166 protein-coding genes, 1 tRNA gene, 4 pseudogenes and 4 riboswitches are annotated in these 171,605 nt (G+C 70.8%); of the genes and pseudogenes, 83 read left to right on the forward strand and 88 right to left on the reverse strand.

Annotated features, from left to right (window positions below):
* Positions 1 to 126: 126 nt before the first annotated feature.
* The 7 genes from AC068Z_RS34625 to AC068Z_RS34655 all read right to left on the reverse strand — a co-directional run bounded on the left by AC068Z_RS34625 (position 127) and on the right by AC068Z_RS34655 (position 4,608).
* Positions 127 to 429, reverse strand: a complete 303-nt coding sequence (locus tag AC068Z_RS34625; RefSeq protein ID WP_478564903.1) for a hypothetical protein — start codon at positions 427 to 429, stop codon at positions 127 to 129.
* Positions 422 to 1,264, reverse strand: a complete 843-nt coding sequence (locus tag AC068Z_RS34630; protein WP_478564906.1) for an energy-coupling factor ABC transporter ATP-binding protein — start codon at positions 1,262 to 1,264, stop codon at positions 422 to 424. The genes AC068Z_RS34625 and AC068Z_RS34630 overlap by 8 nt, the downstream gene beginning before the upstream one ends.
* Positions 1,261 to 2,010 carry a cobalt ECF transporter T component CbiQ gene (gene cbiQ, locus AC068Z_RS34635; protein ID WP_478564909.1) on the reverse strand — a complete coding sequence of 250 codons (750 nt, stop codon included), beginning with the start codon at positions 2,008 to 2,010 and terminating at the stop codon, positions 1,261 to 1,263. Before cbiQ ends, AC068Z_RS34630 begins: the two co-directional genes overlap by 4 nt.
* A 6-nt stretch (positions 2,011 to 2,016) precedes the next feature.
* Positions 2,017 to 2,379, reverse strand: a complete 363-nt coding sequence (locus AC068Z_RS34640; protein WP_478564912.1) for an energy-coupling factor ABC transporter substrate-binding protein — start codon at positions 2,377 to 2,379, stop codon at positions 2,017 to 2,019.
* Positions 2,376 to 3,083, reverse strand: coding sequence for an energy-coupling factor ABC transporter permease (locus AC068Z_RS34645; RefSeq protein WP_478564915.1), 708 nt, complete (start codon positions 3,081 to 3,083; stop codon positions 2,376 to 2,378). The genes AC068Z_RS34640 and AC068Z_RS34645 overlap by 4 nt, the downstream gene beginning before the upstream one ends.
* A 30-nt stretch (positions 3,084 to 3,113) precedes the next feature.
* A riboswitch (cobalamin riboswitch) is annotated at positions 3,114 to 3,299 on the reverse strand.
* Between the two features lie 78 nt (positions 3,300 to 3,377).
* Positions 3,378 to 3,584 (reverse strand): hypothetical protein, encoded by a 207-nt coding sequence (locus AC068Z_RS34650; RefSeq protein ID WP_478564918.1) that lies wholly within the window; start codon positions 3,582 to 3,584, stop codon positions 3,378 to 3,380.
* Positions 3,585 to 3,702: 118 nt separating this feature from the next.
* Entirely contained in the window at positions 3,703 to 4,608 is a 906-nt protein-coding gene (locus tag AC068Z_RS34655) for a LysR family transcriptional regulator (RefSeq protein WP_478564921.1), read from the reverse strand.
* Between the two features lie 72 nt (positions 4,609 to 4,680).
* On the opposite strand from AC068Z_RS34655, the gene AC068Z_RS34660 reads away from it, so the two are divergent.
* From AC068Z_RS34660 to ykgO, 5 genes are all read left to right on the forward strand, one after another.
* Positions 4,681 to 5,073, forward strand: coding sequence for a RidA family protein (locus AC068Z_RS34660; protein WP_478564924.1), 393 nt, complete (start codon positions 4,681 to 4,683; stop codon positions 5,071 to 5,073).
* A gap of 34 nt (positions 5,074 to 5,107) precedes the next feature.
* Positions 5,108 to 6,457 (forward strand): MATE family efflux transporter, encoded by a 1,350-nt coding sequence (locus AC068Z_RS34665; RefSeq protein WP_478564927.1) that lies wholly within the window; start codon positions 5,108 to 5,110, stop codon positions 6,455 to 6,457.
* A 282-nt stretch (positions 6,458 to 6,739) separates the two neighbouring features.
* Positions 6,740 to 6,904: a 50S ribosomal protein L33 gene (rpmG, locus tag AC068Z_RS34670; protein WP_451721994.1), complete on the forward strand. Its 165-nt coding sequence runs from the start codon at positions 6,740 to 6,742 to the stop codon at positions 6,902 to 6,904.
* 50 nt (positions 6,905 to 6,954) lie between these two features.
* Positions 6,955 to 7,212: a type B 50S ribosomal protein L31 gene (locus tag AC068Z_RS34675; RefSeq protein ID WP_478564931.1), complete on the forward strand. Its 258-nt coding sequence runs from the start codon at positions 6,955 to 6,957 to the stop codon at positions 7,210 to 7,212.
* 73 nt (positions 7,213 to 7,285) lie between these two features.
* The gene (ykgO, locus tag AC068Z_RS34680; protein WP_055619862.1) at positions 7,286 to 7,408 is read left to right on the forward strand and encodes a type B 50S ribosomal protein L36; all 123 of its coding nucleotides are present in this window, start codon (positions 7,286 to 7,288) and stop codon (positions 7,406 to 7,408) included.
* Positions 7,409 to 7,465: 57 nt separating this feature from the next.
* On the opposite strand, the gene AC068Z_RS34685 is transcribed toward ykgO, so the two are convergent.
* A complete protein-coding gene (locus AC068Z_RS34685) occupies positions 7,466 to 8,590 on the reverse strand; it encodes a hypothetical protein (RefSeq protein WP_478564937.1) in 1,125 nt (374 codons plus the stop codon).
* 351 nt (positions 8,591 to 8,941) lie between these two features.
* Here AC068Z_RS34685 and AC068Z_RS34690 point away from each other — a divergent pair, with 351 nt between their 5' ends.
* Positions 8,942 to 9,277: a hypothetical protein gene (locus AC068Z_RS34690; protein WP_478564940.1), complete on the forward strand. Its 336-nt coding sequence runs from the start codon at positions 8,942 to 8,944 to the stop codon at positions 9,275 to 9,277.
* Positions 9,274 to 9,720, forward strand: a complete 447-nt coding sequence (locus tag AC068Z_RS34695; RefSeq protein ID WP_478564943.1) for a MerR family transcriptional regulator — start codon at positions 9,274 to 9,276, stop codon at positions 9,718 to 9,720. Before AC068Z_RS34690 ends, AC068Z_RS34695 begins: the two co-directional genes overlap by 4 nt.
* Positions 9,721 to 9,792: 72 nt before the next feature.
* Here the strand turns inward: AC068Z_RS34695 and AC068Z_RS34700 are convergent, their stop codons facing one another.
* Positions 9,793 to 10,512, reverse strand: a complete 720-nt coding sequence (locus AC068Z_RS34700; protein WP_478564945.1) for a TioE family transcriptional regulator — start codon at positions 10,510 to 10,512, stop codon at positions 9,793 to 9,795.
* 58 nt (positions 10,513 to 10,570) lie between these two features.
* Here AC068Z_RS34700 and AC068Z_RS34705 point away from each other — a divergent pair, with 58 nt between their 5' ends.
* The 3 genes from AC068Z_RS34705 to AC068Z_RS34715 are packed head-to-tail and all read left to right on the forward strand — an operon-like array spanning position 10,571 to position 12,716.
* Positions 10,571 to 11,803, forward strand: coding sequence for an erythromycin esterase family protein (locus AC068Z_RS34705; protein ID WP_478564948.1), 1,233 nt, complete (start codon positions 10,571 to 10,573; stop codon positions 11,801 to 11,803).
* Positions 11,804 to 11,826: 23 nt separating this feature from the next.
* The gene (locus AC068Z_RS34710) at positions 11,827 to 12,252 is read left to right on the forward strand and encodes a contact-dependent growth inhibition system immunity protein (RefSeq protein WP_478564951.1); all 426 of its coding nucleotides are present in this window, start codon (positions 11,827 to 11,829) and stop codon (positions 12,250 to 12,252) included.
* A 20-nt stretch (positions 12,253 to 12,272) separates the two neighbouring features.
* Positions 12,273 to 12,716, forward strand: coding sequence for a GNAT family N-acetyltransferase (locus AC068Z_RS34715; protein ID WP_478565449.1), 444 nt, complete (start codon positions 12,273 to 12,275; stop codon positions 12,714 to 12,716).
* Between the two features lie 3 nt (positions 12,717 to 12,719).
* Here AC068Z_RS34715 and AC068Z_RS34720 read toward each other — a convergent pair whose 3' ends face one another.
* Complete coding sequence (locus AC068Z_RS34720) at positions 12,720 to 13,235, reverse strand: MarR family winged helix-turn-helix transcriptional regulator (protein WP_478564954.1); 516 nt, start codon at positions 13,233 to 13,235, stop codon at positions 12,720 to 12,722.
* A 40-nt stretch (positions 13,236 to 13,275) separates the two neighbouring features.
* Between AC068Z_RS34720 and AC068Z_RS34725 the strand changes: the two genes are divergently transcribed.
* Positions 13,276 to 14,175 (forward strand): EamA family transporter, encoded by a 900-nt coding sequence (locus AC068Z_RS34725; RefSeq protein WP_478564957.1) that lies wholly within the window; start codon positions 13,276 to 13,278, stop codon positions 14,173 to 14,175.
* A gap of 67 nt (positions 14,176 to 14,242) precedes the next feature.
* Positions 14,243 to 14,791, forward strand: a complete 549-nt coding sequence (locus tag AC068Z_RS34730) for a DUF6817 domain-containing protein (RefSeq protein ID WP_478564960.1) — start codon at positions 14,243 to 14,245, stop codon at positions 14,789 to 14,791.
* 217 nt (positions 14,792 to 15,008) lie between these two features.
* Here AC068Z_RS34730 and AC068Z_RS34735 read toward each other — a convergent pair whose 3' ends face one another.
* A complete protein-coding gene (locus AC068Z_RS34735; RefSeq protein WP_478564962.1) occupies positions 15,009 to 15,245 on the reverse strand; it encodes a hypothetical protein in 237 nt (78 codons plus the stop codon).
* Positions 15,246 to 15,378: 133 nt separating this feature from the next.
* Here AC068Z_RS34735 and AC068Z_RS34740 point away from each other — a divergent pair, with 133 nt between their 5' ends.
* From AC068Z_RS34740 to AC068Z_RS34750, 3 genes are all read left to right on the forward strand, one after another.
* The gene (locus AC068Z_RS34740) at positions 15,379 to 16,443 is read left to right on the forward strand and encodes a peptidoglycan recognition protein family protein (RefSeq protein ID WP_478564964.1); all 1,065 of its coding nucleotides are present in this window, start codon (positions 15,379 to 15,381) and stop codon (positions 16,441 to 16,443) included.
* A gap of 144 nt (positions 16,444 to 16,587) precedes the next feature.
* Positions 16,588 to 17,922: a phosphatase PAP2 family protein gene (locus AC068Z_RS34745; protein ID WP_478564967.1), complete on the forward strand. Its 1,335-nt coding sequence runs from the start codon at positions 16,588 to 16,590 to the stop codon at positions 17,920 to 17,922.
* Positions 17,923 to 18,122: 200 nt separating this feature from the next.
* Positions 18,123 to 19,235 carry an ABC transporter substrate-binding protein gene (locus AC068Z_RS34750; protein ID WP_478564970.1) on the forward strand — a complete coding sequence of 371 codons (1,113 nt, stop codon included), beginning with the start codon at positions 18,123 to 18,125 and terminating at the stop codon, positions 19,233 to 19,235.
* Between the two features lie 2 nt (positions 19,236 to 19,237).
* On the opposite strand, the gene AC068Z_RS34755 is transcribed toward AC068Z_RS34750, so the two are convergent.
* Positions 19,238 to 20,437, reverse strand: coding sequence for a glycoside hydrolase family 64 protein (locus AC068Z_RS34755; protein ID WP_478564973.1), 1,200 nt, complete (start codon positions 20,435 to 20,437; stop codon positions 19,238 to 19,240).
* A gap of 193 nt (positions 20,438 to 20,630) precedes the next feature.
* On the opposite strand from AC068Z_RS34755, the gene AC068Z_RS34760 reads away from it, so the two are divergent.
* A complete protein-coding gene (locus tag AC068Z_RS34760) occupies positions 20,631 to 21,665 on the forward strand; it encodes a hypothetical protein (RefSeq protein WP_478564976.1) in 1,035 nt (344 codons plus the stop codon).
* Positions 21,666 to 21,712: 47 nt separating this feature from the next.
* The gene (locus AC068Z_RS34765; protein ID WP_478564979.1) at positions 21,713 to 23,341 is read left to right on the forward strand and encodes a phospholipase D family protein; all 1,629 of its coding nucleotides are present in this window, start codon (positions 21,713 to 21,715) and stop codon (positions 23,339 to 23,341) included.
* 64 nt (positions 23,342 to 23,405) lie between these two features.
* On the opposite strand, the gene AC068Z_RS34770 is transcribed toward AC068Z_RS34765, so the two are convergent.
* Positions 23,406 to 23,648 carry a DUF5133 domain-containing protein gene (locus AC068Z_RS34770; protein WP_478564982.1) on the reverse strand — a complete coding sequence of 81 codons (243 nt, stop codon included), beginning with the start codon at positions 23,646 to 23,648 and terminating at the stop codon, positions 23,406 to 23,408.
* Positions 23,649 to 24,005: 357 nt separating this feature from the next.
* Between AC068Z_RS34770 and AC068Z_RS34775 the strand changes: the two genes are divergently transcribed.
* The 5 genes from AC068Z_RS34775 to AC068Z_RS34795 all read left to right on the forward strand — a co-directional run bounded on the left by AC068Z_RS34775 (position 24,006) and on the right by AC068Z_RS34795 (position 26,856).
* On the forward strand, positions 24,006 to 24,311 hold the full coding sequence (locus tag AC068Z_RS34775) for a hypothetical protein (protein WP_478564985.1): 306 nt from the start codon (positions 24,006 to 24,008) through the stop codon (positions 24,309 to 24,311).
* Positions 24,312 to 24,370: 59 nt separating this feature from the next.
* Positions 24,371 to 25,444: a YihY/virulence factor BrkB family protein gene (locus tag AC068Z_RS34780; protein ID WP_478564988.1), complete on the forward strand. Its 1,074-nt coding sequence runs from the start codon at positions 24,371 to 24,373 to the stop codon at positions 25,442 to 25,444.
* A gap of 120 nt (positions 25,445 to 25,564) precedes the next feature.
* Positions 25,565 to 26,029 (forward strand): SRPBCC family protein, encoded by a 465-nt coding sequence (locus tag AC068Z_RS34785; RefSeq protein WP_478564991.1) that lies wholly within the window; start codon positions 25,565 to 25,567, stop codon positions 26,027 to 26,029.
* The gene (locus AC068Z_RS34790) at positions 26,026 to 26,364 is read left to right on the forward strand and encodes an ArsR/SmtB family transcription factor (protein WP_478564994.1); all 339 of its coding nucleotides are present in this window, start codon (positions 26,026 to 26,028) and stop codon (positions 26,362 to 26,364) included. Before AC068Z_RS34785 ends, AC068Z_RS34790 begins: the two co-directional genes overlap by 4 nt.
* Positions 26,365 to 26,415: 51 nt before the next feature.
* On the forward strand, positions 26,416 to 26,856 hold the full coding sequence (locus AC068Z_RS34795) for an SRPBCC family protein (RefSeq protein WP_478564997.1): 441 nt from the start codon (positions 26,416 to 26,418) through the stop codon (positions 26,854 to 26,856).
* Here the strand turns inward: AC068Z_RS34795 and AC068Z_RS34800 are convergent.
* The 10 genes from AC068Z_RS34800 to AC068Z_RS34845 all read right to left on the reverse strand — a co-directional run bounded on the left by AC068Z_RS34800 (position 26,840) and on the right by AC068Z_RS34845 (position 37,198).
* On the reverse strand, positions 26,840 to 27,094 hold the full coding sequence (locus AC068Z_RS34800; protein WP_478565000.1) for a hypothetical protein: 255 nt from the start codon (positions 27,092 to 27,094) through the stop codon (positions 26,840 to 26,842). The genes AC068Z_RS34795 and AC068Z_RS34800 overlap by 17 nt on opposite strands.
* A 358-nt stretch (positions 27,095 to 27,452) precedes the next feature.
* Positions 27,453 to 28,115, reverse strand: a complete 663-nt coding sequence (locus tag AC068Z_RS34805; RefSeq protein WP_478565003.1) for an ABC transporter ATP-binding protein — start codon at positions 28,113 to 28,115, stop codon at positions 27,453 to 27,455.
* Positions 28,108 to 29,316, reverse strand: coding sequence for an oligopeptide/dipeptide ABC transporter ATP-binding protein (locus AC068Z_RS34810; protein ID WP_478565452.1), 1,209 nt, complete (start codon positions 29,314 to 29,316; stop codon positions 28,108 to 28,110). The genes AC068Z_RS34805 and AC068Z_RS34810 overlap by 8 nt, the downstream gene beginning before the upstream one ends.
* Before the next feature lie 56 nt (positions 29,317 to 29,372).
* On the reverse strand, positions 29,373 to 30,260 hold the full coding sequence (locus tag AC068Z_RS34815) for an ABC transporter permease (RefSeq protein ID WP_478565006.1): 888 nt from the start codon (positions 30,258 to 30,260) through the stop codon (positions 29,373 to 29,375).
* Complete coding sequence (locus AC068Z_RS34820) at positions 30,250 to 31,218, reverse strand: ABC transporter permease (protein WP_478565455.1); 969 nt, start codon at positions 31,216 to 31,218, stop codon at positions 30,250 to 30,252. Before AC068Z_RS34820 ends, AC068Z_RS34815 begins: the two co-directional genes overlap by 11 nt.
* Positions 31,219 to 31,244: 26 nt before the next feature.
* Positions 31,245 to 32,831, reverse strand: a complete 1,587-nt coding sequence (locus AC068Z_RS34825) for an ABC transporter substrate-binding protein (protein WP_478565009.1) — start codon at positions 32,829 to 32,831, stop codon at positions 31,245 to 31,247.
* Between the two features lie 72 nt (positions 32,832 to 32,903).
* Positions 32,904 to 34,166, reverse strand: coding sequence for a cation:proton antiporter (locus AC068Z_RS34830; protein ID WP_478565012.1), 1,263 nt, complete (start codon positions 34,164 to 34,166; stop codon positions 32,904 to 32,906).
* Between the two features lie 82 nt (positions 34,167 to 34,248).
* On the reverse strand, positions 34,249 to 35,052 hold the full coding sequence (locus tag AC068Z_RS34835; protein WP_478565015.1) for an ABC transporter ATP-binding protein: 804 nt from the start codon (positions 35,050 to 35,052) through the stop codon (positions 34,249 to 34,251).
* On the reverse strand, positions 35,049 to 36,155 hold the full coding sequence (locus AC068Z_RS34840) for a FecCD family ABC transporter permease (RefSeq protein WP_478565018.1): 1,107 nt from the start codon (positions 36,153 to 36,155) through the stop codon (positions 35,049 to 35,051). Before AC068Z_RS34840 ends, AC068Z_RS34835 begins: the two co-directional genes overlap by 4 nt.
* A complete protein-coding gene (locus AC068Z_RS34845) occupies positions 36,152 to 37,198 on the reverse strand; it encodes an ABC transporter substrate-binding protein (RefSeq protein WP_478565021.1) in 1,047 nt (348 codons plus the stop codon). Before AC068Z_RS34845 ends, AC068Z_RS34840 begins: the two co-directional genes overlap by 4 nt.
* A gap of 29 nt (positions 37,199 to 37,227) precedes the next feature.
* Positions 37,228 to 37,408: riboswitch (cobalamin riboswitch) on the reverse strand.
* 94 nt (positions 37,409 to 37,502) lie between these two features.
* Positions 37,503 to 37,681: riboswitch (cobalamin riboswitch) on the forward strand.
* Between the two features lie 44 nt (positions 37,682 to 37,725).
* Here AC068Z_RS34845 and AC068Z_RS34850 point away from each other — a divergent pair.
* Positions 37,726 to 37,944: pseudogene (locus tag AC068Z_RS34850) on the forward strand ((2Fe-2S) ferredoxin domain-containing protein); the annotation flags it as partial.
* A 52-nt stretch (positions 37,945 to 37,996) separates the two neighbouring features.
* A complete protein-coding gene (locus tag AC068Z_RS34855; RefSeq protein ID WP_478565024.1) occupies positions 37,997 to 38,686 on the forward strand; it encodes a (2Fe-2S)-binding protein in 690 nt (229 codons plus the stop codon).
* 59 nt (positions 38,687 to 38,745) lie between these two features.
* On the opposite strand, the gene metE is transcribed toward AC068Z_RS34855, so the two are convergent.
* The 4 genes from metE to aceA all read right to left on the reverse strand — a co-directional run bounded on the left by metE (position 38,746) and on the right by aceA (position 45,330).
* Positions 38,746 to 41,064 (reverse strand): 5-methyltetrahydropteroyltriglutamate--homocysteine S-methyltransferase, encoded by a 2,319-nt coding sequence (gene metE / locus AC068Z_RS34860; RefSeq protein ID WP_478565027.1) that lies wholly within the window; start codon positions 41,062 to 41,064, stop codon positions 38,746 to 38,748.
* Between the two features lie 144 nt (positions 41,065 to 41,208).
* A riboswitch (cobalamin riboswitch) is annotated at positions 41,209 to 41,431 on the reverse strand.
* An 81-nt stretch (positions 41,432 to 41,512) separates the two neighbouring features.
* A complete protein-coding gene (locus AC068Z_RS34865; protein WP_478565030.1) occupies positions 41,513 to 42,382 on the reverse strand; it encodes a 3-hydroxybutyryl-CoA dehydrogenase in 870 nt (289 codons plus the stop codon).
* Positions 42,379 to 43,971 (reverse strand): malate synthase A, encoded by a 1,593-nt coding sequence (gene aceB / locus AC068Z_RS34870; RefSeq protein WP_478565033.1) that lies wholly within the window; start codon positions 43,969 to 43,971, stop codon positions 42,379 to 42,381. Before aceB ends, AC068Z_RS34865 begins: the two co-directional genes overlap by 4 nt.
* Before the next feature lie 78 nt (positions 43,972 to 44,049).
* Positions 44,050 to 45,330 carry an isocitrate lyase gene (gene aceA / locus AC068Z_RS34875; protein WP_478565036.1) on the reverse strand — a complete coding sequence of 427 codons (1,281 nt, stop codon included), beginning with the start codon at positions 45,328 to 45,330 and terminating at the stop codon, positions 44,050 to 44,052.
* A gap of 377 nt (positions 45,331 to 45,707) precedes the next feature.
* Here aceA and AC068Z_RS34880 point away from each other — a divergent pair, with 377 nt between their 5' ends.
* Positions 45,708 to 47,099, forward strand: coding sequence for a short-chain fatty acyl-CoA regulator family protein (locus AC068Z_RS34880; protein ID WP_478565039.1), 1,392 nt, complete (start codon positions 45,708 to 45,710; stop codon positions 47,097 to 47,099).
* Position 47,100: 1 nt separating this feature from the next.
* Here AC068Z_RS34880 and AC068Z_RS34885 read toward each other — a convergent pair whose 3' ends face one another.
* From AC068Z_RS34885 to AC068Z_RS34895, 3 genes are all read right to left on the reverse strand, one after another.
* Positions 47,101 to 48,639, reverse strand: a complete 1,539-nt coding sequence (locus tag AC068Z_RS34885) for a PepSY-associated TM helix domain-containing protein (RefSeq protein ID WP_478565042.1) — start codon at positions 48,637 to 48,639, stop codon at positions 47,101 to 47,103.
* 158 nt (positions 48,640 to 48,797) lie between these two features.
* Positions 48,798 to 49,481, reverse strand: a complete 684-nt coding sequence (locus tag AC068Z_RS34890; protein WP_478565045.1) for a hypothetical protein — start codon at positions 49,479 to 49,481, stop codon at positions 48,798 to 48,800.
* Positions 49,482 to 49,890: 409 nt separating this feature from the next.
* Positions 49,891 to 50,076, reverse strand: coding sequence for an asparagine synthase-related protein (locus tag AC068Z_RS34895; protein ID WP_478565048.1), 186 nt, complete (start codon positions 50,074 to 50,076; stop codon positions 49,891 to 49,893).
* Positions 50,077 to 50,145: 69 nt separating this feature from the next.
* Between AC068Z_RS34895 and AC068Z_RS34900 the strand changes: the two are divergent.
* A pseudogene (locus tag AC068Z_RS34900) lies at positions 50,146 to 50,544 on the forward strand (L-tyrosine/L-tryptophan isonitrile synthase family protein); the annotation flags it as partial.
* An 8-nt stretch (positions 50,545 to 50,552) separates the two neighbouring features.
* Here the strand turns inward: AC068Z_RS34900 and AC068Z_RS34905 are convergent.
* The 11 genes from AC068Z_RS34905 to AC068Z_RS34955 all read right to left on the reverse strand — a co-directional run bounded on the left by AC068Z_RS34905 (position 50,553) and on the right by AC068Z_RS34955 (position 64,400).
* On the reverse strand, positions 50,553 to 51,827 hold the full coding sequence (locus AC068Z_RS34905) for an MDR family MFS transporter (RefSeq protein WP_478565051.1): 1,275 nt from the start codon (positions 51,825 to 51,827) through the stop codon (positions 50,553 to 50,555).
* Positions 51,824 to 53,326, reverse strand: a complete 1,503-nt coding sequence (locus AC068Z_RS34910; RefSeq protein WP_478565458.1) for an ABC transporter permease subunit — start codon at positions 53,324 to 53,326, stop codon at positions 51,824 to 51,826. The genes AC068Z_RS34905 and AC068Z_RS34910 overlap by 4 nt, the downstream gene beginning before the upstream one ends.
* A 353-nt stretch (positions 53,327 to 53,679) precedes the next feature.
* Complete coding sequence (locus AC068Z_RS34915) at positions 53,680 to 55,188, reverse strand: ABC transporter substrate-binding protein (RefSeq protein ID WP_478565054.1); 1,509 nt, start codon at positions 55,186 to 55,188, stop codon at positions 53,680 to 53,682.
* Between the two features lie 168 nt (positions 55,189 to 55,356).
* Complete coding sequence (locus AC068Z_RS34920; protein ID WP_478565057.1) at positions 55,357 to 56,610, reverse strand: MFS transporter; 1,254 nt, start codon at positions 56,608 to 56,610, stop codon at positions 55,357 to 55,359.
* Positions 56,607 to 57,428: a Rossmann-like domain-containing protein gene (locus AC068Z_RS34925; RefSeq protein WP_478565060.1), complete on the reverse strand. Its 822-nt coding sequence runs from the start codon at positions 57,426 to 57,428 to the stop codon at positions 56,607 to 56,609. The genes AC068Z_RS34920 and AC068Z_RS34925 overlap by 4 nt, the downstream gene beginning before the upstream one ends.
* A gap of 87 nt (positions 57,429 to 57,515) precedes the next feature.
* The gene (locus tag AC068Z_RS34930) at positions 57,516 to 58,553 is read right to left on the reverse strand and encodes a pyridoxal-phosphate dependent enzyme (protein WP_478565063.1); all 1,038 of its coding nucleotides are present in this window, start codon (positions 58,551 to 58,553) and stop codon (positions 57,516 to 57,518) included.
* Between the two features lie 95 nt (positions 58,554 to 58,648).
* Positions 58,649 to 59,419 (reverse strand): class I SAM-dependent methyltransferase, encoded by a 771-nt coding sequence (locus AC068Z_RS34935; protein WP_478565066.1) that lies wholly within the window; start codon positions 59,417 to 59,419, stop codon positions 58,649 to 58,651.
* 18 nt (positions 59,420 to 59,437) lie between these two features.
* On the reverse strand, positions 59,438 to 60,991 hold the full coding sequence (locus AC068Z_RS34940; protein WP_478565069.1) for an ABC transporter ATP-binding protein: 1,554 nt from the start codon (positions 60,989 to 60,991) through the stop codon (positions 59,438 to 59,440).
* An 87-nt stretch (positions 60,992 to 61,078) separates the two neighbouring features.
* The gene (locus AC068Z_RS34945; protein WP_478565072.1) at positions 61,079 to 61,903 is read right to left on the reverse strand and encodes an ABC transporter permease; all 825 of its coding nucleotides are present in this window, start codon (positions 61,901 to 61,903) and stop codon (positions 61,079 to 61,081) included.
* The gene (locus AC068Z_RS34950; protein ID WP_478565461.1) at positions 61,900 to 62,847 is read right to left on the reverse strand and encodes an ABC transporter permease; all 948 of its coding nucleotides are present in this window, start codon (positions 62,845 to 62,847) and stop codon (positions 61,900 to 61,902) included. The genes AC068Z_RS34945 and AC068Z_RS34950 overlap by 4 nt, the downstream gene beginning before the upstream one ends.
* Before the next feature lie 2 nt (positions 62,848 to 62,849).
* A complete protein-coding gene (locus tag AC068Z_RS34955) occupies positions 62,850 to 64,400 on the reverse strand; it encodes an ABC transporter substrate-binding protein (RefSeq protein ID WP_478565075.1) in 1,551 nt (516 codons plus the stop codon).
* Positions 64,401 to 64,558: 158 nt separating this feature from the next.
* Here AC068Z_RS34955 and AC068Z_RS34960 point away from each other — a divergent pair, with 158 nt between their 5' ends.
* Positions 64,559 to 65,473 (forward strand): universal stress protein, encoded by a 915-nt coding sequence (locus tag AC068Z_RS34960; protein WP_478565078.1) that lies wholly within the window; start codon positions 64,559 to 64,561, stop codon positions 65,471 to 65,473.
* Positions 65,474 to 65,528: 55 nt separating this feature from the next.
* Here the strand turns inward: AC068Z_RS34960 and AC068Z_RS34965 are convergent, their stop codons facing one another.
* Entirely contained in the window at positions 65,529 to 66,725 is a 1,197-nt protein-coding gene (locus tag AC068Z_RS34965) for a M20 metallopeptidase family protein (RefSeq protein ID WP_478565081.1), read from the reverse strand.
* Positions 66,726 to 66,956: 231 nt separating this feature from the next.
* On the opposite strand from AC068Z_RS34965, the gene AC068Z_RS34970 reads away from it, so the two are divergent.
* From AC068Z_RS34970 to AC068Z_RS34985, 4 genes are all read left to right on the forward strand, one after another.
* Positions 66,957 to 67,235, forward strand: coding sequence for a polyprenyl synthetase (locus tag AC068Z_RS34970; protein ID WP_478565084.1), 279 nt, complete (start codon positions 66,957 to 66,959; stop codon positions 67,233 to 67,235).
* Positions 67,225 to 68,280, forward strand: a complete 1,056-nt coding sequence (locus AC068Z_RS34975) for a polyprenyl synthetase family protein (RefSeq protein WP_478565087.1) — start codon at positions 67,225 to 67,227, stop codon at positions 68,278 to 68,280. Before AC068Z_RS34970 ends, AC068Z_RS34975 begins: the two co-directional genes overlap by 11 nt.
* A gap of 50 nt (positions 68,281 to 68,330) precedes the next feature.
* Entirely contained in the window at positions 68,331 to 69,491 is a 1,161-nt protein-coding gene (locus tag AC068Z_RS34980) for an oxygenase MpaB family protein (protein WP_478565090.1), read from the forward strand.
* 427 nt (positions 69,492 to 69,918) lie between these two features.
* A complete protein-coding gene (locus AC068Z_RS34985) occupies positions 69,919 to 71,514 on the forward strand; it encodes a hypothetical protein (protein ID WP_478565093.1) in 1,596 nt (531 codons plus the stop codon).
* A gap of 40 nt (positions 71,515 to 71,554) precedes the next feature.
* On the opposite strand, the gene AC068Z_RS34990 is transcribed toward AC068Z_RS34985, so the two are convergent.
* The gene (locus tag AC068Z_RS34990) at positions 71,555 to 72,433 is read right to left on the reverse strand and encodes a S1 family peptidase (RefSeq protein WP_478565096.1); all 879 of its coding nucleotides are present in this window, start codon (positions 72,431 to 72,433) and stop codon (positions 71,555 to 71,557) included.
* A 273-nt stretch (positions 72,434 to 72,706) separates the two neighbouring features.
* Here AC068Z_RS34990 and AC068Z_RS34995 point away from each other — a divergent pair, with 273 nt between their 5' ends.
* Positions 72,707 to 73,084, forward strand: coding sequence for a hypothetical protein (locus tag AC068Z_RS34995; protein ID WP_478565464.1), 378 nt, complete (start codon positions 72,707 to 72,709; stop codon positions 73,082 to 73,084).
* Between the two features lie 9 nt (positions 73,085 to 73,093).
* Here the strand turns inward: AC068Z_RS34995 and AC068Z_RS35000 are convergent, their stop codons facing one another.
* The 3 genes from AC068Z_RS35000 to AC068Z_RS35010 all read right to left on the reverse strand — a co-directional run bounded on the left by AC068Z_RS35000 (position 73,094) and on the right by AC068Z_RS35010 (position 75,638).
* A complete protein-coding gene (locus tag AC068Z_RS35000; RefSeq protein WP_478565099.1) occupies positions 73,094 to 73,426 on the reverse strand; it encodes an antibiotic biosynthesis monooxygenase family protein in 333 nt (110 codons plus the stop codon).
* Between the two features lie 116 nt (positions 73,427 to 73,542).
* On the reverse strand, positions 73,543 to 74,220 hold the full coding sequence (locus AC068Z_RS35005; protein ID WP_478565102.1) for a hypothetical protein: 678 nt from the start codon (positions 74,218 to 74,220) through the stop codon (positions 73,543 to 73,545).
* Positions 74,221 to 74,393: 173 nt separating this feature from the next.
* Positions 74,394 to 75,638 (reverse strand): MFS transporter, encoded by a 1,245-nt coding sequence (locus AC068Z_RS35010; protein ID WP_478565105.1) that lies wholly within the window; start codon positions 75,636 to 75,638, stop codon positions 74,394 to 74,396.
* 139 nt (positions 75,639 to 75,777) lie between these two features.
* On the opposite strand from AC068Z_RS35010, the gene AC068Z_RS35015 reads away from it, so the two are divergent.
* Positions 75,778 to 76,713: a LysR family transcriptional regulator gene (locus AC068Z_RS35015; RefSeq protein WP_478565108.1), complete on the forward strand. Its 936-nt coding sequence runs from the start codon at positions 75,778 to 75,780 to the stop codon at positions 76,711 to 76,713.
* 24 nt (positions 76,714 to 76,737) lie between these two features.
* On the opposite strand, the gene AC068Z_RS35020 is transcribed toward AC068Z_RS35015, so the two are convergent.
* From AC068Z_RS35020 to AC068Z_RS35030, 3 genes are all read right to left on the reverse strand, one after another.
* Positions 76,738 to 77,532 carry an SDR family oxidoreductase gene (locus tag AC068Z_RS35020; protein WP_478565111.1) on the reverse strand — a complete coding sequence of 265 codons (795 nt, stop codon included), beginning with the start codon at positions 77,530 to 77,532 and terminating at the stop codon, positions 76,738 to 76,740.
* Between the two features lie 222 nt (positions 77,533 to 77,754).
* On the reverse strand, positions 77,755 to 81,798 hold the full coding sequence (locus tag AC068Z_RS35025) for a trypsin-like peptidase domain-containing protein (RefSeq protein WP_478565114.1): 4,044 nt from the start codon (positions 81,796 to 81,798) through the stop codon (positions 77,755 to 77,757).
* Positions 81,799 to 81,803: 5 nt separating this feature from the next.
* The gene (locus AC068Z_RS35030) at positions 81,804 to 82,115 is read right to left on the reverse strand and encodes a trypco2 family protein (RefSeq protein ID WP_478565117.1); all 312 of its coding nucleotides are present in this window, start codon (positions 82,113 to 82,115) and stop codon (positions 81,804 to 81,806) included.
* A 158-nt stretch (positions 82,116 to 82,273) separates the two neighbouring features.
* Between AC068Z_RS35030 and AC068Z_RS35035 the strand changes: the two genes are divergently transcribed.
* Positions 82,274 to 83,191: an aminoglycoside phosphotransferase family protein gene (locus AC068Z_RS35035; RefSeq protein WP_478565120.1), complete on the forward strand. Its 918-nt coding sequence runs from the start codon at positions 82,274 to 82,276 to the stop codon at positions 83,189 to 83,191.
* A gap of 10 nt (positions 83,192 to 83,201) precedes the next feature.
* Here AC068Z_RS35035 and AC068Z_RS35040 read toward each other — a convergent pair whose 3' ends face one another.
* The gene (locus tag AC068Z_RS35040) at positions 83,202 to 83,978 is read right to left on the reverse strand and encodes a maleylpyruvate isomerase family mycothiol-dependent enzyme (protein ID WP_478565123.1); all 777 of its coding nucleotides are present in this window, start codon (positions 83,976 to 83,978) and stop codon (positions 83,202 to 83,204) included.
* Between the two features lie 225 nt (positions 83,979 to 84,203).
* Here AC068Z_RS35040 and AC068Z_RS35045 point away from each other — a divergent pair, with 225 nt between their 5' ends.
* From AC068Z_RS35045 to AC068Z_RS35060, 4 genes are all read left to right on the forward strand, one after another.
* On the forward strand, positions 84,204 to 85,085 hold the full coding sequence (locus tag AC068Z_RS35045; protein WP_478565126.1) for a hypothetical protein: 882 nt from the start codon (positions 84,204 to 84,206) through the stop codon (positions 85,083 to 85,085).
* Complete coding sequence (locus AC068Z_RS35050; RefSeq protein WP_478565129.1) at positions 85,082 to 87,289, forward strand: bifunctional serine/threonine-protein kinase/ABC transporter substrate-binding protein; 2,208 nt, start codon at positions 85,082 to 85,084, stop codon at positions 87,287 to 87,289. The genes AC068Z_RS35045 and AC068Z_RS35050 overlap by 4 nt, the downstream gene beginning before the upstream one ends.
* Positions 87,290 to 87,453: 164 nt before the next feature.
* A complete protein-coding gene (locus AC068Z_RS35055) occupies positions 87,454 to 89,607 on the forward strand; it encodes a bifunctional serine/threonine-protein kinase/ABC transporter substrate-binding protein (RefSeq protein ID WP_478565132.1) in 2,154 nt (717 codons plus the stop codon).
* Positions 89,608 to 89,657: 50 nt separating this feature from the next.
* Positions 89,658 to 90,587 (forward strand): hypothetical protein, encoded by a 930-nt coding sequence (locus tag AC068Z_RS35060; protein ID WP_478565135.1) that lies wholly within the window; start codon positions 89,658 to 89,660, stop codon positions 90,585 to 90,587.
* Positions 90,588 to 90,733: 146 nt separating this feature from the next.
* Here the strand turns inward: AC068Z_RS35060 and AC068Z_RS35065 are convergent.
* Positions 90,734 to 91,266: pseudogene (locus AC068Z_RS35065) on the reverse strand (sigma factor).
* A gap of 200 nt (positions 91,267 to 91,466) precedes the next feature.
* On the opposite strand from AC068Z_RS35065, the gene AC068Z_RS35070 reads away from it, so the two are divergent.
* The 4 genes from AC068Z_RS35070 to AC068Z_RS35085 all read left to right on the forward strand — a co-directional run bounded on the left by AC068Z_RS35070 (position 91,467) and on the right by AC068Z_RS35085 (position 95,016).
* Positions 91,467 to 91,922, forward strand: a complete 456-nt coding sequence (locus AC068Z_RS35070) for a nuclear transport factor 2 family protein (protein ID WP_478565138.1) — start codon at positions 91,467 to 91,469, stop codon at positions 91,920 to 91,922.
* A 38-nt stretch (positions 91,923 to 91,960) separates the two neighbouring features.
* The gene (locus AC068Z_RS35075) at positions 91,961 to 92,536 is read left to right on the forward strand and encodes an NADPH-dependent FMN reductase (RefSeq protein WP_478565141.1); all 576 of its coding nucleotides are present in this window, start codon (positions 91,961 to 91,963) and stop codon (positions 92,534 to 92,536) included.
* A gap of 613 nt (positions 92,537 to 93,149) precedes the next feature.
* Positions 93,150 to 93,911 (forward strand): DUF3592 domain-containing protein, encoded by a 762-nt coding sequence (locus AC068Z_RS35080; protein ID WP_478565144.1) that lies wholly within the window; start codon positions 93,150 to 93,152, stop codon positions 93,909 to 93,911.
* A gap of 28 nt (positions 93,912 to 93,939) precedes the next feature.
* Positions 93,940 to 95,016, forward strand: a complete 1,077-nt coding sequence (locus AC068Z_RS35085; RefSeq protein ID WP_478565147.1) for an alpha/beta hydrolase — start codon at positions 93,940 to 93,942, stop codon at positions 95,014 to 95,016.
* A gap of 232 nt (positions 95,017 to 95,248) precedes the next feature.
* On the opposite strand, the gene AC068Z_RS35090 is transcribed toward AC068Z_RS35085, so the two are convergent.
* Positions 95,249 to 95,683 (reverse strand): MarR family winged helix-turn-helix transcriptional regulator, encoded by a 435-nt coding sequence (locus AC068Z_RS35090; RefSeq protein ID WP_478565150.1) that lies wholly within the window; start codon positions 95,681 to 95,683, stop codon positions 95,249 to 95,251.
* Between the two features lie 198 nt (positions 95,684 to 95,881).
* Between AC068Z_RS35090 and AC068Z_RS35095 the strand changes: the two genes are divergently transcribed.
* The 6 genes from AC068Z_RS35095 to AC068Z_RS35120 all read left to right on the forward strand — a co-directional run bounded on the left by AC068Z_RS35095 (position 95,882) and on the right by AC068Z_RS35120 (position 101,804).
* Positions 95,882 to 97,054, forward strand: coding sequence for a PP2C family protein-serine/threonine phosphatase (locus AC068Z_RS35095; protein ID WP_478565153.1), 1,173 nt, complete (start codon positions 95,882 to 95,884; stop codon positions 97,052 to 97,054).
* Positions 97,055 to 97,189: 135 nt separating this feature from the next.
* On the forward strand, positions 97,190 to 98,080 hold the full coding sequence (locus AC068Z_RS35100; protein ID WP_478565156.1) for an STAS domain-containing protein: 891 nt from the start codon (positions 97,190 to 97,192) through the stop codon (positions 98,078 to 98,080).
* Positions 98,077 to 98,496 carry an STAS domain-containing protein gene (locus AC068Z_RS35105; protein WP_478565159.1) on the forward strand — a complete coding sequence of 140 codons (420 nt, stop codon included), beginning with the start codon at positions 98,077 to 98,079 and terminating at the stop codon, positions 98,494 to 98,496. Before AC068Z_RS35100 ends, AC068Z_RS35105 begins: the two co-directional genes overlap by 4 nt.
* Complete coding sequence (locus AC068Z_RS35110; protein WP_478565162.1) at positions 98,496 to 98,939, forward strand: ATP-binding protein; 444 nt, start codon at positions 98,496 to 98,498, stop codon at positions 98,937 to 98,939. The genes AC068Z_RS35105 and AC068Z_RS35110 overlap by 1 nt, the downstream gene beginning before the upstream one ends.
* The gene (locus tag AC068Z_RS35115) at positions 98,936 to 100,012 is read left to right on the forward strand and encodes an ATP-binding protein (RefSeq protein ID WP_478565165.1); all 1,077 of its coding nucleotides are present in this window, start codon (positions 98,936 to 98,938) and stop codon (positions 100,010 to 100,012) included. The genes AC068Z_RS35110 and AC068Z_RS35115 overlap by 4 nt, the downstream gene beginning before the upstream one ends.
* Positions 99,996 to 101,804 carry a PP2C family protein-serine/threonine phosphatase gene (locus AC068Z_RS35120; RefSeq protein WP_478565168.1) on the forward strand — a complete coding sequence of 603 codons (1,809 nt, stop codon included), beginning with the start codon at positions 99,996 to 99,998 and terminating at the stop codon, positions 101,802 to 101,804. The genes AC068Z_RS35115 and AC068Z_RS35120 overlap by 17 nt, the downstream gene beginning before the upstream one ends.
* A gap of 84 nt (positions 101,805 to 101,888) precedes the next feature.
* On the opposite strand, the gene AC068Z_RS35125 is transcribed toward AC068Z_RS35120, so the two are convergent.
* Positions 101,889 to 102,413, reverse strand: a complete 525-nt coding sequence (locus tag AC068Z_RS35125; protein ID WP_478565171.1) for a MarR family winged helix-turn-helix transcriptional regulator — start codon at positions 102,411 to 102,413, stop codon at positions 101,889 to 101,891.
* A 255-nt stretch (positions 102,414 to 102,668) separates the two neighbouring features.
* On the opposite strand from AC068Z_RS35125, the gene AC068Z_RS35130 reads away from it, so the two are divergent.
* From AC068Z_RS35130 to AC068Z_RS35140, 3 genes are all read left to right on the forward strand, one after another.
* On the forward strand, positions 102,669 to 103,082 hold the full coding sequence (locus AC068Z_RS35130; RefSeq protein WP_478565174.1) for an amphi-Trp domain-containing protein: 414 nt from the start codon (positions 102,669 to 102,671) through the stop codon (positions 103,080 to 103,082).
* A gap of 80 nt (positions 103,083 to 103,162) precedes the next feature.
* Positions 103,163 to 103,525: a hypothetical protein gene (locus AC068Z_RS35135; RefSeq protein ID WP_478565177.1), complete on the forward strand. Its 363-nt coding sequence runs from the start codon at positions 103,163 to 103,165 to the stop codon at positions 103,523 to 103,525.
* 250 nt (positions 103,526 to 103,775) lie between these two features.
* A complete protein-coding gene (locus AC068Z_RS35140) occupies positions 103,776 to 104,519 on the forward strand; it encodes a calcium-binding protein (protein ID WP_478565180.1) in 744 nt (247 codons plus the stop codon).
* Here the strand turns inward: AC068Z_RS35140 and AC068Z_RS35145 are convergent, their stop codons facing one another.
* The gene (locus tag AC068Z_RS35145; RefSeq protein ID WP_478565183.1) at positions 104,520 to 105,449 is read right to left on the reverse strand and encodes a squalene/phytoene synthase family protein; all 930 of its coding nucleotides are present in this window, start codon (positions 105,447 to 105,449) and stop codon (positions 104,520 to 104,522) included.
* A gap of 212 nt (positions 105,450 to 105,661) precedes the next feature.
* Between AC068Z_RS35145 and AC068Z_RS35150 the strand changes: the two genes are divergently transcribed.
* A complete protein-coding gene (locus AC068Z_RS35150) occupies positions 105,662 to 106,219 on the forward strand; it encodes a hypothetical protein (RefSeq protein WP_478565186.1) in 558 nt (185 codons plus the stop codon).
* Positions 106,220 to 106,268: 49 nt separating this feature from the next.
* On the opposite strand, the gene AC068Z_RS35155 is transcribed toward AC068Z_RS35150, so the two are convergent.
* A complete protein-coding gene (locus tag AC068Z_RS35155) occupies positions 106,269 to 106,850 on the reverse strand; it encodes an SMI1/KNR4 family protein (protein WP_478565189.1) in 582 nt (193 codons plus the stop codon).
* Positions 106,851 to 106,982: 132 nt separating this feature from the next.
* On the opposite strand from AC068Z_RS35155, the gene AC068Z_RS35160 reads away from it, so the two are divergent.
* From AC068Z_RS35160 to AC068Z_RS35170, 3 genes are all read left to right on the forward strand, one after another.
* Positions 106,983 to 107,474, forward strand: coding sequence for a DUF2975 domain-containing protein (locus tag AC068Z_RS35160; RefSeq protein ID WP_478565192.1), 492 nt, complete (start codon positions 106,983 to 106,985; stop codon positions 107,472 to 107,474).
* Positions 107,474 to 107,707 carry a helix-turn-helix domain-containing protein gene (locus AC068Z_RS35165; protein WP_478565195.1) on the forward strand — a complete coding sequence of 78 codons (234 nt, stop codon included), beginning with the start codon at positions 107,474 to 107,476 and terminating at the stop codon, positions 107,705 to 107,707. Before AC068Z_RS35160 ends, AC068Z_RS35165 begins: the two co-directional genes overlap by 1 nt.
* 253 nt (positions 107,708 to 107,960) lie before the next feature.
* Positions 107,961 to 109,262 carry an MFS transporter gene (locus tag AC068Z_RS35170; RefSeq protein WP_478565198.1) on the forward strand — a complete coding sequence of 434 codons (1,302 nt, stop codon included), beginning with the start codon at positions 107,961 to 107,963 and terminating at the stop codon, positions 109,260 to 109,262.
* On the opposite strand, the gene AC068Z_RS35175 is transcribed toward AC068Z_RS35170, so the two are convergent.
* The 4 genes from AC068Z_RS35175 to AC068Z_RS35190 all read right to left on the reverse strand — a co-directional run bounded on the left by AC068Z_RS35175 (position 109,259) and on the right by AC068Z_RS35190 (position 113,466).
* On the reverse strand, positions 109,259 to 110,464 hold the full coding sequence (locus AC068Z_RS35175) for a low temperature requirement protein A (protein WP_478565201.1): 1,206 nt from the start codon (positions 110,462 to 110,464) through the stop codon (positions 109,259 to 109,261). The two genes, AC068Z_RS35170 and AC068Z_RS35175, sit on opposite strands and share 4 nt — an antisense overlap.
* A 136-nt stretch (positions 110,465 to 110,600) precedes the next feature.
* Positions 110,601 to 111,083 (reverse strand): SRPBCC family protein, encoded by a 483-nt coding sequence (locus tag AC068Z_RS35180; RefSeq protein WP_478565203.1) that lies wholly within the window; start codon positions 111,081 to 111,083, stop codon positions 110,601 to 110,603.
* Positions 111,084 to 111,166: 83 nt separating this feature from the next.
* Positions 111,167 to 111,823 carry a hypothetical protein gene (locus AC068Z_RS35185; RefSeq protein ID WP_478565206.1) on the reverse strand — a complete coding sequence of 219 codons (657 nt, stop codon included), beginning with the start codon at positions 111,821 to 111,823 and terminating at the stop codon, positions 111,167 to 111,169.
* Positions 111,820 to 113,466: a serine/threonine-protein kinase gene (locus AC068Z_RS35190; protein WP_478565209.1), complete on the reverse strand. Its 1,647-nt coding sequence runs from the start codon at positions 113,464 to 113,466 to the stop codon at positions 111,820 to 111,822. Before AC068Z_RS35190 ends, AC068Z_RS35185 begins: the two co-directional genes overlap by 4 nt.
* A 241-nt stretch (positions 113,467 to 113,707) precedes the next feature.
* Here AC068Z_RS35190 and AC068Z_RS35195 point away from each other — a divergent pair, with 241 nt between their 5' ends.
* Entirely contained in the window at positions 113,708 to 114,973 is a 1,266-nt protein-coding gene (locus tag AC068Z_RS35195) for a glycosyltransferase family 4 protein (RefSeq protein ID WP_478565212.1), read from the forward strand.
* The gene (locus tag AC068Z_RS35200) at positions 114,970 to 115,803 is read left to right on the forward strand and encodes a transferase (protein ID WP_478565215.1); all 834 of its coding nucleotides are present in this window, start codon (positions 114,970 to 114,972) and stop codon (positions 115,801 to 115,803) included. Before AC068Z_RS35195 ends, AC068Z_RS35200 begins: the two co-directional genes overlap by 4 nt.
* Before the next feature lie 18 nt (positions 115,804 to 115,821).
* Here AC068Z_RS35200 and AC068Z_RS35205 read toward each other — a convergent pair whose 3' ends face one another.
* The 4 genes from AC068Z_RS35205 to AC068Z_RS35220 form a co-directional block, all read right to left on the reverse strand.
* On the reverse strand, positions 115,822 to 116,442 hold the full coding sequence (locus AC068Z_RS35205) for a TetR/AcrR family transcriptional regulator (RefSeq protein ID WP_478565218.1): 621 nt from the start codon (positions 116,440 to 116,442) through the stop codon (positions 115,822 to 115,824).
* 56 nt (positions 116,443 to 116,498) lie between these two features.
* Complete coding sequence (locus AC068Z_RS35210; RefSeq protein WP_478565221.1) at positions 116,499 to 116,831, reverse strand: nuclear transport factor 2 family protein; 333 nt, start codon at positions 116,829 to 116,831, stop codon at positions 116,499 to 116,501.
* 62 nt (positions 116,832 to 116,893) lie between these two features.
* Positions 116,894 to 117,793, reverse strand: coding sequence for an SDR family oxidoreductase (locus AC068Z_RS35215; RefSeq protein WP_478565224.1), 900 nt, complete (start codon positions 117,791 to 117,793; stop codon positions 116,894 to 116,896).
* Between the two features lie 83 nt (positions 117,794 to 117,876).
* Entirely contained in the window at positions 117,877 to 118,617 is a 741-nt protein-coding gene (locus AC068Z_RS35220) for an SDR family oxidoreductase (RefSeq protein ID WP_478565227.1), read from the reverse strand.
* Between the two features lie 308 nt (positions 118,618 to 118,925).
* Here AC068Z_RS35220 and AC068Z_RS35225 point away from each other — a divergent pair, with 308 nt between their 5' ends.
* Together AC068Z_RS35225 and AC068Z_RS35230 are read left to right on the forward strand one after the other, a co-directional pair.
* Positions 118,926 to 119,648: a dienelactone hydrolase family protein gene (locus AC068Z_RS35225; RefSeq protein ID WP_478565230.1), complete on the forward strand. Its 723-nt coding sequence runs from the start codon at positions 118,926 to 118,928 to the stop codon at positions 119,646 to 119,648.
* Between the two features lie 258 nt (positions 119,649 to 119,906).
* On the forward strand, positions 119,907 to 120,875 hold the full coding sequence (locus AC068Z_RS35230; protein WP_478565233.1) for a hypothetical protein: 969 nt from the start codon (positions 119,907 to 119,909) through the stop codon (positions 120,873 to 120,875).
* A gap of 40 nt (positions 120,876 to 120,915) precedes the next feature.
* Here AC068Z_RS35230 and AC068Z_RS35235 read toward each other — a convergent pair whose 3' ends face one another.
* Entirely contained in the window at positions 120,916 to 122,085 is a 1,170-nt protein-coding gene (locus AC068Z_RS35235) for an NAD(P)/FAD-dependent oxidoreductase (protein WP_478565236.1), read from the reverse strand.
* A 384-nt stretch (positions 122,086 to 122,469) separates the two neighbouring features.
* On the opposite strand from AC068Z_RS35235, the gene AC068Z_RS35240 reads away from it, so the two are divergent.
* A complete protein-coding gene (locus AC068Z_RS35240; protein WP_478565239.1) occupies positions 122,470 to 123,120 on the forward strand; it encodes an SRPBCC family protein in 651 nt (216 codons plus the stop codon).
* A gap of 190 nt (positions 123,121 to 123,310) precedes the next feature.
* Positions 123,311 to 123,835, forward strand: a complete 525-nt coding sequence (locus AC068Z_RS35245) for a hypothetical protein (RefSeq protein ID WP_478565242.1) — start codon at positions 123,311 to 123,313, stop codon at positions 123,833 to 123,835.
* A gap of 269 nt (positions 123,836 to 124,104) precedes the next feature.
* On the opposite strand, the gene AC068Z_RS35250 is transcribed toward AC068Z_RS35245, so the two are convergent.
* Positions 124,105 to 124,404 carry a hypothetical protein gene (locus AC068Z_RS35250; RefSeq protein ID WP_478565245.1) on the reverse strand — a complete coding sequence of 100 codons (300 nt, stop codon included), beginning with the start codon at positions 124,402 to 124,404 and terminating at the stop codon, positions 124,105 to 124,107.
* A gap of 132 nt (positions 124,405 to 124,536) precedes the next feature.
* On the opposite strand from AC068Z_RS35250, the gene AC068Z_RS35255 reads away from it, so the two are divergent.
* The 3 genes from AC068Z_RS35255 to AC068Z_RS35265 all read left to right on the forward strand — a co-directional run bounded on the left by AC068Z_RS35255 (position 124,537) and on the right by AC068Z_RS35265 (position 128,255).
* Complete coding sequence (locus AC068Z_RS35255; protein WP_478565248.1) at positions 124,537 to 125,958, forward strand: DHA2 family efflux MFS transporter permease subunit; 1,422 nt, start codon at positions 124,537 to 124,539, stop codon at positions 125,956 to 125,958.
* Positions 125,955 to 126,902 (forward strand): RNA polymerase subunit sigma-70, encoded by a 948-nt coding sequence (locus AC068Z_RS35260; RefSeq protein ID WP_478565251.1) that lies wholly within the window; start codon positions 125,955 to 125,957, stop codon positions 126,900 to 126,902. Before AC068Z_RS35255 ends, AC068Z_RS35260 begins: the two co-directional genes overlap by 4 nt.
* 147 nt (positions 126,903 to 127,049) lie before the next feature.
* Positions 127,050 to 128,255, forward strand: coding sequence for a glycosyltransferase (locus AC068Z_RS35265; RefSeq protein WP_478565466.1), 1,206 nt, complete (start codon positions 127,050 to 127,052; stop codon positions 128,253 to 128,255).
* A 31-nt stretch (positions 128,256 to 128,286) separates the two neighbouring features.
* On the opposite strand, the gene AC068Z_RS35270 is transcribed toward AC068Z_RS35265, so the two are convergent.
* Positions 128,287 to 128,790 carry a hypothetical protein gene (locus AC068Z_RS35270; protein WP_478565254.1) on the reverse strand — a complete coding sequence of 168 codons (504 nt, stop codon included), beginning with the start codon at positions 128,788 to 128,790 and terminating at the stop codon, positions 128,287 to 128,289.
* A 55-nt stretch (positions 128,791 to 128,845) separates the two neighbouring features.
* The gene (locus AC068Z_RS35275) at positions 128,846 to 130,096 is read right to left on the reverse strand and encodes a hypothetical protein (protein WP_478565469.1); all 1,251 of its coding nucleotides are present in this window, start codon (positions 130,094 to 130,096) and stop codon (positions 128,846 to 128,848) included.
* A gap of 687 nt (positions 130,097 to 130,783) precedes the next feature.
* Here AC068Z_RS35275 and AC068Z_RS35280 point away from each other — a divergent pair.
* Positions 130,784 to 132,013 carry a GNAT family N-acetyltransferase gene (locus AC068Z_RS35280; protein ID WP_478565257.1) on the forward strand — a complete coding sequence of 410 codons (1,230 nt, stop codon included), beginning with the start codon at positions 130,784 to 130,786 and terminating at the stop codon, positions 132,011 to 132,013.
* 146 nt (positions 132,014 to 132,159) lie between these two features.
* On the opposite strand, the gene AC068Z_RS35285 is transcribed toward AC068Z_RS35280, so the two are convergent.
* Positions 132,160 to 133,647, reverse strand: a complete 1,488-nt coding sequence (locus tag AC068Z_RS35285) for a long-chain-fatty-acid--CoA ligase (protein ID WP_478565260.1) — start codon at positions 133,645 to 133,647, stop codon at positions 132,160 to 132,162.
* A gap of 149 nt (positions 133,648 to 133,796) precedes the next feature.
* Here AC068Z_RS35285 and AC068Z_RS35290 point away from each other — a divergent pair, with 149 nt between their 5' ends.
* Positions 133,797 to 134,981, forward strand: a complete 1,185-nt coding sequence (locus AC068Z_RS35290; protein ID WP_478565263.1) for a PucR family transcriptional regulator — start codon at positions 133,797 to 133,799, stop codon at positions 134,979 to 134,981.
* Between the two features lie 235 nt (positions 134,982 to 135,216).
* Here the strand turns inward: AC068Z_RS35290 and gap are convergent, their stop codons facing one another.
* Both gap and AC068Z_RS35300 read right to left on the reverse strand, forming a co-directional pair.
* Entirely contained in the window at positions 135,217 to 136,215 is a 999-nt protein-coding gene (gap, locus tag AC068Z_RS35295; protein WP_478565266.1) for a type I glyceraldehyde-3-phosphate dehydrogenase, read from the reverse strand.
* A 120-nt stretch (positions 136,216 to 136,335) separates the two neighbouring features.
* Entirely contained in the window at positions 136,336 to 137,292 is a 957-nt protein-coding gene (locus tag AC068Z_RS35300; RefSeq protein ID WP_478565269.1) for a GlxA family transcriptional regulator, read from the reverse strand.
* Positions 137,293 to 137,427: 135 nt separating this feature from the next.
* Here AC068Z_RS35300 and AC068Z_RS35305 point away from each other — a divergent pair, with 135 nt between their 5' ends.
* Both AC068Z_RS35305 and AC068Z_RS35310 read left to right on the forward strand, forming a co-directional pair.
* Complete coding sequence (locus AC068Z_RS35305) at positions 137,428 to 138,051, forward strand: histidine phosphatase family protein (RefSeq protein WP_478565272.1); 624 nt, start codon at positions 137,428 to 137,430, stop codon at positions 138,049 to 138,051.
* 136 nt (positions 138,052 to 138,187) lie between these two features.
* A pseudogene (locus AC068Z_RS35310) lies at positions 138,188 to 138,481 on the forward strand (zinc-binding dehydrogenase); the annotation flags it as partial.
* An 18-nt stretch (positions 138,482 to 138,499) separates the two neighbouring features.
* Here the strand turns inward: AC068Z_RS35310 and AC068Z_RS35315 are convergent.
* The 4 genes from AC068Z_RS35315 to AC068Z_RS35330 form a co-directional block, all read right to left on the reverse strand.
* Positions 138,500 to 139,498, reverse strand: a complete 999-nt coding sequence (locus AC068Z_RS35315) for an RNA polymerase subunit sigma-70 (protein ID WP_478565275.1) — start codon at positions 139,496 to 139,498, stop codon at positions 138,500 to 138,502.
* 117 nt (positions 139,499 to 139,615) lie between these two features.
* Positions 139,616 to 140,026: a DUF6069 family protein gene (locus tag AC068Z_RS35320; RefSeq protein WP_478565278.1), complete on the reverse strand. Its 411-nt coding sequence runs from the start codon at positions 140,024 to 140,026 to the stop codon at positions 139,616 to 139,618.
* The gene (locus AC068Z_RS35325; protein ID WP_478565281.1) at positions 140,023 to 140,634 is read right to left on the reverse strand and encodes a TetR/AcrR family transcriptional regulator; all 612 of its coding nucleotides are present in this window, start codon (positions 140,632 to 140,634) and stop codon (positions 140,023 to 140,025) included. The genes AC068Z_RS35320 and AC068Z_RS35325 overlap by 4 nt, the downstream gene beginning before the upstream one ends.
* A 95-nt stretch (positions 140,635 to 140,729) precedes the next feature.
* Positions 140,730 to 141,239: a hypothetical protein gene (locus AC068Z_RS35330; RefSeq protein WP_478565284.1), complete on the reverse strand. Its 510-nt coding sequence runs from the start codon at positions 141,237 to 141,239 to the stop codon at positions 140,730 to 140,732.
* Between the two features lie 77 nt (positions 141,240 to 141,316).
* On the opposite strand from AC068Z_RS35330, the gene AC068Z_RS35335 reads away from it, so the two are divergent.
* From AC068Z_RS35335 to AC068Z_RS35355, 5 genes are all read left to right on the forward strand, one after another.
* On the forward strand, positions 141,317 to 142,501 hold the full coding sequence (locus tag AC068Z_RS35335) for a serine hydrolase domain-containing protein (protein ID WP_478565287.1): 1,185 nt from the start codon (positions 141,317 to 141,319) through the stop codon (positions 142,499 to 142,501).
* 275 nt (positions 142,502 to 142,776) lie between these two features.
* Complete coding sequence (locus AC068Z_RS35340) at positions 142,777 to 144,081, forward strand: M28 family peptidase (protein ID WP_478565290.1); 1,305 nt, start codon at positions 142,777 to 142,779, stop codon at positions 144,079 to 144,081.
* Positions 144,082 to 144,274: 193 nt separating this feature from the next.
* Positions 144,275 to 145,783: a DUF4246 domain-containing protein gene (locus tag AC068Z_RS35345; RefSeq protein WP_478565293.1), complete on the forward strand. Its 1,509-nt coding sequence runs from the start codon at positions 144,275 to 144,277 to the stop codon at positions 145,781 to 145,783.
* 147 nt (positions 145,784 to 145,930) lie between these two features.
* Positions 145,931 to 147,031 carry a hypothetical protein gene (locus AC068Z_RS35350; RefSeq protein ID WP_478565296.1) on the forward strand — a complete coding sequence of 367 codons (1,101 nt, stop codon included), beginning with the start codon at positions 145,931 to 145,933 and terminating at the stop codon, positions 147,029 to 147,031.
* A gap of 122 nt (positions 147,032 to 147,153) precedes the next feature.
* The gene (locus AC068Z_RS35355; protein ID WP_478565299.1) at positions 147,154 to 147,501 is read left to right on the forward strand and encodes a ribosomal protein L7/L12; all 348 of its coding nucleotides are present in this window, start codon (positions 147,154 to 147,156) and stop codon (positions 147,499 to 147,501) included.
* Between the two features lie 24 nt (positions 147,502 to 147,525).
* Here the strand turns inward: AC068Z_RS35355 and AC068Z_RS35360 are convergent, their stop codons facing one another.
* The 7 genes from AC068Z_RS35360 to AC068Z_RS35390 all read right to left on the reverse strand — a co-directional run bounded on the left by AC068Z_RS35360 (position 147,526) and on the right by AC068Z_RS35390 (position 157,598).
* Complete coding sequence (locus AC068Z_RS35360; RefSeq protein WP_478565302.1) at positions 147,526 to 148,452, reverse strand: DUF1353 domain-containing protein; 927 nt, start codon at positions 148,450 to 148,452, stop codon at positions 147,526 to 147,528.
* Positions 148,453 to 148,707: 255 nt separating this feature from the next.
* Complete coding sequence (locus tag AC068Z_RS35365) at positions 148,708 to 149,202, reverse strand: hypothetical protein (protein ID WP_478565305.1); 495 nt, start codon at positions 149,200 to 149,202, stop codon at positions 148,708 to 148,710.
* A gap of 716 nt (positions 149,203 to 149,918) precedes the next feature.
* On the reverse strand, positions 149,919 to 151,571 hold the full coding sequence (locus AC068Z_RS35370; protein WP_478565308.1) for a hypothetical protein: 1,653 nt from the start codon (positions 151,569 to 151,571) through the stop codon (positions 149,919 to 149,921).
* A 12-nt stretch (positions 151,572 to 151,583) separates the two neighbouring features.
* Complete coding sequence (locus tag AC068Z_RS35375; protein ID WP_478565311.1) at positions 151,584 to 153,662, reverse strand: hypothetical protein; 2,079 nt, start codon at positions 153,660 to 153,662, stop codon at positions 151,584 to 151,586.
* Positions 153,663 to 153,740: 78 nt separating this feature from the next.
* Positions 153,741 to 154,067 carry a hypothetical protein gene (locus AC068Z_RS35380; protein ID WP_478565314.1) on the reverse strand — a complete coding sequence of 109 codons (327 nt, stop codon included), beginning with the start codon at positions 154,065 to 154,067 and terminating at the stop codon, positions 153,741 to 153,743.
* 588 nt (positions 154,068 to 154,655) lie between these two features.
* The gene (locus AC068Z_RS35385) at positions 154,656 to 156,137 is read right to left on the reverse strand and encodes a S8 family serine peptidase (protein ID WP_478565316.1); all 1,482 of its coding nucleotides are present in this window, start codon (positions 156,135 to 156,137) and stop codon (positions 154,656 to 154,658) included.
* 30 nt (positions 156,138 to 156,167) lie between these two features.
* Positions 156,168 to 157,598: a S8 family serine peptidase gene (locus AC068Z_RS35390; RefSeq protein WP_478565319.1), complete on the reverse strand. Its 1,431-nt coding sequence runs from the start codon at positions 157,596 to 157,598 to the stop codon at positions 156,168 to 156,170.
* Between the two features lie 336 nt (positions 157,599 to 157,934).
* On the opposite strand from AC068Z_RS35390, the gene AC068Z_RS35395 reads away from it, so the two are divergent.
* The gene (locus AC068Z_RS35395) at positions 157,935 to 158,483 is read left to right on the forward strand and encodes a hypothetical protein (protein WP_478565322.1); all 549 of its coding nucleotides are present in this window, start codon (positions 157,935 to 157,937) and stop codon (positions 158,481 to 158,483) included.
* A gap of 74 nt (positions 158,484 to 158,557) precedes the next feature.
* On the opposite strand, the gene AC068Z_RS35400 is transcribed toward AC068Z_RS35395, so the two are convergent.
* The gene (locus AC068Z_RS35400) at positions 158,558 to 159,022 is read right to left on the reverse strand and encodes a hypothetical protein (protein WP_478565325.1); all 465 of its coding nucleotides are present in this window, start codon (positions 159,020 to 159,022) and stop codon (positions 158,558 to 158,560) included.
* Positions 159,023 to 159,506: 484 nt separating this feature from the next.
* On the opposite strand from AC068Z_RS35400, the gene AC068Z_RS35405 reads away from it, so the two are divergent.
* The gene (locus tag AC068Z_RS35405) at positions 159,507 to 161,165 is read left to right on the forward strand and encodes a serine hydrolase (RefSeq protein ID WP_478565328.1); all 1,659 of its coding nucleotides are present in this window, start codon (positions 159,507 to 159,509) and stop codon (positions 161,163 to 161,165) included.
* Positions 161,166 to 161,223: 58 nt separating this feature from the next.
* Here the strand turns inward: AC068Z_RS35405 and AC068Z_RS35410 are convergent, their stop codons facing one another.
* The 4 genes from AC068Z_RS35410 to AC068Z_RS35425 all read right to left on the reverse strand — a co-directional run bounded on the left by AC068Z_RS35410 (position 161,224) and on the right by AC068Z_RS35425 (position 164,806).
* Positions 161,224 to 161,724 (reverse strand): DUF6415 family natural product biosynthesis protein, encoded by a 501-nt coding sequence (locus AC068Z_RS35410; RefSeq protein ID WP_478565331.1) that lies wholly within the window; start codon positions 161,722 to 161,724, stop codon positions 161,224 to 161,226.
* A gap of 1 nt (position 161,725) precedes the next feature.
* On the reverse strand, positions 161,726 to 162,259 hold the full coding sequence (locus AC068Z_RS35415; protein ID WP_478565334.1) for a hypothetical protein: 534 nt from the start codon (positions 162,257 to 162,259) through the stop codon (positions 161,726 to 161,728).
* A 123-nt stretch (positions 162,260 to 162,382) separates the two neighbouring features.
* Complete coding sequence (locus AC068Z_RS35420; protein ID WP_478565337.1) at positions 162,383 to 163,633, reverse strand: helix-turn-helix domain-containing protein; 1,251 nt, start codon at positions 163,631 to 163,633, stop codon at positions 162,383 to 162,385.
* Positions 163,634 to 164,110: 477 nt separating this feature from the next.
* On the reverse strand, positions 164,111 to 164,806 hold the full coding sequence (locus AC068Z_RS35425) for a class I SAM-dependent methyltransferase (RefSeq protein WP_478565340.1): 696 nt from the start codon (positions 164,804 to 164,806) through the stop codon (positions 164,111 to 164,113).
* A 113-nt stretch (positions 164,807 to 164,919) separates the two neighbouring features.
* Between AC068Z_RS35425 and AC068Z_RS35430 the strand changes: the two genes are divergently transcribed.
* The 7 genes from AC068Z_RS35430 (at position 164,920) to AC068Z_RS35460 (ending at position 168,748) form a co-directional block, all read left to right on the forward strand.
* Entirely contained in the window at positions 164,920 to 164,985 is a 66-nt protein-coding gene (locus AC068Z_RS35430; protein WP_478565472.1) for a DUF4259 domain-containing protein, read from the forward strand.
* A gap of 59 nt (positions 164,986 to 165,044) precedes the next feature.
* Positions 165,045 to 165,239 (forward strand): hypothetical protein, encoded by a 195-nt coding sequence (locus AC068Z_RS35435; protein WP_478565475.1) that lies wholly within the window; start codon positions 165,045 to 165,047, stop codon positions 165,237 to 165,239.
* A 118-nt stretch (positions 165,240 to 165,357) separates the two neighbouring features.
* Positions 165,358 to 166,425 carry a hypothetical protein gene (locus AC068Z_RS35440; protein WP_478565343.1) on the forward strand — a complete coding sequence of 356 codons (1,068 nt, stop codon included), beginning with the start codon at positions 165,358 to 165,360 and terminating at the stop codon, positions 166,423 to 166,425.
* Positions 166,426 to 166,785: 360 nt separating this feature from the next.
* The gene (locus tag AC068Z_RS35445) at positions 166,786 to 166,989 is read left to right on the forward strand and encodes a cold-shock protein (RefSeq protein ID WP_143638655.1); all 204 of its coding nucleotides are present in this window, start codon (positions 166,786 to 166,788) and stop codon (positions 166,987 to 166,989) included.
* Positions 166,990 to 167,047: 58 nt separating this feature from the next.
* Positions 167,048 to 167,124: transfer RNA gene (locus AC068Z_RS35450), tRNA-Met, on the forward strand.
* A gap of 120 nt (positions 167,125 to 167,244) precedes the next feature.
* Positions 167,245 to 167,811, forward strand: a complete 567-nt coding sequence (locus AC068Z_RS35455) for a hypothetical protein (RefSeq protein ID WP_478565348.1) — start codon at positions 167,245 to 167,247, stop codon at positions 167,809 to 167,811.
* A gap of 154 nt (positions 167,812 to 167,965) precedes the next feature.
* Complete coding sequence (locus tag AC068Z_RS35460; protein ID WP_478565351.1) at positions 167,966 to 168,748, forward strand: DUF4253 domain-containing protein; 783 nt, start codon at positions 167,966 to 167,968, stop codon at positions 168,746 to 168,748.
* A gap of 25 nt (positions 168,749 to 168,773) precedes the next feature.
* On the opposite strand, the gene AC068Z_RS35465 is transcribed toward AC068Z_RS35460, so the two are convergent.
* Both AC068Z_RS35465 and AC068Z_RS35470 read right to left on the reverse strand, forming a co-directional pair.
* On the reverse strand, positions 168,774 to 169,706 hold the full coding sequence (locus tag AC068Z_RS35465; protein WP_478565354.1) for a pyridoxamine 5'-phosphate oxidase family protein: 933 nt from the start codon (positions 169,704 to 169,706) through the stop codon (positions 168,774 to 168,776).
* Between the two features lie 4 nt (positions 169,707 to 169,710).
* On the reverse strand, positions 169,711 to 170,343 hold the full coding sequence (locus AC068Z_RS35470; protein ID WP_478565478.1) for a hemerythrin domain-containing protein: 633 nt from the start codon (positions 170,341 to 170,343) through the stop codon (positions 169,711 to 169,713).
* A 242-nt stretch (positions 170,344 to 170,585) separates the two neighbouring features.
* Here AC068Z_RS35470 and AC068Z_RS35475 point away from each other — a divergent pair.
* Positions 170,586 to 171,605 (forward strand): AfsR/SARP family transcriptional regulator (locus AC068Z_RS35475; protein WP_478565357.1); only part of this gene is annotated, 1,020 nt, incomplete at its 3' end.

The raw sequence follows: 171,605 nt of genomic DNA on the forward strand, positions 1-171,605 counted from the left end.
CCCTGCGGCGCGCCACTTCCGCTCACCCCTGCGGCGCGCCACTCCCGCTCACCCCTGCGGCGCGCCACTCCCGCTCACCCCTGCGGCGCGCCACTCCCGCTCACCCCTGCGGCGCGCCACTTCCGCTCACCCCTGCGGCGCGCCCTTCACCCGCACGGCGCGGTCGCGGGCTGTTCTCACCCGGGCCACGACCGCGCACAGCGCACAGTCGCCACCCCCGCAGCCATGGTCGCCCCCGGTGAGCGCGGAGTCGACGTCGTCCAGCGCCTGGAGCAGTTCCTCCACCACCCCCAGCAGCACCCGTACCCGGGCACTCTGCCCGCCGACCTGCCGCCGGGTTGCCAGCAACCGCGCGAAGTCCTCGCCGGAGACGGCCACCCACTCCTGCCCGTCGACCAGGACGGGCCGCCCGCGCGGAGCGTCAGCCATCGGCCGGGATCGGCGCGACCAGGGCGGCCAGCTCCTCGGGAGTACGCGGCCCGGCGACCCCGTCGCCCAACAGCCCCTGCCCCCGCAGCAGTTCCGCCGCGGCCACCCCCCACGGCAACCGAAGCCCCGCCTCCCGCAGCAGATCCGTGCGGGCCAGCATCTCGGGCGCGGGCCCCGTGCGCGCACCTCCCGGCGTGAGGAGCGCCGCGTCATCGGCCCAGCGCAGGGCGAGGTCGACGTCATGGGTGGCCATGACCACCGTCGTGCCGCTCGCCCGGAGCCCGTCGAGGGTGCCGAGCAGCCGTTCCTGCCCGTCCGGATCGAGCCCGGCGGTCGGCTCGTCGAGGATCAGCACCCGGGGCCGCATCGCCACGGCGCCCGCGATCGCGGTGCGCTTGCGCTGGCCGTAGGAGAGCAGATGGGTCGGCCGGTCGGCCAGCGCGCTGATGTCCAGCGCGGCGAGCGCTTCCTCGACCCGGGCGCGCACCTCGGCGTCGGAGAGCCCGAGGTTGAGCGGTCCGAAGGAGACGTCCTGTCCCACCGAAGCGGCGAAGAGCTGGTCGTCCGGGTCCTGCACCACCAGCTGAACGGTCGTCCTGAGCCGGGTCAGCCCCTTGCGGTCGTACGACACCTCGCGTCCCTCGACGCTCAGCCGGCCCTCGCGCGGCCGGAGCCCGCCGCTGAGCAGCCGCATCAGGGTCGTCTTGCCGCTGCCGTTGCGCCCGAGCAGCGCCAGCGCCCGCCCTTCGCGCACCTCGAAGTCCAGGCCCGCCAGCACGGTCGGCCCTTCCTCGTAGGCATAGGACGCGCCGTGGAGAGCGACCAACTCGCTCATGAGAGAGGACCTTTCAGTACGAGCGTGAGGGCGGCCAGCGCCACGAGGAGCCCGCAGCTGGCGGCCGTGAACCGGACCGAGACCCGTGCCTCGGGCACCAGCACGCGCAGGGTGCCGTCGTAGCCGCGTCCGGCGAGCCCGGCTTGCAGACGGGTGGCCCGGTCGAAGGCCCGTACGAACGCGGTGGCCCCGAGCCCGCCCAGGGAGCGCCAGGTCGCGGCGCGGGTGGTGTGCCCGAGCCGCGCGGCCTGGGCGTCCCGGATCCGCCGTACGGAATCCAGCAGCAGGAAGCTCATCCGGTACGTCACCAGCGCCACGTCGCCCACGGCGGCGGGCACGCCGGCCTTCACCAGCCGCGGCAGCAGGTCGGACATGGGGGTGGTGAACGCGAGGAGCAGCACCCCGAGGGAGGCCGCGGAGGTGCGCAGCAGCAGCTCCCCGGCCCGTACGGCCCCGTCGTCGGCGAGGGAGACGAAACCGTCGGGGCCGCCCACCTGCACGAGGAGCGTGGCGGCGCCGGTGACACAGAATCCGAGCGGCACCCGGTAGGCCCGCCACAGCTTCCGCCCCGGTACGCCCGCCGGGCCCAGCAGCACCACGAGGGCCGTCACCAGGACCAGCGCGGCCCCCGGCCAGGGCGGCAGCGAGATGGCGAGCACGGTCAGACCTAGTCCGAGCACGGCCTTGTCCACGGGATGGCGGCGGCGCCAGCGACTGCTGTGCGCCGCCGCGTCGATCGGCAGCACGGGGGATCAGACCCCTTCGCCGTCGGACTCCCCGGCACGGCCGACCCCGACCGCATCCCGTTCCAGGGCCCGCTGTTCGCCCTGCTTACGGCCGCGGCGCAGCCCGAAGTAGTAGGCGAGGACACCCGCCCCCAGGGCCGCCTGGAGCGAGAACAGGGCCGACTCGATCTCCCCGGACGGCGGTTCGTACAGCGGCGAGAACCAGGGCTCGTAGTCCGGCTCGATCTCGGTGATCGCCGTCTCGGCCTCGGCATCGGCGCCGGCGAAGGGCTCCTCCTTGTGGTCGCCGAGCCCGAGCATGAGCGGCATGACGGCGAGCGCGGCCACCGCGAGCAGCAGCAACAGGTTGATCTTCGTGTTACGGCTCATCGGGCCACCGCCTCGTTCGACTCGGTCCGCACCCGCTTGCCGCCGGACAGCAGCACACCGAGCCGGGTCAGTTCTCCCTTGCTGGACTGCACCAGCAGCCGCATCACCAGCACCGTCAGGAGCCCCTCGCTCACCGCGAGCGGGATCTGGGTGACGGCGAAGATGGACCCGAACTTGCCGAGCGCGCCCAGGAATCCGCTGCTGGGGTCGGGGAACGCCAGCGCCAGCTGAACGCTGGTGACGCAGTAGGTCGACAGGTCGGCGACGAACGCGCCGCAGAAGACAGCGGCCATCAGCGGCACGTCGTACCGCCTCAACAGCTTGTAGACGGCGTATCCGGCCCAGGGCCCGGCGATCGCCATGGAGAAGACGTTGGCGCCGAGCGTGGTCAGACCCCCGTGCGCGAGCAGCAGGGCCTGGAAGAGCAGGGTGATGGTCCCGAGGACCGCCATGATCGGCGGCCGGAACAGGATGGCGCCCAGGCCGGTACCGGTGGGATGGGAACAGCTCCCGGTCACCGAGGGCAGTTTGAGTGCGGACAGAACGAAGGTGAAGGCCCCGGAGGCGCCGAGGAGCAGGGTGCTCTCCGGGTGCTCGCGGACTTCACGGGTGAGTGACCGGACTCCGTGGACGACGAAGGGCGCGGACGCGACGCCCCAGGCGACCGCGTGCGCCGGAGGCAGAAATCCCTCGGCTATGTGCATGGCTCAGCAGACCCTCTCCAGCACCTCGTGGATGGTTGACGCGCCTTGGCCGGTCTCCTGGCTGACGGGTGACACCGCCCGTGACTCCGCCTTCCCGGGTCCCGAAGGACCCAGTGGCTGCCCGTGGGGGCTGGAGCCGGACTTCCCGATCACAGTGGCGAGGGCCGCACCGGCATTGCACCGGATTTCCCGTTCACCAAGGCGTGGTGACAGTAGTGCGCCCACCGGGCACATGACAAGCGGAGCCGGGGGGCGCACAGGGGGAGTGAACCGGCTCACGCACCTGCGGTGACGTCAGTCCCAGCGGTAACCGTCACCGAAGTTGAGGGTGTGCTCCAGGACGTCCTCGAGGGGGTCGTTGACGTTCACGGTGTTGATCACGGACACCACGGGCGCGTTGTTGGAGACGTGCAGCGGGGGGTTGTCGTGGGCGGTGGCGTCACCGGCGGCGAGGACCGTCACCGTGAGGGCGGCGGGGAGGAGGGAGATCCGTGCGCGCATGACTGCTCTCCTTAGAGGCCAGGGTGGCAGCGGGAACGATGGGGGATTACCGCGTGCCGGCCTCGCGAATCCCCGCTAGGGGCCGGTTCACCTGGACGAGGCGGGCGTTCGGCGGGTCCTATCGACTGGACGGCCGTCGGCTGACGACCGTGAGCAGCCGCGCGACCAGCGGGTTCTGATCGTCCGTACGCCAGGCGACGGCGACCCGGGTGCGGGCGGTGCCCGGCTCGATCCGGCGGAACGCGACGCCCTTGAGGCGGATACGGCGGATGCCGGCCGGGGCCAGGGAGACGCCGAGGCCGGTCTCGACGAGCGCGCACACGGTCGCCCATTCCACCGCGTGCTGGGCGATGCGCGGCGTGAACCCCTGCGCCGTGCACAGCCCGATGATCTGGTCGTACAGCCCGGGTCCGGCTTCACGGGGCAGCAGCACGAAGGGCGAGTCCGCCAACTGTGCGAGCCGCACGGCCCGCTGGGCGGCCAGGGGGTGGGCGCTCGGCAGCACGGCGACGAAGGGCTCGGTGACCACCGTCCGGAAGGCCAGCTCCGGCTCGGCGTCGGAGGGCTCGCGCAGCAGGCCGACGTCGATGGTCCGCTCGCGCAGGGCCGCGAGCTGGGGAGCGGTGGTCATCTCGCGGATGTCCAGCCGCACATCGGGGAACAGCTGCCGGAAGTCGCGCAGCAGGCTGGGCAGGACGGTCAGGGCAAGGGAGGCGGCGAAGCCGAGACGCAGCCGGCCGGCGGTGCCGCCGCCGACGGCCCGGGCGGCGGCGAGCCCGTCGGCGAGGTCGGACAGAGCCCGCCGGGCCGCGGGCAGCAGTTCGTGGCCCGCGGGGGTGAGGGCGACGCGCCCCGGTCCGCGGCTGAAGAGCGGGTGGCCGACCTTGTCCTCCAGCCGCCGGATCTGCTGGCTCAGCGGCGGCTGGGCGATGCCCAGGCGGGCGGCGGCGTGACCGAAGTGGAGTTCCTCGGCCAGGACGACGAAGGCGTGCAGCTGGGGGAGGGGGAGTTCGGGCCGTTCCATATCCCCAGGGATATCAGCCCATGCGAATCGGCGTATTAGACGTATCATTGCTGGTCACCTAGCGTTCGGCGCATGACAGAGCGACGCGCGATCCTCAGCGGCTCGACCTTCGAGGAGCAGATCGGTTACGCCCGTGCCGTGGTCGACGGCGAGTGGGTGCACGTGTCCGGGACGACCGGGTTCGACTACACCACCATGACGATCTCCGACGACGTCGTGGAACAGGCCGAGCAGTGCCTGCGCAACATCGGGGCCGCCCTGACGGAGGCGGGGTGCACCTTCGCCGACGTTGTCCGGGTGCGCTATCTGCTGCCCGAGCGCGAGGACTTCGAGCCGTGCTGGCCGGCACTGCGACGCCGCTTCGGAGAGGTGCGGCCGGCGGCGACGATGCTCGTGTGCGGTCTGGCCGACCCCAGGATGAAGATCGAGATCGAGGTGTACGCGCGGAGGCCGACTCCCGGGTAACAACGGGTGAACTGGGCTGGCAGGATGGGCACATGTGAGCGAACGACGTGCATTCCTGACCATCGCCAAGGCGGCCGCGCCGCTGTACGCGACCATGCTCGCCGCGTCGGCCGGCGCCCTCGTCGACACCGCGCTCCTGGGTCGGTACGCCACCGTGTCCCTGGCCGCGTTCGCCGTGACGATGGCGGTCTTCGGCCCGGCCACGGTCACCGTCGTGGGCGCGCTGCGCGGCGTGATGCCTTTCGTGGCGCCGCACCGCGAGGACCCCGAAGCGCTGCTGCCGTTGGTGCGCGGCGGCATGTGGCTGGCGTTCACCGTGGGCGGGCTGGGCGCGGCGGCGGTGACGGCGGTGCCCCTGTTCGGTGCGATGTTCGGAGTGCCGAGCGCTGTCGTCTCGCAACTGGGCTTCCTGCCCTGGCTGTTGGCGGCCAGTGTGCTGCTGATCGCGGTCGGCGCGTCGGCGACGTCCGTGCTGGTCGGACTCGGGAAGTCCGCCCTGGTCATGCGGTCGGGGCTGTGGGGGACGGCGGTGTCGGTGACGCTGTCGGTGGTACTGGTAGGCGGCCCGGGTCCTCTGCCGAGCCACGGTCTGACCGGCGCGGGCCTGGCGATGCTCGCCTCCAGCCTCGTCAGCGCGTGCCTCAACCAGTACGCCCTGCGTCGCCGCACGGTCCTGGCGGGCCGTTCCCTCCGCCCCGGCCGCCCGGATCCGCGCCAGGTGCTGAAGCTGGCCCGCGTCGGCATCCCGCTCGCGGGGACCGTGCTGGTGAAGTTCGCGGTGCTCGGTGTCCTGACCTTCGCCGCGGCCCGGACCGGCACCGACGGCGTAGCCGTGCACGGTGTTGCCGAGTCCCTGGTGAACGTCGTGTTCACGGTGGCTGTGGCGGTCGGGCAGGCGACGGTTCCGCTGATCGCCGGATACGCGCAGGAGCGTGACATCGGGCGGATCCGGCGCAGTGTGTGGGCGGGGATCCGGGTGGCGCTGTGCGCGGTGGCGGTGCTCTGCGCCGGGCTGTGGCTCCTGCGCGGCCCGGTCGTGGACCTGTTCACGAAGGACCCCGCGCTCGGTCAGGAGGTCAGGCATCTGCTGCCGCTCGTTCTGGCGGTGGTGATCAGTGACGCCCTGCAGGCGGTGGCGGGCTTCGGCCTGGTCGGGCTCAAGCGGACCGGGCCCGGCCTGGTGTCCACGGTCGTCTGGTTCGGGATCCTCGCGGCCCTGGCGGTCCCGGTGGCCGACGCGGCCGGACTGACAGGCCTATGGACGGCCCTGGCCTGCGCGAATCTCCTCCAGGCCGGCACGAAGCTGATGTCGTTCCACCGGCACACGGCCCGGATCGGGGCGGGGGCCCGGCGCCCGACGGCGGAGGCCGCCGACCGCGCCTGAGTTGCCTCGCCCCTGCGGTGCTGTATAGTCGATCTTGAGCTGGTCGCCGGAAATCCGGTGCCCGGTTTCGCGTTGGTGGTCCAAGGAAAGACGCCCCGCTTCCTGCGGGGAGATGCAGGTGCAAGGCCTGCCCGGCGCTCCAGTGAACGGCCCGTCCCGAACAGGGGCGGGCCGTTCGTGTTTCCTCCGGCGGGGGGAATGCGACGGCGGGTGCCTGTGTTGAGACACCTGTCTGGCATGTTCGAGTCAATCGACTCGCATGGCGGCGGAAGGGAGTCTCCTATGGCACGCAGCAACGCCCGCCCCGTGGTGAAGCTGAAGTCGACGGCCGGCACCGGCGTCACCTACGTGACCCGCAAGAGCCGTACCAACAACCCCGACCGGCTGGTCCTGCGCAAGTACGACCCGGTCGCCGGCGCTCACGTCCTCTTCCGCGAGGAACGCTGACGCCCGCCTCCCGCCGCCCGGCGGTGGAGGCCGACACGAAAGGACACCCCATGCAGCGCGGCATCCATCCCGTCTCCCGCCCGGTCGTCTTCCGCGACCGCGCGTCCGGATTCACCCTGCTGACCACGTCCACCCTCGACCCGCGGCGCACGGTCGAGTGGGAGGACGGCAACACCTACCCGGTGGTCGACGTCGAGATCTCCTCGGCGAGCCACCCCTTCTACACCGGCACCTCGCGCGTGGTGGACACCGCGGGACGCGTGGAGCGCTTCGAGCGGCGCTACGGCCGTACGACCGCCCGCGGCTGACCGCCCGCGGCTGACCGCCCACCCGTTGCCGCGTGGAAGCGGCGCCGCGTCGCCGCTTCGAGAGGAGACCGCGATGAAGGTACGCAAGTCGTTGCGCTCGCTGAAGGCCAGGCCCGGTGCCCAGGTCGTGCGCCGGAGAGGCGTGACGTTCGTGATCAACAAGAAGGAGCCGCGCTTCAAGGCCCGGCAGGGCTGAGCAGCCGGCAGGCCGCCCGGCACCCGTGGTCATCGCGGGTGCCGGGCCCGGCGTGTGTCAGGCGTCCAGACGCTCGACGTAGGCGCCCGTCGGGGGAGCCGGAACAGAGCTGGTCATGCCCACCGACCAGTACCCACCCGTGCCCGGCACGTGCGTCACGTCGTTGAGGCAAGGCCCCGGCGCTGGGCCGCTTGGGCCACGGACGACCCTCCAGGCGTCGCCCTCTCGGCGCAGGTATGTGCTGCGGCTCTGATCCTGGAAGTTCCAGCCGGAGATCCACGCGGCGCCGCCCCGCGCATCCCCCGCGATCCCGGACAGCGACCCCGCCACGAACCCGGCTTCCACCCGAGTCCAGGCCGTGCCGTCCCAGTGGTGGAGGGCGGGGTTGCCGGGGCGGCCCGGCGGCCCGCCGACTCCTGCCTCGGTGCCCACCGCCCAGACGTCGTCCGGACCGGCGGCGTGGACGTCGGCGATGGCCAGACGCAGCCCCACGATCGCGGGCAGCATGGTCCAGGTGCCGTCCCAACGCGCCACCAACCCGGACCAGCCACCCCCGCTCGACTGATCCCCGCACACCCACACCTCGCCGGACGAGCGCACGACGACCCGGTAGAGGCCGGCGCTCGCCACGGGCAGCGGATCCAGCCACCGCCACTCCTGCCCGTCACCCCGCAGCAGCCGTACGGCGCCGCCCTGCCTGCCGCAGATCCACACCCGGCCGTCCGGACCGACCGCCACCGCGTCCAGCCGGACGCCCGGTTCACCCCTGCCCGGGAAATCGGCCTCCTGCCAGGTGATCCCGTTCCAGCGCAGCAGAGGACCGCGGCCCTCGGAGGCCCGGCCCACACTCCACGCGGCGGCGTCAGAGGCGACGGCCACGTCGGTCAGCCGGGTGTGGCCGAGGTGGGCCAGGTCGCACTTGGCCCAGGAGCTTCCGTCCCACACCATCGCGAGGGCGCGCCCCCCGGAGCCGCCGAGCCGCTCCTCACCGACGGCCCAGGCCAGTTGAGGTCCGGCCGCCGCGACACGGCGCAACTGCGCGGGAGGAACACTGCCCGGCGCGGGCACCGCCTGCCAGCCCTGCGCACGGGTCGTCGGCGCGTCGGCCCGGGACGGATCCGGGCCGAGCGCGACTCCCGCGAGCACGCCGATCGCCCCTGCCGTAAAGCGCCTACGTCTCACCGGTGGATCCTTCCGGTCGCAACGGACGGATGGGAGGGGACCACGGTGGACCGGGTGGCCGGGAAGGTCTAGATGCGTATGTGACAAAGCCGTTGCGGCCACGGGTGGTCGGCGCTTCGCCGCGTTCGTGCCGGTGAGGGCGCGGGTCATGAGGGGAGGGGCGCCGGTGGTGCCGTAGGCGCTCGTCATGGTCCCCGGTCCGGTGCTTCAGGAATGATCTCGTGCTCCCGGCCGGCATCGCCGATCCACCGTGTGCTCAGCGACGCCAGGGCTTGCAAACGGTACCCAGGTACAGGTCTACCGTCGAAGGTGTCGCCGGGTCGCCGGGGCGTGAGGACGGGAGTGAGGGCGATGACGGATGCGGCGTGGGTACCGCAGTCCTGCGCGCTGCCGACCGAGGAGCGGCCGTTGCGGGTCGCGGAGTGGGACGCGCTGTTCGCCGAGCGGCTGATCTCGACCTCCCGGCCCGGGGCGCTGCGGCTGCGCTTCGAGCTGGCCGGTGGGCCGTCGGTGCAGGACGAGGTCCGTGACCTGGTGGAGCGCGAGGTCGGCTGCTGCTCGTTCTTCGCCTTCGGGGTCGAGGTCGGTGACGACCGGATCTGGCTGGACGTCTCTGTGGACCCCGTGCACGAGACGGTCCTCGAGGCCATCGCCGTACGGGCGGGCGCGTGGGATGAGTCGCTGTGAGCGAGGGTCTGCGCAGCGGGCAGGTCGCCGAGGCCGCCGGGGTGAATGTCCAGACGCTGCGTTACTACGAGCGGCGCGGCTTGCTGGCCGAGCCGGAGCGTAGTAATGGCGGTCACCGGCTGTACGGCGAGGAAGCGGTGACCGTACTGCGGGTCATCAAGGCCGCCCAGCGGCTCGGGTTCACGCTGGACGAGGTCGCCGAGCTGCTGGAGGCCGGCCGCCACCGCCGTGGTCGTGCCGTGGCGGGGTTGCGGGACCGGACCACGGCCAAGCTCGCCGAGGTCGACGCGAAGATCGCCGACCTGACCACCGTCCGCACGGCACTGGTCGCGGCGGTCGACGCGGGCTGCGACGACCTGACCGTCTGCGCCTCGACGGACGGTTGCCCCATCCCGTTCACAGGTCTCGAGGGAGGGGATTGCCACGCCGAGCCATGCTGCTGAGAGGGGCGCCAGGCCGAAGGCTCTCGCGGAACCGCGACGGCCGTTTCTGGCCTCGCCTTACGAACCCGCGTCTCATGCGCGCTCGCGAAGATATGCATCCAGCTCGGCGGCGCCGGTCAGCATTGCCCGCCCCCGGGTGTGCAGCCGGTCGTGCCAGTCGCGTAGGGCGGCCTGGAGGGGGTCGAGGCCGCCGGCCGCTCGTACCTGGGCGATGAGCGGGGCGATCTGCTCCAGCAGGTAGCCGCCTCGCCGGAGCTGGTGGGCCAGTTGGGCGTCCCGTACGGCGGCCTCGTCGTAGACGCGGTAGCCGGTCCGCGGGTCGCGGCGGGGGCGTACGAGTCCGGCGGCCTCCCACTTGCGCAAGGTCGCGGGGCGGATGCCGAGCCTGGCGGACAGCGGGCCGATGAAGGTGCCGCCGGGTCCGGACCCCACGTCCGCGACCGGCTCCAGGTCGCGGAGGGCGTGCTCCACCGCGCGGAGGGTCCGTCGGTCGTCGAGGAGCTGGGCGTGGCTCTCGTCGATGAGGCGGAACGCCTCCTCGGTGGCGCCCTCATTCACCGCCCGCATGATCGCTGTCGCCGTCTGATGGCCGTGGCCGGGCAGCAGAGCGAGGAACGCGCGCAGCGCCGCCGCGTGCAGCGGGGTGTAGGTGCGGTAGCCGTGGGCCGTGCGGGCGGCGGCCGGAAGGATGCCTGCTTCCTCGTAATTCCTGATCGCCTGGGTGGACAGGCCGTGCTCGCGCGCCAGATCAACCGGCCTCAGCCGATCCTCGGTTTGAAGGTTGCGCCCCATCCGGCCGACGATATCGCGGAAAAGTTTCAACCGAAGGTTCAACGATAGCGTTGAAGGCATGGCGACTGACATCAAGGACAACGCCCATCTCGACGCTCATCCCGACGCCCATCCCGTCGGCGCTGCCTCCGTTCGGGGGCTGCTCGCCGCCCGCCCTCGCCTGCTCGCGCTGGGCGAGCCCACTCACGGCCAGGAGACCCTGCTCGAGCTGCGCAACGACCTCTTCCGGCAACTCGTCGAGCAGGAGGGCTACCGGACGATCACGATCGAGAGCGACTGCCTGCGAGGCCGGTTCGTGGACGACTACGTCACCTCGGGCACCGGCACGCTCGACGAGGCCATGACGCAGGGCTTCAGCCACGAGTGGGGCGCCTTCCCGGGCAACCGCGAACTCGTGCGCTGGATGCGCGCCTACAACGTCCGCGCCGACAGCGAGGACCGGCCCGCCGCCGACCGGTTGCGCTTCGCCGGTTTCGACGGGCCCCTGGAGATCACCGCAGCCGAGAGCCCCCGCCAGGCGCTCACCGCACTCCACGCCTACCTCGCGGCCCACATCGAGGCGGACCTCCTACCCTGCCCCGCGGACACACTCGACCGCCTGCTCGGCCCCGACGACCGCTGGGCCAACCCGGCCGCGATGATGGACCCGGCCCAGTCGGTGGGACAGTCGGCCGAGGCACAGCAACTGCGGCTGATCGCCGACGAATTGACGGCACTGCTCGACCAGCACACACCGCACCTGCTCGCGGAGACCCCACGCGAGGCCTGGGACCGGGCGCGTCTGTACGGTCGTACCGCCGTCGGCCTGTTGCGCTACCACCACGGCATGGCCGACACCTCACCGGCCCGCATGACCCGGCTGCTGAGCGTGCGCGACCAGATGATGGCGCACAACCTCCTCGCCCTCGCCGAGCGCGGCCCGACTCTCGTCCACGCCCACAACTCCCATCTCCAGCGCGCGCGGAGCAGCATGCGGATGTGGGAGGGGGGTGTGGAGTGGTGGAGCGCCGGTGCGCTGGTGAGCGCCCGACTCGGCGAGGAGTACGCCTTCGTGGCGACAGCGCTCGGCACGATCCGCCACCAGGGAGTCGGCACCCCGCCGCCGGACACCCTCGAAGGGCTCCTGTACGGGCTCCCTGAGGACCAAAGTCTGCTCAGCGGAACGCAGTTGGCCGCCACGCTCACCAACAGCCCTCCCGAGACACGGGTTTCCTCCTGGTTCGGCTACGCCCCGCTGGCTCCCGCCTACTTGGCGGACATCGAAGGTGTGGTGTTCGTGAGGGACGTCTGACGGCTTCGACAAAGATGAGGCGCATGAACCATCTGCTGCACCACAGCCGCACGCTCGACGAACTGGATCCGCCTCGCTGGGACCCTCCCGCCGCCGACGCGACCCGCCTGGTTCGCAAGGTGCATGCATTGCGGCGGGTGCCGCTTCGTGACCTCGGGCCGGCGGATCTGCGCACGCTCATTCCCCAGCAGGTGGCCCTGCCGTACGTGCTGCCCCTGGCTGTGAGTCTGCTGCTGGAGAATCCCCTGTTGGACGCCTGCTTCTATGAGGGAGACCTGCTGCTCGCTGCCGTTACGGCCCCAGCCTCCGCCTGGGCCTTGATCCCGGACCTGGAGGCCCAGCTGCGAAACGTGATCGCCACGCTGTCCGATGCGGACGTGGCCGAGTTGCCGCGCGGCGGCGCCGAGCAGCTGGCCGCATTCGTCTCCCGGTCCGACGGATCACGGTGAACTGGGGGAGCGAGGCGATCATGGCCGACTGGGGCATGCGGCAGGCGTCGGAGGCGGACGTCGAGGCGGTGGCGGAGCTCCGAGCGGTGGTGCTGCGGGCCGATCTCGAACGCCTCGGGCGCTACGACCGTCAGCGGGTGCGGCAGCGGCTGCGTGAGGGGTTCGACCCGGTCCATACCTGGGTGATCGAGGTCGGCGGAGCGTTCGCCGGCAGTGTGGCGCTGCGGCCGGCGGACGACGCGGCCTGGCTGGAGCACTTCTATCTGGACCCGCGTCTGCAGGGGAGCGGGATCGGTACGGGAGTACTGCGCGAGCTGCTGGAGCGCTGTGACCTCGGTGGGGACCTCGTCCGGCTGAACGTGCTCCAGGGCAGCCCGGCGCGGCGGCTGTACGAGCGGCACGGCTTCACCGTCGAGTCCGAGGACGCGGTCGACGTGTTCATGGTGCGCATGCCGGTCAGGTGAGCGTCAGGGCCGCACCGGGTCCTCCATGCGGTGGAGCCACGTCGTGAGCAGTGCTTCGAGCGTCTCGGCCTCGGCGGGCGTCAGCACATCGAGCAGGCGGCGCTCGTTGCGCATGTGGTCGGTGAAGGCCTGGTCGATCAGTTCGCGTCCGGCGCGGGTGAGGGCGACGATACGGCCGCGCTGGTCGTCGTCGGAGCGGCGGCGGGTGACGAGTCCGGCGCGCTCCAGGCGGTCGATCCGCTTGGTCATCGCGCCCGTGGTGACCATGGTGTGCGCGGCGAGTTCGCCCGGTGCCCGCTCGAAGGGCTCACCGGCGCGGCGCAGCGCGCACAGCACGTCGAACTCGCCCTCGCTCAGGCCGTAGCGGCTGTACACGCGGCGGAGTTCCTCGCCGAGCTGATCGGCGAGACGGTGCAGTCGGCCGATCACCCCCTGCGGGGAGACGTCGAGGTCGGGCCGTTCCCGGCGCCACTCGTCCTGAATGCGGGCCACGCGGTCCAGCGGATGGCGGTTGTCCATGGCCACCAGCATAGCTTCCAAGGAAGGTATATTGGCTTCCATGGAAGCCAATGTGCGCTGGGTGGCGGTGACCGCGGTCGCGCCGGTCGCGTGGGGGGCCAACTACTTCGTCACGCACGAGTACCTCCCCGCCGACAGCCCCTTGTACGGGGCGGCGCTGCGCGCGCTGCCCGCGGGCCTGGTCCTGCTGGCCCTGTGCCGGCAGCGCCCACGGGGCGCCTGGTGGTGGCGGTCCGGGGTGCTCGGGCTGCTCAACGTGAGCGTGTTCTTCGTCCTCGTCTACGCCGCTTCCCAGCTGCTGCCGACGAGCGTCGCCTCGACCGTCATGGCGGTCTCCCCGCTGACGATGATGCTCATAGCCTGGCCCCTGGTCTCCGAGCGCCCCCAGGTCCGGCACCTGGCCGGAGCCGCGATCGGACTCGCCGGGGTGTGCCTGATGCTGTTCACGGGGGCGGGAGGGGCGAGTGTGCCGGGAGTGCTCGCGTCGGTTGCCGCCGTCCTCGTGTCGTCTTTCGGACACATCCTGTCCAAGCGGTGGAGCGCCGGTGCCGACGTCCTCGCCTCGACTGCCTGGCAGCTCACCGCCGGGGGCCTGTTCCTGCTGCCGTTCGCCGCGGCCGTGGAGGGGTCCCCGCCCGAGCTCTCCGCGTCGGCGCTGCTCGCGTTCGGCTATGTCTCCCTGGTCGCCACCGCGCTGGCCTTCGTCGCCTGGTTCACGGGGCTGCGGCATCTGCCCGCCGGGACCGTGGGCCTGATCGGGCTGCTGAACCCGGTGACGGGGGTGCTGCTCGGTACCGTGGTCGCCGGGGAGGTGCTGAGTGGCCGGCAACTGGGCGGGCTCGCCCTGGTCCTGGCCGGCGTCGTCCTCGGCCGGCCCGCGCGTTCGGGACGACGCCGTACGGTCAACGTCCGTGCTCCTTCGGCGCGTTCCCGGTGTTGACCGGGACCGATCCCCCTGGTGATGATCGCGGAGAGGGCGCCGACCCGAGCGACGGAAGGACCCGCCCGTGACTGCTTCCGACAGCGCTTCCGGTCCGGCCCTCACGCTCCTGCGCGATCTAGGGGCCGCCGGGATCACGCACCCGGGCGGGACTCTCCTCGCGCACCTGCGGCGCGTCCAACGGCAACTCGCCGCGTGGGACGCACGCCCCGCCCTCCAACTCGCGGGCCTGTGCCACGCGTTCTACGGCACCGACGGCTTTCCCACCGCGCTGCTGCCCCTGGAGCGCCGCGCCGAACTCACGGCGGCGATCGGCGCCGAGGCCGAAGCCATCGTGTATCTCTACGCCTCCTGCGACCGCGAGGCCACCTGTCCCACGCTCGCCGAGGTCGGCGGGGCCTTCCATGACCGGTTCACCGGCCGCGGCTGGACGCCCGAACCGCGGCAGCGCCGGGACTTCGCCGAGCTGTCCGCCGCCAACGAACTCGACCTCGTCCGCATCGCCCCCGAGATCCGCGAGAAGTGGGGAGCCGAACTCCTCGCCCTGTTCACCCGCTTCCGTCCGCTGCTGAGTGAACCGGCGTGGTCGGCGTGGGCCTCGGAGTGCGCTTCCTGACCCGCCCCGAGCGCTGGGTCTGTCTGACCATTCCCGCCTGCCCGGCGACGCCCGGCACGCGCGCTCGCCGCGCCGCCCACGTGACTCCGCCACGCGGGCGCTCCGGCGCCTTGCGATCACACGCTCCCCCACGCTCGGCTTCGCTCGCGCGGGGGCACCCCCATCGCCGCCGCCGGGCCCGCCCTTCGGGCGGACGACGGGAATGGTCAGACAGACCCTAGGACGGCGGCTCGGAAGCGGTCTCCTCCTCGCTCATCAGCTCGTCCAGCCGCGCCCGCAGCCCACGTACGGCCGCCAGCCCCAAGTCGTTTCCCCACGGGCCCTTGAGCTCCGCCCTTTCCGCGCCCTCCGCGGCGCCCGTGAGGACGGACAGCAGCAGTCCCGCCCACTGCTTCTCCGTGAGGTAGTCGGGCTTGGCGAACGGTTCGGGCGGGGACGGGTTTTCCTGCTGCATGCTCGCTCCTCGTCTGCGCCGGGCCGGTGGCCCGGACCGGCCCACCCGATCCTGCCAGGGCGGTCGGTGTGGCGTACGGCGGGCCCGGTGGGGGCAAGAGCTCTTTCGCGAAGAACAGATCGGAGGACCGACCGTGGCCCAACCGCTCACCGCCGACCGGCTGGTCGCCGCACTGCGTGGCGAGGGATGCGCCGTCCGCGAGGTCAGCGGCTGGCGCACCAACAACCGCAACCACAAGGGCCCTTGGGGTCCGGTGAACGGCGTGATGGTCCACCACACCGTCACCGGCCCCGAGACCGATGTGGTCAGCCTGATCTACCACGGCCACAGCGCCCTGCCCGGCCCGCTGGCCACCGGTTGCATCACCAAGGACGGCACGATCCACCTCACGGGCAACGGCCGCGCCAACCACGCCGGCGGCGGAGACCCCGACGTGCTGGCCGCCGTGGTGAACGAGTCGTACGGCGACCGCCCGCCGCCCACCCACGAGCACGACGGCAGCCCCGGCTCGGTGGACGGCAACGCCCGCTTCTACGGCTGGGAGTGCGAGAACGAGGGCGACGGGCGGGATCCGTGGCCGCGCGTCCAGTACGTCGCCATGGTGAAGGCCACCGCCGCGATCTGCCGTGCGCACGGCTGGAGCGCGAAGAGCGCCATCGGCCACCTGGAGTGGTCGGACTGGAAGCCCGACCCCCGGGGCTTCGACATGAAGGACTTCCGCCACGACCTCGCCGTATGCCTGGACCTCCCGGCCGGCGTGTGGGAAGGAGACGACGACCCCATGCCCCAGTACGTCAACCTCGGCATCGCGGAACCGTACGAGCTGGTGCCCGGCATCTGGGACTCGATCGAGCTCACCGCCGAGTGGACCGACGAGACCGGCGACCACGCCACCGGCGGCAGCGTCTTCGCCCGGGGCCCGGCGCGCTTCACCGGATCGCTGAGCCTGCGGCTGGACGGCCTCCCCGTCGGCTGTGTCGTCCAGGTCCGGATGTCCGAGTACGAGGGCACGGAGCCGCGCATCGACCACCCCGTCCACGAGATCGCCGCGACCGGGGGCGACACCTTCGCGGTCGTGCCGCTCACGAAGCGGCTGGGAAGCGGCCGGAGCATGCGGCTGCGGCTGCTCAATCAGGCCGATGTGCCGGTCACCGTGACCAGCGCGGTCCTGACGGTGCTGGTCTGGAAGGAAAACTGAGAGCCGTCACTTCACACCCACGTGCACCGCAAGGCAACCCTGACGGTAATCTAATCGTCTTTTCATGTCGGGCGAGTTAACCCTGCCCTGAATTGCGGTCAACGTCTAGTGAAGTGGCGCAAATTGAGACAAATAACGCGGCGGATGGCGATAGGGGCCATAGCGGCCGTCGTGACGCTGGGATTCCTGTTCGCACTGGAATTCGCCGCGCGTCACTACGGCACACCGGGACCTGTCACCAATCAGGTGCGAGAGGTGATATTCCCGCCCAAGTCGGGCGGTCTGCTGTACGCCGGCATGGCACTGATGATGGTGGTGCTCACCTGGCGGCAACGACTCATCGCCCTGGGTGCCGCCCTCGGAATCGACGCGGCCTTCTGGCTGGTCCGGTGGGCGGCCGACGTCAAGGTGACCGAGGGCCATCCCTTCGGCAACGGCGCCCTGTGGGTGACCCTCGGCGTCGCGGTCATCGCCCTCACCCGCCGCACCGGCCGCGAACGCGTCCTGCTGCTGAAGGGCGTCGGTCTCGCCCTGCTGCTGATAGCGGGCCGCAAGACCGGCGACACCTGGCTGCTGATCACCTCCAAGACCCTGCCCGACGTGCTCGACCCCTACGTGGCGGCCGCCGACCACGCGCTCGGCAACCCGTCCTGGGTCGTCGGGAAGATCGTCGACGCCAGCGGACCGATCGGCTTCAACGCCCTCGATTTCGTCTACGGCCAGCTCCCGGTCGCCGCGGTCGTCGTCGCCCTCTACCAACTGCGCCACGTGGCCCTCGAGCGCCGCTTCCCGACCCACCACCTGGTGCGCACCTTCCTGGTCATAGGCCTCCTCGGGCCCGCCATCTACATGATCTTCCCGGTGGTGGGGCCGATCTTCGCGTACGGCACCGGAGCCGAACACTGGGCGGACGTCAGCCTGTGGGCGCCGGACATGCCGCCCAGCGCGCCCTGGGCGGTGGCCGAGCTCTGGCCCCAGACCCCGCCGCCGCTCACCGTCCCGCACCCCATCCCCTTCGACGGGATCACCCCGCGCAACTGCATGCCCAGCCTGCACACGGCCTGGGCCACCGCGATCTTCATCCACTCCCGCAAGGGCCCGCGCCTGCTGCGCTACGCCGGAACCATCTGGCTGATCGCCACGCTCGCCGCGACGCTGGGATTCGGCTACCACTACGGCGTCGACCTCGTCGCCGGCGTCGTCTTCACCGTCACCATCGAGGCGGCCCTGCGCGCCTACGACCGCGGCTGGGACCGCTCCGGGGTCCGGCTGACCGCGTACGGCACCACGGTCTTCGCCGCGATGCTGCTCTCGTACCGCTTCCTGCCGCTGGAGATGGCCCGCCACGCGTGGGTGGCCGGCCCGCTGCTCCTGCTGGCGATGGCCTCGGTGGTCTACGGCTACGTCCGCACGACCGCCCAGTGGGAGCCCAAGCCCGCACTCCCGCGGCAAGCCGAACCGCAGCCCGAACTGGTCTGACCCCTCCCGCCGGCGCCGACGAGCAATCGATCGGCGCCGGCGGGGGACGCCCGGCGTGGAGCTGGGTGAGTGAGCCCGCCGCCCGCATAATCGCTTGCTCGTCGGCGCGGGTGGCGGATGCAATGTCCGGCATGATCACCCAGGTGCGCCCGCCGCGGTGCGCCGGGGAGACCGCGACCGCTTCGGCCCAAGGGAGACGCATGGAAACGCCACTGTCGCGACCGGCAGCGGAGCCGGCCGACGGCACAGCAGTCCGGATCGGAGCCCTGGCACCCCTGTCCCGGCCCGGCTGGGTCGAGGCGGGCCGGCACCTGGTCGCCGGGCTCGAGCTGGCGGCCCGCGAGGTCAACGCGGCCGGCGGGATCGCGGGACGGCCACTTGAGCTCGTGGTCCGGGACACGGCGGCCGATCCGCGGCGGGCCGAGGCGGCGGTGGCGGAACTGGCGGGGCTCGGCGTGGCCGCCGTGGTGGGGGAGTACCACAGCGTCGTCGCTCGGGCCGCCGCCGCCAGGGCCGACGCCCTCGGCGTGCCCTTCCTGTGCTCTTCGGCGGTGCTCGACGCGCTGACCGAACAGCCGACGGAATGGGTCGCGCGCCTGTCCCCGCCGCAGTCCCGCGGCTGGCGGGTCTACGCGGACTTCCTCCTCGGCGCGGGCCATCGCCGTATCGCCGTGGCGGCCCAGCCGAGCGTCTACTGGGCGGCGGGAACCGGCATCCTGCGGGACCACCTCGCCGAACGCGGCGGAACCCTCGTCGAACTCGACGTGAACGCGCTCACCCCGGCGGCCGTGTGCGACGAACTCGCCGCCCAGCGCGCGACGGCCCTGCTCCTGCTGGTCGGCCACCCGGAACCCGCCGTACCCCTCGTCAAGGCCGTCCGCCGCGACCAGCGCCTCGCCGAGACCCTGATCGGCGCTCCGGCCGGGCAGCCGGAGTTCGCCGAATGGGCGGAGCTGTTGGGCGACGACGGTGCCGCGGTCCCGTTCCTGCGCTACCTGCCCGAGCGCCTGACCCCACTCGGGGAGCGTGTCGAGAAGCAGCTGCGTGAGCAGCTGGCGCACGCGCCCTCCTTCGTCGCCTTCGAGGGCTACGACGCGATCGGCGTACTGGCCGACGTGCTGCGCTCCGGCGGCCTGGACCGACAGCGAACCGCACGGTCCTGGCCGCGCGTTGAGCTGGAGGGGACCCGGGGCCGGATCCGGTTCGGTCGTACCCCGGGCATCAGCGTCTGGCAGTGGCCGGCACCGCCCATCCAGGTCGCGGACCGCGATCCCGCGGAACCGGGCCGTTTCCGGGTCCTGCACACCGGCTGAGGTCAGCTGAGCGGGTCGAGGGTCAGGTAGGCCTGCCGCGGGTTGCCGTCGTGGACGAGGGACTCGTGGTGGCCCACGTCGTCGAACGCGAAGGCGTACGCCTTGCCGTCGGCCATCTGTGCGTGGATGACCCGCGCGTAGTGATTGGTCACCGCGTCCTTGTAGAAGTTCGCCGACGAGGTGTCCGGCTGGTCGGGGTTCGTCAGCAGGGTGGACCGGTTGAAGCCCGCGCACAGGGTGCGGGAAATGGGGCCGCGCACGGCGTCGTTGGGCGCGTCCAGGAGCTTGTGGCAGCGCAGGATGCTGTCCGCGTCGGGCTTCTGGAAGGTGGTGACGATCGCGCCGGAGGCGTTGGTGAAGTTCATGACGTTGCCGGAGACGCGGCCGTAGTACTTGGTGCCGGGCTGGTCGGCGAACGGGGTGACCGTGAGCGGCGTGGTGGCGTACTTCTGCCAAACGCGGTTGACGTAGTCGTTCATGACCGTGGCCGGGAGCGCGCCGGTCTCCAGACCGTGGCCGGGGGAGAGGGCCCTCAGTACGGTGCCGTCGGGCCGGGTCTGGATCAGGTTGCCCCAGCCTCCGGACTGCGCGCGCAGACCGGCGTAGACGGCGTTGTAGCCACCGGCCTTGAGGCGGCCGGTGGTCACCGTGCTGCCGTCACCGCGCTGGACGCCGACCGCGTACGGCACGGAGAACATGTCGACCTGGGTGCTGTTGAGCCACAGGCCGCCGTCGTTGAGGGTGTACTCGGACCAGTTGAACAGGATGTTGCGGTTGGGGTCGCTGGGGTTCTGCACGGCGGGCTGGACCAGGCCGCCGGTGGTCAGGCGGAAGTCGAGTTTCCGGCCGTAGGAGAAGTAGATCCGGCCGGAGAACTTGGGGATGCGGATCGTGATCGTCTGCCCCGGGCCGGGTCCGGCGATGGACGCGTCCGGCGCGGGCGTGGGCGGGTTGCCGCCGGAGGGCCAGGCGTGGAAGGTGCCGCCCGCGTCGGCCCAGCCCTGCCGGCCGTTGGTGAGAGAGGTGCCGAGGTTGTAGACGTACACCGGCTCGCCGCGGCCGGTGCTGTTCTTGATCTGCAGCGGGATGGTGTCGGGCACGGCGGCCTGCGCGGGGGAGGGCGTCGCCCACGTGAGAAGCGCGCCGAGCAGGGCGACGGCCGCGGCGAGGGCGGTGAGGGGATGCCTGAGTCTGTGGAGCATGTTCGGACCTCCGTGGGGGTGGGGGAGTGGGGGTTGGTCCGTACCTGCTTTTGAGAGCGCTCTCAGGGTTGCGCTGGGATGACGGCTTGTCAACGAGTGGCGACGTCTTGGTGGTTGAGGCTGCGCGTAGCGCCTTGTTCGAGCCGTCGAAGGACTGCCCCGGATCGCGCTCGCTCTGGCAGGATTCTTCGCCATGACCACGGATTCGCCGGGCTCGGTGAACGACTGGCTTTTCACGCCCGGCCCCTCGCGGTCTCGCCCCTTCAGCGCCGCGGTCGACCAGCTCGTACGGGACTGTGCCGCGCTGGGAGTGGGCCGCCCGGTACCCCTGCGGGTCAGGGTGGCTTTGCGTCGCCGCCTTCGTCTTCAGCGCTGGAAGCGTGATGCGCGGCGGGGGTTCGCGGGCAACTCGGCTTTTCTGGGTTACTTGGTCGTCATGGGCTGGTTTGTTTGGCATAACCTGCTTCGGGACATCGTCAGCTCCGGTGGATGGACCTTCCCGTCGACATCCGCAGGGAAGGCCCTGTTCTTTCTCTGTCTGGCGACGGCGGCCGCCATAGTCCTTTACTGGTGGCTGGACACGGCCCAGGTCGATTTGCGCTCCATGGACCCCAAAGGAAAGACCAGCCAGGCGGCGCGACTCTTCATGGCGCGTCGATATGTCCTCGTGACGTTGTGCGCCGAGGCGGTTCACGCGTGCGCCCAAGCCCGGCGTGGCGGTGAGCTGAAGCCAACCAGACTCAAGGAGCTGTCGAGGCGGCTGCGGGCAGTACGGCGCGAAGTGCAGGGTGCGCACCGCAGCCGGGGAACTGTCCTACGGCGATCCCACCGCACGAAAGCTCTGAAAAGGCACGAGCGACATGTTTCCGCCGCGCTTCGCTCCCTCGAAGGAAAGCTTGACCACAATCCGAACGAAGCCCTCCGTGAGATAGCGGAGGCCCTACTGACCATCGCCGACGGCTACTGCGAGACACGACTCGGGGAGCTCCTGGATGAGGGCCAGCTCGACGACGTTGCCCTGGGGCGCAACTGGGATGCCTTGCGGTATCTCGCCGCCTTGCTGGTGGGAGCGGGTGGGATCACCGGACTCGGAATCACCGGTGTCATTCCCCAGAGCGCCGAACCGTACGTCTACCCCCTTGTGCTCGGGGCAGCGCTGCTGATCGCCTTCGGGCGGAATGTGCAGCGCACGATCGATGTCCTGGGCGCCGTTTTCGGCGGACCGTAAAGCCCGAGATCTGGGTACCCGGGAGGTCCCGGGAGGAGATCTGGGCTGTGGAACTCGACGCATGGATGCTGACCGCCGAGGAGCGGGGCAACGGTGCCACCCGTCTGGACCGGCGGCGGGCGGAGCGGGTGGCGTGGTCGTGCGGGAACGCCGTACGCCCCCTGGTGCACGGCGCCACGTACTTCGCGGAGCTGCTGCGCGCGATCCGTGCGCAGCGTGCCGGTGACCTGCTCCTGTTCACCGACTGGCGGGGCGACCCCGACGAACGCCTCGACGGCGGTCCGGGGAGCGAGATCGGCACGGTGCTGCGCGAGGCTGCCGAGCGCGGGGTGATCGTCAAAGGGCTGGTCTGGCGCTCTCACCTGGACCGATTCCAGTTCAGCGAGGCCGAGAACCGCCACCTGGGCGACGCGATCGAAGCGGGTGGCGGCGAGTTCCTGCTCGACATGCGGGTCCGCCCGGGCGGCTCCCACCACCAGAAGTTCGTCGTCCTGCGCCATCCCGGCCGGCCCGAGCTGGACGTCGCGTTCCTCGGCGGCATCGACCTGTGCCACAACCGCAACGACGACGCGACCCACCGCGGCGACCCCCAACCCCTGCGGATCGCCGCCGCGTACGGACCGCGCCCGCCCTGGCACGACCTCCAGCTCGCGATCCGCGGACCCGCGGTCGGCGACATCGAGGCCTGCTTCCGCGAACGCTGGGAGGACCCGGCGCCGCTGACCCGCAGCCCGCTCGTCCGGCTGCGCGAACTCGTCCACGGCGAGGACACCGAGGCCGACCCGCTGCCACCCCAGACCCCGGACCCCGCCCCCGGCGGCACCGCCGCCGTCCAGGTCCTGCGCACCTACCCGAACCGGCTGCTGCGCGGCTACGACTTCGCCCCCGACGGAGAGCGCAGCATCGCCCGCGGCTACCGCAAGGCCCTGCGCCGGGCCCGTGCCCTCATCTACCTGGAGGACCAGTACCTGTGGTCCCCGCGGGTGGTGGAATGCTTCGCCGAAGCCCTGAGCGCCCACCCCGGCCTGCGCCTGATCGCGGTCGTCCCGGCATTCCCCGAACAGGACGGCCGGCTCACCCTGCCGATGAACCTGGTCGGCCGCGTGACCGCCCTGGACCGGCTGCGGGAGGCCGGGGGTGACCGCGTCGGGGTGTACGCGCCGGAGAACCACGCCGGCACGCCGGTGTACGTCCACGCCAAGGTCTGCGTGATCGACGACGTATGGGCCTCGGTCGGATCGGACAACGTCAACCTGCGCTCTTGGACCCACGACTCCGAGATCGCCTGCGCCGTCCTGGACGAGTCCGAGGATCCGCGCGAGCCCCGCGACCCCGGCGGCCTCGGGGACGGCGCCCGCCGCTTCGCCAGGAACCTGCGCCTGGAGCTGTCCCGCGAGCACCTGGACATCGAGGACGCGGACGGGCGGGAGTCCCTGACCCGCCCCGACGAACTCTGCGACCCCGCACGTGCCTTCGACACCTTCGCGGAGAGCGCCGCCGCCCTGGACGCCTGGCACGCCGACGGCCGCCGCGGCCCCAGACCGCCGGGCCGCCTGCGCGCCTACCGCTCACCGAGCCTTTCCCGTACGGCGATGACGCTCAGCAAGCCCCTGCACCGGCTCCTCGTCGACCCGGACGGCAGGACCTTCATGCTGCGGCGCCGCAATGACTACTGACCGACCGCCGTTCACGCAGCGAAAGGGCCCCCTGTGCGGGGGCCCTCGCGACGTCGCTTCCGGGTCAGAGGCTCGCGGCAGGTGCCGTGAGGACGGAGTCGTCCTCGGGGCGGGCGCCGGGGAGCTGGTGGCGTGCGGCTATGAGCGCCGCGTCGATGTCCTGGGTGCCAGTTGTCACGCAGAGCGTGTAGGCGAGATCGTTCATTCGCTGACGTGCCTGCGGGCTGCCGTCCTCGGCGTGGAGGATGCGCAGCGTCTCGTACTGCTCGAGCAGGTTCTTCAGCACGGCGGGGTGGGCCATCAGCACGGCAAGCCTCCAGGTCGTCGCTGTTCACCACATGTGCAAGAACGTGTCTGCCCCGTGATCCGGCCCGCATGCCTCCCTTTTTCCGGCACCGGCACCGGCACCGGCCACGGCTCGGTGCGACACGGGATTCCGGCGGCCCGGATCCGCCCTCGCGACCCGTCGTGCGGCCCCGATGTCAGTGGCGTGGTCCAGAATGCGGCTCGCAAGATCAACACCGGCCCGAACGGGGTACGCGGTGTCCATTCCTCCGTCTGGAAGGCCATGCCGATGCCGCTCACCCAGCACCAGCCCTCGTCGCCCGCGCCAGCGGCAGCCGCCGGGACGCACCCCGCTCGCGCGTACCGCCCGAGACGGCCCGTGAGCCGGCTGACGGCACCCGCGGCCGAGGTGCTGCGCATCGTCTCCGACCCCCGGACCCCGGTCTTCGTCACCGCTCTCACGGGCGGTCGGCCGCGGTACGGCTACTGGCGGCCGGCGGACCCCACCGGTCGTGGGGGCGGCTGCTTCGTGGCCCTGCCGACCGAGGTGTGCGAGGACCTGCGCTCGACCGGCCGCATCACCCTGGGCACACCCGTGTCGGACCCGGGGAAGACCACTTATCGGGTCAGCGAGTCCCTGAAGAAGGCGGAGGAGAAGGGGCGCGCGCGGAGTTGGGCAGCCTGAGTCGACTGTCCTTGTCCCGCTGTGCTTTGACCTGGCCACATGTGGTTACCCGACGCGGTATGGCGAAGCTGCATCTCCCGGGTCGTAAGCAACACACCGACGCTGACCAGGAATCTGGTGAGCGGATCCCGTCACCTGACGAGGCGGGCCCTGAGCCGCAGGTCGAGGAGGCGGCGCCGGAGTCGCCCTCGAAGCTGCCGAAACGGGCCTGGTTCGCGGTGCTCAAGGGCAGCCTGAAGGAGTTCCAGGACGACGAACTCACCGACCGGGCGGCGGCGTTGACCTACTACGGCGTGCTGGCCCTGTTCCCCGCCCTGCTGGTCCTGGTGTCCCTGCTCGGCGTGGCCGGCGAGTCGGCGACGGACAAGGTGCTCGAGAACCTTCGGGAGCTGACGCCCGGCTCCGCGCGGGACATCATCACCCGGGCGGTGGAGCAGCTGCAGAACAACGCCGGTACCGGCTCGGTGATGGCCCTCGTCGGCATCGCGCTGGCGGTCTGGTCGGCCTCCGGGTACGTGGCGGCCTTCATCCGCAGCGCGAACGCGGTCTACGACATGCCGGAAGGCCGCCCGGTGTGGAAGATCCTCCCGGTGCGCGTGGCGGTCACGGTGGTGCTCATGGTGCTGGCGGTGGCGAGCGCCCTGATCGTGGTCTTCACCGGCGCTCTCGCCCGGCAGGCCGGGCAGGCTCTCGGCATCGGGGACACGGCGCTGACGGTGTGGTCGATCGCGAAGTGGCCCGTGCTGGTGGTGCTGGTCACACTGATGATCGCGATCCTGTACTGGGCGACCCCGAACGCCAAGGTCAAGGGATTCCGGTGGATCACCCCGGGGAGCGTCCTGGCCCTGGTGATCTGGCTGGTCGCCTCGGCCGGCTTCGCGTTCTACGTCGCGAACTTCGCGTCGTACAACAAGACCTACGGCACCATGGCCGGCGTCATCGTGTTCCTCGTGTGGCTGTGGATCAGCAACCTCGCCATTCTGCTCGGCCTGGAATTCGACGCCGAGACCGTGCGCCAGCGCGCCATCGCCGGAGGGCACCCGCCGGAGGCCGAGCCGTACACGCAGCCGCGGGACACGCGGAAGTGGGACGAGGAAGACGTCCGCCGTCTCGACGAAACCCCACCTCAGTGACCAGTTCCAGCCGCTGAGCGGTCACCCCGGCCCGCGCTTGAGCAACCATTGGTTGCGTATCGGCGCGGGCCGCTCTACCGTTATGTGCAACCGATGGTTGCGAGTGGCTGGGAGAACGGCATGGAGTACGGCAGCATCGAGCGGGAGATCCACATCGCCGCCACCCCCGAGGTGGTCTACGAGGTCGTCAGCAAGCCCGAGCACCTGCGGGAATGGTGGCCGGACGAGGCGGACCTCGCCCCCGCGCCGGGAGCCACCGGGACGATCACCTTCGGCGACAAGGGCACCGCGGAGGCGAAGGTCGTACCGCTCACGGTGATCGAGGCCGACCCGCCGCGCCGGTTCTCCTTCCGGTGGGTGTACGACGAGGACCAGGCCGCCGCGCCGGGCAACTCGCTGCTCGTCACCTTCGACCTGGTTCCGGCCGGCGCGGGCACCTTGCTGCGCTTCACCGAGACCGGGTTCCGGGAGAGGGGCTGGGAGGCGGCCGTACTCGAAGAGGCGTACCGCGAGCACGTCACCGGCTGGGACCACTTCCTGCCGCGGCTCGTCGGGTACGTGGCCCGGCTGGTGTCGACGCCGTGAACGTCACCGTCGACGACGAGCTCTGGTCGGCGGTGGGGGACCCCACCCGGCGGCGGATGCTCGACCTGCTGCTGAGCGAAGGCGGCGGCACGGCGACCACCCTGAGCGGACGGCTTCCGGTGTCGCGGCAGGCGGTCGCCAAACACCTCGGCGTGCTCCAGCGCGTCGGCCTGGTGCACCCCACACCGTCCGGACGTGAGCGCCGCTACGAGGTGGACGAGTCCCAACTCGCCCGCGCGGTCGCCCAGTTGTCAGCGGTCGGGGCGACCTGGGACGCCCGGCTGCAGCGCATCAAGCGGATCGCCGAGACGATCCAGCGGGGCCAGGAGGACTGACCTCGCACCGAGCGCGCCGCCGCGAGCGGCGCTGGACAAGGAGACAGCGAGATGGTGGACATCCTGCACAGGATCGGAGTCGTATCGCCTCCCGGCGATGTCTACGCCGCCTTGACGACCGTCGAAGGGCTGGCGGGCTGGTGGACGCAGGACACCGAGGGCGACAGCGGGATCGGCGGAGTGATCCAATTCCGTTTCGAGCCCGGCGGGTTCGACATGAAGGTGCTCGAGGCCGAGCCGGGCGAGCGCGTGCTCTGGGAGGTCGTCGACGGCCCCGAGGAGTGGATCGGCACCCGGATCCGGTTCGAGCTGAAACAGGAGGACGAGTTCACGATCGTCCTGTTCAGCCACGAGGGCTGGAAGGAGCCGGTGGAGTTCATGCACCACTGCTCCACGAAGTGGGCGACCTTCCTCATGAGCCTGAAGAAGCTCGTCGAAACCGGCAAGGGCGAGCCCGCGCCGCACGATGTGAAGATCAGCAACTGGCACTGAGACAGGTGGGTGCCGGCACGCCGTCGGCCGGCTGGGCGGTGCTCGGCGGGACCGCCGCCCAGCCGATCGACACGAGGAGCGCCGCGACGGCCGCGCCGCTGACGATCGCCGCACTCAGGTCTCCCACTGCGGGGACGGCGGCACTGCTCTTCTTCGTGTGGTGATACACCACACCGCCCACGGCCACCGACACCATGAGGATCAACAGCAGGCCGGGCGTGACCGGGAGCATGGTCATCCGCGACTCGGCATCCCCGGCGCGGGCTCTGGTCGTCGACGTCGTACAGCATCCGCGGTGTCCGGCATGGGCTCTTCCTGCTGTTGCCAAGGGAGTTGGAGGACCCGAGAGTCCTGCGCGGGCGACGCTACCCGGAGAGCCCGACGCTGTCTACCTGCCCATCTCGCGCGTCCACGGCCAGGAGCCGGTGGTCAGGCCGGTGGGCTGGTGCGGCGCATCGTCCTGGTGGAGATCCACGACAAGTGCATCGACGGCCACACCGTCCGCACCCCCTCAAGGCCGCCGTCTTCCGCCAGTCGTAGCGACGGCGTCCCGGCCTGATACGGCCACCGCGCGCGCCCGCCGGGCCAGGGTCCGCTCAGTGTTCGACGCGCAGCCCGTCCCAATGGATCGTGCGGTCGCACCAGCGGTTCAGGAGGGTCTGGTCGTGGCCTACGGCCAGGAGGCCCGCGCCCGTGTCGCGGCGGTAGTCCTCGACGACCGCGACCAGGGCGGCGGTGGTGGAGGCGTCGAGCATGGCTGTCATCTCGTCGCAGATCAGCCAGCGCGGGCGCAGGACCAGGGCACGGGCGAGACAGGCGCGTTGGAGCTGGCCGTCACTGACCTCGTGCGGTCGTCTGCCCAGCAGATCCGGCGTGAGGCCGACGGTGGACGCGAGTTCGGCGACCCGGCTGGGAACCTCGGCACGGCGGCCCGTGGCGCGCAGGGGTTCGGCGATGAGGTCGGTGAGCCTCAGACGCGGGTCCGCGGAGAGCCTCGGCTGCTGGAACACGACGCCGACGGCGGTGCGTTGACCGCGTGGTGCGCGGTGGCGCCAGTGACGTATCGGCGTCCCGTCGAGGATCACGGTTCCGGCGTCCGGGCGGTGCAGCAGTGCGGCGACGCGGGCGAGTGTGGACTTGCCGCAGCCGCTGGGGCCGAGCAGGCCTACGGCTTCGCCCGGCTCGATCGTGAGGGAGGCGTTCTGGACGACGGGAGCGTGTCGGTCGTAGCCGGCGGTGATGGCGCGCAGGTCAAGCACGGGCGTTCTCCGGGACGTGCGGGTGGTGGCAGGCGACCGCGTCCGTCATCCGGGGCAGGGTGGCGCAGGCGTCGGTGGCCCGGTCGCAACGCGCCGCGAAGGCGCAGCCCACGGGGAGGTCGCCGAGCTCCGGCGGCAAGCCGGGAATGGGGGTGAAGGCACGGTCGGGGAGGGCTTGGAGGAGGCGGCGGCTGTAGGGGTGGCGGGGGCCGGGGGTGCCGAAGAAGTCCGCCGCGTCGGTGATTTCGACGATGCGTCCGGCGTACATGACGGCGACGCGGTCGGCGATGCGCTCGGCCGCGGCGAGGTCATGGGTGATCAGCAGCAGGCCGCGGTCGGCGGCGTCGATGTGGCGCCGCAGTTCGTCGACGGTGCGCTCCACCAGGTCGCGGTCGAGTCCGGTGGTGGGTTCGTCGGCGAGCAGCAGGGGTGCGCCGCCGACTAGGGCGAGGGCGGTGGCGGCGCGCTGGGCGAGGCCGCCGGACAGCTCGTGCGGGTGGCGGTCGAGGTGGTCCGCCGGAAAAGCGGTACGGGCGGCGGCTGCCTCTGCGGCTGCGCGCACGGCCGCACGACCCCGGGCACCGGTGAGCGCGGCGACCGTCTCCTCCAGGTGGGACCGGACGGTGCGGACGGGGGTCAGGTGGGCGGCCGGGCTCTGCGGTACGAGGCCGATACGGCGACCCCGTACCGTGCGCGCGAGGGTGCGCTCGTCCGCGGCGAGCAGGTCGAGGCCGACGAGCTGGTCCCGGTCCGGGTTGTCGAGGTCGGCGAGCTGGTCCCGGCCTGTGGCGTTGAGGTCGGCGAGGCGGGGCCGGTCCGTGTGCTTGAGGTCCCCGAGCTGGGCCCGGGAAGTGGCGTCGTGGTCCCCGAGCTGGGCCCCGGAAGTGGCGTCGAAGTCCCCGAGGTGGGCATGGCCCGGGTCGTCGAAGTTGCCGAGGTGGGTCTCGGCCCCGCCGTCGGAATCGCCGAGTTGGGCTTGGCGCATGTCGTCGCCGGCATCACGGCGTCGCCGGGCCGCCTCATCGACGTAGCCGAGTCTGGCCTGGCCCGCGGTCTGGGCGTTGGCGGGGAGCAAGCCGAGGAGGGCGGAGGCGAGGACGGACTTGCCGCAGCCGCTCTCGCCGATCAGGGCCAGGCACTCGCCGGCCGCGACGTCGAAGTGCGCGTCGGTGACGGCGGCGACGCTACGCCCGCCGGGCATGAGGAAACGCACCGACAGGCCGCGTACCGACAGCACGGGCTCTCGCTCTGCGCGAGTCACAGCATCAGCTCCGATCGGCGGCGGGGGTTGATCCGCTCCCGCCAGGCACCGGCCAGACCGGCGATGGCGAGCGTGGGGACGATGATGAGGAGGCCGGGGAAGAGGGTCGGCCACCACTGCCCGGCGAGCAGCGAACCCCGGGCGCTCTGGATGAGGTTGCCGAGGCTCGCCATGTGAGTGGGCAGGCCGAGCCCGAGGAACGACAGGGCGGACTCGTGCCACATGGCGTGCGGCACCATCAGCACGGACGCCAGAGCCGCCTGTGGCAGCACGGCGGGCAGCAGATGCCGTACCGCGACCCGCCACCGGGAAGCGCCTCCCGAGACGGCGGCGTCGATGTACGGCCGCGCCCGCAGGGACAGCACCTCGGCGCGCACGATCCGCGCCGTGGACAGCCAGTGGGTGAGCGCGACCGAGACGATCACCGGCCACACTCCGGGCCGGAACATGGCGACGATGAAGATGCCCAGCAGCAGGTGGGGCACGGACGAGAACGTGTCGACCAACCGCATGAGCGCGCGGTCGGCCCACCCGCCCAGCGCCCCGGCGGCGGCGCCGACCGCGGTGCCGATCACGGTCGCGGTGAGGGCCGCGGCCACGCCGACGAGCAGGGAGACCCGAAGGCCGTAGACGCAGCGCAGCAGCAGGTCCCGGCCGACGTCGTCGGTGCCGAACGGGTGTGCCCAGGACGGCGGTCGCAGCTTGGCCGCGAGGTCGACGGCCTGCTGGTCGAGCTGGACCAGTGGCGGCACGACGAGGACGACGAGCGCGGTCACGGCGACCAGCGCGGCGGAGGTGCGCACCCGGATGCTCCGGGTGGACCGGCGCCGCGTCCCGTAGGACCGCCAGACGGTCGGCTCGTCGGCCGGAGAGTCACATGTCACTGAACTTCACCCTCGGGTCGAACAGTCCGTACAGCAGGTCCGCGAGGAGGTTGCCGACGAGGACGGCGGCGGTGGCCAGTGTGGTCAGCGCGGCGAGCAGCGGGAAGTCGACGGCGGTGGCCGCCTCGACGGTTGCCGCCGCGATACCCGGCCAGCTGAAGACGCTCTCCACCAGCAGGGCGCCGGTGATGAGTTCGGGCACGCGCGAGCCGATCAGTGTGAGGACCGGGAGCAGTCCGGAACGCAGGGCATGGCCGAGCAGGACGGTGCGCTCGCTCAGTCCGCGGGCGCGGGCGCCTCGTACCGGGTCCTCCGCCAGGGCGTCGGCGACCCCTTGGCGGACGTACAGGGCGAACCAGGGGAGCTGGGAGAGGGCGAGCACGCCGGCGGGCAGGACCAGGTGGCTCGTCACCTGTCCCGGTGTGACCTGTTCGCTGGCGGTGTCCGTGAGACCGCCCGCCGGGAGGACGTCCAGTTGGAGGGCGAACAGCCAGATGGCCAGGAGCGCGATCCAGAAGACCGGTGCCGCCTCCAGGGTGTAGGCGAGCGAGCTGACGAGCCGGTCGACCATGGATCCCGGACGGCGGGCGGCCAGCACCCCGAGCAGGGTGCCGGCCAGCACGGCGACTGCGAACGCGACCGCGCACAACAGGGTGGACCACACGAGGCGTTCGCCGATCACCTGCGCCACCGGCTGTCGCATCACGCTGGACTGGCCGAAATCACCGGTGAGGGCGGACGTCAGCCAGTCCCACCAGCGCGCGGTGAAGGACTGGTCCACGCCGAGGTTCTCCCGCAGCCGGTCCAGGGTGTCCTGGTCGGCGCCGAGCGCGGCCGTGCCCGCGTAGGCCTTGACCGGGTCGAAGGGCGAGGCAGCGGCGACGGCGAACACGCCGAAGGTGACGACGAGGAGGATGGGCAGGGCGAACACGGCCCGCCGTCCCGCCAGGCGGGCCATCGCTCCCCAGGGCAGGGAGGAGAGGGTCACTTCTTCGGCTGCCAGTCCTCGATGTTCCACCAGGGACCGCTGGCGAAGCCGTGCTCGTGCGGTTCGAGCTGGGTCGTCAGCCCGTCCCAGCGGTCGGCGAGCACGTACTGGTGGTTGATGTGGGTGAGGAAGGTGTAGCCCGGGTTCTCCACCAGGGCGCGCTGCAGTGCCTCGTAGGCGGCCTCGCGCTTGGCGGGGTCCCCGCTGCGGCGGCCGGTGTCGAGGGCCTTGTCCACGGCCGGGTTGTCGTAGCGGGCCATGTTGTTGAAGCCGTCGCCGGCCAGCGAGGAGTGCAGCAGGGTGTAGAGCCCGAAGTCGGGGTCGCCGGTGCTGCCGAAGCCCGCGAGGACCGCGTCGTCCTTCATCCGCGGCTCGATGACCTCCCAGGTGGCGCTCTCCACCTTCACCTCGATGCCGGCCTGCTTGGCGTCGGAGGCGTAGGCGAGGGCATGGTCCTGGCGGACCTTGTCCCCGGACGGGTAGAGCAGGGTGAAGGAGGCCCGCCGGCCGTCCTTGGCGCGAATGCCGCCGTCGCCGGTCTTCCAGCCCGCCGCGTCGAGGATCTTCTCGGCCTTGCCCAGGTCCTGGCGGCGCTCGATGCCCTTGGCGAACCACGGGTCGTCGACGGGCAGCGGCCCGTACGCGGGGCGTCCGGCGCCGTCGAGGATCTTGTCGACCATGGCCTCGCGGTCCACGGCCAGATCCAGCGCCTGCCGGACGGCCCGGTCGCCGGTGACCTCGCCCGCGGTGGGCAGTGTCACGGCGCGGAAGTCGTAGGACTTCGCGTCGTACGACGTCATGCCGTCGTCGTTCTTGAACGTGGCGGCGAGGTTGGGCGGGAGGACCGCGCCGTCGAGGTCGCCGGAGCGCAGCCGGGTGGCGCGCACGTTGTCGTCGGCTATGACCGCCATGGTGAAGGTCTTCACCTCGGGCTCGCCGCCCCAGTAGTTGGGGTTGGCCTTGAAGGTGAGCTTCTCGCCCTTGCTCCAGGCGGACAGGACGTACGGTCCGGTGCCGACCGGTTTGGTGTTGAACGAGCCGGTGTTGGGGTCCTGCTTCCCGGCGATGTGCTCGGGGACGATGGGCAGCACCGTGCGCCCGGCGAAGGGCGCGTAGGGGTACTTCAGCGTGAAGACGACCTTGTCGTCGCCGCTCGCGCGGACGTCCTTGACGGCGTCCAGTTCGCTGCGTGCGGTGTTGTTGGTCTTCTCGTCCAGGACGGTCTCGTACGTGAACACCACGTCGTCGGCCGTCAGCGGCTCGCCGTCGCTGAACTCGACCCCGTCGCGCAGGGTGTAGGTGTAGGTGAGGCCGTCGTCGGTGACCTCGGGGAGGGCCTTGGCGAGGGCGGGCGTGAGCCGCAGGTCGGCGTCGCGGGCGAGCAGCCCGTCGAAGATCTTGGAGTTGCCGTCCTTGCCGTAGCCGAGGAGCGGGCTGAGGGTGTCGGGCTCGGAGGCCACTCCGATCACGACGGAGTCGGTGGCGCCGTCGCCGGAGCTGCCGCCGGGTGCGGAGCAGGCGGCCACCGCGGCCACCACCATCGCCGCCGTGACGGCGGTACCTCGTATTCGACGGGTCGTCATGGACTCCACACCTCGGCCGTTCTGCATGTCGCTCGTTGTTGCAAGCATTATGCAGTAAGCCTGACGTGGGCTTTACCCCCGCAGCGAGCGCGCCCGCGATCTCCGGTCCAGACGCTTGATGGCGGGGGTCGCCAGGGAGCCGTGGAGCATCACCGAGAGCACCACGGTGAAGGCCACCGTCGCCCACAGTTCGCGGTCCAGGCCGCCGAAGTCGTCCTGCCCCAGCGCGTAGGACAGGTAGAAGAGCGAGCCGATCCCCCGGATGCCGAACAGCGACACGACCGCGCGCTCCGGCCGGGGCGTCCTGCTGCGCATCAGGGCCAGCCACCCGGTGAGCGGCCGGACGACGAGCAGCAACAGGGCACCGACCACCGCGCCCATGACGGTCAGCCCGGAGAAGGAGCCGGCGGCCACATACCCGCCGAGCAGGAACAGCAGCAGCGCGGTCAGCAACCGCTCGATCTGCTCGGTGAACTCGTGGAGCACCTTGTGGTACCCGTGGCTGCGCTCGGCGGCGCGGATGACGCACGCGGTGACGAACACCGACACGAAGCCGTAGCCGTGGAGCACCTCGGCGACGCCATACGACAGGAACGTGGCGCCCAGTGCCACGAAGCCCTCCATGTGCTCCGACAACCGAAGCACCGGCGTCCTGGCGCGGAAGAACATCCAGCCGAGCAACCATCCGACACCCGCGCCCACGGCCAGCCCGAGGGCGCATCTGCCCAGCGCGTCGGTCAGCACCCAGGGGCCGATCCACCGCGCCGACCACCCGGCGCCCGCCGCGGCGGCCAGGGCGACGGCCGCGTAGACGAAGGGAAAGGCGAGCCCGTCGTTCAGTCCCGCCTCGCTGGTGAGGGCGAAGCGCGCCTCGTCCTCGTCGCGCTCGGTGCCGAGCGGCTCGCCCACCCGGACCTCCCCCGCCAGGACCGGATCGGTGGGCGCGAGCACGGCCCCCAGCAGCAGGGCGGCGGCGGGCGGCCAGTCCAGCAGCCACCACGCCAGTACGGCGGTGACGGCCACCGTGAGCGGCATGGTGACGCCGAGCAACCGCCAGGTGCTGGACCACCTGCGCCGGCTGAAGGGCCGGTCGATGGCGAGTCCCGCGCCCATCAGGGAGACGATCACGCACACCTCGGTGGCGTGTTCCACCCAGAGGCGGTGGCGTACGGGATCCACGGTCGGCACGGTCACCGGCAGCAGCTGGACGAGCGCGCCCGCGGCCAGGAAGACCATCGGCAGGGAGAACGGCCGCCTGTACACCACCCGGGGCAGGACGGCCGCGCTCAGGGCGCCGATGCCCAGGCAGACATAGACCACGTCCGAAAGCGTCACTCCCACCTCCTGCCCGGTGAACGGCATCCAGTCCCACCGGACCGCCCGTGTACCCTCCGACGCACCCGCCCCGCCGGGGGCACTATCCCTTGCCAGGCGTGAGCCCCCGCGGCTCCTCCGGCAGAAAGGTCACCTGGGGTGCCCCCGTGCGCGGATGGACGGCGACCTCGCTCGCCACGCCGTACACCTCCGCCAGCAGCCGGGGCGTGAGGACCTCGGCGGGTGGCCCGGAGGCCGTGATCTCGCCGGCGCGCAGGACGTAGAGGCGGTCGCAGTAGTACGCGGCCAGGTTGAGGTCGTGCAGGGCGACCAGGACGGTGGCGGGCAGCCGGCGCAGGATGCCGAGGACGTCCAACTGGTGGCGGATGTCCAGGTGGTTGGTCGGCTCGTCGAGGACGAGGAGGGCGGGTTGCTGGGCGAGGGCGCGGGCGATGAGCACGCGCTGGCGTTCGCCGCCGGAGAGCCGGTCGAAGGGCCGGTCGGCCAGATGCGTGGCGTCCACCGCGGTGAGCGCGGAGCCGATGAGCTCGGCGTCCTCGGGGGTGTCCCCGGAGAGGAGCCGCTTGTGCGGGGTGCGGCCCATGGCGACGACCTCGCGGACGGCGAGGTCGAGGTCGCCGCCCGAGTCCTGCACGACCGCCGCCACCGTGCGGGCCAGCCGCCGCACCGGGAGCGACCAGGCGTCGGCGCCGTCGACGCGGACCTCCCCGGCGGTGGGACGCAGGACCCGGTAGACGGCGCGCAGCAGGCTGGACTTGCCGCTGCCGTTGGGGCCCACCAGGCCGATCGTCTCGCCGGGGCGGGCGGTCAGCGAGATGTCCCGGACCAGATGGCGTGCTCCGGCGGTGAGCGTGACGCCGTCGACGGACAGGTCGGTCGCGGTCATGCCACCCCTCCTCGGTCGGCGGTCCGTCGGGCGTCCCGGCGCATCAGCCACAGGAAGAACGGCCCGCCGCACAGCGCGGTGAGCACCCCGACGGGTATCTCCGTCGGCGCGGCGACGGTACGCGCGGCGATGTCGGCCCAGATGAGGAAGACCGCTCCGCCGAGCGCGGCCGTGGGCAGCACCCGGCGGTGGTCGCCGCCGACGAACAGGCGCACGATGTGCGGAAGCATCAGGCCGACGAAGCCGATCGGCCCGGCCGCCGCGACCAGTACGCCGGTGACGAGGGAGAGCAGGACGAACATGCGGGCGCGGAAGCGGGCCACGTCGAGCCCCATGGTGGTGGCGGCCTCCTCGCCGGCCAGCAGCAGGTTCAGATTGCGGGCCTGGACGAGCAGTCCGCCGATGCCCAGCACCATGGCCAGGCTCGGCAGCCACAGCGTGCCCCAGTTGACGCCACCGAGGCCGCCGAGGGTCCAGGCCAGCACGGCGCGGGCCTCGTTGCCCCGGTCGGTGGTGAGCAGCAGCAGATCCAGCACCGCGGTGAGCACCGACGCGATCGCCACGCCGGAGAGCACCAGGCGGGCGGAGGTGATCCGGCCGCCGGTGCGGGCGGTGGCGTAGACGAGCAGCAGCGCGCCCAGGGCGCCCGCGAAGGCCGCGGCGGACAGCGACACCGGTCCCAGCACGCTCACCCCGAACACGATCACCGACACCGCGCCGAGCGACGCGCCGGAGGAGACACCCAGCAAGTAGGGCTCGGCGAGCGGGTTGCGCACCAGCGCCTGCAGCGCGGTGCCCACGACCGCGAGCCCGGCGCCGGTCACCGCGCCGAGCAGCACGCGGGGCGCCCGGACGTCCAGCACGATGGTCTCGCGCGCCCGTGACCAGTCGGATGTCCCCCAGTCGGCGCCGAGCGCCTGGGTGACGATGCCCCACACCTGGACGGGCGGCACCCGCACCGAGCCGATCGCGAGGCCCGCGGTGCCGGAGAGCATGAGCAGCACGGTCAGGACGGTCAGTGTCAGGGCCAAGGCCCCGGGACGGGTGCTCTGTTCGTCGGTGGGGCGCGGCCCGGCGGGCGCCTTCGTGACCGGTCCGGTCACCGGAAGCTCTTCGGGTGCAGTCCACGGGCGAGGTCCTCGACCGCGTACGCCGAGCGGATGCCGACCAGGGTGGCGGTGAGCGGCAGGACGACGAACCGCTTGTTCTTCACGGCGGGTACGTCGGCGAGGGCGGGCTGGGCGAGCAGGAACTTCTTCTTCTGCTCGACGCTTCCGGAGCCGGCGTAGTCGTAGATGGCGATGACCTCGGGCTTGCGTTCGACGACCTGTTCCCAGGAGACGTCGCCGAACACGTCGTCCAGGTCGGCGAACACGTTCCTGCCGCCGGCCAGCCGGATCAGCTCGGTGCCCAGGCTCTTGCCGCCGGCGGTGAAGGCGCTCTTGTCGCCGCTGTCGTAGACGAAGACGGACGCCGCGGGCTCGTCCTCGACGGCGGTGGCGGCCTTGTCGATACGGCCCTGGAGGTCGTCGACGAGCCTGCCGGCCCGGTCGGAGACGCCGAAGATCCGGCCCAGGGTGCGGATCTCGTCGTAGGTGTCCTCCATCGTCACCTGCTTCTTGCCGCAGTACTCGCGGTTGAGGTAGGTGTCGATGCCCGCGTCGGCGAAGGCCGTGCGGGAGCGGCCCTCCTTCTCGTCGAAGGCGCTGCCGTAGCCGCCGTAGACGAGATCGGGTTCGGCTTCCAGGACGGTCTCGAACGACGGCTCCCGCTCCGAGAGTTCGGGGATCGCCTCGTAGTCCTTCTTCAACTCGGGCAGGACGGCCGAGTCGGGGAAGGCGGTCCCCACCATGCGGTCCTTCAGGCCGAGAGCGAGCAGCAGTTCGGCCGGGTGCTGGTGGATGGTGACCACCCGCGACGGCGGCTCGTCGTAGGTCGTCTTCACACCGCAGTTGTCGATGGTGACGGGGAAGCCCTCGATCGAGGAGGCCGAAGCCTTCGCGTCCTCGGGGCCGTCGCCGGACGAGCCGCAGCCGGCGGTGAGCAGGGTCACGGTGAGGGCGACGGCGGCCGCAGCGGCGCGTACCGGCCGACGCCGGTGGGTCGCCGCGGAGGACGACTGGGCAGGGGAAAGCGACTGGAACACGTAAAGCCTCCTGGAGTCCGCGCTCCTCGGAAACGGGCCCGCGACAGGGCAGTGTCCTGACTCCCGGATCGACGTTCCCCCTGCCTTCCCACGCGGTGCGCAGTGGCATGTCGAGGGGTGCACTCCCCGGTCACAGTGGCGGGACCGTGCCGGACTCACACCGGCTTCCTGGTTCCCGTCGCGGCGATGACCTGGTGATATTACGTTCCTGTGAGACGGGAGCGAAAGGGCGTGCGGGTGTGATGCGTGCGCCCCTTCCGGCCGGGGCGGTGGCCGGGGTCCGCCGTGGTGGTGCCGTACGAGCGGATGTCATGATGGCGGACGACAAGGCGACGGCGGAACGAGGAAGCCGGTGTGAATCCGGCGCGGTCCCGCCACTGTGATCGGCGAGCGGATCCCGAACAGACCACTGCCCGGAGGCGGGTGGGAAGGCCGGGACGAGCACTGACCCGAGAGCCAGGAGACTCACGCGGTCGCTTCCTCAAGGTGAATGGGGCGGATTTCCCCAGGGAGGAGGGCTCGTCGGGATGCCCATGGAGGCTTCGCACGACGGCCGTGTGCCGTGCCGGGTCGTGGTGTGCCGTGACTGCTGCTGCGGCAGCCCGAAAGTGACGGGTGTCGACCACGGCGAGCAGAGCGCGCGCCTCGCCCAGGACGCGCCGGTCCGGATCACCGACTGCCTCGACGTGTGCGAGCAGGCGAACGTGATCGTCGCACAGCCCTCCGCCGAGGGCCGTGCCGCCGGCCGATCCCGCGGTCTGAACGCGTCCACCTGACACCGCTGTTCCGGGAGTTGACGTGAATCCACTGCGGCAGGCGCCCGCCCCCGCCGTCGCCGAAGCCCTCGCGGATGTCGCGCGGTTCGGCACCTTCTTCGCGGTCGAACTCGGCGGCCCGGACCAGGGATGGCACCCGGTCGAGGACACGTACGCCCGCGGCGCCGCCGACCTGGTGGCGGCCACGGCTCACCGTTACGACACCCGCGAAGTGCGCGTCGGCGCTTCCATCGTGCAGCTCGGACACGCCGCGCGCCTGTGGTCACCGGTGCTGGCCTGCACCGTCGCGCACGGCATCGTTCCGGACCTGACCGGGCTGCAACGCGCCCACAGCGGACCGGAGTTGCGGATCGCCGTCCCCACCGGCCGGTACGCGGACGGTAGCCCGCGTCTTGCCGAGGCGCTGTACGAGGTGGTCGTCCGCAGGCACCTGGATCGACTGGCCGCAGGACTCCGCGTCAAGGTGGCGCCCCGGCTCCTGGCCGGGAACGCGGCCTCGGCGCTCGTGGAGGCGGCTCGTGCTGTTCTGACGGCCAGGCCGGATCTGCGTGAGCCCCTCACCGACCTCGTGGGCGCCTTGCTGAACACCGGCCGACTCGCGGCCACCGGACACCTCACCGGGCCCAACCTCGGCTTCCGGCGGCGCAGTTGCTGCCTGTATTACCGGGTGCCGTCGGGAGCCAAGTGCGGGGACTGCGCGCTGGCCGGATGACGGAGGAGTGCTCGGCCGGGAAACGAAGAACCCCGCTTCCCGGCCGGGCGATGTCGATGTCAGGTCGTCGGCAGCTCCCCGCGGACCGCTCGGGCCGCCGTCACCAGGTTCTCCAGGGAGGTGCGGGTCTCGGGCCAGCCGCGGGTCTTCAGGCCGCAGTCGGGGTTGACCCACAGCCGTTCGGCCGGGATGGCCTCAAGGCCGATGCGCAGCAGCTCCGCCGCCTCCGCCGCGCTCGGTACGCGCGGCGAGTGGATGTCGTAGACGCCCGGTCCGGCCTCGCGCGGGTAGCCGTGCGCGGCGAGTTCGCGGGCCACCTGCATGTGGGAGCGGGCGGCCTCCAGGCTGATGACGTCCGCGTCGAGATCGTCGATGGCCTGCACGATGTCGCCGAACTCGGCGTAGCACATATGGGTGTGGATCTGCGTGTTCGGCCGCACGCCGGCGGTGGTGAGCCGGAAGGCCTCCGTGGCCCAGGCCAGGTACGCGGCACGGTCGGCGGCGCGCAGCGGCAGTGTCTCGCGCAGGGCGGGCTCGTCGACCTGGATCACCGAAGTACCAGCCGCCTCCAAGTCGTTGACCTCGTCACGCAGGGCCAGGGCGACCTGGCGGGCGGTCTCACCGAGCGGCTGGTCGTCGCGGACGAAGGACCAGGCGAGCATGGTGACCGGACCGGTGAGCATGCCCTTGACCGGGCGGTCCGTGAGCGATTGGGCGTACGTCGTCCAGCGCACCGTCATCGCCTCGGGACGGGAGATGTCGCCGGCGAGGATCGGCGGGCGGACGTAGCGGGTGCCGTAGGACTGGACCCAGCCGTGCTGCGTGACGAGGTAGCCGGTGAGCCGCTCGGCGAAGTACTGGACCATGTCGTTGCGTTCGGCCTCGCCGTGCACGAGGACGTCCAGGCCGGCCTTCTCCTGGAAGGCGACGACCTCCTGGATCTCGGCCCTGACCCGCTCCTCGTAGCCGGCCGTGTCGATCCGGCCCGCCCTCAAGTCGGCGCGCGCCGAACGCAGTTCACCGGTCTGCGGGAACGAGCCGATGGTCGTGGTCGGCAGCAGCGGCAGGCCCAGGTGGGCACGCTGGGCGGCGGCGCGTTCGGCGTACGGCTGGGCGCGGCGCGCGTCGGCCTCGGTGACCGCCCCCGCGCGGGCGCGCACGGCCGGGTCGCGGGTGATCGGCGAACCCGCGCGGGAGGCCAGGTCGGCCCGGTTGGCGGCGAGTTCCGCGGTGATCGTGTCCGTGCCGCGGGTCAGTGCCCTGGTGAGGGTGACGATCTCGGCCGTCTTCTGCCGGGCGAAGGCGAGCCAGCGCCGGATCTGAGGCTCGATGTCCCGTTCCGCGGCCGCGTCCAGGGGCATATGAAGGAGGGAGCAGGAGGCGGCGACGTCGACCCGGTCGGCGAGACCGAGCAGGGTGCCGAGCGTGGACAGGGACTTCGCAAGGTCGTTGATCCAGATGTTGCGGCCGTCGACGACCCCGGCGACCAGCCGCTTGCCGGGCAGTCCGCCGACAGCGGCGAGCGCCTCCAGGTTGGCGGCGGCGGACGCGGTGAAGTCGAGGGCCAGCCCTTCGACCGGGGCCTTCGCCAGGACCGGCAGCGCCTGGCCGAGCCGGTCGAAGTACGAGGCGACCAGCAGCTTCGGCCGGTCGGTGCGGGCGCCCAGGTCACGGTAGGCGCGCTCCAGGGCGTTCAGCTCCGCCGGGGTACGGTCCTGTACGAAAGCGGGCTCGTCGAGCTGGACCCACTCGGCGCCGGCGGCCCGCAGATCGGCCAGGACCTCGGCGTACACCGGCAGCAGCCGGTCGAGCAGGGTGAGGGGTTCGAAGTCCGCGCTCACCCCCGGCGCGGGCTTGGCGAGCAGCAGGTAGGTGACCGGTCCGACCAGGACGGGTCGGGCGGTCAGGCCGAGCGCGAGGGCCTCCTTGAGGTGAGCGACCTGCTGGGCGGAGTGCGCGCTGAAAGTGGTGTCCGGTCCCAGCTCGGGGACCAGGTAGTGGTAGTTGGTGTCGAACCACTTGGTCATTTCCAGCGGCGCGACGTCCTGGGTGCCGCGCGCCATCGCGAAGTAGCCGTCGAGGGCGTCGGACTCGACGGCGGCGCGATGCCGCTCGGGGACGGCGCCGACCATGACGGTGGTGTCGAGTACGTGGTCGTAGTACGAGAAGTCGCCGGTGGGGACTTCGTCGATGCCGGCGTCGGCGAGCCGGCGCCAGGTGGCGGCACGCAGGTCGGCGGCGGTGGCGTGGAGGGCGTCGGCGGTGCCGCGGCCCTTCCAGTAGCCCTCGATCGCCCTCTTCAGTTCCCGGTTGGGGCCCTGGCGGGGGTAGCCGTACACGGTGGCCCGTGCTGCCGCGGCTGCGGACTTCGCTGTCACGGAGATCTCCTTCGCGAGATGAATCCCTGAGATCCCGGGGACGGGACGAGAGCGCGAAGGGGTGACGAACCCGGCGGACAGCGGTCCGCCCGGTGGTACGCCGACCCGCCCTCGAGGTCACCGGGATGTCCGCGCACGGAACGGTCCGCGCGCGGGCAGTTGGCAGGTCTTCGGACTCGCGGGCACGCCCTCCGTCCGGAGGACATCTACTGGCCGTCGCTTCCCAGACCCGGTAGGTCGGGTCCAGTGCGTATGACGGCGGTCGTTCCCACTCACCGCTGCGGGGCAGTCCCGGATTCCCACCGGGTTCCCTCTTACGACGCATCCCGCCTGGCGGACGGGGCGAACCAGCTGCACGGCCAGCGTACGGGGCGATCCGGGGGAGCGGTGGAGCAAGTCCGGTATTCGGACGGGGAGTCGAGTGAGTGGTCCCGTGGTGCCGGGGTGCTCACTCCCGGCCGTACACGTGGAACCCGCGGCCCGTCTTGCGGCCCAGCAGCCCCGCCTCGACCATCCGCTGGAGCAGCGGGGGAGGGGCGTAGAGAGGTTCCTTGAACTCGTCGTAGAGCGATTCGGCGATGGACGCGACGGTGTCGAGCCCGATCAGGTCGGCGAGCTTCAGCGGGCCCATGGGGTGGGCGCAGCCCAGCTCCATGCCGGCGTCGATGTCGGAGGCGGTGGCGAAGCCGGACTCCGTCATGCGGATCGCCGAGAGGAGGTAGGGGATCAGCAGTGCGTTGACGACGAAGCCGGAGCGGTCGCGGGAGTGGACGACCCTCTTGCCGAGGATCTCGGCCGCGAAGCGCTCGACGGCGGTCACGGTCGCGGGCGAGGTGTGCAGCGACGCCACCACCTCGACCAGGGGCAGCACCGGCACGGGGTTGAAGAAGTGCAGCCCCACCACGCGGTCGGCGCGGCTCGTGGTCATGCCGAGGCGCATCACCGGCAAGGAGGAGGTGTTGGTGGCGAGGATCGCCTCCGGGTCCACGACGATCTTGTCGAGGGCGGTGAAGATCTCGGTCTTGGCGTCGGCGTTCTCGATGACGGCCTCGACGACGAGCTGACGGTCCGCCAGGTCCTCCAGGCTGCCGGTGAAGACCAGCCGGGCGAGCGCGTCCCGCGCCGCCGCCGGATCCAGCTTGCCGCGGGCGACTGCACGGTCCAGCGAGGCCGCCACCCGGTCGCGTGCCGCCCGCGCAGCGGTGGCGTCGGCCTCGCAGACCACCGTGTCGAGCCCGGCCCGTGCGCACACCTCGGCGATGCCGGCCCCCATCTGCCCGCCGCCCACGACGCCGACGCGCCGGACAGTCGCGCTCATGACCGCGGCTCCGCGCGCTCGACGAGGTGGCCGGAGTAGGCCTCCGGGGTGAAGAACAGCGGCAGTTCACCGGTGAGGGCGGTGCGCTCGAACAGCTCCCGCGCCTCCTCGACCCGTGCCCACGGCAGCTCGGCGCCGAGGGCGGCGGCCTCCTCGTCGAGCATCCGCAGTACCGCCTCCCGCTCGATCACCCGGTGCCGCAGCCACTGCCAGATCTGCACCCGGGCGATCTCGGCCGTGGCGGCGTCCTCCATCAGCCCGTACAGCGCGACCGCGCCCTGGCCGCGCAGCCAGGCGTCGAAGTAGCGCAACGCCACGGCGACGTTGGTGCGCACTCCCTGCGCCGTGGGCGGACCGCTGATCCGGCGGACGGACAGCAGGTCGGCCGCCGTGACCGCCACGTCGTCACGGGTGCGGTCCATCTGGTGCGGGCGGTCGGTGAGGACCGCGTCGAAGACCTCGCGGCACACCGGCACGAGACCCGGATGGGCCACCCAGGACCCGTCGAAGCCGTCCTCCGCCTCGCGCTCCTTGTCCAGGCGCACCGAGGCGAGCGCCGCCTCGTGGGCGGCCGGGTCCCGGCTCGGCACCTGGGCGGCCATGCCGCCGATGGCGTGGGCGCCGCGCCGGTGGCAGGTGCGGACCAGGAGTTCGGTGTACGCCCGCATGAAGGGCGCGGTCATCGTCACGTTGGCCCGGTCGGGCAGCAGGAAGTCGGTGCGGTGGCCGAAGGTCTTGATCAGGCTGAACAGGTAGTCCCAGCGGCCCGCGTTGAGGCCGGAGCTGTGCTCACGCAGCTCGTGGAGGATCTCCTCCATCTCGAATGCGGCGGTGATCGTCTCGACGAGGACGGTGGCGCGGACGGTGCCGCGGGGGATGCCGAGCAGCTCCTGGGCGGCGACGAAGATGTCGTTCCACAGACGGGCCTCGTAGCGGTTCTCCAGCTTGGGCAGGTAGAAGTACGGACCCTGGCCGGCGTCGATCTGACGCTGCGCGCAGTGGAAGAAGTACAGCCCGAAGTCCACCAGCGCGGCGGGCACCGGTCGGCCGTCGAACTCCAGGTGCTCCTCGTCGAGGTGCCAGCCGCGCGGCCGCACGACGATGGTGGCGAGCCGTTCGCCGAGCCGGTACTCCTTGCCCTCCGGACTGGTGAAGTCGAGTCTGCGCTCGATGGCGTCCAGCAGGGTCAGCTGACCGTCGATGACGTTGTCCCAGGTGGGGGCGGTGGCGTCCTCGAAGTCCGCCATCCACACCTGAGCGCCGGAGTTGAGGGCGTTGACGGCCATGCGGCGCTCGGGCGGTCCGGTGATCTCCACGCGCCGGTCGGTCAGTCCGGGGGCGGGCGGTGCGACGCGCCAGCTCGGGTCGTCGCGGACGGCGGTGGTGACCACGGGGAAGTCGAGCGGAGAACCGCTGGCCAGGCGCAGCACCTGGCGGCGCCGCTCCTTCATCAAATCCTGTCGGCGCGGGCCGAACTCCGCGGCCAGCCGTCCGACGAAGTCCAGGGCGGCGGGGGTGAGGATCTCGTCGTGGCGGTCGCCCGGGGCGGCGAGGACGCGGACGTGGTGGGTGAGTGCGCTGGTGGACATCGGGTTCTCCTGCGGGAGGGGTGGGGAGCGGGGGCGTACGGGGACGGTCGTACGCCCCCGCTGGTCAGGTGTGTCGGCCTAGTGGAACTGCTCCTCCTCGGTGGAACCGGCCAGCGCGGTCGTGGAAGAGGCGGGGTTGACGGCCGTGGACACGAGGTCGAAGTAGCCGGTGCCGACCTCCCGCTGGTGCTTGACGGCGGTGAAGCCCTGCGCCTGCGCGGCGAACTCCCGTTCCTGGAGGTCGACGTAGGCGGTCATGCCGTGCTCGGCGTAGCCGCGGGCCAGGTCGAACATGCCGTGGTTCAGGGAGTGGAAGCCGGCCAGGGTGATGAACTGGAAGCGGTAGCCCATCGCGCCCAGCTCCCGCTGGAACTTGGCGATCTGGTCGTCGTCCAGCGCGGCCTTCCAGTTGAAGGACGGCGAGCAGTTGTAGGCGAGCATCTGGTCGGGGTACTGGGCGTGGATGGCCTCGGCGAACTCGCGTGCCTGGGCGAGGTCCGGGGTGCCGGTCTCGACCCAGATGAGGTCGGCGTAGGGCGCGTAGGCCAGGCCGCGGGCGATGACGGGGGCCATGCCGTTGCGGACCCGGTAGAAGCCCTCCGCGGTGCGCTCGCCGGTGACGAACTCGGCGTCACGCTCGTCGACGTCGGAGGTCAGCAGGTTGGCCGCCAGCGCGTCGGTGCGGGCGATGATGACGGTGGGCACATCGGCGATGTCGGCGGCGAGGCGGGCCGCGTTGAGGGTGCGGATGTGCTGGGAGGTGGGCACGAGCACCTTGCCGCCGAGGTGGCCGCACTTCTTCTCGGAGGCGAGCTGGTCCTCGTAGTGGATGCCCGCCGCGCCGGCCGCGATCATCCCCTTGGTCAGCTCGAAGGCGTTGAGCGGGCCACCGAAGCCGGCCTCCGCGTCGGCGACGATCGGCGCGAGCCAGTCCACGGAGCCGTCGCCCTCGCTGGTGGCGATCTGGTCGGCGCGCAGCAGCGCGTTGTTGATCCGGCGGACCACCTGGGGCACGGAGTTGGCCGGGTACAGGCTCTGGTCGGGGTAGGTGTGGCCGGCCTGGTTGGCGTCGGCGGCGACCTGCCAGCCCGACAGGTAGATCGCCTGGAGACCTGCCTTCACCTGCTGGACGGCCTGGCCGCCGGTGAGCGCGCCGAGCGCGTGGATGTAGTCCCGCTCGTGCAGCTGCCGCCACAGCCGCTCGGCGCCGCGGCGGGCCAGGGTGTGCTCCTCCCGGACACTGCCGGAGAGCCGGACGACGTCCTCGGCGCTGTAGGTGCGCTCGATGCCGTTCCACCGCGTGTCGGTGGCCCAGCGTCGTGCCAGTTCCTCGGCTGCCTGCGTCCTCGCCTCTGCCATGACTGTCACCGTCTCCTCGGTCTGTTGCGTCTGCCAATGCCCCGCCGCCTTCGCGAACGTGGCACTGCGTGTCTTGCGACTGGAGTGCGGCCCGCCGTCACCCCGGAGGGTGAAGCGGAGCAATGCTGCCGACGCGGACTCCGCCCGTGCCGGAATCTCCGATGTCAGGGCATGAATCGCGTCCCCGATGCCGGGCGGTGCCTGCCGGGCCCGGCGGGCCGCAGTGAAACTCTGACATTGGCACTGGGTGCCATCAACCGTGGATGATTGCCAAGTTCTGCGAATCTTCGGGCCGCCGTTTGCCAACCTTGCGAAGGGTGGTCACGGGTCCGGGTTCGCGTACGCTGACCGGGTCCCGGCCCGTGAGAGGAGCACAGGTGAGCAAGACCTACGCCGGTGCGCGGCTGCGCCGGCTGCGCGAGGAACGCCGGATGAGCCAGGCCGAACTGGCCCGGGTCCTCGGCATCTCGCCGAGCTATCTCAACCAGATGGAGCACGACTCCCGGCCGCTCACCGTCCCCGTTCTGCTGCGCCTGACCGAGACCTTCGGCGTCGACCCCGGCTTCTTCTCCGAGCGCGACACCACCCGGCTCGTCGCGGACCTGCGTGAGGCCCTGACGGGCGAGATCGCCGAGGCCCGGGTGTCCCCGTCCGACCTCGCGGAACTCGCTTCGCGGATGCCCGCCGTGGCCCAGGTGCTGCTGGACCTGGGCCGCCGCAACCAGCAGCTGTCCGAGCGGCTTTCGGGAGCTGACGACGAGACGACCCGCTCACCCCACGAGCAGATCCGCGACTTCTTCTACCGCCGCGAGAACTACCTCCATGACACCGACCTCGCCGCCGAGCGGCTGGCCCAGGAGATCGGCATCCGACCGAGTGAAGTGCTGAGGGCCCTGTCCGCCCGGCTCGTCGACGCCCATGGCATCCGCCTGTCCACCGGCTCGGGCGACCATCTGCACCACTACGACGAGCCGACCCGCACCCTCCACCTGTCCACCCGGCTCCGCCCCGGCCAGCGCGCGTTCCGGATGGCCACCCAGCTCGCGCTCCTCGAACACGGCCCGGAACTCGGTCGCCTGGCCGCCGAGGACTTCCCCGCGGACACACCCGCCCACGCCCTGGCCCGGATCGGCATCGCCAACTACTTCGCCGCCGCGCTGATCCTGCCGTACACCGCCTTCCGCGAGGCGGCCGAGGAACTGCGCTACGACATCGAACGCCTCACCGACCACTACGGCCTCGGCTACGAGACCGTCTGCCACCGGCTCAGCACCCTCCAGCGCCCTCGGCTGCGCGGGGTCCCCTTCTCGTTCGTCCGCGTCGACCGCGCCGGGAACATGTCCAAGCGGCAGTCCGCCACCGGCTTCCACTTCTCCCGGGCCGGCGGCACCTGCCCACTGTGGAACGTCTACGAGGCCTTCGCCGCGCCCGGCCGCATCCATGTCCAGGTCGCCGAAATGCCCGACGGGCAGCGCTACTTGTGGACGGCCCGCGCGGTCACCCGGCACCGCGGCGGCTGGGGCGAGCCCGGAAAGACGTACGCCATCGGCCTGGGCTGCGAGATCCGCCACGCCCACCGGCTCGTCTACTCCGAGGGCCTGGACCTCGACAACGCCTCCGCCGCCACACCGATCGGCATGGGCTGCCGCGTCTGCGAACGCCTCGACTGCCCGCAGCGGGCGGCCCCACCGCTGGGCCGCCCGCTGCTCATCGACCACCACAGCAGCACCTTCGTGCCCTATCCGGTCAGCAGCGACGGATCTCGGTGATTCAGGCTCCCGCGGCCGAACGGCCGGCGCGCCGGCGGTGGATCAGGCCGAGCACACCGTCCAGGACCAGGAAGGCCAGCAGTGACCAGCCCAGCAGGGGCACGGCCCAGCCGACGGCGACGGCCAGCGGCACGGCGACGGCCAGGGCCGCCCAGGGCAGCTTCCGCCAGGTGCCCCGCGCGGGCGGGCGGCCCACTCGGGCGCGGCGGTCGGCCCGGGTGGGCCTGCGCTGCCACCACATGCGGTAGCCGAGCACGATGCCCACGGTCAGGCCGAGGGCGATGACGGCGAGGACGATCTGGTTGACCAGGCCGAAGAGGGTGCCCATGTGGGCGCCCACACCGAGCGTGCTGAGCTTGGCGAGCGTGGGATGGTCTGCCCAGTCGACCCGCGAGGTGACCTCGCCGCTGTGGGGGTCGATGGCCGCCTGGTCCTTGCGGACCGGCCACAGGCCGTCGGTCTGGGCCACCGTCCAGGTGCTCTTGTCGTCGGCGGGCGTGCTGATCTCCACCGGCCCGTCGAGGCCCGCGGCCCGGGCCTTCTCGAGGATCCGGTCGACGGTGAGTCCTTCCGGCAGGCCGCCGGCCGTGGCGTCCTCGCCGCCCGAGTGGTCGTGCCCCGAGGATCCGGACGCGCCGGAGGTGGCGGTGTCCAGCTCGGGCGCGTAGGCGCTCAGCGAGGTCCGCAGGTCGGTGATGCGTTCCCCCGCGTACGTGGACCAGGTCAGCCCCGTGGCGCTGAGAGCGAGCAGGCCGAGGGAGATCCACACCCCGGTGACCGCGTGGAGGCTGCGGCTGCGGCGTACCCCTCGGGCTCCGCGTTCCGGCAGCACGGTGTTCCGCTTCGAGCCGCCGGCGTACGTACGGCGGCGTCCGAGCCACAGCGTCAGACCGCCCAGGACGAGCACCCACAGCCAGCTCGCGGCGAGTTCGGAGTAGAGCCGGCCCGGCTCGCCGAGGTGCAGGTGGCGGTGCAGGTCGTCGAGCCAGGTGGCCAGCGGCGTCGAGCCGAACCAGGTGGTCAGGGCGCCGCGCACCTCGGCGGTGTAGGGGTCGACGTAGACCGTGCGCTGCTTGTCCTGCTCGGCGAGTTCGGGGACGGAGAGCACGACCTTGGTGGTGTGGTCCGGCGCGTCGGGCGGGACGACGGAAATGATCGTGCCCTCGGGGTGGGCCTTCCGCGCGGCCGCTATCTGTTCGGTCAGCGGCCTGGGCTGGTCGCCGACCTGCTCCACGCGCAACTGGTCGCCGTAGACGAGCTGGTCGAGCTGCGGCACGGCGGTGTAGGCCAGCCCGGTCAGGGCCGCGACCAGGAGGAAGGGGGCGACGAGGATGCCCGCGTAGAAGTGCAGCCGGGTCAGCAGGGGCCACCAGCCGGAACGGGTACGACCGGTGGGCGCGTCGGCGGTCCGCGCGGGCGATCGGCTGTGGTCGGAGGAGGTGGAGGAGTCTGGGGACAGGGTCTCGGGCGAGTCGAGGGACGGGGCCTGAGGGGAATCGGCGGATGGGGCTTCGTCGGAGGCTTCGGACGTGCTGCTCATGAAGGGGCTCAGCTCCTGGAGTCAGCCCGGCTCACGGCGGGAACCGGGTCACTGTTCACTGCTGGACGGGCGGCGCCTGCGGCGGGGTGAGTCCCGGGCAGGCGCGGCGAGAACACCGGCCGGACGAGCGGTGCGCGGGCACCCTCGCTTCGGCCGGATCAGCGGGTGAACAGGGGAGGCGGCCCGCGCCGGGCGAGCGCGTGTTCCAGGACCCGGGTACCGAAGGGCGGTTCGTGGTTCGCTACGTGCAGGGGCGCCACATGATGCCGAAGCAGCGCCGCCCGGTGCCGCGCCCAACGGCGCAGCAGGACCAGAGCGCGGAGCGTGGCCGACACGGGTGCGCCGAGCAGGCGGCACAGCCGCCACACCACGGCCTCCCCCTGGCGCAGCCACCAGGCGGCACCGAGCCCGGCGACCAGGTGGGCGAGCAGCATGAGGGGGCTCGGGTGGGCGGCGTCCAGGCCTATGCCGACCGTCTCGGCTCCTGTCCCGGTGGTACCTGGCGCGATTACCGGGGCATGGTGCTCCGCATGCGGCGCATGTCCGGCATGCCGGTCGTGGTGCGCGGAGGGTGCACTTGTGCCGCTGGCGGGGCCGGCCGCCGTGAACAGCAGGTGCAGGGCGACCTGGGTGACCGTGACCGCGCCGCCCATCTGCGCCAGGGAGCGCTCGCGCCCGGCGAGGCGTCCGGCGGTGACGGCGATCGCCGTGCCGCCGACCGCCACCAGCACGAGCGGCGGCTGGTGTCCGGCCGCCAAGCCGTGCCCGGTGGCGGCCAGCAGCACGCACACCAGGCTGAACACCGCCACCCGCGAGGCGCGAAGCAGGCCACGGTCGGCCATGGCTCCTCCTCGCGTTCGTCGGGCTGCCCCGCTTCTTGCCGCACTCATACGTGTGCGACTCGGTGACCGTTCATTTCCCGCCACGCATGATCGTCGGCCGGCTGCCGGTGTGGTCTGCGTATCGGAGCTCGCGCGATCACCGCTGACGGGTGCGCAACGGCGTGGGCGTCGCGGGCCGGCAGAGCCTACCGTGACCGAAATCCGCCGCACCAGTCCCGCGGTCGCCATTCGACGCCCGGGGGGTGCTGAGCGGGGCGTGTACACCACGGCACGGTGCTGCCCGGGCCGTGTGTGGCCTACCTCAACCTGTGCCTGACCCGCTGGCTGCGCCAACTCCTGCACCGCGAGGACCGGTTGAGCATGGCTGGCAGCTGGAGGCCGACGTGCCGGTCCCGATGAACGCGCCGCCTCAGTGGCGAACGGGGTGTCGTGGCCGGTGGTCAAGGACGTCACCGGTGAATCGCTCGGCCTGGTCGCTGTAGTCGACGGCGTAACTGCGGATGCGGGCGTCGGGGCCCTCGCGCGACCGGAGTTCGTCGGCGAGCAGGGCGGTGAGGACGGTGGAGTCGATGCCGCCGGACAGCAGGCTGCACAACGTGAACCTGCCCCTGCCCCACCACCGCACCACCGCCCCCGCGCCCACCCGCGCGGAGTCATGAGCGGCTGCGCGGAGGTGCGCTCCGAGGACCACACCCTCGGGCTCTACCGGGGCATCACCCGCTTCCTCCTCGAGGGCACCGCCGCCTTCACCGGCACCCGCTCAGCCCGCCAACGCGAGTGCCGCAAGCGGGCGTACGGCGTCATCCAGCGCAGCCGCGCATGGGCGCCCTGATCGCCGAGCACCCCCCGCACGCCGTACGCCTGTCCATCCACCCGCAGCCGGTCGGCGCCCCGAATTCGGCATCCGCCTCCTGGACGCCCCGGACGCCTGGACCACGCCCTGGCACTCGGCAGCCCTGCGCCGCACGAACGGCACTTGGACCCTCCTGCCTCGCGCCCGCGCCGAACGCCTGGCCGACTGGTCCACCGGGACGGCAGACCGAGCCACTACGAACAGGAGTGACCGCGAGATCAGCGAGCGGCCGGTTCCGGTTCGCGCGGCAGCAGAGTCACCGCCAGCGCCGGTACGGCGGCGAGGACCAGCCACGGCACGGCGGCCGGCAGACCCAGGTCGAGCAGGGAGCCCGTGGCGGAGCTGCCGATGAGGACGATCAGGCCGGAGACGGAGGACAGCGCACCGGTGTAGAGGCCGAGGCGGCCTCCCTCGGCGAGGTCGGGCACCCAGGCGCGGGCGGCGGGCACGACCAGCATCTGGCCGACCGTGAGGAGGACGACGTACCCGGCGGCGGGCAGCAGCCCGGCGAGACCCGTCCAGTTCGCTGGGCGGGCCGCCGCCACGACCCCGAATCCGGCCGCGATCAGCAGCAGCCCGCTCGCCATGGAACGGCTCAAATCGAGGCGGTCGCTCGCCCAGCGCGTGACCGGCAGTTGGGCACCCACGACCAGCAGGGAGGACAGGGCGAACAGCCACGACAGCGACGCCTGCGAGCCGGTCGCGCGTTCCACCTCGTCGGGCAGGGCGAGGTAGAGCTGGTTGTAGGCGAGGAGATAGCTGCCGTAGGCACAGCACAGAGCGAGGAAACGGCGGTTGCGCAGCAACGCGCGGATGCCACCTCGGTCCCGGACCCGTTCCCGGCCGGGGATGTGCTGCGGCATCAGCCACACATGCCCCGCGAGGACGAGCACGAAGACCCCGGCCCCGGCGAGACAGGCCACCCGGAAGTCGACGGCGAGCAGCAGAGCGCCGAGCAAGGGGCCGACGAAGGCGCCGGCCTGGCCCGCCGCGGACAGCAGGGCGAGGACGCGGGTGCGGGAGCCGTGGCCGGCCTCCTCCCAGAGCACCGCCTGGCGGGCCACCTCCGACTCCACGGCGGGGGAGAACAGCGCGGCGGCGAAGCCGATCAGCAGCACCGACCCGATCACGGCCCAGGTCGCCTCCGCGAACCCGAGCCAGGCGAAACCGGCGATCCGCAGCACACAGCCCACCAGGACGACCGGCCGCACTCCGTACCGGTCGACGAGCCAGCCGCCGACCACGAACAAACCCTGCTGGCTGAAGGTCCGCAGGCCGAGGACGAAACCGACCAGCCAGCCCGCCATGCCGATCGCCGTGCCCAGATGCTCGGCGAGGAAGGGCAGCACGGCGAAGAAGCCGACGTTGAAGGCCAGTTGGGTGACGATCAGCAGCTTCAGCAGCGGGGAGAGGTGCTTCCAGGTGCGCTCGCGAGGGGACTTGGGGCCGGTCGCGGTGCGCTGAGGCAGGCGACGGGAGAAGAGCTGGGTCATCGTCCAGAGGTGTGGGTGAGAGAGGGGGAGGCCAAGAGGGCGGCGTCGGGCTGTGATTCCGCGGGTTCGGGCAGAGCGGGTGGTACGGGCCGCCGCCTCGGCCGGGGCAGCCGTACTCCGCCCGCCGCCGTTACGGCCAGCGCACCGAGCAGGGCGAGGAGGGCGGCGGGGGCGAGGACGGCCCAGGGGGCGCGTTCGACGTAGGGCTGGTTCTCGGCGAGCAGCAGGCCCCATTCGGGGGACGGCGGCTGTGAGCCCAGGCCGAGGAAGCCGAGTGCGGCCAGGCTCAGCGCGATACCGGGCAAGCGGAGCAGGGCGTGTCGGACGACGGGAGGCAGGACGGCGGGCAGCAGTTCGTTCCGGAGGAGGTACCAGCGCCCGGCGCCGAGCGCGCGGGTCGCGGTGAGGTGCAGGGTGGCACGCTCCTGCCGTAGCAGGGACGAGGTGTGGGTGGCCAGCGGGGCCCAGGCCACGGCCGCGACCGCGAGCGCCGGTGTCCACGGGCCGCCGCCCGCGATGCCGGTGATGAGGAGGGCGGCCAGGACGGGAGGTACCGCGTTGACGGTGTCGACCAGCGGCCCGGACAGCCGTGGCAGCAGGCCCAGCAGCACACCGGCCATCAGGGCGGCGGCGCTCAGCGCGAGGGCGATGCCGAGGGTGCTGAGCGCGCCGTGCGCGATGCGGGCCAGCACGTCCCGGCCGAGCGCGTCGGTGCCCAACGGGTGCGCCCAGGAGGGAGCTTGGAGCCGTGCGGCGGTGTCCAGGGAGAGCGGATCGCGGGGCAGGCCGAGCGCGATGACGCTGGCCAGCAGCAGCCCGAACCCGACCGGTGCCAGGCGCGGTGCCGGAGGGGTGGGCCGGTGCAGCGAGTGCAGGCTCCCGTCGCGGAGCGCGGGCCCGATCAGCCATCGTGCCCCGAGCCGGGACAGCAGGGCGGCCGCCGCCGCGAGGACGACCAGGGCGAGCGTGCCGGTCTGGAGGACGGGCAGATCCTGGGCGAGTGCGGCACGCAGGGTGAGCCGCCCGAGCCCCGGGATGTCGAAGATCTGCTCGACGGCGACCGAGCCACCGGTCAGACCCACCACGAACAGTCCGGCATTGGGCAGGAGTCCGGGTACACAGCGGCGCAGTGCCCGCCGCGCCACGGAGTTCGGTGGGATTCCCCGCGCGGCGGCGGCCAGCGCCCACGGTTCGGCGAACGCGGAGGGCAGCAGGTCGTCCAGCATGCGCCCGAGGACCGCGCCCGCGGGCAGACCGAGGGCGAGCGAGGGCAGGATCATCCACGGCGGTCCGTACCATCCCAGCGCCGGCAGCCAGCCCAGCTGTACGCCGACGACCGACGCCAGCACGGAGGCGACCAGGAACTCGGGCAGCGCGGCCAGCACGGCCGAGCCGGTGCCGCCGGGACCCCGTCCGAGCCTCCGCCGGGAGCCGAGCCGCAGGGTGCGCACACACACGGCTCCGGCCGTGACCACGGCGACCGCGACGGCTCCCGCCATCAGCAGCAGGGACGCCCCGAGCGCCTGGCCGACGGCGGGCAGTACGGCGGTGTCCGACACCCAGGACCGGCCCGCGTCCCCGCGCAGCAGTCCGCCGAGCCAGCGTCCGAGCAGGGCAAACGGCCCTTCATGCAGGCCGAGTTGCTCACGGATGGCGCGCAGCGTGTCGGGAGTCGGCTCCCGTTCCGCCGAGCGCGCCTTGAGCACGGTCAGCGCCGGGTCGGTGCGCGACAGCCACGGCAGCAGGCCGATCGCACACACCAGGGCGGCCGTGAGGCCGGCTCGCCACAGCAGCGTGAGGCCGCCGCCCCGCGCCAACGCGCGCAGGGCGGCGGCACTCCGGGCCTGGGGGGTCAGCTCCGGGTCCCGATGCTGACGAACTGACGCTCGTACGGGTCGAGTACGGCGCCCTCGATGGAGGTCCCGATGCCTGTGACGACTTTCAGGTGGACGAGGGGGATCTGCGCGTCCGTGCCGAGGATGGCGGCCTCCGCCTTCATGGCCGCGTCCTGCCGCTGGGCGGGGTCGGACTCGGCCTGTGCCGCGGCGATCAGCTTGTCGACTTTCTTGTCGCACAGGAACGACACGTTGTTGGCGCCGTCGCAGGTGTAGTCGCCGGCCAGGACGGTGACCGGGTCGCCGGTGTCCAGCATCATGTTGCGGGAGTAGACGACGGCGTCGAACTTCCCGGCCAGCAGGTCGCTTTCGAGTCGCGCGTACGTGCGAACCTCCAGCTCCACCGTGAAGCCGGCCTTCTGGAGCTGCTGCTGGAGCACCTGGGCCGTCTCGGGCAGCTCCGGCCGGTCGTCGTAGGTGGCGATGGTGATGCGGCTGCCCTGGGGGTCGGCGGCCCTCGCCCGGCCGGTCGGCTCGCCCCGCTTACCGGAAGCCCAGGTCAGGGCGGGGCCGTACAGGCCCTCGGCGGGCTCGGCGTAGCCCTCGTACACGCCCTCGGCGAGTGCGGAGGTGTCGATCGCCTCGCGCGCGGCGGCCCGCAGCCCCGCGTCCTTGAAGACACCCGCCCGGGTGTTGAGGTAAAGGCTGGTGTTCCGGGCGGTGTTGACCTCGTGCACGGCGTCCTGGTCCAAGGACGCCACCTGCGCGACGGGCAGCGCTTCGGCGATGTCCACGTCACCGGTGCGCAGCGCGTTGGCGCGGGCGGTGCCGTCGGAGACGAACCTGGCGTCGATGCCGGAGGCCTGGGCGCGCCCGCCCCAGTAGTCGTCGAACCGCTCCAGGGTGGCCGCGGTGTCGCCGGTGGTCCTGGTGAGTTCGAAGGGGCCCGCGGCGGTGCCGACCGGGTTGGCCCTGCCGTCCTTGCCGTATGCCTTCGGGGAGAAGACCGCGAGGCTCGGGTTGGTCAGCCGCAGCGGCAGTACGGGGTCGGCGTCAGCGGTGCTGACCTTGACCTGGCCGTCGCCCACGGCCTCGGCGGTGAGTTTCACCCCGGATATCGCGGCCGGGGCGGGGTCGGCCGCGGCGGCATGAGTGAGGGCGGAGGCGACGGCCTTGGCGGTGACGTCGGTGCCGTCCTGGAACCTGGCGTCCCGCAGGGTGAACACCCAGCTCTCGCCGCCCTGTTCGCTGCGCCACGACTCGGCGAGCGCGGGTACGGCCGTGCCGTTGGCGTCCAGCCGGGTCAGCCCCTCGGTGACGCCGAGCCGGGAGAGGACGAAGGCGTCCTGGCTGCCGTAGGGCGAGTAGTTCTCCGTCGGCTGGAAGGCGAGGGCCACCCGCAGCCGGCCGCCTTCGCGGGTGCCGGAGGTGTCCGAGGACGAGTCGTCGCCGGAGGAGGCGAAACATCCGGTGAGCAGCGGGCCGAGCAGCAGACCGGCTGCGAGCCGGAGGTGGGGAGATCTCATGGTCCTCGTTCTGTCTTTCCTGTGGCCCGGTCTCCTGGGCCGACGTCGATCGACATCATATGAACATGGTTTTCGTATGCACAAGGCGGGTCCCGAAGGGGCTCGGGTGGCCCGCGGCTCGGTGCGGCACGAACAGGACTGCGCGCTCGTGGCCGGGCCGCCGCCGCGTCACACCGAGGCAGGCCCACCGGTTGAGCCGACGGATCTGGCCGCGACCCTTGCGAGCACCAGTGCCACGACGGTCAGTCCGCCCAGTGCCGCCGCGGTGCCCGGATAGCCCGCGAGTGAGAGCCCGAGGCCGCCGACACCGGCACCGAGGAAGACGCCGAAGCTCATGCCCGCGGCGTTGACGCTCAACGCCGTGCCGCGCAGGGAGCCGCAGCGCCGGACCAGCAGCGTGGTGACGCAGGCCGCGACCGTGGCGTGCCCGGCGCCGACGAGGGCCGTCAGCGGGAGGGCGAGGATGAGCGAGTCGGTGAAGAAGACCCCGACCAGGGCCGCCAGCGCCACCAGCAGCGCCGACGTCATCAGACGCTCGCCGCCGACCCTTGGCCGCTCGGCGCTCAGCATCCGGCCCGCGAACAGGTTGCCCAGGAAGAACGACGCGCCGCTGAGCGTCCACACGACCGCGAACGTCTCGGGGCCGAGACCGAAGCGCTCGTCGTAGAAGGCGGCGAGATAGGCGAGGTACCCCATGAAGGCCGCCGTCCGCAGCATGGCCACCAGCAGCAGCGGGACCACTCCGGGAAGGGCTCCCAGGAGGCGGAACGACTCCAGGTAGCCGGGGTTGGGGGCCACATCCCGGGACGTGGTGCTGGTGCGGCGGCCACGGAGCAGGAAGTACAGGGCCAGTACGGACGAGACCGCGGCGATCGCCCACAGGTCGCCCTGCCACCCCCACAGCAGGGCCGGCAGCGCCACCAGCGGAGCCGCGAGCAGGGCGGTCAGTGACTGGGTGGCGGTGATCAGCGTCGCCGCGCGGCCCGCGGCGGCGTCGTGTTCGAAGCGGTCCGCGGCGGCCGCGGTGAGCGCCGGGTTGAGCACGGCCGTACCGGCGCCGACGAGCAGGCAGAAGGCGGCCAGCAGCAGGAAGTCACCGCTCGCGCCCAGCGCCGCGGAGAGGGCCAGCACGCCGAGCGCGCCCGCTGCCGCCCAGTCCTTGCGCACCCGGTCGATCAGCGGGGCCAGCGCGGTGCCCACGGCCAGGGCGGCCAGGCCCCCGAGGCCGCGTAGCTGACCGAGCGCCGCGACCCCGCCGTCCGCCGCCTCGGCGATGGGGACGAGGAAGGTGCTGTAGATGGTGAAGGGCACCAGACCGACGGCCGAGGCGAGCATGAACGGCCACAGCACGCGGGCCATCCGCAGGTCGTTGGGTACGGCCATGTCGCTCGCGGCCGTCGGTTTCGTGGCCTGGCCGCTCATGCCTGCGCCGCCCGGTACCGGTACAGCGCGGTCGCGTCGGCGCTGAACTGCGAGAAGGGGAAGGGCTCCGCGGACAGCGCGGTCACACCGGCGCCCACGAAGGCCCGTGCGACGGCGCTGCCGGTCTGGGCGTACACCACCAGCGGCAGCCCGTGCTTGCGGCAGTGCTCCAGGATGACGTCGAAGCTGCCGTTGCCGAGGGTCATGCCGGTGGCGACGACGGCGTCGGCCGCGGCGAGCACCTCCGCCATGTCGTCGGTGACGGGGTCGCCCCAGTGGGTGCTGCGCAGGTTGAGGTCGCAGGGCAGCGGGAGGCCGCCCCGCTCGCGTATCGCCGCGACCAGCGGATTGACGACACCGATGAGGGCCACCTTCGCCCCGGCCGGGATGTCGAGGAGCCCGGCGACGGCGGCGTCCCGGGCCTGGGCCCGGGTCTCGGGAGTACCGGTGGGCAGGGTGACGGTCTCGGCCTCCGGCGCGCCGCGGTGCGGTCGGACACGTCCCAGGTAGGCGTCGAGCGCGGCGATGCGGACCGCCCCCGACCCGTGCCGGATCAGCGTGTCGAGGGTCTGGCCCGAGGCGTCGGCGCAGAAGGCCGGGGCCAGTTCGCCGGCCTCGAAGGAGGAGGCGCCGAAGGCGTCGCCGGACCTCAGCAGCAGGTAGTGATTGCGGTAGGTGACCTCACTGCCGGCCAGCCGGGTCGTGTGGTGGAGCCAGAAGGCGCTGGTGACGGCCAGCTCCTGGGGTCGGGGCCCGAAGGCTCCGTCGAGAACGGCTTCCTGGAGTTCGGGGACGGAGTACGGCTGCGTGGGTGGCATGTCGGTTCTTTCTCAATGGGTGTGAGGCATAGGGCAGTTCGGGGGCGTCCAGCTCCCCGTGGAGCGTCGGTTCGGCGGCCGGGGGCGCTAGGCCCGCTCGGGTACCAGCACAGGGGCGGCTGCGCCCAGCAGCGCACTGTCCACGGGCGGCCAGTCCATCGCTGACCATGGGTGGCGCAGCTCGCCCTGCGCGGTGACCTCGTGGGGCCGCATGGAGCCGAGCCCCCTGGCCTCGGGGTGGTGGGCGTAGGCGCTGTCCACGTAGCGGTGCCCGGTGTCGGCGGCCAGGAAGACATACGTACGGCCGGTGTCGCGTTCGCGCTCCCAGAGCGTGGCCAGGTAGGCGGCGCCCGCCGACAGGCCGGCGAAGATGCCGCTGGCGCGCAGGAGTTCGACGGCGCCGGACATGGCGTAGTCGAAGTTGACCCAGTGGATGCGGTCGTACAGCTCGTGCCGGACGTTCTGGAACGGGATGGAGCTGCCGATGCCCGCGATGATCATGTCGGGGTCCAGGACGTGCTCGGCACCGAAGGTGACGCTGCCGAACGGCTGCACCCCGACGAGCGTCACGTCCCGTCCCGCCTCGCGCAGATACGTGGCGATGGCGCCGGTGGACGCCCCGGTGCCGACGCCGCCGACGAGGGACAGCGGCCCCTCGGGGACCTCCTTGCGGACCAGGTCGGCGACTTCGCGGTAGCCGAGGTAGTGGATGGCGTCGTGGTACTGGCGCATCCAGTGGTAGCCGGGGTTCTCGCGCAGCAGTTGGCCGATGCGCTCGACGCGCAGATTCTGGTCCAGGCGCAGGTTCTTGGACGGGCGGACCTGTTCCAGGGTGGCGCCCAGGATCTCCAGTTGGACGCGGAGGGTGCGGTCCACCGTCGTGGAGCCGACGATGTGGCACTTGAGGCCGTAGCGGTGACAGGCGAGGGCGAGCGCGTGCGCGTAGATGCCGCTGGAGCTGTCGACGAGGGTGTCACCGGGCTTGACCTGGCCGGTCTCCACCAGGTGGCGGACCGCGCCGAGTGCCGAGTACAGCTTCATCGTCTCGAAGCGCAGACAGATCGCCCCCGGCGGGACGGTCACGACGTCGGGTTCCTTGACGGCCTCGGCTATGTGCTCGTGCATGGCGAACTCCTCCGGGTCAGGCGGTGTGATGACAGGGCAGGCGGGGTGGTGACGGGGTCAGGGCCGTGGTCACGGTCGGGCGGCGTGGTGACGGGTCAGTCGGCGTGGTGACGGGTCAGCTCGAACAGGTACGCCTGGCAGTTGTCGCCTTCCCAGGTCTGCCGGTGCGCGACGCGGGGCCGGAAGCCGGCCTCGATCGCGTGGGCGACGATGCGTCTGAGCTCGGCGGTGTTGGACACGATCAGGTACACCACGCCGTCCGGGGCGAGCAGTTCGCGCTCGACGATCTGGTCGAGGAAGCGAAGGACGATCTCGGCACCGACGCAGACGTTGCGCACCACCGTCGGGTCGTCGCTGGTCCGCGTCGAGACCGCGGGGGGATTGAAGGTGACCACGTCCAGCCGGGCGGAGTCGGGGAACTCCTCGAACAGGTTGGAGACGAGTGGCCTGAACCGGGTGCCGGGCCGGTCCCCGACGAGACGCGCGTAGTGCTCGGTCGCCGTCGCCACGCTGTCCGGGTGGACGTCGGCCGCGTAGATCTCCCGGGCCCCGAGCGTGCCGGCGATCACGGCCTCGACTCCGAGGCCGACGCCGATCGCCGCGTACGACCTGTCCTTGACGGCGATGGTGCCGTCCAGCAGCCGGTCGTGCACGATCCGGCTGGTGTCGCCGGGCCGGAAGACGCCGGGCGGCAGGGTGAACGTCCAGCCGTGGTACGCGTACGTCCGCTCGGTGTGGATGTCGGACGGGGAGCTGTTGAGCGCCAGTATCTCGTCCCGGGGCAGCGTCTCGGGCAGCGATTCCAGCAGCGCACGGGCGTCATCCCGGGGCGTGGCGGTTTCGCCGGCTGCGTGCCGGTCGGTCATGAGTCCTCCGTTGTCGGGTCAACTGCTTGCACGTGACGGGGGTTTGAGGTCGGCGCCGAGATCCATGGCACGCACGAGGCGCCGGGTGAGCGCGGCTCGGGGCTCCTGCAGCACCTGCTCGGGCGTGCCGGTCTCGACGATGCGGCCGTCGTCGAGGACGAGGACGTGGTGCGCCACGGCGGCCAGGAGCTCCAGGTCATGGCTCACCCACAGCAACGCCGTGCCGTACTCCTCGCGCAGCCGCGCGAGTTCGGCGAGGACCGCTTCAGTGGCCGCCGGGTCGAGGGCCGTGGTGATCTCGTCGCAGATCAGGACGTCCGGGCGGGCGATGGCGGCCCGTGCCAGCGCCGCCCGCTGCAACTCGCCGCCGGACAGGCCGCCCGGCCGCCGGTCGACGACCTGGCCGTGCAGACCCAGTCGGCCGAGCAGCCCGTAGGCGTCCGCCCGCGCGGCGCCGGGAGCCAGCCCGCGCAGCCGTACGGCGCCGCGGGCGACCTGCTCGACCACTGTGCGCCGCTCGTCGAAGGACGAACGGACCTCCTGCCAGACGTACTGCACGCGCCGCTTCTGCTCACGGGTCCGCCGACGCAGAACGGGCAGTGCGGTTCCGTCCAGCAGCACCTCGCCGCGCCGGCGTTCGTGGAGTCCGGCGACGCAGCGGGCGAGGGTGGTCTTGCCGCTGCCGGACAGCCCGGCCACGCCGAGACAGGCACCGGCGGGCAGGTGCAGGTCGATTCCATGCAGGACGGGTCCGCGGCCGCGGCTGTGCAAGTGGGCGGACAGGCCTCGCACTTCGAGCACGGGAGCCTGGTCGGGGGCCTGGGGTGTGTGGCGGGTGGTGGTGACTACGGGCCGGGTGGGCAGGGCTTCGCTGGGAGTGCCGGAGACCAGTACGCGGCCCTGGCCCAGGACGACCACGTGGTCGGCGAGTGCGCGGACCAGGTCCTGATCGTGGCTGAGGAGCAGGATCGCGAGGCCGTCGCGGGCCAGCGCCGCGAGTTCTCCCGCCAGCCGCATCCGGGCCACGGTGTCGAGGCCGGTGCTCGGCTCGTCGAGGACGAGTGCGCGGGGCCGGCACACCAGGGTCTGGGCGAGAGCGACGCGTTGGCGCTGGCCGCCGGAGAACTGGTGCGGGAAGCGCCGCTCGACGTCCCGTCCGGAGGGGAGCTGAGCGGACTCAAGTGCCGTGCTGACGAGTGTCGTTGACGGTGTGCCCGGATGGTGCAGCCGGGCGAGTTCGGCGAGTACGGCGCCGGTGCGGCGGGCCGGGTTGAGGGCGCTGCCCGGGTGCTGGGGCATGTAGGCGACGACCCGGCCGAGCAGTGAGGCCGCGCCAGGGGTCACGCCGTCGTCGTCCACGGCGGTCACGGATCCGACCGTCACCCGCCCGCTCAGCCGTACGCCGGGGCCCGCCTCGCCGAGCAGGGCCAGGGCGGCGGTGGTCTTGCCGCTGCCGGACGGTCCGACGAGCGCGGTCACGCGACCCTCGTGCAACTCGAAGTCGACGGCGTCGAGCAGCACCGTCTCCCCGGCGCGCGCGGTCAGTCCGCGGACGGTGACGAGGGCGGTCATGGGTGGGACTCCTGTACTGGTCGTGGGAGTGGGTGAGGCCGGTCATCGGCCGGTTCGCGTGCGGGGGAGCGGAGGTGATGCGCGCCGTCATCGGACGGCCTCCTGCGTACGGCGCCGGGACCGGGCCAGCGCGCCGTCCGCCAGGAGGTTCAGGCCCACCGTGAACAGGACGAGCAGTGCCGCGGGCGCCAGCACCGCCCATGGCTGGAGCAGCAGGCCCTCCCGGCCGCGCGAGATGCTCACCGCCCAGTCGGGCGCCGTCGGATTCAGCCCGAGCCCGAGGAAGTTCGCCGAGCCGACGAGGAACACGGCGAGGGTGACGCGCGTGCCGACGTCGGCGGCGACCGGCGCGAGTACCGAGCGCGCGATGTGGTCCACCTGAACGCGCACCCGGGATTCCCCTTGGACGCGCAGGGCTTCGGTGACGGGACCGCTGGCCGCGTCCAGCGCAGCCGCCCGTACCAGCCGGGCCACCGGCGGCACATTGACCGCGGCGACGGCGAGGCAGATGGCGACAGGGGAGCCGCGCCAGCCCACCGCGACGACGCTGATCACCAGCAGGGTCGGCAGCGGGAGCAGCACGTCCAGCGGTCGGATGAGGAATTCGTCCGCCCACCGGCGGCGCGTCGAAGCGGCCAGCAGGCCCAGCGAACCGCCGACGAGGTAGGCGAGGGCGACCGCGCCGAGCGCCATGCCCAGCGCGCTGCGTCCGCCGTGCAACAGCAGGGCGAGTACGTCCCGGCCCAGTCCGTCCGTGCCCAGCAGGTGCTCGGAGCCGCTCGCGGCGTACGGTGCGGCCTGCCCGCCGCGCGGTGTCCCGGTGAACAGCGGCCCCAGCACGGCGACACCCACGGGCAGGGCGAGGAGCACGGCGCCGAGTCCCACCGGGCCGGGTCGGTTGAGCAGCTTCACCGCAGTACCTCCGTGCGGGGGACGAGTCGATGGCAGACGAGATCCGCGGCGAGGCTGAACAACAGGGCCGCCGCCGCGACCACCAGGGCCAGGCCCTGCACGGTGGGCACGTCCCGCGCCTCCACGGCCCGCACCAGGGCGGTCGCCACGCCGGGGACGGCGAACACCGCCTCGACGATGAGCACGCCGCCGACCAGGTTGTCGCCCACTCGGGCCAGTTCCTGGATGCCGGGTACGGCCGCGTTGGGCAGGACATGACGCGCGATCAGCGTCCGGCGCGGCACTCCCAGGCGTCGGGCCTGGACGACGTAACTCGCCTTGAGGACCGTCACCATGCCCGCTCGCACCTGCCGCGAGAGGAGGCAGATCATGCGTGCGGACACGACCGCGACGGGGAGGACCAGCAGCGCGGGCCGCAGGAGCAGCTCGTCCGCCGACACCCCCACCCAGGTCGCGGGCAGCCAGCCGAGTTTCAGCGACAGCCCTGCCACCAGCAGCAGCGCCAGCACGAAGTCCGGTACGGCGCTGAGCGTCAGGGAGACCGAGGAGACGGCCCGGTCCAGCCGGCCGCCCTCGCGCAGGCCCGAGGCGATGCCCAGGGCGACCGCGAGGGGGACGACCACGGCGAGTGTCACGGTCGCGAGCACCAGGGTGATGCCGACCGTGTCGATGAGGATGTCCCGCACCGGGCCGCCGCTGACCAGCGAGGTGCCGAGGTCGCCGGTGAGGATGCCGGAAGCCCAGTCGGTGAACCGTTCCGGCAGCGGCCGGTCCAGCTGGAGCTGTTCGCGCAGTGCCGCCACCTGTTCGGGGGTGGCGTCCTCGTTGTTGCGGACGTCGGCCGCGTCGCCCGGCAGCAGCGAGGTCAGGAGGAAGACCAGCACCGCGAGCAGGGCGAGTTGGATTACCGCGAGGGCGAGGCGCTGGAGGGCGTACCCGCGCATCGTCAAGCCAGCCACACCTTGTCGAAGCGGGCCGAGTCCAGGGTGTTGGGCGGAGCCGCCTCGATGCCCCGTACCCGCGACGAGACGGCGTTGAGCCAGTCCGGGTGGCCCCAGACGAGCAGCCCGCCCTCGTCGTGGATCGTGCGCTGCAACTCGCCGTAGAGTGCGCTGCGTTCGGCCTCGTCGGTGGTGGACTGGGCCTTGGCGAAGGTGGCGTCGAAGTCCTTGCGGCGCCAACCGGAGGCGTTGAAGGCCGACTTGGTGAGCAGCCGGTCGTTGATGTAGTTCGGGATGGTCATGGCGCCGGAGCGGTGGCTGCCCAGCACCCCCTTGGTCAGCTGGTCCTTGAAGTAGGTCTCCGACGAACCGGTGGTGATCCTGACCCGGAGTCCGGCGTCGGCGGCCTGCTCGGCGAAGAGCGTGGCCGCCTCCACGAAGCCGGTCGCCACCGAGGAGGTGTAGATGGACAGCGTCTTGTTGAGCACACCGGCCTTCTTCAGCAGGGCGCGTGCCTGAGCGACGTCCCGGGTGCGCTGCGGTATGTCGTCGGGGTAGTACTGGTAGCCCCGGCCGAACATGTCGTTGCCGACCACGCCCTGGCCCGCCAGGACCACGTCGACCAGCTTCTCGCGGTCGGCGAGCAGCTTGAACGCCAGGGTGACATCGGGGTTGTCGAAGGGTTCCTGGTCGCATTTCATGACGATGGCCTGGGCCGTGCTGCCCTTCGCGGCGAGGATCCGCACGGAGTTGTCGGCCTGGACGGTCCGGGCGAAGGTCGGCGTCATCTCGAAGCCGAACTCCGCCTCGCCCGCCCGCAGGGCGTTGCCCCGGGCGTCGGTGTCGGCGGACAGGACGCGCAGTTCGTCGACGTACGCGCCGCCGTCCCAGTGGTCGTCGAACCGCTCGGCGACGAAACTCCGCCCGGCCTGGAAGGACTTCAGCCGGAACGCCCCGGTGCCCACGGCCTTGGCCGGGTCGGAGTACCGAGCGCTCACGACGGCCGTGCCCAGCGTGCCGAGCAGGGCCGGGAAGTCGGCGCTGGGCTGCTTCAGTGCTACCTCGACGACGTTCTTGCCCCTCTGGCGGCTGTTCTTGAGGTCGATGACGGAGAGCAGGCTCTGTGCGAAGTGGGTGGTCGCCTTCGGGTCGAGGATCCGGCCGAAGGTGAACAGCAAGTCCTCGGGTGTGAGCGCCTTGCCGTCGTGGAACAGCGCCTCGCGCAGGGTGAAGCGCCATACGGTGGCGTCGGCGTTGGGCTCCCACTTCTCGGCGAGCCGGGGGACCGGTGCCATGTCGGCGTCCAGGTCCACGAGACGGTCGAACAGCGCCTTGGTGCGGGCCATGTCGATGGCGAGGGCCTCCGCGTGCGGGTCGATGGTCTCCATCTCGCCGCCGCCGGTGAACAGGGCGCGGAACTGTCCGCCGCGCTGCGGCCGCCCCTTGCCGTCCGCCGTCGCGCCGCCGGTCCCGCCACCGCATCCGGCCACCGCCAGAGCGCCGGCGGCCGCGCCGGTCAGGGCCAGGAAATCTCGACGGTTACGCAAGATCGACATGCTGCTCCCAAGGGATCACGTGGAGTGGACCCCGCACCTGGGCCGCCGGACGGGGCGGGCGGTGCGGGGCGTGGCCAGCATGGTCTAGATGAAAATGATTGTCAACATCGTCTGATGGTTCGACAAGCGACGTGACGGCTGACGGGCGCGGGGGGAGAATGGGAGGACACCTCGGCACGCTGGAGGTGGTGGGAGCCATGGTGCGGCCCTTGATCGTGGGCGTAGACGGCTCGGAGCCCAGCCTCCACGCCGTCGACTGGGCCACGGACGCGGCCGTCCGGCACGGCGTTCCGCTGCGGATCGTCCACGCCTCGCTGTGGGAGCGGTACGAGAGCGCGGCCCTGGCGGACACGCCCGGAGCAGACCCGGACGTGGTCACGGAGCACGACCTCGCGCAGAGTGTTGTCGCCACGGCGGCCAAGCGCGCCGGGCAGCGCGCACCGGACCTGGAGATCAGCATCGACGTGGTGCCGGAGGATCCCGCGTCGGCGTTGCTGCACGAGGCCCGGCGCGCCGCCGCCGTTGTGACCGGCGTGCGGGGCAGGGGCCCGCTCAAGGAACTGCTGCTCGGCTCGGTCAGCCTCTCCCTGGCCGCCCGGTCCCCCTGTCCGGTCGTCGTCGTACGCGGCCGGGCGGAGAACCGCACCGCCGGCAACGGCCGCATCGTCGTGGGCATCGGCGGAACCTCGGCCCCGGCCACGGTCCGGTACGCCGTCAAGGAGGCGGCGGCGCGGGGCTGCGAGGTCGAGGCCGCACGGGCCTGGCGGCGCAGGGCCGTGCCGTTCCCCCTGCCGGCCGGACAGCACGCCCATGCCGAATACGAGCAGGCCGCGTTCCTGCTCGCCGAGGCCCTGGACGACGTGGCCGAGGAACACCCCGACGTGCTCGTGCACCGCGCCCTGCTGGAGGGCGCGGCACGTCACGCGCTGGTGGCCAGGTCCTCGGCGGCCGACCTCCTCGTCATCGGAGCGCACCGGCGCAAGGGGCACCTCGGGCTGCAACTCGGCCTGGTGGGACACACTGTGCTGCACCACGCGGAGTGCCCGGTGGCGGTGGTGCCGCAGCACCGATGACGCGACGGCGGTGATGACGCGGTGGCGTTGGTGCCGCGGTACCGATGACGCACTCCTACCCGGCGAGCAACCGCAGCGCCACGGCCGCGTGCAGTGCGACGCCGGCCGCCATCGACTCCTCGTCGAACACGACCCGGCTGGAGTGGCAGTCGGGCACGCCCTCCAGACCGGCGCCGGGCGGACGGGCGCCGAGGAATGCCATCGCGCCAGGCACCCGGCGCAGCACGTACGAGAAGTCCTCGGCGCCCATCATGGGTTCAGGCAGTTCATGCACGGCCTCCGCCCCGAGCAGGCCCTCGGCCGTGTCGCGTACGGCCGCGGCGATGTCGGCGTCGTTGACGACCGGCGGATACCCCTCCGTCAACTCCACCTCCACCGCGGCCGCGTGGGCTGCGGCGACGTGGTGCGCGACCCGGGTGATGCCGTCACGGAGCTTCTGCCGGGTCTCCGGCGTGAGCGTACGGACCGTGCCGAGGATCTCCGCCGTCTCCGGGATGATGTTGCTGGTGGTGCCGGCGTGGATGGAGGCGACGGTCACGACCGCGGGGTCGAACACGTTCACCGTTCGGGTGACCATCGTCTGCAGCGCCTGCACGATCTCGCAGGCCACCGGGATCGGGTCCAGGGTGTGATGGGGCGTGGACGCGTGGCCGGATCGGCCGCGCACGGTCAGGTGGAGGAGATCGGAGGCGGCGAAGGTCGGGCCGGGACGTAGACGCAGTGTTCCACTGTCGAAACGCGTGGTCACGTGCAGGGCGAACGCCGCCTTGACGGGCTCGCCGTCGGGGGTGTCCAGCAGCCCCTCGTCGATCATGGGCTGGGCGCCGCCGCCGGACTCCTCCGCGGGCTGGAACATGAACACCACCCGGCCCGCCAACTCCGTCCGGTGACTCGCCAGCAGCCGTGCGGCGCCGGCCAGCATCGTGGTGTGCAGGTCGTGACCGCAGGCGTGCATGGCGCCGGGCACCTGCGAGGCGAACTCGAGCCCGGTGTCCTCGTGTTGGGGCAGCGCGTCCATGTCGCCCCGCAGGAGAACGGTCGGCCCGGGCCGCGCTCCCTCCAGGACTGCCGTGACCGAGCTGAGCCGCTCGCCGGTGCTGACGTCCAGGCCGAGCCCCTCCAGCGCGGCGAGAACCCTCGCCTGGGTGCGGGGAAGGTCCAGGCCCAGCTCGGGCGTGCGGTGCAGGTCCCGCCTGAGCCGTATGAGATGGGGCAGGAGCTTGTGGGCTTCGGAGCGGAGGTCGACGGTCATCGGGCGGCTCCCTGAAGTCGCTTCACTGCGTCGGCGGGAATCAGTGCCCAGCGGTGGCATCGCTTACGCGCCCGTGTCGGCCACATACCGGGCGGCCGCATTTCGTACGAGTGAGTGAGGCGATCACCTGATGGTGAGTTCCCGCTTCTTCCTGTCCGGTGTGTGGCGATGCTGGAACGGACGGTGCGCCCAGCTGGTGCGAACCGGCTGCGCTGAGGGTGGGGGAGCTGGATGACGCACGAAGCGGGACGACGCGGGGGCCTTGACGAGCAAGCCCTCTTACTCGCGGCCGGGTTAGCCGATTTGGCGGTGAGCACTGCGAGTACGGCTCTCGGGACGCTGCGAGGGCTGCTGCGCCGCTCGGACACCGCGGAGCTGGCGGCGGACGCCGAGCACGACCTGATGGCGCGCGGTCGCCTCGTGCTGGACCGGTACGCCGCCCCACCCCCCGCCCACCTGGAGATCCTCGCCCGGCACGTCCTGGCGAGGCAGGCCGCCGATGACGCCTGAGCGGTGGGAGCCGGCCGCCTTCAAGACCCGCGTCGACGAGGTGCTCCACCGGTTCGTCGCCGAGGAGGCCGAGCAGATCGCGGCCATCGACCCGGCGCTGCACCCGGTGGCCGAGCAGCTAGCGTCGGCGGCCCGGGACGGCAAACGGCTGCGGGCGGCGTTCTGTTACTGGGGCTGGCGTGCGGCGGGCCAGCCCGACAGTGACGCGCTGGTGCGTGCGGCGACCTCGATGGAACTGGTCCACGCCGCCGCCGTCGTCCACGACGACCTCATCGACGACAGCCCGCTGCGGCACGGCCGCCCCGCCGCCCACATCGCCCTGCGCGATGCCGTACGCCGTCGCCCCCGCGCCGCGACTGCCGCCAGGTCGCTGGCGATGCTGGTGGGGGACCTGCTGATGTCCCTGGCCGGGCAGTTGTTCGCGACCAGCGGTCTGCCCGCCGCGTACCTGGCGCGGGCCCGCCCCCTGTGGTCCGTGCTGGCGCGCGAGCTGATCGCCGGGGAGTGCCTGGAGATCCTGCACACCGGAGCCGTGCCGGACACCGCGGCTTCGCTGAAGGTGATCCGGTACAAGACCGCCAAGTACACCGTCGAACAGCCCCTGTTGATCGGCGGGGCGCTGGCCGGTGCGAACGGGCGTCTGCGCGAGGGCTATTCGGCGTACGGGCTGCCGCTCGGTGAGGCGTTCCAGCTCCGGGACGACCTGATCGGTCTCTTCGGCGACCCGCACCGGACCGGCAAGGCGAACGCCGACGACGTGCACGGACACCGGCCCACTGCCCTGCTCGCGGAGACCTGGCGTCTCGCCGACGAGGACGACCGCAGGCGACTGCGCTCTCTCCTGGGCCGCCGGGATCCGGACGGTGACGCAACGGACGCGGTGCGCGAGGTGATGCGCAGGCTGAGGACGCCGGACCGCGTCGAGGCCATGATCAGCGCAAGGGTCGAGGAAGCGCTCGACGCCGTCCACGCCATGGACGTAACCCCACAAGCCGCAACCGCCCTGACCGCGCTGGCGCATTCGGCGACGGTCCGCATGTCCTGACGCCCTACTCCAGTGACCGCGGACGCCCGTGGGCGAGAAGGAGCCTTGCCGTGACCTACACCGAAGCATCGATGGACGCCCTGCGTCGAGCCGGTGACGAACTCGCCGACGCCACCGTCGCCGCACTCTTCGAGCGCGGGGAAGTGGGCAAGTTCAACACTCTCATGCGCTACGTCTCCACCGTCGGATCCCCGCTCCCGGAGGGCCTGCCCGACGTCGCCCGGGAGTACCTCCAGGCCACGAGCGTCCCGCCGGACTGGGTCGACTGGGGGGAGATGGAGAAGGCACGGCTGTTCTTCATCGATAACAACGTGCACATCTCCACCGCGCTGTCCTTCGCGTCCATGCCCGCCTGCTATCTCGTCCCGCACGTGGCGAAGCTCCTGTCGGCCACGCACGGGTTGAAGTACCCCTCCAAACGCATGGCGGAGACCGGCCAGTTCACCGTCTACCTCATGCAGCCCGGAGCCTTCGAGGCCGGCAGCCGCTTCATCCCGGCCGCCCAGAAGGTCCGCCTCCTGCACGCCTCCATTCGCCACCACCTCCAGCGTGAGAACCGCTGGGACACCGACGTGCTCGGCACGCCGATCTGCCAGGAGGACATGATCGGCGGGCAGATGTTCTTCTCCCTGCTCGTGCTGGACAGCCTGCACCGCCTCGGCATCCACATGTCGGAGGAAGGCGCGGAGGCCTACTACTACGCCTGGCGCGTGGTCGGCGCGATGCTGGGCGTCGACCAGGAGGCGGTCCCCAAGTCCCTCGCCGAAGCACGCCTGTTCCTCGACCGGTACATGATCCGGCACATGGGACCGTCCGAGGAAGGCGCGCACCTGACCCGGCAGCTCATCGACCTCTACGAGGAGGTCGTCCCCGGAACCTTCTTCGACCCGATCGTCTCCTCCCTCATCCGCCACCTCGTCGGCGACACCTGCGCCGACTGGCTTCAGGTGGCCCGCACCCCCTGGGACACCGTCGTCAAGGCCGTACCCCACCTCCTCGGCGTGCTGGAGACCATCGAGGACCGGTCCCCGCTCGGCGCCTGGGCCCTGGACCGCCTGGGCCACCTCACCACGATCCTCGAACTGTCCTCGCTGACCCGGGGCCGCGTCATGCACTACGCCATCCCCGAGCAACTGAAGAAGGACTACGGCCTGTCCACCGCGGTGCCCCGCACCCGGCGATGGACTCCGCCCACGGCGACGGTCTCGTGAGGACGGCGGTCCAGGAACTCGATCAGCCGCGTCTCCGAACGCATCAGCCGTTCCCGCCGCTCAGGCGGCAGTGACGCCAGCGCGTCGACGAGCACTTCACCGCGGGGGACATGCACCATCGCGCCGGAGTAGATCCGGCACCCGGAACACCAGCCGAGCCCCACGCACCGCTCGAACAAGGGGGATTCCGGCGGATGGAAGCGGTACTGATAGGAGCGGACGGGCGTTCCGCAGACGGCGCAGACCCGTCGCTCCCCATCGAAGACCGTGTCCCAGACCCCGACTTTGCGCCAGGGCTGCCATCCGGCCGATGCTCTTCAAGTCGTCATGTCGAGCATTCTCCCCCACAGCAGAGCGACGAGCGGTGCCGAACCGGGCATTCCCTTGCAACACTCCCCACCATGGACTCGGCCGGGGGAGGCGCGAGATGGACCGACTGCACACTGATCAACGACTCGGCACCGGAGAGGAACTGACGTCGAACAACTCCCGGGTGCGCCTGGTGATGCAGGGGGACGGAAACCTCGTCCTCTATCGCACGGACGACGGGGCCGCACTGTGGTCCTCGGACACCTGGCAGCAACCCGGCACCCACGCCGTGATGCAGGGGGACGGGAACTTCGTCTTGTACACGGCGGAGGAGAAACCGCTCTGGGCCACCCACACCGACGGCAATCCCGGGTCCTGGATCGTTCTGCAGGATGACGGGAATCTCGTCCTCTACAGCGCCGCCAATCTCGCCCTGTGGGCATCGGGCACCGTCCAACGCTTCGGCCCGGCCTCCGTCCCCGGCTTCCTGCCCTCGACCCGGGCCCCCTTGTTCCGTAATGGCCCGTGGCCGCCCGGTACCGCACTGCAGATCTCCGTCCCCGGACTTCCGGGCACCTCCGTGGACGCGACCGGGATGGGGCTGTGCGGGGGCATGTCGTTCCTGGCCAGGGACATCCACGAGAGCGGGACACCGCAACTGCGCGGACGGATCTCCACGCGAATCCCCCTGGAACTGGCCCAGCACATTCTCGGGCGCCTCATCGACAGCTTCAACGGTCCCGCACTGATTCAGCGCTGGCTCGCGGAAACCCAGGCCCTCGACCACGAGACCGTGTTCTGGGGACCCGGGCTCTTCCACCGGACCATCGACGAAGTGCCCGGCATCCTCGACGACATCGACCGCGGCATTCTGTGCCCGATCGGCCTCGTCCTGGTCCGGTCGTACGCCCCCTGGGACGTGTTCAAGAACCATGTCGTGCTGGTGTGGGGCTACGAGCGGCATGGCGACGTCCTCACCCTGCGCGTCTACGACTGCAACGAACCCGGCAAGGACGACATCGTCATCCAGCTGGACATCAGCTCCCACCGCCCGGCCAAGACCATCACCACGAACGGCACGGACGGTGAGGTGCCCGGCCAGATCCGCGGGTTCTTCCGCATCCCGTACGCGCCGGCCGACCCCGGTCCGGCCTACGTCGACGGCGCCTCCGTCCGGATGACCGTGCCGCCACCCACCCCGATGGGGACCGGCGCCCGCTCCCACGTGACCATCACCGCGGAGAACAGCGGCTCAACCACCTGGACCCTGCGCGACCACTACCGCCTGGGCAGTCAGGCCCCCCAGGACAACACCGTGTGGGGGACGGGCCGGGTCGAGCTGCCGCAGGCTTCGGTGGATCCGGGTAACAGCGCCGTGTTCCAGTTCGACGTCACCGCTCCCGCCGCGGCAGGCAGGTACGCCTTCTGCTGGCAGATGGTGCGTGAAGGAGTCCGCTGGTTCGGCCAGGCCGGCCCCCGTGTGCACGTGGCCGTCGGATCCACCAGCGGAGTCTGCGACGAACTGCGCGTCCAGTACGAGGACTTCGCCCAGCAGCTCGATGACGTGCTGAGGGAACTCGAAGGCATCGACTGGAGCGACCCGTACGAGGCCAGGCGCGAGGCCACGCGCCTGAACAAGCAGGCCAGGACGCTGCGAGACCACCTCGACGTGGTGGAACGCAACCAGCAGACACACGGGTGCGCGCCCAGCTGACGCTCGCTCCTGGCCACCTGCCGACGCGGGGAGCGGTTCGTCAGTAGACGGACAGCCCGTAGGCGGACAGGGCCTCCTGGATCGGCTGGTAGTACGTGGTGCCGCCGGTGGTGCAGTTGCCGGTGCCGCCGGAGAGGATGCCGATGACCTTGTCACCCGCGTACAGGGGGCCGCCGCTGTCGCCGGGCTCGGCGCAGATGTTGGTCTGGATGAGTCCGTAGACGATCTCGCCGCCGCCGTAGTTGACGGTCGCGTTGAGCGCGGTGACTCTGCCGCAGCGGACACCGGTGGTCGCGCCCCGTCGGCAGACGCTCTGGCCGACGTAGGCGCTCGCGGTGCCGGTGACGTCTACGGTTCCGATGGTGCCGGGGTGCGGTACGCCCGCGTTGGCGTAGCGCACGAGGCCGAAGTCGTTGCCCGGGAAGCTGGTGCTGGTCGTCGGGCCGATCGCGGTGGTCTGGGCGGAGCTGGTGTACCAGGTGGACGTGGCTTCCGTGCAGTGGCCGGCGGTGACGAAGTAGTACGTGGTCCCGCTGCGTACGTTGACCCCGGCCGAACAGCGCAGGCCGGCACCGTAGACGCCGTCGCCGCCCGACACGAGGGCGCGGAGCCGGTCGTTCTGCCGTACGAGGGTGACGGCGCCCTCGAAGCGCGCGGCGAGGCCCCGAAGTCGGGCGAGATCGGTGTCCGTGACCGTGGTGTCGGCGTGGATCCGCAGAGTCCCCGTGCGCTGGTCGACGGCCCAGGACGTCCCGGCGATCCCCAGCTCCTCGACAGCCGAAGCGGCACGTGTCGCTCTCTGCTCCGCGGGCGCGGCGACCGCGCTCGTCCCGGACACGGCGAGGACGGCCACGACGAGCAGGCTCAGCAGGCGGGCGGTCGGCCCGAGACGTCCCTTGGTGGTACGGCGTGCAGTCATCGCCCACAACTCCCCGAAAGACTCGGTTGGTTGGCCACGTGCTGCCGGGGTGATACGGCGTCCGCCGTACCGCCTGTTGGAAACGGCGGCGCCCATTGTGCCGTGGCCACCGCGGTCGCGGGTAGGTCGCCTTCAGGCCGCGGGCAGGCCGTCGGACCCCGGTGCGGGCGGGCCGGGGGCGACGCGATAGGGAAGGGGGCACATCAAGCGCAACACCCCTGAGAACCGGAGTACTTCGTGAGACTCGTGCCGCGCTCCCCGTCCGGCTGGACCATGTCCGTGTTCGGCGTCCTCGCCGCCGCCCTGGGTGTCGTAGGGCTGATCGCGCCGGACGCCCTCCTCACCGTCATGGGATTCACGGATCCCGACGGCTCCGGGCGGGCGCGGGGAGACCACACCCTGGTGTTCGTGACCGCCTCCTCCATGGCGGCGGTCAACATGGGTGTGTACTACGTGCTGGCCGCCGCCTCCGACTGGAAGGCGTTCTTCCGCTGGACCGTGCCCTTCCGGCTGCTGACGTGCACGGTCTTCACGCTCGCGGTGATCGGCGACCGGGCCCCCGCCGCGTTCCTGGGGGTCGGTCTGTGGGAGGGGCTCGGCGCGCTGCTCACCGGCGCGGCTCTCCGTCACGAGGCGCGGCGCACCCCGTAACCGTGGACGCTAGTCCCGCTTGGGTGCCGCCTGCTGCACCACGTCGAAGGACCACAGGGTGGAACCGCTGGCCGCGGGCTTGGGGCGCTCGCCGCCCTCCGTGCCGCCGCCGCCCTGGTGGGCCGCCTTCATCGGTCCCTCCATCCAGGCCTGGAAGGACTCCTCGTCGCGCCAGCGCGTGTAGACGAGGTAGTTGTCGGTGCCCTCGACGGGCCGGAGGAGTTCGAACCACTCGAAGCCGTCGGAGCTCTCCACGGCGTGCGCGCGGGAGGCGAAGCGCTTCTCGAGCGTCTCGCGCTGCTCGGCGGGGACGGCCAGTACGTTGATCTTGACTACGCTCATGGTGCTCATCCTGCCGCACGCTGTCCGGTGGACGAGCGTCGCCCCGCGCGGGACGACGCGTCGGCCGGGGAGGCGCCTCGGCCGGGGAGGGGCGTCGGCCGGGGATGCGCCTCCGCTCACACCTCTTCCGGGAGTACGTCGGCCAGCGGCTCGCCCGCTCCCCAGCGGCGCAGTGCCGAGCCGTCGAGCAGACGGGTCGTGCCGTCCCGTCGCGCCCACTGGATGTCGCGGGCCGCGAACGTGCCCCGGTGCACGACCAGACGTAGGCCCTCCTCGGCGGGCTTGTCGCGGCGCGTCGGGGGGTGGGGTGGGTCCTCGTCGGGCAGGGGTTCCGCCACGGGCCGGAAGGCGACGTCGAGGTGACCGCCGTCAGTGTTGCGCGCGCACACCCGGGGCCGGTCCGGCGCGGGCATCAGCCGTACCCGCCAGCCGTCCCGGCGCAGCATGCGCGCGACGGCCAGCGCGAGGCCCTGGGTGTCGAGTTCCTGGAGATCGTCCGGTGTGTAGTGGCCGGTGCGCCGGCGGGCATCCGGCCGCCGACGCCGTACCCACAGCGCCACGGCACCCACCACGCCCAGGACACCGAGGAGCGGCACCACGAACCCCGCGGCCCGGTATCCCCAGGCCAGCAGCGCCACCACGGCGCACACGGCCGCCACCGTCAGCACGAGCGCGGGCAGCACATCGCGGAACCTCGGCCCGTAGAGCCCGCCGGCTCGCAGCAGGCGCACGGCCTGCCGCCGTTGCGCGCGACGGGAGTGGGAAGGGCCGGAGGTCCACAACAGGCGCGCCATGGTGTCAGCCCCCCAGTGCCTCCCCGATGCCACCGCTCTGTGCATACCCGTCCATGCGCTCAAGTAGCCCATGGATGAACGGAATTGAGCCACTTGTGGAAGTGCGGGCGGGGTCGGTTGTGGCGGCTCGGGCGGTTGTGGCTGATCAGGTGCGGCCCCGCTGTTGTCGCTGATCAGGTGCGGCTCGGCGCCGACGCCGGCTCCGGATGCGGTGTCGGCGCTTGGCGGGGCAGCAGGAGGGGGGTGGTCAGCAGGAGCACGCCGGCCAGGGCGATGGCGGTGCGTGGGCCGAGGAGGCTGCCGAGTACGCCCCACAGGGCGGTCAGGAGTGCGGTCGCGGCCTTTGTCGTCACCGTCCACGCGGACAGGGTGCGGGTGACGCGGTCGGTCGCGGTGCGCTGGAGGCGGTAGGTGGCGTGGACAGGGTTGAAGACCGCGCAGCAGAAGATGAGCCCGAGTTCGACGCCGATGACCAGCAGCAGCCCTGCGGTGCCCGGCCCCAGGAAGGCCAGGCCGACGGGCCAGATCGCCCGCAGCGTCCCGGCCGCGATCAGCACCTGGTGCTGGCCGAACCGGGAGACGAGGCGTCGGGCGAGGCGGGCGCCGAGCAGCCCGGCGATCGACGGTACGGCGAAGGCGAGGCCGTACTGCCAGGGGGTGAACCCGAGTCGGCCGAGCATGAGGACGGCCAGCAGGGGCGAGGTGGCCATGACCAGGCCGTTGAACAGGGCCGTGTTGAAGAACAGCGGACGCAGGGTGGTGTCGGCGAGGATGTACCGCCACCCGGCGATCAGATCCCCGGCGCGCAGGCGCGCGGCCTCCGGGCGATCGGGGCGCGGCTCGTGCCCGCCCATCGCGCGGATGCCCAGGGCCGAGAGCAGGTGGCTGACCGCGTCGGCCACCACCGTCGCCACCGGCCCGAGAAGTCCGATCGCGGCGCCACCCAGGGGCGGCCCGATGATCGCGGTGGTCCAGGTCGTCGACTCGAAACGGGCGTTGGCGACGAGCAGGTCCTGGTCCGGCAGCAGTGTCTTCAGGTACGCGCCCGAGGCGGCGCGGAAGGTGATGTCGGCCGCCGCGACGACGACCGAGACCAGCAGGAGCTGGAGAAAGGTGAGCGCCCCGAGCGCGAAGGCGGCGGGGATCGTCAGCAGCGCCGCGCACCGCACCAGGTCCGTCGCGATCAGTACCGGCCGCTTGCGGCGGAACTCCACCCACGGTCCGAGCGGCACCGCCACCGCCGCGCCCACGGCAGCCCCCATGGAGGACAGCGCGGCGACCTCGGCGGGTGAGGCGTCCAGCACCTCGATGGCGATGAGCGGGAAGGCGCCGAAGGCGAGCCAGGTGCCGAGCGCGCTGGTCCCGTAGGCAGCCCACAGCCATCCGAAGGCCCGCCCGAGCCGGTGCTCGCTGCTCATCCCCGCTTGCCTCTCGTGTCTGCCGCTCCGCACAACCAGTCCGTGTCCTGGAGCATCAAAGCGGGCACATGGCCTGGGGATCAAACAACCGGGAGCCCGTTGAGCCACAACCGGTGGTTGTGGTCGTAGGGTGTGGGGTGTGGATCTCGACAGCGTGAGGACCTTCGTCGCCGTCGCCGAGGCGGGGCAGTTCCAGCAGGCCGCCGCCGAGCTGGCGATCACCCAGCAGGCGGTCTCCAAGCGCATCGCCGCCCTGGAACGCGCCCTCGGGGTGCGGCTGTTCACCCGCACCCCACGAGGCGCGGAGCTCACCATCGACGGGCAGGCGTTCCTGCCCCACGCGCGCGAGTTGTTGCGGATCGCCGACCGGGCCGCCGCGTCCGTCCGCCCCGCCGACCGTCCGCTGCGCGTCGACGTGATCGCCTCACGCGGCGCGGCCTCGGGCCTGATGCGCGCCTTCCACCGCGCGTACCCCGACATCGATCTCGACGTGGTGTGGCTGTTCGAGATCGAGAAGGCCGTGGCCGCGCTGCGCTCCGGTGCGATCGACGCCTCCTTCCGGGCGGTCGGCGCGCCGGGCCGGCCGACGGGAGAGGATCTTGACTCGGTCCGGGTGCTCGACGAGCCGCTGGAGCTTTTGACCGGCCCGGAGCACGCGCTGGCGGGCGCGCGGTCCGTGCCGCTGGCTCAGCTGGCCGGGCACCGGATCTGGATGCCCGGCATCGTCCCCGGCACCGAGTGGGCGGCCTACTACGACGACCTCGTCGCCGAGTTCGGCCTCACCATCGAGGCGACCGGCCCCAACTTCGGCTCCGACGCGCTCCTGGACACCGTCGCCGACACCCCGGCGCTGGCCACCTTCATGGGAGCGCACACCCGACTGGTCTGGCCGGCCGGGCACGACCTGCGCCGCATCCCGATCACCGACCCCACCCCCGTCTATCCGCACTCCCTCCTCTGGCACCGCGACAACCCCCACCCGGCGCTGGCCACGCTCCGTGCCCATCTCGCAGCGTCGACGGCCGCCCCTGACGCCGTGGGAACGTGGACACCGGAATGGGCGAAGGGGACTTGAGCAGCGGCACTGGGACCACGTGCCCTATGCGAGGCCACCGTTGCTCATCAACAACTGGCCGTTGACCCAACCGCCTTCCCGGGAGCACAGGAAGTCCACGAGGTGCGCGGTGTCCTGGGGGGTGCCGAGGCGGCCGAGCGGCGTGCTGCGTACGCAGTGCTCGCGGACCTCCTCGGACATCCAGCCCGTGTCGACCGGTCCGGGGTTGATCGTGTTGGCGGTGACACCGAGGTGCGCGAGCTCGCGGGCGGCGGCCAGGGTGATGCGGTCGAGGGCGCCCTTGCTGGCGCCGTAGGGCAGGTTGCCGACGGTGTGATCGCTGGTGAGGGCGATGACCCGACCGGTTCCCGGCTTTGCGGCGAAGCGGCGCCCGAACTCCCGGATGAGCAGCCAGGTCGCGCGGGCGTTGACGGCGAAGTGCCGGTCGAAACTCTCGACGGTGGTGTCGAGGAGACCGGAGTCGACGGACTCGCAGTGGCACATGACCAGCGCGGTGACCTTGCCGAGCCGTTCCTCGGCCTCGTCGAAGACACGCGCCGGGGTGCCCGGATCGGCGAGATCCGCCTCGATCGCCGCACTGGAGGCGCCGCGTCCGGCCAACGCCCGACTGATCGCCTCGGTCGCGCCGGGCTCCCGGCCCCACTCCATGCGGTCGTCGTAGGGGGTCCAGTAGGTGAACGCGATGTCCCAGCCCGACGCGGCCAGTTGACGAGCGATGCCGGCGCCGATGCCGACGGTGCGGCCCACTCCGGTCACGAGGGCGAGTGGGCGGGTGGTGGGGATCCCGCTGGGGGCGCCTTGATCACTGCTGGTGTTCACGACCCGAGATCGTCCAGGATCGGGCGCGGAAGCGTCAATCGCATTCCAGCGCCCGGATGAAGCGCAGTTGGCGTGCCGCGAAGGCGAATGCGCGTGAGGCGGACCTGCCGTCGGCCCAGGCGGCGAAGCCGGCGTCGTGGCAGGTTCCGTCGGGATGCTGCCGATGGGTTCGGTGTGATCGGGCCTTCGTGGCCAACTCGCCGGAACAGCCGATTCGCGCGCTCAGTTGTTCCCGAGGGCTCGAAGCGGCCTCTGTTCGGCGGGTGGCCGGAGCACTCCCAGCTGGGCTGCGATCTCTTCCAGGCACGCCGGTTCCAAGGCGGTCAGGGGTGCTATGACGGCCTCGGCGAAGCCACCAGCCAGGGAGCGCTTGACCAGATCGACGGAGGGCGGCGTCGTCACGGCCGAGGCGAGGGCCAGGCAGTGGGGGTCGTACTCCTGGAGGTCTTCGATGAGGGGCAGGGTTTCGGTCTGCAGGCCCGCGGCGGCCATCGCCTCGACCATGCTCGTGAGGGCAGCCTCGGCCAGTACCTGACTCAGTCGCCGGGCTTCGGCGTGGTAGCGATTCCACAGGCGCAGGCGCACGACTGTTTCCAGCGGCACGGAGTTCGTCCCGTAGTGGGTGCCCGTGACCAGCGCGGCATGCCGCAGCGTTCCCATGAGGCGAGCGAAGTCATCGGTGAGGTCGGTGGCCTGGCAGGCCACGGCGAGCCAGGGGTGGGCCCAGAGTCCGTCGGCCGGCGCTCCGTCCGTGTCCGCGGTCGCGGCGAGGTCAGCCGTGATGTCTCGGCACACATCCTGCTGGCCGGCGTCGCACATCTCGACGATCATCGCGGCCGTCAGCTCCCGTCGGCGGGCGCGTTCCTGCGGGGAACCCGCAGACACGGTGAGGGCCGACTCGCGGATCAGGGAGATCGCCGCGGGGATGTCGTCCGACAGCAGGTAGGCGCGCAGTTGGTGGGTGGGTCCGGGGAGGTCGGTCCCGGGCAGTCCGAGGGCCGGGGCGGCGGCGCGCCCGGTGCGGAGGCACAGGGAGAAGAGCTCGCCAGCGATCCGGGTCCGCCAGCCGGTCACGCGAGGGTCCGTCGACTTTGCGATGCCCTCTGTGACCTGGGAGATGAGCAGGTCGAGGTCGGCCGCGTGGCGATCGCTGTGCGCTTCGATGCTCTTGGCGGTGCTCAAAAGGATGTCGATGCGGTCGAGCTCCTCAGCCTCGAACACCGCCGCGATCCCCAGAGCGAGGTCGAGGCGTCCGAGCCGGACCGCTGCGCCGGCCACAGCCTCGGCATCCCACTTGGCGCTCGCGTCGTCGTCGTTCCGCAGTACCGCCTCGACGGCCAGGTCCAGGGCCGTCGTCGCCAGGTCAGGCCGGCCTGAGGTGTCGGCGGCCCGGGCAAAGGCCGCGAGGACGGTGGGCCAGGGAGCACTCCTGGTCTCGTCGATGGCCGCCTCCACCGCGCGTACCACGGACGGAGTGTCCTGAGAAGTATCGGAGTCGAGCAGCGCCAGGGCCATCTCCGTGAGCCGGTCGGCACGGACGTCGGGGTCGGCGATGTCCTGGGCCAGGGAGAGTGCCAGCGACAGATGACCGTTGGCCCGGGCGGACTTCGCGGCGTCGGCGAGCAGTTCGTCGGAGGCGCCGGGCTGTCGGGGATCGACGCCGTGGGCGGCCAGGGCGGTGTAGGTGAGCTCGGTCAGATCGAGACCGGGGGAGTCCGAGGCGGGCAGGGCGAGCAGGCGGCGGGCCCGGTCCTCGTCCTGGTAGGCGGCCGATTCCACGAGTTCGGAGTCGGGGAACTCCTCGTTCAGGGCGGTGAGGAGTGCCTCGGGTACGCTGCGACGACCGCCCTTGGCGAAGTGCTCGCCGCAGGCGGTGAGAAGGGCTTGTCTCCTTCCGGCCCGGTCCAGTTCGGCGATGTGCTCGAGGAGGCGGTCCAGCGCGCCGAGAGCGACGAACGCGGGCGCGAGGAGGCCGCAGAAGTCGGGGCGGTCCTCGGTATCGGCGTGTGCGACGGCCTCTTCGATGAGGGACCGGGTCAGCGTGGGATCGATCTCGGCCAGTGCCTCGGCGGCACCGGCGAGGGACCAGCCGAGTTCGTCGCCGCTCTCCATGACAGCCCGGCGAGCGATGTCGGCGGCGCCTGGTTCGTCGTGCCGGGCCAGCGCGAGGGCTGCGCGGACCGTGTGTTCCATCTGTTCCAGGGGCAGCCTGCCCGGTACGGCCATGGCTTCGTCGATGAGGTTCCGTGCCTCGACGGGCTGAATGCCCAACAGGTGCTCGCCGACCGCCAGCAGAGCGTCGGCCCGCAGGTAGCTGTTTTGCAGGGTTCGGGCGAGCTGGACGCCCTCTTCGGTTCGGCCGAGGCGTACCAGCAGGAGTGGATACGTGGCGGGCAGGGTGAAGTTGTCGTCCTCGACGCGCCTGCGGAGCAGCGAGATCCGGGTCAGCAGGGTGAGGTCGCAGTCGGGTGCCGTCTCGAGGAGGCCTGCCGCGTTGGAGAGTTCGGACAGCGCGGCCAGTTCTCCCTCGGTCCGGCAGCGCAGCAGGGCGCGGCGTGCTGGGGAGGCCAGGGCGGCCAGGGTCCGGCCGGCACCTTCGGTGAGCAGCAGGGTCGGATACGCCTCGGTCAAGTACTCCGGTGTGTCATCGGGCCAGTCGGCCGCGGCGAAGCCGAGGGCCCAGCCGTCGATGGCCGTGCGGGCCTGCGTGTACTCCTCGGGTTCCAGGTCCTCCTGGACGGCGACGGCCAGCGTGTCATGGGCGAGGGTGTACCGGGTCGGCGTACCGGGGCGCGGCTCCACGACTCGGGAAAGCCCCCGCTCCAGGGTCCTGCGGATCACCAGCGCGGAGCCGTCGACGATCGAGGCGATGTCCCTGCTGCTGAGCGCGCCGCCGGCGACCGTCAGAGCACTCAGAACGGCACGGGGGACCGGCTCGGTGAGGACGTGATCCAGCTCCTGGCGGGCGCGCAGGAGCATGCTCGTGGCAGCGGGGAACGGTGTCAGTACTTGGCGTCGGCAGGTACGCAGCGGGTGGCTGCCGTCCACGTCGAGCGGCACGTCGGCATGGCGGCTCGTCACCAGGACGTGTGCCGCCGGACCGAGAGCGGTCGGAAGCTGCGCGGCGATGCTGGGCTCGGCCAGCTCTCGGTGGTCGTTCTCGTCCAGCCCGTCGACGACCAGCAGCAGGGACCGTCCGGGGATCCGTGTCGTGCGTGCCCAGAGGTTGAGGAAGGCTGCGGCGTCCGGTTCGGCGGGCGGGAACTCGCCCAGCAGGGCGGCGAGTTGGTCGCACACGGCCCGGTGGAACTGTTGGACTCGCATCTGCCCGTCGCGCCGGGAGATGACGAAGGACACCACGTCCAGACCTGGATGGGGCTGCGTGGCGAAATGGGTGACCAGCGAGGTCTTTCCGGCCCAGGGACCGGCGGTGACCATGAGGTAGGGCTCCGGGCCGGTCGCGAAGGCCAGGAGATCGTCGAGTTCTCGGTCGCGGCCGGTCAGTACGGCGCAGCGGGCGGCGTACTGTCGCAACATCGCCTCGTAGGCCGGGCGGCGCCGCTCCCGCCCGCGCAGGGGCTCCGGCACGACGCCGTGCGAAGCCAGCAGCTCGCGTGCGGCGGTGGCACTGGCCTCAGGCTCGCGCTCGGCGTCCGCGCGCGGCTCGTACGCGCCGATCACGGCAGCAAGGCGTACGGCCTCCAGGGCGCCCGAGTGGGCCGACTCCACGACGACGCCGACAGCGGCCCCCTCGCAGACGACGCCCGCACCCGAGAAGCCGCTCCAGTCGCCCGCTGCCAGGCGGCGGCCGTCCGCCCGGTGCAGCAGCAGGCGGCCCCGCTTCACACTCGACCCGAGCGGGATCACACCGTCGATCTGGTCGCTGTCGCGCCATGTCGCCTTGGATGTGTCGGTCCAGCTCTGATGGCGTGGAAAGCCGATCGCGGTGAAGGGAAGCCGTCCGCCCGCCGCGTCCGGTACGACTCCGATGGCCATCGGAGCGATCGCGTCCAGGGGGCCGTCCGGAATGAGTTCGACGAGCGCGACGTCCAGCCGGGCACCTCGCCACACCGTGCGGCCGGTGACGACGAGCTCGTCGGGGGCGCCGCCGGACAGCCGTATCCTGACCGACCCGCCACCCTCGACCACGTGCCCGGCCGTCACCACCAGGGATGTCGCCAGCCGCAGCCCTGAGGCATACCCGGTGCCTCCGTCCTGCTCGACCAGGATCTCGGCGCACCGCGCGGCGAGCGCGTCCTCCACCACGGGCGTCAGTGCGGGAGTTCGGGCAGCCGGTCGCCGACCGACAGGGGCCGGCCGGCGTCGTCAGTGGGCGTGAGGGTCATCCGCACACGCTGGGTCCGGCCGCCGCTGTGCTTGCCGTCGGCGCCCGCGTCGACCACCCACAGTTTCAGCCCGCCGCGCGCGCTCGCCTCTCGCGTCATCGTCAGCTCGAACTCCAACTCCACAGTTCCCACGCCGAACTTGACACCTCGGCCAGCCCCTTCGTGCTGTGCCGACTCCAACTGTTCGCGCAGTACGCGGATGTAGTCGGAGAGGGGCACGCCCTCGGGTTCGCTCATCAGATGCTGCCTCCCCGTATGTCGATGCCGACGAGTCTGCCAGGCGGCTCCCTCGTTCGTAGGTCGACCGTCGCATGAGGCTCGTGCGCTGAGCCGAAGGTGAGGCCGGCCGAGGCCTGCACCATGGAGGCGTGGTCGTGGAACTACCGTTGCTCCCCATGACAGTCACCGAGATCGACATCACCGAGGGCCTGATCCGGGACCTACTGCGCACGCAGCAGCCCGACTTGGCGGACCGCCACCTCGAACTCGGCGCGCTCGGCTGGGACAACCAGGTGTGGCGGCTCGGCGACGACCTCGCCGTACGGATGCCCTGGGCGACGCGTTCCGCGGACGCGTTGCTGCGCAAAGAGCACACCTATCTGCCCGCCCTCGCCCCGCACCTGCCGCTGCCGATCCCCGTCCCGCAGCGCCTCGGTGAGCCGTCCGCACGGTTCCCACGGCCCTGGCTCGTCACCACCTGGGTGCCGGGGGAGCCCGCCGACCGTGCGCCCGCGACAGACGCCGCCGAGGCGGCCGTAACCCTGGCCGCCTTCCTGACCGCTCTCCACCGGCCCGCTCCCGAAGGGGCTCCCACCGGCCGCGACCGCGGCGGTCCGCTGGCCGACACCGCCGAGCCGTTCACGCGCGGGCTCGCCTTTGCCGTACAGCGGGGGCTCGTGGACAACCCGGAGGCCGTGCGCGCGGTGTGGGAAGACGCGGCCGCCGCACCCGAGTGGGCAGGTCCGCCGCTGTGGCTCCACGGGGACCTGCACCCGGCCAACGTCCTCACCGCGAACGGCACCTTCTGCGGCGTGATCGACTTCGGCGACCTCTTCGCCGGGGACCCCGCCTGCGACCTCGCCGCCGCCTGGATCCTGCTCCCCGACGGCGCCACCGACGACTTCCACCGGGCCTACCGACCGAACCCGGACGCCGCGACCCTGCGCCGCGCACGGGGGTGGGCGGTGCTGCGCGCCCTCGCAGGCATCCACATCGGAGACGCCGGCGTCCACGGCCGCCCCGGAGGCAAGACCACCTGGGGCCCACCCGCCCACGCGTCCCTGCGCCGGCTCACCGAATCGCTCGACCAGTGATCCAGCGGTCCTAGTCCTCCGGCTCCCAGGCCTCCAGCTGGTCGAAGATGCCTCGGTCGCCGTGGAGTTGGAGGGAGTCGAACGGTATCCGGCTGTACAGCATGAGGACGAGTTCACCGGCCGTGCCCCGGGCGGAGGCGTCGGCCGCGGGCGGGGCCTCGCCGAACGCGGGCAGCAGCGTGCTCCGTGCGCCGTCGGCGGAGAGCGACAGCCGCCAGGAGCGGCCCTCGGTGGCGTGGAAGTCGAGCTCAGCGGGCTTGTGCGGCCAGGCACTTGTGGTGGCGCAGCAGGTGGTCAGGAACTCGTCGACCCCGTCGAGCGCTGCTTCTTCCGGCAGCGGCTGAGGAGTTCCTACGGCGGCCTGGGCGTCGTACGTGTGCACGGTGACCTCCTGGACCTGGTGCCGGGCGACGGCACCGGAGGTCTGCGGCGACTGCGAGGCCCCCCACCACGTCCAGCAACCGGCATCGGGCCCCGTCTCGCGCAGTGCGCTCAGCAGCAGTCGCGTCGACTCGGCGGACCAGGCCAGCAGGGCCTCGCGCTCCCGGGGCGCGTCCGGGACGTCCGCGGCGGTCGCGGCCGGGCCGTCGGCCGGCCCCGCGGCGACGTTGGCCGCCCAGCGGCGGTGCACTCCGCCCAGATGCTGCACCAAGTCGAACAGCGTCCACTCGGGGCAGGTCGGCACCGGCAGGTCGAGGCCGGGCGCGGAGGCCACGGTGGCCCGGAACGCGACCGACCCTTCGTCGATGAGCCGGAGCAGAACGGGGAACTCAAGTGTTGTTGCCACGCGGGATGTTTATCACCACGCTCGTAGAACCGCCGCTGAATTTGTTGCCGGTTTCCGAGTGGCCGAGTGTGCGGCTCGCACGACATCTTCGCGACCGGATGGTGTCCATGTGCCAAGTCCGTTGCAGACACTTCGAGTTGGTGTTCGGATGAGGCTCGGTGCGCCAAGCTGCTTCCCATACGGGCCGTCAGGTGGCGGACCCGCATCCATACGGTGGGGGCTGCGATGACCGAGTGGAGACCGGCAGCGGCGGCGGTGGCCGGAGCGCTGCTGCTGGCCGGGTGCACCAGCGGGCCGGAGTCGGAAGCCGAGGAGCGGACGACCACCGCTCCGACGGAGAGCACGGGCGGCACGGACCGTCCCAGTGCCTCGGCGAGTGCCGCGGCGGAGGACGAGCCGTACACCATGGCCGAGGAGTTGGCGCCGCGGACGCGGTCCGAGGCGGTCGCGTTCGTACGCGGACTGGCCGTGCGGCCGGACGACTTCGGTCCCGGATTCCGCAAGGCGCAGCCGTTCGAGAGCGATCCGGCCGAGTGGGCCGTCCTCGACGAGAGCTGCGTATGGCAGCGGCAGCCGCTGCCTGCCACGGTGCTGGCCAGCCTCACCCGCAGATTCGTGCTCCCGGCGAGCGGTGCCAAGGGGGCCGTGCAGGTCTCCCTCACGGTCACCGTCCACCGGGACACCACGGCGGCGCGCCGGGACATGGCCGTGTCCCTGGAAGAGGCCATGCGCTGCCCGGATCAGCGGTTGAACGCCACGGAACGAGTGCGGGGCCTGTACTCGCGAGCGGATCCGTTCTCCGAGAGGCGCAACGCGATCACCGATGACGACCTCGTGGAGAGCGGCCAGTACCTCGTGGACGGCACGAAGGGCGTACTGCCCTTCGACTGGTTCAAGTACCGGCTCGGTCCGGTGACGATCGCGGCGACCGACCGCATCGGAGCGGGATACGACGAGGACGAGCTCAGCAAGATGGCCTCCCAGGTGGCGCAGGGCGTGGGCCTGACTGCCGCCGAGATCGACGGCATCGGCGGTAACCGGGCCCAGGAAGACAGCGACGGCAAGGACAGTGCCGAAGGCGACGAGGATGCGGAGAATCTGCGATGAGTGAGCCGCTGAGGCCCGCCGATCCGTCCCGCATCGCCGGCTTCCGGCTGCTGCGGCGGCTCGGCGCGGGTGGCATGGGCGTGGTCTACCTGGGACGTTCCGACGACGGCGCCCTCGCGGCCGTCAAGGTGATCCGCGGCGAGAGCGGCGACGACCCGGACTTCCGGGCCCGGTTCGCCCGCGAGGCCGAGCTGGCGCGGCGGGTGACGAACCGCTGGGTCGTGCCGGTGCTCGACGCGGACGCGGAGGCGGCCGAGCCCTGGCTGGCGACCGCGTTCGTGCCGGGGCCGTCGCTCGTCGAGGCCGTCGTCGAGCACGGCCCCCTGCCCTCCTCGACCGCCCGCTCGCTCGGCCGGCTGCTGGCCGACGCCCTCGCGGACCTGCACGCGGCCGGCCTGGTCCACCGGGACGTCAAGCCCGCGAACGTGCTCCTGGCCCTGGACGGCCCCCGGCTGATCGACTTCGGGGTGGCGCGGGCCGAGGACGACACGGCGCTGACGGCTTCCGGCATGGTCGTCGGCAGCCCTGGCTTCCTCTCCCCGGAACAGGCCCGCGGCGAACCGGCCACCGGCGCGAGCGATGTCTTCTCCCTCGGCGGCGTCCTGGCCTACGCCATGACCGGACGCCCGCCCTTCGGCACCGGCGCGCCGGAAGCCCTGCTGTACCGCACGGTCCACGACGAACCCTCCCTCGACGGCATCCCGGAGGACTCCCGGGCCCTGGTGTCGCGCTGCCTGTCCAAGGACCCGGCGGACCGGCCCACGGCCGCGGACCTGCGGAGCGCACTGACCGTGCCCGACGCGGACGGCACACTCGAACTGCCCGACCCGGTCACCCGTATGATCGCCGCCCGGTCCGCCGAGGGGCTCGCACTGCCCGACATCGAGCCGACCTCGGTGGACGCGTCCGCCACGGCGCCGACCGCCACCGCGGGCGAACCGCAGGACGATGCCGACCGGCGCCCGAGCCGGCGCCGCCTGCTGCTGGCCGGTGGTGCGCTGCTGCTCGCCGCAGGGGGAGCGGGCGCCGCGGCATTGCTCGCCACCCGCGACGACGAGGACAAGGATCCCGGCCCCGCCCGGCCCGTCTACGTCCTGGGCGTGCACGTCACCGAGGCCGTCCCCCTCGTCAGCCGTGCCAGCGAACGCGCCGCGCGGCTCGCCGTCGCCCAGCACAACGCGACTCCCCAGCGCGCGTACGACCTGACGGTGCGGGTGCTGCGGGACGAGGGCGACGCGCCCAGCGCCCAGAACGTCGCGGGCCGGTTCACCGCGGACCGGGACGTCGTCGCCGTCCTCGGCCCCATCACCGAACTCCCGATGCGGGCGGCGGCGAAGGTCTACGGCCAGGCCGGGTTGACCCATGTCTCGAGCACCACCGGCCAGCAGGACTACTTTCTGACCTCCCCCAAGTCGACCTTCCAGACCGGCATGTCGCACAGCGCGCTCGGCGGCTGGATCGCGCTGCACGCCCAGATCACCAACCGGCTGGGACGCATCGGAGTGGTCCTGGACCGCTCCGGCGGCACCACCATCCAGGACCAGGCCGCCCTCCTGGTCCGCCAATGGCGGGACACCCTCGGCGGTCAGGTCGTCCCCCGGGTGGTGGCCGAGGAGACCGACGACGGCCCGGAGGCGGTGCGCGCGCTGCTCGCCGACGGGGTGACCGCCTTCGCCTACCTCGGCCCGCTGGACGCGACGGTCGCCGCGGCGAAGCAACTGGCCACGGCCGGGTTCGACGGACCGCGCTGGATGGCACACCTGCTCTACGGCACGGACTTCCCGCGCCGCGCGGGAGCCGCGGGCGAAGGCTGGTACGTGGTCAACTCCGCCGTCGACGCGGCGGCACTCACCGGCAAGGAGGCACGGGAGTTCACCGCCGCCTGGCGCTCCCGCTACGGAGCCGATCCGGAACCGTACGCCGCGGAGGCGTACGACTCCGTGCGCATGGTGCTCGGCGAGTTCGCGCGCACGGTGCCCGCACGGGCCGGCGCCCGGCCGGTCCGCGCCGATCTGGGCAAGCGGATGGCCGCGGCCCGGTACCAGGGCATCGGCCGGACGTACGCCTTCGGCAACTACCACCAGTTCAACGCCGAAGGGGAGGAATGGATGAGCAACACCTACGCGCACGAGGTGCGTGACGGGCGCTTCCGCCAGCTGGGATCGCTCGCGGACCTGAGAACCGATGAGGACGCCCAGGGCTGATGCACCGTCGCCGGGCACGGCCCCGGCGACGCAGCGCGCGGCATCGACGTCGAGGGCGGGCCGCCCCCGACGTGCGCGGGGTCACGCGATGGGGACCGCCAGGGCAGCGAGGCGGAGATGCAGTGAGGTGGAGATGCAGTGAGGCGGGATAAGGAGGGTGTGCCATGGACCGGCTGTTGCCGTCCGACCCGTCCGTGATCGGCGAGTACCGGCTGGCGGCGCGGCTCGGCGCGGGCGGGATGGGCGTGGTCTACCTCGCCCGCTCCCCGAACGGCACCTGGTGCGCCCTGAAGTCGATCCGCTCCGAGCACGCCGACGACCCCGGCTTTCGCGCCCGCTTTCGGCGCGAGACGGAACTGGCGGCACGGCTGACGGGCCGCTGGACCGTGCCCGTCCTCGCGGCCGACCCCGAGGCCCGCTCTCCCTGGCTGGCCACCGCCTACGTGCCGGGTCCCTCCCTCGCCGAGGCCATCGCCCGACACGGTCCCTGGCCCGCGCCCCACGTGAGGTGCCTCGGCGCTGCGCTGGCCGAGGCACTCGACGCGGTCCATGGCAGCGGGCTCGTCCATCGGGACGTGAAGCCCGCCAACATCCTCCTCACCGCGGACGGCCCCCGACTGATCGACTTCGGCATCGCCCGCGCGGTCGGCGTCACCGCGCTCACCACCGACGGGTCGGTCGTCGGGTCTCCCGGCTATCTCTCACCCGAGCAAGCGCGTGGCCGGACGGTGGGGCCGCCGAGCGATGTCTTCTCGCTGGGCTGTGTCCTCGCCCACGCGGCCACCGGCCGTCCCGTCTTCGGCACGGGCGGCGCGGCCGCCGTGCTGTACCGGACCGTGCACGAGGAACCCGCCCTGGACGGGCTGCCCGACCCGCTCGCCGACGTCGTACGAGGATGTCTGTCCAAGGAGCCGGAGCAGCGCCCCACGGTCGGTGAACTGCGGGACCTTTTCGGCCCGTTCGACGCGCGGACCTGGCTGCCGGAGGGGCTGCCCGCGCTGGTGGCCTCCCGCGCGGCGCGGGTGCTGGAGCTGCCGGTGCCACAGGGCACGGTCGTCGACGGTCCCGCGATCGCGGATGCGGCGGACGCCGTGACGGTCACCGCCGGGCCGATGACGGCACCGCACACGTCCCGGCGCCGCGTGCTGGCCGTCGGGGGCGCGGTCCTGGGCGTCGGTCTCGCAGGCGGCGGCAGCTGGTGGCGTTGGGGCCGCTCCGACTCGCCCGGCACGACCGGCGCGGGAGCATTGCCGCGCCGGGTGATCGGTCTCCTCGGCGACCGGTCCGACCCTGCCTGGCTCGCTCATGAACGCGGAGCCCGGCTCGCGGTGAGCGAGCACAACGCGGCCTCGAAACGCGCCTTCGATCTCGTGCTGCGTACCGCCGACGGGGGTGGCACCGCCAAGGGCACAGCGGCAGCGGCTGCTGCCCTCGCCGCCGACCCGGCCGTCTCTCTCCTGATCAGCAGCGGCACCAACGCCACCGTCCCAGCCGCGGTGCAGGCCTGCGTCCAGGCAGATGTGGCCCACCTCGTCACCCGGGCCGACACGAGCGCTCTCGACAACGTCAACCTCACCACCACCCTGTTGATGCGCCCGACGAGGACGGCCGGACCACCGGCGATCCTGCGCTACCTGAACCGGGTGGTGAAACCCGGGCGAACCGCGGTCATCCACGATCTGACCGCCGAGGCCGAGACCCTCCCGACGATTCGCAGCGTCAGCTCGTACGGGAAGCTCGACGGCGACGTCACGCCCGAGGAGGTCGCGGCGCACAGCGGCTTCGGGGTCGTGGCCCGGCGGATCGCCGACCGTCGCGACGACGCGGTCCTGTTCGTGGGCACGGATCCCGACCGGGCCGCGTCCTGCGCTCAGGCGTTGCGGGAGGCGGGGTACCGCGGCCCGTGCCTGGCGGACGAGCATGTGCTCGGCGCCCGTTTCCTCGCCCAGGCGGAGGGTTGGCTGATCGGCACCGGCTACACGGACGCCGTCGCGGACCCCCGTATGAAAGCGTTCACCGCGGCCCACCGCGCCCGCTACCGCACGGCCCCCGCGCCCTGGGCGGCCGAGGCCTACGACGCGGTCCGCTTCGCCGTCCACGGCCTGACCGCGGCCGGCGAGGACGCCCGCACCGCCCTCCGCGCCGAACTGCTGCGCCACCCCTGGCAGGGCCTCACCCGCAAGGTGAGCTTCGACGCGGACAACGAGTTCTTCGTGGCTCGCGAGGACGCGGGCGCCTTCCTCTACCGGGTGACGGACCACACCGTCCGCTTCGTGTCCCGGGCGGACGACATCGCCGGCGGCCGGGACTCCGGGTAGGAGCGGGCACGAACGCGTGTGGACTCACTGGCCCCGATATCCTCTCGGCCGTGATCGACAAGGGGACAGCGGCCAGGAGTGAGGGCGCGCCGACGAACGCGCGTCTGCGGGATGTGCTCAGCCGTGCCGGCCACGTCGTCATCGTCGACGCGCCGCCCGACGAGGCCGAGATCGCCGACCGGGCGCGGACCGTGGTGACCGGCGACGACATCGCGGACCTGGCCCGGCTGCTGGCCATCGTGGACGGCGGCAACGGTGACCGGTGCCGGTGCAGAGGCTGGCCCACGATCAGGGTGCACGCCGTGAACGGCCGGCTCATCGCCTGCTGGACTCTGCACCACCAGTCCGGTCTCCGCGGGCTGGGTGATCACGACGCCGATCTGCGCGATGGTCCGGCACTCACCGAGTGGCTGGCGAAGCGAGGACTGACCGGATCGCGGGAGGTTCAGGCGGAGTCGGCCGTGCGGGCTGCCGAGGCTGAGCAGCGCCGGAGGCGTTGGGTCCAGGCCGCACCCGCGGGGCTCACCGACGTGGCCGCAGTGGTGGCCGCACCGCCGGATCACGACTATGAAGGCTGGTCACGCCGGCTCAGGGAGTCCGAGGACAGGCTCGCGGCTCTCCTACGACGCAACCACCCCGACGGGATCGAGCGGGTCCGCGCCTTGCTGGCCTGGGCCGGGATCGCTTCCAGGGAGTCCGAGGGCGGCCAGATGTGGTACGACGCGGTGGTCCAGCGCCGGCTCCTCGCCGAGGACGCTGCCCTCATCCTGACCGCGTCTTCCAAGCAGCCCTTGAACCCGGCGCAACTCGACGGGGCGGCCGAGCTCTTCGTATCCATCGAATGGACGCGCTCACACGGACGGCAACTGCCCGAGCCACTGAGGTCGAGGTTGCTCGGACACATTCAGGCGCACGGCACCGAAGCCATGAAGTACCGGATGGGTCACGGCTATTACGGCGCCGCCGAGCGCTCGGACTGAGGGCACCAGGCGGAAGGCGGCTCGATTTTCGTGACCGGGATCCACGCAAATGTGACCCTCGGAAATCTGGGCGTCGACGAACTGGCCGAGATCGCCGACGCTGACCCCGGCGGTGTGTTCAGGCCGTCGTAGGCCGACTCGACGAATCAGCCCGTCGTCCAGGGCCGGAGTTTCTCGGGGTTGAGGACGGCCCAGATATGGGTGATCCGATCGCCCGCGAAGTCGAACGCGTACACCGCCACGGTACGGCCGTCGTGCTGGGCGATCAGCCCGGCCCGGCCGTTGACGGGACGAACGCGACGCGTTCGGCCGGGGTCATCGACTCGAGCACGACGAGAAAGGCCATGCTGACCGACTCGTCGAGGGTCACGCGGTCGGCCGGGTCGTCGGGTGGGGTGCCCCCCGCAGGTCCGATGGTCCAATGGCGGGGCTCGGGCAGGGGCTCGGGGATCCACTCACCCACGTATCGCTCCCGTCGGGCCCGCGCCGAGCCGAGCAGGTCCAGGCAGACGCGGCCCGCGACCTTCGTCAGCCAGGCGCCGGGCGAGGCAATGGCGTCCTGCTGCGGACGGGACATGGCGTACCAGCGGGCGTAGGTCTCCTGGACGGCGTCCTCGGCCTCGGCCAGCGAGCCGAGCAACCGGTAGGCGAGATTGATCAGATGACGCCGCTCGCTCATGATCGCGCTCAGGCTCTGATCGTCACTGGTGGTCACGGCTCTCCCCTTACCCGGCGTCGGTCGGCATCGCCCTCACCAAACCGACGAGGCAGCGCACCGCAATGTGAGGTCCGGCGTCTCGCCTCACATTCCGCGGAGCTGCGCCGTCGTACTGCTGACAACGGCACAGCATCCCCTGTGGGGGGCGACAGGGAGGAACGATGGACGACTTTCGAGCGATCGTGGACCGCGTCGAAATCGAGGCGCTGCGCGGTGAGTTCACCGACGCGGTGATGATGCGGGACTACGACCGAGTCGCGTCGCTGTTCACCCCGGACGCCGTGTGGCGGATGCCGGACATCCCCGCCGAGATGTCCGGCCAGGAGCAGATCCGCGCCTGGGGCCGACGGGTGCCGGATCTCGTGGACTTCCTGGTGCAGAACACCCATCCGGGCGTGATCCGCCTCGACGGCGACATCGCGTCCGGCCGGGCGTACATGTCCGAGGTCGGGCGCGGCCGCGACGGCCGCTCCGGGGTGAACTACGCCATCTACCACGACCGTTACCGGCGCACCCCGGACGGCTGGCGGTTCACCGAACGCGTCTACGAGATCCGCTACCTCGACGAGAGCCCCCTGACCGGCTTCGTACCCCCGCGCGCCACGCACGCTCACTGACACCGCTACGACCGACCGACAGAACTGGAGAATCGAACATGCTCAGGATTGGCATCATCCTCGGCAGCACCCGCCCCAACCGCAACGGCGAGCAGGTCGCCACGTGGGTCCAGGACACCGCGTCGCGCCGCACCGACGCCGAGTTCGAGCTGATCGACCTGCGCGACCACCCGCTGCCCCACCTGGACGAGCCGATGCCGGCCCTGCACGGCCACTATGAGCACGCGTACACACGGGCCTGGTCGGACAGGATCGCTTCGTTCGACGGATTCGTGATGGTCACGCCCGAGTACAACCGCTCCACCTCCGGCGTGCTCAAGAACGCCCTCGACCACCTCTACGCGGAATGGAACAACAAGGCGGTCGGGTTCGTCTCCTACGGCGTCAGCGGCGGCGCCTGCGCGGCTCAGCAACTACGGCTCATCTGCGGCGCGTTGGAGATGGCCGTCGTGAGCCATCCCGTCACGCTGTCGCTGATGACCGAGTTCGAGAACTACACCGCCTTCAAGCCGACCGGCCACAGTGCCACCGCGCTGGACACGCTGCTGGACCAGATCATCGCGTGGAGCACCGCACTCGCCCCCTTGCGGGCCGATTCCCGGGCCGCCGCCTGAACGAGCCCACCAGAACCGGGTGTTGGTCGAGTGTGGGCGTCCGGTGTGCAACGGGGTACGAATCCAGCCGTCGGTGGGAACGCTCGCACGATGCCGGGGCGGCAGAGATCATCGACTACGGTCAGTTCGCGGAACGGCCCCGGTTGGACTGGACGGACACCCAACTGCAGCTGCGTCTGGACGGCGTCGACGGGGATTCGTACTGGTCCGGCCGCGGACGCGGTCCGAGACCTGTACCAGCCTGGTCTCCAAGCGCCGGACTGACCGCGGCGGCACCCGCGGTGCCCTTCCTCGCCGAGCTGATGAACGACCTCGGGAACCAGTCCCGCCCCACCTGCTACTCATCGCGGACATCGTTCGACTGCGACAGCGCGGACAACCGGGACGCCGTGCGCGCGGTGCTGCCCGCCCTGCGCCACTTCCACGACGACCCGCTGCCGTGCTCCTGGTCCCGCGGCTGGTTCGGCGCTCCTTCACTTCCCGGTCGGACCCTTCTAGGATCCGCCTTGATCGAATGCACTGGGGGGGCGGAGATGGGGATCTGCGGTGTGCGGCAATCCAGTTGGGGGTCGAGATGACGACACCTCAGCTAGTTCTGCGTGGCGGTGGTGTCGTGGCGCGGCTGGTTCATGACGGCGTGGTGCTGGAGCGGGCGGGCGAGGAAGTGGCCATACCGCTCACGGCGATCGAGCGGGTCACGGTGGACGGGCGGCGCGCCGCGATCGAATTGACCAGGCCCGACGGCGCCGCACCGCACGTGCACTGCGTCGAGGACGGCAGCGCGGCGGCGGTCACCACGTTCGCCGACGCAGTGAACCGTCTCCTGCCGCAGCGGGGACCGGGGGAGCCGCGTGCCGACGGCTCCTCGCTCGTCAGCATCCGCTCCGTGGGGATCCAGGGCCGGAGGTTGACCGCTGGAAGCGCGGCCGTGATCGCGCTGCTTGTCGGTGCGGTGGCTTTGATGGTGGCCGTGGGCGTGGCGGGGGGAGCGCGCTACTCGGCGATGCTCGTGCCCGCGTACCTCGGCATTCTCATCGGCTGGCCGACGGCGTTCCTGCCCGGCAGGAGCCTGTACCGCTCCCACCGCCTGCGCAGGGGCGGCATCACGGTGAGCGCGCGGTTCTCGCACAACGCCGACCGGATGCGGGTGTACCGCTACACGGACACCAGCGGTGAGAGCCACTTCCACACCACCACCAGCCACGAACGGCGGCTCGAGATCACCTACGATCCGGGCGACCCCTCCCGGGCCGTCGTGCGCGAGTCCCTCGCGATGCGCGGCATGACGATGGTCCTGGCGCTCGTCGGGCTCGCTGTCCTTGGCGGCTGCCTCTGGTACGCGTCCCAGGTGATCAGCGATGCGTTCACCGGCTGAGGTCTGAGACCGGGCCGGGTGATCAGCCGTGCCGGGCGACTTTCTCATCTCCGTCGCACTGCTCGCGCTGTGCACGTTCGCCGCGCTCAGGCCCCCCATGCCACGGCATTCGAGCCCGTCGAACCCGTGGTTCTGGCTCGGGTACCTCCTCAACGAACAGCCGTTCCTCGGCCTGGCCCTCCTGGCCGCCAGTACCTTCCCGGCGCTGACGACCTCGGTCGGTGCGCCCATGTGGTGGCTCGCGATCGCACTCACCGCGGTCCCGGCCTCGGGTCTGGTCGCGCTCGCCGTCCGGGCGCGCTCGGCGCGGGGCGTTCTGGAGGCGGCCCTCGCGGCCGGGCCGGGAATCCCGATGCCCCGCAGCCGACCGCCGCTCCTGCGGATTCTGCTGCTGCCGCTGGTGGCGTGGCGGCCCGGCGTCCGCCGACTCCGCAACCGGCGGTACGGCGGCCACCGTGCCCAGCGTCTCGACGTCTACGTCTCCCGCGGTGGCCGGCGTCGGGGCGCCCCGATCCTGCTGTACTTCCACGGCGGGGGATTTCGGACGGGCAGCAAGCTTCTCGGCGCGCGACCGCTGCTCTACCGCCTGGCCGCCCACGGTTGGGTGTGCGCGAGCGCGAACTACCGGCTGCGAACGCCCTACGGCGAGGCCCTCACGGACGCGGAACGGGCGATCGCCTGGCTGCGCGCCCACGCCGACGAACTGGGTGCTGATCCGGCCCGCGTGGTCGTCGCCGGAGGTTCGGCCGGCGCCCACCTGGCCGCGACCCTCGCGCTGACCGACGACTTCGTATCGGGCGCGATTGGGCTATACGGCTATTACGGGCCGGCAACCGCAGGCGCGTCGCGCGCACCCGCCACCCCGCACGCCCATGTTCACACCGCCGCGCCGCCGTTTCTGATCGTGCACGGCACCCTGGACACCCTGGCCCTGGTGGAGGACGCCCGCCGCTTCGCGGATGATCTGGCCCGCGCCTCTCGTGCCCCGGTCGTCTTCGCCGAGCTCCCCGGTACCCAGCACGGCTTCGACCTCTTCCACTCGCTGAGGTTCCATGCCGTCGCCGACGCCGTCGAGGGCTTCGCAGGCTGGGCCGCGCGTCGCTGACCTGGGCGGGGGCGGAGGGTGAGCGGGGTGTGGCGCGGAGCAAGGGCGAGAATTTTTCACTGGGCGTGCACAAGACGGGTACATCTGGGTACCCGCCATCAGGGGTAGCCAGCCCCCGGCACTGTTGTCGTTTGACGACAGTAGTCATGAGGCAACAGAGTTGCATGTCGGACGTGCGTGAGGAAGGACGAGGAATGCCGGCGAGGGTGCCATCGACGCCATCGGCCGATGGTCAGGCGGTTCGGGTGTCCCGATCCGCGGCGTCGTGGTGTATCTGCGTCGACGCGGTGGCGCAGAAGGCCTCCAGGCCCTCGAGCAGGGCGATCCGCTTCGCGGCGGGCATGTCCGCGAGCACCTTCCTCACCTCTGTCTCCCTGCGGGCGCGCAGCTCGGCCAGGAAGGTGCGGCCCGGGCCGGTGAGGTGCAGCTGCACCTCACGCCTGCTCTCCGCGCTCACCGCTCGTTCGATCAGTCCCGCGGCGTGCAGCCGGTCGCACAACCGGCTGGTGGACGGCGGAGTGGACGCCAGGGACTCGGCGAGGGAGCGCAGGTTGATCCCGTCGTGGTGCTCAAGGATGTGCAGCACGCGCAGCTGGGACGCCGATGCGGGCGCCGTGGAGGCCCGGCCCCACACGACTTCCAGCAGCTCGGCGGCCGTGGTCGTCATACGCGCGACCTCGGCGGGCTCTGGATGGCGGCGGAAGGCAGTCACAGTCACACTTTCGCAGGCGCTCGGGCGCCTGTCAGCGTACTAAAGGCGCCCGCCCGGCCCTGGACGCCCCCGGCAGGGGCGGTTCCGTCCGGGCCTCATCTCATGAGTGACGTGGTCAGGGTTGCCCGGGGAAGGACAGGTGTATTTCTCATCATGAACAGATTCATGGCCGCTGAACGTGCGCTGCGCACGGCGGATCCGCACGAGCTGCTCGACGTCCTCCGCGCCGTACTGACCGGTCAGTACGGCGCGGAGGACGTCGAGCTGTTGCTCGCGGACTACAGCCTCACCGTGCTGCAGCCGGTCTCGGTGCTGCCGCACACCCTGGAGCCGGTGTCGGTGCACAACGGCCCGGCGGGCAGGGCTTTCGGTTCCCAGAAGCCCTACGTTGAGGAGCGGCGCGACGGCCGGGTGCGGCTGTATCTGCCGGTCAGCGTGCGCGGTGACCGGCTGGGTGTCCTCGCCTTGACCCTGCCCGGCCCCGAGGCCGCCGACCGGTGGGAGTCCGAACTGGCCGAGGTCGCCGATGTGCTCGGACACGAGGTGCTCGTCGCGGAGCGCGACACGGACCTGTATCTGCAGGCCCGGCGCAAGGACCGGCTGACTCTTGCCGCGGAGATGCAGTGGCAGCTGCTCCCCGGCCGTTCCTGTTCCCGCGCCGAGTACGACCTGGCGGCCCAGCTGGAACCGGCCTACGCCATCTTCGGCGACAACTTCGACTGGTCCGCCGGCGCGGACCGGCTGATGCTGTACGTCACGAACGGCATGGGCGAGGGCATAGAGGCCTCCCTGCTGACGAACCTGGCCATCAACGCCCTGCGCAACGCGCGCCGGGCCGGTATCCCGATCGCCGACCAGGCGGCCCTTGCCGACCAGGCCGTTTACGCCCACTATCAGGGGCGTTGCTATCTGTCCGTCCTCATGTTCGACTTCGATCTGGCCACGGGCCGGGCGACCGTCGTGGACGCGGGTTCCCCGCAACTGCTGCGATTGCGCGGGGGTGTCGTGGAGCAGGTGCTCTTCGAGGCGCAGTTGCCTCTCGGCATGTTCGAGGAGACCGACTATGTGGCGCAGGAGTTCCAGGCGGAGCCCGGGGACCGGCTCGTGTTCGTCAGTGACGGTGTGCACGCCGTCGCGTCACCGAAAGGGGAGACGTACGGCGACGCCCCGCTCGCCCGGGCCATCCAGTCGACCCGCCTGCTGCCGGCCGCGGATGTGCCGCGTGCGATCCTGCGGGAGTTGACCGATCACCGGGGCGGATCCTCGCCGGACGACGACGCCTTGGTCGTATGCCTGGACTGGCGCGGGAGACCGCGCGGCGGGTGAGCGGGTCCGCGGTGGGATACGGCGATCGCGTGTTGTTCGCCTACTGCCGCCGCGCTAACATTTGCCATGCAGCAACAATTGGTGGGTTCCTGCCCGTTGGCGGTGCCGGAGCCCGCAAGAGGGAGACTGTTTTAAGTGGCGGAGCACTACACGGCCCCCGAAGTAGCACAGGAACTAGGAGACTTCCTCGGACGGCGCCAAGAGCAGATCGCCCAGCGGTGGGCGGACGCCGCCCTGTTCCGTACGATCTTCACCGTCTCCCGGGACGAGGCGATCGAGGCGTGCAAGGCTGTCGTGGACGCCTTGAACGACGTGGCCCGCAGCGGACGCCTGGAAGACGTCAACGCACCCGGCTTCGACCTCGTCAGGGACCAGCTGAGCCGGATGGCCATCTCCCGCGCCGAGGCCGGGTTCCGGCCCTCGGACATCGCCGACGAGATCGCCGAGCTGCGCCAGCCGGTCACCGCGCTGCTGCGCGCGGAACTCGAGGACGAGGCCACCGAGAACGCCCAGGAGTGCCTGCTCGCGCTGACGATCCTCATGGGGACGCTGCGCCTGGTGGTGATGGAGACCACGGTCAGCTCCGGCGAGGCGCTGATCGCCCGGCAGCGCCAGCAGCTGCTGGAGGTGGCCACCCCGGTCATCCAGCTGTGGGAGGGCATCGTCGCCGTACCCCTCATCGGCACCCTCGACAGCGCGCGCAGCCAGGTCGTGATGGAGAGCCTGCTGGAAGCCATCGTCGCCCAGCGGGCCCGGTACGCCATCCTCGACATCACCGGGGTTCCGACCGTGGACTCCCTCGTGGCCCAGCACCTGATGAAGACGGTCGCGGCGGCCCGGCTGATGGGCGCGGAATGCATCGTCTCGGGCATCCGGCCGGCGATCGCGCAGACCATCGTCCACCTCGGCATCGACCTGGGGACGATCATCACGAGGGCCGGACTCTCCGACGCCCTGGCCTACGCGCTCGCCCAGCAGGGTGTCGGGGTCTCCCCCCTCCCGACGGCGGGAGCGGACCTCCGGTGAACGGATTCTCCACCGGGCACCCCGAGGTGGTGCCGGTGCTGGCCCTGGGAGACGTCCTCCTGGTCACGCTCCAAGGCGCCCTGCACGACGAGGTGTCCGAGCGACTCCAGCAGGACATCACCCAGCGCATCGCCGCCAGCCCGGTGCCGGTCAGCGGTGTCGTGATCGACATCTCCGGGGTGGAGATCGTCGACTCCTTCCTCGGCCGGATCCTGGCCGAGATCGCCGGAAGCGCGCGCCTGCTGGCCGCGCGGACCGTGCTGGCCGGCATGCGCCCGGCCGTCGCCATCACCCTGGTCGAGCTGGGTCTGACCCTGCCCGGCCTCATGACGGCTCTGGATGTCGACAGCGCCCTCACCCTGCTGGGGCGTACGCCCCCGTCGGGGCCGGCCGGACGCCCGGAAGCAGGTGCGTGATGTCTGCCCCCCTCGCCTCGCCCACGCGGCTGGCCATCGGCTCGGACGTGGACCTGGCCCTGGTACGCCAACAGGTGCGCCAGATCGCCGCCGAGCTCGGCTTCGGGCTGGTCCAGCAGACGAAAGTGGTGACCGCGGCCAGCGAACTGGCCCGTAACGCCCTGGTCCACGGGGGCGGGGGCCATGTGGACATCACGCTGCTGCGCGACGGCGCCGACCGCGGACTGCGGCTCTGCTTCGTCGACAACGGCCCTGGCATCCGGGACGTCGACCTGGCCATGACCGACGGCTACACCAGCGGCGGCGGACTGGGTCTCGGGCTGAGCGGCGCCAAGCGGCTCGTCCAGGAGTTCACCCTGGACACGCGGGTCGGAGAGGGCACTACGGTCACCATCACCGAGTGGGTCTCCCGCCTGCCCTCCCCGCGTACCGGAGCGACATGAGCTGGGTCTGGGACATCCCGGTTCCCGAGAGCACCCGCGTCCGGGACGTGCACCGGGCCGCGGAGGCCGCCTGCGGCCGCGTAGGGCTGGACACCCAGACCACCGCGGCCGCGGCGCTCGTGGCGACCGAGCTGGCGACCAATCTGGTCAAGCACGCCAACGGCGGCCGCGTCATCATCAACCTGGTCGGCCGCCCCGACCCGGTCGCCGACGGGACGCCGTGTGTGCAGATCACCTCGCTCGACCACGGGCCCGGCATCCCCGACGTCGCCAAGGCCCTGAAGGACGGCTACACCACCGCCCCCTCCTCCCTCGGCGCCGGCCTTGGCACCTGCCGGCGTCTGTCCACCGACTTCGACCTGCACAGCCGGCCCGGGCGGGGCACCGTCGCCGTGGCCCGCGTCTGCCCGGCACGGACACACCGCGCACGGACCCGTCCGGCCGCCGCGGACGTCCGGGCCGGAGGGATCAACACCTCGCTCGCCCAGGCCGAACACTCCGGAGACGCCTTCGCCTGGATACGCTCCGGTTCCCTGGTCACGATGCTGCTGGCGGACGGCCTCGGCCACGGCAGCAAGGCCGCCGACGCCTCCACCGCCGCCATCGAGGGCCTGTACCGGACCGCGCACCTGCGGCCGACCGACATACTGCGGTTCCTGCACGGCGCCCTGCGCCCCACCCGTGGCGCCGCCATCGGCATCGCACAGCTCGACGAGAGCGAGGGCCGGCTCTCCTACGCCGGCGTCGGCAACATCGGCGCCCGCCTCCACGGCGACACGGGATGGCAGGCACTCATCTCCCACCCCGGCATCGTCGGCGCGCACTTCCCCGCCAACGTCCCCCTGCACCAGTCGACATGGCGTCCGGACAGCCTCCTCGTCCTGCACAGCGACGGGCTGCCCAGCCGCTGGGTACCGCCCGAGGACCCCCGGATTCCCGCGCACGACCCGGCGGTGATCGCCGCGGTGATCATGCGGGACGCCGGCAGCGCCGCACGGCCACAGCGCGACGACACCAGTGTGGCCGTACTGGCCCCGAACCACCGGACGGACGTCCATGACCGAAACCCCTGACGTCTGGCAGCTGACGTCGATCGACGACGCCGCCCGGGCACGCGCGGCCGTGGAGCGCATCACGGCCGACGGCCGGACGCCGCCGCTGGACCGGGCCCGCTTCCTCACCGCCCTGTCCGAGCGGCTGCGGCACTGTCTCGGCCAGGGCGGCCAGTGGGAACTCCTGCTCCACCTCCGCGACACCACCGCCGGACAGGACGGCCGACTGGACGTCACGCTCCGTCCCACGGGCCCGGCCCCGCACACCGACGAACCCACCCTCACCTGTCCGCTGCCGCGCTGGCCGGCGAGCCCCGGCGACGACTCCGCACCGCCGTGGCCCGAGGCGCTGCTGCGGGCCGACGACAACACCGCGGCCGTACTGCGCCTCCTGGACGAACAGGAAGACCTGGTCGAGCTGCACCGCGAGGAGCTGCACCAGACCAACCAGGGCGTACTGGCCCTGCACTCCGAGCTGGAGGCCGCCGCCGAGGTCCAGCAGGAGCTGCTCGAATCGGAGCGCATCGCGCGGGCCGAGGCCGAGCGGGCCCGAGGGCTGCTCACCTTCCTCGCCGACGCGAGCGCCGCCACCACGGCGACCCTCAGCCGCAGCGAGATCCTGCGCCGCCTCTCCGACCTCCTGGTCCCCGACTACGCGGCGCAGCTCGACATCTGGCTCTTCGACAAGGAAGAGGGAGAGGGCGAGGAGGGAAACCCCCCGCACACCCGCGACCACTCCGCCGCCGCGGTCGCCGCCGCCCGCACCGGCCGTCCGCAGCACGCCGCCGCCCATGCCGGAGACCTGCCCGGCGTGGACGACCTGCCGCCCTCCGTCCTGTCCCCGCAGCGCCCCCTGCTGGCCATCCCGCTCGTGGCCCACCGCCTCCTGGGGGTCCTCACCCTCACCGCCCCGGCACCCCGCTTCGACCCGGACACCTCGGTGATGCTGGTCGAACTCGCCCGCCGCGTCGGCATCGCCCTGGAGAACGCCCACAACTACGAGCGCTACCGCGACACCGCCGAAGCCCTGCAGCGCGCCCAGCTCACCGACCTGCCCACCTCCGCCGGGGTGCTCCTGGCCGCCCGCTACCTGCCGGCCACCTGGGGCATGAACATCGGCGGCGACTGGTACGACGCCTTTCTCCAGCCCGACGGCAGCCTGCTCGCCGTCATAGGGGATGTCACCGGCCACGGCCTGCACGCCGCCGTCGTCATGGGCCAGCTGCGCACGGCGTTGCGGGCCTACGCGGTGGAGAGCACCAGCCCCGGCGAGATCCTCACCCGGCTGCACCGCATGCTGCGCCACCTGCAACCGGAGCTGTACGCCACCGCGATGATCGCCCGTTTCCGCCAGGACGAGCCGGAAGTGGTGTGGGCCTCGGCCGGCCACCCGCCCGCCGTCGTACGCGTCGCCGACGGCTCCGTGGGAGTACTGGACGCCCAGCCGGGGGTCATGCTCGGCATCCCGGTGAACTTCGAGTACAAGGACCACCGGGCGGAGCTGCCGGCCGGCTCCTCGATGGTGCTGTACACCGACGGCCTGGTCGAGCGCCGGGCCGAGGGCATCGACGGCGGCATCAAGCGGCTCGGCCAGGCACTGGAACGGCTGAGCGCCCCGGAACTGGAGCAGGATCCGGGCGCCGCGGCCGACGCCCTGCTCAAGCACCTCCTGCACGACTCCGAACGCGACGACGACGTCTGTCTGTTGCTGTGCCACACGGTGCCGTCCGCGGAGGGGGAGCGGCCGGTGGCCACGAAGGGTTCTGTCCCCGCCGCGCGGTCGGGGAAGCGGAAGGGCGGGGTCAGCGTGTAGGGGCCGCGGCGAACGGCCGCGCTCGCGGCGGGCGGGCTGAACAGCCCCTGAGGGGCTATCGGCTCTCTCGGTCGGGCAGGCGGTTCAGGTGCCGTGCGCGGGGCCGGAACGCGGTCCGCCGCGGGGCTGCTGGGCGTCGTCGGTCTGAGCGGACAGGAAGGCCCGCATGCCGCGGCTGAGCGCCTCCCGTTCGGCCGCGGTCATGGCCGCCAGGACGGCGACGAGCGCCTGTGAGCGGCGGGAGGCCACCTCGCCCAGCACCTGCCGGCCCTGCCCCGTGAGGCTGAGCTGTACTTCGCGCCGCTTGCGGGGGTGCAGCGCGCGTTCCACCAGCCCGGCCGCCTCAAGCCGGTCACAGAGCCGACTAGCGGTCGGCAGTCCTATCTCCATGCCCTCCGCCAGCGCCGTGAGGTTCAGCCCCGGTTCCGACTCCAACACCCGCAGGGCCCGCAACTGGTGCGGGGACAGCCGTATGCTCGCCTGCTGGGCCGCTTCCGACCAGAGATTCGTGAGGTCGTCCACGGCGTCGGAGATCCCCAGCGCGAGCGACCGCAGTTCCTCACCCCGTTCGCCCGCCTGGCCGTCTCCGAGGCCTCCGAGACGAGTCACGCACCCATCACTTCCCGCTCTCGTCCGCTCATGCGTATACCACCCTCTTTCATGCGCGGTACCCGAAGAGCCGCTGAGCAAGCACCGCCGGTCGTGCCATCGTAGGCATTCGGACCGAATCCGACGGGCGTCGGCTCAGGCGGCCGGGCTACCTGGGGCGAAGCGGACTCGAACTCGACAAGATGCCGCGTTCGAAAACAGGACCGAGAATAGGCGCGGGCCTGATTTGCCCCATATTTCGGTGCGGAGGAAGCGATGAAGGACCTGAAGTTCGAACAGAAGAGCTCGATGTCCCGCCGTGAAGCCGCCGACCAGCTGGCGGCGCTCGCCGAGGCCCTCAGGGAAGGTGGCGAGGCCGAACTCGATCTGGGCCGCGGTGTGCTGAGCCTGCGGATCCCCGACGAACTGCGTAGCGAGGTGGAATTCGAGGTCGGCGATGGCGAGATCGAGTTGGAGATCGAGCTGAAGTGGCCGTTGGGCAAGTCCGCTCGCGCCGCCACCCGTACGGCCGACACCAAGCGGGAGCGGGAGCAGAAGCCGGAAGAGCCGGAACAGGAGAAGCCGGAGGAGCCTGAGCGGGAGCCGGCCAAGCCGGCGAAGAGGTCCGCCCGGACGCGGAAAACGGCATCGCCCGCGAAGCCCAGGCGTACGGCGACGAAGCGTACGTGAGACGCCCCCGCACCGGCGGCTGTCGACGGCGGCCCGGGTGATAGGCGGAGCCAGAGCCGCAGGTCAGCTACCGTGACACGGTGACCGAGAGCCTGCCCGCCGACGTTGCCGAAGTACTCGCGGCCGTCTTGAACCCGGATGGCCCCGTTCATGTCGCGCTCCGCAGGCAGGTCCCACATCTCAGCGTCCGGGCGCGCTGCACCTGCGGATGCGGCACCGCCTACTTTGACCTCGACACCGACCACGCGGAGCCCGCCCCCACCGCCCCCGGCACGGTCGTGGCGGCAGAAGCCCAGCTCGCGACCCACTCCGGCGAGTGCCCCGGTGAGGTCCTTGTCTTCACGCAGGGCGGCTACCTGTCGTGGCTGGAAGTCTGCTCATGGACCGACGACAGCGCGGTGACGCTGGCCTCGGCACGCCGCTGGTTGCCGACGCGCGCCTGATCCGGAACGGCCGGCTATCGAGGCAACGCGACGCCCGTTTCACTTCAGACTGTTTCCCGCGCGGTCGGGGGCAACGGTTGGGCCGGTTCGGCAGTCGTAGGGAGTGGCGCGCATTCTTTTCGCGCGGTCGCGAGCAACTGCCGCTGTCCGTTAGGTAGATGGCGGCTTCGGCTGTCATTTCCTGGGAGGGCTCATGGGCCGTGTCACCGTACTTCCCGCCCGCAGACTAGGCGTTGGCCAGGGTGTTGTCGTGGGGGCCGTCGCCGTGGTGCTGGCGGGGGCGGGCGCCTCGGCCGATGCCGCGTCCGGCGCTGTACCCAGCGAACCGGTCGTCAGCGGTGTCACCGTCAACTCCGGGCATGACGTCATCGTCGGTATCACGCAGGACGTCGTCTTCCCGGTCACCGTCACCGGCGCGGACGACTCCGGCCTGGCCTTCGCCGACACGGATCTGAAGGGGCCGAACGGCGGCTTCTACACCACCGACACGTTCTGCGAGACCGAGACGGCCTGCACGACCGTGTTCACCGTCAACGCCCACCCTGCGCCGGGCAGCGACGACCCGGTCGACCTGGCCAACGCCAACGCCGGAACCTGGACGGTCGACGCCCTGGTCGACACCCACGACGGCGACTCCGTCTTCGCGCCCGGCGTGGGCTCCTTCGGCCTCAAGCGTGCCGCACGGCTCACGGTCAACGCCGCACCGGAGCCGGTGGCCAAAGGCGCCCCCATCACCGTCACCGGCAAGCTCGTGCGGGCCAACTGGGACACCTACCGGTACGCGGGATACACAGGCCAAGCCGTGAAACTGCAGTTCCGCCCCAAGGACAGCAGCACCTACACCACGGTGGCCACCGTGAAGACCAACAGCACCGGCAACCTGCGCACCTCGGTCACAGCCAAGCAGGACGGGTACTGGCGCTGGCAGTTCCCCGGCACGTCGACCACCGGCCCGGCCAAGGCCGCCGGTGACTACGTCGACGTACGGCCCTGATCACGGCGTCTGCCGCTGCCGCCGCGCCGCGCGGTGTTCGCGGGCCAGGACCCGCAACAGGGCGGGCAGCTCCGGGCGAGTGCTGCCGTCGGCGAGATGGCCGCCCTCGCGGTGGACGGCGCGGAGCCGGAGCTGTTGGACCTCGAGCATGGCCCGGAGGAACGGGCGGGTCTGTGCGGGGACCAGGTCGGTCAGTTGTCGGCTCGCGGTGAGCCGTGACTGCGCCAGCTCCACCTGCTCGCCGACGAGGGGCGTGAGCGAGGCGCGGACGTCGTCGGTGGGCGAGCGGAGGCGTTCTACGGTCAGGCCGTGACGTTCCAGGTCCTGGCGAGGGATGCCGACGTGGCCCTGTTCCGCGTCCTCCGCCAAGTCCTCCAGGAAGTCGGTGCGTTGCATCGATTCGATGAGGTCCCGGCACCGGGGTTCGAAGGCGACGTCCTGGGCCTGGCCTGCCTGTTGCAGCAGACAGCCCATGAGCATGAAGGCGGGCAGTGAGTAGGCGTCGACGTAAGCCTGCAGTTCGTCCTCGGTGACGAATCCGGCGTAGTCGACTTCGTGTCGGGCTCCGTGGAGGAAGGCCTCGATGCGCGGCTTGAGCTGGGGATGCCGTACGACTGTGTCCGCGAGGGCCATGAGGATCGCATCGGTTGCGCGCGTGCCGTCGAGTACGTCCAGGGTGGCCGTCGCCCACTGTACGAGGGCTTGCTTGCGGGTGTCCTGGGAGCCGGTGTCGATGCGCTGGTCGGTCTCGTGCATGAAGGCGACCGTGGCGATTACCGCGGGGTGCAGGTAGGCCGGGAGCAGGAGCCGGACCGTCAGGTACTCCTCGGGCTTGAATCGCCGGACGCGCCTGCGCTGCCGGCCGTATGCGGTGTGCAGATGCGGCTCGGTGATGCCGGCCTGGCGCAGGGTGCGGGTCCATGGGGGCATGTCGGGTTCCTTGCCAGGGCGGCGGTGACGGGTCGGCGGCGGCGGTGACGGGTCGGCGGCGGCGGTGACGGGTCGGCGGGTGGTGGGGCGGCGTCGTGGGACTTGACCGTGGAGACTCTAACCGGGCCTGTCATGTGGGGGGTTGGTGAGGGATGATCACCTTGCCGATCGCAGCGGGTGGCGTGGCCTGGGGGCGCGGATAGGCTGGCGGCATGGATCATGAGGGGGCCGCAGGGCCGGTGGACGTGGTGTGTCCGGGGTGCGGCAGTGCCGAGGTGCGGACGGTTGAGGACGCGCGTGTCGGCAAGGGTGCCATGCGGGAGCAACTGCACGACCGGCTGGCGCCGGGGCCGGACAAGACCGGCGACGGGTTGATGCACTTCCTTGAGGGCATGGTGCTGGCCGGCATCGGAGTTGCCGCCGCGTACGCGGGAGCCGACCAGGACAAGCCGCCGTACACGATCGGGGGCGCGGCGTTCACTCTGCTCTGTCTGGTCGGGACCTTCATGGTCGTACGTGACGATGCGCGGGAGAAGGACGCCGCCGAGGCCGGGGCTTCGCGTGCGCAGCGCCTGTGGCGGCCGGCGCACTACTGCTCTGGCTGCTCCTCTGTGTTCTGTCCGGGCGACACCCCGTGGCAAGGAGTGCTGACTCCGGAGCAGTTCAAGAAGCTGGTGTGGAGCGAGGCCGGTTACGCCGACCAACTGGCCGCGGGGGACAGGGCGAAGAGCACGGAGATACCGTCGCAGGCGCTGCCGCATCGGTTGTAGAGGGCTGGTCGGCCGAGGCGGCCGTCAGCGGGAGCTGGCGGCCGAACGGTCAGAATTCCCAGGAGAGTTCCGCCTCGTCGATGACGACGCGCTCGTAGCAGTCCACGAGCTCGCCGGTCTCGATCGCGGTGGCGGTCGCGTCGAGCAGCGCCGGCAGGGAGGTCCACATCGGATGTGAACTGAAGTGGCAGCCCTGCTCGTGGTCGGCGTTGCCTATCCGTCCGCGTCGCCGCGTCGCGCGTTGGTCGATCACCAGGTAGTCACCGGCGCCGTCCGCCGCGAAGGGGATCCACTGCCGGTGCCACCATGGCCCGTACTCGCTCTCGTGATCGCCCTCGTCGGCGTCCGTCGACTCGGATCCGTAGATCTTGGTCCGTGTCATCCAGGCATCCGCGATCTGCTGCGCGCTCAGCATGATCCAGAACGGTGGCAGCAGAACACGGGACACTGTTCCGTCGTGCCGAAGGAGCGAGTCCGTCAGGGGTGCCGGGAAGGGCATGCCGATGGTCTCCTCCGCCCTCGTGATGGCCGCCTGCTCGGCGGGGGGCGCCAGATCGGAGTAGGTGCGCGGGGCGTAGTCCGCGAGCCAGGCCTCGATGCGGGTCCAGGACGCGGATACCGAGGAAGTCATACGACGGATCCTCCCAGTCGGCACTGACAGCCGTTGCGCCGGTGCTGCTACACCCGTCGGGTCTTCCACAACACTTGCTCTATCTATCGAAAGTCGATAGATTTCCATCGTTCTTCGATGGGGTGGTGGGTCATGGGACAGCTGACCGTGCGCGCGCTGCGTGCCGTGCTGGTGGTAGTGCTCGTCGGCACCGTGTTCGTGCAGGCGTTGATGGTGTGGGCGTTGGTCAGTGGGAATGACCCGGAGGACGGGTCGCTCCCGCTGACCCCGCTCCGAGTGATCACGATCCTGGGTATCGGGACGGCTCAGGTCGCCCTGGTCTGTGTATGGCGACTGGTCACGATGGTGCGACGCGGGACGGTGTTCTCCCATGCCGCCTTCCGTTACGTGGACATCATCATCGGCGCGATCGTCTCGGCTGCGCTCGTCTGGTTCGCGGTCACTGCCGTGAACGCGCCCGGACAGCGGGACGACCCCGGCGTCACCCTCATCATGGGCGGGATCGGCGTGGCCATCCTGGGAGTCGCGCTCATCGTGCACGTGCTGCGGCTGCTGCTTGCCCAGGCCGTCGCCCGCGACGTCGAAGCAGCGCGGATGCAGGCCGAGTTGGACCAGGTGATCTGATGCCGATCGCTGTCGACATCGACGTGATGCTGGCCAAGCGGAAGATGTCCGTGGGCGAACTCGCCGAACGCGTAGGCATCACACCCGCCAACCTCGCCGTACTCAAGAACGGCCGCGCCAAGGCGGTGCGCTTTGCGACCCTCGCCGCGCTCTGCGAGGTGCTCGAGTGCCAGCCGGGTGACCTTCTCCGCTGGGAGGCCGAGGACACGGCGGGCGAAGGAGACGTGGCGTGACGGTCGCCCACCCTCGCTCAAATTGCCTGTCGTCTCCGCGGAGCGAGAGCTAGGGTCTGCGCAGTGAGGAACGAAGCGAGGAGCGAGGACATGGTCGGTCGTTCGAGCACGCGTTGACGTCTGAGGCCCTGAGCGGCCCGTCATCGCGTGCTGCCCTGCATACGCGGCACAGCGAGCCTTCCCATCCCGCTGCCGAAGAGGCGTGGAGCGCCGGGACAGCGGGTCTCGTCTTCGGTCACCCGAGGGATCTCTGTTGCCGTCCGCATCCTCCGCCGCATCCGATTCCGTACGACCTGTCCCGCCCAGCCTGTGGCGGGACCGCGACTTCCGCAGGTTCTGGCTTGGCCAGACCGCCTCCCAACTGGGGGAGCAGGCAAGCCTGGTGGTTCTGCCGCTCTTCGCTGTCCTCACGCTCAACGCCGGCGCCGCCGAGCTGGGCGCCCTCCGCGCGATGGGACAGGCGCCGATCCTGCTGCTGTCGCTCTTCGTCGGCGCATGGGTGGACGGCTGGCGGACCCGTACGGTCATGGTGCTGACGGACGTCGGCCGGGCCGTGGCCCTCGGCGCCGCCGCCGTGGCCGGCCTCCTCGGTGTGCTGGGCCTGCCGGCGTTGCTCGGGGTCGCCTTCGTCGTCGGGGCGCTGTCCGTGTTCTTCGACGTGGCGTATCACGCGTCCTTGGTACGGCTGCTGCGACGCGATCAGCTGATGCAGGGCAACAGCGCGCTCGAGGGCAGTCGCTCGGCCATGCAGACCGGCGGTCCCGCCCTCGGCGGTGCGCTGGTGTCCCTGCTGACGGCGCCGGTGGCAGCCGCCACGAGCGGGCTGTTCTTCGCGCTGTCGTTCCTGTCGCTCTACCGGATCAAGCGCCCCGATTCCGTCCCGGAGCGCGCGGAACGCTCCTCTCGCGTCTGGCGACGGATCCACGAGGGTCTCCGTTTTGTCGCCGGTGACACCTTTCTGCGTACGGTGTGCCTGGCTTCTGCCGCCTTCCAGTTCTTCTTCTCAGCGGTGATGACGGCCTATCTGCTCTTCCTGCCCCGGGACCTGCACCTGTCGGGCACCGCCATCGGGCTGGCGCTCGCGGCCACGGGGCCGGGCGCGCTCCTGGGCTCACTGCTGGCGGCCCGACTGCCGAACCGCTTCGGATACGGCCCCGTGCTCGTCCTTGCGGCGGCACTCGGCGACGGCGCGTTTCTGTGCGTGCCCGCACTGAACGACTCTTCCGCGGTGACGCTTCCCGCACTCCTCGCGGTCGGCTTCGTCTTCGGGACCTTCAGCCAGCTGGTGAACGTCACGATCATGGCCGTCCGACAGACCGTCACCCCGGACGGGATGCAAGGCCGGGCGGCCGCGACGATCAACTTCGTCGGCATGGGGCTGACCCCGCTCGGCTCACTGCTCGGCGGCCTGCTCGCGGACGCGTGGGGGACGCGCACCAGCCTCCTGCTGACAGCCGCGGGGATGCTGCTGTCACCGGTGCTGATGGCCCTGTCCCCAATCGCCCGCCTGGGGCGGACACTTCCCACCCCGCGGCACGCGCGGATGCCGGCCTAGCGATGGCTTTCAGCGCGCGTAAGAGCCGGAGTCCTGTCCCGCACCAGAACCAGGCCCGTCACCAGTGCCGCCAGCAGACCCAGAGAGACGAGGGACGGGACGTGGGCGACGGCGGGCCCGGCGACGAGGCAGACGGCCCCGGCGACCAGGAGGAACGGTGAGCGGTGGTTCGCGGTGCGCAGCAGCAGGGCGGCCGAGGCGAGGAGGAACACGCCGACGCCTCCCGGCAGGGCCCAGGCGACGACACCGTGCAGGGGCTCGGTCAGGTCGTAGTGGCCGGTGTCGGCGACCTGTTGGAGGGTCTTCTTCATGCCGAGGGCCATGATGACCACTCCGGCCACCAGCGGCAGGTGGAGGAAGGTGTACGCGTCACGCGCCAGCCGGGTGCGGTCGTCGCCGGTGAGCGTGGTCAGCCGGTGCTCGGCCGCCTCGGCGACCTGGCGGAAGTACAGCCGCCACAGGCCCGCGGAGACGAGCAGTCCCAGTGCGGCGGCGCCCAGGACCGGGCCGCTCAGCGGGAACCCGGACACGCCCACGCCGATGGCGACGATCGACTCGCCGAGGGCGATGATGACGATCAGGCCGTGGCGTTCGGCGAAGTGGCCGGGTGAGGCGACCCGCCAGCCGGACTTGCCGGTGACGAAGATGCCGAGGTAGTCGATGGCCACGGCGGCGAGCCAGATGAGGATCTGGGTGACGCCCGTGAAGGCCGCGCCCACGAGGAGCAGGGCGAAGGGCGGTGCCACCGATATCAGGGCGGTGTGGCGCAGGACGCGGTGCAGGGCCTGGTCGCTGGGGTCGGAGAGCCAGTACGTGACCAGGTGCAGGACGCGGACGGCGCCGTAGCAGAGGACGAAGACCAGTGGGGCGGGCAGTCCGCCGGGGGCGTCGTCGTAGATCTCCGGCACGGTCAGCGACACGATCAGGACAACGGCCATGACGGACACGAGCACGGTGAACATCGCGCCGGAGTCGGCCCGTACGACGTTTCCCAGCCAGGCGAAGCAGCACCAGCACCACCACAGCAGCGCCAACGCGACCATGCCGCCGAGCAGCCGCAGCCAGCTCGGATCGGCCGCCATCAGCGCCGTGACCTGCGTGATCGCGTACACGAAGACCAGGTCGAAGAAGAGTTCGGCCGGTGTCACCCGATGGCCGCCCTCGGTCGCTATCAGCCGCGACCCCTCGCTGTTCGTCACCACAGCTCCCCCTTCGGGGCGCCTTCCCCGCCGCCCACGTGCGGAACGATAACCCACCGGAGTTGGCCGACGAAGTCCCTTGTGCGGCAGGGGAGTTCGCCTCCCGCGTACACCCGGATACGGGAAGCGACGGTTCCGCTCAGCGAGGGCTCGTTGCCGCCCGCGCGATCCGGCTGAGGGTCGTACGCATGCCGTGGCGGTTGACGGCGAGCCGGCGCTCGGGCGTGGTGCCCGCGAAGACGGTACCGAGGAGGTCGGCGATCCGGGCGCCGCGCCCTGTGCGCAGGTCCTGCCAGGTCTCGGTCACCCGGGTGCCCGTCCCTTCCGTGGTGAAGTGGTAGCCCCAGCGGGCGATGGGAAGTCCGAAGACCCCGACGTCGAACGTGAACTCCTCGCCCACGCGGGCCGCCGCCACCCGGCCCGTCGTGAACCAGACGAACGGCCCTCGCCGGTTGAAACCGACGAACCGCGTGCCGGTGCGCACCGGCGGGCGCGGTACCCAGACCCGGCGGCACTCGGGACTCCAGCGGCCCATGTCGGGAAGGTGCGCCACCAGTCGATAGACGACATCCGGCGCGGCGTCCACCACCACGGACTCCTGAAGACTGCGCTGACGCCCCATCAGCGACCTCCCTGGGACTCGGCCAGCGGACATTACCGACGGGTAGGGTAGTCGACCCCGGTCTGACGAGCCCTGCGGAGCTGTCAGGAGCAGTCGTACGTGAACTGCGTGGTCACTGTTCTGCGGGTCGGCGAGAGGAGTTGAAGCTCGGCCCGCGGCGCGCGTTGCCCCTTGCCCTGGAAGGTCCACCGCAGCTGGAGGCGGGCCTGCTTCTGGCCGCGGACCATCTCTTCGCGCAGGACGTCGGAGGCGGTGCCGTCGCTTCTGGTCCAGCGGTAGGAGAGGGTGCCGGCGCTGCCGTTCGTCGTGACCAGGCCGACGATGACAGCGGTCTCGTCGCACCCGAGGACGGTTGGCCGGGCCGAGACGGCGACCGTGGTCACCTCGACGGACGGCCCCAGGCGCTGCCAGGCGAGGAAAGCGAGGACGCAGATCAACACCAGGGCGGGAAGAGCGTGTCGGCGCAGTCGCCGCCGAGGCGGTGCCGGGGGCGTCGGCACCGCGGGGAGCGTCCCGGTGTGCGTGCGGTGCGCGAGGGTGGCCGTGACGCCCGGTCCGAAGCGCAAAACGGTGCCTTCGACACGATCGGGCCGGGTCGTCGCCGGTGTCTCCGGCGAGGTCTCCTCCACGAGCGTGTCCGGCGAGGCCGGTCCCTGGATCCAGTGGCTGGCCAGCACGGTGGCGCTGTAGTCGGCGTCGGCGGAACCGGGTTCCCCGCGCTCTGGGTTCCGTGCCGTCACCGGATGTCACACTGCCTGGTCAGGATTTGTTGAGAGGCGGCACCGCCGGCGGCGGCCGGGTCGGTCGCCGCATGGACCGACCAGTAGCAGCCGCGGGTCTGGAATGTGTGACCGACGGTGATCGAGTACGTGGTGGCGCCGCTGCGCGTGAAGGTCTGCGGGGCGCCGTCGGCCGTGCCGAGCTGTCCGCTCGAGTCGCTCGTGAACCACGAGACGGTGAGGGAGATCGGCCCGGTGCCGTCCGTGGTGACCTCCATGGTGGCGGTGGCGGTCGTGGGGCCCGTCTGGCTGAAGCCCGACACCGCGACGGCCTTGACGGCGGGTGCGACCGGCGACGGGGGAGCGGTGGTGGTGGGTGTGGTGTCGGTGCCTCCGGGTGGCGCTGTCGTCCCCTCACCGCTGTCCGGGGTGGCGGAGGCCGTGGCCTCTTCGCTGCCAATGGGTGTGGCGCCCGTGGGTGACTCGTCCGGTGATGGCGAGGGGCTTGTCGAGGCGGTGGACGACGGCGAGGGGGAGGCCGATGACGTCGGCGCTGTGGCTCCGGCCTGTTCCCCGCCGGGCTCGGCACTGGTCGTGGCCAGGGCTTGGGCCGCCTCCTGCGCGGCGCTTCCGGCGTTGGCCGGGATGCCGTAGGTCAGCAGCACGCCGAGAACGACGGCGGCGACCGACACCAGGATTCCGGGCCGGCCGGGGAGCCATGATCGTGCCGGGACGGGGCGCAGCCCTTGAGGCAGGACCGTGCGGGCGATGTCCGTGGTGGTGCGGGGCGCGGTGCGGGCCGAGGGCAGCAGCAGGGGGAGCAGTGCCACCAGTGCGGCGAGCCGGCCCCGACCGCGTTCCTCCCAGTCGGGCCCGTACGCGGCACCGGCGACCGCCTCCAGTTCCGTGACGAACTCCGCCGCCTGCGCGGGCCGTTGCGCCGGGTCCTTGGCCAGACCGCGGCGGACGATCTCGCGCACCGCTTCGGGCGCCTCCTCGGCCGGGACGGGCGCCTCGACGTGCTGCAGCGCCAGCTCCGCGAAGTTGTCGCCCGAGTACGGCTTGCGACCCGTCAGACACTCGAAGAAGGTGGCCGTGGCCGCGTACACGTCGGCAGCCGGTGAGGCGGGCGCGCCCGTCCACTGCTCCGGGGACATGTAGGACGGGGTTCCGGCCACACCGGCGGTGGCTCCCGAGTCCACCGCGATGCCGAAGTCGACGAGCTTGGACGATCCGTCCGGCACGACCAGGACGTTCTCCGGCTTGTAGTCGCGGTGGACGACGCCGACGCGGTGGGCGTCGGCCAGGCCGAGCAGCGAACCCTTGAGGATGACGAGCGCGGCCTCCGGGTCGAGCGGCCCTTGCCGGCTCAGCAGCGTTCGCAGGGAGACGCCGTCCACCAGCTCCATCACGATGGCCGCGCCGTCCGGACTCTCGACGTACTCGTACAACCCGGTGACGTACGCGCTCTCCAGCCCGCCGAGCAGCCGTGCCTCCGCCCGGAAGCCGTGCAGGAAACCGGACTGGGCGCGCAGCGACTCGCTGAGGTACTTCACCGCAACCGCGACACCGGTCTCGTCGTGGACGGCCAGGACGACGCGCCCGCTCGCTCCCGAGCCGAGTTCGAGCGACTCGGTGTACCCGGGCACTTCCCATGCGCTCATCGAATCCCCCAAGAACCGGGCCCGTGCCCACTGCCCAGCGGGCACGCCATGCGCTCAGAGACACACTTTCCGGCCACAGCGGTTGCGGGGCCAGAAGGATCGGTGAGGCGTACCCGGACCGTGACATACCGATCGCGATCCTGGGATCGACCGACGGCGAGCCGTCCTTGAGCCCGACCAGAAAGGAAACAAAGCAATAACAGCAGACAACGGAAAGGGGGTCGGTGAGGTCTAGTCCACCATGAAGATCTCTTTCCTCCTGCACAACGCCTACGGCATTGGAGGCACGATCACCACGACCTTCAACCTGGCGCAGGCACTGGCCGCCCGGCACGATGTGGAGATCGTCTCGGTGTTACGACATCGGGAACGCCCCAACTTCACCCTGGACCCGAGAGTCTCCCTCAGGCCGCTGGTGGACCTGCGGAAGGAAAAGGAACACCCGCTCCATCTGAGACCGGCGCGCGTGTTCCCGGCCGCTGAGTACCGCTACCAGCAATACAGCGAACTGACCGATCAACGCATCGGTGAATGCCTGGAGGCCATCGACGCCGACGTGGTCATCGGCACGCGCCCCGGGCTCAACGTGCACCTGGCGTATCAGGCCCCATGGCATGTCGTCCGCGTCGGGCAGGAGCACCTCACCCTCGACAACCACTCACCGGCACTGCGCACCGCGCTGCGCCGCGCGTACCGGCGGCTCGACGTGCTCACCACGGTCACGGAAGCGGACGCCGACGCCTACCGGCGCAAGATGCGGCTGCCCGGCGTCAGAGTGCAGGCCCTGCCCAACAGCGTCCCCGACCCGGTGCTGCCCGCCGCGGACGGCCGCGCGAAGGTGGTGATCGCCGCCGGTCGGCTGGTACCGGTGAAACGGTACGACCTGCTCGTCGAGGCCTTCGCCCGAGTGGCCGCCGAACACCCGGACTGGCAGCTGCGGATCTACGGCAAGGGGGAGGAGCAGGACCGGCTGAGGCAGCTCATCCAGAGCCTGGGCCTGTGCGACAACGTCTTCCTCATGGGAGCGGCCGCTCCGATGGAGGCGGAGTGGGTCAAGGGCTCGATCGGCGCGGCCGCGTCCAACTTCGAACCGTTCGGCATGACCATCGTCGAGGCCATGCGCTGCGGCCTCCCCGTGGTGAGCACCGACTGCCCGCACGGACCCGGCGAGATCATCAAGGACGGGATCGACGGCCGCCTGGTGCCCGTCGGTGACCGTGACGCGCTGGGCGACGCCCTGCTGGAACTCGTCGGCGACGACGAGCGACGGCGGCGCATGGGTCGTACGGCCATGGAGAACGCCCGGCGTTTCGCCCCGGGCCCCGTCGTGGAGCATGCCGAACACCTGATCGGCGAGGCGATGTCGGCGAGAAGGGCGGGGCGGCCCGCGGCACCGGAACGCGACCGAATACATCGCACCCTGATCAGCCGTGGCTTCGCCGCCCGGGACGCCGCCCACGCCGCGGCCGGCAGTGCGCTGCGCGCCGTACGGAAGGAACAGAGATGAGCACCGGCACGACACACGACACGCCCCGTGCCCACTGCACGGCCGACGCGGACGGCCGCGTCACGTTCCACCTGCCCGAACTTGAGGGTTCATCGCCCCAGTTGCTGCTGCGATTGCGTCCCAAGAAGGGAATGCCCGAGGAAAGCCACCGCTCCCTCCCCCTCGAAGCGACGGCCGACGGCGGCTGGTGCGCCGTCCTGGACGCCCAGCCCCCGCTCGCCGAGGGACGGTGGGACGTGTACTTGCTCCCCGACCCGGGAGCCACGCGGCAACGCCTCCGCCCCGGTCTGCGCGACCTGCGCGCCCTGGTCGACGGACACACCCGGGACTGGCCGGCGCCGGTGGCGGTGCGGGTGCCGTACACCACCAAGGACGGCTACCTCGCGGTACGGACCTGGCTGCGCACCGCCCACGCCGAGGTCGAGGGCGTGCGGGTGACGGAGCGGTCCATGACGGTGAAGGCGCGGTCGCACGGCGCCGCGGTGTCGGCGGGAGCCCTGGTACGACTGCGCCCGCGGGGTTCCAGCGGCGCGGTCTGGACCGGGGAGCCGCGGGTCGACAGCGATGGTCGGCGATTCACCTTCACCGTGGACTTCGAGGAGCTGATCGGCGCCGACGGCACGGGCAGCCGCGTGTGGGACGTCAGCGTCCGCACCGGCCCCGACGCGGGCGGCCAGATCATCCGTATCGGCCGACTGCTTGACGACGTGGCGGACCGCAAGGAGATCTTCGTGTACCCGTCTGCCACGGTCGGTGGTGTCGCGGTGCGTCCCTACTTCACGGTCGACAACGACCTGTCCGTGGAGGCGAGCCCGAGTTCCCAGGTCTAGAACGGGCAGGCACCGCGCTTACTTCGCTTGTACTCCGTTCAGAAGGTTGGTCACCAGTGCGACCACGAAGTCGTCGGTGACGGGTTCGTCGGGGATGAGGAGGCGGTGGTAGACGGCGCCCCAGAGCTGGTCGACGAGGACCTGGACGTCGGTGTCGGGGCGGATCTGGCCGAGTTCCTGGGCTCGTTGGAGGCGTTCGCCCGCCAGGCGGCGCCGGTGCGAGGAGTAGAGCTTGCGGTAGGCGGTGGCCAGGTCCGGGTCGGTCTGTGAGGCCCCGATCAGCTCGGCCAGCACGCGGCCGCCCGGCGTCTCGGTCATCACGTGGGCGAAGGCGCGCAGTTGGGTGAGCAGGTCGGCCCGGATGTCCCCGGTGTCGGGGAAGGCGAGCGTTTCCTCGACGGCGTGGAAGTAGCCGTCCAGGGCGAGCGCTCCCCTGGAGGGCCACCATTTGTAGAGCGTGGTCTTGCTGACCCCGGACGCCTTGGCGACGCGTTCGAAGGTCAGGTCGGCGAAGCCCTCGGCGAGCAGCAGGTCTCCGACGGTGTGCAGGACGTCCGCCCGGACCTCGTCCGCGGGCCGACGCCCCCGACCGCGACCGCTGCCTTCCCTGGCGGCGGGGCCGCTCGCCTTGTTCACCACGTGTGCTCCTGCTCGGTTGCCGGGGGTCGTGCTGTCGCCTCGTCTCGTGCCCGGGGTCACGGAGCGATCCGCAGGCTGGCGATCAGCCCGTCGCGCAGGCGGAAGGTCATGGGACCCGTGCCGTTGTGGCCGTCGCCGCTCACTGTAAGGGTGGCGACGTAGGTGTCGGGGGAGGGGCCCGGCTCGATGGACTCCAGCTCGAAGTGAGCCTGTACGCCTATGTTGTCGGTGCGGTCCCAGGCGCGCACTCCGTCGCGGCCGTGGTACTCGCGGCCCCAGTCGTCGAGGTGGGCGTCGTGGGTGAACGCGGCGGCGAAGGCCTCGGTGTCGCCGTGGTTGGTGGCCTCGATGAAGGTCTGGATGGCGACCGGGGTGTCGATCGTGGTCATGGTGTCTGCCTCTGCGATGGCGGGAGCGGGGACGGGAGGCTGAACTGCGCCATCCCAGGGTTTCAGTGCTGGACGGTGAGCAGGTCGGCGAGGTCGATGCGGGTGAGGAACTCGCGGCGGATGCGGTCGGCGACTTCGCTGACCTCCTCGGATCCGTCGTTCGCGGGGTCGATGTGGACGCGGTAGGGGCGCTGTCCGGCAGGCAGGGCGACGATGCGGGCGATCTCGTCGGAGACCAGTGACGCGGTTGCGCCTTCGGCGGCGAGGGCGGCGAGCTTGGCCGCCACCTGGTCCATCAGACCGGCGTACTTGGTCTCGTACGCGGCCTCGACGCCCGTGTCGTCGGGGTGGCCGGAGTGGGCGAAGTGGTTCGTGCCGCTGGTGAACGAGCCGGGGACGACGATCGCGGTCTCCACGCCCCAGCGGGCGAGTTCGCCGGCGTAGGACACCGCGAGGGAGTCCATGGCGGCCTTGGCGGCGAAGTAGGGGGCGAGGTAGGGCGGGGTGCCGCCCTTGACGCTGGTGCTGGACACCCAGAGCACCAGTCCTCGTCCGCGCCGGCGCATGCCGGGCAGCGCGGCGCGGTTGACGCGCTGGGTGGACAGGACGTTCACGTCGTAGAGCTCGGCGAGCCGGTCGGGGGTGAAGGCCTCGGCGGGGCCGGTCACCATGTGCCCGGCGTTGTGGATCAGCACGTCGATACGGCCGTGCTCGGCCTCGATCGCTGCGACGGCGGCTTCGACGGAGTCCTGCGCGTTCACGTCCAGCTCGATGGGGCGCAGGTCGACGTGGTGGTCGTGCGCGTAGTCGACGGCGGCCTTGACCTGGGGCGCGTTGCGGGTGCCGGTCTGGCGCATGCCGGCGTAGACGGTGTGGCCGGCGTCGGCCAGCGCGCGGGCGGTGAGCGCGCCGAAGCCGCTGGAGGCCCCGGTGGTGACGATGACATTGCCGGTGGTGGGCATGGACGTGGTTCCTTTCGGGGGCCTGCGGCGCTGGCGCGGTGACGTGGGTGACGTGGTTGCGGGAGCAGGCGGTGCGGCAGGGGTCAGGCGAGGCCGCCGTTGGCGTAGAGGATCTGTCCGTTGACCCAGCGCGCGGGGCCGGCGAGGAAGGAGACGGCCTCGGCGATGTCCTCGGGGCGGCCCAGCCGCTCGAGGGGGGTCGCCTTGGCGAAGTTCGCGATGGAGGCGTCGTCCTTGCCGTCCAGGAACAGCGGGGTGGCGGTGGGGCCGGGTGCGACGGCGTTGACGGTGATGTCCCGGCCGCGCAGCTCGCGGGCCAGGGTGAGGGTCATGCCCTCGACGGCGGCCTTGCTGGCGACGTAGGCGGCGTAGGTCGGCAGCTGGGTGCGGACCACCGAGGTCGAGAAGTTGACGAGTGCGCCACCCGGGCGGATGCGGCGGGCCGCCTGCTGGGAGACCACGAAGGTGCCGCGGATGTTCGTGCGGTGCATCCGGTCCAGGTCGGCGAGATCGAACGTCGCGACCGGCGCCAGGATCATGATGCCGGCGGTGTTCACGACGACGTCGATACCGCCGAAGGCGGACTCGACGGTGTCGAAGGCCGCGCTCATCGCGGTTTCGTCGGCGACGTCGCCGCCCACGGCGAGGGCCTTGCCGCCGGCCTCGGTGATCGCGGCCACGGTGTCCTCGGCCTTGGCCTGGTTTCCCGCGTACTGCACGGCGACCGCGAATCCGTCCGCGGCGAGCCGCTCGGCCACGACGCGGCCGATGCCGCCGGAGCCGCCGGTGACGAGTGCGACGCGATGGGTGGTGGGGGTGTTCATGGTGGGTCTCCCCTCAGAAATGAACGCTACGTACATATAAGCAAGAAATGAACGTGCCGTCCATATCTCAGGGCGAGATCTTTCTGGTGGTGCTGCCTCGGGCCGAGGGGGTCGAGTGTTCCAGGCCCTCCCCGAAAACCCGACGACCTTCCACGGCGACCCCTGCTAACCTCCCTGAGGCCGTGCGAGAGAGCGAGGAGGTGGTGCCCGTGAACGCAGTTTTGACGTGGGTGCTCCCCTCCGGGGTCACGGCCGGGCGATAGGTCGTCCGGGAGCGCCGTTCACGCGCACTCCCGAAAGGCACGACCATGCTCTTCACTTCCGAACGGCGCCTCGACGACGGCGTCCTCGAGCGCGAATTCACCCTCGGTGAGATCCCCGGCACCCTGTGGACGCCCGGATCCGCACCGGCCCCGCTCGTTCTGATGTCCCACAACAACGGGTTGCCCAAGGCGGACCCCCGGCTGGCGGCGCGGGCCCGTTACACCGCCGCCCGTGGCTTCGCGGTGGCCACCATTGATGCCGCAGGATGCGGTGACCGTCCCCATTCCGCCGCCCAGGAGCAGGCACGCGCTGACCTCCGCCGGGCGATGCAGGCCGGCGAACCGGTCGACGAGATCTTCGAGTCCTTCATCGGCCCCCTGGTCGAAAACGTGGTGCCGGAATGGCAGACCACTCTCGACGCCCTCCTTGAACTGCCCGAGATCGGCGGTCCGGTCGGGTACTCCGGGGGCTGGGCCGCCCTCGGTATCCGGCTGGCGGTGGTCGAACCGCGCATCGTGGCCGCGGGCTTCTTCGCCGGTGGGTATGTGCCCCGTGCCCAGCGCGAGGAGGCCCGCCAAGTCACCATCCCGGTGCTGTTCCTGCTGCAGTGGGACGACGAGGGCAATCCACGGCAACGTGCCCTGGACCTGTTCGACGCCTTCGGCAGCAAGGAGAAGACGCTGCACGCCAATGTGGGAGGGCACACCGGCACCCCGTGGTTCGAGTTGGAGGACGGGTGCCGGTTCTTGGATCGGCACCTGAAGTGAGGCCGGGCGGCCACCTCGCCGGCAGCACGCGGTAGGTGGCCGTCGGCTAGGACACTCATTAGGGGGCGGGTCGACCCGGCCCGTCCCCGATGTGCGGCTGCGAGGGGCTCGTGGAGACCACCCGTGTCCTTTTCGCCCTTCCGGCGCGCCGCTCGGATCGAATGCGACGTCGAACCGACAGCTGTGCCTCAGATCATCCGAAAGGTATGGGTACAGGCTGGATGCACCGTGTGATGCGATTCGTGATAGATACGATCTGTGTCGCACCGGGAGAAACGAAAGACGGAGGGCGCCCCCACGGAGTCCTCGCTCGAGCGCTCGCTGCTGGCCTCGATCGTCACCGACCCCGGGCACCTCCCAGAACTTCTCGCCTCCTTCGCCGTCCGCCGCATGGGTCCAGCCGTGCCCCGCGTAGTCGAGCAGCTCCGCCGCAACCACCCCGACGCCACCGACGTAGAACTCCGTGGTCTGGTGCTTGCCCGCGGCCGGCGAGCCGTCGTGTCGGAGGGGTCCCTCGTGGGCGGCCCCTTTGTCGTGCTCATTCCCGTCGCGTTCTGCGCGGCGCTGCTCCGCCAGGCACGTACGGTGCTGGAGCTGGCCGCTCTCGACGGCCGCGACCCTACGGCGAGCGCCCGCGCCGCCGAACTTCTCGTCCTCCAGGGCGTGTACGAGGACACCCGGCAGGCGCAGGACGCGCTCGCCCGGACGCCACGGGCCGCTGACACCCCGGGCCGATGGAGGCGATGGGCGGCTCTGTGGGACGTCACCCTGCGCATGGCCCGCCTGCTCGGTGTGCTCCCACCGGGCGAGGCAGCGGAGGACGCGGGCGGGCGGGTGCGCAGGTTGGCGGTGCAGGTCTGGCGGTGGCTGCTCCTCGGTTTGGTCTTTCTGGTCGGCCTCGTCGCTCCACTGGTGTGGCTGCCGTACATGGCGATGTCCTATCAACGCGCCGACACCCGCTTGGCGCGCCGGGTTCAGACGTACTACTTCGGCCACACCGCTCCCACCGCGCGCCGCCGTCGGATCTCCCGTCCCCAGCCGGACGTCATCGCGGCGGCAGTGCGCGCACTCTTCTCCCTCCTTGTGCCACTCGCCTTGATCGCCGTGACCTTCCTGGCCGGCCTGCGCATCGCCGGCAGTCACTGGCCGGTCCTCGCCATCGTCCTGGCCGCGGGATCCGCGGGGGTCGCCGGGCTGTGGTACCGACGCCGTCACCGGGGTCGTTGACCGTCCTTTGCCGGCTGACCGAACTGCCCCGCCCGCTCGGCTACTGCTCGCCGAGAGCGGTGGCGCGCTGGTCGACCTCGGTGTCCGAGCGCCGTACGCCGATGAATCGGGTGGGCCGGAAAGGCCGGAGGAGGTCTTCCTCCTGATCGGCGGTGACCTCGCTCGCGACCAGCCGACCCAGAATCGGTGCCAGAGTGATCCCGCTGTGCGAGACCAGGCAGTAGATGCGGGACTGGCCGGAGGCGTAGCCGACGACGCTGAGGCCGTCCGCGGGCAATGACCGCAAGCCGATGCGCAGCTCGATCTCCGGTGCGCGGCTCGGTTCGGGGAGCAGGGCCGAGAACCGCTGCGCGAGAGTGCGCGCAAGATCCCCATCCACCGAGGGAGGATCGGCCGGATCGACGTCCGCGTTGAGATCGAGCGCTTGAAGGACGGTCCGTCCGCCGGTAGCGGGGCGAAGGTTGAGGCCGGGGCTGTGGATCACACACCGAAGGTCGAGTCGGGGCGCCCTGGCGTACCCGAGCAGGCCGACGGTCTGCGATCCGCGGCTGGTTGTTGTCACCATGGGAATGTCGATACCGGCTCGTGCGGCCAGCTGTTGCGTCCAGCGGCCTGCTGCCAGCACGACCCGATCACCTGTGAAGGCCTCTCCTCCGGCCAGAACGACGGACACCTCTTCGGCTCTGTCATCGATGGCTACGACTTCGCCGAGCGCCAACCGGGCTCCGTGCCGCTCGGCATCGGCCAGCAGGTTGGCCACGAAGAGGTCGGGCAGAACGTATCCCTCGCTGGGGAAGTGGGCGCACGAGGTGATCGTCTGCGGGATCCGGAGGCCGTCTCCTGCCAGTCGTGCTGCTTCGGTGGGCGTGACCCAGCGTGCGGGATAGCCGAGATACTGCAGTCGTTCCACGTTGGTGGCGAGCCATTGTTCGCTTGCGGAGTCCGCCCACTGAAGCGCTCCGCTGGGGAAGTAGCAGGTGGCGCCGGGTAGTTGTTCGGCGAGCCGCGCGTGCTCCTCCATCCCCGCGAGGTTGAGCCTGTGGTAGTCCGGGTTCTCCTTCCGGCTCGAGTTGGTCCAGGCGAACGTGGTCGCGGTGGTGCCGCTCCCGGCTCCTCGCTGATCCACCAGGAGCACTTCCTCGCCGCTGACGGCAAGCTGCCTGGCGACGCTGACCCCCAGGGCGCCGGCGCCGATGACGATGACCTTCATGGCTCAATCATGGCAGCAGGTTAGAGGGTATTGCGAAAGTTCTTGACTCCCTACGCCGCAGTCGGTTACAACTTCTAACGAACGGCAAACCTTATAACTTCCAGAGGGGATGTCTGACCGGGCCGTGCGCCTCGCGGCCGGACTGGTCGCGGCCGCCTACGCGATCCCCCTCCTCATCTGGCTGACCCGACCCGACGGCACCCCGAGCCTGTCCAAGGACTGCACCCCGGGTTCGTGGGTCTCATCGCCGCCGCCTCAGCCGTACTCATCGTGACTATCCACCGGGCCGGTCGGCGCTGAGCGGCTGACCGCATCGCCCTCGAACGTCGGCTCGCCGCCCGCCGTCGTACGCACACCTGATCGCTTCGAAACCAGGGGAACGCCATGCAGAACACCCGCATCAAGCCGTCATCCAACCGACTGGCCACCGCGGTCGCGATCTCACTCGCCACCACCGGCCTCCTCGCAACTGCCGCGCTCCCGGCCCACGCCGCCCCGGCCGAAAGCGGGCCGAGCCACCGCGCCGCCCTGACCTGCCGAGGGGAGGGCGTCGACCACGCCGCGCAGATCCGGTACTCGACCGACACCGTGATCAACGCGTCGATCGAGACGATCTGGAAGCTCCAGACCGACGTCGAGCGATGGCCCGCCTGGCAGTCGCCCGTCCTCAGCGCCGAACGTCACGATCCTGGGCGGCTTCGTGAGGGTTCGGCGTTCCGCTGGACGACCCCCGCACCGGCCACGCCCACCACACCCGAGACCACACTGGAGATCACGTCCACCGTCCAGCAGTTGAAGCACCGCAAGTGCCTGCGGTGGACCGGTCCGGCGGTCGGCGAGGGGCTGCGGATCGACGAAGGTGTCCATGTGTGGACGTTTGAGAAGGCCGAGGGCGGCGGTGTCCGCGTCCGCACGGAGGAGACCTGGACCGGCGAGCAGGTCGAGGCGGACGTCCCGCTCGCGACCCAGGTCCTGGGCATGGGCCTGGAGGGGTGGCTGGCCGACCTCAAGTCCGCTGCTGAGGCGCGGGATTGACAGGCCGCGTACAGGGGGGCCGGACTGCTCGTGGACTGCGTCGCTGAACCCGATCTTGTTGAGTATGTGTACTCATGTGCAGCGAGAGGCGTGGCCGGAAGCTGTGCACATGAGACGAACTCATGCCCTGACCGGCATAGTTGCCAACCGCCGCCCCTGGCTCGCCCTCGCGGCGACAACCCTCGCCGCTGTGTCCCTCGCCGCCTGCGGCACCGAGAAGACAACCGAGAAGACAAGTGCCGCAGGATCGCACCCGTCGGCCGGTACGGATCAACAGGCTTCCGCCACAGCGATGTTGAACCGGATCGCACAGTCCTGCCCTTCGGGCGCTCCGCCGGCCAAGGCGCTGCCGACCGACGATCCCGCGACCGAGGCGATTGAAGCACCCGGGGCTCCCACCGGCCCGGCAGCGGAGTTGGACGCTCGCGACTGGTGTGCCAGTGCCCTCCACGAAGAGCGCATCACCCAGGCGCTCTGGGAACTGGCAGACCCGTCTCCCGCCAAGGTCAGGAAGATCCTCAACGACCTCGGCTACATCGACGACCGCATCCACGGCCTCAAGCAGTCCGGCACCACCACACGGTTCTACGTCGACCTGCGCGTCAAGGGCGGCCGGCTCTGCGTGGAAGGTTCAGCAGCCGGTGAGCGGACCATGGTCGAGGCTTGCGTGGCTCCTGAGACCGGACCGTTCACGCCCCCCGAGCGGAAGGGATAGCCACCCGCGGCTGAGGGATACTGGCTGCCTCGTCGCGGCCGTGGACCGGTGACCGGGAGGGGAGCCCAAGTGCCTGAACTGCGCTGTGAAGCGGTTCGGTGGGTGGATGACGAACCGTATCCCGGCATCGTCGAGGTGCAGTTCGTCGATGCGGCGGAACCTTCGCCGTAAGGGCAAGTCAGCTCATTCCGTGAGCGCGAGGGTGGAGTCGGGCGGCCCGCCCCACCCTCTCGGCCATGGCGTCAACCGTGACCCTCCCGGCCCTGAGGTCAACCGTGCTTGTGGGCCGTTGTGCCCGCGCGGTTTCCGATCACGGTGGCCTCTTCGCGCGTGACGTCGTCGGCCAGCCTGCTGCCCAGTTCACGCTGGAACTCCTGGAAGGCGGCGAGCTCGGGCAGGCCCTCGCCATCGACGACATGGACGAAGGTGACCTGGTCGGTGAGCCGGAAGACGGTGTAGCGCAGTCCGGGCGGCGCCGCCGTCGCCAGTTCGGCGAAGACTTTCTCGATCAGACGCTGGTTCTCGTCGGCCGACTCCGGCCGGGTGCGGTAGCGGATCATTGTGCTCATGAGGTCTCCTCCATGCGTGCGGTGCGGTGTCACTGATTGGGACAACGCGAACACCCCTGACTCATCGCGGCGATGAGTCGGAGCGCTCCGGGTTGTCGGTATCAGTGACGGCGACTTTCTGGAGGACCTCTCGTGGGCAGCAAGGACCGCACGACCGCCGGGCAGCGCTGGGTGCTGGGCCTGGCCTCGCTCGGTGCGGTGATGGTGGCGCTGGACGTGCTTGTGGTGGCGGCGGCGCTGGGCAGCATCAGGCAGGATCTCGGGGCCTCGATCGAACAGTTGGAGTGGACGGTCAATGCCTACACCCTGAGCTTCGCCATGCTGCTGATGATCGCGGCGGCGCTCGGCGACCGATGGGGCAGGCGGCGGATGTTCGCGGCCGGCCTCGGTCTGTTCTCCCTCGCCTCGGCGGCCTGCGCGCTGGCACCGTCCGTCGCATGGCTGATCGCCGCGCGGGCCGTGCAGGGTGTCGGCGCGGCCGCCGTGATGCCGCTGGCGATGAGCTTGATCGGCGCGGCCTTTCCGCCCGAACGGCGGGGCTGGGCAACGGGTGTCTTCAGCGGTCTGACGGGCCTCGGTGTGCTGGCCGGTCCGGTTGTCGGGGGTGCGGTGACCGAGGGACTTGCCTGGCAGTGGATTTTCTGGATCAACGTGCCGGTGGGCGTGGTGGCGGTCCCGCTCGTCCTGCTGCGGATCGGCGAAAGCAGGGGCGCGGTGCGCCGGCTGGACCTGCCCGGTGGCGCGCTGATCACCCTGGCCGTCCTCGGCATGGTCTGGGGCGTGGTCCGGGGCGCCCCGGCGGGCTGGGGCAGTCCCGAGGTGATCGGCTCGCTGTCGGCGGGCGTCGTACTGCTCGTGGCCTTCCTGCTCTGGGAGAGCCGTGCGCCGCAGCCGATGCTGCCCCTGGCCGGCTTCCGGTCGAGGGCGTTCTCGGCCGGCAACGCGGCGGGCTTCTTCCTCACCGCGGCGCTGTTCGGCGCGGTGTTCTTCATGGCCCAGTACATGCAGGCGGCCTTCGCCGACGACCCGTTCGAGGCGGGGCTGCGGCTGCTGCCGTGGACCGGCACGCTTTTCCTGGTGTCACCGCTGGCAGGCCGCCTTGTGGACAGGGTGGGCGAACGCCCGCTGGTCGCCGCGGGATTGGCGCTGCAGGCCGTCGGCATGTTCTGGATCAGCGTGGCGAGCACGAGTACGGGGCGGTACGGCGACCTGGTGGCGCCGCTGATCGTGGCCGGATGCGGCGTCTCCATGGCCCTGCCGGCGGCGCAGAGCGCGGCGCTGGGAGCACTGCCCCGCGAGGCCGTCGGGCTCGCTTCCGGCGTGTACGGCATGATGCGGCAGCTCGGCGGGGCTGCCGGAGTGGCCGTCCTCGCCGCGGTCTTCGCCGCCGCAGGTGGCTACGCGAGCTTCCCCAACGGATTCACCCGGGTCTTCGCCGCCGCCGGCGTACTGTCGCTGCTCGGCGCGGCGGCGGGACTCTGCATCGGCGTACGGCACAGCGCGCCGCCCGGCACCCCGATCACTCACCCCGAACCGGTGGAGGAGCTGCGATGAACCTGGAGGAGGAGTTCGCACAGGTCCGCGGTGAGCTGATCGCGCACTGCTACCGGATGCTCGGCTCGCTGCACGACGCGGAGGACGTGGTCCAGGACGTGTATGTGCGCGCCTGGAAGGGCTTCGGGGAGTTCGAGCAGCGCTCCTCGGTCCGGACCTGGCTGTACCGGATCGCCACACGACTGTGCCTGAACGCCCTGAAGCACAGCAGTCGCCGTCTGGTGCCCTCGGCACTCGGTGCGCCAGGAACCGATCCGGCCGACCTGGACGCGCCGATGCTGGAGGCGAGTTGGCTGGCACCCTTCCCCGATCATTCACTGAGCGCCGATCCGGCCCACGTCGTCGGGATACGGCAGAGCCTGCGGCTGGCGATGGTCGTCGCGCTGCAGCACCTGCCGCCGCGGCAGCGGGCCGTGCTCATCCTGCGGGACGTCCTTGCCTGGCCGGCCGCCGAGGTCGCCGCCGCCCTCGGTACGACGACCACGGCAGTCAACAGCTCGCTGCAGCGCGCGCGGGCCGAACTCGCCCGGGTGGCCCCCGCCGAGGACCAGCTGAGCGAACCCGATGAGCCCCGCCGCCGGGCCCTGCTCGATGAGTACGCAAGGGCCTTCGAGCTGGCGGACCTGGTCGCCCTCGAAGGGCTCCTGACCCAGGACGTCCGATGGGAGATGCCCCCGGTGCCGACCTGGTTCAGCGGCCGGGAGGACGTCCTGCGTCTGCTCGCCGCCAAGCTGCTGCCGGGCGCCGGGCGCCGGATCATGGTGGAGACGTCCGCCAACGGCCAGCCCGCCTTCGCCCTGTACACCCGCGGCCGTGACGGTCGCTTCCACGCGCGCTATCTGCAGGTGCTGACCGTGACCGAGGCGGGAGTCGCCTCAGTGCTCGCCTTCCACCGGGCCGACCTGTTCCCCGCCTTCGGCCTGCCGCTCGAGCGTCCCACCTGATCGCTGCCGAGCCGACACGGTGGGAAGGGCCCCCTATGGCCACGGCCAACGTAGCGCGCACCCCGGGGCTTGCGGCAAGGCCTCCGTCGTAGCGCAGAATCACCAGCCGAGGCAGGAAGCAACGGAAACGGGTGTCGCGAAGTGCGTGTGTTGTTGTCGACGTTCGGGTCACGCGGGGATGTCGAACCGCTGGTGGGACTCGCCCTGCGGCTGAGGGAACTCGGCGCGGAGGTACGGGTGTGCGCGCCGCCCGACGAGGACTTCGCGCGGCGGCTGGGCGGTGTGGGTGTGCCGCTGGTACCCGTCAGCCGGTCGGCGCGGGAGTGGACGACACAGTCCCCGCCCGCCTCCGGCCTGCCGCGGCGCGCCGCCGAGGTGATCGCGGGGCAGTTCGAGGTGCTCCCCGCGGCCGCCGAGGGATGCGACGTGCTGGTGGCGACCGGGATGATGCCGGCCGCGGCCGGTGCGCTGTCGGTGGCCGAGATGCTGGGCATCCGCTCCGTGTCCGTGACCTTCCAGCAGCTCACCCTGCCGGCCGTGCACCGCCGGCCGCTGGCGTACCAAGGGCGGCCGTTCCCGCCGGAGGTGACCGACCACCAGGTGCTGTGGGATCTGGACGCGCAGAGCATCGACGCGTTGTTCGGCGAGGCGCTCAACACGAACCGGGCGGCCGCCGGGATGCCTCCGGTGAAGCATGTCCGCGATTACGTGATCGGCGACCGGCCCTGGCTGGCGACGGACCCGGTTCTGGACCCGTGGCAGCGGACGCCGGACCTCGACGTCGTCCAGACCGGCACCTGGATCCTGCCGGACGAGCGCCCGCTCCCGGCCGAGTTGGTGGCCTTCCTGGACGCGGGCGCACCGCCGGTGTACGTCGGTTTCGGCAGCATGCCGATGCACAGCGCGGCCGACATCGCTCAGATCGCCGTCGAGGCGGTCCGCGCGCAGGGCCGCCGTATCGTCCTCGGGCGCGGCTGGGCTGACCTGGCGCCGGCCGACGACCGGGAGGACTGCTTCGCCGTCGGCGAGGTCAACCACCAGGCGCTGTTCGGCCGGGTGGCCGCCGTCGTCCACCACGGCGGCGCGGGCACCACGACGACGGCCGCGCGGGTCGGCGCGCCCCAGGTGGTCGTTCCCCAGATGGCGGACCAGCCGTACTGGGCGGGCCGGGTGGCGGAACTGGGCATCGGCGTGGCCCACGACGGTCCGACTCCGACCTTCCCGTCCTTGTCGGCCGCGCTGGAGGCGACTCTGAGACCCGAGACCGGCACACGAGCGGCCGCCGTGGCCGCCACGATCCGCACCGACGGGGCGACGGTGGCCGCGAAGCTGCTGGTCGACTCGGTCAGCTGACGTGGTCGGTCGGGATCGCCGGGGTTGACGCTCAACGGGCGCGCACGGTGGCTCCGTAGGCGTCGCGGCTGCGGAGCACCCTCGTGTCCTGAGCGGAGGCCGGCCAGGCCTGGATGAGGTACCACTCGGTGATCTCGTCGGGCGCCATGTCGACGGCGGAGTCCCGGCCGCGGGCGTGCACGCGGAGGCGGTAGTCGCCGGGGCCGTTGAACGACAGGACGGGAAGTTCCTCGTCCAAGTCGGCCATGATGCCGCGGACCAGGAGCTCACCGGACGCGGCGTGCGCGGAGAGCTCCACGATCTCCTGCCAGTCACCGCTGTCGGGGGAGGGCTCGCTGTGGCTGAGGGCGACGGTGACGCTGACCTCACCGGTGTGGATTCCGGTCATGACGGTGATGATGCCGTCGGCGACCCGCACGAGCCCGTTGTGTCCGCGGGCCAGATCCGGACCGGTGGCCCCGCCCTCGTCGCTGACGTCGAACTGGTGGTAGTGCACCGGAACGCTGCCTGCACCCCGTATGACGTCCCCGCTCAACTCGCCATCCCTTACTGGCCGGTGAGGAGCGATGAGACTTCGCCCCACGGTCGCCTCAGCCTTCCTCGGCCCGTTCCTTGCCGCTCCCGCGCCGACGGAGCACCTGCTCGGCGATCCCGCTGGAGAGGTTGCCGGTCACCGATCTGGCCCGGCCGAGGGTCTCGGTACCGATGCGTCTGGCGGCGTCGACGCCGTCCGCTCCCGCCTCCAGCACCCGACCCCGCGCCTCCGCGGCCGCGTCCACCCATCGTCTCGCGTCCGACGACTGCTGCCCGCGCTCGATCCCGAGCCGCCCGTGGAAGTCGTCGACGGTGACCGCGACATGGTTGCCCGACTGCACCACGGCCGGGGACGCGTTCGGGTGCAGCAGTACCTTCGCGTTGGCCGTGCCGACCGCCGCGTCCACGCGGGCCAACAGGCGCTCGGTGCTCTGGGAGATGAGTTCTATCCGCTTCTGCCGGGCCGTCCGAAGTCCGGCTCGGTGCCGGTCCAGTTCATCCGGAGACGCGTCCAGTACGCGGTCGAGTTCGAGGACGGCGACCGCGTCGTGCAACTGGAAGCACCGAGCCAGCACAGCGAGCCATTCCCGCACTGTGCCCTCTGCTTCCCTGGACGCCTTGGCGAGATCACCGATCTTGGTCTGGTCCTCCAACTTCTCCGCGAGCGCGTCCAGTTGCCGCAGGGCGTAGGCCTGCGTCCGCGCGATCGTCATCGGCGCGGCCTGCACCTTCGACCACGTGACCTCGGAGACCCGGCCCACCTCCTCGCGGACGGTGATGGCCTCGTCGATGACGATGCCCACCCCGATCATGTCCGCCAACACCGCGTCCTCCTGGGCCCGGAGCACGTCGTCGACCTTCGCGTCGATCGCGGCGAGGTAGTCGGTGATCTCGCTCATGGTCTGCTGCATCGCCAGCTGGGCCATGAGCCCCGCCGCACCAGCCATCAGCCCCGGGTTGGACAGGAGCGATCCGGGCGTCTTCACGACTTCGAGCAGGCCCTTGATCTTGCCGTTCTCCGTCACCACGGCACGGCTGACACCCGGGTGCGAACCCTTCATCAGCCGGTACTTCTTGAGAGCCTGCGCGGACTGCTCCGTCAACTTCACCCAGCGACCTGAGTTGGCCGCGATCTCGGATCCAGTCTGCGCGGCGCCGGCCACAGCGCTCAGGGCGGCTCCCAGCCGGGGCAGCCCAAGGTCCTTCGACGGCAATTTCTCGGAGACGAGGAAGCGTTCGACAGCCGTCGGACTTCCGATGACCGCCAGGCCGTCGCCGTCGCTGATCAGCTCAATGTCGTCGTCCATCATCGGCTCCTGGAGTGGCTCTTCGCGGTTGAAGGTGAGCGCCTGCGGCACATGCCCGACGCTATCTTCGCTTGCCGACCCCACCGGTTCGACGGCGTATGCGCGATTCGGTGGAGGAGCCGGTGGCCGCGTTGAGTGTTGATGGTGCAGGCCCGACCGGGCTGGGCGTCACGGACGAGCGGGACGCCAGAGGAAACCCGGCGATCCGTGTACGGATGCACCTGCCGAAGCGCGTGATCCGGATACCGCTGCTCGACATCGGGCTGACCTACACCGCCCACACCTTCCTGTCCTGCGGTTCCGCGCCCTGCCGGACGAGTGGCACGCCCCGCTGCTGCGGGGGGCGCCGGCGCCTGGTCGGCGTGCACGGACTCGGTCAGGACAGCCCGTGGCGTGGCGTCGCGCACGCACTCGTACGGTCTGACGGGTACTCGGATACGTGGCCCACGACGCCGAGCCGGACGGCCCGCGCGCCTACCTCGACCGACGGCTGCCCGCCCGCTGCACCTCCGCTGCGACAGCGTGCCCCAGCTCCGCGTCTGCGACCACAGGCGCGACCGGACGTGCGTCGGTCCGCGCCCCCGGCCCGTGACCCGTAATTCGTTTGACCCGGCCACGGCGCAACGCTGCAGTGTGGCCAGGCACCATGAGCCGTGGTGCCGGTATCCCGAGGAGGCAGCGGCAGCGATGGAGATTCGTCCTACGACCGACAAGGATCTCGACGTCTTCGTCGACACCGTGCATGCCGCGTTCGGGCGCTTCCCGGAGACCCCGGTCGAGGGTGGCGGGCTGTGGTGGTCGGCCCTCGAGATGGACCGCTGCCTGCTCGCCCTGACGGCGGACGGGCGGCCCGTCGGCACCGCCGGGGCGCACTCCTTCGAGCTCACCCTGCCCGGTGAGATCCCCGTGCCGGCCCCCGGGGTGACCGCTGTCGGCGTCCTGCCCTCGCACCGACGCCAGGGCGTGCTCAGCGCGATGATGCGCCATCAGCTCGCCGAGTTCCGGGCCCGCGGGGAGTTCCTCTCCGTGCTGCTGGCCTCCGAGGCCCCGATCTACGGCAGGTTCGGCTACGGACCGGCGACCTACACGCAGCGGCTGACCGTGGAGCGCCACCGGGCCGCCCTCGCTCGTCCCCGGGCGCGCGCAGCGGCCGACGCGCCGGCGCCCGGCCCGGACAACGGCTCGGTCGAGGTGCTCCGTCGTACCGAGTGCGGGGAGCTCCTGGAAGAGGTCTACGACCGCTATCGCCGCGCCCAGCCTGGCGCGCTGTCCCGGCCGCACCGCTGGTGGGCCCTGCGCGCGGGCCAGCCCCCGATCTCCCCGGCGCCGCGTTACATCGCCGTCCACCGGGACGCCGCCGGCGTCCCCGACGGGTACGCCAGCTACTTGGTCGAGGGCGACACGTTGACCGTCGACGAGACCATCGCCGGCGACGAGACCGTCTTCACAGCCCTGGCCCGGTTCGTACTCGCACACGACCTGGTCACCAAGGTCGTGTTCAAGCACGTCCCGCCCCAGCACCCGCTGCGCTGGCAGCTCGCGGACTTCCGCGCCGGCGAGGTGAGCGGCGACATGGACTGGCTCTACGTACGGCTGCTGGATGTCCCGCGTGCGCTGGGGGCGCGCGGCTGGTTCGCGGACGGCGAGCTCGTCCTCGACGTCGAGGACCCGTTCCTCGCCGAGCGCGGCCGCCACCTGCTGACCGTCAGGGACGGCAAGGCCGACTGCGTCCCGACGGACCGGGAGCCCGACCTGTCCCTGGACGTGCGCGACCTGGGCTCGATGTACCTCGGCGGCACCGCCCCGAGCACCCTCGTGCGGGCCGGACACGTCCGAGCGCACCGCCCGGAGGCGGCCACCCTCGCCGACGCCCTGTTCCGCGCCGACCGCGCCCCGCACTGCCTGCACTGGTTCTGACCGCGCGGGCCTCGCCCTCATCTACGGGGGGATCCGCGCCGTGCCCGCCCCTGCCTCCGCCCGAGGACCGGGTGACGCGTCCGCCTTCCGACGCGTCACCCGGCTGCCCCACCCCATGGCATCCCGCCTTGGGGTGCCCCATCGCCTCACCCCGTCGGCGCGCTGATCTCCCTCTTGAGGATCTTGCCGCTCGGCCCGGTGGGCAGCGCGTCCACCAGCCACACCTCGCGCGGATACTTGTACGCCGCCACCCGCTCCTTGACGAACTCCCGGAGTTCCTCGGGTGTGGCCTGTGCTGTCGGGCGCAGCACCACCGCGGCCGCGATCTCCTCACCCAGGTGCGCGTCGGCCACGCCCACCACCGCGGCCAGCGCCACGGCGGGGTGCTCGTGGAGGACCTCCTCGATCTCGCGCGGGTAGACGTTGTACCCGCCGCGGATGATCATGTCCTTCTTGCGGTCGACGATGTACAGGTAGCCGTCCTCGTCCTGGCGCGCGAGGTCACCGCTGCGCAGCCAGCCGTCGGGGATGGCGGCCGCCGTCTCCTCCGGGCGGTTCCAGTACCCCTTCATCACGTTCGGGCCGCGCACGCACAGTTCGCCGATCTCGCCGAGGGCCACGTCCTGGCCCTTGTCGTCCAGCAGGCGCACCTCCACGTCCCTGATCGGGGTGCCGATGGAGCCGGCCTTGCGCGGGCGGTCGGGGTGGTTGAACGTGACCACCGGACTGGTCTCGGACATGCCGAAGCCTTCCAGCACGACGCAGCCGAAGCGCTGCTCGAAGCCGTGCAGGATCTCCACCGGAAGCGAGGCTCCGCCGGAGACGCACATCCGCAGCGTGGACACATCGGCCTCGGACGGGTGCTGGAGCAGCGCCGCGTACATGGTCGGTACGCCCTCGAAGATCGTGGCCCGGTCGCGGGCGATGGCGTCCAGCACGGTCTGCGGGTCGAAGCGGGGGATCAGGGTGAGCGAGGCGCCGGCGCGGATGGTCACGCTCATCGTGCAGATCTGGCCGAAGATGTGGAACAGCGGCAGACAGCCCACGACCACGTCGTCGGCCGTCATCCGCTGGACCTCGGCCGCGTTGATCTCGGTGTTGTGCCGCAGCCCGGCGTGCGTGAGAGCGGCGCCCTTGGGGCGACCGGTGGTGCCGGAGGTGTAGAGCAGTACGGCCACGTCGTCGCCGTCCGGCTCACTCACTTCCGCCAGCGCCTCGTGACCGGCCAACAGCTCCGCGAAGGCGGCGGGTTCCACGGCCACGTGCCGCACTTCAGCGGCGGCCGCGCCCGGGGCACCCTCGCCCGGCGCCTGGTGCCACTCGAAGAGCAGCACCGCGCCGGAGTCGCGCAGGTGGTACTCGGTCTCGCGGGTCTTCAGCAGCGGGTTCATCGGTACGACGACCGCTCCGGCGCGCAGTACGCCGTAGTAGAGGGCGACGAACTCGGGAACGTTGGGCAGCATCAGCGCGACCCGGTCTCCCGGTCGTACCCCCTCGGCCCGCAGCAGCGCGGCGGCGCGGGCGCTGCGCTCGTCGAGCTCCGCGTAGCTGATGACCTGGCCTCCCAGCCGCAGCGCGGGGCGTCGCGGCTGCCGCCGGGCCGTCTCCACCAGGAACTGAGCCAGATTGGCCATGATCGCCTCCACGCATGTCACCGTCGAAATCCGCTGTTCACGCTGACGACATCGTGCAGATGTCCGTGGTGTCGGCCTATGTGCGGGATGACAGCGTCTGCCTCCTCGGATTGTTCCTGGGAACAAAACAGTGGCGTTACGCTGCGGTAATGAACCTCTCAGGAGTGGTGTCGGCGCTGCGGGCGAGGCTGCCGGAACTGGGCGAGCTGATGGCGCAGCGCATTCGCTCGGACGTCGATGCCTACAAGGACGAGTCGCTGATCCCCTTCGACTCGCTGCGCGGCTCCTGCACCGCCAACGCGGACCTGCTCCTGAACCAGCTCGGCAGCGCGGACGCCCGGGACCCGAGCCCGGCCCGCGAGACCGGCCGTATCCGCGCCGAGCAGGGTGTGCCGCTGGCCGACACCCTGCACGCGTACCGGATCGGCTTCGAGCTCGTGTGGAAGGAGATCCTCACCGAGGCACGCCACATTCCCGAGGTCACCGACGCCCAGCTGGTGTCCCAGTCGGCGGATATCTGGGCCCTGTTCGGCAGTTACGCCGAGGCGGTGGCGGCGGCCTACCGGGAGACGACCGCCGAGCTGACCTCGCGGCGTCAGGCGCGCCGGTCGGCGCTGGTGGAAGCACTGTTCACCGGCGCCATCGCCGACCGCACGCTGTGGGAGGCCGCCCGCGAGCTGGGGCTGCCCGACCGAGGGCCGTACGTGGTCGTCGCCGCTGCGACCGACGCTCCCGGCGAGGAGCCGCTGGGGGGAACGGAGTCGGCCCTGCGACGGGCCCAGGTCCACTTCGCCTGGCGGTTGCTGCCCGACCAGCAGATCGGCCTGGCCGCCCTGCCCACGGCGACGGCGGAGAGCACCTGCCTGCGCATCCTGCGCCGCGCGGGTGCCCGAGTCGGTGTCAGCCCGTCCTTCGACTCCCTACGGGACACCCCTCAGGCCCTGCGCTTCGCCCGGCTGGCACTGGCGGGCCTCCAGGGCACCGGCCCCGGCGTGGCACGGTTCGACGACGACCCGCTGGCGATGGTCGTCGCCGCGGCCCCGGCCGAGGCGACGCACCTGGTGGAGGTGGTTCTCCGGCCCCTGCTCGATCTCCCGGCCCCGGAGCGCGCCCGTCTCCTCCAGACCCTGGAGCACTGGTACGACTCCGGCGGCTCCGCCACGGACGCGGCAGGGAGCCTTTTCGTCCACCCCAACACCGTCCGCTACCGCCTGCGCCGCATCGAGGAACTCACGGCCCGCTCCCTGTCCGACCCACGAGCGGTGGCAGACATCCGCGCCGCACTCCTGGCGGCCCGGCGGCCAACCGCGCCTATCCGTGATGCCGCGGAGTGAGCCGCGCCTGCGCACCACTTCCGTCGACCGTGCTGATGCGCGCTGCCACGCGTCGACGACCAACTGCGCATCAGGGTCCGACGACCGGCCCACCGACCACGAGCACCCGGCCACGGTCACAGAACGGACGGAGCGACAAGAGGCGCTGCACGACCCGATCACTCAACAGAAGCTGCCGCCAACCACCGGGTCCTGGGTCGCCATTCGCCGGTGGTGGGGTGCGGCCGTGGTCCGGTCAGCGTGCGGTGAGGAGTTCCAGGGTGTCGATGACGCGGTTCGAGAAGCCCCACTCGTTGTCGTACCAGGCGACGACCTTGATGTGGCGGCCGTCGACGCGGGTCAGGGCCGAGTCGAAGATCGACGAGGCCGGGTTGCCCGTGATGTCGGAGGAGACGAGCGGGTCCTCGGAGTACTCCAGGACACCGGCGAGCGGGCCCTCCGCGGCGGTGCGGTACGCCGCCAGTACCTCGTCGCGGGTGACGTCGCGGGCGACGGTCGTGTTGAGTTCGACGATCGAGCCCACCGGCACGGGGACGCGGATGGAGTCGCCCGACAGCTTGCCGTCGAGGTTCGGCAGCACCAGGCCGATCGCCTTGGCGGCGCCGGTCGTGGTCGGCACGATGTTGACGCCGGCGGCGCGAGCGCGGCGGGGGTCGCGGTGGGGGCCGTCCTGGAGGTTCTGCTCCTGCGTGTAGGCGTGCACCGTCGTCATGAACCCGTGCTCGATGCCGGCGAGTTCGTCGAGCACCTTGGCCAGCGGGGCGAGGGCGTTGGTGGTGCAGGAGGCGTTGGAGACGATGGTGTGCAGGTCCGCGTCGTAGGCGTCGGTGTTGACGCCGAACGCGAGGGTGACGTCGGCGCCGTCGGAAGGGGCGCTCACGAGGACCTTGCGCGCACCCGCGTCGAGGTGGGCGCGCGCGGCCTTGGCGGAGGTGAAGCGGCCGGTGGCTTCCAGGACGATGTCGACCCCGAGTTCGGCCCACGGCAGCTGCGCCGGCTCACGCTCGGCGAGCACCTTGATCCGCTGTCCGTCGACGACGAGGGTGTCCCCGTCGACGGTCACCGGGCGGCCGAGGCGGCCGGCCGTGGAGTCGTAGGCGAGGAGGCGGGCGAGCGTGGCGGGCTCGGTGAGGTCGTTGACGGCCACGACCTCAAGGGTGGTGTCGCGCTCGAGGAGTGCGCGCAGCACGTTGCGTCCGATGCGGCCGAATCCGTTGATGGCGATGCGAGTCATGAATGGGGTCCCTTCCCTTTGCCACCAGGCTCGCTCGCCGCCCGCGCCGCGGACAGTGGCGAGATCGCCACGGTTCAAAAGGATCCCGCCACACAGCAGGCCGCACCGTGGCGGGCGGGGCTATTCACCTCGGGTGAAGGTGCGCCGGTACTCGCTGGGCGTCGTGCCCAGGATGCGCTGGAAGTGCAGGCGCAGATTCGCGCCGGTGCCGAGGCCCACGTCGGCGGCGATCTGCTCGACGCTGCGCTGCGACCGCTCCAAGAGCTCGCGGGCCAGGTCGATGCGGGCGCGCATCACCCACTGCATGGGCGTGTAGCCGGTCTCCTCGACGAAGCGCCGGGAGAACGTGCGCGCCGAGACCCCGGCCTGCCGTGCCAGCAGATCGAGGGTGAGGGGCTCGCCGAGGCGGTGCAGTGCCCACTCGCGGGTGGCGGCGAAGTGCTCGCCGAGCGGTTCGGGGACGCTGCGCGGCACGTACTGGGCCTGGCCGCCGCTGCGGTACGGGGCGGCGACCAGACGCCGGGCCGCGTGGTTGGACGCGGCGACCCCGAGATCGCCGCGCAGGATGTGCAGGCACAGGTCGATGCCGGAGGCGGCCCCGGCCGAGGTGAGCACGCTGCCCTCGTCGACGAACAGCACGTTCTCGTCGACCTTCACCAGCGGATGCCTGTCCGCCAGCGCACGCGTGTAGTGCCAGTGCGTCGTGGCCCGCTTGCCGTCGAGCAGGCCCGTGGCGGCGAGCGCGAAGGCGCCGGTGGAGATGGCGGCGAGCCGCGCGCCCCTGGTGTGAGCGGCGGTCAGCGCGTCGACCACCGGCTGCGGCGGATCCTCGCGGTCCGGGTGGCGGTAGCCGGGAACGAAGACGATATCGGCCCACTCCAGCGCCTCCAGGCCGTGCGCGACGGAGTAGGCGAGCCCGTCGCCGCCGGTCACGAGGCCCGGCGTCGCCCCGCACACCCGCACCTCGTACGGCATGCTCGCGCGGGTCGTGAACACCTGCGCGGGGATGCCGACGTCGAGCGGTTTCGCGCCCTCGAGCACGAGAACGGCGACGCGGTGCAGGCGGGAGGCTGGCATGGGTCAGAGGTTACGTGGCGCATGACTCCACATTCATCGCCGACGAGTCGGCTCGCAGCCGCGACGGAACTGCGCACAACGCACTCGGCGTCCCTCCCGGCATATAAGATCACGGATGGCGAGGAGACCCGGGACATGACAGACGCGGCCGCTCGATACCTCTACCTCGCTCGGCACGGTGAGGCGTCGGAGGATGAGACGACCCTGACGGAGAGGGGCCGGCGCCAAGCCGTTCTGCTCGGCGAGCGGCTCCGGAGCGCCCCACTCTCGGCGATCCACCACGGACCGCTGCCCCGGGCGCAGCAGACGGCCCGGCTGATCGGCGCACAGCTGGACACCGTACCCCTGCACGAGTCGGAACTGTCCGGCGACTACGTCCCCTACCTACCGACGAAGGACGAGCTGCCGCCGGATGCGGCCGACGCCATGCTCGCCTTCCTCGCCCAGGTTCCGGAGGAGGAGCGCAATCGCGGACCGGCACTGGCCCGGGAAGCACTCGCGACGTTCACCGGTCCGGTGGACGGCGATCAGCCCCGCCACGAACTGCTCGTCACCCACAACTTCCTCATCGGCTGGCTGGTCCGGGCCGCACTCGACGCCCCCAAGTGGCGCTGGATGGGCCTCAACCACGCCAACACGGCACTGACGGTCATCCGATACGCACCCGGCAGGCCGTCCTCCGTGCTGTTCTCCAACGACATGCGGCACCTGCCCGAAGAACTGCGCTGGACCGGTTTCCCGCCCGAACTCCATCTCTGACATCAAGCAGCCCAGGGAGCCGCCCCCTTCGGAAGCGTCCGAGACCGGCAGACGAGGTCAGTCTGTGCCGGAGCCGGAGCCGCCCGTGGGTGGTTCGGGCAGCCAGTCGCGGGTGGGGTCGTACTCCAGCCATCGGCTGCGTTTGGCCGGGATCACCGCACTGCGGCTGCTGCGGACGGCCGGTTCCCTGACCGGTCGCAGGGTGCTGCTGACCGGCGTCTCGGGCCGGGCTCGACCACACGTCACCGAGCTGGCCGTCGGGGCCGGAGCCGAGCCGACCGCGGTGACGGCGACGCCTGCGCGGGGCGAGCGGCTCGCGGAGATGGGCGCGCAGGTGGTGCACGAAGTCGCCGCGGCCCAGGGCCCCTTCGACGTCGTACTGGAGTCAACGGGCGGGCCGGATCTGCCCCTTGCGCTGCCACGGCAACGCGCGCCCCTCCACGCCGTACTACTCCGTGCCATCCGCCGGCAGCCGCTCCGGCAGCCCGAGCCGCGGGAACTGGTCGTCGTGGAACGTGACGATCTCGGCGATCGCCCCACCGGTGACGCGCAGGACGTCGATCGTCAGCGGCAGGTACGCGCCCGCCTGCTTCCGCCACTGGTAGAAGGCGATGGCGGGCTGCCGGTTCACGGCGGTGAGCACGGGGCGCAGGCCTTGCATGCCCTCGAAGCCGCTCTCGACCCAGTCGTTCACCACGGCGTCACGGCCGACGTACAGGCCCGGCGTGGGCGGCATCGAGCAGCGGACGTCGTCCCGCAGCATCGAGGCGAGCGCCGGAATGTCCGTGGCCACGCTGGCCTCCGTGAAGCGGCGCACCAACTCGCGCGTTCCGGCGTCCTGTTCGCCGCCGGTCCAGTCCTGCCGCTCGGACGGCAGGTGCTCCCGCATCCCGGCCCGGGCCCGCTGCAGCGCGCTGTTCACGGAGTTGACGGAGTCCCCGAGAGCCTCGGCGACCTCCTTCGCCGGCCAGCCGAGCACGTCCCGCAGGATCAGCACGGCCCGCGGTCGCGGGGCGAGATGCTGGACCGCGACCACGTACGCCAGCTCGATCGTCTCCCGCGCGACGGCGACGGCCTCCGGCTCGTCCGCGTCGTCCCCGGGCAGCTCGTCGAGCAGCCGGTCCGGGTAGGGCTGGAGCCACCGCACCTCGCCGCCGGTCGCGGGCTCCGGGCGGCTCTTGGCGAGCAGGTCCAGGCAGGCGTTGGTGGCGATCCGGTACAGCCAGGCCCGGAACGTCGACCGCCCCTCGAAGGTCTCCCGCCGCCGCCAGGCACGCAGGAAGGTCTCCTGGACGGCGTCCTCGGCGTCCTCGAACGACCCGAGCATCCGGTAGCAGTGCACATGCAGCTCCCGCCGGTGCCGCTCCGCCAGCCCCGAGAACGTCGGCTCGTCGACCTCGCCCAGACCGTCCACACTCAGTTCCTCCAGCCGCCCGATCGCACTCATCACGTCATCCTTCCGCCTCATCGTGCTCTGTCGTACGTGTGACGGGTGTGGACGCGAAAACTCATCACTCGGGTCGGCCCAACGGCTGAGCGTCGCCGCCTGGGCAGTCAGAAGCGGTCACCTTCTTGCTGCGGCGGCTACCGCCCCGGGGGACCTGCCGCCCAGCCCCGGTATCAGCACCGCCGCCACCGCCAGGTGCATCACAGCCAGGCAGACCCGGGTGCCGCCGTCCATGCCGTCGCCGATGAGCGGCAGGAAGGACGCGGCCAGTACGGCGCAGGCCACCCCGCTCCAGATGGCGCGGGCGTGCCGCACCCGGAACCGCTCCAGGACGGCCAGCAGTCCCCAGCCGCTCAGAGCCGCGAGAGTCGCGACGACGGCCACGGGCACGGCGCCGACGTCGAGCGTCCGCTCGCCGTCGGCGATCCGCAGCCGCTGTCCGAGGAGCGGGTCCGCGACCAGCCACACCACGACGGGGGCCAGGACAGCCAGAGCCGCAGCCCCCACGCGCCTTCGCCGGGCGCTCACTTGGCGCTTTCCGAGACCGCCCCGTGCAGAAAGATCTCCACCAGCTCCTGCGGGGTCAGTTCGGGCTCGTCGTCCGTACGCGGCTGGGTGAAGAGCAGTCCGAAGAAGAGCGCCGCGATCTGCTCCGGCGGCCGGCGTAGGGCGGCCTTGTCGGGCTCCAGCAGCTCCGCGAGGGCGGTGCGGATACGGGTCATCGACTCGTGGCGCCCCGCGCCGCGCACCGTGCCGGGGTGCTTGCCGCCGCCATGGCCCATTGCGCCGGCGATCGCGCCCATCCGTGCCGTATGGGCCTGCAGCGCGTCCGCCGCCTCGGCGAGCCGGTCGGCCAGCGGCTGGGACAGATCGATCGAGTCGAGCTCGCGCACCGCGTGGTCGGGGGAGAGCGCCACGGCCATGCAGGCTTGCATCAACTCGTCCTTGTCGGCGAAGACCCGGAAGATCGTGCCCTCGCCGATGCCTGCCGCGCGGGCGATTTTCGCGGTCGTCACCGTGGCGCCGTACTCGGCGATCAACGGGATCGCGGCCTGAATGATCATTTCGCGCCGCTGCTCCGGCGACATGCCGGGGGCGCGGCGGCGGGCGGCCTGGTTCTCCTTGGGTGCTGTCATGACTACGAGCGTACGGAGTGAGTCCTCACTCCGTCAATGAGTGAGGACTCACTCCGCACATCTTTGTGCGTCGGGATCGTGTCGACGTTCGCCGCTCAGGAACGCGGCAGATGCAGCGACGTCCGCGCGTCGTCGACCTCCACGTCATCGGTGAAGCCACCGCCCACCGTCGCGCCACCGAAGAGTGCGACCGCCACGGCGACGGCGAGGGCCCAACGCGGCCGCCAGAAAATCCTGTTCCGTGCCACGGGCGCGCTCTCGATGGTCGTTACGGCAGTCCGCCCGCCGCAAGCGATGGCCATCCGTGCGTCCAGCCATGCCTCCGCCTCGTCCGCCCGCACCCCACAGGCCGCCACAAACGCGGCGACCAACTCCGCACGGGGCAGCCGGTCCCGGCCGAGCATGGTCGCCGCCGTGGAGTAGGGCAGGCTGTGGCCGGCTTCCGCCGCGCGGCGTTCGAGCCTGCGGTAGCTGAGGCCCGACCACGCCTTGAGCCGGCGCAGCGCCGCCACGAAGGCGGCCGCGTCGGTCTCGACCGGTACGGGTGGTGGTGTGGTCATCGTGGTGGCTCCCCTGTTGACCTGGACGTACAGGTGCTCGCACAAGCTCGAACACCATCATGGCTTGAAGCATGGCGAAGCGGGGCTCAACCTCGGCTCGGAATACCGATGTTGGAGGCCACATGAAGTCGAATCAGTCCCGCCCTCGCCCCCGCCCCCGCCGCCGTACGGCCATGGCCGTTGCCGGTGCTGCTCTGCTGATGCTCGGCGGGTGCGCCGTAGGACCCGATGCCGCGGCGCCACCGGTACACGCCCCGAAGTCCCAGCCCCGCGACGGCGAATCCGTCGCCGACTTCCTGCGCCGCGCCCTGCCCGCCGGACCCAGCGGCACCGTGATCGCCGCCCACGGCGACAAACTCTCCTACTGCGGCGGATTCGGAGCGTCGGACCGGGCCGCCGGCACCCCGGCGAGCTGCCGTACCGTGTACGACGTCATGTCGATCACGAAGCAGTTCACCGCGGCCGCGATCGTCAAACTGGAGGCCATGGGTCGGCTCCGGGTGAGCGATCCGATCAGCCGGTTTCTCGGTCGCGAGCGGCCCGTGCCCGAGGACAAGCGAAGCATCACGATCGAGCACCTGCTCACGCACACGTCGGGCCTGGTCGAGGCCCTCGGCGATGACTACGACCCCGTATCGCGTGAGGAGTTGCTGCGTCAGGCCATGGAGTCGCGGCTGCAGGCGGCCCCGGGCAAGGAGTTCCACTACTCCAACACCGGCTACAGCCTGCTCGCCGCGATCGTCGAGGAGGCATCCGGACAGACGTACGAGCGGTTTCTGGCCCGGCACCTGTTCGCCCCGGCCGGGATGGAGCAGACCGGATATGTGCTGCCCCGCTGGCCGCGGCACCTGGTCGCGGTGGAGTACGACAGCAAGGGACGCAGCAAGGGCAGGCCCGTGGACCACCCCTGGGCCGCCGACGGCCCGTACTGGAACCTGCGCGGCAACGGCGGCATGCTCTCCACCGCCGAGGACATGTTCCGCTGGCACCGCGCGCTCCTGGGCGAGGAGATCCTGCCCGCGGCGGCGAGGGACAAGCTCTTCGAACCGCGCGTGGCGGAGCCGGGATCAGACACCTCCTACGGCTACGGCTGGACCATCGGCGACACCCCGGACGGCCCCCTCGCCTGGCACGACGGCGGCAACGACTGGTCCCTCGGCCTCCTGAGCCGGTCCCTGCGCGACGGCGTCCTCGTGTTCTGGGTCAGCAACCACGCCTACCGTGACGGCAAATGGAACCTCGAGGACAAGGCGGAGGCGCTGACCCTGGGTATCGCGGACCGTGTCCGCGCGGAGGAGGCCGGCTGAGCGAACCGGCTCCCCGGAATCCGCCGCAGTACGACTTCTACGAGAGCCTCCGCTCCGGATGGGGTGGCGGCCACAGCATGGCCCCTTGCGTCAGGGCCCTCAACAGCGCGCACGCGCAGTGCTCTTGACGCTAAGTCAGCCTTCACCGAACATTCAATTCGCATCGCCGCACCAGGCACAGGCATCACACAGCTCCAGCGTCCCGCTTCACCAACGCAGCGGGACGTTCGCACGTTCCGTAACCCATCCTCAGTTCGGAATCACGGAGCCCCCACATGAACCTCTCCGCTCGTCAGCGTGCCCTCGCAGTGGCCGGTGTAGCCCTCACCGCCCTGCTCGCCGGGGCCGTCCCGGCAGCCACCGCCCCGGGAACCGCCGCCGCGGCGCCCGACATCCCGGTCGCCAACGTCAAGCAGCACCTCGCCGATCTCCAGTCGATCGCCAGCGCCAACGGCGGCAACCGCGCCCACGGCAGACCCGGCTACAGGGCGTCGCTCGACTTCGTGAAGGCGAAACTGGATGCCGCCGGATACACCACGACCATCCAGCAGTTCACCACCAGCGGCTCCACCGGCTACAACCTGATCGCCGACTGGCCCGGCGGCGACGCCAACCAGGTGGTCATGGCCGGCGCACACCTGGACTCGGTGACGTCCGGCCCCGGCATCAACGACAACGGCTCAGGCTCGGCGGCGGTCCTGGAGACCGCACTGGCCGTCGCACGGTCCGGCTACCAGCCCACCAAACACCTCCGGTTCGCCTGGTGGGGTGCCGAGGAACTCGGACTCGTCGGCTCCCGGTACTACGTCAACAACCTGCCCTCCACCGACCGCGCGAAGATCAGCGGCTACCTGAACTTCGACATGATCGGCTCGCCCAACCCGGGCTACTTCGTCTACGACGACGACCCGGCGATCGAGAAGACCTTCAAGGACTACTTCGCCGGCCTCGGTGTCCCCACCGAGATCGAGACCGAGGGCGACGGCCGCTCCGACCACGCCTCCTTCAAGAACGTCGGCATACCCGTCGGCGGCCTGTTCACCGGCGCCAGCCGGACCAAGACCTCCGCGCAGGTGCAGAAGTGGGGCGGCACCGCCACCGCCTTCGACCGCTGCTACCACTCGTCGTGCGACACGACCGCCAACATCAACGACACGGCCCTGGACCGCAACAGCGACGCCATCGCCCACGCCGTCTGGACCCTCTCGTCCGGTACGACGAACCCGCCGGGCAAGGTCTTCGAGAACACCTCCGACGTCTCCATCCCGGACAACGGCTCCGCCGTGACCTCCTCCGTCAACGTCACCGGCATCACGGGCAACGCGCCCAGCAACCTCGCCGTCGGCGTGGACGTCATCCACACCTGGCGCGGCGACCTCGTCGTCGACCTCGTCGCTCCCGACGGCACCGTCTACAACCTGAAGCCGTTCTCGTCCTCCGACTCCGCGGACAACGTGCAGACCACGTACACGGTCAACGCCTCGGCGGAGGTCGCGAACGGATCCTGGAGCCTGCGCGTCCAGGACAGGGCGACGTACGACACCGGCTACATCAACAGCTTCAAGCTGACCTTTCCCTGACCTGCACGCACCGGCAGGATGACGTCGCCCGTCACGCAGTGACGGGTGGCCGGGACCGATGAGGGCGCGAGGCGTATCCGATGTCTGCCCCGCGTGCTCGTCGGTCCCGGCCCGTACCGCGGGAATGCCGGGGATGTCAGTGGGCTGTCGTATCCTTCCGGCCGCTGCACATCGACTGGGAGGACCAAGAGAGTTGACCGGCCTGTCTGCTTTCCCGCTGCCGTTTCATGCTTCCCGTTCCATATCGTTCGCGACGCCGCGGACGCTGCGGGAACTTCAGATGATGCAGTGCAGCGCACAGATCCGGGCGAAGCCGGGATGGATCGACAAGGCGAACGACGCCGACATCGTCGCCCGGTGGACGCAGGAAGCCCTCGCCCAGGGCCTGACCGAGGCGCAGGTGCGCTACGTGCTGGCGGAACTCGCGCACTACGCCGCACTGCGCGACGGACGAACCGGCGCCGAGGTGTCCGCCGTCGACGGTGTGTGGCACTCGGACACCCTGGTCGACGACGGCCTCAGAACCCGGCTGCGCGAGGCGGTGCGGGTTCTGGAAGAGGTCCCCGAAGCGGAACAGGACTGGCACCCCGGATCCGACAACCAGGTACTGGACCTGGTCCACCCCTCACTCTTCTGCCTGGTGCGCGAGGTGAGCGGCGCACCGGAGGGGGCGTGGCAGAACCCGACGGACCGCTATTCCCGGTACGAGTTCTCGGAGCAGTTCCAGTGGCTGCCCACGGACGTCGACGTCAGTGAGGACGGCGCGGTCGCCTTCCGCTCGTACGTGAACAACGTCCACCCGGAGAAGCACCGCGAACTCGCCGACGTCCTGCCGGAGTTGTTGGCTCGCTTTCGCCCGCTGCTGGAGAACGTGCTCACCGATCTGCGCCATCCGCGCCCGCTGCGGATCGAAGCCGATCCTTACGGCTGGTACGACTCCGAGCCGGAGCACCCGGACGAGTCCTCCTTCAACGATGACGCGGCCTACCAGGAAGCGGTCCGCGCATGGGAGCAGGCCCAGGACGACTGGTGGGAGAACCGTCGCCCAGTGGTCCCGGACGCCCCCGCCTTCACCCCGCCCGAGCTGCCCGACGACTTCGCCCGGGTCGACCTGCGAGGGCGCAGCCTCCAGGTCATCGTCAAGCTCGCCACCATTCATCTCACCCCGGACAAGCCCGAGTACGCCGGCGGTTCCTGGCACGTCGAGGGGATGATGAACGAGCGGATCGTCTCGACGGGCATCTACTACTGGGACAACGACAACATCACCGAGAGCCGTCTGAGCTTCCGGGCGGCCCTCGACGACCCCTCGTACGAGCAGAACGACGACAACGGTCTGCGCGAGGTCTACGGCCTGGAGGACGAAGACGCCCTGAACCAGGTGCTGGGCTCCGTATCGACCCCGGCGGGCCGCTGCCTCGCCTTCCCGAACGTCCTGCAGCACCGCGTCGGCTCCTTCCGCCTGGCCGACCCCACCCGCCCGGGACACCGCAAGATCCTCGCGTTCTTCCTGGTCGACCCGTCGCAAAGAATCGTCTCGACCTCCGACATACCCCCACAGCAGCCCTGGTCGGACACCTCGACCATGACCCTGGAACAGGCCAAGACCTACCGCGAGCAACTCATGCAGGAACGCAAGTTCTTCATCGACGAACACAACGAGCAGCTCTACGAACGAGAGTTCTCCCTCTGCGAGCACTAGAAGGGAGGGCGGCGTACGGCCTTGAGGCTGTGCACTGCCAGGTGCGGCGGGCAGGGTATCCGGCCCGCCGCATTCCACGGCGGCTAGCATCCGGGCATGACATGAGACATACCACCGGGACCATTCGCCGTCGGAGACGTCGTCACCGTGTACTCCGAGGCGCTCGGCGCCTGGACCGCCTCGCAGATCACCGGTATCGACGCCGCGGCGGAGAGCGCTGCGGTTGTCGAACTGGACTGGTCCGGGCCCAGGCCAGCCGCCGTGGCCGACCTGGGCGACGTGCGGCCGCTGCGACTCACGCACCACAGAGGGGGCGGCACTCTCTCGCACCAGAACTGCGGCTGGGTCCTTCCGAAGAGCTTCACGGTGATCGGCTCCCTGCCCCCGCTGGTGACCGCCCCCTCCAACGTCTACGCACCGGCGTGGGGGAGGGGTGAGCAACTGGCCTGGCAGCGGCACTGGGACAGCGGAAACCGCGAGGACTGGACGGCCCCGTATGCGCTGACGTGCACGGCCGAGGAACTAGCCGCGGAACCCGCCAGTGTCACCCCGAGGGCGAGCATCAAGCACCTCACCGTCCGCGAGACTACCCAGCTGGACTGCGCCCGACTCGTTTCCGCTTTCCCCGCCCTGACGCGCCTGACGCTGCTGGGCAACCTGGGCACGCTCACTTCCGCCGCGGCCCTGAACGATCTGCCGCTGCTGCAAGAGCTCACGATCGGGGAGCTGTTCGGGATGGATGCCTCCGACTGCCTGCTGCCGCGCCACGTCCCAGAGATGGAGGAGGTGTGTCTGGACGGCATTCCGGCCGACTACGCGTCCGCGATGCGCAAGGCCTGGCGTCCCCAGGTGCGGCACGGAGTGCGACTGGACATCCGTGGTGCTCGCAAGCCGGACTGGGTGGCCGCCAACGCCACCAACCCGCTGCGCAACTGGCACGGCCGCGAGCACATACCTCGCACTGATTACCGCAAGTCCCTCGCCCACTACGAGGCCACCCGGGAAGCCTTCCTCGCCGAGGTCACCGGCAGCGAGGACCATGCCAACATCGCGGAGATCGGGCACACCTTCGGAGCCGCCCTCAACGCGCTGGACAGCCGCTCGTACTTCATCGAGACCGTGGAACGCGAGGAACTCTTCGACGCTCTCGACCACCTCGTCGACGAAGCCCAGACAGCCACCGGCCGCGACCTCACCGCCGCGCGTGCGGCACTGGTCAAGAGCGTGAACTCCATCCGCGACTGGTGACCACTGTCCCTCCGCCCCGAGCGGTACCCCGCCGGCGCCGGTCTCGAAGCTCCGCCCGTGTCGTGAGGCAGCAGCAGGGATGGTTCACTTGCCGGGCAGTTCGAAGCCGCTGGGGAGGGTGAGTGGAAGAGCCAGGATTCCGTGTCCTGCTGACGGGGGCAGGCGACAGGAAGATGGAAGCGGTCCGTGCGATTCGGACGGTCACTGGCCTAAGCCTCTGGTACAGCAAGCTCCTGCTGGATCGCGCGCCGGTAGCAGTCACCGAACCCCGCTGGCTCGAGGCGGCCCAAGACGCGGCCGAGGTCCTTGAGGCGGCGGGTGTCCATGCGACAGTGCTGTGCGACTGGTGCGACCGTGCTGTCACGCGAGAGACCAGTCCGCTCGACCCAACCCCGTGCGACGGGCCATGGATTCCCGAGGCCTGCCGAGCGAGTTGCCCACCGGCAGCGGACGAGCGGGCCCACTTCTGACGAACTCGTACGTGACGTATTGCTTCAACGGGTCCAGAGCACCGCGACGAATCCGCTCAGCGCCGCCATCAGTCCAAGGGCGGCCAGAGCGCCTGCCGCCCGCGGTGCCCACTTCGTGAAGCGTTCCATCACCTGGTACACGGCGGTGATGCAGAGTACGGCCACCGTCACGTGCAACAGCACCGCCAGGCTGACCCCGACGATCGCGCCGGCCTTCCAGAAGCGCCCCCAGGTCACCGACCACCCCACCGAGAACACGATCGCAGCCGACAGGCCGCCGACGAGTTCCACCCAACACGGCCGGTTGCCCATCCACCACAGGTTCCCGAGCCAGGAGATCTCGCGGTCGAAGAGGTCGAGGGTCGCCCAGGCGCCGAGCACGAGGATGCCCAAGGCGGTCATGCCCACGATCAGGCGGTAGCGCCACTTCAACCGCGTCGGCCAGTTCGTTCCCGCGCCCTGCCACATCGTCGCCGTGGCTACCGCCGACCAGATCAGCCACCGCCGGATCAGCGCGGTGCCGGCATCCGCCAGGGCGTCGCGCAGGACACGGTCGGCTTCCGCCCGCCAGACGACCTTGCCCTCGGTCGAGGTGTACTCCGGCCAACCCTCGGGATGGCTGAGTCCGTCGTGCAGCAGCGTGGCCGGAAGGTGCTCACCGGTCTTGGGCACGAGCCAGGTGAGAAACGTGGGAACGGAGGTCAGGTCAGTGCAGAACGTACCGGTCTCCCGGGGCACCAGGAACTCCCCCAGGTGCCGGTCACGATAGGCGATACGGCGCTGCATCATGAACTGCTCGCGGTCGTCTTTGATGACCCGCTTGAGCTCGATGCGGGCATCGGCGTCGCGGTCGGGCCGAACTTCCTCACGTTCCGCCGTGGCGTCAAGGCCACCGTCGTAGAACCGAAGCGGTTGCTGGTCGATGGGGCCACTGCTGTGAGATGCAGCCATGTGGTGCTCCCTCTCGCGAGGTGGGTTCTACCCACCCTCTTCCGACAATGAGCTGCCCCTACTCGTACTTCTCATGGTCGGTCACCCAGATGCCGTCACACGGTGCAGCAGCGAACGGTTGCGGAGCGGCACCGTTGGCTCTCAGGTCACAGCTGTCCACACAGTCGTCAACTGCTGCATGCCGACAGCTCGGCCCACCGTTCGCATCGCCGACTGCGTAATGTCCATCAACGCATTGGAGGATGCCGTGCCTCCTCATGCCAGGTGGTCGTAGTAGTAAGGGAGCCATTCCTCGAGGAAGGCCGAGAAGGGCACGGCAGCGGGACACACCCGTCGGCTAAAGCCGGACAGAGCCACTTTGTCTGGAGGAAGCGTGTCCGCTCGGCTGAAGAGCGCGATCATTATCTCGTAGACACGGCGTCGCCTCGCTGCGATGACACCGGCACGGATGCAGTCGGCGTCGAGATCTGCGGCCTGAGCGCCTTTGTGGAGGAGTTCGCCCGCGATGGCGGGTACGACATTGTTGCAGAGAACCGTGATCAGCTTGGGGTTCGGGCACAGGTCGATTCGTGTCGACGAGGAGTAATTGAAGCCGTCGACGAAGGCTTCGGTGAAAGGCAGCAGGACTCGGGGCGTTCCGAAGCCCGCGATGAGCCTGGCCAGCGGCTCTGCGGAGGAGACTGTCAGCTGCAGTTGCACCGCCAGCAGTGCTGATTGCAATCGAGGCAGCGCCACCAGCTCCGCGGCCATGCGGTATTCCTGAGCCGTGAACGGGAGCCTGCCGAGCATGTACACCGTTGCCATTTCGCGGGCTTCGATATCCGTGAGCAGAACCGGACACCCACTGTCTGGCGAGCTGGTCGGAGCGTATTGGAGGCCGCTTGGAGGACTTTCCCTCGTTGTCAAGCGGTAAAACTCGCGCAGTACCCGGGACGCAGGCAGGGCGGAGCCCGGTGGTGCCTGACATGCCTGTACCAGGCGGGACCAGTCTCGTGCCAGATTGCGCATGGTCTTGCGGCACGACTGTGCAGGATCGGCGCAGGTCGTGGCCGTGAGTCGGTCAATGCTGCGCAGGAGGTAGTCCGCCGGCGTGGACGGGGCCACGTTCAGTCTTGTCCGGGCGAGGGCAGCTTCGCGATTTCGTCCTGCGTCGGCAGTGAAGTAATCGTGAAGCGAGGTGTGACCGCCCGCCCCGAAGTGGACAGCGACGTCTCGAGCTCGTGTGGCCTGAGCCCAATAAGCGCTACGGACTGTGCTGGGGCGATGCTGTGCATGCTGTGCTGCGGAGAGTGAGGGCGACGGCGCCGAAGCCAGCCCTTCGCTCATGAGTGCCCGCACGAATCGGTCGTTGGCGCGGATCTGATGCCCGGGCGGGCTCCGAAACCACAGCTCCGATGACATTTTCGTCGTTTGGATCTGTTCGTTGACCGACTGCAAGTAGACGTCGAGGCTGTGGCGTTCCGGTGTCATGGGCGTGCGTCCGCGGTGTCGTTCACCAGTGCCGCGTAGCCCTGAAGCAACCGTTCGGTGATGCGGCGACCGTCGTCTCCCAGGCTGAACCGTCTTGAGCTCAGTGCGGAGGCAAGAAGAGCAAACGCCATTGCTGTCGTCAGGGAGTCTTTGTCTTCTTCATCCAGCCAGTTCGCTGTGACGGTGAGGTCCCGAATGAACGGCGGCAAGGAACGAACGAACCATGCGTCCGCCGAACCTGGCACAGCACTGACTTCGGCTGCCGCAGGCGATTGCTCCAGCAGTCGGCCGAGGTCCAGCAGGAGGCTGCTCAGGGCGACGGTGGATCCGTTGGTGGCTCCCTGCGCGGTTGGGTTGATCGCCTCGGGGGACGCCCTGCACGCCGTATCGATGACCTCGCGGACCTCCTCGGGGGACATCTCGCGAAGCGAGATACGTGCGCGCTTGCGCCGCGTCTCCCTCATGTCGGCGAAGAAGGGCATGTTAAGAGGTCCTTGTAGATCGTACTGGAGCCTCTGTACGAGCTGACTTATAGGAGACGTACGGACAGCGGTGTTCCGAGCCATCTGCCGTGTGCGCAAGTTGTTGAGCGTGACGCCCGCGCATTGACGCGAGTACCACTGGGAGAAGGCTTCTCCGGAGAGCCTGTGACGCTGGGGGTCTACGAGGAGGTGCGGCCTTTCAGAGAGTTGGCTCAAGGCTGCTTCAATGGTGGTTTTCTCATGGTGCACGGCAGAAAGGAACTGCTCTTGTGATCCGCCGACGGCGAGGAAGTGCGTGAGGACAGGCCCGTGTGAGCCCAGTTGCTCCTCGCTGTCATCGGTGCGGTGGAAGGACGCCATGACAGCGCTTCTGGCCGCTCCGGTCGACGTGCGGTATCGGTGGTGGACCAGTCTGCTCGCCGCGAAGATCGTATGACATGGCGCGTCGAGGTCGGTCAAGTGCACGATGAGCGGGTCAGGGGACTCCAGGAAGTCGGCCTGCGCTGTGAGTAGTTCATCAACTCGGCCTCCTGAGGGAAAGATGCAGGCATCTTCGTCGCTCCAGACGCTCCCGTCCGCATCCACGAAGCACTGCCTGAAGAGCTGATTCGTTCGGGGTAGATAGGTCAGTCCCTGTCCTGAGGGGCCCTTCGTGCTGCCCAGGCTCCAGGTGACAACTACTTTGTACTCGTCGATGAAAGGACTGTTGTCCAGGTGCAGGGTGTTGTCGCGAGCGACGACGTCGAGGGGGTAAGTGTCCTTGGCCCGCATGTCGATGATCTTTACCGGGCCGCCCAGCGCATAGGCGATGAGGACGGTGAAAAGAGGGTGCGCGACAGCGTCCCACAAGCCGGGGTCTGCCATTAACGGTTTCGAAGAGGCGATGTTCAGGTAGCTGTGGAGCGTGCCACGGCTGCCGCCAGAGCGCATCTCCGTGTCGTAGCTCTGTCGGAAGGCATCGAACTGGCCGGCCGGGACCACTCCTTTCATGCTGACAGCTCCCTCGCGGGCCAGTGCTCGACTCAGGGAGCCAAGGGCTTGCGTCCCGATGAGGCTGTCGAGCCTGGCGCGGAAGCGAGCATCCTCTGCGCGGCGCGAGAGCTGGCGGTAGGAGGTCGGGCTGGCCAGCCGCTCGGCAGGGACGAGGGGCGTGTGACGCAGAGCCATGTGGTTGCCGTTTCACCTGGGCTCGTCTGCGCTGACGAAGCGATCGAGGTCTGTGAGTACGCGATGGACTTCGGCTACCGCGCTGCTGTTCCCAACTTGGGTGTAGGCATCTTCAAGTTGCTGCAGAATTGCTCGGACCGAGCGGGAGTTGCCGAGTGCCTCTTCGGCTCGCCATGCACGTTCCAACCAGGTGCAGCCTTTGTCGAGGTCCCCGGACTTTATGCCGGCTGTCCCCAGGACTCGCAGAGCCAGCGCGCGGCCGTATGCGTTCGCCTTTTCCTCGCACATCGCCAGGCTACGCAACCCCAAGTCTTCGGCCCACGTGTAGTGTCCCAGCTCGACGAGGGCGCGTGCTGCGTCGTACAAGCCGCGCGCTTCACGGACGGCATTGTTGTTGCGCCGGGATTCTCTGGCGGCACGCAGCCCCCAGCGGACGGCTTGGTGGTACGAGCCGGAGCGTAGTGAGAGTTCCGCCATGGCGTGTTGGGTGGACGCCGCCTGGCTGCTGTCTCCGCGTGCACTCTCAATCCTGAGGGCCGCCAGGAGCTGTTCCTTTGCAGCGTCGAGTTGCCCGGCGTCGGCGAGCGCCCTTCCGAGGCCGCGTCGGCAGTGTGCCTCCATGGGGTGGTCACCTGCCATGGCGGCTCGGAGGCCGCGCTCTTGGACCTCGAGGGTTTTGGGAACGTCCTGCCGCCAGTAGAGGTAGGTGTTGACACACCAGGCGAAGCGGGTGGCGAACTCGTAGTCATGGCTGACTGACGCTTCGTCCATCAGGCGGACCATGGTCGGCGTGATGGTGCTGAACCACGTGAGTGCCTCAGGAACGGTGAAGCGGACCTCGCCGGCGATCCGTTCCGCTGTGTTTCCCAGCGAGATGGGGGACCGATTGGGATCGATCGCCTGGTCGGCTGCGAAGCTGAGCGCGAGGTAGGTTGTGCGGATCCGGCGAGCGATGTCGATCTGTCGTTCGGCGTTCAGTACTTGAGCGCGTGTCTCTGACAGGTACGCCCGGATGATGTCGTGCATTCGGTAGTGCCCTCGACTGATCTCGTCGATCAGAGACGCGAGACTCAGTGTGCGCAAGGTTCGGTCGCACCTTGATTCGTCCTGGTCGAGGACGAGGCGCAACACGGCGCTGGAGAGCTCGGTATTGGGCAACATCGATGCTGCGTACAGGACGAACTTGGTTTCAGGGTCGAGGTCTTCGACGGACCAAGAGATGACCCTTCCGACCTCTATGCCGAGATCAGCGTCATCCAGGAATCGAAGCGGGGTATCTCCAGACTGGATTCCGTCCAGTGCGTCCCGAAGATCCCATGAGGTGTGGACGGCGAGTTTGGCGGCGACGATGGCAAGCGCCAGGGGATGTCCTTCCAACAGCTCGACGATGCGGGTCGCGCTCTGGTTGTCCCTGCCGACTCGGACGAAGCCCACTCGTTCCGCAAGCAGTTCGATGCCTTCTTCGATGCTGAGCAGAGGCAATTTGAGGACCTGAGCCTGGTGTCGAATGATCATTTCGGGGATGGCGCGTCGACTTGTGACAATCAGACTGGAACCCACGCCGGGTACAAGTTCTCGGATGTCTTCGTAAGTCGACACATTATCAATGATGACTAGGCATTTCTTGCCGGCTGTCGCTGCGAGAAATGCGCTTCCCCATCCTGTTTCGTCGGTCAAATCAGAGCGACTTACGCCAAGTGCGGCCAGGAAAGTGCGCAGTGCGTCGCGGGGTTCTACCCTCGGGGCATTCGAGTATGCCTGCATGTCGACGAAGAACTGTCCGTCGGGGTAATATTCCAGCTGCGATCCCGACCAAGCGAGTGCCAGAGTGGTCTTGCCTGATCCGGCTAGACCCCACAGTACACAGCACCGGGATCCTGAAGACCCCATGGCGTCGTCCATGGCCTTGAGGAGATGCGAGCGGCCGATGACTCGGCCCACACCGCCGGGAAGCATGTGGGGTACTTCTGTGCGGTTCACCGAAGGAGAGCGCTGGACATATATAGGGCCTGACGACCCCACCTGCAGCAGCTGATTGGCCGACAGGCGTTCGGCAATGTTATGCGGAGCGCCTTCTTGCTCGGGATTCACTGCGCCTTCCCTCCGATCTTTTCCGTGGGTGCGGTACAGACGCTTCCCTGGCGCTTCGTATCCCGGCTGAGTTCTGCGTTACATCGAGACGCTACCAATGTTCTGGGCTTGAATGAGTTTCTGCACATTGCTGGATGTGACGGAGTTGTTCACGCCAGCGGAGATGGAAAGCCTGTGTAGATGTTCCCGGAACGTCGGGTCCTGGCTCGCGTGCTTGAGCAGCAGGATCTGAAGTTCATGCCTGTCATCCGCAGAGAGTGCTCCGTGCTCCGCGCGAGTCAGTATCTCCAGCGCGTGTGAAGGACTCTGATCGCGGGCGAGGCGTCGACGGATGAGGTCGATGAGTGCAGCGCCGGATCCTTGAGAGATCTTGACGAGCGCGGCGGTCACAATAGCCTCGGTCACGCGTCACTCTCCTCAATTGAGTTGGCACATCCGGGCGGGTTGGCGTGCTGGGAGAACGCCAATCGAGTTTGCGGACGCAAGCAAAGGGATCTTTCGGCGGTGTCTGCAGGCGGAACACGGACACAGGTAACGGTACCCTCCGCATTGGTCGCCGGAAGCGCAATGCAGGTGAAGAAACGATTCAGCTAATGGTCACCTGCGTATCAACCAGAAGGTGATGATCTCCTGTCTGGGCTCCCCGGGCCGCGTTCCGCGCCACGCCCGCTGAGAAGAGCAGCCCAGGTAAGTCAGTCCCCGCCTCACGGGGCATCCCTTGGCCAGGGTACGGATGGTCTTGGTGGACTCTCTGTTGCATCTCGACCGCGCGCTCAACGGAATCGTCCCCTCCGGAGGTGGATGCCAGCGGCGGCTGACGCGATGCGTTTGACGCGTACCGTGCATGAATTGCGGTGTGTGCCGTGGGGCGAACTCGGTCCGGCGACCTGCGCACCGTCATCTCACAGCAGGTGGCCCCGCCTTACGTCTTTCCCCTCGCCGTGTGCTTGCTCATCGAGGAGCCGCTGATGACGCGTCGCGCGGACGCGGAGCTCAGTAGACGGCGGCAGTCACGAGAGGGCCGTAGTAGCGGCCGCGGATGGGGTGTTGGGGGTCGCCGTAGTAGCCGTGCTGGGGCTGTCGGCGCTGATAGCCGGTGGCGTCGTCGACGATGGTGCGGACGGTCCGGGCGGGATGGTCCGCCGGACAGTCCCGGCGGGCGACGCACAGCGCGGCCACTCCGGCGGCGATCCCGGTGGCCGGACCGGTGCCCGTGGCGAGGAAGGGCAAAGGTTCGTCGGCGGGCCCGGTGGTGGCGAGGCACACTCCGGGGGCGGCGACCAGGTGCCGTCGGTCGGCCTCGGCGCGGGCGAAGCTCGCGAGGGGAATGGCGACTTGGTCGTCGACGAAGCCGAAGCTGCCCATGTCGGTGCCGCGGCAGTGGGCACCGGGACCGCCGCCGGGGCGGCCGTTGAAGTCGGCCATGGCGGTGGCGGTGAGGACTTCGTCGTAGGCGGCCGGTACGGAGAGCGCGATGTCATAGCGGATGCTGCCCGCGGCCGCGACAAGGGTGACTCCGGCCCGGGTTGTCGCGCACACCGCCATGTGGAGTGCGTCGTGGTTGTCGGCGCCGCAGCGGCCGTCGTCGGCGGGCGTGAGGTCGGAGCGGCTGAACGCCATGGTGGCGACGTGGATGTCGTTGGCGGCGTCGGTGTCGGTGCGGGTCGCGGCGATGCGGTCCAGCGCGCACAACAGGGCCGCATCGGTGGCGTCGGCGCCGCCGTCGGGGAAGACCTTGTAGGACCACAGGGGGCTGCCCGGTGCGGTGCCGACGATCCCGAGGCGGTTGTCGCGGGCGCCGACGATCCCGGCCAGGGCCGTGCCGAAGCCGTCCGGGTCGGAGAGGCTGGCCCCGGGGACGAGGGGAGCGCCGGTCACGCAGTCGGTGCCGCCGCGGACGTTCAGTTCGGGGTGGCCCGCGGTGATGCCGGTGTCGATGACGGCCACGTTCACGCCGTGGACAGAGCCGCGGCCGTCACCGGAACGGGCGGACGACTTCTCGGCGTCGATCCGGTCGGCCCATTCGGGCAGGCACTGGCGGCGGGTGATGTCGAGTGCCCTGCGGCACGGTGAGGAGATCGGCGCGGCCGCGCTGCCGGACGTGGTCGTTCGCGGGTTCAGGGGAAGGGGGCGGACGCGTTGGGCAGCGGATCGGTAGCCGTGCTCGCGGGCGACGAACCGGACCCCTGGCGCGCGCCTCAATTCGGCGGCCTGTGCGGGCGTGAAGTCCGCCGCGTAGCCGCGCAGCGCGTGTCGGAACACAGCCCTTGGCACGGCAGCCGTATCCATGGCCTTGAGCTGGCGTGTGGCGAGTGCGGCTGGATCGGTGCCTGGAGGATCGTCGAGGACCACGATGTAGCCCTCCGGGCGCTCCGGCTCCGCGGCGCGTGCCGACGTGGGCACGGAGCCCTGCAGCGACAGGGCCGTGGCCAGGGCCAGCGTGGACAGCACGGTGGTGGGGCGGGGACGGTTCACGCCTGCTCCTGTCTCGCGGTACCTGACGGTCTAGTAGCTGCCGGCGTGGATGAGAGGGCCGTAGCGGCGGCCGGTGATGGGGGTACGGTCGTCGCCGTCGAAGCCGTAGCGGGGATGTCTGCGGTTGTAGCGGTCGGTGTCACCGGCGAGGACGCGCACGTTGTCCGCGGGCGTCGATGTGCCGCACCGACCGTGGGCGATGCACAGCACCGCCACCCCGGCCGCCGCGGGAGCCGCGAAGCTGGTGCCGTCCACGGCGGCGTACCGTGCTTCGGGGTCCGAGCTGGTGGTCAGGACACAGATGCCGGGCGCGGAGACCGTGTGCCGCCGGTCGTCCCTGCTGCGGGCGAAGTTGCTGAACTCCAGAACCGCTTGGTCGTCGGCCGCTCCGAAGAACCCGTAGTCCGTTCCGTAGCAGTCCGGCTCGGCCCGCGCGCCCGGGCGGCCGTCGAAGTCCGCCATGGCGGTGACCGCGAGCACTTCCTGATACGCGGCCGGGCTGTGCCGTGCCAGGTCGACGTTCTCGTTTCCGGCCGCGGCCACCGGCGTGACACCGGCGCGTACGGCGGCGCAGATCGCCATGTGCAGCGCATCGCCGGACACGGTCCCGCACGCCTCGTCGTCCGTGTCGTCCCGGCCGTCCTCGTCCGACCCGAAGCTCATGTTCGCCACGTGGATGTCGTTGTCAGGGTCTTCATCGCCGCGGGTCGACACGACCCAGTCCAGGCCGCAGAGCAGCATCTCGTCCGAGGCCAGCCCGCTGGCGTCGTCGGGGAACACCTTGACGGCCCACAGCGGTGCGCCTGGTGCCACACCGACGATCCCCGTGTCGTCGTCCTTCGCGGCCACGATTCCGGCGGCCTCTGTCCCGTGCGGGTCGCCCGGGATCAGGCTGGTGCCCGGGGCGACGGGGCTCCCGCTGAGGCAGTCGACGCCGCCCCGTACGTTCAGGTCGGGATGGGCACCGTCGATGCCACTGTCAATGACGGCCACGTTCACGCCGGTGACGCTGCCCTGCCCGTCCCCGGAACGCGCGGAGGACTCATCGGCCTCGATCCGGTCAGCCCATTCCGGGAGGCACTGTTGCGGCCCGGTGGCCGTCCGGCAGGCGATCGCCTCGTGCCGGGTGGGGGCCGGAAGCCGGTGCGTGCGCTGCGGACTGACGAACCGTACGGCGGGATCGGAACGGAGCTTTGTCGCCTCGGCTGACGTCAGCCGGGCCGCGTAGCCGCGGATCGCGTGCCGGAACACGGCCGTCGGCGCGGCGCCGTACCGCCGGGCGAGCGTCGATGACACCGCACCAGGGTCGCCCGCACTGTCCTTGAGGACCACTACGTAGGGGGCTCGTGACGCGGCTGTTCCGGCAGAGCTTCCGGCCGCGGACGGTGTTGCCGCCCCGGCGAGAGCGAGCAGCGCCAGGGCGCTGGAGAGCGCGGTCGCCGGACGTGACGGACGCTTCACCTGTGTGCTCCTTCGTCAACGGAACGCCGCGGTACTCGAGTGGTCACACCGGCACAGCGTCGTCGGACCGAACCCGGCCGGGCGGGAAGTGCGCACATCGCGGGGCCGTGTTCACCCGAGGGATGGCGGTCAAGCCGCCCTCTGGCGGTATGCGGTCCGGCCCTGATCACACGCCCTGATCACATGTGTGGAGCGGCAGCCGCCGCCGGCGCGTGCGGGTGCTCGCCAGGAAGGGGCTGAGCCACGCCGTACTCCCCGACGGTCGTAACTCTGCTGCTGGGTACGGAAGATCTGGTAGAACGACGAGCTCAGGGGCGTCGACTGCATGGGGGCGGCATGTTTATGGATCAGCTCGGCACCTTGCTGGCTGTGGCCGTGGGTGCCGCCGGCTCGTATGCCACCACGACGCTGACGGAGCGGACGCGGTGGCGCCGTACTCAGACCGAGCGCTGGCAGGAGAAGAAGTTCGAGGTCTACGCCCGGTACGGCAATGCGCTCAAGGAGCAGATAGGGATCACCCAGCGCATAGGCGCGGCTCTGGGGTACGCCCACGTCGTCGATCCACTGGATCCCGCCGAGGGGCTACCGCTGCTCGCCGAGGCGGAGGCACGCCGGGCCGTCATGTGGGAGTCCGTGCTGCTGATAGGCGACGCCGAGACCGTCGCGGCGGCGCGGTCATGGCACGAGGCGATCTGGACCCTGGAACTCCATGTACGAGAGCCGCGCCACGACGCGGAGGGGTGGACCCGCGATTCACAGCGGGTGAGCCAGAAGCGCGATGCGTTCTACACCTGCGCCCGAAGCGAACTGGGGGTCGCCGGGCCGCCGCCTCCGTCCGGGAACTGGCCCCGTGAGTGGCGGCAGCCGAGCGGGACCGGGAACTGAGCCGACCTGGCAGGATTGCTTCCTGTACGTCGCTGTTCGGCGCGGGGCTCCACGATCCGGTGCGTCCGTACGCCTCACAGGTGCTGCTTGGCCGCTCTGACCAGTCGGCTGATGTCGTCCCGGGTCCGTACCCTGGCATCGTCGAGTTCGGTTCTACTGTCTGTCTTGGACAGCGTCGTGACGTCCGCGAGCACGTCCTCCGCGGCTTGGCTCAGCGTCTCGTCATCGGTGAGCATCTGGGCCCGGAACAGTGCCTCTTGGGCGTTGGAGCGCAGGTCGTAGGCCCGGATCCGTACCGTGTCGGGGTCTTCCCGCGGTGGTTGTTCATGCTCGCAGAACCAGAGGTGAACCAGGCAGCGGCGGTAGTTGACCAAGGTGCCGGCGTAGGCGGAGAAGGCATCGAGTCGTTCCTGCCGCAGTCTCTCCTGCCGGGTGAATTGGTGGCTCCTGTCGGTCGTGCGCAGCTGGAACGCCAAGGTGATCCCCGACCCGAGCAGCGTTCCCAGGACGGCTATACCGCTGGCGATGATGGTCTCCACATCCCAAGCTGATCATGTATCGCCATCCCTCGTGGGTCGTAGGCCAACTTCGATGCAGCACGCTCTCCGACCGAGGTGGTGCGGTGGGGGACCGCATGCACGGGCCGAGCCTCCGCCCCGGAAGTGATGTCAGTCCCGGCGACAGGGCATGGTCGGCTGCTGTAGCGGGCCGTTCGTGGTCATGTTTCCCGCGTTGAGTGGAGTCCAGGCGTGAGGCGCGCTCGATGTCGCAGTTGGCCAGCCAAGCCCACGGCTGGGCCAGGAAGTGTGGTGACCAATCCCAACATCCCAGGGCGGCGCCGTCCCGAGCCGTCCTCGCGTCATGCGAGCGGTGTCCACACCAAGGGCCGTACCCGTGGGCGTGCGACACCGTCAGGACTCCGTCCGGGCGAAGCCCGGGGCCTGAACGGGCGAGCGTGACGACGTGTGACGGTTCCCTCGAACAGCCTGCCAGGGCGCGACAGGTGCCGGGAGAGGGATTCTCATGGAAGACATGTCCCGATTCGACCATGCTGGCCCCCGCCACCTTCGCTCCGCCGCGGCACTTGGCCTGGTAGCGGCGCTGGCCGTCGGTTGTACCGATGACGGTTCCGACGCCGATGCCGACACCACCGCCGCCGGCCGTGCGGCGGCGGCGACGTCTCCGCTGCCCACCGCCCCACCCGCCCAGCCGCCGTCGCAGATCTCCCGGGCCGAGGTCGAGACCGCGGTGGACCAGTTGGACGGCGTCGTGCAGGACTACATGCGCCGCACAGGTGTGCCCGGCGTCGCCGTGGGCGTGGTGCACGACGACGAGGTGGTGTATCTGAAGGGGTTCGGCGTGCGCAAGGCAGGCACCAAGGACCGAGTCGGGTCGGACACCGTCTTCCAGCTTGCGTCGGTCTCCAAGCCGGTAGCGTCCACCGTGGTCGCCGCGGCCGTGGGCGAGGAGACCGTCGCCTGGGACGACCCGGTCGTCGAGCACAGCCCCGGCTTTGCCCTGAAGGACCCCTGGGTCACCCGCCATGTCACGCTCGCCGACCTGTTCTCGCATCGCAGCGGGCTGCCTGACCATGCCGGAGACCTCCTGGAGGACCTCGGCTACGACCGCTCCTACATTCTCGACCACATGCGCTACCAGCCGCTCGCGCCCTTCCGTGCCGAATACGCGTACACGAATTTCGGGCTGACCGAAGCCGGGGTCGCCACCGCGCGAGCAGCTGGGACCAGTTGGGAAGAGCTTTCTGCCGACAAGCTGTACCAGCCACTGGGTATGAACTCCACCAGTTCCTCCTTCGCCGATTACGAGAAGGCGGAGGACAAGGCCACCCTGCATGTACAGAGCGGGGACACCTGGCGCGCCGAGTATGTGCGTGACGCGGACGCCCAGAGCCCGGCCGGCGGGGCCAGCTCCACGGTCCGGGACATGGCGAAGTGGATGCGCCTGCAACTGAACGAGGGCAAGTTCGAGGGGCGGCAGGTCGTCGACGCCGACGCGCTCGAGGAGACCCATCTGCCCCACATGCTCAACGCGCCGCCGCCGTCGCCCGCAGGCCGGTCCGGGTTCTACGGCCTCGGCTGGAACGTGAGCTATGACGACCAAGGCAGGCTGAAGCTCGGCCACTCCGGAGGCTTCGCGCTGGGAGCCGCCACCCACGTGGCATTGCTGCCCTCGGAGAAGCTCGGCATTATCGCGTTGACCAACGGCCAACCTATCGGCGTGCCCGAGGCGATCACCGCCACGTTCCTCGACACCGCGCAGACGGGCGGGCCCACCGTCGACTGGCTGACCTTCCTCGGGCCGATCATCAAGCAGACGTTGGCGGGGGAGCGCTCACCGGTCGACTACAGCAAGCCTCCGGCCTCACCCAAACCCGCCAAGGCGAACAGCGCCTACACCGGAACGTACGCCAATGACTACTACGGCCCGATGACCGTCAGCACCCAGGGCGACGAACTCACCATGCAACTCGGTCCCAAGAAGCAACGGTTCACCCTCACTCACTACGACGGTGACACCTTCAGCTACAGCACCACCGGCGAAAACGCCGTCGGCCTGTCCGGCGTGACCTTCACCGTCGGCTCCGGCGGCCGCGCCGACAAGGTGAAGGTCGAGAACCTCGACACGACTGGTCTCGGCACCTTCACGCGGGAGGACCAGTAGCACCTCGTCAGGCCCTGAGTACGCTCTTGGTGAGGCACAGGCTGGCCGGACAGCATGATCAGCTCGGTCGGACGGCGCCGGCGCAGTGGTCGTGGATCTGTCCGGAGCCGACGGCTCCTGCGGAAGGACTGACGTCGGCGTACGGCTGGCTGGCCTCCCCGTCTCGGATGGGCCGGTCGCATGCCAGGCACATCCGTACGCCGGTGAGGGCGTCGTAGTGGTCGCACAGCGCCATTAGCGATCGTGCGAGCTTGCGGGCGTAGACCATGGCGTCGTACGTCCGCGGTCCGCGCACGGCGCTGAGTTTCCTGCGGGCTTCGCCGGTGCAGACGAGTGCGCAGTAGCGGGGCACGTCGTCCTTGGGCAGCCGTACGGCGAGTTGTTCGATCTCCGGGATGACCAGCTCCATGTGGCCGCGCAGCAGCCCGGTCAGCGTCTCCAGGGAGTCGGTGTCGGTGGGGGTTACGTCGGGCGGGAGGATCAGGGCGATGTTTGCGCGCATTGTGGCGATGTCCGCGGGCAGCGCTGCGATCGTGGCTGGGCGGTTGGCCTGCTTCACGTCAGGTCCCCGTTTCACTGTCGGCCGGACCGCGGCCGGCCATGACGAGCTTCAGGACGTCGCTGACCCTGCACAGCCGGCCCGGCCGGGGCATGGGTACGGCCCAGTACGAAGCAGGGGAGGGCTCCCTGAGCTGGGTGAGATCGGCGCGGGGCACGCCCAGGTAGGTGCCTTCGCCGAGACACGCGGCGGCTGGTGCCAGCCAATTTTCGGCGGTGCCGGGCGGTACGAGGGCGTAGTAACGGCTGCCGCAGGGGTCATGGATGACCGGACCGCTGTTGAAGGTCCAGCCGAGCCAGTCGTTCACGGTGGGCAGGTCGCTGATCCCGGCCACACTGCGGACGAGGTCCTCAGAGAGACGGACCGCATCGAAGAGCCGCCCCAACGGGATCAGAGCGAGACCGGCCTTGCTGCTCCACTCGCCGTGCACGGCGCTGGGGGAGGGGTGGGCGGAGGCCAACCAGTCCTGAACCCTCGCGGTGGGCGGCGGACTCGCCGGTGGGAATGTCCCGTTCGGGGCCGTACTGTTCGTCATGTCGACGCTCCCTCAAGGCGTTGGCCACGCCCCGGGACCGTGTCAGCGGTCGCCGGGGTTTTCGTGGTTGTTGACCGTAGGAGAGTCGAGCGGTGGGTAGGGGCACAGTTTGTGCCCCTACGTTCATGCAGCCAACATTCCCAGCTTTACGGCGAGTTCGGAGGCGCGGTGCCGCCTCGCCGGCACCTTGGATTCCGTCTCCTCCAGAACGATCCGCTTCGCGTACCCGTTGTACTGAATCGTCTCGGGGGCAGCCTCGTGTGCCTTGTCGAGTGTTGCCAATGCGACATCGGGCTGCCCGTCCAACTGATAGCCGCGCGCTTCCTCAATACGGTGTCGTGCGCGGCGAGGGCGGGACGGGATCGTAACGGCGTCTGCGGCGGCAGCCTGCCGCACGGACTCGCCGCCTTGGTGCAACTCCACGGCGACCGTAACCGCGTGCGCGCCCATGATGGCCTGGGAGAACGACGTTACGGGATGGTAGTAGTCGGCGGGCAGCCGGTTGGCCATGGCGCGCGCTTGGTCCCAGTACCGCCACGCCGTTCCGGTCTCCCCACGTCGGGCAGCGGTGTACCCCGCCTCGAAGGTCAGCGCACCTGTGATGGCAAGGACCTTGTTCGGCGCATCGGGCAGCAGAGGCTCGAGGAAGGCGAGTGTCTCCAAGGTCACTGCGTCCGCGGCGTCGAAGTGGGCCGGCCCCGCGTCACGGTGAGCCTGCGCGGCCAGCCACGCGGCCACACCAAGGGCGTGCGGGTCCTCTGACTCGTGGGCGGCGACCAGGCCTCGCTCGGCCACGCGCCACAGTAGTGCGGGGTCCGGTTGGTAGGCCGCAAAGAACTGGCACAGGGAGTAGACCTCGGCGAGGACTGATTGCGCCGCGCGGCGGTCCGCAGCGTGCTCTGCCTGCCGTACGGCGAGGCGGGAATCGGCGATCAGGTCCGGCAGTAAGGCGCCGACCACGTCGCGGTGGTTGGGCGCGGAATGGCGAGCCTGCCAAGCGCGGGCGAGGCGGGCGGCAATGTGCGCCGCGGAGGACGCCTCGCGCTGCGTGGTCAGGGGGAACGCGTCGACGGCCGCCTTGACCGCCGCCAGCCGGGGATGCCCAGGGCCGGTGAACAGGGCGACGTGCATTGACTGGCTACCGGTCAGGTCGGACAGATCACTCACCCGGAGTACTTCGGCGATACGAAGGATTACCTCGAGCTTCGGCGTCTTGAGGCGCCCGGACTCGACGCCCTTGACCCACGACCCGGACTTGCCCACGAGTCCGCCCAACTGCTCACGGGTGAGTCCTTTGCGGGTGCGGAGGATCTGCATGCGCTGACCGAACACCAGCGTCTCGGCGTACGGGTCCGGGCTAGCGATTTCAGACATCACGGCCTTGCCCCTCCTAGCAGCTTCGTCACTGCCAGGGTAGGGGCAGGGCCGGTCCCATGTGACCTGGTTCCCCTTGGGCTGCCCGCTGTGGCGCAGCCTGCGCGCCTAGCAGCTGGCCGACAGTCTGATGCGCCTGGCGGCTTGTGCTCGCCATGTGATCCTGGCAGCGAAGGTCACCACCCATTGGCGACCGTATTGAGCGCGGTCAGGCCGGGGTATTCCTGCCCATGACCACCTCCCACCAGGGTCTGCTATTGGTCCCGGTGAATGACATATCGGGAGGCCTGGCTGCCTTCCATACACGCCGCTGTCGAAACCCACTGAAGGGATGGGATGGGTACGGCGCAAGCATCGCTGTGCGCCCCTGTCGTGCGCTGGGTCACGCATACGGGGTGCGAAGGAAGCTCGCGTACGGTGCCGGCGCGGATCGAACCCCGCTGGGTCACCTCAGCCCGGAGATCTGGGCGGGCATCGTCATGGGCGGCGAAGTCTGACGGCCAGGAAGTGGGGCTGTCGGTGGGTCTTGTCGTATCGGCGAGGATCAACCAGTCGGGCTTCTTCCACGGCGCGCGGTTCTCTCAGCTGTTCCAGCGCGAATCCGGCGCTGAGAAGCTCGCTGAGGAACTGCTCCAGCGTCATCCGCCAGTAGTTGATGGCGAATCCGTCGCCGAAGGGGAGCTCCACACGTTCGTCGGCGAAGTAGGAACCGCCGAAGTGTGTCCAGTCGCTGGTGGGGTGGGTGGTGGAGACAAGAAGGGCTCCGCCTGGTCGCAGAATGCGGCGGAGCTCCGCCAGCAACTGCCGGCGTGCGTCGATGTGGTGGTAGACGAGGGCCATCACGGCCAGATCGAAGGATCGGTCCTCCAGGAAGGCCAGCGGCTCCTCCAAGTTGTGGTGATGCAGGACCGCTCTGTCTTCGAGCCGCTCCTGCGCGGCCCGCAGCAGGGTCTCGCTCCCCTCGACGCCGACAACTTCTCCGGCCCCCAGCCTCAGCAGTTCGGCGGCGTAGTGACCGGCTCCACACCCGAGATCCAGGACCCGTAAGCCGTTTACGTCACCGGCGAGCTTGAGCATGGCCGGTCGGTCCGTATAGGCGTTGTAGGCGCTGTCTGTGGCCTGCAGGGCGAAACGCCTGCCCATCTCGCCGTGATACGCCGTCTCAGCTGTCATCGAGGCATCCTCGCAGGAGCCGCCACTTCCTGCGCACGGCCGTACCGCTTGCCTCCAGACCCCACTGTCGGTGGCTGATGAGACGGTCCGCCGACTGCCATGGGAGGAAAGAAATGGGCACCTGGGACATCGGCCCCTTCGACAATGACACCGCCGCCGACTTCGGAGGCGACCTGTAGTCACTGCTCAGCGTCAGGATGGCGAGCCGGCATGTGCGCACTACGGTCCGTCAGAGCCGCTGCCGGAGTTGCCCGCAGACCTTCGAGCGCTCGCCGTCGACGCTCTGGACCAGGTGGTGTCCGAGCGGCCTGAACTTGCCGAGCATTGGGACGACGCTGCCAACGGCTCGAAGAGGCGCCACGACGTCACCCGCCTTCGCGACGTGCTTGACCCTCCCGCGCCTCCACAGGAGGAAGCCCTCTTCGACATCTAAATGATCCCCCACGGTCACGGGTCGCGGAATCTGGACCGGGAGCCGAAACGGCCAGGTGTGTGCTGGTGTCGGTCCAGGACAGCCGGGGCTGTCAGTGGCTGGTGGCAAGATCGCTGATATGAGCTTTGTTCGTACCACTCCACCGCGGCCGCTCGACGTCGCCGCCGTCTTTCCCGAGTTGGCAACGCTGGCGAGGGAGGCGATTCGGCTGCATCCTCGTGCTGGGGCGCCCACGGCATACGAGAGTTCGGTGGGAGGCCCGTTGCTGTGGCCCGCCGAGGAGTCGTGGCCGCACTGCGAGGGCTCGCATCCGGGCAGCGGCAGGTCCACGTCACCTGCGGAAGTCAGACTGGAGCGGCGCAGACGGGCCAGACTGCACCGAGAACCTCACGGCCCTCACTACACGCCCGAGGAAGAGGCCATCAAGCACCGGAACGACGCGGCGTTCATGGAGCGCCTCGACGCCGGCCCCCCGTGGCCCGCGGAGAGCCCGGTCCCGATGCTGCCGGTGGCCCAGCTGTATCTGCGCGACATACCCCTGCTGCGGCCACCCGGCCAGGCCGATCTGCTCCAGGTTCTCTGGTGCCCCTACGACCACGAACCGAACTACAAGCCGGCGACCCTGCTGGTGTGGCGATCCGCCGCCGACGTCGTCGACATCCTCGCCACACCGCCGGAACCGTACGAGGTGGACCACGACGGCTACGTGCCGGAGCCCTGCCTGCTCGCACCGGAGCAGATCACCGAATACCCCAACAGCCTCGATCTGAGTGCGGAGCTTCGGAAGGTGGTGGGGGACTGGAGCAGATGGCAGGCGGCCGACGCCGGTCTGGACAGCTCGTACGCGGACTACCCGGCGGAGTTCTACGACGGCGAGCTGGCTGACGCTCCCGGCTGGAAGGTCGGCGGCTGGCCGCCGTGGGGCCGCACCGACCCGTATCCCCGCTTCTGCTCGGTCTGCGAGGTTCAGATGGTCCCGCTGTTGACCATCGCCTCCTTCGAGTGGGACGGCGGTACGCGCGGCTGGGCGCCGTACGAGGATCAGACCGACGCGTTTGCCGACAGTTACCGCGCCGGTCTCAACCCCGCTCAGCCGACCGCGGTCGAAGTGGGCAGCGCCGACAACATGCAGATCTATGTCTGTCCCGCGGCTCCGGAGCATCCGCACACCGACCTGATCCAGTGACCGTTCGTGCCCCTTGCCGCTCCACGGTGATGCGGGCGGCTGTCAGGGCGGGGGCGGTACCGCCAGGGAGGCCGAAGGCAAGGCCCGTACGACACCGGCACCGGGTACTTTCGCCCGCCCTCTGCGCCGCTGCTTCCGCCCGCCCCCTGCGCCGCTGCTTCGGTCCGCAGGCAGTGTCTGCTGCGTGCCCCACGCGCCGAGCGCCGTAGCGCTGCCGGAGGAGATTGTTGCAGACGCGTGGACGAATGATCGAATGAGGTGGCCCCGAGCGGGGTAGAACGGACGCCGGGAGCCTTGCCCCGCAGGGCACCCGCTATTCACCCCGGCCGGTACACCCGGCGCGAACTGAAGGATTGCAGTATGGCCAGTGGCACCGTGAAGTGGTTCAACGCCGAGAAGGGCTTCGGATTCATTGCCCAGGATGGCGGTGGTCCGGACGTCTTCGCCCACTACTCCAACATCGCCGGCAACGGCTACCGGGAGCTGGTTGAGGGTGAGACGGTCACCTTCGATGTGACGCAGGGGCAGAAGGGCCCCCAGGCGGAGAACATCGTTCGGGGCTGACCACGAGAAAATGCTCACCGCATCGCGTGCGGTCACTGCTGTAGAGTGGCATCACCGACGCGGGGTGGAGCAGCTCGGTAGCTCGCTGGGCTCATAACCCAGAGGTCGCAGGTTCAAATCCTGTCCCCGCTACCAAACACAGGGGCCCGGCACAGCCGGGCCCCTGTCGCGTTTCGCGGAACGGGCTCAGCCAGCTCATCGGGCGTGCGAGGTGGGGAGGTGCCCCTCGGCTAACCCCTCGGCTAGCCTCACGGCATGTCGCTCACCGTTGATCAACTGGCCGGGTATGTGGACCGCGACCTGGACGCCGACCTGTCCCGCTGGTTCGCCGACCGGCCACGTGCCGAGATACCGGAGTCGACCCGCCCGGTCGCACCGTTCCTCGCCAAGCTTCCACGCGCTGCCGCGACCGCCCTGGCCGGATTCGACCGCCGGGTCCGCTCGGGAACCGTGCCCCAAATCCTCGACATCCATGACTGGTCCTACGGTTTCGAGTTCGGGGCCAACGGCTGCCGGATCCTCGACTCCGACTACGAGACGGAGCTTTCCGACGAGGACGTGTGGTCCGTCGGCGCCGACGGCGGCGGCAACTACTACGTCGTGCTCGCCAGTGGCCGGGTCGGGCTGTGGTTCCACGAGGAGGAAGTCATCGAGCCTGACACCCAGTTCGACACCGTGGACGTCTTCCTGTGGTCGATCGTCCGGTACCAGGCCGTGCGTGCCGGCGTCCTGGACCTGGCAGCGGTGGAGGCAGACTTCCGCGCCCTCGGGCAACCCGGAGTCCTGGCGCCGGAGACAGGGCTCCTGTCTGCACTGACGTGAGCAGTGGCCGCGGACGCCCCAGCAGTACGACGACCGGCCCGGACTCGGCGAAGCCGGCCACGGGGACCAGCTGCCGGACCGGTCGTAGGGGTCGGTTGTCAGACCGTGGCTCTAGCATCCGGCTGTGAACCTCGCATCACACCTACCCCACGACATGACCCTGCCATCCGGCCGTCCGATCACCTCGGACGAGGGCGACGGCGACACGCAGCCCTTGTGGCTGAGCGATGGCCCGGCCTCGATCGAGCTGTGGTCCAGGCTGCGCGCAGAGCACCCCACATCGGGGCTGTGGCCGCTCCTGCTGGACGCCTTGGACCCGCTCGACGCGGACTTTCGCCCGTGGGCCTGCGGCGAACTGTGGCCCGAGCGCATGTCCTCTCCCGCCGAGCCCGACCCCCAGTGTCTCCTCACTCAGTGGTGGCGGGACTACACCACCATCGAGGAGGACGACGACGACAACCTCAGCCCGGAGGAACGCGTTGCCGTCACCGCCCCCTTCGGTCGGGCGTGGCCCGGCCCCGCCCCCGCTGCGGAGCTCGCGACGGACCCCGACGAGATGGCGGATCAGTACGCGCGAGTCTTCTTGTCCCGGAATCCACACGCGCGGCTCGGCCTCGTCCCGTCTGCTCGCGGCGCCGACGCCCTTGCTGAGGTCGGCTGGTCCGGGCCCGCGAACTACGACAACGACACCGCTTCGTTCTCAGCTGTCGTCCGTGACTGGGAGGACCGCTTCGGGGCTCGCGTCGTCGCTGTCGGTTTCGACACCCTTTACCTCAGCGTTGCCGCACCTCCGCGCACCCTGCAGAACGCCTTGCTCGTCGCCGCCGAGCACTTCGCCTTCTGTCCCGACACCATCTGGCAGGGCAGCCACCAGAGCCTGGAAGCCTACGCCGAAGACCTCATCGACCTGAACTGCTGGGGGTTCTGGTGGGACTGACGCGCCCGCCAGGCCGTCTCTCCCTTCAGCGCGTGGGCTGCCGCGCGGCCGCCGCGAGTTCCTTGAACCGCTCCCACTGCACCGGCGGCCGGGACAGCCCGCGCCGTTCGAGGTAGCGGTCGGTCGCCCGCCTGGTCCTGCGCAGTACCTTGACCGCGTCGCTGGGCCGTCCTGAGCCCATGGGTTCCACCACTTTCGCGGGGACCAGCAGCCAGCGGCCGTCGGTGTGGCGCAGTTCGCCCTGGACCAGTGCATTGTGCATGTGGTTGAGGAGTTCGTCATGCCGGTGTACCAGCAAGGACGCGGGGCCCGGTGTCGCGGTGCAGTCCGCGGGCACGTCGACGGCGAAGCCGCCGTCCGCCGCTGTCGGGCGCGTCCGGGCCAGCACCGGCGCTCCGTCGGGGGCACGGGCGGCCAGTACGGCGGAGGGGAACCGGGAGAGTTGGGCCGCGCCCGGCAAGTCGTCGGGGTTTTTGGTGGGGGCGGGTGGTGGTGCGGAATGCCCATGCGATGGCAGCCGTACGATCACCTGTTCGGGTGTAATGGTGATCAGCAGTCGCAAGTAGTACCAGCTCATCAGTCGGCGCAAGGGGAGGGAGAGGTAGGACCTGCTGTGCGGCTGGCGTTCGAAGAGCATGCGCCAGTAGTCCTCGGCGCCCTGCGGGCCCGTCATGATGTCGTCGGGGCAGGTGGCTCGGCCGCTGACGAAGATCTCCGGTGCGTCGGTGAGCCCGCTGCCGGTGGGGTCGGAGAAGAGCAGGGCGACGCGGCCGTCGCGGCGCACGTTCAGTGCCTTCTGGGCGAACGCCAGGGACGTGGTCACCAAGAGCGTGCCGTTCTCGTGGCACCGGGTGGCGGTCGGCCAGGCCAGGGGCGTGCCGTTCGGGCTGAGGGTGGCGAACTCGCAGGTGCGGTACGCGTCCAGGACATCGAGCGGGGCTGATTCGAGTACGGTCATCTCCCTACTCCCCGTCCAGCGGGCCACGGAGGGTGCGGCAGGCGGTGGCGTACTGGCGCCGCCCGAGCGTCTTCCACAGCACCCGGCCCAGCAGTGGCGTCCTGCTCAGGAAGTAGGCCCGCTCCTCGGGTGTGGCGTCCTCGAGGATGGCACCGAGCGGCACCAGCAGTTGACTCTTGGGGATGCCTTCCAGCCCGCGCCTGCCGAGCAGGTCCCATTCGGCGATGGTGAGGTGCTCGGCGACGAGGGGAAGCAGCAACTGCTCCTCGGCGTCGAGGTGTTCGATCAGCGCTGAGCGGTGCTCATCGAGCGTCAGAGCCAGTTCGGCCCGGGCGATGGAGTCCGCCGCGCCCTCCCATTCCGGCAGCCACTGCGTCGCGGCCGTCAGGCTCTCGTCGATGCGCTGGTGCTGCTGCTCCATCCGGTCGACCAGCGCTTTGTCGTGCGTGGCGCGGTCGCGCAGGAGCGGCCACAGCAACTCGTCCTCCAGGGTGTGATGGTGGTGAAGCCCGGCCACGTACTGCCGAAGGTGCGCGGCGATGAATCGGGCCCGCTCGGTAGCGCCGTCGGGCACGGCCCGTACCAGGCGGGGCAGGAGCGCCGACTCGCGGCGGAAGACACGGTGAACCACGACCATCTCATGGGTGTGGGGCTGCCCCGAGGGCGCGGGTTGTGCGGTGAAACGGCTTGCAGACACGCGGGCTTGCTCCAACTACGGCGACGAGGACAAGGGGAGATGCACACTCCCCGCCGCACACTCTGCCGTCGGCGCCTTGGAGTCGACTTGGAGAGCGGAGCCGCGGGCCGTGAGGGCGCCCGGCGTCGGCGTTTAGTGTCTGTTCACGGACCGTCACGGCCCAGGGGGTAGATTCCCTCGCCGTGCTGCGTATTCGAGTCCTGGGGGCGCTGAGTGCCGAGTTCGACGGCCACACCGTCGAGCTGGGGCCTCCACATCAGCGAGCCGTCCTGGCTCTTCTGGTCGTCGCCCGCCGCCGGGTCGTTCCCATCGACCGCTTGGTGGACGGCCTGTGGACCACGACACCTCCCGCGAAAGCGTCGGCATCGCTGTACGCCTACATCTCGAATCTGCGCCGGGCACTGGAACCGGGCCGACGGCCGCGCAGCCCCGCGAGCGTCCTGGTCACCGCGCCTCCGGGATACGCGCTGCGGCTGGACGACGACGCGGTGGACGCCTGGCGGTTCGAAACGCTGCTGGGCCGGGCCCGAGAGGCGGGTCCGGAAGAGGAACGTGGGCTGCTGATCGAGGCCCTGCGCTGCTGGCAGGGGCCGGCCTACGCGGAACACACGGACACCGACTGGGCCGGACCGGAAGCGGCCCGGCTGACGGAGCTGCACGCCCAGGCCCGCGAGCTGGCCGTCGCGGCTGACCTGCGCACCCAGCGTGCGGCACGGGCGGCCGCGGACGCCGAAGTCCTCACCGCTGAACACCCCTTGCGAGAAGAGGGATGGCGCCTGCTGGCCCTGGCCCAGTGGGCCTGCGGGCGACAGGCCCACGCCTTGGCCACTCTGCGCCGCGCCGCGCGACTGCTGCGCGACGAACTCGGCTGCGAACCGGGCCCGGCGCTGACGGCACTGGAGCACGCGGTGCTGTCACAGCGCCTCGAAGTACTGAACGCCGCCATGGCGATACCGGATCGTTCCGGGCGCGGTGACGAGCCGCCACCCGGAGCCGCGCGTACGGCCGATCGCCCTTGTCTGGCGGACCGGCCATATCCGGCTGACCGCCCTTCCCTGGCGGACTGGCCGTCCCCGGCTGACCGCCCTTCCCTGGCGGACTGGCCGTCCCCGGCTGACCGCCCTTCCCTGGCGGACTGGCCGTCCCCGGCTGACCGCCCTTCCCTGGCGGACTGGCCATCCCCGGCTGACGGCCCTTCCCTG

Source organism: Streptomyces sp. NPDC043726, from assembly GCF_056436565.1.

What these genes read in the sequence shown, in the direction of transcription:
- AC068Z_RS34625 (WP_478564903.1), bottom strand. Translation starts at nt 429, where the DNA reads ATGGCTGACGCTCCGCGCGGGCGGCCCGTCCTGGTCGACGGGCAGGAG.
- AC068Z_RS34630 (WP_478564906.1), bottom strand. Translation starts at nt 1,264, where the DNA reads ATGAGCGAGTTGGTCGCTCTCCACGGCGCGTCCTATGCCTACGAGGAA.
- AC068Z_RS34640 (WP_478564912.1), bottom strand. Translation starts at nt 2,379, where the DNA reads ATGAGCCGTAACACGAAGATCAACCTGTTGCTGCTGCTCGCGGTGGCC.
- AC068Z_RS34645 (WP_478564915.1), bottom strand. Translation starts at nt 3,083, where the DNA reads ATGCACATAGCCGAGGGATTTCTGCCTCCGGCGCACGCGGTCGCCTGG.
- AC068Z_RS34650 (WP_478564918.1), bottom strand. Translation starts at nt 3,584, where the DNA reads ATGCGCGCACGGATCTCCCTCCTCCCCGCCGCCCTCACGGTGACGGTC.
- AC068Z_RS34655 (WP_478564921.1), bottom strand. Translation starts at nt 4,608, where the DNA reads ATGGAACGGCCCGAACTCCCCCTCCCCCAGCTGCACGCCTTCGTCGTC.
- AC068Z_RS34660 (WP_478564924.1), top strand. Translation starts at nt 4,681, where the DNA reads ATGACAGAGCGACGCGCGATCCTCAGCGGCTCGACCTTCGAGGAGCAG.
- rpmG (WP_451721994.1), top strand. Translation starts at nt 6,740, where the DNA reads ATGGCACGCAGCAACGCCCGCCCCGTGGTGAAGCTGAAGTCGACGGCC.
- AC068Z_RS34675 (WP_478564931.1), top strand. Translation starts at nt 6,955, where the DNA reads ATGCAGCGCGGCATCCATCCCGTCTCCCGCCCGGTCGTCTTCCGCGAC.
- ykgO (WP_055619862.1), top strand. Translation starts at nt 7,286, where the DNA reads ATGAAGGTACGCAAGTCGTTGCGCTCGCTGAAGGCCAGGCCCGGTGCC.
- AC068Z_RS34690 (WP_478564940.1), top strand. Translation starts at nt 8,942, where the DNA reads ATGACGGATGCGGCGTGGGTACCGCAGTCCTGCGCGCTGCCGACCGAG.
- AC068Z_RS34700 (WP_478564945.1), bottom strand. Translation starts at nt 10,512, where the DNA reads ATGGGGCGCAACCTTCAAACCGAGGATCGGCTGAGGCCGGTTGATCTG.
- AC068Z_RS34705 (WP_478564948.1), top strand. Translation starts at nt 10,571, where the DNA reads ATGGCGACTGACATCAAGGACAACGCCCATCTCGACGCTCATCCCGAC.
- AC068Z_RS34710 (WP_478564951.1), top strand. Translation starts at nt 11,827, where the DNA reads ATGAACCATCTGCTGCACCACAGCCGCACGCTCGACGAACTGGATCCG.
- AC068Z_RS34715 (WP_478565449.1), top strand. Translation starts at nt 12,273, where the DNA reads ATGGCCGACTGGGGCATGCGGCAGGCGTCGGAGGCGGACGTCGAGGCG.
- AC068Z_RS34720 (WP_478564954.1), bottom strand. Translation starts at nt 13,235, where the DNA reads ATGGACAACCGCCATCCGCTGGACCGCGTGGCCCGCATTCAGGACGAG.
- AC068Z_RS34725 (WP_478564957.1), top strand. Translation starts at nt 13,276, where the DNA reads ATGGAAGCCAATGTGCGCTGGGTGGCGGTGACCGCGGTCGCGCCGGTC.
- AC068Z_RS34735 (WP_478564962.1), bottom strand. Translation starts at nt 15,245, where the DNA reads ATGCAGCAGGAAAACCCGTCCCCGCCCGAACCGTTCGCCAAGCCCGAC.
- AC068Z_RS34745 (WP_478564967.1), top strand. Translation starts at nt 16,588, where the DNA reads ATGGCGATAGGGGCCATAGCGGCCGTCGTGACGCTGGGATTCCTGTTC.
- AC068Z_RS34750 (WP_478564970.1), top strand. Translation starts at nt 18,123, where the DNA reads ATGGAAACGCCACTGTCGCGACCGGCAGCGGAGCCGGCCGACGGCACA.
- AC068Z_RS34755 (WP_478564973.1), bottom strand. Translation starts at nt 20,437, where the DNA reads ATGCTCCACAGACTCAGGCATCCCCTCACCGCCCTCGCCGCGGCCGTC.
- AC068Z_RS34760 (WP_478564976.1), top strand. Translation starts at nt 20,631, where the DNA reads ATGACCACGGATTCGCCGGGCTCGGTGAACGACTGGCTTTTCACGCCC.
- AC068Z_RS34780 (WP_478564988.1), top strand. Translation starts at nt 24,371, where the DNA reads ATGGCGAAGCTGCATCTCCCGGGTCGTAAGCAACACACCGACGCTGAC.
- AC068Z_RS34785 (WP_478564991.1), top strand. Translation starts at nt 25,565, where the DNA reads ATGGAGTACGGCAGCATCGAGCGGGAGATCCACATCGCCGCCACCCCC.
- AC068Z_RS34795 (WP_478564997.1), top strand. Translation starts at nt 26,416, where the DNA reads ATGGTGGACATCCTGCACAGGATCGGAGTCGTATCGCCTCCCGGCGAT.
- AC068Z_RS34800 (WP_478565000.1), bottom strand. Translation starts at nt 27,094, where the DNA reads ATGACCATGCTCCCGGTCACGCCCGGCCTGCTGTTGATCCTCATGGTG.
- AC068Z_RS34810 (WP_478565452.1), bottom strand. Translation starts at nt 29,316, where the DNA reads ATGCCCGGCGGGCGTAGCGTCGCCGCCGTCACCGACGCGCACTTCGAC.
- AC068Z_RS34820 (WP_478565455.1), bottom strand. Translation starts at nt 31,218, where the DNA reads ATGGCCCGCCTGGCGGGACGGCGGGCCGTGTTCGCCCTGCCCATCCTC.
- AC068Z_RS34825 (WP_478565009.1), bottom strand. Translation starts at nt 32,831, where the DNA reads ATGACGACCCGTCGAATACGAGGTACCGCCGTCACGGCGGCGATGGTG.
- AC068Z_RS34835 (WP_478565015.1), bottom strand. Translation starts at nt 35,052, where the DNA reads ATGACCGCGACCGACCTGTCCGTCGACGGCGTCACGCTCACCGCCGGA.
- AC068Z_RS34865 (WP_478565030.1), bottom strand. Translation starts at nt 42,382, where the DNA reads ATGAGCGCGACTGTCCGGCGCGTCGGCGTCGTGGGCGGCGGGCAGATG.
- aceB (WP_478565033.1), bottom strand. Translation starts at nt 43,971, where the DNA reads ATGTCCACCAGCGCACTCACCCACCACGTCCGCGTCCTCGCCGCCCCG.
- aceA (WP_478565036.1), bottom strand. Translation starts at nt 45,330, where the DNA reads ATGGCAGAGGCGAGGACGCAGGCAGCCGAGGAACTGGCACGACGCTGG.
- AC068Z_RS34885 (WP_478565042.1), bottom strand. Translation starts at nt 48,639, where the DNA reads ATGAGCAGCACGTCCGAAGCCTCCGACGAAGCCCCATCCGCCGATTCC.
- AC068Z_RS34890 (WP_478565045.1), bottom strand. Translation starts at nt 49,481, where the DNA reads ATGGCCGACCGTGGCCTGCTTCGCGCCTCGCGGGTGGCGGTGTTCAGC.
- AC068Z_RS34905 (WP_478565051.1), bottom strand. Translation starts at nt 51,827, where the DNA reads ATGACCCAGCTCTTCTCCCGTCGCCTGCCTCAGCGCACCGCGACCGGC.
- AC068Z_RS34910 (WP_478565458.1), bottom strand. Translation starts at nt 53,326, where the DNA reads ATGGCGGGAGCCGTCGCGGTCGCCGTGGTCACGGCCGGAGCCGTGTGT.
- AC068Z_RS34915 (WP_478565054.1), bottom strand. Translation starts at nt 55,188, where the DNA reads ATGAGATCTCCCCACCTCCGGCTCGCAGCCGGTCTGCTGCTCGGCCCG.
- AC068Z_RS34920 (WP_478565057.1), bottom strand. Translation starts at nt 56,610, where the DNA reads ATGAGCGGCCAGGCCACGAAACCGACGGCCGCGAGCGACATGGCCGTA.
- AC068Z_RS34925 (WP_478565060.1), bottom strand. Translation starts at nt 57,428, where the DNA reads ATGCCACCCACGCAGCCGTACTCCGTCCCCGAACTCCAGGAAGCCGTT.
- AC068Z_RS34930 (WP_478565063.1), bottom strand. Translation starts at nt 58,553, where the DNA reads ATGCACGAGCACATAGCCGAGGCCGTCAAGGAACCCGACGTCGTGACC.
- AC068Z_RS34935 (WP_478565066.1), bottom strand. Translation starts at nt 59,419, where the DNA reads ATGACCGACCGGCACGCAGCCGGCGAAACCGCCACGCCCCGGGATGAC.
- AC068Z_RS34940 (WP_478565069.1), bottom strand. Translation starts at nt 60,991, where the DNA reads ATGACCGCCCTCGTCACCGTCCGCGGACTGACCGCGCGCGCCGGGGAG.
- AC068Z_RS34950 (WP_478565461.1), bottom strand. Translation starts at nt 62,847, where the DNA reads ATGCGCGGGTACGCCCTCCAGCGCCTCGCCCTCGCGGTAATCCAACTC.
- AC068Z_RS34955 (WP_478565075.1), bottom strand. Translation starts at nt 64,400, where the DNA reads ATGTCGATCTTGCGTAACCGTCGAGATTTCCTGGCCCTGACCGGCGCG.
- AC068Z_RS34960 (WP_478565078.1), top strand. Translation starts at nt 64,559, where the DNA reads ATGGGAGGACACCTCGGCACGCTGGAGGTGGTGGGAGCCATGGTGCGG.
- AC068Z_RS34965 (WP_478565081.1), bottom strand. Translation starts at nt 66,725, where the DNA reads ATGACCGTCGACCTCCGCTCCGAAGCCCACAAGCTCCTGCCCCATCTC.
- AC068Z_RS34970 (WP_478565084.1), top strand. Translation starts at nt 66,957, where the DNA reads ATGACGCACGAAGCGGGACGACGCGGGGGCCTTGACGAGCAAGCCCTC.
- AC068Z_RS34975 (WP_478565087.1), top strand. Translation starts at nt 67,225, where the DNA reads ATGACGCCTGAGCGGTGGGAGCCGGCCGCCTTCAAGACCCGCGTCGAC.
- AC068Z_RS34985 (WP_478565093.1), top strand. Translation starts at nt 69,919, where the DNA reads ATGGACCGACTGCACACTGATCAACGACTCGGCACCGGAGAGGAACTG.
- AC068Z_RS34990 (WP_478565096.1), bottom strand. Translation starts at nt 72,433, where the DNA reads ATGACTGCACGCCGTACCACCAAGGGACGTCTCGGGCCGACCGCCCGC.
- AC068Z_RS34995 (WP_478565464.1), top strand. Translation starts at nt 72,707, where the DNA reads ATGTCCGTGTTCGGCGTCCTCGCCGCCGCCCTGGGTGTCGTAGGGCTG.
- AC068Z_RS35000 (WP_478565099.1), bottom strand. Translation starts at nt 73,426, where the DNA reads ATGAGCGTAGTCAAGATCAACGTACTGGCCGTCCCCGCCGAGCAGCGC.
- AC068Z_RS35005 (WP_478565102.1), bottom strand. Translation starts at nt 74,220, where the DNA reads ATGGCGCGCCTGTTGTGGACCTCCGGCCCTTCCCACTCCCGTCGCGCG.
- AC068Z_RS35010 (WP_478565105.1), bottom strand. Translation starts at nt 75,638, where the DNA reads ATGAGCAGCGAGCACCGGCTCGGGCGGGCCTTCGGATGGCTGTGGGCT.
- AC068Z_RS35030 (WP_478565117.1), bottom strand. Translation starts at nt 82,115, where the DNA reads ATGAGCGAACCCGAGGGCGTGCCCCTCTCCGACTACATCCGCGTACTG.
- AC068Z_RS35035 (WP_478565120.1), top strand. Translation starts at nt 82,274, where the DNA reads ATGACAGTCACCGAGATCGACATCACCGAGGGCCTGATCCGGGACCTA.
- AC068Z_RS35045 (WP_478565126.1), top strand. Translation starts at nt 84,204, where the DNA reads ATGACCGAGTGGAGACCGGCAGCGGCGGCGGTGGCCGGAGCGCTGCTG.
- AC068Z_RS35050 (WP_478565129.1), top strand. Translation starts at nt 85,082, where the DNA reads ATGAGTGAGCCGCTGAGGCCCGCCGATCCGTCCCGCATCGCCGGCTTC.
- AC068Z_RS35055 (WP_478565132.1), top strand. Translation starts at nt 87,454, where the DNA reads ATGGACCGGCTGTTGCCGTCCGACCCGTCCGTGATCGGCGAGTACCGG.
- AC068Z_RS35070 (WP_478565138.1), top strand. Translation starts at nt 91,467, where the DNA reads ATGGACGACTTTCGAGCGATCGTGGACCGCGTCGAAATCGAGGCGCTG.
- AC068Z_RS35075 (WP_478565141.1), top strand. Translation starts at nt 91,961, where the DNA reads ATGCTCAGGATTGGCATCATCCTCGGCAGCACCCGCCCCAACCGCAAC.
- AC068Z_RS35090 (WP_478565150.1), bottom strand. Translation starts at nt 95,683, where the DNA reads ATGACGACCACGGCCGCCGAGCTGCTGGAAGTCGTGTGGGGCCGGGCC.
- AC068Z_RS35095 (WP_478565153.1), top strand. Translation starts at nt 95,882, where the DNA reads ATGAACAGATTCATGGCCGCTGAACGTGCGCTGCGCACGGCGGATCCG.
- AC068Z_RS35110 (WP_478565162.1), top strand. Translation starts at nt 98,496, where the DNA reads ATGTCTGCCCCCCTCGCCTCGCCCACGCGGCTGGCCATCGGCTCGGAC.
- AC068Z_RS35115 (WP_478565165.1), top strand. Translation starts at nt 98,936, where the DNA reads ATGAGCTGGGTCTGGGACATCCCGGTTCCCGAGAGCACCCGCGTCCGG.
- AC068Z_RS35120 (WP_478565168.1), top strand. Translation starts at nt 99,996, where the DNA reads ATGACCGAAACCCCTGACGTCTGGCAGCTGACGTCGATCGACGACGCC.
- AC068Z_RS35130 (WP_478565174.1), top strand. Translation starts at nt 102,669, where the DNA reads ATGAAGGACCTGAAGTTCGAACAGAAGAGCTCGATGTCCCGCCGTGAA.
- AC068Z_RS35145 (WP_478565183.1), bottom strand. Translation starts at nt 105,449, where the DNA reads ATGCCCCCATGGACCCGCACCCTGCGCCAGGCCGGCATCACCGAGCCG.
- AC068Z_RS35150 (WP_478565186.1), top strand. Translation starts at nt 105,662, where the DNA reads ATGGATCATGAGGGGGCCGCAGGGCCGGTGGACGTGGTGTGTCCGGGG.
- AC068Z_RS35155 (WP_478565189.1), bottom strand. Translation starts at nt 106,850, where the DNA reads ATGACTTCCTCGGTATCCGCGTCCTGGACCCGCATCGAGGCCTGGCTC.
- AC068Z_RS35160 (WP_478565192.1), top strand. Translation starts at nt 106,983, where the DNA reads ATGGGACAGCTGACCGTGCGCGCGCTGCGTGCCGTGCTGGTGGTAGTG.
- AC068Z_RS35165 (WP_478565195.1), top strand. Translation starts at nt 107,474, where the DNA reads ATGCCGATCGCTGTCGACATCGACGTGATGCTGGCCAAGCGGAAGATG.
- AC068Z_RS35180 (WP_478565203.1), bottom strand. Translation starts at nt 111,083, where the DNA reads ATGGGGCGTCAGCGCAGTCTTCAGGAGTCCGTGGTGGTGGACGCCGCG.
- AC068Z_RS35190 (WP_478565209.1), bottom strand. Translation starts at nt 113,466, where the DNA reads ATGAGCGCATGGGAAGTGCCCGGGTACACCGAGTCGCTCGAACTCGGC.
- AC068Z_RS35195 (WP_478565212.1), top strand. Translation starts at nt 113,708, where the DNA reads ATGAAGATCTCTTTCCTCCTGCACAACGCCTACGGCATTGGAGGCACG.
- AC068Z_RS35200 (WP_478565215.1), top strand. Translation starts at nt 114,970, where the DNA reads ATGAGCACCGGCACGACACACGACACGCCCCGTGCCCACTGCACGGCC.
- AC068Z_RS35210 (WP_478565221.1), bottom strand. Translation starts at nt 116,831, where the DNA reads ATGACCACGATCGACACCCCGGTCGCCATCCAGACCTTCATCGAGGCC.
- AC068Z_RS35215 (WP_478565224.1), bottom strand. Translation starts at nt 117,793, where the DNA reads ATGCCCACCACCGGCAATGTCATCGTCACCACCGGGGCCTCCAGCGGC.
- AC068Z_RS35220 (WP_478565227.1), bottom strand. Translation starts at nt 118,617, where the DNA reads ATGAACACCCCCACCACCCATCGCGTCGCACTCGTCACCGGCGGCTCC.
- AC068Z_RS35225 (WP_478565230.1), top strand. Translation starts at nt 118,926, where the DNA reads ATGCTCTTCACTTCCGAACGGCGCCTCGACGACGGCGTCCTCGAGCGC.
- AC068Z_RS35235 (WP_478565236.1), bottom strand. Translation starts at nt 122,085, where the DNA reads ATGAAGGTCATCGTCATCGGCGCCGGCGCCCTGGGGGTCAGCGTCGCC.
- AC068Z_RS35240 (WP_478565239.1), top strand. Translation starts at nt 122,470, where the DNA reads ATGCAGAACACCCGCATCAAGCCGTCATCCAACCGACTGGCCACCGCG.
- AC068Z_RS35250 (WP_478565245.1), bottom strand. Translation starts at nt 124,404, where the DNA reads ATGAGCACAATGATCCGCTACCGCACCCGGCCGGAGTCGGCCGACGAG.
- AC068Z_RS35260 (WP_478565251.1), top strand. Translation starts at nt 125,955, where the DNA reads ATGAACCTGGAGGAGGAGTTCGCACAGGTCCGCGGTGAGCTGATCGCG.
- AC068Z_RS35275 (WP_478565469.1), bottom strand. Translation starts at nt 130,096, where the DNA reads ATGGACGACGACATTGAGCTGATCAGCGACGGCGACGGCCTGGCGGTC.
- AC068Z_RS35280 (WP_478565257.1), top strand. Translation starts at nt 130,784, where the DNA reads ATGGAGATTCGTCCTACGACCGACAAGGATCTCGACGTCTTCGTCGAC.
- AC068Z_RS35285 (WP_478565260.1), bottom strand. Translation starts at nt 133,647, where the DNA reads ATGGCCAATCTGGCTCAGTTCCTGGTGGAGACGGCCCGGCGGCAGCCG.
- AC068Z_RS35290 (WP_478565263.1), top strand. Translation starts at nt 133,797, where the DNA reads ATGAACCTCTCAGGAGTGGTGTCGGCGCTGCGGGCGAGGCTGCCGGAA.
- gap (WP_478565266.1), bottom strand. Translation starts at nt 136,215, where the DNA reads ATGACTCGCATCGCCATCAACGGATTCGGCCGCATCGGACGCAACGTG.
- AC068Z_RS35300 (WP_478565269.1), bottom strand. Translation starts at nt 137,292, where the DNA reads ATGCCAGCCTCCCGCCTGCACCGCGTCGCCGTTCTCGTGCTCGAGGGC.
- AC068Z_RS35305 (WP_478565272.1), top strand. Translation starts at nt 137,428, where the DNA reads ATGACAGACGCGGCCGCTCGATACCTCTACCTCGCTCGGCACGGTGAG.
- AC068Z_RS35315 (WP_478565275.1), bottom strand. Translation starts at nt 139,498, where the DNA reads ATGAGTGCGATCGGGCGGCTGGAGGAACTGAGTGTGGACGGTCTGGGC.
- AC068Z_RS35325 (WP_478565281.1), bottom strand. Translation starts at nt 140,634, where the DNA reads ATGACAGCACCCAAGGAGAACCAGGCCGCCCGCCGCCGCGCCCCCGGC.
- AC068Z_RS35335 (WP_478565287.1), top strand. Translation starts at nt 141,317, where the DNA reads ATGAAGTCGAATCAGTCCCGCCCTCGCCCCCGCCCCCGCCGCCGTACG.
- AC068Z_RS35340 (WP_478565290.1), top strand. Translation starts at nt 142,777, where the DNA reads ATGAACCTCTCCGCTCGTCAGCGTGCCCTCGCAGTGGCCGGTGTAGCC.
- AC068Z_RS35360 (WP_478565302.1), bottom strand. Translation starts at nt 148,452, where the DNA reads ATGGCTGCATCTCACAGCAGTGGCCCCATCGACCAGCAACCGCTTCGG.
- AC068Z_RS35365 (WP_478565305.1), bottom strand. Translation starts at nt 149,202, where the DNA reads ATGGCCGCGGAGCTGGTGGCGCTGCCTCGATTGCAATCAGCACTGCTG.
- AC068Z_RS35370 (WP_478565308.1), bottom strand. Translation starts at nt 151,571, where the DNA reads ATGGCTCTGCGTCACACGCCCCTCGTCCCTGCCGAGCGGCTGGCCAGC.
- AC068Z_RS35395 (WP_478565322.1), top strand. Translation starts at nt 157,935, where the DNA reads ATGTTTATGGATCAGCTCGGCACCTTGCTGGCTGTGGCCGTGGGTGCC.
- AC068Z_RS35405 (WP_478565328.1), top strand. Translation starts at nt 159,507, where the DNA reads ATGGAAGACATGTCCCGATTCGACCATGCTGGCCCCCGCCACCTTCGC.
- AC068Z_RS35415 (WP_478565334.1), bottom strand. Translation starts at nt 162,259, where the DNA reads ATGACGAACAGTACGGCCCCGAACGGGACATTCCCACCGGCGAGTCCG.
- AC068Z_RS35420 (WP_478565337.1), bottom strand. Translation starts at nt 163,633, where the DNA reads ATGTCTGAAATCGCTAGCCCGGACCCGTACGCCGAGACGCTGGTGTTC.
- AC068Z_RS35425 (WP_478565340.1), bottom strand. Translation starts at nt 164,806, where the DNA reads ATGACAGCTGAGACGGCGTATCACGGCGAGATGGGCAGGCGTTTCGCC.
- AC068Z_RS35440 (WP_478565343.1), top strand. Translation starts at nt 165,358, where the DNA reads ATGAGCTTTGTTCGTACCACTCCACCGCGGCCGCTCGACGTCGCCGCC.
- AC068Z_RS35445 (WP_143638655.1), top strand. Translation starts at nt 166,786, where the DNA reads ATGGCCAGTGGCACCGTGAAGTGGTTCAACGCCGAGAAGGGCTTCGGA.
- AC068Z_RS35455 (WP_478565348.1), top strand. Translation starts at nt 167,245, where the DNA reads ATGTCGCTCACCGTTGATCAACTGGCCGGGTATGTGGACCGCGACCTG.
- AC068Z_RS35460 (WP_478565351.1), top strand. Translation starts at nt 167,966, where the DNA reads ATGACCCTGCCATCCGGCCGTCCGATCACCTCGGACGAGGGCGACGGC.
- AC068Z_RS35465 (WP_478565354.1), bottom strand. Translation starts at nt 169,706, where the DNA reads ATGACCGTACTCGAATCAGCCCCGCTCGATGTCCTGGACGCGTACCGC.
- AC068Z_RS35470 (WP_478565478.1), bottom strand. Translation starts at nt 170,343, where the DNA reads ATGGTCGTGGTTCACCGTGTCTTCCGCCGCGAGTCGGCGCTCCTGCCC.